Origin of the sequence: Streptomyces tibetensis (assembly GCF_007655005.1) — a bacterium.
GTDB classification, from domain to species: Bacteria; Actinomycetota; Actinomycetes; order Streptomycetales; family Streptomycetaceae; genus Streptomyces; species Streptomyces tibetensis.
In genome coordinates this window covers 1-189,082 of sequence record NZ_SZVW01000020.1, presented here as the reverse complement: position 1 = coordinate 189,082, position 189,082 = coordinate 1, and the positions used below count along the sequence as shown (strand labels likewise).

Sequence of the window (189,082 nt, the reverse complement as noted above, 5' to 3'; positions counted from 1 at the left end):
GATCTCGAACATCGCACCCCTTGAGCTGGGGTGTTGCGACGATCGCTAGAACTCAAGCGGTTGCGGACGGGGCCTCACACATCGGTCAGAACCTGGGCTGGGGAGACTGCGCCTGGACGAGTTCCTCCGCCTCCGCCTGCGTCTGCACGGACGGCGGGGAGCCGGCCAGCGGCTGGTTGGCGGTCTCGCGCATGCACAGCACGGCGATGACACCGATGACCGCGGCGCCCATGGCGTAGTACGCCGGCATCAGCGTCGAGTCGAAGGCGCTGATCAGAGCGGTGATCACCAGCGGCGTGGTACCGCCGAAGATCGAGGTGGCCAGGTTGTAGGCCACCGAGAGCGAGCCGTAGCGCACCTGCGTGGGGAAGATCGCCGGGAGCGCCGCCGACATGGTGCCGAGCATCGCCACCAGCGAGAGCCCCATCAGCAGCAGGCCCAGGGTGATGAGGACGACGCTGCCCTGCCGGATGAGCAGGAACGACGGCAGGGAGAGGAACAGGAAACCGAGCATCCCCGCCATCAGCAGCGGCTTGCGCCCGAAGCGGTCCGAGAGCCGCCCCACCTGGTTGATCACGCACATCTGCAGCACCATCACGACGAGCAGGATCAGCAACCCGTGGTTGGTCCCGTAGCCCAGTTCGTCGGACAGATAGGTCGGCATGTACGACAGCAGCATGTAGTCGGTGATGTTGTACGCCGCCACCAGCGCGAGACACAGCAGCAGCGGCCGCCAGTACCGGGTGAAGATCTTGCCGAGGTCGGCGGCCGCCGAGGTCTCCACGGCGTCGGCCGCCTCGCTCGCCTTGGCCTGGCCGCCCTCCAGCTTCTGGAAGGCGGGCGTCTCGTCCAGCTTGAGCCGCAGGTAGAGGCCGATGAGGCCGAGCGGGGCCGCGACGAGGAACGGCACGCGCCAGCCCCACGACAGCATCTGGTCGTCGCTGAGGAGCATCTGCAGGACGACGACGAGACCGGAGGCCCCGATATAGCCGGCGAGCGTGCCGAGCTCCAGGAAGCTGCCGAAGAAGCCGCGCCGCTTGTCGGGCGCGTACTCCGCGATGAACGTCGAGGCGCCGCCGTACTCCCCGCCAGTGGAGAAGCCCTGCACCAGCCGGAAGAAGATCAGCAGGGCCGGGGCCCACAGGCCGATCACCGCGTGCGAGGGGACCAGGCCGATCGCGAAGGTTCCCACCGCCATCATGATCATGGTGAGGGAGAGGATGCGCTTGCGCCCGACCTTGTCCCCGAGCGGGCCGAAGACCATGCCTCCGAGCGGACGCACCAGGAACGCCACCGCGAAGGTCGCGAAGGAGCCGAGCAGCTGGGCGGTGTCGTTGGTGGACGGGAAGAAGACCCGCCCGATGGTCGACGCCAGATAGCTGTAGATGCCGAAGTCGTACCACTCCATCGCGTTGCCGAGGGCGGCGGCCTTGGTGGCGCGCTTGACCGCCGCATCGTCGGTCACCGTGATGTCGCTGCGGCGCAGCTTCGGGTTGCGCCGCTTCTCGATCGCCCGGAACAGCACCCGGTGCCGTCTCACCGCCGCGGGATCCACCGACTCGTCGTTGTCGGTCTCCGCCATCACGTGGTTCCTTTCGCCGTTCGCATTCCCAAAGACCACGCCTGCACAGATCTCGCGCGCTCAAACAACCCCCTTCGCGCGGCGTCCGGTTGATCACGAAACGTGATGCGCGGGTGCTCAGGGCGGGAGGCGGGACGCCGCGCCGTCCGGGAGGATCTCCGGGACGGGTGTGTGTCCGTGCCCCGGCGGGGGAACTTGAGTCGCCGGGTGCGTTCCTGGTGAGAGGAGCCCAAGTGACGGCGTCAGCGGCGGGCGGCCACGACCAGGGTGCGCGGGAGGACGGGTACGAGCCCGACCCCAAACGGTGGCGGGCCCTGTGGGTCACCCTGGTGGCCGGCTTCATGAGCCTGCTGGACGTGTCGATCGTGGCCGTCGCCCTGCCCACGATCCAGCAGCAGCTGCACGCCTCCGCGGCCGAGGTCCAGTGGGTGGTGTCCGGCTACGCCCTCTCCTTCGGTCTCGCCCTCGTCACCGCGGGCCGCCTCGGCGACGCCCTGGACCGGCGCCGTATCTTCCTCATCGCCCTCAGCGGCTTCGTGCTGTTCAGCGCGGCCTGCGGAGCGGCCCCGAACATCACCCTGCTGGTGGTGGCCCGGCTCGCTCAGGGCCTGGCCGCCGGCTTCATGGCCCCGCAGAACTCCGCGCTCATCCAGCAGATGTTCCGGGGCGGCGAACGCGGCCGGGCCTTCGGCTTCTTCGGCGCCACCGTCGGCATCTCCTCCGCCGTCGGCCCCCTCACCGGCGGCCTGATCCTCGCCCTGGCCGAAGGCGCCCAGGGCTGGCGGTGGATCTTCTACGTCAACGTCCCCATCGGCATCCTCGCGATCCTCCTCGGCCGCCGCCTGCTGCCCCACACCCGGCGCTCCGGCAGGGACGTCGACCTGCCCGGTGTCCTGCTGCTGGGGCTCGGCGTCCTCGCGCTCATGTACCCGCTGGTCCAGGCGGAGAGCGGCGGCCTCGCCCGGCTGTGGTGGATGTTCCCCGCCGGTGCCGCGCTGCTCTTCGTCTTCACCCGCTGGCAGCGGCGCCTGCTGGACCGCGGTGCCCAGCCGCTGCTCGATCCGCGCCTGTTCACCACCGTGCGCGGCTACGCCGTCGGCGCCGGCGTCGGCACGCTCTACTTCATCGGCTTCAGCGGCGTCTGGCTGGTCTTCGCCCTCTTCTACCAGCACGGCCTGGGCTTCTCCCCGCTGGAGTCGGGCCTCGCCGTGACCCCCTTCGCCCTCGGCTCGGCCCTCGCGGCCGCGGTCTCCGGGCGGCTGGTGGACCGGCTCGGCCGACTGCTCACCGTGGGCGGAATCACGGGGGTGATCCTCGGGCTGGGCGGCACCGCGCTGCTGCTGCGCTTCGCGCCCCTCGACATCGCGCCCTGGATCGCCGCCCCGGTCCTGTTCCTCGGCGGCGTGGGCGGTGGGTGCGTGATCTCCCCCAACATCACCATGACGCTGCGGGACGTGCCCGTGCACATGGCGGGAGCGGCGGGCGGCGCCCTGCAGACGGGGCAGCGCCTCGGCGCCGCGGTGGGCACCGCCGCCCTGCCCGGTCTCTACTACCTGGTGCTCGGCAGCAGGAGCGACGACTACCGCGGTGCCCTCTACCTCGCGATGGGCGCCGGACTCGTCGGCATGGCCGCGTCCCTGGTCCTCGCGGCATACGACTGGCGGCGCGACCGGCGGACCCCGCAGCCGCACCGCCCGTGCCCGGACGACGTCACCCACAGTCCCGTGCACGCCCGGCAGACCTGAGCGGTCACGCGTTCACGAGGCCTGCGGCTCCTGCTGCCGCGGGGCGGGTGCGTCGTCGTCCAGCTCTCCGCGCAGCGCGCCGCGGGCGAAAGCCGTCATGGACGCAAGGATCAGCAGCGCGAGCGGCCCCCAGATCGCCGGAAGGGCCCAGAGCGGCCAGTCGTTGGCTGCCTGCGCCCAGAGCGTCAGGATGGCCGTCGCGCCCAGGCCGACACCGTGCCACCGCACCATCCTCGCCGCCGTCACACGACGCTCGTCGCCCCGCGCGAAGAGCGGCCACACCCCGCCGACCAGGGCCGCCAGGCCGAACGAGATACAGGCCAGCGCACCGCCCAGACGGTCCTCGGGCCATCCCACCGGCCCGTCGGACGTCTGCTGCCGACGCCCGTCGGCGTCCCGCACCTCGACGACCTGCCCGTGCCAGATCAGACCGACCACCTTCTCGCCGGGCGCCATCTCGGACATCACCGGCTCGGTGCGCAGGAACGTCACCTCCCACGGCTTGCCCGACGGCAGCACCAGCTCCGCCTCCGGGGACTCGCCCCGCTTCCCGCGGTTCATGGCGGCGCTCCGTACGGTGAACTCCTGCTCCCACACGCACCCCGACGCCTCGACGGGAACCGCGGCGCAGGCCGGCGCGCCGCGGTACTCCCGCTCCCGATCCAGCGCCCCGCCGATCTCGCGGGCCGACGCCACTCCGACGCCGAGCGTCACGACGGCGAGCAGTATCCACACCACGGACCGCATGACCCCGTCCCCCGACGACCCCACCGCGCCTCATCCCCCTCCGTGACATCCGGACCCCGGAGCATTGGAACACGCCTCAGGCGCCGGTGTGGACCCGCCGCCCTTCGACGAAGGTCTCCAGGACCCGGGTCGCGGCGATCTCCTCGGGCGGACCCGCGAACGGATCCCGGTCGAGGACGACCAGGTCGGCCGCCTTGCCGACGGTGATGCTGCCGGTGACGTCGTCGAGGTGGTTCACATGGGCACTGCCCGCCGTGTAGGCGGCGATCGCGGTGCCCAGGTCGAGGCGCTGCTCCGGGAAGAAGGCCGGGGTGTCCCCGGGCGCCTCGGGGGAGACCCGGTTGACGGCGACGTGGACGGCCTGGAGCGGGTCGGGGCTGCTGACGGGCCAGTCGCTGCCGGCCGCGATGGTCGCACCGGCACGCAGCAGGTCCCCGAAGGGGTACTGCCACGCGCCGCGTTCCGCCCCCAGGAAGGGCAGGGTCAGCTCGTCCATCTGCGGCTCGTGGGCGGCCCACAGCATCTGCAGGTTGGCGCTCGCGCCCAGCGCCCGGAAACGGGGCAGGTCGGCGGGGTGGACGACCTGGAGGTGCGCCAGGTGGTGCCGCGTATCGCGGTTGCCGTTGGCGGCCCGGGCGGCCTCCACGGCGTCCAGCGCCTCCCGCACCGCGCGGTCGCCGAGCGCGTGGAAGTGGACCTGAAAGCCGTGGGCGTCCAGTTCGGTGACGTACTTCCGCAGCTCACCCGGCTCGACGAAGCTGATACCGCTGTTGTCCGAGGCGCAGCCGCAGCCGGTCAGGTAGGGGGACAGCATGGCGGCGGTGTGGTTCTCGGCGATGCCGTCCTGCATGATCTTCACAGTGCCGGTCCGGAACCGGTCCCGGCTCAGCTCCTCCCGCCGGGCCACGAGCTCGCCGATCTGCTCGGCGCCCCGCTCGCGGTCCCACCACAGCGCGCCGACGACCCGCGCGGTGAGCAGACCCCGGTCGAGGGCCGTCAGGTAGGCCGGGGCCGGGTCCGTCAGGTTGGCGTACGTGCCGACGATGGCGTCCTGCCAGGCGGTGACGCCATGGGAGTGCAGCACGGCCTGGGCGCGCAGCAGACCGGCGAGCTGCTCCTCCGGCGTGGGGTCCGGCACCAGCCGGCCCACCAGGTGGACTGCGCCCTCCTGGAGCATCCCGGTGGGGTTGCCCGCGGCGTCGCGCTCGATCCGGCCGTCGGCGGGGTCGGGGGTCCGGGCGTCGATGCCCGCGCGCTCCAGGGCCCGGCTGTTGACCCAGGCGCCGTGGTGGTCGCGGTTGGGCAGGAAGACGGGCCGGTCCGGCACGATCGCGTCGAGGGCGGCGGCCGTGGGGGAGCCGCCGGGGAACGACTCCAGGGACCAGCCGCCCCCCGTGATCCATTCGACGCCCGGGTGCTCCCGCGCGTACGCCGCGATCCTGTGCAGGTACGCGTCCGCGTCGGTGGTGTCGCCGAGATGGCACAGGCCGAGTTCGAGGCCCGCGCCCATCGGGTGGACGTGGGCGTCCTGGAAGCCCGGCAGCAGCAGCTTCCCGGCGAGGTCGACGACCTCGGTGCGCGGCCCGATCAGCTCGCGCACCTCGTCGTGGCCGACGGCGACGATCCGCCCGCCGCGCACGGCCACCGAGGTGGCGCGGCTGCGGGCCGGGTCGACGGTGTGCACGGGGCCGCCGGTGAGGACGAGGTCGGCGGATCCCGGGGCAGGGGGGTGCGACATGGGGGTGAGCTCCATGGAGGTCAGACCGCCGTGCGGTCCATCGGCAGGGTGAGGGCTTCGGCGTCGGTGCCGCGCCCGGTGGTGAAGTAGGGCGAGCGCCGGACGTACTTGGCGACGGCGGCCATGCCGAGGCCGGCGAGCACGATCACGGCGGGCAGCGAGAACATGAACCACCCGTTGTCCGGGCTCAGTTCGAAGTGGTCGCTCATGATGAGGTACGAGTAGCCGAGGTAGGCGCCCAGGCCCAGCAGCACCAGCCCGGACACGGCGGGCACGCCGACGGCGAGCAGCGCCTCGCGCGCTCCCTCGTGCCGCGCGGAGCGAAAGCGCACGGCGCAGGCGAGCGCGGTGAGGCCGTAGTAGAGGGCCACGATCAGGCCGATCGCGTTGACGGCGGCCAGCAGCATGTCGCTCAGCTTGGGGATCGCGAAGGCGAGCACGGCGATCACCGCGGCGACGGACATCACGACGGCCGTCCCCGCGGCGGGCGTGCCCCAGCGCGGGTGGACCCGGGTCCACAGCGGGCCCATGGTGCGGTCGCGGCCCATGGCGAGCAGGCCGCGCGCGGTGGGGATCAGCGTGGCCTGCACGGAGGCGACGGCGGAGAACATCAGGGCGACCAGGGGCAGGGTCGCCCACGGCTCGGCGGCCAGCTTCTCCCCGAGGTAGGGCAGGGCCTGCGGGCCGTTGCGGACGAGTTCGGCCAGGCTCATCTCCCTCTGGAAGGCGACCGAGGCGAAGAGGAACAGGCCGAGCATCGCGAACAGGGCGATGAGCCCGCCCCGGGCCGAGTCGCCCGGGTCCTTGGTCTCCTCGTTGACGCTGAACGCCGCGTCCCAGCCCCAGAAGAAGAACACCGCCAGCACCATGCCCTGGGCGAAGTGGGGGCCGCTGGAGATCTCGAACGGGTTGAACCAGGACAGGGAGACGGCGTGGTCGCCGGTGACCAGGGCCCAGCCGCAGAAGCCGAGCAGCACGGCGTACTCGAACACCAGCAGGGCGAACTGGAACCGGGTCGCGCCACGGACTCCGGTGACGGCCAGGACGGTGAGGGCGAGGAGGATCACCAGCCCGACCGCCGTGCAGACGCCGGTGGACGTCGGGTCGAGGGCGATGCCGGCCAGGCTGCGCAGGCCGGCCTTGTCGGCGAAGGCCAGCACGACCGAGCCCATGATCGCGCTGGTGTAGGCGCAGAAGATGACCGAGCCGACCAGCGTGACCCAGCCGGTCAGGAAGCCCGGCCAGGGGCCGAGGGATCTGCCGACCCAGGTGTAGCCGTTGCCGCAGTTGGGTTCGGAGCGGTTGAGCCGGGCGTAGGCGAGGGCGATGCCCAGCACCGGCAGGAAGGCCAGCAGCAGGAGCGCGGGGGCCTGCAGGCCCACGATCGTGGCGATCGTGCCCATGCCGATGGCGATGCTGGTGGTGGCCGCGGTGCTGGACGCGGCGATGGCGACGCCGTCGACCACGCCGAGGGATCGGCGCAGCGGGGGGCGGGACGAGGGCGGTGCGGACGACATGAAGGGCTCCTCGGGGGACGGGGTGGGAAGAGCCGCGCGGGACTGTGATGGAACAGCCGGTGGCCATATTGGGTCAACCCTGTTGACGTAAGGCGACGAGGGCCGTTCACTGCGTTACGCGACAAGGCTCCGGTCGGTGAGAGGCCGCCGGCACGTGAGAAGACCTCGGTGCGCGAGGAGAGGAGTGCCGGTCATGACCACCCGTGTCCCGCAGGAACGCCGGCGTCGGAGACCGACCCGTTCGGGGGTCCTGCTGTCGGAGGACCTGATCGTGCAGACCGCGTTGCGGCTGATCGGCGAGCACGGACCCGAGGCGCTGAGCGTGCGCCGGCTCGGCGCGGCCCTGGGCTGCGACCCGACGGCGCTGTATCGCTACTTCCACGGCACCGACGACCTGGTGCTCGCCATCGCCGACCGGATCATCGGCGACGCCATGGCGGGCTTCGCCCCGGGAGACGACTGGGTGGCCTCGCTGCGCGATATGGCCCTCAGGGTCCGTGCCGGATACCTCGCGCATCCGCGCGCGGCCGCCATGGCGGCCCACCGCGTGACCCGGCGCCGGAACGAGATCCGTGCCGTCGAGACCGGGATCGGCCTGCTGCTCACCGCGGGCTTCCCGTCGGCCGACGCCGCACGGCTCTACCTGGCCTTCATCGACACCGTGCTGAGCCACGCCGCCGCGGAAGCGGCGTTCCAGGCCCTCCCTCCGCAGCAGCGCGAGGCCGACCGCCGGTCGTGGCGCGACGTCTACCAGGGCCTCGATCCGGCGACGTACCCCTCCCTGACCGCGGTGCGCCCGGAGCTGCCCGCCATGGCGGACAGCTCCTTCGAGCAGGCGGTGGACCTCCTGCTGGAGGCCCTGGCGGCCCGGGCGCGGGCCCTCGGACCGAAGTGAGCGAGCCCGCGCTACAGCGCCTCGGCCCGCCCGGCGGTGTCGTCGAGGAACCCGCCCGACTGGTGCTGCCACAGCTTGGCGTAGGCACCGTCGATCGCGAGCAACTCCTGGTGGGTGCCCTGCTCGACGATCCGGCCGCGGTCGAGGACGACGAGCTGGTCCATGCCGGCGACCGTGCTCAGCCGGTGCGCCACCACCAGAGCGGTCCGCCCGTCCATGAGCCGCCACAGCGCCTCCTGGACCAGCACTTCGCTCTCGGAGTCCAGGGCGCTGGTCGCCTCGTCGAGCAGCAGGATCGGCGCGTCCCGCAGGATCGCCCGCGCCAGGGCGACCCGCTGGCGCTGACCGCCGGACAGCTTGACGCCCCGCTCGCCCACCATGGTGTCGAAGCCGTCCGGCAACGCCTCGGCGAACTCCGTGACATGGGCCGCCTCGGCCGCCCGGAGGATCTCGGCGTCGGTGGCGTCCGGCCGGGCGAAGGCGATGTTGTCCCGCAGGCTGCGGTGGAACATCGCCGGGTCCTGCGGTACGTACGCGATCCGCCCGCGCAGGTCGGCCTGGCGCACTCGGCTGATGTCCTGGCCGCCGATCAAAATGCGGCCGGCGTCGATGTCGGTCATCCGCAGCAGCAGCCGGGTGAGTGAGGTCTTGCCGCCGCCGGACCGGCCCACGAGGCCGATCTTCGACCCGCTCGGCACGGCCAGGTCCAGCCCCTCGAACAACGGCCGGCCACCCCGGTGGGCGAAGGTCACCTTCTCGAAGCGGACGTCGGCGGCCCGGGACCGCAGCGGCTCCGGATCCGGAGGGTCGAGCACGGTCGGCGGCGTCAGCAGCAGCTCGGTGAACTGCGCGGCCTCCGTCATCGAACTCTCCAGACGGCGGTATATCTGGTTGAACTCGAACATGATCCGGGTCGCGTTGTTGTAGTAGGCGAAGGCGACCACGACCGCCTCCACCCCGTGCGCGCCGCCGCCCAGCGTCACCGCGAGGAGCAGGCCCATCGCACTGGTCAGGACGGACATCGGCGCGACGAGCGTGTCGATGCGCAGGTTGCCGTAGTCCCACGACCGCATGGTGAGCCGGCGTGACGTCGCGACCCGGGAGCGGTGTTCGGCGGCCTCGCGCTCCTCCGCGGCGAACGCCCGCACCGTGTCCATGTTCATCAGGCTGTCGGCCACATGGCCCGACACCCGGGCGATCGCCTCCTCACGCCGGTCGACGAGCGCCTGGCGCCGCCGGATGAGCGGCACGACCAGCACCGCGGTCAGCGCGATCATCACCAGGAGTCCGACGACGAGCAGCGGTTCGTAGCGCCACAGCACCACCGCCCCGAATGTCAGCGGCGCGAAGCTGCCCATGATCTGGAAGGTCAGCGTGTCGACGAACTGCTCGAAACGGGAGGCGAAGCTGAGGACCCGCTTGGTCAGCGAACCGGCGAAGTTGTCGTGGAAGAACGCGGCGTCCTTGGCGAAGAGTTCGTCCATGCCGACCACGTACAGATGCTCGATGCCCAGGGCGTCGAGACGGGTGAGGCAGTGCAGGGCGACGCGCCACAGTGCCTCCGCGACCAGCAGGACACCCGCGAAGGCCAGCACGTACGGCAGCGTCGAATCGGCCGTGACGTCCTTGTTCCCCGCGATGTCCGCGACGAGCTTGGCGACGATCAGCGGCGCGACGTAGTTGATTCCGATGTTGCCCAGCGCCGAGAGCAGCATCGCGGGTGCCGTCCACCGGCGCAGCCGGGACAACTCCCGTCCGTAGTAGCGAAGTGCGAGAAGCATCGAGCGCTTGCCCGGTAATACCCTGTGTGTTTCCGGCGTTTCCATCCCACCCCTGTGTCGTTCTGTGGCCGCCCGCCACGCCGCGCGTGCGGGCAGGGGCCATCGCCGCAACGGATGTGTGAGGTTTCGGGTCGAGTCCGGAAGTGTCCCGCGATGCCGGTCGCGGCGTCCAAGCGTTTTCCGGCCGGGCGGGGGTGAGCGGGGAGCGCCAGGAGGCGCGGCGGGCGGGTGCCCGTGCGCCGGGGCGAGGACGCAGCGCCCTCAGGGGTGGGGGCGGGCGACCGGAACGAGTCCCGGACCGCCGGGCTCCTGCGAAGCCGGTGCGGTCAGTCGGTGATCGCACCGAGGACGAGGGCCTGCAGCTGGGCGGCCGTGTGGTCCAGCGGTTGCGTACTGCGCTTGGCGCGGCACATGGCCACCGTTCCCTCGACCGCCGCGACGATCAGTGTCGCGAGTTGGGCCGCCTGCTCGGGCTCGACGCCGTGCTCGCGCAGCGACCCGGCCAGCAGGCCCTCCCACTCCTCGAAGACGCCGGCGGCCGCTGCCAGGGCGGTGGGCGTCTCGCCGGCCGGGGGCTCCTCGATCGAGACGGCGAGGACCGGGCAGCCCGCCCGGAAGTCGCTGTCCACCACGATCCCGCGCCACAGGTCGAGGAAGGCCCGCAGTCCGGCGACCGGCCCCGCCTCCAGCTCCCTGCGCAGGCTGCGGGCGGCCCAGGCCCCGGTGAAGCGCACCGCCTCGGTGGCCAGTTGCTGCTTGCCCTCCGGGAAGTAGTGGTACGTCGAGCCCAGCGGAGCCCGGGCGTGCTTGGCCGTCTCCCGGATGCTCGTCGCGTTCAGGCCGCGTCGGCTGATCATGTCGGCCGCACCGGCCACGATCCGCTCACGCGCCGTCGGACTCGGCTTGGTCACGTCCACGATCCCTTCCGCCCCGCTGGCCATAACAGTCGTCATAGTCTAGCGTGGCCGTGCTTTATAACGACTGTCATAAAGCCGCGTCGCCCGATGTTCGGCGCGGCCGAGGAGAGAGGTCCGCCATGCCGATGATCCGGCTCACCGCTCCCGCCGGTGCCCTGACCGAGGAGGGCCGCGGCAGCGTCCAGCGCGATCTCGCCGCGACGCTGCTGCGCTGGGAGGGCGCACCCGACACGGCGTTCTTCCGCGCCCAGGCGTGGAGCTATCTCGTCGAACTGCCCGAAGGCGCCCAGACGACCGCCGAGGACGACGCGCCCCGCTTCCTGGTGGAGGTCACCGTCCCCGAAGGCGCCCTGTCCGAGCGCCGCAAGGCGGGACTGGTCGAGGAGGCGACCCGGACCGTCCTGACCGCCGCCGGACTCACCCCGGACGACGCCCTGCGCGTGTGGGTCCTGGTGCACGAACAGCCCGACGGCACCTGGGGCGCCGGCGGATCCGTCATCCGCCACGCCGATCTGGTGGCCCTGGCGAAGGGGCGGCGGGCCGATGCGTGAACTGACCTACATCGCCAAGCGCACCGTCGAGTGGCGCGAGGTGCCCGACCCGAAGCTCCGGTCCGACGGCGAGGCGATCGTGGCCCCGGTCGCCGCCACCCCGTGTGACGTGGACTCCGCCATCCTGGCCGGTCATGGCTTCGTCGAGCCGCCCTTCGCCCTCGGTCACGAGTGCGTCGCCCGGGTCGTCGAGACCGGCGACGCCGTCACCGCCGTGGCCCCCGGCGACCTCGTCGTCGTCCCCTGGACCATCAACTGCGGCACCTGCGACCGCTGCCGGGCGGGACTCACCGCGCACTGCACCACGGGCCCGTACATGGCGATGTACGGCGCGCCGATCGGCGGCAACTGGGGCGGACTCTTCTCCGACCTGGTCCGCGTGCCCTACGCCGACGCCATGCTGGTGCCCCTGCCCACCGGCCTCGACCCGGTCGCCCTGGCCTCGGCCGGCGACAACTGGTCCCTGGCCTGGCGCCTGGTCGCCCCGCACCTGACCGCCCGCCCGGGGGCACGTGTCCTGGTCGTCGCCCGCGGCAGCATCGGCCTGTACGTCTGCGACATCGCCCGCGCGCTCGGCGCCGCCGAGGTGCTCTACGTCGACCCCGACCCCGAACACCGCGCCCTCGCCCGTGACTTCGGTGCCACCACCGCCGAGACCCTGGAACCCCTGCCGCAGAGCTACGACATCGCCGTCGAGGCGACCGGCCGCGTCGACCAGCTCGGCCTCGCCGTCAAGTGCCTGACGCCCGAGGGGATCTGCGAGAGCGCGGGCAACCACTTCCGCCCCGGCGAACTGCCCCTGCTCGACATGTACCTCACCGGAGTCACCCTGCGCGTCGCCCGCGACAACGTACGCGCCCACATCCCCGACGCCCTGGCGCTCGCCGCCTCCGGCGCCGTCTCACCCGGCAAGGTCGTCTCCCATGTCATCGACTGGGAGGACCTGCCGGCGGCGCTGCCGGAGAAGCACCTGAAACCGGTCTTCGTCCGGGCCGGGTCATGACGCGGCGCTGGAGTCCGGGCGCAGCGTGAAGACCTGGTCGAGGCCGACCAGGGTGAGGACGCGCAGCAGGTTCGCCGGTACGGCGGCCAGCGCCATGTCGGCGCCGGCGACCAGGGCGTGCTGGCGTGCGGCGAGCAGGGCGGTGATGCCCGAGGAGTCGCAGAACGCCAGGCCCGACAGGTCCAGGACCAGGCACTGCCCCGGTGACAGGGGCACCTGGTCGAGCCGGCTGCGCAGGACGGGGGCCCGGTCGAAGTCCAGGTCGCCGGCCACGTACAGAACGGGTCCCGTGGCGGTGTCGAGCTGTCTGACGGTGAGCGGGTTCATGAGGTGTGACTCGTTGCCGGGGACATGGGGGAAGGGGCGGCAGGAACGCCGAGGGCGAGGAGCGCGGTGTCGTCGTCGAGACCGTCGCCGAAACCCTCCAGCAGCCCGGTGAGGGCCGTGATCACCTCGCGGGGTGCGGCCGGAGCGTGCTCGGTGGCGAAGGCGTGCAGGGCGTCCTCGCCGTACAGCTCGTCGCGGCCGGAGCCGATGCGGGCCTCGGTGAGGCCGTCGGTGTACAGCACGAGCGTGTCACCGGGTGCCAGGACGGTCTCGGCCGTGCCGATCGGAGCGCCGGGGACGACGCCGATGAGCAGACCGCCCGGGGTGGGCAGGTACTCGGCTCGGCCGTCCGTCCGCAGGACGAGTGCCGGCGGGTGGCCACCGGAGGCCAGGCGCACCACGGTCCGCCCGTGTTCGCCTCCGGGTTCGACGATCCCGAAGATGCAGGTGCAGTACCGGGGGTTGCCGTCGCCGGTGTACCGCTCGTGCAGGACGGCGTTCAGGGTGCTCAGCGCCGAGGCCGGATCCGGGTCGTGGTGGGCCGCCGCGCGCAGGGTGTAGCGGGTCAGCGAGGTGAGGGACGCGGCCTCGGGGCCCTTGCCGCACACGTCGCCGAGGAAGAACGCCCACCGGTCACCGGCCACGGGGAACAGGTCGTAGAAGTCGCCGCCCAGCTGGTCCGGAGACGCCGTGTGGTAGTGGACGGCCGTCTCCAGGCCCGGTACGGCGGGCAGCGAGTCCGGCACCAGGGAGCGCTGCAGGACGGCGAGGGCGTCGGCCAGCCTGGCCCGGTCTGCCTCGGCCTGCCGCCGGGCCTCGTCGGCCTCGGCGCGGGCCCGCTCGGCCTCCTGCCTGCGGTGCAGGAGCTCCTTCTCGTAGGCGCGGCGGTCGGAGGCGTCGAAGACGGTGATGCGGATGAGCAACGGTTCGCCCTCGCTGCCGTGCTTGATCACGGCGGAGACCAGCACCGGCAGCGGGCCGCCGCTCCGGCGCCGCATGTCCAGGGCGATGCCGCGCAGCTCGCCCTGCATGCGCAGCAGCGGAGCGAAGTGCGTCTCGTGGTACAGCTTCCCGCCGATGGTGAGCAGGTCCGCGAAGCGCTTGCGGCCCGCCACGTCCTCACGGTGCAGGCCGAGCCAGTCCAGCAGGGTGTCGTTGATCTTGGCGATGGTGCCGTCCATCATCGTGGACAGGTAACCGCAGGGCGCGGACTCGTACAGGTCCTCCGGGCTGTCCTCCAGCAGCGCGGAGAAGGCCGCGTCCGTGGTGGCCTCGCCCCCCGCCCCGGCGGGCTCCGGTATGCCGCCCGTGCGGCACATCACTTCAGGGACTCCAGGAAGTCGAGGATCGCCCCGCTGGTGGCCTGCGGTGCGCTGAGCTGCGGGCAGTGCCCGGTGGCGTCGAGCGTGACCAGGCGGGAGGCGGGGATCGCCGCGTGCACGTAGGCGCCGACCTCCCGGGGTGCGATGGCGTCCTGATCGCACTCCAGCACGAGGGTCGGCACGGACACGCCCTTCAGGTCCTCGCGGCTGTCGGTGAGGAAGGTCGTACGCGCGAAGACCCGGGCGATGTCGGGGTCGGTGGCGCAGAAACTGTTCGTGAGTTCCTGGCCCAGCTCCGGCCGCTCCGGGTTGCCCATGATCACCGGGGCCATCGCGGACGACCAGCCCAGGTAGTTCGCCTCCAGGGAGGCGAGCAGCTCGTCGATGTCCTCCGTGCTGAAGCCGCCGCGGTAGCCCTCGTCGTCGATGTAGCAGGGCGAGGGGGTCACCATCACGAGCGCCCCGATCCGCTCCGGCGCGGCCTGCGCCGCCAGCACCCCGACCATGGCACTGACCGAGTGCCCCACGAACACCGCCCGGTCCAGGTCCAGCTCCTCGCAGACGTCGACGACGTCGGCGGCGTAACCCTGGAGCGAGGAGTACCGCTCCTCGCTCCACACTGCGAGGTCCGAGCCGCCGGACCCGACGTAGTCGAACAGCACCACTCGGTAGCGCTCGGCAAGCGCCGGTACCACCAGCCGCCACATGTTCTGGTCGCACCCGAACCCATGGGCCAGGAGCAGCACCGGCGCGCCGTCGGGGCCGATGACGTTGACGTTGTTCCTGCGGCGGATGTCCATGCGGCCATGCTCCCACCCGGGACGGAGTGGTTCGACGGGGGCCCTGTGAACAGCGGCTTCGCGACTGTGAAGTCAGCCCAGGTACAGCGGCACCCTGGAGGCCAGGTCACCGAGCTCGGCCTGCTCCGCCCCGGTCGGCGCACGCCGCCCGGTGCCGATCAGCAGCGCGTCCGCATCGGGGAGGGAGGACGGGAACGTGCCCCCCGCGATCCGCTCCAGCATCTCCCGGGACCGGAGGAGCCCCTCCGCGGGCGGCAGCTTCGCGCCCGGCAGGTGAGCGATCAGGTCGAGGTGGTGCAGCGTCCACTCCAGGACATAGGCGCAGAGGAAGTCGCCCGCGGTGAGGACCTCGTCCCGGGTGCCGACCCGGCCGGCCGGATCGGCGAGCAGGGCCGCACGCCCGGCGGCGGAGCCGACGTCGTCCAGATGGAACTTCAGAAGGCCCGGATCCTCGTACGCGGCGGCCAGCCGGACGGTCAGCGCGTCGAGCGGGTCGTCACCGGTCGGCGGAGTCTCCGAGACGTCCCAGTACGTCAGCTCGTCACGGGTCGGCTCCCGGTCGGAGGGGGTGGCCAGGGTGATCAGGACGTCCTGGGCGTCGACGATCAGATGACACACCAGGTCCCGCACCAGCCAGCCCGTACAGCCGGAGGGCCGACCGAAGTCCTCGTCGGAGAGATCGGCCACCGCCGCGCGCAGCGCCGCCCAGGTGCGGGAGAAGAGATCCACCCCGGCAACGTAGTGCCGTTGTGCGACGCCGGACAAGCGCGTTTCGGCCTGCGTCGCGCCACGGCCCGGGGGACCGCCGGCCCAGGCCGTGCTCACCGCCGCGTGACACTCACCCGCCGGACGCCCCCAGCCGCCCTCCCGCGAGCACGGCGAGCTCGTCCGGTGTACGCGGGCCCGGCTCCGTTTCCGTCAACAGCCCCTGGGACCGCAGCAGTTCCGTCACCGCGGCACCCCACGGCAGACGCAGCCCCGCCTCCCGGAGGAGATCCGTGCGGGCCAGTGCCGTGGCCGCGGGCCCGGTGCGGACACCGGACGGGGTGAGGAGCGCGGCGTCGTCGGCCCAGCGCAGGGCGAGATCGACGTCGTGGGTGGCCATCACCACCGTGGTGCCGGCGGCCCGGAGCCCGTCGAGCGTGGTGAGGAGCCGCTCCTGGCCGTCGGGGTCGAGCCCGGCCGTCGGCTCGTCCAGGACGAGGACACGCGGCCGCATGGCGACCGCGCCCGCGATGGCCGTGCGTTTGCGCTGTCCGTAGGAGAGCAGATGGGTCGGCCGGTCGGCCAGGGCCGTGATGTCCAGGGCCGCCAGGGCCTCCGCCACCCGCGCCCGTACCTGCGTGTCGTCCAGGCCGAGGTTCAGCGGACCGAAGGACACGTCCTGCTCGACGGACGCCGCGAACAACTGGTCGTCCGGGTCCTGCACCACCAGCTGCACGGTGGTCCGCAGCCGGGTCAGCCCCTTGCGGTCGTACGCCACCGGCCGCCCCTCGACCGTCAGCCGCCCCTCGTGCGGTTTCAGGCCTCCGCTGAGCAGTCGCATCAGCGTGGTCTTGCCGCTGCCGTTGCGGCCGAGCAGCGCCAGCGCGCGGCCCTCGCGGATCTCGAAGTCGAGCCCGCTGAGTACGGCCGGGCCGTCCTCGTAGGCGAAGGACGCGCCCCGCAGGGCGACGAGGGCTGCCTCGCTCATGTCAGCGGCCTTTCCAGTACGAGGGTGAGGACGGCCAGCGCCGCGAGCAGCGCGCAACTGGCCGCCGTGAAGCGGACGGACACCCGGGCCTCGGGAACCAGGACCCGCAGGGTGCCGTCGTAGCCACGCCCGGCGAGCCCCGCTTGGAGCCTCCCGGCCCGGTCGAAGGCCCGGACGAACGCGGTGGCGCCGAGCCCGGCCAGGGACCGCCACTCCGCGGCCCGGCCGGTGTGCCCGAGCCTGGCCGCCTGGGCCTCCCGGATGCACCGCATCGAGTCCAGCAGCAGGAAGCTCATCCGGTACGTCACGAGCGCGACGTCGACGACCGCCGCGGGGACCCCGGCCCGGACCAGCCGGGGCAGCAGGTCGGACATGGGCGTGGTGAAGGCGAACAGCAGCACCCCCAGGGAGGCCGCCGAGGTCCGCAGCAGCAACTCCCCGGCCCGTACCCGCCCGTCGGGGGCGAGAGAGACGAACCCTTCCGGCCCACCCACCTGGACGAGCAGCGTGAGCGCGCCGGTCACACAGAAGCCCAGCGGCACCCGGTAGGCCCGCCACAGCCGACGCCCGGGCACACCGGCCGGACCCAGCAGCACGACGAGGGCCGTCAGGAGGACCAGGGCCGCGCCCGGCCAGGGCGGCAGGGAGATCGCGAGCACGGTGAGACCGAGCCCGAGTACGGCCTTGTCCACGGGATGGCGGCGGCGCCAGCGACTGCTGTGCGCCGCCGCGTCGATCGGCAGCATCCGGGCTCAGTCCCGTTCCGCGGCGGACTTCCCGGCGGCGCCGGTGAGCGTGCTGTCGGCCGCCCGCTCCAGCGCCCGCTGCTCGCCCTGCCTGCGGCCCCGGCGCAGGCCGAAGTAGTAGGCGAGGACACCGGCGCCGAGGGCCGCCTGGAGGGCGAACAGGGCCGACTCGATCTCGCCGGACGGCGGCTCGTACAGCGGCGAGAACCACGGCTTGTAGTCCGGCTTCAGCTCGGTGATCGCCGTCTCGGCCTCGGCGTCGGAGCCCGTGAACGGCTCCTTCTTGTGGTCGCCGAGACCGAGCGCCAAGGGCAGCACGGCGAGCGCGGCCACGAGGAACAGCAGCACCAGATTGATCTTCGTGTTCTTCTTCATCGGGCCGCCACCTCGGTCTCGGTCCCGGTCCCGGTCCGCGCCTGCTTCCTGGCGACGAGCACGCCCAGCCGGGTCAGTTCGCCCTTGCTGGACTGCACCAGCAGCCGCATCACGAGCACGGTCAGCAGGCCCTCGCTCACCGCGAGCGGGATCTGAGTGACGGCGAAGATGGAACCGAACTTGCCGAGCGCCCCCAGGAATCCGCTGCCCGGGTCGGGGAACGCGAGCGCCAGCTGCACGCTGGTGACGCAGTAGGTGGACAGGTCGGCGACGAACGCGCCGAAGAACACCGCCACCATCAGCGGCGCGTTGGAGCGCCGCAGCAGCTTGTAGACGGCGTATCCGGCCCAGGGACCGACGATCGCCATGGAGAAGACGTTGGCGCCGAGCGTGGTCAGGCCGCCGTGCGCCAGCAGCAGCGCCTGGAACAGCAGGGTGATGGTGCCCAGCACCGCCATGATGGGCGGCCGGAACAGGATGGCTCCCAGGCCCGTGCCGGTGGGGTGCGAGCAACTGCCCGTGACGGACGGAAGCTTGAGGGCGGACAGGACGAACGTGAAGGCACCGGACGCCCCGAGGAGCAGGGTGCTCTCGGGGTGCTCGCGCACTTCACGGGTGAGCGACCGGACTCCGTGGACGACGAACGGCGCCGACGCGACGCCCCAGGCGACCGCGTGCGCCGGAGGAAGGAAACCCTCGGCAATGTGCATGGCTCAGCAGACCCTCTCCAGCACCTCGTGGATGGTTGACGCGCCTTGGCCGGTCTCCTGGCTGACGGGTACCACCGCCCGGACTCCGCCTTCCCGGGTCGCAAGGACCCAGTGGCTGCCCGTGAGGGCCGGAGCCGGACTTCCCGATTCACAGTGGCGAGGGCCGCACCGGCATCACACCGGATTTCCCGTTCACCAAGGCCTGGTGACCATAAGGCCGGGGTAAGGGCGATGACAAGCCACCCAAGGGGCGCGCGAGGGGGCGCCCGTTCGCACACCGGCGCATCCCCCGGCTGGTCCACGCGGTCCGCGCAGGGCCCCGCCGCACGAGGTACGGGCCTTGTCAGTCGTCGCCCCCGTCGTTCCCGCCGTCGTCGCTCTCCCCGTCCTCCCCTGCCTGGCGCGGCTTCTGCGGCTTCTGCGGCTTCGACTGCTCCGGGCCGCCGTCGACCGCTTCGCCCGTCGCAGTCGCGGGGCCCGGCGCGGACGCGGGAGGAGTCGGGGAAGGGGGCGGCGTGGACGGAGTGACATCGGCCACGGTGCCGGTGGCCGGCGTGTCGGCTGCCCCGGGGCCGGACGCCGGGTCGGCCTGCGGATCGGAGGAGTCGGACGTGGCGGACTCGGCGGACGGCGTGGCGGCGGGACTGCTCGCACTCGGGGACGCGTCGGGTTCCGTCCCCTCCGCGGTCGTGTCGGGCGAGAACCAGCGCATGCCGATGAGCAGCGCGGTGATGAACAGTGCCGCGGCGGCGGCCGTCGCGGCCAGCTTCGACCGGTTGCCGTGACCGCCGCGCCCGCGCGAGTGGCCCGAACGCCCCGACTGAGCCGCCCGGGCAGCGGTGCGGTGGCCCGTGGTGGCGGGCAGCGCGTACGTGGTCGGGCTGCCGGTCTCGGCGGTCGCGTACGGTCCCGGCCCGGCGGGCATCGCTCTGGACGCGGTGTTCGGCCGCAGCGGCGGTGAGGCCTGCGGCAGCGGCTCGGGCAGACCCCGCCAGGCGCCCCCGCCGAACCACTCGGCGGCCTGCTGGGCGGTGGGGCGGTCCTCGGGCTGCTTGGCGAGCAGACCGAGGAGGTAGTTCTCGAACGCCGGCGGAAGTCCGGCGACACCGAGCTCGCGTGGCGGCACCGGAGCGGAGTCGAGGTGCTGGTGGAGCAGGGCGACGGCGGTGTCGGCCTGGAACGGAGGGCGTCCGCTGAGGAGCTGGTAGAGCACGCAGCCCAGGGAGTACATGTCGGACGCGGGCCCCGCGGGCTTGCCCAGGGCCCGCTCGGGTGCGAGGTAGAGGCCGGTGCCGATGATCTGGCCGGTGGCGGTGAGCGCGGCGCCGGGGTCGTCGAGGAACCGCGCGATGCCGAAGTCGCCGATCTTCAGCGTGCCGCCCGCGTCCAGCAGCAGGTTGGCGGGCTTGACGTCCCGGTGCACGATGCCCTGCGCGTGCGCGGCGGCGAGCCCCGCGGACGCCTGCGCGGCGAGCACGGCCACCCGCTCGGCGGGCAGCGCGCCGGAGCCGGTCAGCACCCCGGCGAGACTGTCGCCCTCGACCAGCTCCATCACCAGGTACAGCCGGTTGTCGAACTCACCGAAGTCCAGCACACCGACCACGTTGGGGTGGTTGAGACGTCCGGCGGTCTGAGCCTCCAGACGGAACCGGGAGGCCGCCGTGGCGTCGGTGTCCTGGGGCAGCAGCAGCTTGAGGGCCACCGCTCTGGCGAGCGTCTCGTCGTACGCGCGCCAGACCTCTCCCATTCCACCGCGCCCGATCTCCACATCCAGCCGGTAGCGGCCCGCTAGCAGCACTCGTCCTCGTCTCACGCATAGGGGAAGGTCGTCGCCGCAGGCCGAACTCCCCGCTTGCGCACGGGGATTGATGGGGGACGCCGCAGCCGACCCAGGATACTGGCGCGGCACGGCCGCCGATCTCCGCGGCGGTGTCCTCGCAGGGCCCCGGCGCCGAAATCCCGGAGTGAACGAGTCGCCCGCCGGGGTGACACTCCCGGCGCCCGGTTGCCACAGGATGCCGGCAGGGCGTCAGACCACCGCGCCCGTCCCCTTCTCCCGGTGCGGCAACAGGGCCACCGCCAGGGCCGGTACGGCCGCCAGGACCAGCCACGGCACGGCGGCCGGCAGGCCCAGGCCGAGCAGGAAGCCGGTGGCCGCGCTGCCGGCCAGGACGATCAGACCCGAGACGGACGACAGCGCACCCATGTAGAGCCCGAGCCGGCCATCCTCGGCGAAGTCGGGCACCCAGGCACGGGCGGCGGGCACGACCAGCATCTGCCCCACGGTGAGCAAGATCACGAAGCCCGCGGCCGGGAGCAGCCCGGCCGTGCCCGTCCAGCCGGCGGGACGGGCCGCGGCCACCACCGCGAAACCGGACGCGATCAGCAGCAGCCCCGCGGTCATGGAGCGGCGCAGATCCAGCCGGTCGCCCGCCCAGCGGGTCACCGGCAACTGGGTGAACACCACCAGAACCGAGGACAGCGCGAAGAGCCAGGACAACGGCGCCTGGGAGCCCGCCGCGCGCTGCACCTCGTCCGGCAGGGCCAGATACAGCTGGTTGTAGGCGAGCAGATAGGTGCCGTACGCGCAGCACAGGGCGAGGAAGCGACGGTCGCGCAGCAGGGAGCGGACCCCGCCCCGCTCCCGGACGCGGACCCGGCCGGGGATGTGCTGCGGCATCAGCCACAGATGCCCGGCGAGGACGAGTACGAAGACTCCGGCACCGGCCAGACACGCGGTGCGGAAGTCGACGGCGAGCAGCAGCGCGCCGAGCAACGGCCCCACGAACGCCCCCGCCTGGCCCGCCACGCTGAACAGGGCGAGGACCCGGGTGCGCGGGCCGTGCCCGTCCTCCTCCCACACGACCGCCTGGCGGGCCACCTCGGACTCCACGGCGGGGGAGAAGAGCGCTGCGGCGAAACCGATCACCAGCACCGCACCGATCACGGCCCCGCTCGTCTCCGCGAAGCCGAGCCACGCGAACCCGGCGATCCGCAGCGTGCAGCCCGCCAGCACGACCGGCCGGACCCCGAACCGGTCGACGAGCCAGCCGCCGACCACGAACAGCCCTTGCTGGCTGAAGGTACGCAGCCCGAGCACGAACCCGACCAGCCACCCCGCCATGCCGATCGCGGTGCCGAGGTGCTCGGCGAGGAACGGCAGGACGGCGTAGAAGCCGATGTTGAAGGCGAGCTGGGTGAGGATCAGCAACCGCAGCAGCGGCGACAGTCGCCTGATCAGACGCCAGGTGCTGTCGCGGCCTTCGGCGCGGGTCGTACGGGCGGCCTTGCGGGTCGGCACCCTGGAAGCGGTGTTTGTCATCGTTCGTCTGTCTGTGAGGCGGACACGGGGGCAAGGAGGTCGTCGGGGCGCTCCGGGTGCCGTCGCGGGGGCGGCACGCCCTGATCCAGGGGCGGCACGGCCGGGCCCGCGGACCGTGTGCGCCGCCGGGGCAGCCGTACCCCGCCCGCGGCCGTCACCGCGAGTGCCCCGAGCAGGGCGAGCGCGGCGGCCGGGAAGAGGACGGCCCACGGGGCCCGTTCGGCGTAGGGCTGGTTCTCGGCGAGCAGCAGGCCCCATTCGGGGGAGGGCGGCTGGGCGCCCAGGCCGAGGAAGCCGAGCGCGGCGAGGCTCAGCGCGACACCCGGCAGCCGGAGCAGGGCGTGCCGGGCGACCGGGGGCACGACGGCGGGCAGCAGTTCGCGCCGGAGCAGGTACCAGCGGCCTGCGCCCAGCGCCCGGGTGGCGACCAGATGGGTCGTCGCACGCTCCTGCAGCAGCAGGGAGGAGGTGTGCGCGGCGAGTGGGGACCAGGCCACGACGGCCACGGCGAGCGCGGGCGTCCAGGGGCCGCTCCCGGCGATGCCGGTGACGAGCAGCCCGGCCAGTACGGGCGGTACGGCACTGAGCGTGTCGGCCAGCGGCCCGGAAAGCCTCGGCAGCAGACCCAGCAGCAGCCCGGCGACGAGGGCGGTGGCACTCACGGCGAGGGCGGTGCCGAGGGTGGTCACCGCCCCGTGGGAGATCCGGGCGAGGACGTCCCGGCCGAGCGCGTCCGTGCCGAAGGGGTGCTCCGCGGAGGGCGCTTGCAGGCGGGCGAGCGTGTCCAGGGCGAGCGGGTCGCGGGGGAGGCCTGCCCCGATCACGGCGGCCAGCAGTCCGCCGTGGAGCAGCGGGAGCGTCCGGGGTGCGGGGGGCCGGGGCCGGTGCAGGGACTGCAGGGCGCCGTCGCGCAGCGCCGGTCCGATCAGCAGCCGGGCGGCGATCCGGGCGAGGAGCCCCGCGGCCGCCGCGAGCAGGACGAGGGCCAGTGTGCCGGTCTGCAGGACGGGCAGGTCCTGGGCGAGTGCGGCGTGCAGGGTGAGCCGGCCGAGGCCCGGGATGTCGAAGATCTGCTCGACGGCGACCGATCCGCCGGTCAGCCCCACCACGAACAGCCCCAGGTTCGGCAGCAGTCCGGGCACGCAGCGGCGCACCGCCTGCCGGGCCAGCGACCTCGGCGGAAGACCGCGTGCCGCGGCCGCCATGGCCCAGGGTTCCGCGAACGCGCCGGGCAGCAGGTCGTCGAGCATCCGGCCCAGGACCGCTCCGGCGGGCAGTCCGAGGGCGAGCGAGGGCAGCACCATCCACTGCGGCCCGTACCAGCCCAGCGCGGGGAGCCAGCCCAGCTGCACGGCGATCACCGAGGCCAGCACCGAGGCGACGAGGAACTCGGGCAGCGAGGCCAGCACGGCGGTCGCCGTCCCGCCGGGACGACGCGCACCGAGGCGGCCTCGCGCGCCGAGCCGGAGCGTGGGGGCGCAGACGGCGGCGGTCGTGGCCGCGGCGACCACCAGGGCCCCGCACATCAGCAGCAGTGACACGCCGAGCGCCTGCACGGCACCCGGCAGCACCGGGGCGCCGGACACCCAGGACGAGCCCGCGTCTCCGTGCAGCAGGCCGCCCAGCCAGCGGCCGAGCAGGACCCATGGTCCGTCGTCCAGGCCGAGTTCGGCGCGGATCGCGCGCAGGGTCTCCGGTGTCGGATCGCGGTCCGCGGAGCGGGCCTTGAGGACGGTCAGCGCCGGGTCGGTGCGCGACAGCCACGGCAGCAGGCCGATCGCACCCACCAGGGCGGCCAGGAGCACGGCCCGCCACGCCAGCGTCGGGCCACCGCCCCGCGCGAGGACGCGCAGGGCGGTGAGCCCCCGGGTCGGGAGGGAGGTCTTGGTGTTCAGGGTCGTGTCCCCACGCCGACGAGCTCCCGCTCGTACGGGTCGAGTCGAGTGCCCTGCACGGACGCCCGGACCCCTGTGACGGCCTTCAGATGCACCAGCGGAATCACCGCGTCGGTACCCAGGATCGCGGCCTCCGCCTTCATGGCGGCGTCCTGCCGCTTCGCGGGATCGGCCTCGGCCCGGGCGGTCGCGACGAGCCGGTCGACGTCCCGGTCGCACAGGAACGCCAGGTTGTAGGAGCCGTCGCAGGTGAAGTCGCTGTCGAGCACGGTGACCGGGTCGCCGGTGTCCGTCATCATGTTGCGGGCGACGACGGCGGCGTCGAACTTCCCGGCCAGCAGGTCCCCTTCGAGGCGCGCGTACGTCCGCACCTCCAGCTTCACCTCGAACCCGGCCTTCTCCAGCTGCTGTTGCAGCACCTGCGCGGTCTCCGCCAGTTCGGGCCGGTCGTTGTAGCCGGCGATGGTGATGCTCTTGCCGTCGGGGTCGGTCGCCGCGGCCCGCCCGGAGGGCTGGACGCGCTTGCCGGCGGCCCAGGTCACGGCCGGGCCGTAGATGCCCTGCGCGGGTTCGGCCGACCCCTCGTAGACACCCTCGGCCACGGTCGCACCGTCGACCGCCGCACGGGCGGCGGCCCGCAGTCCGGGGTCCGTGAAGACGCCGGACCGGGTGTTGAGGTACAGGCTGGTGTCGCGGGCGGTGTTCGATTCGTGGACGGTGCCCTTGTCCAGGGAGGCGGCCTGGGCGACCGGGATCGCCTCGGCGATGTCGACGTCCCCGGTGCGCAGGGCGTTGGCGCGGGCCGTGCCGTCGGAGACGTACCTGACGTCGATGCCCGAGGCCTGGGCCCGGCCGCCCCAGTAGCCGTCGAAGCGGTCCAGTGCGGCCGACCGGTCACCGGTGACCTCGGTGAGCTCGAAGGGGCCGGTGGCGGTGCCGACCGCGTTCACCGTGCCCTTCTTCCCGTACGCCTTCGGGGAGAACACCGCGAGGCTGGGGTTGGTCAGCCGCAGCGGCAGCACCGGGTCGGCTCCGCCGGTGGAGACCCGCACCCGGTTCTCGCCGACGGCCTCGGCGGTCAGCTTCACGCCGGATATCGCGGCGGGCGCCGGCTTCGCCGCGGCGACGTGGGTGAGGGCGGAGGCGGCGGCCTCGGCGGTGACGTCCTCACCGTCCTGGAACGTCGCGTCCCGGAGGGTGAACAGCCAGCTCTCGCCGCCCTTCTCGCGGCTCCAGGACTCCGCGAGCGCGGGCACCGCCGTGCCGTTGGCGTCCAGGCGGGTCAGCCCCTCGGCGACACCCAGCCGGGACAGGTTGTAGGCGTCGTAACCGTACGGCGAGTAGTTCTGCGTCGGCGGGAAGGCCAGGGCCACGCGCAGCCGTCCGCCCTCCCCGGAGCCGGAGGAGTCCGAGGTCTCGGCGGAGCCGTCACCCAAGGAAGCGAAACAGCCGGAGAGCAGCGGCAGGAGGAGCAGACCGGCTGTGAGCCGGCGGCGGGGGATTCTCATAATGTATATGAATACCATTTTCGTTAAGCGAGCGGTATCTCGAAGTGCACGACGCCGCTGCCTCCGCCCGGCACCTCCTCGCGCTCGTCGCACAGCACCTTGCCTAGCGCCTTCCACAAACCCATCGCGCCGGGGGAGTGCGGATAGGTGTGCAGGTAGGCGGACCGGTAACCGCCGTCGGCCCGGGCGAACTCCAGCAGGCCGTCCACCAGTTGCCGGGCGAGCCCGCGCCGCCGGTGCTCGGGGCGCACGTACACCCGCCGGAGCTGTGCCGTCTCGCCCGAGGGGAACCGCTCGGCCAGCCAGCGAGGGTTCGGCGGGTGGGCCGGTCCGCGTGCGTCCAGTGCCGCCGTGGCCGCCACCGTCCCGTCGCGCTCGTCCACGGCGACCAGGAGGGTGTGCCGGGGTGGCGTGACGTAGAACGGCACCGGATCGATGATGTCGGCGTGCCAGCGCGGTACGTAGCCCGTGCCGAAGTCGCGGTACACGGCGTCGAGCATCACCGCCCGGGCTCCGTCGATGTCGGCCGTCGCGGCTTCCCTGATGCTGTACTTACGCATTTGCGCATCATATGCAAGAAGGTTTCGGCGGTGGCCGGGGGCCCACTGCCCGCTGCTGCCGCGGGGCGGTCGTCAAGGCGGTGGATACGGGTGTTCAGCAGTACGGGTGATCCGCGGCGTTCCCGGCGTGGTGGAGGGAAGGTCCGCGGTGACCGCTGCCCGCCCGGCAGCCCGTCCGCCACCGAAGGGTTCGCCCGTGTCCCTCGCCCCCTCCGAGCAGCCCTCCGGCACCGCGCCGCGCTCGCAGAGTCCGGTCGACATCCGGCCGTCCGCCACCGACGTCTCGGCCCTGCCTCCGTTGCGCCTGCACCACCCGGCACGGCTCACCCTGCGCCTGCGCTTCGAGCGTCCGGGGCGGCACCGGCCCGACTGCGACCGGCCCGAGGAGGGCACAGTGGCGGCCGAGCCGCCGCCCGGGCAGGAGTGCCTGATGAGTGTCGGCGGCGCCGTCCACCGGCTGGAGCAGATCCACTGGCACACCCCGTCCGAGCACACCGTGGGCGGGGTGGGCTTCCCCTTGGAGCAGCACCTGAAGTACGTACGGACGGCCGAGGGCGCGGCCGGGAAGGGCGCGAAGGAGTACGCGGTGCCTTCGTGCATCCCGGCGAGGCCGACGACTCCCTGGACCGGCTCCTGCACTCCGCCCGCCGCCGGGAGGACCCCTGGGACGTGCCCGGCGTGGAGCTCGACGCGCTGCTGCCGTCCTGCACCGAGTCCTATCGCTACCTGGGCTCCACCACCACCTGCCCCTACACCACCGGGGTGCGCTGGACGGTGCTGACCCATCCCGTGCAGGCCTCCGCCGCCGCGCTGGAGCACTACCCGAGCCTCTTTCCCGGGGGCAACGCCCGCGAGGTCCAGCCGCTCGGCGACCGGCGCATCGCCGGGGACCGGCACCGCTGGTGGTGACCTGCGGCGCCGGTCGTGAGGTGCGGCCCGGGTGATGATCTGCGGTGCGGGTTGTGAGCTGCGGTCCGGGTGGTGACCTGCGGTGCCGGTCGTGAGCTGCGGTCCGGGTGGTGATCTGCGGTGCGGGTGATCGGGGCATCGGCGGCGAGCGCCCGGCCCGCGGGGACCCGGGCCGGGCGCTCGCGTCCCGGGTCAGGCCTCGGACGGGGCGAGCACCACGAAGTCCGCGTTCGCCGGGTCGAGGCAGACGGCGAGCCGGCCGACGCCCTCCATGTCCGCCGGCCCCATCTGCACACTGCCGCCGTTCGCGGTGACCTGGGCGACCGCGGCGTCGCAGTCGTCGACGGCGAAGACCGGATGCCAGTACGGCCGCCCGCCCGTCAGCGCCAGGTCCTCCTTGCCGAGCTGCATGAGCCCGCCGTGCATCCGGTCCTCGGAGAGCCCCGAGGGGGTGATCAGCGTGTACGTGCCCCCGCCGCCCGGCAGCGGCATGTCACTGAACTGCCAGTCGAAGAGGGAGCCGTAGAACTCCCGCGCGGCCCCGGCGTCGGTCGTGTACAGCTCGGTCCACGACAGCGAGCCCGGCTGGTCCACCAGCTCCACGCCCTTGTTCGTGCCCGGCTCCCAGACGGCGAACTGGCCCCCGAGCGGGTCGCTGTACTGCGCCATCCGGCCCCAGTCGTCGAGGCCCATCGGCGCGACCCGTACGGTGCCGCCCGCCTGTTGCACGGCCTCCGTCGTGGCGTCCGCGTCGGAGACGCTGTAGTAGAGCATCCAGGCCGGGCGTGCGCCCTCCTCGGTGAGCTTGCCGAGCCCGCCGACGATCTTGCCGTCCTTCTTGAACATCCCGCCCTCGAAGTCCTCGCTCTCACCCATGGGCTCGTAGTCCCACCCGAGGACGGCGCCGTAGAAGCCGGCGGCGGCCCGGACGTCCGGAGCGCCCAGGTCGAGCCAGCAGGGGGAACCGGGGACGTACTCCGTTGTGATCATGGCGATGCTTCCCTTCCGCGGGTTCTGTGTGCCCAGCGTGACACCGGGGACCGGGCATCGCCCGTCGGCCGCTGTCCGTTCGGGGGACCCGGCGGACGCGGAGGGAGGCTCAGTGGACGGAGAGTCCGCCGTCGACGAACAGCGACTGCCCGGTGACGTAGGCGGACGCCGCGCTCGCCAGGAAGACCGCCGCGCCCGCGAAGTCCTCGGCGAGCCCGTTGCGCCCGATCATCGTGCGGGCGGCGAGGGCGGCCACCTTCTCCGGGTCCGACGACAGGCGCGCGTTCAGCGGTGTCATGACGAAGCCCGGCACGAGCAGATTGCAGGTGACCCCGCGCGGTGACCACGCCTCGGCCTGGGAACGCGCCAGCGCCTCCAGTCCGCCCTTGGAGGCGCCGTAGGCGCCGCTGTGGACGAACGCGCGGTGCGCCTGCTGCGAGCTGATGTGGATGATCCGCCCGTATCCGCGCTCCGCCATTTTGGGGCCGAAGCGCTGCCCCAGCAGGAACGGCGCCTCCAGGTTGACGGCCATCGTGGCGTCCCAGACGTCCTCGCCGAGTTCGTCCATCGGCGGACGCAGGTTGATTCCCGCGCTGTTGACGAGGATGTCGGGCTCCCCGAACACCTCGACCGCCCGCTCGGCGGCCGTCCGCACCCCCTCGCGGGTGCTCAGGTCCGCGCCGACCCACCCGACACGGCAGCCGAGAGCCGTCAACTCCTCGGCTGTCGCGGCCAGCCGGGCCTCGCCACGGGCCACGACCACCACGCTCGCCCCGGCGCGGGCGAGGGCGTCGGTGATGCCGCGGCCGATGCCGGAACTGCCGCCGGTGACGATCGCGACCCGGCCCTCCAGTGAGAACAGTTCGCAGAGGTAGGCGCGGGCCGAGCGGGACGACGCAGTCGCCTCGCTCGGCTCCGTGGGCGGGGTGGGGTGCGTCGTCATGACGACCACTCTAAGTCGATCATCCGACCACCCCGCGCGGGCGGTGCTCCACCGCCCGGTGGTACCCGCGCCACGAGCGGGTGCCGACCTCTCCCCAATATACCCCCCAGGGGTATATGATCCCGGCATGGACCACGCCACGCACGAACCTGAGAAGCAATCGCACGGGACCGCGTCCTGGGGGACCGCCGTGAAGGCGACGCTGCACTGTCTGACCGGGTGTGCCGTCGGCGAGATCCTCGGCATGGTGATCGGCACGGCGCTGGGGTGGGGCAACGCGCCCACCATGGTGGTGGCGATCGGGCTCGCGTTCCTGTTCGGTTACTCGTTCACCCTGTTCGCGGTCCTGCGGGCCGGCCTCAGCCTCAAGGCCGCGATCCGGGTCGCCCTCGCCGCGGACACGGTCTCCATCGCGGTCATGGAGCTCGTGGACAACGCGATCGTCGCGCTCACGCCGGGCGCGATGGACGCCCAGCTGTCGGAGGGCCTCTTCTGGGGCGCGCTCCTCGGCGGTTTCGCCGTCGCCTTCCTGATCACCACCCCGGTCAACCGGTGGATGATCGGCCGCGGCCGGGGCCACGCCGTGGTCCACGCCCACCACTGACGCGACGTCACCGCGGCTGTCCGCCGCGGGAACCGGCCGGAGCCGCAGGCCGTTGTCCGGGCATGAGGTACACCGTGTGGGCGGGGCAGCTGGTGCCCTTTCTGATCGTCGCGGGCGCTCTGGCGGTCGTCATGGGCCTCTTCGCCTGGCTTGCGTCCGTGATCCGGCGCCGGGGCCTCGCCGGCTCCGGGTTCCGCGCGGCCATGGCCTCGTACGAAGAGGCCTTCCGGGTGACGGCCCACGACGCCCACTACGAGATCCAGGCCCAGGCTCAGGCGCAAAGCCCCGCCGCGGCCCCCGGCGACCTCTGGCGTCCCGCCCGGGACACTGCGGGCGGTGCCGGGCGAGCGCGGCGCCCCGGCCGCCGGAGCGGGGTGCGCCGCCGTCTCGGAGCATGGAGGCGGAGGGCTGCTCGGGGGAGGTGACCGGCAGGTGCGCGGCCTGAAGCCGAGGGCGACGGGGGCGTGGACCGTGCCGGAGGTGAAGGCGAAGGTGAGGGCGAGGGCGCCTATGCCGATGGTGACGATGGTTCGCACGTGCGCGGCCTCGCGTCCGACTCCCGGGCGCGGCTGCCGTGCCGTGCGGCAAGCCCACCAAGCCCCTCGGCGACGGCTACTTCCAGGTCACCAAGGCCGGTCTGACCCGCGAGCTCGGTTACGTCGGCAGCTACGGCGAGGTCATCGACTGGCTGGTCATGATGTACGAGTCGGTCACGCGCGGGTACCAGGGCCAGAAGGGGCCCCCGAACTGCTCACGCACATGGTCCAGATGACCAAGGCGCGCGGCAGTTTCCGCGTCATCGACGTGGACGAGGACCACTGCCGGATCTGCCGCATCGAAACCGTCATCGGCTGGCGCAACGAGGTCTACCCGGGTGAGACCGCTTACGCCTCCCGCACCGCCTCGCCCCCGTCCCCGACGACGTCCCCGACCCCACGCTCGGCGTCCACTTCGACGGCGTGGAGACCATGCTGGTCGGCCGCGCACCCTTCTACCTGTGCGAGTACGGCGACTACCTCGTCGCCATGAACACCAGCACGGGCCGGACGTACACCCTGCCCGCCCGGCACGGCTTCGGGCCGGCCCGGGACCTCGCCACCGGCCGGAGGATCGGCAGGGGCAACGGCCGAAGCTGCGGCCGGGCACCACGCTCGTGCTGGACCGCGGCGCGTGACGGAAGGTACGCGCCAGGGACCGGTGGGGATCAGGCGAGGGTGACCTCCACGGGCAGCTTCTTGATGCCGTTGACGAAGTTGGAGCGCACCCGGGGGACGGCACCGGCCAGGCGGATGTCCGCCAGGCGCGGGATCAGTTCCTCGAACATGATGCGGATCTCGGTGCGGGCGAGGAGGTTGCCCAGGCACAGGTGGGGGCTGCCCTTGCCGAAGGTGACGTGGTCGTTGTCGCGGCGCGCGACGTCGAAGTCGTAGGGGTTGCCGAAGACCTCCTCGTCGCGGTTGCCGGAGGCGAACCACATCACCACCTTGTCGCCCTCCCTCACCCGCTTGCCGCCCAGCTCGACATCGCGTGTGGCGGTGCGGCGGAAGTGGTAGACGGGGGAGGCCCAGCGCAGGAACTCCTCGACCGCGACCGGGATCAGAGACGGGTCCTCCTGGAGGCGGGCCAGCTGCTCGGGGTGCTGGATGAGGGCCAGCATCGAGTGGGAGATGGTGTGCCGGGTCGTCTCGTTGCCGGCGACGACCAGCAACAGGAAGTAGTTGTCGAAGTCCTGCGGGGAGAGCGGGACGCCGTCGCGGGGCGTGGTGTTGACCAGGCGGGAGACCAGGTCGGTGCCGTCGCCGCCCCGGCGCTGCCGGGCCAGCTCGCGACCGTACTCGAAGACCTCCAGCGAGGCGGGGGAGCGGAAGGGCAGATCGCGGTAGCGCTCGCTCTCCTCGCTGTGCAGCAGGACGTCCGCGTAGTCGGGGTCGGTGTGGCCGATGATGCGGTTGCCCCAGTCGATGAGCTTCTGGTTGTCCTCCGGCGGCACGTTCAGCAGCCGGGCGAGCACATTGATGGGGAAGTCCGCCGAGACGTCCTCGACGGGCCGACCGGCATCCTGCGCGAGGCCGCCGGGCGGCTCGTCCAGGCCGAGCTCCCCGCGCCGACCCGGGCTCAGCGTCGCCGGGCCATCCAGGGCGTGATCCGCGAACTGCACTCCCGTGGCATCACCAGCTACACCGAGCCCGGCCTCGGCCCCGGCGGCGCGGACTCCCTCTTCGGCGGCCTGAGCACCGACAACTGGAACGCCTACGCCGACCTCGCCGCCGGCGGCGAACTCCAGGCCCGCGTCAGTGTCCTGCTCCTGCCCGCCCCCATGGGCGGCTCCGCCGAGGACGTCCGCCGGGGACTGGCCGAACTGCGCCGCCCCGAGTCGGCCGACCCCCGGCTGCTGCGCGCCATCGGCGTCAAGATCTTCGCCGACGGCGTCCCGCCCAACCGCACGGCGTGGATGAGCGAGCCGTACCCGGACGGCGGTCACGGCGTCCTGTGCGTGCACGGCGACACGCCCGCGCTCCAGGTGCACGAACTGCGCGAGATGATCAGGCTCGGCCACGAGGCCGGCTTCCAGCTCGGCGTACACGTCACCGGCGACCGGGCCATCGACCTCGTGGTGGACGCCTTCCTCGCCGCGAACACGGCCGCGCCCCGACCCGACGCCCGCCACTACGTCATCCACGGCGACTTCATCAGCCCGGGCAGCCTGGCCAAGCTCGCCGCGCACGGCTACGGCCTCAACATGAACCCCGCCATCAAGTGGACCATCTCCGACCTGATGGACGAGCTCGTCGGCCCGGAACGCTCCGCCTACCAGTGGCCGGTGCGCTCCGCGCTGGACGCCGGCGTACGGGTCTGTGCCGGCTCCGACGCCCCCATCACCGAGCCCGACTGGCGCCAGGGCGTGGCCGCGATGATGCTGCGCGAGTCCAAGGCCAGCGGCCGTACCAGCGGTCCCGAGCAGTGCGTCCCGCTCGCCGACGCCCTGCGCGCCTACACCTCCACCGCCGCCTGGCAGGATTTCGCGGACGACTGGAAGGGCACCCTCGAAGCGGGCCGGGCCGCCGACCTGTGCGTCCTGGACCGGCCGCTGCTAAACCTCGACCCGCACGAGATCACTCAGGCGCAGGTGGATTTCACGGTGTTCGACGGACAGGTGGTCTTCGAGCGGTGAGACCCGCTCACGTGTGGGCGGTGAGACCCGCTCGGGTGTGGGTGGTGAGACCGGTCAGGTTCGCGCGGTGAGACCGGTCAGGTTCGAGCGGGGAGATCCGCTCGGGCCGCCCGCACCGCCGGGCGCCGTGCCCCCCACCGCCGGGTGCGGTACCGGCCGGCCACCCGGCACACCGCGTAGATCGTGAACGAGATCGTCGTGACGTAGGGGCTGATGGGGATGCTGCTGCCCAGGGCGAGCAGGATGCCGCCCTCGATGGAGACCACGGCGAACACCACGCTCAGCGCGGGCAGCAGCACCGGCGACGCGGTGACACGGGCGGCCGCCGCGGCCGGGGTGACGACCAGGGACAGCACCAGCAGCGCGCCGACGATCTGCACCGACAGGGCGACCGCGAGCCCGAGCACCAGCATGAACGCGAACGACAGCGCACGCACCGGCACCCCGCGGGCCTCCGCCACGTCCGGATCCGTACTGGCGAAGGCCAGCGGACGCCACATGACCGCCAGGGCCACCAGCACCAGGACGGACGTGCCCAGCAGCCACGACATCTGCGGGGTGTCCACGGCGACGATCTGCCCGGTGAGCAGCCCGAACTTGTTGGCCGCCCGGCCCTTGTACAGGGCGAGGAAGAGCACGCCGAGCCCCAGGCCGAACGGCATGATGATGCCGATCACCGAGTTGCGGTCCCGGGCCCGGGACCCGAGGACGCCGATGGCGCCGGCGGCCAGGAGCGAACCGGCGATCGAGCCGACCACGATGTTCGCGTCCAGCAGGAGGGCCGCCGAAGCGCCCGCGAACGACAGCTCACTGATGCCGTGCACCGCGAACGGCAGGTCCCGCATCAGGACGAACACCCCCGCGAGCCCGCCCACCAGGCCCAGTGCCACGCCGGCGACGAGGGAGTTGCGGACCAGGGCGAGGAGTTCGCCGTAGTCGGTGAAGTCGAAGATCTGGTGCCAGATCCCGTCGGCGAGTGTCATGCGCGCACTCCGTCGCTCTCGTGGGCCTGCTCGGGGTGGTGCGGCGGGCCGGCCGTCTCGTCGGGAGCCCCCGCGACCACCACCCGGCCCCGGACGCGGAGCACGTCGACCTGCGTGCCGTAGAGGCGGGACAGCGACTCCGAGGTCAGCACCTCCTCCGGGGTCCCAGCCCGGTGGCCGCCGGGGGCCAGGTACAGGACGCGGTCGGCCATGCCCAGCACCGGGTTGATCTCGTGCGTCACGAACACCACCGCCGTGCCGTGGGAGCGGCGCCGGGCGTCGATCAGCTCGGTGACGGCCCGCTGGTGGTGCAGGTCGAGCGACAGCAGCGGCTCGTCGCACAGCAGGAGACGGGGGTCGGTCGCCAGGGCCTGCCCGATGCGCACGCGCTGCCGTTCGCCGCCGGAGAGCATCCCGAGCGGGACGTCGGCGTAGGCCGAGGCGCCGACCGACTCGAGGATCTCGTCAACCCTGCGGCGGATGCCGCCGGTGCGCAGCCGCGGCCCGAAGCGGTGGCCGTCGATGCCGAACCGGACGAGGTCCCGGGCGCGCAGCACCGCCTGGGCGGACAGCGCCGCCTGCTGCGGGACGTAGCCGATGTGCCGGGCGGCCTCGCGCGCCGGCCGGCCGAGGACGGTCAGCGTGCCGGCGGACAGCGGCTGACGGCCCAGCAGCGCCCGGACGAAGCTGGTCTTGCCCGCGCCGTTGGGCCCCAGTACGGCCAGGAACTCCCCGGGCCGCACGTCGAGATCGAGACCGCTCCACACCTCGCGGTCGCCGTAGGACAGGGCGGCCGCGCGCAGCGAGATGACCGGCGTGCTGTCCTGCCGGGGTATCGGGGTCACTTGGCCAGCGCGCTCGCGAGCGCGTCGAGGTTGGACGTCATCCAGCCGAGGTAGTCCTTGCCCTTGGGCAGGGTCTCGGTCACGGGCACGACGGGGATGCCGGCCGCCTTGGCCGCCGCCTCGGCCTTCTCGGTCTGGGGGCCGGAGGTCTGCTCGTTGTAGACGAGGGCCTTCACCTTCTTGGTGCTGAACAGCGCGAGGCTCTCCTGGAGAACGCGCGGGGAGACGTCGTCGCCCTCTTCGATCGCCTCGCTGAACTGCGCGGGCGTACGGTTCACCAGGCCGCTGGCCTCGGTCATGTACAGCGGCACCGGCTCGGTGATGGCGATGCCCGCACCGCCGTGCGCCTTCTTGATCCGCGCTTCCTGGGCCTGAAGCGGTGCGAGCTTCGCCTTGAAGGCGGCGGCGTTCTTCGTGAAGGCGGTGGCGCCGCTCGGGTCGGCCTTCGCGAGGGCGGCGGAGATCCGGTCGGCGACCTTGGCGACGGTGGGGAAGTCGTACCAGACGTGCTCGTTGAGTTCGCCACCCTTGGGTGCGGTCTTGCCGGACACCTCGACCGCGTTGATCACTTCGGCGGAGTCGTTGTGGCCGCCCTTGAGCATGTGGTCGACGAAGTCGTCGTAGCCGCCGCCGTTCTCGACGACGACCTTCGCCTTGGACAGGGCCAGCTGGTTCTGGGGGTCGGCCTCGTAGGAGTGCGGGTCCTGGTCGGGGTCGCTGATGACCGACGTGACGTCGACCCGGTCGCCGCCTATGCGTTGGGCTATGTCGCCCCAGACGTTCGTGGAGGCGACCACGACCACGCGGGCCGGTGTGCCCTTGGCGCCGGAGGAGTCCGACGAGCTGCCGCAGCCCGCGAGCAGGGCCAGTGACGCGCTGGTCAGCAGCGCGATGCGGCGGGACGTGGACAGGGGCATGGCTCCTCCAGGACGGGCGCGCACGAAGGTCGTCGACAGGAAGGTCGTCGACAGGCATCACGCTAGATGGGAATGAATGTCAGAAGCGTCTTGCGTCCGAAGTCATGTGAAAACCATTGCCAACTGTTGGCCTTCTCTGGACTGTCTATCCAAGCATTGGACTCCTGGTCTAAAGTGATGAGGGTGAGAGGGGGCGGGCATGGGCCATGACCTGAACGTCGAGCGGGACGCGATCCTCGCCGCGCTGAAGCCGGTCGTGCACGGGATCGCGGCGACCTTCGGGCCGGTCTGCGACGTCGTGCTGCACGACTACCGGCACCCGGAGCGATCGGTGGTCGCGGTGGCCGGAGCGGTGACCGGGCGTACGGTCGGGGGTGCGATGAGCGAGATCGGCATGCGTGTCCTCGCCGGCGGCGACGAGGTGTCCGACGAACTGAACGACGTCAGCCGCACCCGCAACGGCACGCCGGTGAAGTCCTCCACGATGGTCCTCCGGGACTCCACGGGAGCCGTGTTCGGCGCCCTCTGCATCAACGTGGACGTCGGCGCGGTCACCCAGGTCCACGACCTGCTCGGCGCGCTCGCCGGAGTCGGTGCCGCCGCTCCGGCGGAGCTCCCGACGACCACCTTCGGCAACGACATCGACTCCGTGGTCGACGCCCTCGTCGACGCCCACCGGTCCCGGCAGCGGGGCAGCTGGGCGGAGCTCGACCGCGCGGAGCGCGTGGAACTGTTCGGCGGCCTGGACAGCCGCGGGGTCTTCGCCGTGCGCGGCGCGGTCGAACAGGTCGCGGCCCGGCTCGGCATCTCCCGCGCCTCCGCCTACACCTACCTGTCCCGGGCCCGAGCCGCCCACGACACTTCCACCGGAGGATCCGCGTGACGACCACCACCTCACCGGTCACCCTCGACGACGTCCGGGACGCCGCCGCCCGGCTCAAGGGCGTCGCCCGCCGCACGCCCGTGCTGTGCTCCCGCACCCTGGACGCGCTCGCGGGAGCCGAGGTCTTCCTCAAGTGCGAGAACTTCCAGCGCGTGGGCGCCTTCAAGTTCCGCGGCGCCTACAACGCCGCCTCCCGCCTCAGCCCCGAGCAGCTGTCCCGGGGCGTGGGCGCCTTCAAGTTCCGCGGCGCCTACAACGCCGCCTCCCGCCTCAGCCCCGAGCAGCTGTCCCGGGGCATCGCCGCCTACTCCTCCGGCAACCACGCCCAGGCCGTCGCCCTGGCCGCCCGGGAGCTGGGCACCACGGCCGTCATCGTCATGCCGGAGGACGCCCCGCCCTCGAAGCGGGCCGCCACCGCCGGCTACGGCGCCGAGATCGTCACCTACGACCGCTACACCGCAGACCGCGTCGCAATCGCCGAGGCCCTCGCCGCCGACCGCGGCCTGGCCCTCATCCCGCCCTACGAGCATCCGCACGTCATGGCCGGGCAGGGCACGGCCGCCCTCGAACTGCTCGAAGAGGTGGGGGAGCTGGACGCGCTGCTCACGCCGGTCGGCGGCGGCGGGCTGATGGCCGGCAGTGCCACGGCGGCCAAGGGCCTGCACCCCGGCATCCGGACCGTCGGTGTGGAGCCGGAGGCCGGGGACGACACGAAGCGCTCGCTGGAAGCGGGGCGGCGCGTCAGCATCCCGGTCCCGCGCACCATCGCCGACGGCCAGGCCCTGCACACCCCGGGAGAGCTGACGTTCTCGGTCAACCGACGGCTCCTCGACGAGGTCGTCCTGGTCACCGACGACGAGATCCGGGACGCGATGCGGTTCGCCTTCGAGCGTCTGAAGATCGTCGTGGAGCCGAGCGGCGCCACCCCGCTGGCCGCGCTGCTCACCGGCCGGGTGGGTCGGCTTCCCCCGCGCGTCGGTGTCGTCGTCTCCGGCGGCAACGTCGACGCCGGACGCTTCGCCGAACTCTGCGGCGGCGCCACCCACTGAATGGCGCCGCCCGGAGGGCGGACGGACGATGGAAGCACACCCTCACCGAGGAGGAGCGTCATGCTTGAAGTGAAGACGCTCGACAAGCCGGACGAGCGGCGCGACTACCCCCGAGGCCACCTGGAAGCCGTCCACATGACAGGGCTGGACTTCGCCGTGGCCACCTTCGAGCCGGGCTGGCGCTGGTCCGAGTCCGTGGCCCCGATCGCCGGGACGGACAGCTGCCGGATCCACCACAACGGCTATGTCGTCTCGGGCCGTATGCACATCCGCATGGACGACGGCGCGGAGAGCGAAGTGGGACCGGGCGACGTGTTCGTCTGCGCGCCCGGCCACGACGCCTGGGTCGTCGGCGACGAGCAGTGCGTGGTGTACGACTTCGCGGGCAGCATGGCAAAGGAGTACGCAAAGAAGGACTAGTGCCGCGGCAGGCAACACTTGCCCGTAAAGGAACTGCGTCCGGTCACACCGGCAGCAGGCGGGCCACCAGTGCGCTCAACTGCCGGGCGTTGCGGCACTCGTGCATCTCGACCAGCTCGGCGTAGGCGGGCGCGACGGAGTCACCCGTGCCCCAGCGGGAGCGCTGCTCGGGGTTCAGCCAGTGGACGCGCCGGGCGCGCTCGGCGATCTGCCGCAGGGCGGGCAGATTCGGGTCGCTCCGGTTCGTGCGGGCGTCACCGAGGACGAACACGGTCGTGCGGGAACCGGCCGCGTCCGCGTACCGCTCGGCGAACTCGCCCAGCGCCATGCCGTAGTCGCTGCTTCCGTGATAGCCCGTGACGGCCGCCTCCGCCTGGATGCGGGTGCCCAGCCCTTCCGGATCGGCCCGCCCGTGCTCCAGCAGCCCGGTCACCTCGTCGATCCGGTTGACGAAGGCGAACACGCGCACCTTGCTGAACTGGTCGTGCAGCGCCTGCACCAGCAGCATCGTGAAATCGGAGAAGCCGGAGACCGACCCCGACACGTCGCACAGCAGCACCAGTTCGGGGCGGGCGGGACGCCGTGCGCGCAGCACCGGCTTCATCGGCACTCCGCCCGTCGACAGCGAACCGCGCAGGGTCCGCCGCAGATCGATCGTGCCCCGGGAGGCGCGACGGCGCCGGGCCGCCAGCCGGGTCGCGAGCTTGCGGGCCAGCGGCTGCACCGTCCTGCGCAGCTCGGCCAGCCGGTCCTGCCCGGCGAACAGGAAGTCCACCCGGTCCGCTGTCGGGGCCACCGCCCGCCGGGCGATCTCGTCCCGGCCGCGCCGCTCGGCGACCCGCCGCCGCGCCTCCGCGGCCACCAGGGCGCGGAAGGCGTCGATGCGCCGCCGGATCTCGTCCTCAAGCAGCCGGTCCGCGAACCCCTGCCTGTCGCCCTGCCCCCGGACGGTGTCACGCACCCTGGCCAGCAGGGTCTGCGGCCGCAGCCGTTCGAGGGCCTGGTACGACGACCAGCCGTCCGACTCCGGCGAGGAACCGTAGCCGCCGAAACCGTCGACCGCCTCGATCGCCAGCCGGCCCAGCAGCTCCCGGTCGTCGGCGGCCAGCGCAGCGGCCAGCCGGTCCCGCAGGTCCTCGCGCCCCGCCGCCCGGTGCTCGGGGCCACCGACTCCGCGCGGGAAGTACAGGTCGAAGACCGGGTCGAACACCTGCCGCTGCGCGGGCCCGTGCAGCAGCGTCGCCGCGAGTCCCTCGCGCAGCAGCTCCCGGTCCGCGAGCCCGAGTTCCCCGACCGCCCGTGCCGCGTCGACCGTCTCGCCGGTGCCGATCCGCACACCGTGCGCGCGCAACGCCCCGACCAGCGACGTCAGCCGCTCGGCGACGCCCGCCGGGGTGGTCACAGGGCGTCCAGGTCGAGCTTGGCGGACGCCTTGAGGACGTCGTCCTGATGCTTGAGGAGCACGCCGAGCGTGGCCTTCACGACCGTCTCGTCCAGCGACTCGGCGCCGAGCGCCAGCAGGGTGTGCGCCCAGTCGACGGTCTCGGCGACCGACGGCACCTTGCGCAGATCCATCGCCCGCAGCGCACCCACGACCCGGACGACCGATCGGGCCAGGGTCTCGTCGAGCCCCGGCACCTTCAGCCGGACGATCCGGCGCTCCAGCTCCTCGTCGGGGAAGCCGATGTGCAGGAAGAGGCAGCGGCGGCGCAGCGCCTCGGACAGCTCCCGGCTCGCGTTGGAGGTGAGCACGACGAAGGGGCGGCGCGTCGCGGTGATGGTGCCGAGCTCGGGGACGGTCACCTGGAAGTCGCTGAGCACCTCCAGCAGCAGGCCCTCCACCTCGACGTCGGCCTTGTCGGTCTCGTCGATCAGCAGCACCTTCGGCTCGTCGCCCCGGATCGCCGTCAGAAGGGGGCGGGTGAGGAGAAACTCCTCGCTGAAGATGTCCGTCCGGGCCTCGTCCCACGTCTCGTCGCGACCCGCGCTGATGCGCAGCAGCTGCTTGGCGTGGTTCCACTCGTACAGCGCCCGGGACTCGTCGACCCCCTCGTAGCACTGCAGGCGCACCAGCCGCGCTCCGGCCACCTCGGCGACGGCCTTGGCGAGCTCCGTCTTGCCCACGCCGGCCGGGCCCTCCACCAGGAGCGGCTTTCCGAGGCGGTCGGCGAGGAAGACGGTCGTGGCGACGGCGGGTGAGGCGAGGTAGCCGGTCTCGGCGAGGCGTGCGGAGACGTCGTCGACGGATGTGAACAACGGTGGCCTCCAGGACGGCGGCGTGGGACGGACGGCAGGCCACTATCTAAGCGCTTGTTCACCCACGCTGTCACGGGGGGAGTGGCTGCCGGGCTTCTTCCACACGTCGACTCGATCCTGCCCCGAGCCGAGACACGGGGGTCAGTCCTCGCCGACGAGGATCACCTCCAGCGTGCGCGGCCCGTGCACCCCCTCGACGCGGTCCAGCTCGATGTCACTGGTCGCCGACGGCCCGGAGATCCACGTCAACGGGCGTGCCGGATCGAGGCGTTCGAGCCCCTGCGGCACGGACGACACGACCTGGCCGGGCACCCGCACCACACAGATGTGGTGGTCCGGGACGAGGGTGATCCGGCGGCGGCCCTGGTCGGGCGAGCCGTCCAGCACGATGGTGCCGGTCTCCGCGATCGCGACCGCGCAGGCCGTCACCACACTGCTGACCCGGTCCAGTTCGTCCGGAGTGCTCTCGGCCCGGTCGGTCACCCGCGTCACCCCGGTCGCCGCCAGCCACTCCTCGTCCAGCCCGGGCGGCACCAGCACCGAAGCCGCCCCGCGCTCGTCCAGCAGCCCCGCGATCAGAACGGGCAGTCCGGCGGCGTCCGTGCGGTGCACGAGCGCCCGGTAGTCCGCCAGGTTCTCGGCGAGCAGCTCCACCGTCTCCGCGACGGTCCGCTGCCCGTGCTCGCGCAGGTAGTCCCTGACGATCGGCGTCTCGTCGGCCGGAGCCTTGGCCAGCGCGCGCCGCACCCGACCCAGGATCCGTTCCCTGCTGTTCACCTGTCCCCGTCCTTCCCACCACGAGTGCGCTGCCACCAGTCCCGGAACGGTTCGGCGGGCACCGGCGGCAGATCCCGGGTCCCGCTCCAGGCCCTGCCCGGGCCGGGCAGCGTCCGGGGATGGAAGCGACGGGTGCGGGAGGCGACGCGCTGGCCGGTACGCAGCGCCCCCGCGTGCGTGAACGCCCAGCGTGCCGCGCGCATCGCCGCCCGCTCGGCGGCATGTCCCTTCGCGGGCCGCAGCACCACCTTGTTGCCCTCCCGCGTGACCTCGCCGCCCTGTACCACCCGCTCCCGCAGGTGCACCAGCACCTCGGGGATGTCGATGGCGACCGGGCACACCTCGTAGCACGCACCGCACAGCGACGATGCGTACGGCAGCGAGGCGTCGATCTCGCTGCCCGTGCCCCGCAGCTGAGGGCTGAGGATCGCGCCGATCGGCCCCGGGTACACCGAGCCGTAGGCGTGGCCGCCCGCCCGCTCGTAGACGGGGCACACGTTGAGGCACGCCGAGCAGCGGATGCAGCGCAGCGCCTGCCGGCCGACCTCGTCGGCGAGGGTGTCGGTGCGGCCGTTGTCCAGCAGCACCAGATGGAAGGCGCCCGGCCCGTCCTGATCGGTCGTGCCGGTCCAGGTCGACGTGTACGGGTTCATGCGCTCCGCGGTCGAGGAGCGGGGGAGTGTCTGCAGGAAGACCTCCAGGTCCTGCCACGTCGGCACGATCTTCTCGATGCCGACGACCGAGATCAGCGTCTCGGGCAGGGTCAGGCACATCCGGCCGTTGCCCTCGGACTCCACGACCACCAGGGTGCCCGTCTCGGCGACCATGAAGTTGGCGCCGGAGATGCCGACCTTGGCCCGCAGGAACTTCTCCCGCAGGTGCAGACGGGCGGCCTCGGCGAGTTCGGCCGGCGAGTCGGTCAGGCCCTCGGGCGCGGGGCGGCCCCACTCGCTCATCTCACGGGCGAAGATGTCCCGGATCTCGCCGCGGTTGCGGTGGATGGCCGGGACCAGGATGTGCGAGGGCCGGTCCTTGCCCAACTGCACGATGAGCTCTGCCAGATCGGTCTCGTAGGCGTGGATGCCCTCGGCCTCCAGTGCCTCGTTGAGACCGATCTCCTGCGTGGCCATCGACTTGACCTTGACGACTTCCGTCTCGCCGGTCATCTTCACGAGTTGGGTGACGATCTCGTTGGCCTCGTCCGCGTCGGCGGCCCAGTGCACGACACCGCCCGCGGCCGTCACCGACTCCTCCAACCGCACGAGGTAGCGGTCGAGATGGCGCAGGGTGTGGTCCTTGATCCGCTTGCCCGCCTCGCGCAGCTCGGCCCAGTCGGAGACCTCCGTGACGGCTTTCGCCCGCTTGGCGCGGATGGTGTGTGTGGCGTGCCGCAGATTGCCGCGCAGGGTCGTGTTCCCCACGGCCTCCCGCGCGGCGTCCGCAAACGCCGGCATGCCGAGATACGTCCCGCTCATACGGCCGGTTCCTCCTCCGTGCTCGCCAGGATCTCCGCGATGTGCACCGGCCGTATGCCGGTCCGCAGCCGGGTCATCGTCCCGCCGATGTGCATCAGGCAGGAGTTGTCGGCCGCGCACAGCACCTCGGCGCCCGTCGACTCGGCGTTGCGCACCTTGTCGGCGCCCATCGCCGCCGAGACGTCGGGGTTCTTCAGGGCGAAGGTGCCGCCGAACCCGCAGCACTCGTCCGCGCCCGGCAGCTCGACGAGCTCGAGGCCCTTCACCGCCTGGAGCAGCCGCAGAGGCCGCTCACCGAGTCCGAGGCCGCGCAGCCCGTGACAGGTCGGGTGGTAGGTCACCTTGTGCGGGTAGTACGCCCCGACGTCCGTCACGCCCAGCACGTCGACCAGGAACTCCGTCAGCTCGTACGTCTTCGGCACGACCGGCGCCAGAGTGACCGCGAGAGTGTCCCCGCGCCCCTCCGCCCGGGCCCGTTCGCCCATCCGCGGATACAGCTCCCGCACCATCGCCCCGCACGACCCGGACGGTGTCACGATCGCGTCGTACTCGCCGAATACATCGGAGAAATGCCGGGCGAGCGGCTCGGCCTCACGGCGGTACCCGGTGTTGTAGTGAGCCTGCCCGCAGCAGGTCTGCGCCATCGGGAAGTCGACGTCGACACCAAGCCTGGTCAGCAGTTTCACCACGGCGCGCCCGGTGTCCGGATACAGTGTGTCGTTGACACAGGTCAGGAACAGGGCGACACGCATCGCGGCTCCTCGTGGTCGGTCATCGGATGAGTGCAGCCTAGTCCGGGCGCGGGGCCGACGGGAGACCCCATCACTGCGCGGCGAGCCGAGCCTGCGCGGCGCGCCACCGCTCGGTCCCACCGCGCGGCTCGTACCGGGTGAGTGGCTGCGTGTTCACCAGCAGCCGCCGCATCCCGGCCAGGTCGCCGACCAGCCCGTCCGCACGCGCCTGCACCAGGACGTTCCCCAGGGCCGCCGCCTCGGTGGGCCCGGCCACCACCGGCAGCCCGCACGCGTCGGCGGTCAGCTGGCACAGCAGGGCGTTGCGCGTACCGCCCCCCACCACATGTACGACGTCGACCGTGTGCCCGGCGAGCCGCTGGGCGTCCTGGACGGCCCTGCGGTGGGCGAGCGCGAGGGAGTCGAGGATGCAGCGCGTCACCTCGGCCGGCGACTCCGGCACCGGCTGCCCCGAGACGCGGCAGGCCTCGGCGATCCGTTCCGGCATCCGCCCGGGCGCGAGGAACGCCGCGTCGCCCGCGTCCACGACCGACCGCAGCGCCGGCACCTTGGACGCCTCCAGCAGCAGCGCGCCGAGATCCGGGTCGCCCCAGGCCCGTACGCACTCCTGGAGCAGCCACAGCCCCATGATGTTCCGCAGATAGCGCACGGTGCCGTCCAGCCCCAGCTCATTGGTGAAGTTGGCGGCCCGGCTCTCCTCGGTGAGCACCGGCGCGTCCAGCTCCAGACCGGCCAGCGACCAGGTGCCGGTGCAGATGTAGGCGAACCGCTCACCCGACGCGGGTACGGCGGCGACCGCCGACGCGGTGTCGTGCGACCCGACGGCCGTCACCGGCACGGGGCCGGTCAGCCCGGTCTCCTCCAGCACCTGTGGCCGCAGCACTCCCGCCGGATCACCGGGCTGCCGCAGCGGCGCGAACAGCCCGAGGTCGACACCGAGGCGCTCCGCGACGCCGTACGCCCAGTCACGGGTGCGCGGGTCGATCAGCTGGGTCGTGGAGGCGTTGGTGAGTTCCGTGCCCTGCTCGCCGGTCAGCCAGTACGTCAGCAGGTCCGGAATCAGCAGCAGCCGCCGGGCCTGGGCGAGCTGGGCCGTGGAGCGGGCGGCGACGAGCTGGTACAGGGTGTTGAAGGGCGCGTACTGCAACCCGGTCGCGGCGTACAGCTCCTCCGCGGGCACGGTCGCCCACACCTTCTCCGGGACGCCCTCCGTACGGCCGTCCCGGTAGTGCACGGGATTGCCGAGCAGCGCCCCGTCGGCGTCCAGCAGCCCGTAGTCCACGGCCCAGCTGTCGATCCCGACGGAATCGACCTGCCCGGCCGCCTTGAGTCCGTCCAGCACTCCGGCGTACAGCCCGAGCCCGTCCCAGCGCAGCCCCTCGGGCACGCGTACCGGCCGGTTCGGGAAGCGGTGGGCCTCGCTCAGCTCCAGCGAGTCGAGTCCGACACGGCCGGCCATGACGCGCCCGCTGGACGCGCCGAGGTCGACCGCGGCGTACGACTTCACGGCCGCGCTCATCGCAGGAAGGCGGCCGCGACGCCGGCGTCGACCGGGATGTGCAGACCGGTCGTGTGGGTGAGGTCCCCACCGGTCAGCGCGAAGACGGCGTTGGCCACGTGCTCGGGGAGCACCTCGCGCTTGAGGATGGTCCGCTGGGCGTAGAACTCGCCCAGCTTCTCCTCCTCCACCCCGTACACGGCGGCCCGCCGGGCGCCCCACCCGCCGGCGAAGATCCCCGAGCCACGCACCACGCCGTCCGGGTTGACGCCGTTGACGCGGATGCCGTGCTCGCCCAGCTCGGCCGCGAGCAGCCGCACCTGGTGGGCCTGGTCGGCCTTGGTGGCGGAGTAGGCGATGTTGTTGGGCCCGGCGAACACGGCGTTCTTCGAGGCGATGTAGACGATGTCGCCGCCCAGTTGCTGCGCGATCATCACCCGGGCCGCCTCCCGCGACACCAGGAATGAGCCGCGGGCCATGATGTCGTGCTGGAGGTCCCAGTCCTTGGCGGAGGTCTCCAGCAGCGGCTTGGAGATCGAGATGCCCGCGTTGTTGACGACGAGGTCGACGCCGCCGAAGGCCAGCACGGCCGCCCGGAACGCCTCGGCGATCTGCTCCTCGGAGGTGACGTCCACCGTCACGGCGACGGCCTTGTCGGCCCCGCCCAGTTCTTCGGCGACGGCGGCGGCGTTCTCGCCGTTCAGATCGGCCACGACGACACACGCGCCCTCGGCCACGAGCCGGTGCGCGATGGCCTTGCCGATCCCGCTCCCGGCACCCGTCACCAGCGCCACCCGGGTCGCCAGCGCCTTGGGCTTCGGCATGCGCTGGAGCTTGGCCTCCTCCAGCGCCCAGTACTCGATGCGGAACTTCTCGGACTCCTCGATCGGCGCGTAGACGGAGACGGCCTCGGCCCCGCGCATCACGTTGATGGCGTTGACGTAGAACTCGCCGGCGACCCGGGCGGTCTGCTTGTCCTTGCCGAACGAGAACATGCCCACCCCGGGTACGAGCACGATGGCCGGGTCGGCGCCGCGCATGGCGGGGGAGTCGGGCAGGGCGTGCCGCCGGTAGTAGGCGGCGTACTCCTCGCGGTACTCGGCGTGCAACTCCTTCAGCCGCGCGATCGCCTCCTCCAGCGGGGCGCTCGGCGGGATGTCCAGCACCAGCGGCCGGACCTTGGTGCGCAGGAAGTGGTCCGGGCAGGAGGTCCCGAGCGCGGCGAGCCGCGGGTGCTCGGCGCTCGCGAGGAAGTCGAGCACGACCTCGGAGTCGTCGAAGTGCCCGACCTGAGGCCGGTCCTGGGAGGCGACGGCCCGGATGTACGGGGCGAGCGCGGCGGCCCGCTCCCGCCGCTCCGCGGCACCCAGCGCGGCGTACCCCTCCATCACCGGCCCGAAGGGCTCGGGCTTCCCCCGCTCGGCGAGGAAGCGCTCGGCGGTCCGGATGATGTGCAGCGAGTTCCGCTCGCACTCCTCGGAGGTGTCGCCCCAGGCCGTGATCCCGTGCCCGCCGAGGACGCACCCGACGGCCTGCGGATTGGCCTCCTTCACGGCGGCGATGTCCAGCCCCAGCTGGAAACCTGGCCGTCGCCACGGCACCCACACCACGCTGTCACCGAAGCACTCGGCGGTCAGTTTCTCCCCGTCGGCGGCACAGGCGAGCGCGATTCCCGAGTCCGGGTGCAGATGATCGACGTGCGCGGCCTCGACCAGCCCGTGCATGGCGGTGTCGATGGACGGAGCGGCCCCGCCCTTGCCGTGCAGGCAGTAGTCGAAGGCGGCGACCATCTCGTCCTCGCGCTCGACGCCCGGGTACACGTCCACGAGCGCCCGCATCCGGTCGAGGCGCAGCACGGCGAGCCCGGCCTCGGTCAGCGTCCCGAGGTCACCGCCGGACCCCTTGACCCACATCAGCTCGACGTCCCCACCGGTGACGGGGTCGGTGTCGGTGCCCTTGGCGGAGGCATTGCCGCCGGCGTAGTTGGTGTTCCGGGGATCGCCGCCGAGTCGGTGCGACCGGGCGAGCAGAGCGGCGGCTTCGGGATGGGTGGCCATGACAGTTCCTTTTCAAAGAGAGTGGGTGATGTCCTCAGGGGCGCGGGGAACTGCGCGACCAGCCACATACGGCCCGCACCCCGCAGACAACAGATCTCGGCAGACGCTTACGCACCCCACCCCGCCTGCTGCCCACCGACCCGCTCAGCCACAATCCGCTCACCCCACCCGGACCGCCGATACGCGGCAAGCGGCTCGGGGTCCAGCCCCATCTCCTCCCGCACCTCCCGCAGCAACGGCCGCACATCCGTGTTGTACGCATCCATCACCACGGCATTGGCTTCCAGCACATCGCCGCCGCGCTGCGCCGCACTGAGCGCTTCCCCGTCGACCAGCAGCGCCTTCGCCGTCGCCTCCTGCACGTTCATCACCGACCGGATGATCGCCGGGATCTTCGCCTCGATGTTGTGGCACTGGTCGAGCATGAACGCGACCTCGGGCGAGAACCCACCGCCCCGCACGACCTCGTACATGATCCGGAACAGCTGGAACGGATCAGCGGCCCCGACCATCAGGTCGTCGTCCGCGTAGAAGCGCGAGTTGAAGTCGAACCCGCCGAGCTTCCCCTCCCGCAGCAGCGTCGCCACGATGAACTCGATGTTGGTCCCGGGCGCGTGATGCCCCGTGTCGACGACCACCTGTGCCTTGGGCCCGAGCTTGAGGCAGTGGGCGTAGGCGGTACCCCAGTCCGGCACGTCCGTCGTGTAGAACGCCGGCTCGAAGAACTTGTACTCCAGCAGCATCCGCTGCCCGTCCCCGAGCCGCTCGTAGACCTCGGCCAGCCCCTCGGCCAGCCGGTCCTGCCGTCCCCGGATGTCGTCCTGGCCGGGATAGTTCGTCCCGTCGGCGAACCACAGCTTCAGGTCCGTCGAGCCCGTCGCGTCCATGATGTCGACGCACTCCAGCAGATGATCGACGGCCTTCCGCCGCACGGAGGCCTCCGGATGGCAGATGCTCCCGAGCTTGTAGGCGTCGTCCTGGAACGTGTTGGAGTTGATCGCCCCGAGCTTCACGCCCCGCTGCTCGGCATGCTTCGCCAGCGCCGCGTAGTCGTCGACCTTGTCCCACGGAATGTGCAGGGCCACGGTCGGCGCGACCCCGGTGAACTCGTGCACCTTCGCCGCGTCGTCCAGCTTCTCGAACGGGGTGCGCGGCACGCCCTCCTGCGCGAAGACCTTGAACCGGGTGCCCGAGTTCCCGTACGCCCAGGACGGCGTCTCGACGGCCTGTGTCTTGAGAGCGGCCTTCGCCGCGGCGAGCTCGGTCACGTCAGGCTCCTGTGACATCGGGTCATGACGACCACTGAATGAAACGATTCAGGACGCGAAGCTATGGGCCCCCCGTAGGGGTGTCAACCCCTCCGGCCGAGGCGGTTTCCCGTGACCCATGCGTGACCTTCTGTCCTCGACCTGTCCTCGAAACTTTTTCGACCAGAACCCATTGACGTGACATGCGCGGCCCGCCTAACGTCCCGGCAACCCAGTTGAAACCTTTCACGACGCCGAGAGGGCCGACCCACCGGCGTCGTCGAGGAGCCCTCATGACCCACCCGTCCACCACGGGTCCGGCCCCGGTTCTCGCGCTGAGGGACGTCTCCAAGTCCTTCGGCGCGGTCCGTGCACTGCGGGACGTCTCCCTGGAACTGTTCCCGGGGGAGGTGCACGCACTCGCCGGTGAGAACGGTGCCGGCAAGTCCACGCTCATCAAGACGCTCGCCGGAGTGCACCGCCCGGACGCCGGCCAGGTGCTGCTCGACGGTGCGCCCGTCGCCTTCCACGGGCCCGGCGACGCCCGCGACGCCGGCATCGCCGTGATCTACCAGGAGCCCACGCTCTTTCCCGACCTGTCGATCGCCGAGAACATCTACATGGGCCGCCAGCCGCGCCGCGCCCTCGGCCGGATCGACCACAAGGCCACCCACAACGCGACCGCCGCCCTCATGAAGCGCCTCGGTGTCGAACTCGACCCCGACCGGCCCGCCCGCGGCCTGTCCATCGCCGACCAGCAGATCGTCGAGATAGCCAAGGCGCTCTCCTTCGACGCCCGCGTCCTGATCATGGACGAGCCGACCGCCGCCCTCACCGGCAGCGAGGTCGCCCGCCTCTTCGGCGTCGTCCGCACCCTGCGCGACCAGGGCGCCGCCGTGCTCTTCATCTCCCACCGCCTGGAAGAGATCTTCGAGATCTGCCGTCGGGTCACCACCCTGCGCGACGGCGCCTGGATCGCCAGCGAGCCCCTGGACGGCATGACCGAGGACGACCTCGTGCGCCGCATGGTCGGCCGTGACCTGGACGAGCTCTACCCCAAGCAGGACGTGACGCCGGGCGAGGTCGCCCTGAGCGTGCGCCGGCTGACCCGCGAGGGCGTCTTCACCGACGTCTCCTTCGAGGTCCGGCACGGCGAGATCGTCGGCCTCGCCGGACTCGTCGGCGCCGGGCGCACCGAGGTCGCCCGGGCCGTCTTCGGCATCGACCGCTGGGACGCCGGCGAGGTCTCCGTCCGGGGCAAGGCCCTCGTCAACGGCGCCCCGTCCACCGCGATGGCCGCCGGACTCGCCCTGGTTCCCGAGGACCGGCGCGCCCAGGGCCTGGTGATGGACATGTCCATCGAGCGGAACATCGGGCTGACGGGCCTGCGTACGACGGTGAAGGCCGGACTCATGGACCGCGGCGCCGAGCGCAGCCGCTCCCTCGACTGGGCCGTCAAGCTCCAGGTCAAGTACGCCCGGATCGCCGACACCGTCAACACGCTCTCCGGCGGCAACCAGCAGAAGGTCGTGCTCGCCAAATGGCTGGCCACCGGCCCCGAGGTGCTGATCGTCGACGAGCCGACCCGGGGCATCGACGTCGGCACCAAGGCCGAGGTGCACCGGCTGTTGTCGCAGCTGGCCGCCGACGGCGTGGCCGTCCTGATGATCTCCTCCGACCTGCCCGAGATCCTCGGCATGGCCGACCGGGTGCTGGTGATGCACGAGGGCCGCCTCACCGCCGAGATCCCACGCTCCGACGCCACCGAGGAAACCGTGATGGCCGCAGCCACCGGGAGGGCCGCCGCATGACGGTCGTGACCCCGCAAGAGGCCCCCGTGGCCGACGTGCCCAAGTCGAGCGGCACCCGGCTGGTCGACCGCGTCTTCAAGATGCGCGAACTCGCCATCCTGGTCGTCTTCCTGGTGATGATCGGCGTCACCCAGGCAGGCAACAGCCAGTTCCTGTCCGAGCAGGGCATCAAGGACCTGCTGCTGAACGCGACGATCCTGGTCCTGGTCGCCACCGGCCAGTCCCTGGTGGTCATCACCCGCAACGTCGACCTGTCCGTCGGATCGACGCTCGGCATCAGCGCGTTCGCCGCCGGAACGTATCTCCAGGGCGGCGGCGACTCCGTCGTGGCGATCGCGCTGGCGGTCCTGCTCGGCATCGGCTTCGGACTGCTCAACGGACTGCTCGTCAGCCTCGGCCAGGTGCCCGCGCTCGTCGTCACCCTCGGCACGCTCTACATCATCCGCGGCATCGACTCCATCTGGGTCGGCTCCCGCCAGATCACCGCGGCCGACCTGCCCGGCGGATTCGTCGACTTCGGCTCCGGCGGCATCTCGGCGGTCCCGTACCTGGCACTGATCGCGCTGGCGGTCCTCGTCGCCACCGCCTATTACCTCAAGCACTTCGCCAGCGGACGCGAGTTGTACGCGCTCGGCTCCAACCCCGAGGCGGCCCGCCTCGCCGGCATCCCCGTCCGCAAGCGGATCCTCGCCGCGTACACCTTCTGCGGCGCCCTCGCCGGACTCGCCGGCGCGATGTACCTCGCCCGCTTCGGCAACGTCGACTCCGGCACCGGAAACGGCTACGAACTGACCGTCGTCAGCGCGGTCGTGGTCGGCGGCGTCGTCTTCACCGGCGGCTCCGGCAGCGTCTACGGCGCGGCCCTCGGCGCGCTGCTGCTGACCTCCATCAACAGCGTGCTGCCCGCCCTCGGCGTCAGCTCCGTGTGGGTGCTCGCGATCAACGGCATCCTGCTCATCCTCGCGATCGCGGTCGACCGGATCGTCGCGCTGCGCGTGGCCTCCGCCCTGAAGAAGAGGAACGCCCGCCATGGCTGACATCTCCCTGAGCCGAGCGGCCGGCTGGTCCGGCCTGAAGAGGTGGGACTCCGCCGTCGGCGCACTCCTCGTCGTGGTCCTGCTGTTCTCCTTCGGGTTCGTCGACGGGTTCGGCAACGCGCTCAACCTGTCCTTCCTGATCGGCAACACCCTGCCCATCGCGCTGATCGCGCTGCCCATGACCCTGCTGGTGGTCTCCGGCGAGATCGACCTGTCGGTCGCGTCCACGGCCGGCCTGTCCGGTGCCGTGATGGGGGCGCTGTGGAACCAGGGCATGGCCATCGAGACGATCATCCCGATCTGCCTGCTGCTCGGTGTCGTGTGCGGGCTGGTCAACGGGCTGCTGGTGACCCGGCTGGGGCTCCCGTCCCTCGCCGTGACCATCGGCACCCTCGCCGCCTACCGGGGCATCGCACAGATCGTGCTCGGGTCCGACGCGGTGACCGACTTCCCCACGCAGTACCTGGACTTCGCGGCCGGGCGCATCGGCGACACCTTCATCCCCTACGCGTTCCTGCCGTTCCTCGTCCTGCTCGCCATCGCCGTGGTCGCGCTGCACGCCACGCCGTTCGGACGGTCGTTGTTCGCGATCGGAGCGAGCGAGGAGGCCGCCCGGTTCGCCGGGATCCGGGTCAAGCGGCAGAAGCTGATCCTGTTCACGCTGACCGGGTTGATGGCCTCGCTGACCGGGATCTTCTGGGCGCTGCACTACGCCAGCGCCCGCTACGACAACGCCACCGGCCTCGAACTGTCCGTCGTGGCCGCCGTGTTGCTCGGCGGCATCGACTTCGACGGCGGCAAGGGCACGTTGGGCGGTGCGATCGCGGGGGTGTTCCTGCTGGGGGCGTTGCAGAACGTGATGAGCCTCCAGGACGTTTCCGCGCAGTCGCAGATCGTCGTCACCGGCGTGTTGCTGGTGCTCTCCGTACTCGGGCCTCGGGTGGCTCGGCAGATCGCCGTTGTGCGTGCTCAATCTTCCGGCTGACCGGTGGTTTGTGGCTGGTCGCGCAGTTCCCCGCGCCCCTTTTCAGGGCGCTCCCCTCAACCTCGTTCAAAGGAAACCGACATGCGTAAGTCCACCGTCCGCCGCAGCTGCGCGGCCCTCGCCACCGCCACCTCTCTCGCCCTGGCCCTCACCGCCTGTGGCGGCGGCACCACCAAGAAGGACGTCGCGAACGAAGGCGGATCCGCCGCCACCGCCGGCAAGGCCGACCCGAACGCGGCCACCAAGAAGGGCCTCACCGTCGGGTTCCTGCCCAAGCAGGTCAACAACCCGTACTTCACCAGCGCCGACAAGGGCGGCGAGAAGGCGCTGAAGGAGCTGGGGTCCGGCTACAAGGAGGTCGGGCCGTCCAGCGCGACCGACACCGCCGGGCAGGTCTCCTACGTCAACACGCTCACCCAGCAGCAGGTCGACGCCATGGCCGTGTCCGCGCAGGACCCGGGCGCGCTGTGCACCGCGCTCAAGCAGGCCATGAAGAACGACATCAAGGTCGTCACCTACGACTCCGACACCACGGCCGACTGCCGCAACGCCTTCGTCTCCCAGGCCTCCGCCGAGGACCTCGGCCGCACCGAGGTGCAGCTGCTCGCCAAGCAGATCGGCTACAAGGGCGAGATCGCGATCATGTCCGCCGCGCAGACCGCGACGAACCAGAACACCTGGATCGACTTCATGAAGGACGAGCTGAAGAAGCCCGAGTACAAGAACATCAAGCTGGTCAAGACCGCGTACGGCAACGACGACGCCCAGCAGTCCTTCCAGCAGACCCAGGGCCTGCTCCAGGAGTACCCGAACCTGAAGGGGATCATCTCCCCGACCACCGTCGGCATCAAGGCCGCCGCCCAGTACCTGTCGGGCTCCAAGTACAAGGGCAAGGTCAAGCTGACCGGCCTCGGCACCCCGAACGACATGCGCAAGTACGTCAAGAACGGCACCGTCGAGGCGTTCGAGCTGTGGGACCCGGCGAAGCTCGGCGAACTGGCCGCCCGCACGGCTGTCGCCCTGTCCTCCGGGCAGATCACCGGCAAGGAGGGCGAGACCTTCAAGGCCGGCTCCATGGGCGAGTACACCATCGGCGAGGACGGCGTGATCAGCCTGGGCAAGCCCACCGTGTTCGACGCCAAGAACATCGACCAGTTCAACTTCTGATCCAGGAGATCTGTTGATGCAGCGCGTGTGCTTCCTGCTGAAGGTCCGGGCGGACCGTCTCGACGAGTACCGCGAACGGCACGCCGCGGTATGGCCCGAGATGCTCCAGGCGCTCTCGGAGACCGGCTGGCACAACTACTCGCTCTTCCTGCGCGAGGACGGACTGCTCGTCGGTTACCTGGAGACCGAGGACTTCGCCGCCGCCCAGGCCGGCATGGAAGCCACCGACGTCAACGCCCGCTGGCAGGCGGAGATGGCGCCGTTCTTCGAGTCGCTGGACGGCGCCCGGCCCGACGAGGCCATGAAACCGCTCACCGAAGTGTTCCACCTCGCATGACGATGGAGTCCACGAGATGCACAGACGTACGTTGCTGGCCGCCGCCCTCGCGGGAGCAGTGGTGACCCCCGCCCTCGCCTCCGGCACCGCGCGGGCCGCCGACCCCGGCCCCTCCGTCACCCGGACCGGCACCACCACACTCGACGGCCAGGCGATCTTCTTCGTGTCGTACGACGGTCTGGTCAACAACAACGCGTTCCAGAAGAACGGCCTGCTGACCTACAAGGGCTACCAGTACGCCGTCTGGTACACCGCCGACCGGGGCGCCGTCGTCGGCCGCCGCGTCCTCGGCGGGAGCACCTGGTCGACCGTGAAGGTCGGTCACACCCTCAAGGCCGACGACTCCCACAACGTCATCTCCATGGGCGTCTCCAAGGTCGACGGCCGGCTGCACCTCAACATGGACTCCCACAGCGACGGCTTCACCTACGTCAAGTCCGTCGCCGGGCTGATGGACAATCCCGCGGGGCTGAGCTGGACCGCCTCTCGCTTCGGGGCGCCGCAGTCCACTCTGGACGGACTGGCGCTGACCTCCCAGTTCACCTATCCGCAGTTCGTCTCCACGCCCGACGGCAAGCTACAGCTCAGCTACCGCGTCGCCGTCTCCGGCAACGGCCGCAACGCCCTCGCCGAGTACGACGGCACCAAGTGGACCAACCTGGGCGAGTGGTCCGCCTCGACGGGCACGTACACCAGCGAGCACGGCTCCTCGACGGCCCGCAACATGTACCTGCACGGCATCGACTACGACCGGGGCGGCCGGCTGCACTCCTTCTTCACCTGGCGCGAGCAGAACGGCGCCGTGATGTGCAACGGCGGCGGCATCACCAACCACGACACCGGCTACGTCTACTCCGACGACCGGGGCCGCACCTGGCGCAACAACGCCGGGAGCGTCGTGGGTGTGACGGGCGGCTCCGACAAGGTGTCCGTGACCGACGCCGGCCTGGTGATCGACCCGCTCAACCCGGACCACTCCCTGATGAACCAGGAGAGCCAGTTCACCGACTCCGCGGGCCGGCCGCACGCGATCATCTCCTACGTGCCGGGCCGCTTCGGCCAGTGCACCACGAACTACGTGGCGGACCGGACCGCCGACGGACGCGCCTTCCACGTCCGCAAGAACGCCTCCGGCACCTGGCAGAAGACCGAGATACCGGTCCCGCTGAACTCCAGCCAGCGCACCAAGCTGATCCTGGACAAGTACGACAACGCGTACGCGGTCTTCCCCTTCGGCCGGATCGCCGCGGCCTCCGCCGCCTCGGGGTACACCGACTGGAGGATCCTGTTCGACGGCAGCGGCCTCAACGCCTTCGGCGAGGTCGTCATCGACGAGACGCGGGTCGCACAGGACGGGGTGCTGTCGTTCATGTACCAGGAGAAGTCCAGCGGTACGACGCCCTCGGCGCTGCACGTGACGGACTTCCGCCTGCCCGCCTGACCGCATCCGGTTCCCGGGGCGGCGTGCCGGTAATGTGAGGCCGCCCCGGACGCCGCCCCCCGTCTCCCTCTGGAGGTCCCTGCCCGATGGCCCAGTCGGTGGGTATCAAGGACGTCGCCCGCGTCGCCGGAGTCTCCGTCGGCACGGTCTCGAACGTGATCAACCGCCCGGACACGGTCGCGACCGAGACCCGGGCCCGGGTGCTGTCCGCGATAGACCGGCTCGGGTACGTCCGCAGCGAGTCCGCGCGTCAGCTGCGCGCGGGCCGCAGCCGCATCATGGGGTTGCTCGTCCTCGACATGGGCAACCCCTTCTTCGTCGATGTCGCGCGCGGAGCCGAGCGCGCCGCCCGGCAGGCCGGACTCGGCGTCATGGTCTGCAACAGCGCCCAGAGCCCGGGCGAGGAGGCCGAGTACCTGTCGCTCTTCGCCGAGCAGCGGGTGCGCGGCGTGCTGCTCACGCCGGCCGACGCGACCGGCCGCAACATCGAGACGTTCCGCCGGCACGGCATCCCGTTCGTCCTGGTCGACCGGGTCGCCGAGGGCACCACCGAGTGCTCGGTCTCCGTCGACGACGTGGCGGGCGGCGCCCTGGCCGTACGCCACCTCGTCGACGCCGGGCACCGCTCGATCGCCTACGTCAGCGGCCCGCCCGGCCTGAACCAGGTCCGCGACCGCCGCACCGGCGCCCTGGAGGCGCTCGCCGAGGCCGGGCTCGGCCCCGACGCGCTGCGCGAGCTGCCGACCGAACGGCTCGACGTCGCCGCGGGACGGGACGCCGGGGCCCGGCTGCTCGGGCTCGCCGACCGGCCCACCGCCGTGTTCTGCGCCAACGACCTCCTCGCCCTCGGGGTCCTGCAGGCCATGTACGCGGCCGGAGTCGGCGTCCCCGACGACCTCGCCATCGTCGGCTACGACGACATCGAGTTCGCCGCCGCCGCGGCCGTCCCGCTCACCTCGGTGCGGCAGCCCGCCGTCACCATGGGCGCCATGGCCGCCGACCTGCTCCTGGAGGAGACGGAGGAGGAGGGCACGGCGCGCGCACACGAGCACCGCAGGGTCGTCCTCCAGCCCGAGCTGGTGGTCCGCCGCTCCAGCCTGTCCGCCCGCTGAGCCTGAACGGCCGTTCAGCAAGGTTTCATGATCGAAGGGCTCACCCGCGGACGATCGCTGTGATGAACTGGGACGCGGTCCGAAAATCCGTCCGTCCCGGGAGCCCTGTTGACCGTCAGCTACCGCCAGCCCGGAGTCGTCCTCACCGACCGCCGCTTCACCGTCCCCCTCGACCACGGCCGCCCCGAGGGCGAGACGATCGAGCTGTACGCGCGCGAGGTCGTGGCGGCTGACAAGGCGTCCCAGGACCTGCCGTGGCTGCTCTACCTCCAGGGCGGACCCGGCTTCGGCGCGGACCGCTCCGTCGGACGGCCGGGCTGGCTCGGCAGGGCCCTGAAGGAGTACCGCGTCCTGCTCCTCGACCAGCGCGGCACCGGCCACAGCACCCCCGCGAACCGTCAGACCCTCCCGTTGCGCGGCGGCCCGGCCGAGCAGGCCGACTACCTCACGCACTTCCGCGCCGACTCGATCGTCCGCGACTGCGAGGCCGTCCGCGCGCAACTCACCGGCGGCAAGCCCTGGACCGTCCTCGGCCAGAGCTTCGGCGGCTTCTGCGCGACCACCTACCTGTCCCTCGCCCCCGAGGGCCTGGCCACCGCCGTGATCACCGGCGGCCTGCCCTCCCTGGACGCCCACGCCGACGACGTCTACCGGGCCGCGTTCCCGCGCATCGAGCGCAAGGTCACCGCCCACTACGCCCGCTACCCCGAGGACGCCGAGCGCGCCCGCCGCATCGCCGAGCACCTGCTCCACCACGACGTGGTCCTGCCGAACGGCTATCGACTCACCGTCGAGGCCTTCCAGTCCCTCGGCATCGCCCTCGGCACCGGCGACGGCACCCACCGCCTGCACTACCTCCTGGAGAACGCCTTCGTCCGCACCCCGCAGGGCTCTACGCTCTCGGACGCCTTCCAGGAGCAGGTGCAGGCCATGCTCTCGTTCGCCCGTCACCCGCTGTACGCCCTGGTCCACGAGTCGATCTACGGCCAGGACGCCCGGCCCACGGCCTGGTCGGCCGAGCGGGTCCGCGCCGAGTTCCCGCAGTTCGACGCCGCCAAGGCCCTCGCCGGTGACGAGCCTCTGCTGTTCACCGGAGAATCGATTCACCCCTGGATGTTCGACTGCGACCCGGCCCTGCGCCCGCTGCGCGAGACCGCCGAACTGCTCGCCGCCCGCACCGACTGGACGCCCCTGTACGACCCGGCCCGCCTCGCCGCCAACACGGTGCCGGTGGTGGCGGCCGTCTACCACGACGACATGTACGTCGACACGGCCCACTCCCTGCGCACCGCCCGTACGATCCGGGGCCTGCGCACCTGGATCACGGACGAGTTCGAGCACGACGGCATCCGCACCGGCGGCCCCCGCGTACTCGACCGGCTGCTGGCGCTCGTGCGGGGCGAGGCGTGATGCCGTGCCGTACACCCGGTGATGTCGGCGGCGCGGACTAGTCTGCGGACATGACGACCACTCAACTGCAGCCCATGCCCGACGACTGGCGGCGTGCCCTCGCGGTCGTGGCGCACCCGGACGACCTCGAGTACGGCTGCTCGGCGGCGATCGCGGCCTGGACCGACGAAGGCCGAGAGGTCTCCTACGTCCTCGCGACCCGGGGCGAGGCCGGCATCGACACGCTGGAGCCCGAGCGGTGCGGGCCGCTGCGCGAGCGGGAGCAGCGGGCGAGCGCGGCGGTCGTCGGCGTGTCGGAGGTGGAGTTCCTCGACCACAAGGACGGTGTCATCGAGTACGGCACCGCCCTGCGCCGCGACATCGCCGCCGCCATCCGCCGCCACAAGCCCGAGCTGGTCCTCACGCTCAACCACCGCGACACCTGGGGCGGCGTGGCCTGGAACACCCCGGACCACGTGGCCGTCGGCCGGGCCACGCTCGACGCGGCCGGCGACGCCGGCAACCGGTGGATCTTCCCCGAGCTCGTCGAGCAGGGCCTCGACCCCTGGGACGGCGTGCGCTGGGTCGCGGTCGCGGGTTCCAGCACGCCCACGCACGCGGTCGACGCGACAGCCGGGATGGAACGGGCCGTGCGCTCCCTGCTGGAACACCGCACCTACATCGAGGTGTTGACCAGCGAGGACCCGGAGACGTACGTGCGCGGCTTCCTGACGCAGCACGCCGAGAGGACGGGGGAGCGGTTCGGGGGCCGCCCCGCGGTGGCGTTCGAACTGTTCAGCAGATGATCAGCGGTTGATCGACAGACGGGGGAGACCATGACAGGCGACGAGGAACTGGCGCACCGGTTCGAGGAACACCGCGGACACCTCAAGGCGGTGGCCTACCGCATGCTCGGATCGCTCTCCGAGGCGGAGGACGCCGTCCAGGACGCATGGCTGAAGCTCAGCCGCACCGACACGGGCGACATCCAGAACCTAGGCGGCTGGCTGACCACGGTGACCGGCCGGGTCTGCCTGGACATGCTGCGCTCGCGCACCGCCCGCCGCGAGGAGCCGATGGGCGACACCCAGGACACCGTGGGGGCCTTCGTCCCGGACCCGGTGCTCCGGCCCCTGTCGCACATCGACCCGGCCGAGGAGGTGCTCCAGGCCGACTCCGTGGGCCTGGCCCTGCTCGTCGTGCTGGAGAACCTGACGCCCGACGAGCGGCTCACGTTCGTACTGCACGACATGTTCGCCGTGCCGTTCGACGACATCGCGCCCATCGTGGAACGCAACCCGGCCGCGACCCGGCAGCTCGCGAGCCGCGCCCGGCGCCGGGTGCGCGGTGCCACCCCGTCGGCCGAGCCGGACCTCGGCCGGCAGAAGCAGGTGCTCGACGCCTTCCTGGCCGCCTCGCGCGCCGGGGACTTCGAGGCACTGGTGGCCGTGCTGCACCCGGATGTGCTGCTGCGGGCCGACTCGGGCGCGCTCGTGCGGGGCGCGGCCGCCTCCAAGGTGGTCCAGGGCGCGAAGGCGGTGGCCGAGCAGGCACTCATGTTCGCCCCGTTCACGCAGGCCGCGGAGCTGGTCCTGGTCAACGGCTCGGTCGGAATGGTCAACGCGCACGAAGGCCGCGTCCAGTCGGTCATGGGCGTCACGATCGTCGACGGCCGCATCACGGACATGTACATCCTGGCCGACCCCGAGCGGCTGGAGCGTCTGGAGGTGCCCGGGCCGGCGGTGTGACCGGAAGGCGCCCGTCAGTTGTCGTTTCGTATGCTGAACGGCATGCGAGAACACCAGGCCGAGCAGGCGGAACTGCGCGGCGACTGCGAGCGGTGCTTCGGGCTGTGCTGCGTCGCCCTGCCCTTCGCCGCCTCGGCCGACTTCGCGGTCGACAAGGCCGCCGGCACGCCCTGCCGCAACCTCCGGGAGGATCACCGCTGCGGTATCCACGCCAGGCTCCGGCAGAAGGGATTCACCGGCTGCACGGTCTACGACTGCTTCGGCGCCGGGCAGCAGGTCTCGCAGATCACCTTCGGCGGACAGGACTGGCGGACCGGTCCGCCGGAGCGGGCCCGCCACATGTTCGACGTGTTCCCGGTGGTCCGGCAGCTGCACGAGCTGCTGTGGTACCTGACCGAGGCGCTCACCCTGCCCGCGGCCCGTCCCGTCCACGCCGAACTGCGCGAGGCCCTGGGGAAGACCGAGGAACTGACCGGCGGGACCCCCGAGGAGCTCGTCGCGCTGGATGTGGCGGCACACCGCCAGGAGGTCAACGTCCTGCTGCTGAGGACGAGCGAGCTGGCCAGGGCCGGCTTCAAGGGCCGCAAGAAGGACCGCCGGGGCGCGGACCTCATGGGCGCCCGTCTCAAGGGCGCCGACCTGCGCGGTGCCTGCCTCCGCGGCGCCTACCTCATCGCCGCCGACCTCACCGGAGCGGACCTGCGGGGGGCTGACCTGATCGGTACCGACCTGCGCGACGCGGACCTCACCGACGCCGATCTGACCGGGGCGTTCTTCCTCACCCAGCCACAGCTGAACGCGGCCCGGGGAAGCGCCGGGACCCGGCTGCCCGGGTCAGTCACCCGCCCCGGGCACTGGACAGCGCAGGTCTGAGGCCGGCTCCCGCACCGCCGGGCGGCGCTCCGGGCGCAGCCGCAGGCCCTCCGGCATCAGCGTCAGCCGTTCCGTCACGCGCAGCCGGTAGGCGGGGTCGGCCCGCAGGTCGTAGCGCCGCAGCAGCAGCCCGAGCACCAGCGTGGCCTCGTGCAGCGCGAACTGCCGCCCGATGCACGCCCGCGCCCCTGTCCCGAACGGCTTGAAGGTGTGCGGGGGCCGGGACCGTACGGCGCGGGCGTCGAAGCGGTCCGGGTCGAAACGCTCGGCGTCCGCGCCCCACACCTCGGGGTCCCGGTGCAGCATCGGCGTCAGCACCAGCGCCCAGGCGCCGCGCCGCATGGGATGCTCCCCGGCCAGCACCGTGTCCTCACGGGCCTCCCGGGAGAACGCGGGCGCGGTGGGCCACAGCCGCAGCGACTCGTCCAGCACCCGGCGGACGTAGCGCAGCCGGGCCACCTGCTCGTAGGCGGGTTCCGCCGTGTCCCCCCACACCCGGTCCACCTCGGCGCGGGCCCGGGCGGCGATCTCGGGGTGGCGGGCGAGGTAGTGCAGGGCGAAGGAGAGTGCGCCGGAGGTCGTCTCGTGGCCGGCGACGAGGAACGTAATGACCTGGCGGCGGACGTTCTGCGGCGCCAGCCGTTCCCCGGTGTCGGGATGGGCCGTCTCCAGCATCCGGTCGAGCAGATCGCCGTCACCGCCGCCGGTGGCGCGCCGGGCCCGGACCAGTTCGTCGACCGTGTGGTTGAGGTGGGCGATGTCGGCCGCGTTGCGGCGGCTCGCGCTGCGCAGCAGCAGGGGCGCCAGCGGGAAGGGCACGGTGTTCAGCCGCTGGGCGTAGGTCAGCGTGCCCACCATCGCGGTCACGAAGGGATGCGGCCGGGAGCGTTCGAACGAACCGAAGTCGTGTCCGAAACCGGTGCGCGCGATCGTCTCCAGCGTCAGCTTGGTCATGTCGCCGGGCACGTCCACCACCCGGCCCGCCGCGGCCGCCCGGTCCCAGTGCTCCGTCAGCCGCTGCGCGACCGACAGCATCATCGGGTGGTAGCCGGCCATGGCGTCGCGGCTGAACCCCGGCGCGAGCACATCGTGGGCCAGCTGCCAGTTCGGCTCGTGGTTGTACGCCGTGAACAGGCCGTCCCCGGCGACCGGCCGCAGGTTGGCCACGCCGAGCCCCACGTGCTTGGCGAAGCGGGACTCGTCCGCGAGGTCGGCCGCGTGCCGGGCACCCCACACGAACACGAACTCCTTGCCGAAGGCCTTCCGCCGGAACACCGGACCCAGTTCGCGGGCGTAGCGCAGCGAGTCCTGCAGGGGAGTGCGCCGGTTCACCCCCACCACGTCACCGAGCAGCGGGACCCGGCGCGGCGGATGCGGAATGCGGTCCAGCTCCGGCCAGCCCAGCTCGGCACTCCGGAAACCCTTGGGCTCCCCGGTCCGTGTCGGCGCCTCCGTCATGACGCGATCTCCCTTGATCCGACGGCGGGTTCGCAGGTGTTGTACGTGAGTTCAATAGCGCGGTTCAGTGTGGTCCCGTTGTTGAACCGGCGTCAAGTAAAGTGCGGGCATGGCTGCGAACCAGGGCGGGCGCACGCGCCGCCGGCTCAGTACCGGGGAGCGCCGGGAGCAGCTCCTGTCGGTCGGTGCGCGGCTGTTCTCGGAGAGCCCCTACGACGAGGTGTGGATCGAGCAGGTCGCCGAGATCGCCGGGGTGTCGCGCGGGCTGCTGTACCACTACTTCCCGACCAAGCGGGACTTCTTCGCAGCCGTCGTCGAGCGCGAGAGCGAGCGCATGCTCCGCATGACGGCAGCGGTGCCCGGCGTCCCGGTCCGCGAGCAACTCGGGGCAGGTCTGGAGACGTTCCTGGAGTACGTCCAGGCGCACGCGCACGGCTATCGCGCCTTCCACCGCGCCGACGCGGCCGGGGACCAGGCGGTGCGGCGTGTCTATCAGCGGGCCCTGGCCGCGCAGGAGCGGCAGATCCTCGCCGCGCTCGCCGCGGATCCCGAGTTCGGCCCCGCCGTCGAGGGGCGGCCGGAGGTCCGGCTGGCCGTGCGCGGCTGGCTGGCGTTCACTACGGCCGTCTGCCTGGAGTGGCTGCGCGGCACGGAGCTGGGTCGCGAGCAGGTGCGCGAGCTGTGCGCACGCGCCCTGCTGGGCGTTCTCACGCCCTGAAAAGTCTCGCGAAGGTCGAGTGACGTGGTTGGCGCGCACCCAGATCTTCGATAAGTTAGGTGAGGCTTACCTAAGGAGGTCTGGGATGGCTGACGACAGCCACAGCTGGACGGCGTCTCCCGCCGCGGCGGAGCGGGCGCGCTCGGTGCTCGCCGCCGCGTGGTCCTGCTCCGTGACCGCGCAGGGCACACGGGAGGAACTGGTCGGCGCGCACAGCGTGGACGAGGACGGCAGGGTGCTCGTGGACGTGCCCGAGGACAGCGCCCTGCTCGCGGCCGCGATCTGCGCACCCCGCGGCGAGCCGTCCGCGATGCTGGAGTTCGCCGATGTCGCGCCCGTCCCGGTCCGCAACCGGATCCGCGCCCGGCTGTGGCTCGCGGGCTGGTTCGCCGTCGAGGGGGAGAGGCTCGCCTTCACGCCCACCCGTGTCGTGCTGCGGCAGGCGTCCGCCTCCGTGGCCGTCGACCTCGCCGATTTCGCCGCCGCCGTGCCCGACCCGCTCACCACGGCCGAGGCCCGGCTGCTGACCCACCTCGCCGACTGCCACGCCGACGCCGTCGAACGCCTCACGCGGCTCGTCGACTCCGACAGCCTGCACGGCGCGGTGCGCGTCCAGCCGCTCGCCGTCGACCGCCACGGACTGACACTGCGCATCGAACGGGCCCGCGCCCACGGCGACGTACGCCTCGCCTTCCACGCGCCCGCCGACGACGTCGCGCAGCTCACCGAGCGCATGCACGTCCTGCTGGGCCGGGCCACCTCCGCGTCGTGCCCGCGGTCCCTACAGCGGCAGCGCACAGACGGCGACGGGTGAGGGGAACGGCCCGCCCGCGCGCCGCAGTGCGCCGTCGCCCTCGTCCACGTGGAAGACGGTGACGGTGGAGGACTTCTGGTTCGCGGCGAACAGCAGCGTGCCCTCCGGGGAGAACGCGATCTGCCGGGGGAAGTCGCCGCCCACCGGCACCGTGTCGAGCAGCCTGAGCCGGGCGCCGTCCGCCTCTACGGCGTAGCGCGTGAGGCTGTTGTGGCCCCGGTTGGCGAGATAGGCGAACCGGCCGTCGGCGCTCACCAGGATCTGCGCCGGGTAGTTCGTGCCCGACCCCGTGCCCGTGGACTGCGGCTCGCCGACGGTCAACCGGCCGGAGGCCTTGTCGTAGGAGCAGACCGCCACCGTGTTGTCGACCTCGTTGGCGAGGTAGGCGTACCGGCCGCCCGGGTGGAACGTGAGATGGCGCGGTCCGGCGCCCGGCCGGGTGTGCGCCTGCGCGACCTCGGCGAGCGTGCCCGCCTTCTCGTCCAGCCGGTACGTGTAGACGGTGTCCGTCCCCAGGTCGACGGCGAGCACGTGGCCCCCGTCCGGGCTCGTGACGACTTGGTGGGCGTGCGGCCCCTCCTGGCCCGGGCCGGGCGGGGGAGTGGAATGCCGGACCAGGGCGGTGCGTTCACCGAGGGCGCCCGAGGTGTCGATGGGATGCACGGCGACGCTGCCCGTGCCGTAGTTCGCGCTGAGCAGCCAGCGCCCGCCCGGATGCACCGACAGATGGCAGGGGGCGGCCCCGCCGGTACTGCGGCTGCCCAGCACCTTCCGGTCGGACAGCCGGACGGCGGTCACGGCCCCGTCCGCACGCTCGTCCACCGCGTACAGCGTGCCGCGGTCCGGGTGGACCGCGAGGTACGACGGGTCGCCGACGCCGCCGATCGTGCCGACGCCGGTGATCTCACCCGTCGCCGCGTCGTAGGTCGCCAGGCCGATGCCCTTGCCGCCGCCCTCGACGGAGGTGTAGGTGCCGAGGTGGAGCGGCCGGGGCCCGGAGGGGCGCCGGGCCTCGCGCGACGGGCTCGTACCCACCTCGGGCGTTGCGGCCGGGGCCGACGGGGGCGCGGGCGCCTTGTCGCAGGACGGCAGCGCCGCCGCGGCGGCCCCGCCCGTCACCGCGCCGACGAACCGGCGCCTGCTCCAGCCACCACTTCCCATGTCGCCCCTCAGGTCGTCACTCGTCCCCGTCGTGACTGCCACCTTGGCGTTTGCCTGCCCTCGGGTGCAACAAACGGCAGCGGTGTTGCGCACGGCGCAACGCCCCGAGAGGAGGAGGCGGCCGACGCGCCCCGCCCGATCGCCAGCCCTGTCCGCGAGGCTCCTGGCCGACCACCGGCCCCCTCCGTGACGCTCCCGGCCGACCGCCAGCCCTGTCCGCGAGGCTCCTGGCCGACCACCGGCCCCCTCCGTGACGCTCCCGGCCGACCACCAGCCCTCCCCTTGACGCGCTGCCACCAGTTTCTCGCCCACGATGCCTCCGGCCGACTACCAGTCCCCGTCCGCGACCGGTCGGCCCGGGGCGTCCTTCAGCTGCTGCGTCTGCCCCGGCGTGGGCGGCTGCCAGGGCGCGTGGTCGTCGCCGAGCCAGTCGCCGACCGGCTTGACGGACTGGAGCGTGTCCGTGGGGGCGAGGTCCACCGCGTCCTGGTCGAAATAGTCGAACCAGGGCAGGCCGGCCCGGGTGTAGGCGGCCCGGTCCACCGGCGACGGCGGTGCGGCCTCGCCGGTGATGCGGCGCCACTCCGGTGGCGTCGCCAGGTGCACGAACACCCGCCCGGCGGGCTTCTCCGACCAGTCCGAGAGCGGCCGGTCGTCCTGGTAGACCTCCTGCCGCATGGAGCCGCCGACACCCAGACCCATGGCGGCGGCCGCCCGCGGCGGGCTCGCCGGAGCGCCCGCAGCGGCGGGCGCCGGGGCCGATCCGGGGGCGGACGGGGCAGGGGCCGCCCCGGGCGCCGGCGCCGCCATGGGCATCGCGGGCCTGCCCGCCTACCCCAGCCGCGAGGCCGCGCTCGCCGCCCGCCAGGGCAATCGCACCACCGTCTGAACACCGTCGCTTGCAGGAGTGGCAGCTGCGGGCTTGCCTGGCACAGCCAGCTCGGGTGCTGTCCTCATGGTGCAGAGTCCCGCCCAGGCGGCGGCGGGAGAGTCCCGGCCGGATCGGAGTTCGGCCGGGATCTTCCGACTCGCGGGCCGATGGGTGGTTGGGAGCTGCCTCATGGCCGGTGACGTGACCGGGGCCTGCCTGCGCTGCGATTTTGCTATGGGGCGGCGCACACCTTCGGCATCGCGATCTCGCGGATGGTTTCAGGATCGTTGGGTGGCCTCAGCGTTTGCGTGCTGATGACTTGGGTTCCGGTGTCGCGGGCGGCCCCGGCCAGTTCCGTTCAGCAGAACCGAGGCGCACTGGGCGGGATGCGCGGAGTGTGACATCGGTAGCAACGGGTGTCGATGTGGGCGTGAGCACGGTGTACCGATACATCACGGGAGCCGTCGGACTGCTCGCGGCGCGAGCGCTACCTGGCCGCGGAGGCGAGGCTCGAATCGGCGGTGACCTGTACACGGCGGCGCGCACCACCTTCGGCACCCGACTGATCGTCGGGGACGTGCGCGGTAAGGGGCTCACCGCGGTCAGTGACGCCGCACTGCTGCTCGGGGCGTTCCGCGTCACAGCTCACCGCCAGGCGAGCCTGGGGGCCCACCTCGACCGAAGCGTGTGCTGAGACGTGATGGAGGCGGGGGAGACAGGCGACTACGGAGAAACGTTCATCCTCCGCCACCGTCCTGGATGTCGGCTCGCGGGCTTCGGCCAGGGCGATCAGTGCCTGGAAGGTGGCGGCGCCGGAGCGGATATGCGCGAGTTCCGCCGGCGTGAGGTCGTTGATCAAACGCTTGGCGGCGCAGACTCCCTTGGGCGGGAAGCCGGCGATGCGCTTGGCCAGGCGTTCGACGAAGCCGTCCGGTTCGTCCGAATGCTCACCGGCATTGGTCCACGTGCATGATGGGCTCAGAGCTGGTCTGCTGAACGCAGGGGTGTCCATACACGCCTACCACGGAGAGATCCAGATGAGTGCCCATCGAGTGGCGCAGGCCGCTGCGGCCGGTGGCCCCTTGGAGATCGTCGAGCGTGAGGTCCCGCAGCCCGGCCCCGGACACGTGAGGATCGCTGTCGAGGCGTGCGGTATCTGCCACAGCGACGCTGCATTCGTGAACGCCCTCCTGCCTGGCGTCCGGTTCCCCCTGGTCCCCGGGCACGAGATCGCCGGGCGTATCGAAGAGGTCGGCGAGGGAACATACAGCGGCTGGCGGGTGGGCGACCGTGTGGCCGTGGGCTGGTTCGGCGGCAGCTGCTGGCACTGCCCACCGTGCAGACAGGGCGACTTTATTGTGTGCGAGAACCTGAAGGTACCCGGATGGGCATACGACGGGGGGTTCGCCGACACGGTGATCGCACCGGCCGACGCCCTCGCACGGATCCCCGACGCCCTGGCGGCGACCGACGCGGCGCCCCTGGCCTGTGCGGGTGTGACCATGTACAACGGACTGCGCCGTAGCTCCGCACGGCCTGGCGATCTGGTCGCCGTACTCGGCATCGGCGGCCTTGGCCACCTGGGAACGAAATATGCGGCCGCAATGGGGTTCGAGACCGTCGCCATCGCCCGCGGGCCGGACAAGGCCGACTTTGCCAAGCAGCTCGGCGCCCACCATTACGTCGACAGCACGGCGGACACCACGGTCGCGGACGCGCTGCAGTCCCTCGGTGGCGCCAGAGTAGTTCTAGCCACTGCAGCCAACTCCTTGGCTATCACGGCGACTATGGAAGGGCTCCGCCCCCGCGGCGAGCTTGTGGTCATCGGCGCCGACGCCGAGCCGCTAGGAATCAGCCCGAACCAGCTCATACTGAGCGGCAAAGTCCTCCGCGGCCACCCGTCCGGCACCGCCCAGGACGTGCAGGACACCATGGTGTTCAGCGCCCTGCACGGGATCCGCCCGATGATCGAGACCGTGTCGCTGGACCAAGCAGATGAGGCGTACAAGAAAATGCTGTCCGGCGCCGCCCGCTTCCGGATGGTGCTCACCACCGGCTGAAGCCGCGGCGATTCGGACCCCCATGCGCCCGATGGAGCGCTCCCAAGCCAAGCGCGCCGGTTCCCGCACCGTCGAGATCGACTCCTCCCACAGTGTGATGATTGCCCACCCAGATGCTGTCACCGACGTCATTTGAGACGCCGCCCGAGGCCATTCCCTCACGCCCGCCCTCGCCGAAACGGCACTCAGCTCTCTAGGCGTCGTCGGCGCCGCCGCGGCTGACGGACTACTCCTCGCAGGAGCCGGGATCGTCGCGGTCAGCCGTAAACGAGCGGCCGGTACACGGTGATTGACTGAGTCCACCTGTTGGTCGGTGGCCCGCTGGACCGATCCGGGCGGGAGACGACGGCACCCGCCCGCCCTCGTCGGCGTACCGCCAGCTGCTGTGCAAACGGAGCCCTCCGCTGCTCTTTCGCCCGGACGACTCTTGTGCCCGGCCTTCCACGTGCGCGGTGCAGTGATCGTGGGATGGCGCCAGGAGACGGAGCCTGAGTCAGGGCCAGGGCCTCATGTCATGGGGTGCGCAAGGGTTCTTCCACGTCGGGCCCCTCCCAGAATTCGGGGCCGAGAGTGTCTTTCAGCAGGGCGTACATACTCTTACGGAACTGGGCGGTCACAAGCCACGGCCGGGTGAAGATTCGGATCCCTCCGACCTCGCCCGCATTGTTGAGCGTGAAGATCTCTACCAGTTGCTGAACGTGACCGCCGTCCACGTATTCGTCGATCACCACCGCGAATCCCGTCTGGCCCGCAATGTCGAGAACGGCACGTACCTTGAGGTCGCTGAAACTTTGCGCCGCCGCTTTGAGGATGGGCCCGACGACAGCTTTCCCTGTCGGCTCTTCGCGCAGGATCGGGGAGTACAGGGTAACGTCCTGCGCCAGCGGCGGGACGGCTGGATGGTCTACCCAAACCGGTGTCGGCCCTTCCGGGGCATACGGTCCAGATCCCAGGCTCGGGTCTGCGAGAGCGGGGTCCATCTTCGCGATCACTTCGCGGAGAACGGCCATGAACGGCCACGGCCGGCCGTAGACGTCGATCGTGTCAATCAGGCCCGCAGTGTCGCGCCGGACCAGCGCGACGATCTCTGTCTCTCGTCCGCCGGGGCTCGCGCTGTAGACGACCCCCTCCACATCATCTCCCCTGAGCCGGACAGTAGCTTCGGGCGCGCCGAGCGCCTGCTGGTACGTCCCGAGAGCTGCCGAAGCAGCGTCACGACCGGCGATGCGGGGCGCAGCCAGTGGAGTCGCGACAGAGACGTCTTCGGCTAGCGCGGTGGGGGCCTGTCCCGAAAGTGTGGCGTTCAACTGATCCGACATCACACGCCCTCCTCGTAGTCACGATCAAGGCGAGCCTGGGCTTCGGGGAACACTCGGGCGCGAGGTCGTGCGGGCGCGCTCGGCGCCGGCGCCCTAAGGCCACCAAGTACCTTCTGACATGCCGCGGCTGTACCCGAGCGGTGTCACGGATGGGCGCGCCGCAGGTAGGTTCGTCGCTGCCTTTCCAGCATGCGCCTGGAGCATGGCGCGGCGCATGCTGAAGGACATGGCCGCTCCTTTGCCTGGAACCCAGAGGCCTGGAGGCTCGGGTGATTCGCAGCCGCCACGGATGCTGCGACCTGTTCAGCTGGCGCACTGGCGGCAGGCTGCATACGGTTTTCAAGAGCGCCAAGCCTGATCGAGGAAAGCCCTGCAAGAGCGTCCCTTCTGCTCTCCGCTCGGGGAAGTCCAGGCCCGCCACAGCACCCCTAACCCGACCCGCGGGCAGCCCGGTATCGGCAACTACGCCCCGCCGGTCTCGCACTTCAGCCGCCGGTCCAGCGCCCACAAGGCGCTGGCTTCACGGTGCCAGGGGGTACATCCGTCCCTGCTGCCATAGCCCGCCTGGTTCGGATGCTGCTTCCGGCACTTTGCCAGCCGTTTCGAAGACGTCTGGCGCCCGTCGCGCGAGTTGCGAGTCCTTGTATAAAGCGCGCAGCCTGCTGGGCTAGATACGTTTCGTCAACGTTGATACTCCGCTACAGCTTTGCCGAGGTCGCGTTCGACCTCCCCCTCGCGCTGGAGACCTCGGTGAGCCAGGTGGTCCAGGCGCTCGCGGGTTTCGGCCAGGGTGATCAGTGCCTGGAAGGTGACGGCGTCGGAGCGGATATGCGCGGGCTCCGCCAGCGTGAGGTCGTTGATCAAGCGCTTGGCGGCCTGGACTCCCTTGGGCGGGAAGCCGGCGATGCGCTTGGCCAGGCGTTCGACGAAGCCGTCCAGTTCGGCGTCGGGCAGGGCACGGTTGATCCAGCCGTAGCGTTCGGCGAGGGCGGCGGGGAAATCGTCTGCTCCGGTGACGGCTTCGATGGCGCGAGTGCGGCCGAGTCGCCGGGTCAGGTGCTGGATGCCCCCCGCGCCGGGCAGGGCGCCAGTTCCGCACTCGAACTGGCCGAAGACCGCGTTCTCACGCGATGCGAAGGTCATGTCGCAGGCCAGCGCGAGTTCGTTGCCGCCGCCGCGGGCACGGCCGCGCACCTTGGCGATGGTGATTACAGGAACGCGCGACAGCCTGTGCAAGAACATGCCGAGTGAGGCGTCACCGGGTCCGCCGGCCTTGGCCGCCTCCGCGGTGTACTGCGGGACCGCGGTGAGATCCACGTGCGCTGAGAAGTAGTCCGGTGAGGCGCTGTCGATGATGACGACGCGCACGTCGCCGGGATCGTCGTCCAGCGTGTCGACGAGTGAGACCAGGTCACGGACCAGATCGACACCGAGGAGGTTGAGTGGGCCGGCGTCGAGGGTGGCGGACAGAACGCCGTCTTCGAGTCGAGTCCGGATCGAGGAATAGGCGAAGGCCATGATGGCTCCGTTGAGTGAGGGCTGCAGAAAGCTGCGGGGCACCACAGAACCTCTTGGAACAGTTCCAGGGCGGCGTGGGACGCCGACTTGAACAGCCTGTAGTACGGTCCGCGTGTCTGCCCGCCGGTTTGCGGGACCCGATTCGAGCGCGTGGCAACTGCCGTATGTCGAGGGGCAACGAGCTGGAAGGTTGGGTGTTCGGATGGTCACCATGGTGGTCCGTTTTGTGGCCCCCCGGACACGCGGTTATAGTCGGCCGCCCACTGGACCCAGGGTGTCGATGTCCGAAGAGTTTCCGCACCTGACCGCCGCTCCTTCAGGACTGCCGCTGGCCGGTGAATCCCCGTGCACGGGGCCGGCGTGCCTCGCCGGGCGCAACGACGCGGTCGTGCCCACGGAGTACGCGGAGTATCTGTACATGCGCCTGCCCAACAGCAAGCTGGACATCATCGACGCCGGCCACTTCACCTGGGAGGCTGACACGCTGACACCCACGCTGACTTCACCACGCGCTGGTGGAAGGCCAACTGACCCGGGCCCGGCCGACCGCGGTACGCAGGACCAAAGGCCCGCACTGGCTGTTGAACGCTCGATGTGCTTGCACTCGCTCGACAGGTTGCAGCGTGTGCAGTGAGACCTGGTAATCGCAGGCGGCCGACGCAGCTTGCTGTTCGACGGCTACGGTGTGCGGACTCTCGGGCGGCTCGGGGGCGATCACGGTGCCTCACCGGGTGTTGCGGAAGGCCGCGCGGTCATACGGTGCAGCCCTTTGCGGTCGTAGTAGAGGGTCATGGCGAACCCGAACAGCAGGGCGAGGGCAACGCCGATGGCGATCATGGACCAGCCGCGGGTCAGGCCGGCGTCGGCTCGGGCGTCAAAGTAGAGGATGGATCGCACGCCGTCACTCAGTTGCCGCATCGGTTCGAACAGTGCCAGGAAGCGGTAGAAGCCCGGAACGGCTTGAAGGGGAATCGTGGCGCCCGAGGACGGCAGGGCCAGGGCGATGAACACGAACATGGACACCACCTGGCCGATCCCACCGAAGGCCGCGTTGATGGCCTGCACTCCCAGGCCCACGGCCAGGCTCGCGCAGTAGGAGAAGATCCACAGCAGTGGCAGGTGTGATGCGTCCATGCCCAGAATGGTGATCGCAGCAATCATCAGCAGGCTGGTGGTCAGCACAGTGATTGCCGCGGTCATGAGCATCTTCAGAAGCAGCGTCTGTGTGCGACTGATCGGCACGGTTGGCCGCCGGGTGTGCCAGGGGCCGATTTCGTTGTCGGTGTAGCCCAGGCCCGCGTCGACCCCGCTGTTGATGATGTTTCCGCCCACGAACCCGGTGAGAACCAAGAGCAGGGTGAAGTAGAAGGCAGTCAGGCCGAGACCGCTCTGCCTGCCGATGGGGTGGCCGACCCGAGTGGTGACACCGATCGGGTCGCCGAGGAGCGCAAGAGTCGTGGCGTCGGCGCCCTGGCTGGAAGCCTGGGTCGTCAGCTGTCGGCCGATCGTCAGGGATACCTGGTAAGCCGCACGCTGGGTGAGACGACCGGCCAGGGATGAGCCGAGGCTGCCCAGCCCGGGGTTGGTCAGGATCGTGAGAGCGGGCCGTGTCGAGGCGTGGGGGGTCGTCAGCGCCGCCACCGAGGTGGTGAAGTCGGCTGGGATGACCAGGGCGCCGTAGACCTTGCCCGACGCCAACTGGTCCTGCATCTGCGCCTGGCTGAGGCGTCTCCACTGCACGCTGCCCGCTGGGGTCGATGCGACGACTGACCGGCTGACCTGCGCGCCCAAGGTCTGTTGCTGCCCGGGCTGCGGCGGGCCCTGGTCCGTGTCGACCAGGGCGACCGGCAATCGGCGCAGGTTCCCGTTGGGGTTGAGGATGCCGCCCATGTAGAGCAGCGTCAGAAGCAGCGCCACCAGCGCGCACAGGACGGTCGGCACCAGCCACAACCGTCCATGACGTGCCACGGCAAAGGCGCGCGGCAGCGCTTGCCGCTGCCCGGAACCCGCCGAGGTCATGGAACTCCAATGGGACACGGCCCTGCACTGTCGGGATTCGCCTGAGGGGTCGGCTGTTCGCAGGAGCCACACACCTGTGCATCAGCTGCCCGCACCCTTGAAAGTAGGCGAGTGCCGCGGACGGACCCCGATGGGAAGATAACCTTCTGTCGATAGAGCGTCACTCAACGACACGGCCCGCGGGGTCGGAGCCGGTGCGAGCGCGGTTGACGGCAGTCACGAATGAACGTGCACGTCGCCCCGCATGCACTCAGGAGAGGTGCTCTGCGGGGTCACAGGGATTCTTGGCAAGGAGAGAGCCCGAGGAAGCCAGTTCCGGTTCTCGCACCCGGCGTCATCCCGGACACGGACGAAGGTCGGCAGCTTGTGCTTCCCGTTGTGCGGCAGGCGTTGCGCTGCCGTGAGGTCTGCCACAGGAGCGATCAGTACCGCCCCGGCAGGTTCCTGGTCGCTTGCGCTCGCGGACGTTGACCGGACGCCGGATACTCGATGCGGGCCGCACGCCTCCGCATCGCGGCCCGGTCTCGGAAGGGCGTCATCCTTTCGGCCCTGACGATTTGGAGATTGCGTCATGCGCTCCCGAAGGAACCCGCTGACTCCACTCGCGGCGGTGACGGCCGGCCTGCTGGCCGGGGCGGTGGGAACGGTGTGTCTGGATGCCGTCCATTACCTCAAGTACCGTCGCGCAGGCGGAACGGGCAGCCCGCTCGCCTGGGAATTCGCGCCGGTCGAAGGCTGGGAGCAGGCTCCCGATCCGGGGCAGGTGGCGAAGCGGGTCATCGAGGGTTTTACCCAGCGTCGGCTTCCTGACGGTGCCGCCTGGCTCACGAGCACCATCGCTCACTGGGCCTACGGCTCAGCGGCGGGCGCCGCTTACGGCATCGTGGTCGGATCACTACCCAGGCCCTCCCCTGTCTACGGCGTGCCATTGGGTGCCGTGGTGTTCGCCGGCGACTACGTCACCTTGCCGATCGCAGGGCTCTACAAGCCGATCTGGCAGTACGACGCAAAGGTCCTGGCTTGGGATTTCGGCGCACACGCCGCCTACGGCACCGGCGCCGCAATCACCTTCTGGCTGCTCACCCGACTCGGCACCGGCGCCGCCAGAGACAGGCCGTAAGTCGCCGGCCGGCCACGGGCATGCCCACCACGGGCCTCTGCTGATGTGCTTACGGGTTCGCTTCGGTCCGCTGCCCGAGCATCAACGGCCCACGATCACGTCTGATGGCCGCGGAGGCCCCTGGAGGCGTTGGAAAAGCCGGACGGCCGAGCTCTGGCACAAATCGCCGCCTGGGCTATCGCAGCCGCTGTCCCTCTCCGAAGCCGACCCCGGAGTGTTCCTTGCCGCAGCCGACCGGGCACCCGGCGTCGCCCGTGTCCGGCGGTGCGAGTCCCGTCGCGGCATCGTGTGCGAATCCAGGAGGTTCCAGTCATGGACATGAAACTTGAAGTCGTGGTGGTGCCGGTGTCCGACGTCGACCAGGCCAAGAGTTTCTACACGCGATTGGGCTGGAGGCTGGACGCGGACATCGCCCCGGACGAGAACTTCCGGGTAGTGCAGGTGACGCCGCCGGGCTCACCGACATCGGTCATCTTCGGCACCTCGGTCACGTCTCAGACGCCGGGCTCGGCTCAGGGCTTGCAGCTGATCGTGGACGACATCGACGCTGCACACGATGAGCTGAATCGGCTCGGCGCCGAGCCGAGCGCGGTGTTCCACGACGCAAGCGGCGTCTTCCACCACGCCGGGACGGAGACCCGGGTGCCAGGGCCGGATCCACAGCGCACGAGCTACAGCTCGTTCCTGTCCTTCAGCGACCCGGACGGCAACGGATGGCTGATGCAGGAGGTCACCACTCGGCTCCCCGGCCGCCTCGACCCCGCGAACACGATGTTCGCCTCGGCCGAGGACCTGGCGAGCGCGCTGCGCCGTGCCGCGGCCGCGCACGGGGAGCACGAGACACGCATCGGCGCTGAGGACAAGAACTGGCCGGACTGGTACGCCCAGTACATGGTGCGTGAGCATGCAGGGACCGAACTGCCGTCGTGACCGCATCGCCCTGCAGGAGACCAGGGCGTCGGGCGCCGTGATCGGTTCGGGACTGACGTGCGTCGGGACCTGATCGGCAGTGGCGTGAGAGCCCGAGAAGTGGTCGCCGACGACAAGCTGATCTCCAAGCTGCGGCTCGATCCTTCGCGCCAGCTCATCGGCGCCCAGTGCTCCGGCGCGCTGGTGCTCGCCCGCCTGGGGCTGCTGGATGGCATGCCGGCTTGCACGGAGCCTGAAGCGAGTCGCCGCTGCGGTCGGCGAGGGATCCGCAGCAGTGCGGCTCGTCTTCGATCGACGCACAGTCGCCGGGGACGAGGTCGTGTGACGCCCGGCGTGCGACTGGCTCGTTGGCCGTCCAGGACGATGCCGACTCCCACGGTCCCGACCGGGCTCCGCGGTTAGTCACGGTCATCAGGCCGCCTGCGGCAATGCCTACCTTCCTCACTTCGCGAGACCCACTCCGGTCCCGGACACGATCACACAGGTGCGGGTCAGGAACCTGCTGGTGCACACTGCTGGGCAGAGGTGCATTCTGGAAGTTGGCCATTCCGGTCATTGCAGACCGGCGGCGGTGAAGCGAGCCGGACACGCGAGAGACGAACGCCGAAGGCGCCGGCAGGCAATGATCATCTCGAACCAGGGAGCACGTCATGCCATCCCTACACTTCCACGTGAACTCCTCGATGAGCCCGGACGAGGTGATGGGCGTGCTGACGAACTTCAGCCCCTCCCGTGTCGAGGAGTGGTCGTCCATCGATGCCGAGCACTTCCAAGTTCACGAGCGGGGTGATACCTGGGCGGAGGTGACCGAGGGGAACGACAAGTCGTGGGAGCGTGCACGCTACGAATGGGACCCCTCGACGAACAAGGTGACCGTCACCACGCGTGACTCGGTGCCCTTCGGCCCTGGGGGCTGGCAGTTCCAGATGACCCCCACGGACAATGGCACCCGCGTCGACGTCAGACTCGAACGGCACCCCACCTCGTTCAAGTCAAAGATGATGTCCCCGATCATTCCCTTCGCCGGGCCGGTGTTCCGTAAGTCCTTCAGGGAACCCCTGCACACCACGTAGCCGCGCCGCTCATGCACAAGACTGCGCCAGCGCCACGCGGCGCAGGTGCCGCATCCGAAGGCGGGCGGGTAACAGCCAAGCGGTGCTTGCCTACCGAACCCCAACCGCACGACCGGACGGCCGTCTTCGTCGGGTCGTGCGGAGCCGGGCCCAGCCGGGACCGCGTTCAGGTGGAGTGGTGTCGTCCGGGGTGCTTTCAGCCGGTTCCGAGTCCGGCGCGAAGGAAGGCGGTGGCTTGGTCGATGGCCGCTCGCGTGGCTCGGGTCTCACTGAGCGCGTTGAGCAGCATGAAGTCGTGGATGGTGCCGTCGTAGCGCACGGTTGTCACGGGGACGCCCGCTGAGCGGAGCTTGGTGGCGTATGCCTCCCCCTCGTCGCGCAGCACATCGGCCTCGTCGACGCACAGGTAGGCGGGTGGCAGCCCGGTGAGCTGCTCGGCGCTGGCCTGATTCGGCGATGCCGTGATCTCGGCGCGCTGTGCCGGGTCGGTGGTGTAGGCGTCCCAGAACCACTCCATCGCCTTGCGGGTGAGGTAGTAGTCGGTGGCGAACTGCTCGTACGACGCGGTGTCCATCGCCGCGTCGGTGACCGGGTAGTACATGGACTCCTGCAGGAAGGTGACGTCGCCGCGTTCCTTGGCCATCAGCGCCAGCGCGGCCGCCATGTTGCCGCCCACCGATTCGCCGGCCACCGCCATGCGGCTGGCGTCCAGGCCCCTGGATGCCCCGTATCGGGTGATCCACTGGGCGGTGGCGTAGCCCTGCTCGATCGCGGTCGGGTAGCGGGCTTCCGGCGAGTTCGGGTACTCGACGAAGGCGAGCGCCGCGCGGGCACCGACGGCGAGTTCGCGTACGAGGCGGTCGTGGGTTTCGGCGTTTCCGAGGATCCAGCCTCCACCGTGCATGTAGACGATGACCGGCAGCACGCCGGTAGTACCCTGCGGCTTGATGATGCGGACCCGGACGTCCCCGACCTGGCTGGGAACCGTGATCCACTCTTCGTCGACCGGGAGCTTGTTGACCGGGGCGGACTGCGCGTCTGCGAGGACCTTCCGGGCATCGGCCGGCGCCATCTCGTACAGGAACGGCGGTTGGGAGAATCCGTCGGCAACATCCTTTGCCGCAGACTCAAGGACGACAGCACTGGCAGCAGACATGACAGCACTCCTCACGCAAAGGCTCAGACATGGACTTCGCCAAGAGCGCGCGGCGCCGACCTGTCACGCACTGGATCTTCCCGATAATCAGTCGATCGCGGCCTGGTGGCTGCCCGCCGTGACGGCACGTCTCCACGCTCGTGACGCTATCCATTCAACACCCGCCACCAGGGTGGCTCCAGCTCGGGGCGATCGCCAGCTGCAGCCCCGCGTCTCCATGACCCCGGGGTCCTTGCCGAGTGGCACCCGACAAGCCGTACTGATCAGTGGTGGCGTTGGCGCGCCGGGTAGTTGATCCTGTCCGCCCGGGACTGCGGGAAGAGCCCCCGGCCGTCTGGCCGGGGGCCCTCTCGAGGCCTGTGGATGGACGTTGGAGACCACCAGGCGGTAGCTCCAGTGGCTGGTGTCGCCGCGGCAAGTGGGTATCAGACTGCCAGGCGGCGGATCGCGACTACGGCTGCGTCGTCGTCGAGGTGTCCGTGGACGTGGGACAGCAGGTCGCCCTGGAGATGGCGCAGCAGTTCGTCGGGGTCGTCCTTGGTCCACGCGGGCGCCCGTTTGGTGAAGGGGTAGAAGAGTCCGTCGGCGTTGCGGGCTTCGATGACGCCGTCGGTGTAGAGGAGCAGCAAGTCGCCGACCTCGAAGGCGAACGTCTGGACCTCGTAGGCGGTGACGCCGAACGGTCCGCCGAACCCGATCGGGAGGTGGCTTGCCTCGGGCATGAGCGGGGTGAGGTGATCGTCCCGCAGGAGGAGCGCGGGTGGGTGGCCGCAGCTGATGAGGTGGGCGACCGGATCGTGGTCGGGGATGTCGAGCAGAATGGCGGTGGCGAAGTCCTCGGTGGTGTCCTGCTCTGTCGGTGATCGCCACTGGCTGGTGTCCCAGCGGAACGCGGCGTCCAGGTGGACGGCGAGGCGGGGCAGCGTGGCCTGCCGGTGAGCGGCTGCGCGGAAGGCGCCGAGGAGCAGGGCGGAGTTGTTGATTGCGCCCAGGCCGTTGCCGCGTACGTCGCCGATGAGGAGCCGGGTGCTGTGGTGGGCGGTCCGTGCGGCCGCGTACAGGTCTCCGCCCAGGTCGGCCTCTTCCACGGCGGGGAGATACAGGCCGGCGATCCGCAGCGGGCCGGCGCGTGCGGGCAGGGGCTGCAGCAGGACACTCTGCGCTGCCTCGGCCACCGACCGTACCCGGTGCAGCTGCTGCTCACGCCGGTCGCGCACCACGCAGACGGTGACACAGACGACGGAGACGACGACCAGGGCAATGATCTGGGCCTGGATGTTGGCGGTGGGCAGCACCCCTCTGAGCACGCCGATCAGCACCTGGCCCGCGACTGCGAGAACTCCCATCAGCGCCGTCACACCGGCGCCGGCGAACGCCACGGTGATCGCGGGTGCCGCCACCAGCAGCGGACCGAGGTGGATGTGCGGCGGAGCCAGCACATCCACCACACAGACCGTGACGATCAGCCCCAACGGGATCACGACCAGCGCGGGAGCGTGCCCCGGCCGCCAGGGGCGCCGGAAGTCCAGCCATGGTCGAAAGGCCATGCCCCAAGCCTTCCACCTACCTCCGCGTAGAAGGATGCGCGCCGCTCCGGGAGCCGCGGTTGTGCGAGACGGAAGCTGTGCATCAAACGCCCGGGACAAGCAGGTCCCGGCAGCGATCTCGGCTGGTCACGACGCCAGAAGGCGCTTGCGCTGCCCGCAGGACTCGACCCGCCCGGCCGTCTGAACGCCCGTCACGGGCCCGACGGCGCAGCGGGCAGCTCCTCTCCCGGGGCGCAGCAGGGCGTCAGGGCGCGGCACAGCCCCTTTTCCGGGTGGGCGGGCCGGGCACGATGCCGGTCGCTGCCGGCGCCCGGGTCTCGGTGGCCGGGGCGCGCCTTACGCGCCAGGTGGTGCGGGTCGCGACGGCGGTTACACCGGCTACCTCACCAACGGGAGCATCCAGGACCTCCCGGCCAGGGCCTGCGGCAAGGGTTGCCTGCCCACTTCGTGCGGTGCGTCCGCGGGCTATTTGTCGCGCTCTGCGACGAAGATGTAGAACGGGTGGCCCTCGGGCTCCCGGTAGACGCGGAAGCGTTCGTCGTCATCGGGATCCGGCCGGCTGCCGCCGAGGGTGAGGACGCGCTCGTGCTGGTTGTGCAGTACCTCCAGTGAGGCGACGCTCAGGTCGAGGTGCATCTGCTGGGGTACCGGGCCGTCGGGCCAGTCCGGTTCGCGCCGGCGCTCCACCTGCTGGAAGGCGAGCTGCGGTGCGCCGTCGGGGGTGCGCAGTACGAGCCAGTTCCTGCCGTGCTCGTCTGGCTGACCGGCCGGGGGCGGCTCGTCCTCCTCCGCGTAGTCGAGTCCCAGCAGGGACCGGTAGAACTCGGCGAGTTTGCGGGCGTCGGTGCTGTCGAGCACGGTCTGCACCAGCTGGATGCGGCGTGTGTCGTCGGTCATGGACTTCAAGTGCACGGCACGGCACCGCCCGAATGATCTGCTCGCCTGTCCGGTGCAGTCATCCAGGCATTCGCGTTGGCAGCTTCTCGTACCCGGTGGGCGTCTGCCCGCCACAGCTCGCCACCCGCACTGGAGCGGGCCGTCACCCGAAAGTGAGTAACAGCAGGCTGGTTGCGGAGTTTTCGGGGTTCTGGCATGGAGAGCCCGTCTGAGAATCAGGGCGGCGGCCCCGGGTGGCTGCGCGCTCCCGCTTTGAGGGGTGAAGCCGGCGGTGTGGGGTACGCCGTTTGCCCGGGGGATGTCATGAGGCCGGTCATGCCTGTGGGTCCCGGGTGTTCCCGGGACCCACAGGCAGGTTGCTGTGTGGTGTGTTACCAGCGGTACCAGCGGCCCTTGCGTCCGCCTGTGTCCGCGCTGCGCAGTACAAAGCCCAGCAGCCAGACGACCAGCACGATGACGGCGATCCACCACAGTGCCTTCAGCGCGAATCCCGCACCGAAGAGGATCAGGGCCAGAAGCAGGACGAGAAGCAGGGGAACCATAGTTATCAACCTCCGCCGCTCCTTGTGCCCGGCGATTCGAAGAACACACGGCCGATCTGCCTGGTTTCTTCACGCTTCTTGCGGGAACTGGGCTCAGTTTCGTCACCGGCGTTCACCTCGCGGTGGGGCGCCGCCCGGCGTGTTCATCGCCGACACCCCCAGCCACGCCGTCACCTTCCTCGATCAGGCCACGCCGACCGGCACGTGCTCGCGAGTGCTCAATGCGAGGGGCGTGACCCAGTTGGTGGTCGGCGAGGTGGTTGCCGACGCCCGCAAGTGCGCTCCCGGCCAGGGCCGTGGCGTCGGTGAGGCAGCCGGGGCCCTTGCCCACCTGGACGGCCGAGGTGGGTGGGCAGAAACGTCAGCAGGTGTGCGGCGCATGACCGTTCCGGTCCCAGGTGGCTGGCCGTGGGGCTCGCGCGTTGCCGAAGGGCTCGCCCCGCGCCTGGTGGGCTTGCCGGGTGCTGCATGCCGCGCGACCCACGGCCCGGGGGATCCGTTGCCGCTGGCCCGAGACCGCGCACACCTTGCCGACACCGACCTGCAGCGCGGCCGGCTCCGAGGTGCCCGCGAAGCTCAGCCACATCGCCTCGCGCAGATACACCGGCAGCATCACACCGCCGCGTGCCCGCCACTCCTCGGGGACCCTGTCCGCGTAATCCGCGATGCGCCGCACCGGGAACTCGCCGAGGCCCGGCGGCAGCGGATGCGTACCCGTCTCCGGCAGGCGCAGGGCGCGGATGAACCGCACGGCGACCCCGCCCGGCAGCCGCAGTGTGTTCCCGTCGATCCGCACGGTCGTGTCGGCCATGGCCCGCTCCTCGCCTCCGGTGCCGGCCCCCTGCCGGCGTTCCCCTCAGCGAGAACGCCCATCGAACCCCGCGCGGTTCCGCCACATCTGCTCCGTGACGCCCAGCCGCTCCCGCAGCCGCGTCAGACGGGGCATCCGGGCCCGCTGCTCGCGCGACACGCGGTCCAGTTCCTCGAACAGGCGGCGGGTGCGGTGCTCGGTGTCGAGCTCGTCGAGGATGCGGTTGACCTCCGTCAGGACCGCTCCCGGAAGCTGCCAGTGCCCCGGGGCGCGCTCGGCCTCCTCGCGCAGCAGCAGGGCCAGCTTGTCGCGGGTGCCCGCGGCGGTGCGCAGCTCCGTGGCGAGCCGTTCCTCCGCCGACTCGGCGCTCGCGCTCAGGTGCGTGGTGACCAGCACCGCGAAGCTCACCACGGCGTCGGCGATCTCGGACAGCAGCTGCGCCAGGGCGGCGCCCGTCTCCGACTCGAACAGCGGCTCGGGCTCGCGCTCCTTGGCGAGGTCGGTGAGGGAGCGGGCCAGCACCCGCAGGACGACCGTGCAGATCTCCAGTGTGTCCAGGCCGGTGCGCATCACGACCCGGTGCAGCACGCTGTCCTGCACGCGCGGGTTGAGCCGGAGACTGTCCTCGGCCTGCCTCAGCGCCGCGTCCACCTCGACGATGTCGTGGTCCAGGCGGCGCGCCTCGTGCAGCTGCCGCTCCGCGCGGTCCACGGGTGTGCCGCCCGCGGCCTCCTCGCCCATCCGCAGCATCAGCTGCCGCAGCCGGCGCGCCAGACCGTCGATCGACTCGCCCGCCTCCTCCACCCACACCGGCGGAGACAGCAGCAGATTGCAGGCGAGCCCGACGGACGCGCCGATCAGCGTCTCCACCACCCGGGCCCAGGCGTAGTCCCCGACGCTGGTCACGCCGAGGACGAGCATCGCGCTGATCGCGACCTCCGGTACGTACTCCTCCACCCGGACCAGCCGCCCCACCACCAGTGAGGCCAGCAGGAGCATGGCCAGGCTCCACCAGGTCAGGCCCACCAGCAGGCTGAACGCGATGGCGACGAGCACGCCCGTCACCACGGCGTTCACCCGCCGGAAGCCGTTGGTGATCGTGGCGTACAGCGTCACCTGGACGACCAGCAGTGCCGTCAGGGGAGCGGTGAGAGGGGCCGGCTCGGGGCTCAGCCGCAGCGCGATGACGTACGCGATCGTCGCCGCCGTCGCGGACCGCAGCGTCTGGACGACCACCGGATCACGACGCTTCCTCAGGATCCGCTCGGCGTGCGCCGTCCACTCACGTACCTCTCGCATCCTCGGGCTGTTCCCCTTCCCCGGCGCATCGAACGCATCCGTCGAACACATCCATGAAGGACGCTCATGAAGGACGTTAATGCCGGGGCAAACCGCTGGCGACCAGAGGTTCAGGCGTACACCTTGTCGAGGAAGGCGGCCAGCCGGCCATTGGTCCGGGCGATCTGCTCCTCCAGGGTGAGGCTCTCCTCGAACCGGGACCCCGCCTCCGGCGCCTTCTTTCCGCGCACGTACAGGGAGCAGGCGAGGTCGGTGCACATGTACGCGCCGACGGAGTTGCCCTCGCGCCCGGCCGGGCCTGCCTTGCGCGCGGTCATCAGCGAGACCCCGCCCCGCGGGTGCGTGGTCAGGCACAGCGAACACATGCTGCGGTGCAGGAACCCGCGCTGCGCTGCCTGGAACCGCATCGAAAGCCCCACGAGCCGCCCGTCCCGCTCGGCCACCAGATAGCTCCGGTCCGGCGCCCCCGGGTCCCGCCACCCGAGGAAGTCGAGATCGTCCCAGGGCCGCCCGTCGAGGTCCCTGGGCACGGCGAGCCGCTTGGCCTCGCCCTTCGAGCAGTTGACGAAGGAGGCGCGGATGTCCTGCTCGGTGAGTGGCTGCATGGGAGCTCCTGGGAGTTGTCTTCGCAAACCTAGGGGCCCTAGGTTTTGGGGCGAGGTAAGACTAGACAGTCGCGACGCGAGGGGCGACCGGATTTCCGTCAGGCCTCGGCGACCGGGACCTCCGGCGGCCACACCCCGGGGGTCAGCACCCCCAGCGCATAGGCCCGTGCCACCAGTTCCGTGCGGTTGGACGCTCCCCAGCGGGACGACAGGCGGCGCAGGTGGTAGGTCACGCCGTCGGTGCTGAGGCCGGTCTCCCGGGATGCCCGGGCCGTGGTGGCGCCGGCGGCCAGGAGGGCAAGGATGCGGGCCTCCGTCGGGGTGACCCGGGCCTGTTCCGCGGGGGCGGCGGGGGAGGGGGCGCGTTCGGGGTCCACCCGGAGCATCACCAGCAGGGCCGGGGTGTCCTCCGCCGTGTCGCTGACCGGATCCGCCGTCAGTTCGCCGGTGCGCTCCGCGCCGCCCGGGGCACGCCAGCGCACCGACACCTGGTAGCGCGAGCGGTGCCGCAGGCGCAGGGCCTCGGCGATGCGCTCCACCTGCGTCGCCTCCCGTGGGCTGAACAGGTCCAGCACGTCGCGTCCGCGCAGCTGCCCCGGTGTCCTGCCGCACTCCGCCGCCATCGCCGGATTGGCCAGCAGCACCGCCCCGTACACGTCACACACCGCGACCGGCACCGCGACCCGGTCGAACAGCAGCAGCGCGCGGTTGCGCCACGTCACGGCCTCGTGCCGGGCCACGTCCACACACGTCTCCTGCCACGCCGGGCCGCTCCCGCGCAAGAGCGGCGCATCTGCTCGCACTACAAAATCATGTAGGGCCCAGGTGCCGGTTCCCGGGCCCGGTGGATCACGCTGGATCGCAGTACTTCCTTACCGCGAAAGGCAGTTGCCGCGTCATGCCCCCCACCGGACAGACTCCCCTGACCGCCGACGACCTCCCCGGCGTCCCCGTCGCCGACATCTCCGCCACCGGACCCGGCGGTGCGCCCATCCAGCAGGTCATGGACCTGATGCGCGAGCACGGGCCCGTGCTCGTGCGGCGGCTGTACGGGCGGGACACCCTGTTCGTGAGCGACCTGGACCTCGTGGCCGAACTCGCCGACGAGCAGCGGTTCGCCAAGCACATCGGGCCCGGCCTGGGCAACGTCCGCGAGTTCGCCGCCGACGGCCTGTTCACCGCGTACAACGACGAGCCCAACTGGGCCAAGGCGCACGACATCCTCATGCCCGCCTTCGCGCTCGGCTCGATGCGCACCTACCACCCCGTGATGCTGGAGGTGGCCCGCCGGCTCATCGCGTCCTGGGACCGCGACGCCCGCGCCGGGCAGCCGGTGAACGTGCCCGACGACATGACCCGCATGACGCTCGACACCATCGGACTCGCCGGCTTCGGCTACGACTTCGGTTCCTTCGAACGGGCCGAGCCGCACCCCTTCGTCCAGTCGATGGTCCGCTGCCTGGAGTGGAGCATGACGCGCCTGGCACGCGTCCCCGGCCAGGACTACGCGGAGCAGGACGCGGCCTTCCGGGAGGACTCCGCCTACCTCGCCCGGGTCGTCGACGAGGTCATCGCCGCGCGCACCGGCACCGACCAGAGCGACTCCGACGACCTCCTCGGCCTGATGCTCACCGCCCGGCACCCGGCCGACGGCACCACGCTCGACACCGCCAACATCCGCAACCAGGTCATCACGTTCCTGATCGCCGGCCACGAGACCACCTCCGGCGCGATGTCCTTCGCGCTGTACTACCTGGCCAAGCACCCCGCGGCACTCCAGCTGGTGCAGCGCGAGGTCGACGCGCTGTGGGGCGACCGGGCCGACGTCGAGCCGACGTTCGACGAGGTCGGCCGGCTGACCTACACCCGCCAGGTCCTCAACGAGGCGCTCCGGCTGTGGCCCACCGCCGCCGTGTTCTCCCGGGAGGCCCGCGAGGACACCCTGCTCGGCGGCCGCATCCCGCTGCGTGCCGGGCAGGGCGTCCTGGTCCTCGCGCCGATGCTGCACCGGCAGCCCGTGTGGGGCGACAACCCCGAGCTGTTCGACCCCTCCCGCTTCACGGCCGAGGCGGAGGCCGACCGGCCGGTGCACGCCTTCAAGCCGTTCGGCACCGGCGAGCGCGCCTGCATCGGGCGGCAGTTCGCGCTGCACGAGGCGACCATGCTGCTGGCCATGCTCGTCCACCGCTACCGGCTGAGCGACCACGCCGACTACCGGCTCGACGTCAAGGAGACCCTCACCCTCAAGCCCGAGGGCTTCACCCTCGCCCTGACGCCACGCACCCGCGCCGACCGCGTCCACAGCCCGCTGCCCGGAGCCGCCCCGGCCCGGGACACCGCCTCGGCCGAGCCGCGGGACCTGCCCGCCCGCGTCCGCCCCGGCACCGCCGCCCTCTTCCTGCACGGCAGCAACTACGGCACCTGCCGTGACTTCGCGGCCCAGCTCGCTGACGAGGCCGCCGCCATCGGCTGCGAGACCGAGGTGGCGCCCCTGGACGCCTACGCGGGAGGCCTGCCCGCCGACCGGCCCGTCGTCATCACCGCCGCCTCCTACAACGGCCGCCCCACCGACGACGCCACCGCCTTCGCCGCCCGGCTGGAGGAGACCCGCGACCTGTCGGGCGTGACCTACGCCGTCCTCGGCGTCGGCGACCGCAACTGGGCCGCCACCTACCAGCACGTCCCCACCCGCATCGACGAGCGGCTCGCCGAGTCCGGCGCCGCCCGGCTGGTGGAGCGCGCCGCCGCCGACGCCTCCGGCGACCTCACCGGCACCGTCCGCGCCTTCACCGCGTCCCTGCGCACGGCCCTGCTGGAGCGCTACGGCGACCCGGACGCCACGACCCCGGACCCCGAGCCCCGCAGCGCCTACGAGGTCCGCACCCTGACCGGCGGACCCCTGGACGCCCTCGCCGAACGGCACGGCCTCGTCCCCATGCGCGTCACCGAGGCGCGCGACCTCACCGCCCCCGGCTACGCCCGGCGCAAGCGGTTCCTCCGCGTCGCCCTGCCGGACGGCGTCACCTACCGCACGGCCGACCACCTGACCGTGCTGCCCGCCAACGCCCCCGGCCTCGTCACCCGCGCCGCCGCCGCGCTCGGCGCCGACCTCGACACCGTCCTGGACATCCACGCCACCCGCCCGCGCCGCGACGGCATCGCCGTGGACCGCCCCGTGACGGTACGGCAGCTCCTCACCCACCACGTGGAGCTGCAGGAGCGCCCGAGCGCCGGGCAGCTGGCCGCGCTCGCCGCCGCCAACCCGTGCCCGCCGGAGCGCATGGCCCTGGCGGCCCTCACCGACGACCCCCGCACCCTCGTGGAGATCCTGGAGGACCACCCGGCCCTGCGCGGCGCCCTGGACTGGCCGCAGCTCCTCGACCTCCTCACCCCGCTGCGCCCGCGCCACTACTCCATCTCGTCCTCGCCGGCCGTCGAGGCCGGCCACGTGGACCTGATGGTCTCGCTGCTGGAGGCGCCCGCCCGCTCCGGCAAGGGCGTCTACCGGGGTACCGGCTCCGGCCACCTCGCCACGGTCGAACCCGGCGACACGGTGTACGCCCGTGTGCAGCCCTGCCGGGAGGCCTTCCGGATCGACGTCACCGGCGACTCGGCACCGATCGTCATGGTCGCGGCGGGCACCGGCCTTGCCCCGTTCCGCGGCACCATCGCCGACCGTACGGCCGCCCTCACGACCGGCACCGAACTCGCCCCGGCCCTCTGCTACTTCGGCTGCGACGCCCCCGACGCGGACTACCTGCACGCCGAGGAACTGCACGCCGCCGAGACCGCCGGCGCCGTCTTGCTGCGCCCCGCCTTCAGCGAGAAGCCCGAGGGCGAGGTGCGGTTCGTGCAGCACCGGATCGCCGCCGAGGCCGAGGAGGTCTGGGGCCTGCTGGACTCCGGAGCGCGGGTGTACGTCTGCGGTGACGGTTCCCGGATGGCGCCCGGAGTACGGGAAGCGTTCCGTACCCTGTTCCGCAAGCACACGCCGGGCGCCGACGAGACGGCCGCCGAGCAGTGGCTCGACGGACTGATCGCGGACGGGCGTTACGTCGAGGACGTGTACGCGGCCGGCTGACCGATGCGGCAGGGGAGGGGTGGGGACACGGTGGTGGACTCCTGGGAACGGGCCCGGCACATCCTGGAGGCGGCGGGCCTGGACCCGGGCCGCCTCGCCCACCTCACCCCGCTGACCGGCGGCACCTACAACACCGTCGAGGAACTCCGCCTCACCGACGGCAGCCGCTACGTGCTGAAGATCCCGCCCGCCCCGGCCGTCCCCGGCCTGCGGCACGAGAAGCGGCTGCTCGTCTCCGAGGCCGAGTTCTACCGCTCGGCCGCCCGCGTCGAGGTCCCCGCGCCGCGGACGGTGTCGGCGGGTGACGACTTCCTGCTCATGACGGCCCTGCCCGGCGACCCGTGGGACGGCACGCTCACCGACCCGGAACGGACCGCCCTGCGCACGGAACTCGGCCGCCAGGTGGCCCGTCTGCACGGTGTGACCGGCCCCGGTCACGGCTATCCCTCCGGCGCTCTCGGCCCGCTCGCCCCCGACTGGCGGACGGCGTTCACGGCGATGTTCGACGCCGTCCTCGACGACGCCCGGCGCTACGGGGCCCGGCTGCCCCTCCCCGCCGACGCCGTGGCCCGTACCGCCGCGTCCGCGTACGGCGCCCTCGACGAGGTGACCCAGCCCTGCCTCGTCCACTTCGACCTGTGGCGGGGCAACATCCTCGTCGACCGCGTGGACGGCCGGGCCCGCATCGGCGGCCTCATCGACGGGGAGCGCATGTTCTGGGGCGACCCCCTGGCCGACTTCGTCTCCCTGGCGCTGCTCGGGGACATCAGGAAGGACGAGGACTTCCTGGCCGGCTACCGGGAGGCCGGCGGCCGGGCCCGCTTCGACACCCCGGCCCGCCTGCGCCTGGCCCTGTACCGGGCGTACCTGTACCTGATCATGCTGACCGAGACGGTTCCCCGCGAAACCGGCGAGGAGGGGCAGCGCTGGGTGCAGGAGACGGTCGCCCCCGAACTCGTCGCGGCCCTGGCCGAGATCGAGGAAGCCTCCTGAGCCCGCCGACCGGCCACCGGTTGGCTCTAACCGGACTCGCCACCGGTTGGCTCTAACCGAACTCGCCCGCGCCGAGCACCCGCTGTCGCCGCAGCGCTACGAGGTCGAGGTCATCGTCGGCCACATCCGTCACGGCATCGCCGAGGTGCTGCGCACCGCCGGCCTCGCGCCCGAGCGGCTCCTCGGCGTCCCCGGCATCGTCGAGCGTACCGCGGACCACGGCGCACTCGTGCACGGGCAGACCATCGGCTGGGACGCCGTCCCGCTGGAAGCCCTGCTCCGCGCCGGGTTCCCCGCTGCCGGACACCGTCCCGTACTTCATCGACCACGGGGCCAAGACGCTGGGCCGGGCCGAGATGTGGTTCGGCGCCGGACGCGGCGCCCGCAACGCCGTCGTGGTGCTGTTCGCCTCCGGCGCCGGCGCGAGCCTCGTCACCCCCGACGTGGAGCAGGGCCGCGCGGTCGAGGGGGGCACCTGACCGTACGCGTGCGGGGCCGCCGCTGCCGCTGCGGAGCGCTCGGCTGCCTGGAGGCGTATCCGCTCCCCGCCTGGCGCACGGCACTTCAGGAGCGGACCCCGCGGTGAGGTTTCGCCGATCACCGCGGAGGTACTCGCCTGGCGCCCGGACCACAGAAGGGAGCACGCCGTGACCGACCACTGCCTCGAAGGACCCGGCGAGAACGGTGAGCCCATCCCGCGGGACATGCCGGACCAGCAGGCCGACGACGGTGAGGACCCGTGGGAGGTCGCCCCGCGCTTCACGGGCACCGGCGAGGGCGAAAATGCCGAGCGCCGCAGCGACGACGAGACCGACGAGCCCACCGGCGACGTCCCCGACACGGACGAAGCGGGGACGGGCCGGCAGGGAGCACCGCACTCGGGAACGGTTCACCCCGAGCATCCGGTGCCGGACGAGCCCTCCGCCTGAGGAGGGCATCCCAGCGAGGGCCGCAGCCGGCTGTGGGGGTCGGCTGCGGCCCTCGCGCATGTCCGGGGCGGCTTGCCCGGTCGTGCGGGGGCGTTCCGTCTGCCCGGGGCGGGCCGCACGGCGGTGCACAGCTCGTCGGGATCAGCCCACCTTGCGTCCCCGCAGCGGTTCCGTCGGCGCCCCCGCCCCCTGCTGGAGGCCCAGCAGGAACTCCTCCAGCACCTCGGGAGCCGTGTGCTCCGGCCGCCAGCCGAGTTCCGCATGCGCCCGCGTGCAGTCCATGAGCGGCAGCCGCAGCACCGCGTCGAACAGGTGCGGAGAGGCGGGCAGCAGATGCAGACCCCAGGCGGCGGCGATCGCCGACCGCGCCACGCCGCGCGGCAGCCGCACCGGACGCGCGTCGAACATCTCGCCCAGCAGCCGCGCGTCCACGGGCGGGTCGGCCGCCAGGTTGAAGGCGCCCCGGACGTCGGAGAGCAGCGCCAGCCGGTACGCGTTCGCCGCGTCGTCCGTGTGCAGCGCCTGCATCCGCAGCCCCGGGACGTCCGGCAGGAACGGCAGCAGCTCCGGGCGGACCGGCGGGCCGGGCAGGAACCGGCCGCCGAAGATGCGGCGCTGCTCGCTCGCGGACTCCCGCTGGAAGAGGAAGGCGGGCCGCATCCGCACCACCCGCGTCCCGGGACGGTCCCGCTCGAAGGTGTCCAGCGCACGTTCCAGGTAGGCCTTCTCCCGGCAGTACGCGGCGTCCGGCCAGCCGTGCGTCGGCCAGGACTCGTCCACCGTCTCGTCCTTGGGGCCGGGCGAGTAGGCACCCACCGACGAGGCGTGCACGAGAACCGGGACGCCCGCCTCGGCCACCGCCTCGAAGACCCGCATGCTGCCGAGCACGTTCGTGCGCCAGGTCGTCGCCGGGTCGTGCGTCGGCTGGAACGCCCAGGCCAGATGGACCACCGCGTCGGCGTCCGAGAACCGCTCCACCAGGTCGGGCCGCTCGGAGGCCAGATCGACGGCGGCCCAGTCCGTCTTCGGCGGCGACCAGTCGGGGATCCGGCGGGCCAGACCCAGCACCGAGGCGACCTCCGGATCCTCCGACAGCAGGCGCACCACGCTCGTGCCGACGTTGCCGGTGGCACCCGTGACGACGACCCTCATACCCGTTCCGCTGCTCACGTCGTGCTCCTCCCGGCCGCCCGGTTCCATGAGAGGTGACCGAGTACCCGGGTCGCGGGAAATGCATGTGGGCAGAGGAAAGCCCCGGCCGGACGGGGGAATCACGGCCGGGGCGGCTCAGGTGCGGATCCTGTCCGGACCCGCATCCAGTTCAACGGGCAACCAATGCGGGGTGTTCCGCCGGCGCTCCCCGCCCGGTGAGGTGTGTCACTGTTCCTCGTCGTGTCACTGTTCCTCGTCGCCCGGGACGGTCTCGGCCCAGAGGTTCTCCGCCTGGAGCAGCAGCGTGCCCAGGACGGCGGCGTGGGCGGCCCCCTCCCCGGCATGCCGGCGCAGTCCGTCCTGCAACTCCTCGTGCAGCTCCTGCATGGCCTTCTCGGTCTCCTCGCCCGGCCGGGCGGTCACGCTGCCGTCGAGCAGACTGTCGGCCTCCGCGCACAGGGCGTCCCCGATCAGCTCCAGCAGGCGGGCGTACGAGCGCAGGGCCGGGCCCTCGGGCGGGGCGGGAGTGCGCTTGTCGTCCACGGACACCGCGAGCGCCCGGGTCAGCGTGGCGACGTGCCCGGTGACCCTGCTGAGCCGCTCGTCCTCCTCCACCGCCGGCAGGACACCCTCGTGCGGCACCCGATGCATCGCGCGCAGCGGGGCGTAGGTCAGACGCAGGCTCTCCTGGCTCCACCGGCGCGCCGAGCGCAGCGCCTTCAGGCGGTGGTCCAAGCGGTTCGAGGCAGTGACCCAGCCGGCGGCGGTCTGCGCGTCCCACTCGCCCTCCCGCAGATCCCCGGCGACGGTGTGCAGCACCTCTCCCGCCTCCCGGGCGAGCCCCGCCAGGTTCGTCCGTACGTCCCGCAGGTGGATCGGCGGCAGGACGAACGCGTTGACGGCGACGCCGATGACGGCGCCGATCGCCGCCTGCTCCACCCGGTGCCCGACGGCGGACAGACTCACCATGCCCGAGGAGATGGTGAACAGGGCCGTGGTCGCCGCGTAGATGCCCTGGTCGCCGAAGCGGGGCCAGTTCGCGAGCAGCATGAGCACGGGCACGGACAGGGCGATCGCGCCGGTCGTGTCGTCGGTGATCGCCTGCGCCGCCGAGGCCACCAGCGTGCCGACGCAGATGGCCCCGAACTGCCGCGCCCCCTGCACCAGGGAGCTGAAGACCGTGGCCTGCACCAGCACCAGCGCCACCCAGGGCGCCATCAGCGCCAGCGGGTCGCCCATCCAGACGCCACCCACCAGCCAGGCGAGCACGGCCGCCCCGGCCGCCTTCAGCGACTGGACGACCAGATCCCGCTCCCGTCCGGGCCCACGCCAGGCCGCCCGCATCGCCTCCCGGGCCGACCGCGCATCCCGCCGCACGGCATCCACCGGACGCACGCTCCGCGTCTTCTGCTGCAGATTCTCGAGCCGCCCCTGAGCCGTGGGTGCTCCCTGGGGCCGCGCGTTCGAGGCCGCCCCCGTATCTTCGTTCATGCCCCTCCGCCCACGGAAGGCTCCCGCCCTCCGCCGTACCGCACTGGTCACACGCGTCATGCGCTGTGGGTATCCGCCTGACCGGCGGTTTCACATTCCTTCATGCCAGCGGGCTGTCCCCGAGGGCGGACAGCAGGTGCGCGGGGTCGGCGTAGACCGCGTCAGCGCCGGACTCCGCCAGGTCGGCGCGCGGGATGCCGCCGCACAGGACGCCCACACAGCGCACTCCGGCCCTGCTGCCCGCCCGCATGTCCCACACGGTGTCGCCGACGAACACCGCACGCTCCGCCGGCACCTCGGCCAGTTCCAGGGCGTGCTCGACCGGCTCGGGGGAGGGTTTGCCCTCGTCGACGTCGTCGGCACTGGCCGTGGCCTCGATGGCCTCGTCCGCGTCGATCGCCCGGCGCAACGCGCCCAGCTCCGCGCCGCCCGCCGAGGTGGCCAGCACCACCGTCCAGCCGTCCCGGTGCAGTCGCCGCAGCAGCGCTCCGGCCTCCGGCAGCGCGGGCAGCCGGTCGAAGTACTGCCCGTACAGCGCCTTGTGCCCGGCGCTGATGTCGGCGTCCTGGTCGGTGTCCCGGTCGTCGCCCAGCAGATGGGCGACCAGGTCGGTCGACGGCAGGCCCACGGCCCGGTGGATGGCGTGCATCGGCACGTGGTGGCCCGCCTGCCGGAACGCCTCCCACCAGGTCACGACATGCAGATGGTTGGTGTCGACCAGCGTGCCGTCGACGTCGAACACGGCCGCCCGTCCCGCGCTTTTCATAGGTGCAGTCCCTTTCTCTCCGGCCGCGCGGGTACCACGTCAGCCGCTCTCCACGCCCGACGGCACCCGACGCTCGCGGGTCCAGGCCAGCAGTTCGTCGAGGGACCACGTGGTCACCACCCGCTCGGGCGGCACCCCGCACTCCTCCGCCCGTGCGCACCCGTTGATCTGCCAGTCCAGCTGCCCCGGCGCGTGCGCGTCGGTGTCGACGGAGAACAGCACCCCGGCGTCCACGGCACGGCGCAGCAGCCGCCGCGGCGGGTCCAGCCGCTCCGGCCTGCTGTTGATCTCCAGGGCCGTGCCCGTCTCCGCGAGAGCGGCGAACACCTCGTCCGCGTCGAACTCCGACTCCGGCCGGCCCCGCCCGGTCACCAGCCGCCCCGTGCAGTGCCCGAGCACGTCCGAGTGCGGATCGCGTACGGCGGCCACCATCCGCCGGGTCATCGACCGGGCGTCCATGCGTAGCTTGGAGTGCACCGACACCACCACCACGTCGAGCCGGTCCAGCAGCTCCGGCTCCTGGTCGAGCGCGCCGTCCTCGAGGATGTCGCACTCGATGCCGGTCAGCAGCCGGAACGGTGCCCAGCTCTCGTTCAGCTCCGCCACCACGTCCAGCTGTTCCCGCAGCCGCTCGGGCGACAGCCCGCGGGCCACCGTCAGCCGCGGCGAGTGATCGGTCAGCGCCGCCCACTCGTGGCCCAGCTCCGCGGCGGCCCGGCCCATCTCCTCGATCGGGCTGCCGCCGTCCGACCAGTCGGAGTGCAGATGGCAGTCCCCGCGCAGCAGCGCCCGCAGTTGCTCCCCGCCCCGCACGGCGGGCTGTTCCTCCGCCTCGCGTTCCAGCTTGTCCAGATAACCGGGGACCTCGCCGGCCAGCGCCTCCCGCACCACCTGGGCGGTCTTCGGGCCGACGCCCTTGAGTTTCTCCAGCGAACCGTCCGCCGCCCGTCGGCGCATCTCGTCGCCGCCCAGGTCCTTCAGTACGCGGGCCGCCGTGCGGAAGGCGCGCACGCGGTAGGTCGGTGCCAGGGACCGCTCCAGCAGAAAGGCGATCCGGTCCAGCGCCTCGACGGGATCCATCGCCACCTCCACCTCAAGGGTTGCCCAGCGCCCGGCGGGCCGCACGACGGGGGACCGACCGGGCAGACCGGCCGACCCGCGGGCCGCACGAACGGGCGGCCGGTTTGCCCGGTGTGCCCCCGGGTACTGCGATGCCTCGCCCCCACCTCTCGACGAGGAGACCTGCCATGTCCGGCCCTACCGCGCCCACCAGCAAAGTCGCCGTGATCACCGGCGCCGACTCCGGCATCGGCCGCGCCACCGCGGTCCACCTGGCGCAGGCGGGCATGGACGTCGGCATCACTTACCACACCGACCGCAAGGGGGCGCAGGAGACGGCCGACGAGGTGCGTGCGCACGGACAGCGGGCCGAGGTCGCCCGGATGGACCTCACCCGGCTGCCCGACGCCGCCGACACCGTCGACGAGCTGTGCGAGCGGCTGGGCCGCATCGACGTGCTGGTCAACAACGCCGGCACCGGCACCATGACGCCCTTCCTCGACCTGGAGCTGCAGGACGTGCGCGAGGTCCTCGACGTGGATCTCGTGGGGCCCTTCCTGTGCGGGCAGAAGGCGGCCCGGCACATGATCGGGCACGGCGAGGGCGGCCGGATCATCAACGTCACGTCCGTCCACGAGCACCAGCCTCGGGTGGGCGCCGCCCCCTATTGCGCGGCCAAGGGCGGTCTCGGGCTGCTCACCCAGGTCATGGCACTCGAACTGGCCGAGCACCGCATCACCGTCAACGCCGTGGCGCCGGGCGAGATCTCCACGCCCATGACCGGGCAGGAGGACACCGACCCGCACACCGAGAGCCGCCCGGGCATCCCGCTCGGCCGGCCCGGAGACGCGCGGGAGGTCGCCGCGGTCATCGCCTTCCTCGCCGGCCCGGACGCCTCGTACGTCACCGGCGCGTCCTGGAGCGTCGACGGCGGCATGCTGCGGATGGGCCCGCAGGCCGGGTCCCACCTGCCCGGCCACGACTGGCGCCGCCCCTGAGCGGCCGGGCGGCCCGGCGGGCGCCCTGGACCCGCGCCGGCGCCGGTTGCGTTCTAGGCTCGATGCATGACCGAAAGCGCGAGCCCGTACATATCGCACCCGCGGATCCTGGTGCTCGGGGTACAGCCGGGCACACCGCCGTTCCGGATCGTGCAGATCGACGGACAGGTGGTCGGGGAGGCCCGGGCCGTCACCGACGTACTGGCGGCCGCGGCCGCGTTCGGCATTCCCGTGCACGACATGGACGATCCGGACGTGGTCCGCTGGGTGGGCGGAGACAAGTTCACCTGGACCGTGCATTAGTGCCGCACGCGGCGTGCGCTGCTAGACCTTGCCCGCCGACGGCTTCCGCTCCGCCCGGGCCGGGCGGGGCCTGCGTGCGTGGACGGCCCTGCTGAGGCGGCGCCCCAGCAGCAGGTAACCGATGAGCGCGCCCGTGGTGTTGAGGATGACGTCGTCGATGTCGAAGGCGCGGCCGGTGACGAGGGCCCCTTGGGCGAACTCCACCAGGAGCATCACGATCGCGGTCAGGAGCAGCACCCGCAGGATGCCGCGGGTGCGGGGGGCGACCACGGGCACCAGGACACCGAAGGGGATACCGAGCAGGATGTTGCCGCCGATCTGCTTGTACGCGTCTCGCAGTTCGGGCTGGTCGAGATAGGCCTTCAGGGAGCTGCCCGGTTGCAGATTGCTGTGGGTCAGCGCCTCCGAGGCCGGCGAGGGCTGCAGGGTCAGCCGGGCCAGCACCACGGCGAAGGCGACCATGAACATGAACGCGCACAGCATCGCCAGCAGCCGGACGGGCCACGGGAGCGGGCGTCGCTCGCTCCCGGGCCCGGTGGTCCGGGGACGTGAGGCAGCACTGGCCATGGAGGGTCCTCCACTCTTCAATTTCCCTGCGTGACAGGGCGGTTACCCCCGGGCGCGCCGACGATGCCGTGGGGGGTGGTTCCGGGCCACGGTCCCGGGCGGTGTCGCCCGGGACCGTTCCCACCCTCGGTTGCCCCGCGTTCCGCCCGGGCACTCCTCTGTGTCGTGGCTCCCGATGAGCACGACGCCGCCGGGCGCACCGGCCCTGTCGCGGCCTCGGAAGCCGGTCAGCTCCCGTACGAGACGCGCACCTCCTTGAAGCCCAGGGAGCGCAGCAGGCCCTCGAGCATGCCGGTGGTGTTCGACTCGGCGCGCGCGGTCAGCTCGCTCTCCTTCGCCGCGTCGCCGATGTGCCGCACCGCGAGCTTCTGCACGGCCTGCTCTCCGTTGGGGTTGTCCGAGAACAGGTCGCCGAGGCGGTCGAAGAGACCGCGTTGCTTGGAGACCGCGTAGGAGCGGTCGGGGTCGAGGGCGGGCTTGCCCAGTTGGGCGTGGGGCAGCCGGAGCGTGGCGGACGTGCGGTCGCCGTTGACCCGCACGTCGTTCTCGCCGACCTTGCCCAGGTCGACGTAGGCGTCGACGGTGCCCGCTCCGACGTACAGGGTGCGGGTGCCGCGGATCGCGTCGGGCAGGAGCTTGGCGTCCTTCTCCAGGTCCACGACGACCTGGAAGTTGCCGGAGGCGGCGTCGTAGCGGCTGATGTCCTGGATGGACTTCAGCAGCGCGGGGCCGGACCGGTCCTGGGTCTCGGTGCCGAACAGGTCCTTCAGGCCCGGGATCACGCTCAGCCGGAGCCCGGCGAAGAACACGATGAGCAGCACCACGAGCGCGGTCACCACCTTCGCCCAGCCGGGCATGCGCCCGGGGAGGCGCTTGACGGGAGTCGTCATGCGACGGCCCTCCTTCCTACTGACCGGATGCCCGCCACACCCCCTGCCAGACCGCCGAGTTCAGGATGGAAGGACCCCGGCGGAAGCATGCGGGGCGCATACCCGTCACGGGCGGGACGTCGCCTCCGGCTGCTCCAGCGCCGCGTCCAGCGTCGGCTGCGGAGGCAGGAGCCGGGACAGGCCGGTGATCCGCAGGACACGCAGCGTCAGCGGGTGCGCGCAGACGAGGAGCACCTGGCCTCGCCGCTCGAGGACCCGGCTGCGGGCGCGGTACAGCAGCCGCAGTCCGGAACAGTCGAAGAAGTCGGTCCCGCTGAGGTCGATGACGACCCGGGCGGCCGGGCGGTCGGTCTCCCGGTCCAGGTGTGGTGCGATCTCCGAGGCCGCGGCGAGATCGATCTCGCCGCGGAACTCCAGCACCGTGTGTCCCCGTTCGTGGCGCACGCGCAGATGCCGGGTGAGCGGTGCAGGTTCCTGCCGCACGACGAGATCGCCTCCAGCCTGCTCCGTGCATGGGGAGGGGCTACGGCCTCAACACCGGTCCCCGCCCTGCAAGTTACCCTCCAACGAGTGAATTTGAGCATGTTCGATTGACATATGTCTTTGAATTCCCGCCGAGTTGGCCGAGGTTCGCGCCGGGGCGTGCGCGGGCGTGGTTCCGGGGTGCGCGTGGGTGTGGTCTTGGGGCGTGCGCGGGGGTGGTTCCAGCGCGCGTCCTGAAGCCCCGACGGGCTACGACAGGGCGTGCCAGGCCTGGGTGAGTGCCTGGCGGAACTGCTCGGTCTGACGCGCGGTGAGGTCGCGGACCATCCGCTCCTCCAGTTCGCGGACCGGCCCGGAGTGCCGGGCGAGCAGCTCGCGGCCGGAGTCGGTGAGCAGGATCAGCAGCTCCCGGCGATTGCGCGGGTTGCGCTCCCGGCGCACCAGCGCGCGGCCTTCGAGGGAGCGGACCAGGTCCGCGATGGACTGGGCGGTGACGAAGGAGTCGCGCGCCAGCTGGGCCGCGGACAGCCCGTCGTGCCGCTCCAGCACGGTCAGCGCCGTGTACTGGAGGGCGGTGATCCCGGAGGGTCTGACCAGCTCGTCCAGATGGGAGCGGACGACGAGCTCCACCTGCTTGACCATGTAGAGCAGGGAGGGGGGCGCCTTGGTCACCTGTGCGTCCAGCATGGAGGCAGGCTAGAGCATTGACAGGATTCCTGTCTCTCCTGAAACTGCACACAGACAGGAATCCTGTTTGTTGAAACTTTGGGAAACGTGGCGACGATGCTGAGGAGTGGCGATGACCACCTTCGAGAGCACACCCGGGCAACTGTTCATCGGGGGCCGATGGCGCGAGGCCGCCGACGGGGCGCGCACCGAGGTGATCGACCCGTCCCGGGGCACGGTCGTCACCACCGTCGCCGAGGCGGGCCCCGCCGACGTCGACGCGGCCGTCCGTGCCGCCCGTGAGGCCTTCGACGACGGCGCCTGGTCCGGTCTGAGCGGGCGTGAGCGCGGCCGGGTGCTGCAGCGCGTCGCCCAGCTGATCCGGGAGAACGCCGACGAGCTCGCCGCGCTGGAGAGCCTGGACGTCGGCAAGCCGATCACGCTGTGCGGCGCGGTCGACGTCACCAACGCCGCCAACGACTACGAGTACTACGCCCACCTCGCCCAGAGCCAGGACGGCGCCCTGCGCGACCTCCCCATGAACGCCCTCGCCTACACCAGGCGCGAGCCCCTCGGCGTGGTCGCCGCGATCACCCCGTTCAACTTCCCCCTGATCCTGAACGGTTCGAAGCTCGCCCCGGCGCTGGCCGCCGGCAACACCGTCGTCCACAAGCCTGCCGACGAGACTCCGCTCAGCGCCCTGTACATGGCCCGGCTGCTCCAGGAGGCGGGTGTCCCCGACGGCGTGGTCAACGTCGTGACCGGCAGCGGCCCGGTGGCGGGCGAGGCGCTGCTGCGGCACCGCGCTGTCGACAAGGTCGCCTTCACCGGCTCGACCGCCATCGGCCGCCACGTGGCGAGCGTAGCGGGGGAGGCGCTCAAACCCGTCACCATGGAACTCGGTGGCAACGCCGCCCACATCGTCTTCGAGGACGCCGACCTGGAGAAGGCGGTCGGCGCCGTCATCAAGGGCTTCGTCTTCAACACAGGCCAGTTCTGCATGGGCGGCCCGCGCCTGCTGGTGGCCCGCTCGGTGTATCCGACGCTGCTCGGCATCCTCGCCGAGGCCGTGCCCGGTGTACCGGTCGGTGACCCCCGCGACCCGGACACGGTCGTCGGCCCGATGGCGGCCGAGAAACACCTGAGGAAGGTCGAGGAGTATGTCGCCCTGGCCCGCAAGGAGGGCGCCCGCGTCGTCTGCGGCGGCGAGCGGCTCGACCTCGACGGCGGCTATTACTACCGGCCCACCGTCATCGCCGACCTGGCGAACGACTCCCGCGTGATCCAGGAGGAGATCTTCGGCCCGGTCCTCACCGTGCAGCCCTTCGACGACGAGGACGAGGCCGTCGCCCTCGCCAACTCCACGCCCTACGGCCTGGCCTCGGGTGTCCAGACCAGCAACCTCGCCCGCGCGCACCGGGTCGCCGGCCGGCTCCAGGCCGGCATCGTCTGGGTCAACGACTGGGCGATGCTCGACCCCGCGGTGCCCTTCGGCGGGGTGAAGGACTCCGGCTACGGCCGCGAGTACGGGCCCGAGGCCCTCGCCGGCTACACCCAGGTCAAGTCCGTCGTCGTCTCGCTCGACTGAGCGACCGTCAAGGAGTCATCGCGATGCCCATCACCACCCGAGCCGCGGTCGTCGAGTCCGGCGGCGCCCCCTTCACCCTCTCCGACGTCGTCCTCGACGCCCCCGGCCCGCACGAGGCGCTGGTCCGCATGGTCGCCACCGGCCTGTGCCACACCGACCTCGGGGTGGCGAGCGGCGGACTGCCGTTCCCGCTGCCCGGGGTCCTGGGCCACGAGGGCGCGGGCGTCGTCGAGGCCGTCGGCCCCGCCGTCACCGGCATCGCGCCGGGCGACCACGTCCTGCTCTCCTTCACCTCCTGCGGCGACTGCCGCAACTGCCGCGGCGGGCACCCGGCGTACTGCGCGACCTGGCTGCCGCTGAACCTGATCGGCGGCAGTCGGGCCGACGGCACCAGCACCATCAGTCGGGGCGGCGAGGCGCTGGGCGGCCACTTCTTCGGCCAGTCGTCCTTCGCGGAGCTGGCGCTGGCCGACGAGCGCAGCCTGGTCAAGGTCGACCCGGACGTGCCGCTGGAGTCGATCGCCCCGCTGGGCTGCGGCGTACAGACCGGTGTCGGGGCCGTGTGGAACGTCCTGAAGCCGGAGACCGGCGGCACGGTCGTCGTCCTGGGCGCCGGAGCGGTCGGCCTGTCGGCCGTGATGGCGGCGGCGCTCACCCCGGCCACCAGGATCGTCGCCGTCGACCGGGTCGCCGAACGCCTGGCCCTGGCCAGGGAGCTGGGCGCCACCCACACCGTCGACGCCGGCGGAACGGACCTCGCCCCGGCCCTCGCCGAGATCACCGCGGGCCAGGGCGCGGACGGCATCGTGGAGACCACCGGCAACGTGGCAGTCCTGCGCCAGGGCGTCGACGCGCTCGCCGCGCGCGGCACCCTGGTCGTGGTCGGCGCCCCGCCCTTCGGCACCGAGGTCGCCCTGGACGTCAACGGCCTCCTCGGCGGCAAGCACGTCGTCGGCCTCACCCTCGGCGACAGCGAGACGCAGACCATGATCCCGGCCCTGGTCGCGCTGGTGAAGGACGGACGGCTCCCGCTGCACCGCCTGATCGGCACCTACCCCTTCGACGACATCGACCGGGCGGTCCAGGACATGAGGTCCGGCAAGACGATCAAGCCGGTCCTGACGTTCTGAGACCGCCCGCGCGCCACCGGCTCAGTCGTTCAGCAGGACCAGCTTCCCCGTCGTACGGCCGGTGTCGCCGAGGGCGTGTGCCTCGGCGGCCTCGGCCAGCGGGAAGGTCCCGGCGATCGTGGCGCGCAGCTTCCCCGCCTCCACGAGCTCCGCGACCGCCTCCATGCCGCCGCGGTCGGCGTCCACCAGCATCCGCAGCGCCCGCACACCGAGCCGCTCGGCCTCCTCGTAGAGCTCGTCCGAGCCGCCCGGGAGGATCGAGACCAGGACACCGCCGGGGCGCAGCACGCGCAGCGAGCGCAGGGCGTTGTCGCCGCCGATCGTGTCCAGGACGACGTCGGCGTCCTTCACGGCCTCGGTGAAGTCCGTCTCCCGGTAGTCGATCGCCTCGTCGACGCCGATGCCGCGCAGGAACTCGTGCTTGCCCGCGCTCGCCGTGCCGATCACATAGGCGCCGCGCGCCTTCGCGATCTGCACCGCCACGTGCCCGACCCCGCCGGCCGCGGCGTGGATCAGCACCCGCTGCCCGGGACGGATGTCCGCGTGCTCGGTCAGTGCCTGCCAGGCGGTGAGCGAGACCAGCGGGAGCGCGCCCGCCTGGGTGTGGTCGACGCCGGCCGGCTTGCGGGCGAGGGCGCGGACCGGGGCGATGACGTACTCGGCGTGCGAACCGTGCCCGTACGGATACGGCAGCATGCCGAAGACCTCGTCACCGGGCGCGAAGGCCACGACGCCGATGCCGACCGCCTCCACCACCCCGGAGACGTCCCAGCCGAGGACGAAGGGCGGTTCGCCCAGGAATCCACCGGTGGCGCGGTGCTTCCAGTCGGTCGGGTTGACCCCGGCGGCCCGCACCCGGACCAGTACCTCGTTGGGCTTCGGTTCCGGGCGCTCGATCTCCACTTCCTTCAGGACCTCGGGGCCGCCGAGGGCGTCCTGGCTGATGGCTCGCATCGTGTTCTGTGTGCTCATGGTCCACCAGCGTGCCGGTCGGCGGACCCCGCGCCAATGGCAAGATTGCCAACATTCGATACGATCGTGCCATGCGACGTGAACGAGTGGTGGTCCTGGCCCTGGACGGGGTGTACCCCTTCGAGCTGGGCATCCCCAGCCGGATCCTCGGCGCGGCCGACGGCCGGTACGAGGTCCTCACCTGTTCCGTCGGCGGCCGTCCGGTACGCACCAACGCGGACTTCGGCGTCACCGTCGAGCACGGCCCCGAGGCCCTGGCCACGGCGGACACGGTCGTGATCGCGCCCGTCGCCCCCGACCATCTGGCCGACGAGGTGTCCGGGGACGTCCTGGCCGCGCTCGCGCTCATCCGCCCCGGCACCCGCATCGTCTCCATCTGCACCGGCGCCTTCGTCCTGGCCGCCGCCGGTCTCCTCGACGGACACCGGGCGACCACCCACTGGCAGGTAGCCGACCGGTTCCGCCGCATGTTCCCGCGCGTCGACCTCGACCCGGACGTGCTGTTCGTCGACGACCACCCGTTCCTGACCTCCGCCGGGGCCGCCTCCGGCGTGGACATCTGCCTGCACCTCGTCCGCAAGGACCACGGCAGCCGGCTGGCCAACAGCGTCGCCCGCCGCTGTGTCGTCCCGCCCTTCCGGGACGGCGGCCAGGCCCAGTACATCGAGCAGCCCGTCCCCGAGCAGGGCGCCGCGAGCACCGCGGCCACCCGTGCCTGGGCTCTGGAGCGCCTCGACGAACCGCTCACCCTGGCCGATCTGTCCGGCCACGCGCGGATGAGCCAGCGCACCTTCGCCCGCCGCTTCCAGGACGAGGTGGGCCTCAGTCCGGGCCGCTGGCTGATCCAGCAGCGCGTGGTCCGGGCCCGGCATCTGCTGGAGTCCAGCGACCTGACAGTGGATCAGATCGCCGGCCGGGTCGGCTTCGCGACCGGCGCGTCTTTGCGCCAGCACCTGAACGCGGCGATCGGGGTCTCCCCGCAGGCCTACCGCCGCACGTTCCAGACCGCCCGCTGATCAGCGACGGCAGCCGCGCGACGTGGTGGGCAGTCGACGTGTGGCCCGACAAGCGCCCAATTCCGGCGGCTGCAAAGCCATTTGTCGACCTGTTGCCTTCTGTCGGAGCGTGACGGAACCCTCACGTCCGCCCGGGGGACGAGATTGATCCTTTCGGGTCCAAACCCGATAAGGTTCCGATCGGCGCTGCGAGTTGACGCGATCGCGTCCAGTCGACCCGCGGTGCGTACTCATGAGTGCGGTCCACACACCCCCCTGTTCGTTCGTGTTGCTTCGAAGGATGCAGATGGAACTCGCCACTCCGCCACCGGCGGCGCGGGCCCCTGTCGCCTGGTACAGCTGGTGGTTGATGCCGCTGGGCCTGGGAGGCGGGACCGTTGCCGCCACGTTCATGAGCTCGGAGCGAATAACCACGGCCGTCGCCGGAATCGCGGCGACGGCGGCCGGTGCCGTGTGCGTACGGCTGCTGCTGCGCACCCGGGCACAACTGCACCGGGCGGAAGGCTCCTTCCGCGCCACGCAGGCCGAGCACAACATGCAGTGGCAGCAGCACGTGGCGGGCCTGGAACGCAAGTTCTCCGCCGATCGCGCCGGCCTGGAATCCCAGCTCAACGAGCAGAACGCGGCCTACGAGCGGCGCCTGGCCGACCAGAGCGCCACCTACGAGTCGCAGCTGGCCGACCAGAGGGCCACGTACGAGTCGCAGCTCGCCGACAGGTCCAGGGCCTATGAGGAACGGCTGACCGAGCAGGCCACCTCCTACGAGGCCCAGCTCGCCGACCAGGCCGAGGTCTGGCAGGAGCAGCTCTCCCACCAGCTCGCCGCGGTCGCCCGGCTCGCCGACGAGCAGCTGCCCGACGCGATGACCAAACTGCGCGCCGGCGACGCCATCGACGACCTGCTGCCCACCGTCAACCAGTGCGCCAAGGTCAGTTCGGAACTCCAGGCCGAGCTGCGCAAACTGCTGCGCACCTCTTTGATCGGCCTGGAAGCGGAGTTCGACCGGTCCACCTCCGCCGAGCAGGCCGTGATCAGCATCGGCAACCGCATCCACGTCCTGACCAGCAAGCTCCGCGGCCGGCTGCACGAGATGCAGGGCGAGCACGGCCGGTTGCCGGCCGTCGCCCGGGGCCTGATGGAACTCGACCAGGAACTCGGCCCCGCCGACTCGCTCGCCGCCAGCATCGGCGTGCTCGGCGGCTCGGACCGGCCCGGCCGGCAGTGGCAGGAGCCGCAGCGGCTGCTGAGCGTGGTGCGCGGCGGCATCGGCCGGATCAAGGACTTCCACCGGATCCAGGTGCGCCACCTGCCCGAACTGGGCGTCGACGGCGGCCTCGTCGACCACCTCACGCTGATCCTGGCCCACCTGCTGGACAACGCGGCCCGCTACTCGCCGCCCACCGAGCCGGTGCTCATCTCCGGCAAGGAGGTGCCCAACGGCGTCGGCATCGAGATCCAGGACTCCGGCAAGGGCCTGAGCGAGGAGAAGAAGCGCGAGGCCGAGCACGCCCTCGCGGGCACCGCGCCCGGCGCCGGCCTCGGCGGTATCACCGAGGACGCCAACATCGGCCTGCGCGTCGTCGGCGCACTCGCCCGCCGCTACGGCATCCGCGTCACCTTCGCGGATTCCCCGTGGCTCGGCACCTCGGTGGTGGTCGTCGTGCCGCACAAGTACTTCAGCCCGCTGCCCACGGCCGCACCCGCCCCGGAGGCACGCACCGCCGCGGCCGCACCGGCCCGCGAGACGGCCACCGCGCCCGAACCACGGGCCGCCGAGGCCGCCACCGGGCAGACCACGCCCGGCGGCCTGCCCCGCCGCCGCAGCAAGCGCAACGAGACGGAGGCGCCCAGAGCGGCAGAGCGAAGCGACCGGGTCACCGTCGCGGCCGTTCCGCCGGACGCGTCCTTCTCGGGACTCGCCGCCTTCGCCACCGCCGGACGCGAGGCGGCGGAGGCCTCCGAGCCGGCCGACGACCGCGACACCCTCGCCGGCCGCGAGTACACCGAGCACCGCACCGAAGAGAGCGACCACTCCTCATGACGCAACAAGGAACAGACGTGAGCTGGGCGCTCCGCGATCTCGTCGAGAGCATCCAGGAGATCCGTTTCGCCCTCGTGGCCTCCAGCGACGGCAAGGCCATCACCTCCTACGGCGCCGAAGACCCCGACGACGTCGACCGCTTCGCCGCCGTGGTGGCCGGCCTGCAGGCGCTGGCCCAGCCGGTGGCCGAGCAGTTCCCCAAGTACGCCGGGCAGTTGCGCCTGGCGATGATCGAGGTGGACGGCGGGCACCTCTTCGTCGTGCGCGCCGGTGTGGAGACGTACCTCGGTGTCCTCGCCAGGGAAGGCCTGGACCAGGGCCTGCTCGGGCACCAGATGAGGGACCTGGCCCGCAGGATGGGTGAGCTCCTCGGCACCACTCCGCGCCTGGAGGAGCACTCTGGATGAGTGCTCCCCGCAGACCGTCGGACCCGTCCGGTCTCGAGCGCTACTACGTCCTCACCGGAGGGCGCAGCGGACCGGGCGGTTCGGCGTCGAGCCTCGACGTGGCGACCCTGGTCGTCGCCCGCGCCGCCCCGTTACCGGGCATGCAGCACGAGCACGAGGAGATCCTCCGCCGCTGCCGCGACCCGCTGTCGGTCGCCGAACTCGGCGCTCACCTCGGGCTCCCCTTCAACATTCTCGCGGTGCTGCTGTCGGACCTGCTGGACGCAGGTCGCGTCGAAGCCCGTAACCCCATCCCGGCACACGAAGCCGGCCGCGGGCCCGACCTTGCGCTCCTTGAGGAGGTACTCAGTGGACTTGAAAGGCTTTGACCAACCCGGTGGCTCGGCCGGGGACACCCGCTCGGTGAAGGTGATGATCGCCGGCGGGTTCGGCACCGGGAAGACCACCATGGTCCGGTCGGTCAGCGACATCAAGCCGCTCACCACCGAGGAGACCCTCACCCAGGCCAGTGTCGACGTCGACCATCTCATCGGCGTCGCCGACAAGACGCAGACCACCGTCAGCCTGGACTTCGGCAAGATCGGCATCAACGAGAGTCTGGTGCTGTACCTGTTCGGCACGCCCGGACAGGAACGGTTCTGGTTCCTGTGGAACGGCCTGTTCAAGGGTGCGCTCGGGGCGATCGTCCTGGTGGACACGCGCCGGCTGGAGTCCAGTTTCCGGGCGATCGAGGAGATGGAGCGGCAGGAAGTCCCCTTCGTCGTCGCGCTGAACGTCTTCCCCGACTCCCGGAACTACCCGGTCGAGGAGATCCGGGACGCCCTGGACATCCCCGAGCACACCCCGGTCGTGGCCTTCGACGCCCGCGACCGCGCCTCCAGCCGGGACGTCCTCGTCGCACTGATCCACCATCTGAAGGAACGCTCGGCCGTGGCCCTGGAGCCCCGATGAACGACTCGACCGAATCCAGCCTCCAGGCCGTCCGCGGCTGCCCCGTCGCCCATCACGGAGCGGACCTGACCCGGCTGTACGGCCCGGACGCCGCGACCGACCCGGAGGGCATCTACGAGCGGCTGCGCAAGGAGCACGGCTCGGTCGCGCCGGTCCTGCTCGAGGGCGACGTGCCCGCCTGGCTGGTCCTCGGCTACCGCGACAACCGGCGGGTGCTCGACAACCCGCGCCAGTTCAGCCGGGACGCGCGGATCTGGCGGGACTGGGCCGACGGGCGTGTGGAGGAGACCTCGCCGCTGATTCCGATGCTCGGCTGGCGCCCGGACTGCGTCTCCCAGGACGGCGAACCGCACCGCAGGCTGCGGGCGGCCGTCACCGACGGGCTCCAGGCGGCCGCGAGCCGCGGCATCCGGCGTCACGCGACCCGCCTCGCGAACAAGCTGATCGACGCGTTCGCGGACACCGGACGCGCCGACCTCGTGTCGGACTACTCCGAGTACCTGCCGATGCTCGTGCTCTCCCGCATCCTCGGGCTCGCAGAGGCGGAGGGGCGGAACCTGGTCGAGTCCTGTGCCCAGGTCCTCAAGGGCGGTGAGGACGCCCTCGCGCACAACGACCGCATCATGGTGATCCTCGGCGAACTGGCCGAGCGCAAACGGGCCGAGCCCGGTGGCGACTTCACCACCGCCCTGCTGGGACACGCGGCCGGTCTCGACGAGGACGAGGTGGTCAGCCATCTGCGTCTGGTGCTGATCGCCGCGCACACCACGACCAGCAACCTGCTGGCCCGGGTCCTGGAGATGATCCTCACCGACACCGCCCGGCTCTCCGGACTGATCAGCGGCCAGCTGAACGTCTCCGCCGTGGTGGAGGAGGTCATGTGGAACAGCCCGCCGCTGGCCGTACTGCCGGGCCGGTTCGCCGCCGGCGACCTGGAACTCGGCGGCCATCAGATCCAGGAGGGCGACCTGCTGGTGCTGGGTCTGGCCGCGGGCAACGCCGACCCCGACGTCCGGCCGGACACCGGGGTGTCGGTCCAGGGCAACCAGGCCCACCTGGCATTCAGTTCGGGCCCGCACGAATGCCCCGGGCAGGGCATCGGGCAGTCCATCATCGAGATCGCCGTCGACGTCCTGCTGCACCGCCTGCCGGGCCTGACCCTGGCCGTGCCGGCGGAGGAGCTCACCTCGACCGCCTCCACGTGGGAGTCCCGGCTGGACAGCCTGCCGGTCGAGTTCGCCGTATAGCGCCGCCGTGCGATGCCCGGCCGGACGTTCGGCCGGGCACCGCCGTGTCACACGGTCAGCAGGTCGTCCACCGAGCCGCGTCCGGCCTGTTCGGCCGTGGCCACCGCGCCTCCCTTCGCCGCCGCGTAACGGCCGGTGACCAGCGCCCACTCGTAGTTGCCGTTGATCCAGTGCTGAATGGCCTCCACTCCCCTCCGCACCCGGTCGCGCTCCGATTCGTCGAGCCGCAGCTCGTCGCACATGTGCGGGACGCGCTCCTGGAGTTCGAGGTACTCGTCGAGGCAGCCGATCGTCATCCGGTACGCCTCGTCGGTGGCCTCCTGCCACGAGCAGCCCCGCTCCCGGCGCAGCACGGCGATGAGGTTGTGACCGTCGCCGCGGCGCTTCTCCCGCTCGAAGGAGTGGATGTCGTTCATGAAGCCGATGGTGTCCGCGGCCAGATCACGCATCCGCTCCATCACCGGATGCGCCATCGCCTGGGCCGGCACCTCGAAGCCGCGGCTGCGCTCACCCGCGTCGATGCTGTGGTGGATGCCGACCGTACGGCGCCGGAAGGCCGTGTACTCGTCGAGCGTGAGCGTCCCCTCCAGCCCCCGGGCGGCCAGGTCGACCTCCTCGCAGTGGGCGACGAGGAACCGTCCCCAGGAGGCGGCGAAGCGGGTCTGCCATGTCAAGGACATGCCATAAGAGAGGTGGTTCCACACCTCGGCCCAGGCAACGGATATCGGACAGACCACCCGGGGCGGGCTGCCGGCCGGACGCAGGGGAGTGACGATCAGTTCCCGGGCGACCTCCGCTATGCGGTCGGCCCGGTCGGGCCTGCTGGCGTCGAACTGGTCGTCGAAGAGGAAGGCCAGGGAGAACCAGTTCATCAGGACGACCATGTCGTCCGCCGACGCGTGCGGATAGGTGCGGGCGGCGGCCAGGGGCAGGTCCCAGGACTTGTACTCCTCGAAGCCTTCCCGGCTGCGGACCAGGCGCATGTCCCACACCCAGCGCAGATGTCGCGCCCGGGCGAACTCCAGATGCTCACTGACGGGGGTGTCGAAGGGCAGGTCGAATCGGACGTCCTGAGGCATGTGCTTCCTTCCGGGAGACGGACCGCAGAGCCCCCCGCCCCTGCGAGCGGACGGTTTCGTGACCGGCCGCACACTCGAACTCGGCTTCGCAGTCCGAACCTTGAACCGAGAAGCGCTACGAGGCTGCCCAAGGCCTGAACAAGCCATTCCGTGACACCACCGTGATCTCGGTTACGGCGGGAAGCATGTGAGCTGCGTACACTCCCTCCTCCCTCATCAGGCCCCGACTTGTCCGCCGTGCCTCCGGCGTCTCGGCACGCCACACTGGTCCGAGTCCGTCCGACGACTCATCAGGAGGCGCACCGCGATGACGTCCGCACCCGTACGCAGCGCTGAGCAGCGCAAGAAGGACACCCTGCACCGGCTTGACCACGACGTGGACGCCTGGGTCGCCACGGCCGACTGCGCGTCCGGCACGCCGTACCTCGTCCCGCTGTCCTTCCTCTGGAACGGCTCGTACCTGCTGTTCGCCATGGCCCGCGTCGAGCCCCACCGGACGGAACCTGGCCGCGTCCGGCCAGGCCCGGGTGGGCATCGGGCCGACCCGGGACGTCGTCATGGTCGAGGGAGCCGTCGAGACGGTCCAGCCCGGCGAGCTGACCGAGCAGGACGCCGAACTCTTCGCCGCCAAGACCGGGTTCGACCCCCGCCGGCTCGCCACGCCCTACCTCTACTTCCGCGTCGTGCCGCGGCGGGTGCAGGCCTGGCGGGAGGCCGACGAACTCGACGGCCGCGAACTCATGCGCGACGGAAGGTGGTTGAAGACCGACTGAATCGGCTGGACCGGGATATCCGCACAGGAGAGGGCCGTGGGGCACGACCGCCCCGCGGCCGCGATCCTGCGGAGGAGACATGGCACTGGTGAAAGCGGGGGTCCTCGTGCTCGACTGCGCCGAGCCCGAGAAGCTCGCCGTGTTCTACAAGGAACTGCTGGAGGGGGAGGAGTCGGACGCCACCGCCAACCGGGTGGAGATCAAGAGCGCCGACGGCTTCCGGATCGCCCTGCGCCGGGACGTCAACGCGACCCCGCCCAGTTGGCCGCGTCCCGAGAACTCCCTCCAGGCCCATCTGGAGTTCGTGGTGGACGACCTCGACGCGGTGGAACGCCGCGTCATCAGCCTCGGCGGCCGGCCCCTGGAGGCCAAGGAGCCCTCGGGCCCTCTGGAGGAACGCGGCTACGCCGACCCGGCAGGCCACTCCTTCACCCTGCGCCGCACCGCGCCGACGGCACCCAAGCAGGGCTGAGACGCGAGGACGACGCACAGCGCGGTCAGGGCGAGGCCCGGGCCGGTGACACTGCCCGGGCCGAGGGAGCCCGGCACGGCCCCGGCAGCCGCGCTGCCCGCCCAGGACAGGTGCATGCAGGCCGGCCCGGCCCGGCAGCCGCCCGGCCTCGCCTCGCCCGGCCGGGCAGTCGCCCGGTAGCCGCCGCCCGGCTCCGCCCGGCCCCGCCCCGGCAGCCGCCGGGCGGGGCCGGGTTGCCGTGTCAGTCCCGGCCGCCCTTCTCGCCGACCGGCCAGGTGCCGGTCGAGCGCTCGATGGCCTTGGCGCCCGCGCGGTCCACGGCACTGCGTACCACCGCGAAGATCGCGCCCTGGATCGCGGCGGCCAGCAGGACCTCGCCCCAGCCGCGGTCCTTGTCCAGCGCGTCCGGCGCGTCCTCCTCGTGCCGGATCGCCATCCACGTCTTGCGGAAGGCGAGTCCGGCCAGCCAGCCGCCCGACCAGCCGAGCACGAACCCGACCGGCTGGTACGCGAGGGACATCTTCTTCTTCTTTGCCACGGGAACTCCTTGGTAGTTGAGGGGGGGAAGGTGGTCAGGGGGTGTGCGCCGCCGGGATCCGCTCCTCGGCGCGGACCGGCCCGGGCGGTGTGCCGTCACCGAACGGCCGGCCGCCCAGCTCCTCGCGGTGGTGCGGGGACAGCCAGCCGGACAGGTCCGGGCCGAGCGGCACGATGCGGGTCGGATTGATGCCCGTGTGTACCTGGTAGTAGTGGCGCTTGATGTGGTCGAAGTCGACGGTGTCGCCAAAGCCGGGCGTCTGGTACAGGTCGCGGACGTACCCCCACAGGACCTGGTTCTCCGTCAGCTTCCAGCGGTTGCACTTGAAGTGGCCGTGGTACACCGCGTCGAAGCGGACCAGCGTGGTGAACAGCCGGATGTCCGCCTCGGTGATCGTGTCGCCGACGAGGTACCGCTGCCGCTCCAGCCGCCCCGCGAGCAGCTCCAGCCGCCGGAACACCCCGGCGCAGGCGGCCTCGTACTCCTCCTGCCCGGTGGCGAACCCCGCCCGGTAGACGCCGTTGTTGACGTCCTCGTAGACGTCCGCCTTCACCTCGTCGATCTCGTCGCGCAGCTTGTCCGGGTACAGATCGGGCGCGCCGTCGCGGTGCAGGGCCGTCCACTCGGTCGCGAGGTCGAGGGTGAGCTGCTGGTAGTCGTTGGTCACCAGCTGCCCACTGGGCACGTCCACGATCGCCGGCACGCTGACACCGCCCGGGTAGTCGCTCTCCCGGCGGTCGTAGGCCTCGCTGAGGTAGCGGATGCCCAGAACCGGGTCGCGGCCGTCCTCGTCGAGCGTGAAGCGCCAACTGCGGTCGTCCTGGATCGGGTCGGCCACGGCCAGGGACAGAGCGTCCTCCAGGCCGAGCAGCCGCCGGGAGACCAGGGACCGGCTGGCCCAGGGGCAGGCACGGCTGACGACCAGACGGTAGCGCCCGGCCTCCACCGGCCAGCCGTCCCGGCCGTCCGCGGTGATCCGGTCCGCGAAGTGTGCCTTGGACCGTTTGAACGCCCTCCTTCCGTAGCCGGTGTTGCCGTCGTCGCCGTCGTCGCGGCTCATGGGGGTGACCTCCTTGCCGTACGGGGACCCTGGTGAACGCGTTCCCCGTTTTCCGTGGACGGCACGGTGTGAGTACCCCCGACCGGGGCAATCGGCGTGGGTGACTGATGAAGGAAGTGATCACAGGACACGCGTCACGGTGCTGGTGGCGCTCGCGGCCAATCTGGTGATCGCCGTGGCCAAGGCCATCGGCGGCCTGGCGGCGGGGTCACCGGCCCTGCTGTCCGAAGCGGCCCACTCGGTGGCCGACAGCCTGAACGAGGTGTTCCTGCTCGCGGCCCTGCGCCGCAGCCGCCGCCCCGCCGACCGGCGTCATCCCTTCGGGTACGGCAAGGAGCGGTTCTTCTGGTCGCTCCTCGCGGCCGTCGGGATCTTCGTCATGGGCGGCTGTTTCTCGTTCTTCCAGGGCTTCGAGGCCCTGACGACCGAGACGGAGGAGAAGCTCAGCGGCTATGTGGCCGGTCTGATCGTGCTCGGAATCGCCCTCCTCGCGGAGGGCGGCTCGCTGCTGCGGGCCCTCTATCAGGTGCGACAACAGGGCGGCGCGGGTGCCGGGCTGCGCGATCCGGCTCTGCGGACGGTCGTGGCCGAGGACGGCACCGCCGTGCTCGGCGTCACCCTGGCCATGGTGGGCATGGCGCTGCACATGGTCACCGGACAGGCGGTGTGGGAGGGGTCGGCCTCGATCGCGATCGGTGCGCTGCTGGTCTACGTGGCCTTCCGGCTGGGCCGCGACGCCCGCGACCAGCTGATCGGCGAGGCGGCCGACCCCGAGTCCAGCGGGCGGATCCGCGCGCTGCTGCGGGCACAGCCGGAGATCGACAGTGTGGAGGCGCTGTTCACGATGAAGACCGGACTCGACACGGCTCTGGTGGCCGCTCGCGTCGACCTCGTGCCCGGCATGGACAGCGAGCGCGTCGAGGAGGTCGCCGTGCGCATCAAGCGATCCATCGCCTCCACGGTGCCCGAGGCCGACCAGATCTTTCTCGACGTGACCGACCGTCCCGCCCGCGAGGCAGCGGAAAGCCCCGCCGCGACGGGGGAGCGCGGCGGGGCCTGAACCTCGCGTGCCCCACCGCGGCCGGTTCACACACCCGGGGCGAAAGATTTTTCCGCCGGCTGCCCGCACGGTCCGCCCGCAGAGCTTCGACTGTCCACACGTCCGCCGGCTGAAGGCACGGTCCGCCGGCTGCCCGCACAGGGCAGCCGGCCCGCTGTCAGCCGCCCTCGGTCGGCTCCAGGACGAAGACCGGGATCTCGCGGTCCGTCTTCTTCTGGTAGTCGGCGTACGCCGGGTACGCCGCGACGGCCCGCTCCCACCAGGCCGCCTTCTCCTCGCCGGTGACCTCACGGGCGGTCATGTCCTGCTTCACCGGCCCGTCCTGGAGCTCCACGTGCGGGTGGGCCAGGATGTTGAAGTACCAGACGGGGTGCTTGGGCGACCCGCCGAGGGAGGCCACCGCGGCGTAGCGCCCCTCGTGTTCCACGCGCATCACCGGTGTCTTGCGCAGTTTCCCGCTCCTGGCACCCCGTGAGGTCAAGACGACGACCGGCATCTTCGAGCCCTGAAGCGTCGTCCCCTCCGTACCGCCGGAGCTCTCGTACAGCTCCACCTGCTTGCGCACCCACTGCGTCGGGCTGGGTTCGTACTCGCCTTCGAGAGGCATGGCATCCGTCCCATCGTCGCGTCCGAGGCTCATCGCCACCTGCCATCAACACCCGTGCCCCGGGGAATCATCCGCACCCACGGGATCCGGCAGGATCCGGCCCTCAACCCGGCGCGAGCGCCATCCGTACGGCCAGCGCCGTCATCACCCCGCTCGCCACCCACGCCGTCGCCAGCCGCCCCCGGCGGCCGGTCAGCGCCCGGCCCAGCAGTGCCCCGCTCCCGGCGAGCAGCACCTGCCAGCTCGCGGAGGCGGCGAAGGCGGCCACGACGAACACGCCCTGCTCCACGGGGCCGGCCGGTCCCGTGGCCCGGGAACCGAGCACCAGGGCGGCGAAGTAGACGACGGTGGTGGGGTTCAGCAGGGTGATGCCCAGCAGGCCCAGATAGGCCCGGGCGGGGCTCGGGGGAGCGGGGGCCGACCGGGTGGCGAGACGGTGGCCGCGGTACTCGCGCACCGCGGTCACCGCGCCCCGTGCCGCCAGCGCGAGCAGCACCAGCACGCAGACCCACCGCAGAGGGCCGAGCACGGGCCGCAGCGCGGAGGCCAGGGCCGTACCCCCGAGGGTGGCCGCGAGGGCGTAGAGCCCGTCGGCGGTGGCGACGCCCAGCGCGGCGCAGACGCCCGTGCGCAAGGTGGTGCGTGCGGTGAGGGAGACGAGGTAGGTCCCTACGGCGCCCACCGGTACGGCGATGCCGTACCCGGCGAGCAGCCCCGCGACCAGCGCGGCCGTCATGACCGGGGCGGCGTCGGTCCTCCGCGGCGGCCGGGCTGCTGCTGTCGGCGCGCGGCGGAGGCGACGGCGGACAGCGGCAGCAGAACGGTGAATGCAGGCATGGCCGGATCCTGCGGTCTGCCCCGCCGTGCCGACAACCGGTTTTCGCGTCGGCGCCCCCGCGCCCGGGCCCCGGCGCGGGCGCCGACCCCGCACGGACAGGCCTCCCGCCCCTGTCGTTCGAACGGGAGGACGGCATTCCCCGGCCATGTTGCCGACGTCGGCGATCTGGCCGAACTTCACGTCGCACGGTTAGATGCCTCGGGCATCTAATGAAGATCGGCACGACGCACTACTCGTCTGCGAGGTCTTCATGACGGACACGACCGCACCCGTCGCCTTCCCCCAGAGCCGGACCTGCCCCTACCACCCGCCCGCCGCCTACGACGCACTGCGCACCGAACGCCCCCTGACCCGGATCACCCTCTTCGACGGCCGCGAGGCCTGGCTCGTCAGCGGGCACGCCACCGCCCGCGCCCTGCTGGCCGACCCGCGTCTGTCGTCCAACCGCGACCGCCCCGGCTTCCCCGCCCCCACCAAGCGCTTCGCCGGGATCCGCAACCGCAGAACGGCCCTGCTGGGCGTCGACGACCCCGAGCACCGCGCCCAGCGGCGGATGGTCGTCGGGGACTTCACCCTCAAGCGGGCCGTCGAACTCCGGCCACGCATCCAGCAGATCGTGGACGAACGGCTCGACGCGATGATCGCCCAGGGGCCGCCCGCGGACCTGGTGAGCGCCTTCGCGCTGCCCGTGCCGTCCATGGTGATCTGCGCCCTGCTCGGCGTCCCCTACACCGACCACGACTTCTTCGAGACCCAGTCGCGACGGCTGCTGCGCGGCCCGGAGACCGCCGACGTACTCGACGCCCGCGACCGGCTGGAGACCTACTTCGGCGAACTGATCGACCGCAAGCAGCGGGACCCCGGCACCGGCCTGCTGGACGACCTGGTCCACCGGCAGCTGCGCGAGGGCGACCTCGACCGCGAGGGTCTGATCGCCATGGCCCTCATCCTGCTGGTCGCGGGCCACGAGACGACCGCCAACATGATCTCGCTCGGCACCTTCACCCTGCTCCAGCACCCCGAGCGGCTCGCCGAGCTGCGCGCGGACCCGCGGCTGCTGCCGGCCGCGGTCGAGGAGCTGATGCGGATGCTGTCCATCGCGGACGGCATGCTGCGCCTGGCCGTCGAGGACATCGAGGTGGCGGGGACGACCATCCGCGAGGGCGAGGGCGTGGTCTTCGCGACCTCCGTCATCAACCGCGACGAGACCGTCTACCCCGAGCCGGACACACTGGACTGGAGCCGCCCTGCCCGTCACCATGTCGCGTTCGGCTTCGGCATCCACCAGTGCCTCGGCCAGAACCTCGCCCGCGCCGAGCTGGAGATCGCCCTGCACAGCCTCTTCGACCGGCTGCCCGGCCTGCGCCTGGCCGCCCCGGCCGAGGAGATCCCCTTCAAGCCGGGCGACACCATCCAGGGGATGCTGGAACTCCCCGTGACCTGGTAAGGGCACGCGCACATGCACATCGACATCGACAAGGACGTCTGCATCGGCGCGGGCCAGTGCGCCCTGACCGCCCCGGACGTGTTCACCCAGGACGACGACGGCTACAGCACGGTGCTGCCCGGCGGCGAGGACAGTGGCAGCCCGCTGCTGCGGGAGGCAGCCCGCGCCTGCCCGGTCGGCGCCATCACCGTGTCCGAGACCGTGAGCTGATCCCGGATCTCACCCGGCGTCCAGGAGCCGCCGGGCCGCCTCGCGCGCCCCGGCCGCGGGCTCGGCGCTCCTGGTGACGCCCGCCGTGACCATGGCATCCTCGGCCGGCAGGAACAACCGCACCGGGGAGAACGGTCGTTCTCCCCCGCTGACAGGGAGGATCCATGACCGACCGCCCGCCGCTGCCGCCCTTCACGCGCGAGACCGCCGCACAGAAGGTCCAGGCCGCCGAGGACGCCTGGAACACCCGCGACCCGCACAAGGTCTCCCTCGCCTACTCGCCGGACTCCGTCTGGCGCAACCGCGACACCTTCGTCACCGGCCGCGCCGAGATCGCCGCGTTCCTCACCCGCAAGTGGGAGCGCGAGCAGGAATACGCACTGCGCAAGGACCTGTGGGCCTTCGACGGCAACCGCATCGCCGTCCGCTTCCAGTACGAGTGCCGGGACGCGGACGGGCAGTGGTGGCGCTCCTACGGCAACGAGCTGTGGGAGTTCGACGAGCACGGCCTGATGACCCGGCGTGAGGCGAGCATCAACGACGTGCCGATCGAGGAGAACGAGCGCCGCTTCTTCGGCCCCCGGCCGGAGTCCGAGCGCGAAGACACCTTCCCCGTCCGGTGAGCCCGGGGGAGTCGCTGGGCCGTGTCCGCAAAGTCCCGCCTGCCCCGCGACGCCTGGCACGCTCCCCCCGAGCTCTTCGAGCAGGGGGCACCCCCACTCGCCGCACCGGACGAAGCCCCAAGTACGTCCAGTACGAGGGACTCCGCCCGGCACGCCGAGAGCACGCACCAGACGCCGCGGGGCCCGCCCTCCAGGGCGAACGACGGGACTTTGCGGACACGACCTAGGATTTCCGGGATGACCGAACAGGCCACCCGCAAGCCCTTCCTCTACGTCGTCGTCTGCGCCGCCGGCATCGCCGCGGACGTCGGCGAACTGATCACCGCCGCGCAGGAACGGGACTGGGAGGTGGGCGTCATCGCGACGCCCGTCGCCATGAACGGCTTCTTCGACACCGCCGCCGTCGAGGCCCGAACGGGCCGCCGCATACGCTCCGCCTGGCGCACGCCCGGCGAGCCGCGCCCGTTCCCGGCGCCCGATGCCGTGGTGGTCGCCCCCGCCACCTTCAACACCGTCAACAAGTGGGCGGCAGGCATCGCCGACACCCTCGCTCTGGGCACCCTGTGCGAGGCCGCGGGGCTCGGGGTGCCGATCGCGGTCCTGCCGTGCGTGGCGGACGCCCTGGCCTCCCACCCCGCCTACCGGGACAGCCACGAACGGCTGCGGGGGATGGGCGTGCGGTTCGCAGAGCCCTACGCGGGAGAGCCGGGGGAGGACGGCGGGCGGCCGGAGTTCGGGTGGAAGCGAGCCCTGGACCTGGTCGAACGCCGCTGACGAATCGGCCCGGGCCACACGCGGACGGTCCGTCAGGCGGCCCGCCCGGCCTCGTCTTCGAGCGCACACGAAGACGTACGCTCCCCGTGGAACCTTCCCGACGGCAGGAGCAACAACGATGCAGTACGTGAAGCTCGGTTCGACGGGCCTGGACGTCTCACGGATCTGTCTGGGGTGCATGACCTACGGGCTGCCCGACCGCGGCACTCACGAGTGGACCCTCGACGAGGAGGCCTCGCGCCCGCTGATCCGCCAGGCCGTCGAGGCGGGCATCAACTTCTTCGACACGGCCAACGTCTACTCCGACGGCACCAGCGAGGAGATCGTCGGCCGGGCCCTGCGCGACTTCGCCCGCCGCGACGAGATCGTCCTCGCGACGAAGGTGCACGGCCGGATGCGGCCCGGACCGAACGGCAGCGGACTGTCCCGCAAGGCGATCATGACCGAGCTCGACCAGAGCCTCACCCGCCTCGGCACCGACTACGTCGACCTCTACCAGATCCACCGGTTCGACCCGCACACCCCGATCGAGGAGACGATGGAGGCCCTCCACGACGTCGTCAAGGCGGGCAAAGTCCGTTACATCGGAGCCAGTTCGATGTACGCCTGGCAGTTCTCCAAGGCCCAGTACACCGCCCGTCTGAACGGCTGGACGCCCTTCGTCTCCATGCAGAACCACTACAACCTGATCTACCGCGAGGAGGAGCGCGAGATGCTCCCCCTGTGCGCGGACCAGGGCGTGGGCGTCCTGCCCTGGAGCCCGCTCGCCCGCGGCCGTCTCACCCGGGACTGGGACACCACGACCGAGCGCAGCGCCACCGACGCCTTCGGCGACAGCCTGTACCAGGAGGGCGACCGCACCATCGTCGAGGCGGTCACCCGCATCGCCGGGGAGCGGGGCGTCCCCCGCGCGCAGGTCGCCCTCGCCTGGCTGCTCCACCAGCCCACGGTGACCGCCCCGATCGTCGGCGCCTCCAAGCCCGGGCACCTGGAGGACGCGGTGGCCGCGGTGGAGATCCGGCTGAGCGACAAGGAGCTGGAGGAACTCCAGAGCCCGTACGGTCCCCATCCCATCGCCGGGCACTGAACGCGACGGCCCGAAGGTCAGTGGGGCCCCTGCGATGCGAACTCCGTTCCGCAGGGGCCCGCCCCCTCGCTCTCCGCCAGCTCGACCCTGGCCCCGCTCATCGTCAGCGTCCGGTAGAACCGCCCGATCCGCTCCGTCGACCGGCCCACGTAGTGCCCGATGAACGACCGCCGGAACCGCTCGGCCGCCCGGTTCGGCTGCGATCCGTGCACCAGGCTCCCGTTGAAGAACAGGACGTCGCCCGGCGCCATGTCCACCGGCACCGGCGCCAGCCCCGCCGGCGGGGGAACGTACTCCCGGGCGAAGGACACGTCCGCGTCGGCCTGCTCCGGGCAGAACAGGTCCATGCGGTGCGTGCCCGGCACGACCTCCAGCCCGCCGTTCTCCCGGTCGATCACGTCGCAGGCCACCCAGGCCGCCACACACGTGCCCGGCTCCACCTTGAGGTAGAAGTTGTCCTGGTGCAGCGCCTGCCCCCGGGCCCCCGGCGGCTTGAAGTAGAACATGCTCTGCGCGGCCAGCACCTCCTCACCGAGCAGCGCCTCCAGAACCGTCCGCAGCCGGGCGTCGAGCAGGACCTCACGCCCGAGGTCGTTGATCTCGTGCGGGTGCATCACCCGGGGCCACACGTGCAGGGGATCCGCATCCGGCCCGTCCACCGCGCGCGGCTCGAAGTGCCCGGGCACCGGACCGGCCGCCCGCAGTGCCGCGAACGCCCCGCACAGCCGGTCGATCTCGTCGGCCCCGAAGAGCCCCCGCACCACCGTGAAGCCGTGCTCCTCGAACCCCTCCCGGTACCGCCGGAGCCCTTCGCGGTCCACGATGGAGGCGCCGACGGCGCCGTTGCCCGTGACTGTCATGTACGTACTCCTCGGTCGGGTGTCCTCGGTCGCAAACGCTAGGCCGCGAGGCCATCGAGGAGGATGCCCGTGCATGCTGAGGGATTGCCTGGGAGTGCTGCGGAGGGCAGCACCGGGAATGCCGGGGAGCCCGGGAACGCCGAGGACACCGAGAAGACCGGGAACGCCGAGGGCACCGGGGAGCCCGGGAACGCCGAGGGCACCGGCGAGCCCGGGAACGCCGAGGGCACCGCATACGCAGGGAACGCCGGGGATCCCGCACCGCCGCCCGGGCTGGTCGTGCTGGGCCACTTCGACCAGACGCCCGGGTACGGCGTCAACCGCCCGCAGGGATCCGCGAGCTGGCTCTTCACCTGGACCACCGCAGGCCGGGGCCGACTGTGGCAGGGCGGTGCGCACACCTCGGCCGGCGCGGGCGCACTGGTCGTGCTCGCCCCGGGCGTCCCGCACGGCTACGGCGTCGAGCCCGGCGCCCGGCACTGGCGGTTCTGGTGGGCGCACTGCCAGGCCCGCCCGTCCTGGGCCGCGTGGCTGCGGCCGCACGCCGCCGGTCACGGGATGTACGTGGTCACCTCCGCTCCGGCCGGGGTGCACGGCCGCGTCGAGGCGGCGTTCCGGCGGATGCACGCCGACGCCCGCTGGACCGGCACCGAAGCACCGCCCGAGGGGTCGCCCCCGGACGGGCAGGTCGCCGTGGCCCACGGCAGCGCTGCCCGCGAACTGGCCCTGTGCGCACTGGAGGAGATCGTCCTCCTCACCACCGCCGCCGCCCGGCCGACGGCTCCCCGGCCCGGCCTCGACGCACGGATCCGTCGCGCACAACAGCTGATCGACGCCGACCCGGGCGCCCCGCACACCGTCCACTCTCTCGCGGAGGGCGTCGCACTGTCGCCGTCCCGCTTCGCCCACCTGTTCAGCAGCCAGCTCGGCCGCTCGCCCATGCGGGCCCTGCGCGAGGCACGGCTGCGCCATGCCGCCCGGCTGCTGGAGAGCACCGACCTGCCCGTGGAACGCGTCGCCGCTGCCTCGGGTTTCGTCAGCCCGTTCCACTTCAACCGCGCCTTTCGCGAGCGCTACGGGGCGCCACCCGGGGCGTACCGCACGACGCACGGCGATGCGACCGGCTGAGCACCGCTATTGGTTTCGCCGCAGACCCCGAAAGGCCGGTGCACAAACGCCGCCGACCGTGTGAGCTGCTGCTCAGGGGGTGACTCAATGGTTTCCGGGTGACCGGCGGGGCGGGTAAATGTCAGTCGTAAAGAAAGGGACAGACGGCACGGAAATGCCTTTCGCGCCACTGGCTGACTTCTTGTCAAAAGGCGCTGCCGGGCCGCGCAATGCGCGAAACCGCAAGATCTCTTGTTCCCTTCCCCTGACCTGTGCAAAGGTGTGTCATGTCGGCGTGCCCCCACACGCCTTTCTTTCGTATGCGCGAGGCCGCCGGCCGGCATACCCCTTGGTACGGACTTTATTCCGCATGTCCTTGAGAGGAATGCAGCCGTGAAAGACGCAGGCCCGTCGAATTCCCCGGCCTCGGCCCGCGGGTTCGGCGCGACGGACGAGCAACTGAGCGCGGAGCTCAGGAAGTGGACCGGGGCGACGCCCGCACTCCACCCCGTCGGCGAACTGCTGGACCGGCACTGGGAGGCGGCCTTCGCCTACGCCCGGCTGTGCACCGACGGTCCGCGCTCCGCGGGCATGCTCACCACCGCGGCGTTCACCCGGCTCTTCGGCGAGACCCTCCGGCAGAACGGCCCGACCTCCGCGTGGCGGTCCCATCTGCTCGTCACCGTGCGGCGTATCGCGGCCGAGTGGGCGGGCGACCACCGGTGCGACATGCTCCACCCGGAGCTGCTGGCCGGCACCGGCGAGGGGGAGCGGCTCGCCTCCCGTCTGCTGCCGTCGCGGCACCGGCGCCTGCTGTCCGGGGCCTTCCAGCGGCTGCCCCAGTCCGCCCGCTGCCTGCTGTGGCACGTCGAGGTCGAGACCGAACCGCTCGCGTCCCCGGCCGCGTTGCTCGGTCTGGACGAGGAGGGCGCGCGCGTCGAACTGGACCGGGCCCGGGACCGGCTGCGCGAGGAGTGCCTCCAGCTCCACCGTGAACTGGCCCCCGACGAGGAGTGCCGGCGCTATCTGCGCCTGCTCGACGTGACGTACCGGCGTGGGGGCCTCGACATCGACCCCGATCTACGCGCGCATATCGAGGGCTGCGGGCACTGCAGCGTCGCCGCGGACCAGCTCGACCAGTTCAACCACGGCCTCGGCGTCGCCCTGTCGGAAGGGGTGCTGGGCTGGGGCGGGCGGGGGTATGCGGAGAGCCGGATCAGCGAGGCGGGGGACCACGCAGGGGGTGGGCGTGCCGTGGAGCGCGAGCGGCACGGGGGAGTGGCCGGTGCGGCCGCCGCCGGGGCCCCGGCAGCCGCGGCGCGCGAGCTGTTCCCGGATCCGGTGGCCCTGGCGCGGGAGGTCTTCCCGGAGCCGGCCGGTATGGCGTACGAGATCATTCCGGACCCGGCCCGTGCGGTACGTGAGGCTTTCCCGGGGCCGACCGGTGAGGCGAGCGAGGTCTTTCCGGGGCGGATGGGCGAGGCGCGTGAGGGCGTTCCGGGGCCGACGGGTGAGGCACGCGAGGGCTTCCCGGCCCCGCCGCGTGCGCCGCGCGAGGTGTCTCCGGGTCCGGCCCGTGCGGCGCGCAGGGGCTTGACGAAACCGGCCCGTGCGGTGCGCAAGGGCTTGACGGATTCCGCCCGTGCGGCCCGCGAGGGCCTTGCGGATCCGACCGGTGCGGTGCGAGTGGGCTTTTCCGGCCCGGCCGGCACTGCGGGTGAGGAGTTCCCTGCCCCACCGCATGCAGCGCGTGACGCTTTTCCCGGGCCGGCCGGCGAGGGGCGTGAGGTCTTCCCGGACCCGGTCGCCCTCACCGGCGCGGTCGGGGAGTCGTTCACCGAGCCGGGCGGCCCGGCGGCCGTACCGCCGCCCGTTCCCAGGGCCGAGAGCGGTGACCCGGCCGCGGACGCGGCACGGGCTCCGGCCGACGCGGGCCGCTCCCTGCCGGTGGAGACCGTGATCCCGGCCCCCCGACCCGAAGGCTCGCGCACCGCCGCCCGGAGGTCGGCCAGATCCGCCCACAAGGCGGCCCGCCGTGTCGCCAGGCGGCGCCATCTCACCGCGGGCATCCTGACCGTCGGCGGCCTCGTCGTCCTGCCCCTGGTCCTGTGGTCCACCGGCGACTCCGGCGACAGCGCCCCGGCCGGCGCGGACCGGCCCGCCGGGGAGGCACCCGAGGCGAACGCCGGCGACGGGAGCACCGACCCGTCCCGGACCGGCGCGGGCGACGCACGGCAGGGCGCCCTGCGCGGCCGGCTGCACAACGTGGCCTCGGACCTGTGCGTCGGCATCGACGGCACGAAGGCCGTCGAGGGCGGCGAGGCCGAGCTGACGACCTGCTCCGCGGACGCCGCCCAGCAGTGGACGTACGAGACCGACGGACTGCTGCGCAACGGCGCCGCGCCGGACCTGTGCCTGGACTCGCAGCTCGGCTACTCGGTGCGGCTGGCCCCCTGCGCGGGTGCCTCCCGGCCGGACCCGAAGAGCATCCGCTACGACTTCACCCTGCAGGGCGCCCTCGTGCCCCGCTGGGACCAGGACCTCGCCCTGGCCCCCGCCGCGACCGACGGCTCGGGAGCCCTGGTCCTCAAGGCCCGGACGGACGACGAGGTCCAGCGCTGGGTGATCGACACCGCCAAGGCCGACCTCCAGATGCAGGCCGTCACCTGGAACGCCACCGTTCCGGCAGTCCGCTCGGCACCCGCACCGGCCCCGTCTCCCGCACCGCCGAAGACGCCCGCGCCCACCCCGACCCCCTCCCCGGCCTCCTCGGCCCCGGAGCCTACGCCGAGCAGCCCGGCCGCCACCGACTCGTCCTGCCACCGCTACGGCTACTACTGCGACTCCGACGGCCGGTACGGCAACCCCGGCTACGGCTACCCCGGATACGGGTACGGCCACGGCGGCTACGGCTACGGCTACGGCTACGACGGAGACGGCCGACGCTGACTGGGCGTGGGCTCAGACGCCGACGACGGTCAGCGACAGCCACAGGGCGGCCACGGCCGACACCAGCGCCGCCGGTACGGCGAGCAGCCCGAGCCGTGTGAACTCGCCGAGCCCGACCCGGTGCCCGTCCTGCTGGACGATCCGCCGCCACAGCAGGGTCGCCAGCGATCCGGCGTAGGTCAGGTTGGGGCCGATGTTCACACCGAGCAGGACCGCCAGCACGGCACCGGGACCGGACCCGGCGGTCAGGGGCAGCAGCACCAGCACCGCGGGCAGGTTGTTGATCAGGTTCGCCAGGACGGCGGCCAGAGCGGCCACGCCCAGCAGTGTCAGCAGCCCCGTGCCGTCGGGCAAGACACTCCGCAGCGCGTCGGCCAGCCCGTGGTCGACGACCGCACGCACGACGACGCCGAGCGCGAGCACGAACGCCAGGAACGCCGGGGCCGCCGATCGCACCACCGTGAGCGGCGTGGCCCGGCGCCGCACCAGCGCCCGCCCGGCCAGCACCAGAGCGCCGGCCGTCGCGGCCCAGGCCGGGGCGATCCCCACGGCGGAGGCGACGACGAACCCGGCGAGCGTGCAGCCGACGGTGACGAGGGCGAACAGCGGGAGCGGTTCGGGACGTGGGGCGGGGTCGGGGGAGGGCACGGGCGCCGCGAGTTCGTCGTCGAAGAAGCGGCGGAACACCAGGTACTCGGCGGCGATGGCGACGAGCCAGGGCAGCGCCATCAAGGCCGCGAAGCGGGTGAAGCTCAGCCCGCTCGCGGTGAAGGCCAGCAGGTTGGTGAGGTTGGAGACCGGCAGCAGCAGCGAGGCGGTGTTCGACAGATGGGCGCACGCGTACAGGTGCGGCCGTGCCTGCACGCCCATGCGGGTGGCGGTGGCGAGCACCACCGGAGTCAGCAGGACGACCGTGGCGTCCAGACTGAGTACGGCCGTGATGACGGACGCGAGCGCGAAGACCGCGGTCAGCAGCCGTGTGGGACGCCCCGCCGCCCAGCGGGCCATCCACGCCCCGCAGGCGGTGAAGAGCCCTTCGACGTCACAGAAGTGGGCGAGCACCAGCACGGCGGCAAGGAAGCCGACCACGGGCCCGAGCCGCTGGATCTCCTCCCAGGCGTGCTCCGGCGAGATCACCCCGAGGGCGATGGCGAGCCCGGCGGCGGGCACGGCCAGCACGGCCTCGGGCAGGCCCTTCGGGCGGGCGACGGCCCAGACGAGCACGGCGGCCAGCAGTGTCACGGACAGGACTTCGGCGAGCGGGGCGTTCAGGGCGGGGTCCTCCGGAGCGTGATCTGGGCGTGCCCGCCCATGAAACCAGGCGCTGGTAAGAGAACCTTCGCGAGCCCCGTCCCGGGCAGGGCCCGCTGTGGTCATGGGCGCTGTCAGGGGGCACCGGCCGACGCGGGCCGCCCGCCTGCCGGCGCGGATCGCGCGCCCACATCCGGCCGTCGAGCAGACCGGCTCTGCCGGGTCGTCCGTGGGTTCGGGAGCGTGCGCTTCGTCCTCGACCGTCGAGCAGGTCAGGATCTGCCGGGATCGTCCGTGGGCTCGGGAACGTGTGCTCAGAGCTCTTCGCCGAGCAGGGCCAGCTCCGCCCAGATCGTCTTGCCCTCGCCGGTGTGCCTGCTGCCCCACCGCTGGGTGAGCTGGGCGACCAGGAGCAGACCGCGGCCGCCCTCGTCCCAGGTCTTCGCCCGGCGCAGGTGCGGTGCCGTGTGGTTGGTGTCGGACACCTCGCAGATCAGCGTGGCCGCGTCATGGATCAGCCGGAGCCGTATGGGCGGCGCGCCGTAACGGATGGCGTTGGTGACCAGCTCGCTGACCACCAGCTCCGCGGTGAACGTGGCTTCGAGCAGCCCCCAGCGTTCCAGCTGGTCGACGACCTGCTTGCGGATGGGGGCCACCAGTGCCGGGTCGGCGGGGATGTCCCAGGTGGCGACCTGGGCGGACGGCAGGCCGCGGGTGCGGGCCAGCAGCAGGGCCACGTCGTCGCTGGAGCCGCCCGGCGGGAGGAGGGTGTTCAGCACGCGGTCGCAGGTCTCGTCCAGGGAGGCGGAGGAAGCCGACAGGGCCTCGCGGAGCATCCGGCCGCTCGTGTCGACGTCCCGCTCGCGGCTCACGAGCAGCCCGTCCGTGTGGAAGGCCAGGACGCTGCCCTCGCGCAGCTCCACCTCGGCGGCCTCGAACGGCAGCCCCCCGACGCCCAGCGGTGGCCCCGAGGGCAGATCGAGCTGGTGCGCCGGGCCGCCCGGCGGCACCAGCAGGGGCAGAGGATGCCCGGCCCGGGCCAGGGTGCAGCGCCGTGACACGGGGTCGTACACCGCGTACAGGCACGTCGCGCCCACCTCTCCGGTGTCGTCGTCCCCGCCGGACTCCTCCGACAACCGGACGACGAGGTCGTCGAGGTGCGTGAGCAGCTCGTCGGGCGCCAGGTCGATGTCGGCGAGCGTACGGACGGCGGTGCGCAGCCGGCCCATGGTGGCCGACGCCTGGATGCCGTGGCCGACGACGTCTCCCACGATCATGGCGACCCGCATCCCCGAGAGCGGGATCACGTCGAACCAGTCGCCGCCCACGCCGGAGCGGGTGGCCGGCAGGTAGCGGGAGGCGGCTTCCACCGCCGCCGTGTGCGGCAAGGTGCGGGGCAGCAGGCTGCGCTGGAGCGTGAGGGTCGTCTCGCGCTCACGGGAGTAGCGGCGCGCGTTGTCGATGCAGACGGCGGCCCGGGCCGTGACCTCCTCGGCCAGCAGCACGTCATCGGGGGTGAACGCCTCGGGGCGCCGGAAACGGGTGAAGACCGCCACGCCGAGGGTCGTGCCACGGGCCTGGAGCGGGACGGACATCGTGGAGTGGATGCCGTACTCCTGGATCCGCTGGAAACGCGCCGGGTCCCATGCCAGCCACCGCTCGAGGTCGCCCGACGCGCCCGAGGCCACGACCGTGTGCCCCGCGACCAGGGAGGCGGCCTGCGGGGAGTTCTCCGGGTAGACGTCCACCTGTCCCGGCTCGGCGACGGCCTCCGGGCTGCCCTTGTTGACCGACTGGTGGGCGGTCCGGCGCAGGCTCAGCGGCGGGATCGGTGGCCCGGCGGGCTCACCGGCGAGCTCCCGCGGGTCGAGCAGGTCGACGCTGACGAAGTCGGCGAGCGCCGGCACGCACACGTCCGCCAGCTCCTGGGCCGTACGGGTGACGTCGAGGGTGGTGCCGATGCGCACGCTCGCCTCGTTGACCAGCTGCAGCCGTTCCCGCGAGCGGTACTGGTCGGAGAAGTCGTGGGCCGTCACGCACACGCCCCGCACCTGGCCGGTGCCGTCGGTGAGCGGTGCCATCCTGGCCAGCCAGGCGTGTGCCGCCCGGCTCTCGCCGGTCGCCTTCATGTACGTCTGCATGTCCTGCCGTCGGCCCGTGCGCAGCACCCGGCGCAGATTCTCCTCGAGCTCGGCGTTGGGTGGCCGACTGCCGATGTCGGTGGGCTTCAGGCCCAGCATCCGGCCGGCGGGCAGGGCCAGGAGGTCCGCCATCGCCTCGTTGACGCCGCGCAGCCGCAGCCGCCCGTCGAAGATCATCGTGGCGCAGGGCGACTGCGTCAGGGCCATGCGCACCAGCGGGTCGTCCGGAAGCCCCAGGTCGGCGGCCTCCGGCGGGGACACCGCCAGCCAATCGGTCGCCTCGGCCCCGTCGGGCGGTCTGCGGTGGGCGAGCACCCACAGGGACACCGGGTGGCCGTCGCGATGACGCAGGGTGAGTGTGCCGCTCCAGCGGGAGTCGTCCGGCACGGACGGCCGGTCCGCGCCGTCGGCCAGCAGTGCGGCGGCCGGGCGGCCCACGACCTCGGCGGCCGTGTGCCCCAGCAGACGGCGGGCGCCCTCGCTCCACTCGGTGAGCGTGCCGTCGACGGCGATGACGGCGCGGGCTGCCACGCCATCGTCGAACCCCTCGTCCGGACTCATCGTCGCGACTCCATACGGACACTCACAGTGAACAGGGAAGTCAGTTGAGTTCCAGCGTAGTCCGTAGGCGCCCGGCGTGGACCGGTAACCCCCGCGCCGCCTTCCCGGCAGGGGGCGAGGCACAGATCCGGCCGAAGTGATCGCCGAGGCAGAAGGGTCCCGCCGCCCCCTTGACGGCCGGGCATGACGCCTCGACAGAATCTGTTTGTTCGCGATCAGTTGTGAGTACTTCTGGGCCCTTGTGAGGGAGAGTTCCATGTCGGTCACGCGCAGATCGGTCCTGCTCGCCACCGCGGCCACGCCCGCGGCCGGAGCGTTGCTCGGTGCCCCGGAAGCGTGGGCCGCCGGGGAGGGGCGCGGCGCGCCCGGCCGCCGGACCGTCGCGCTGCGCGACGGCTGGCGCTTCGCGCTGGTGAACCCGGGCGGCATCACCGACCCGACCGGCGCCTACGCCGACGCCCACCGTCCCGGCTACGACGACTCCGGATGGCGCGAGACCGCCGTCCCGCACGACTGGAGCATCGAGCAGACCCCCACCACCGAGCACGGCACCACCAGCGGCACCGGCTTCCTGCCCGGGGGCCTCGGCTGGTACCGCCTGGCCTTCACCCTGCCGCCCACCCTCGCCGGCAAGCGCGTCTCGGTGGAGTTCGACGGCGTCTACATGGACTCCACCGTCTACTGCAACGGTACGGAGGCCGGCCGCCACCCCTACGGCTACACCGGCTTCGCCCTCGACCTCACCGACCTGGTGCACACCGACGGCACCACCGAGAACGTGATCGCCGTCGAGGTCCGCAACCGGCTCCCCAGCAGCCGCTGGTACTCGGGCAGCGGCATCTACCGCGAGGCCCGCCTGGTGATCACCGAGCCGGTGCACGTGGCCCGCTGGGGCACCCGCGTCACCACACCGCAGATCTCCGCCGAGCGTGCCGTCGTACGGGTGGCCACCTCCGTCGTCAACGCCTTTGGCGAGGGCACGGACGTCGAGGTGGTCTCCCGGATCGTCGACCGCAAGGGACGGACGGTCGCCCGTACCTCCACCACCGCGGCCGTCACCGGCGAGCACACCGAGAACCACGAACTGACGGTGAGTAGACCGGAGTTGTGGGACTTCGCCACACCCCACCGCTACACCCTGCACACCGAACTGCGCGTCGACGGCCGAACCACCGACACCTACCGCACGGTCTTCGGCTTCCGCACCTTCCGCTTCGACCCGGACGAGGGCTTCTCCCTCAACGGCACCCACCACAAGATCAAGGGCGTCGACCTCCACCACGACCTGGGCGCACTCGGCGCCGCCGTGAGCATCGACGCCGTCCGGCGGCAGCTGGAGATCATGCGCTCCATGGGCGTCAACGCCCTGCGCACCTCGCACAACCCGCCCGCGCCCGAGGTGATCCAGGTCTGCGAGGAGCTCGGCGTCGTCATGCTGGTGGAGGCGTTCGACTGCTGGCGCACCGGCAAGAACCGGTACGACTACGGCCGCTTCTTCGACGAGTGGTGCGAGAAGGACGCCACCGAGATGGTGCTGGCGGCCCGCAACTCGCCCGCCGTGCTGAGCTGGTCCATCGGCAACGAGGTCCCCGACTCCACCTCCACCGCCGGCCTCGCCATGGCCGACCGGATCATCGGCGCGATCAGGGCCGCCGACGACACCCGCCCGCTGGTCATCGGCTCCGACAAGTACCGCCGCCTGCCCGCCAAGGGCTCCGCGGCCGACCTGATGCTGGCCAAGCTGGACGGCCTCGGCCTCAACTACAACACCGCCAAGTCGGTGGACCAGCTGCACGCGGCCTACCCGCACCTGTTCCTCTTCGAGTCGGAGTCCTCCTCGGAGACCTCCACCCGCGGCGCCTACCAGGAGCCCGAGCACCTCAACACCGGCGAGAACCACACCCCGGGCAGACGCGCGACCTCCTCCTACGACAACAACCTCGCCTCCTGGACCATGAGCGGCGAGTACGGCCACAAGAAGGACCGGGACCGCAAGTGGTTCGCCGGGCAGTTCCTCTGGTCCGGCATCGACTACATCGGCGAACCCACGCCCTACGACGTCTTCCCCGTCAAGGCGTCCTTCTTCGGGGCGGTCGACACGGCGGGCTTCCCGAAGGACATGTACCACCTGTTCCGCAGCCAGTGGACCAGCGAGCCGATGGTCCACCTGCTGCCGACGACCTGGAACCACGCCAAGGGCGACACGGTCGAGGTCTGGGCGTACGCGAACGTCGGCACCGTCGAGCTGTACCTCAACGGCAGGTCCCTCGGCGTACGGCGGTTCGACACCAAGAAGACCGTCGACGGCCGCCCGTACCTGGAGACGACCGAGGCGACCGGTGACGACAAGACCTTCACCGACGGCCCCCACCCCGGCAGCTACACCAGCCCCAACGGCAGCGCGGGCAAACTCCACCTGACCTGGCGGGTCCCCTTCGAACCGGGCGAGCTGAAGGCCGTCGCACGGCGGGGCGGCAAGGTGGTCGCCACCGACGTGCTGCGCACCGCGGGAGCCCCGCACGCGATACGCCTCACCGCGGACCGCGAGGCCGTCGCCGCGGACGGCCGCTCCCTGGTCTTCGTGACCGCCGAGGTCGTCGACCGGCACGGGGTGGTGGTGCCCGACGCGGAGCACCTGCTGTCCTTCACGGTGACAGGAGGTTCCCTCGCCGGACTCGACAACGGCAGACAGGAGAGCGCCGAGCGCTACCAGGCGAGTACCCGGACCGCTTTCCACGGCAAGGCCCTCGCCATCGTCCGATCCGGTACGAAGGCCGGCGCGGTGAAGGTGACCGCTCGCGCCGGGGGGCTGCGCGCGGGCACGGCGACCGTGCGGGCCACCCGGGCCGCGGACCGGGCCGAGACCGCGCCGCCGGCCTTCGAGCCCGAGCACCCGGCCCCCGTCGGCCGCCCGTACGCGGACGCCGGCTACTCCGGCCGCCCGGACACCCTCCCCGCCGCCATGCTCGACGGCGACCCGGCCACCGGCTGGTCCAACGGCTTCTTCAAGGAGGCCACGGCCCTGCTGCCGGCTTTCGACGGTGCGCGGGCTAAGGACTGGGTCTCGGTCGACCACGGGCGCACCCGCGGCTACGACCGGGTGGACGTCTCCTTCACCGTGGACGCCGCGCACAGTCTGCCCGCGGCGATCGAGGTGGCGGTGTGGGACGGCCGCGCGTGGCAGGCGGCGCGGGACACCGAGATCCGCTGGGCGGCCGCCTCCGACACTCCCACCGTGATCACGTTCAAGGCTCTCCGCGGCTCCCGGATCCGGCTGACCCTGACGAGCCGCCACCCCGGCGAGCCCCGCGGGGCGATCCGCATCAGCCGGCTGGACGCCCCGGCCGCCTGAGCCCCGGGCGTCACGGTCCGGACGGCGGCGAACAGCCAGTCCTGTCCGGACCGTTGACGGGGCGTCACATCTGCCACAACCATGTCCTGCGTCCGCATCTGGGAGCGCTCCCACATCGAGCGCCACCCGCACCTCCCGGAGGAGCCCAGACGTGAAACGACGCAGAACCGCCCTGTTGTCCCTGACGGCCCTGCTGGCCACCGCGCTCACCGCGCTGCCGTCGGCGCCCGCCGGGGCCGACGAGGTCGAGCAGGTCAGGAACGGCACCTTCGACACCGACACCGCACCCTGGTGGACGACCGGCAACGTCACCGCGGGCGTCTTCGACGGCCGGCTCTGTGCCGACGTCCCCGGCGGCACCACCAACCGCTGGGACGCAGCCGTCGGGCAGAACGACATCACCCTCGTGAAGGGGGAGTCGTACCGCTTCTCCTTCAGCGCGACCGGGACGCCCGCCGGGCACGTGGTGCGGGCGATCGTGGGCCTGTCGGTGTCGCCGTACGACACCTACCACGAGGTGTCGCCGCAGCTCAGCGTCTCCGGCGACACCTACTCCTACACCTTCACCTCGCCCGTCGACACCGCGCAGGGCCAGGTCGGCTTCCAGCTCGGCGGCAGCGCGGATCCCTGGCGCTTCTGCATGGACGACGTGTCGCTGCTCGGCGGGGTGGCGCCGGATCCGTACGAGCCCGACACCGGTCCCCGGGTCCGCGTCAACCAGGTCGGCTACCTGCCGGCCGGGCCCAAGAACGCCACGCTGGTCACCGACGCCACGGCGAAGCTGCCCTGGCAGCTCAGGAACGCCGGCGGAAAGGTGGTCGCCCGGGGCACGACCCTGCCGCGCGGCGTCGACGCCTCCTCCGGGCAGAACGTCCACTCGATCGACTTCGGCGCCTACCGCACCAAGGGCTCGGGCCTCACGCTCGTGGCCGACGGTGAGACCAGCCGCCCCTTCGACATCGACGCGAGCGCCTACGAGCGGCTCCGCCTCGACTCGGCGAAGTACTACTACACCCAGCGCAGCGGCATCGCGATACGCGACGACCTGCGGCCCGGCTACGGCCGCCCGGCCGGACACGTGGGTGTGGCCCCCAACAAGGGCGACACCGCCGTGCCCTGTCAGCCCGGCGTGTGCGACTACACCCTCGACGTCAGCGGCGGCTGGTACGACGCAGGCGACCACGGCAAGTACGTCGTCAACGGCGGCATCTCCACCTGGGAACTGCTCAGCACCTACGAACGCGCCCGCACCGCCCGCACCGGACAGGCGGACAAGCTCGGGGACGGCACGCTCGCCATCCCGGAGAGCGGCAACAAGGTGCCCGACATCCTCGACGAGGCCCGCTGGGAGCTGGAGTTCCTGCTGAAGATGCAGGTGCCCGACGGCAAGCCGCTGGCCGGCATGGCGCACCACAAGATGCACGACGAGCAGTGGACCGGCCTGCCGCTGATGCCGGGCGACGACCCGCAGAAGCGTGAACTGCACCCGCCGTCCACCGCCGCCACCCTCAACCTGGCCGCCACGGCCGCGCAGGCCGCCCGTCTCTACCGGCCCTACGACAGGACGTTCGCCGGCAAGGCCCTGGCCGCCGCCCGCAAGGCCTGGTCGGCGGCGCTCGCCCACCCCGACCGCCTCGCCTCGGAGAGCGACGGCATCGGCGGCGGCGCCTACCCCGACAGCGACGTCACCGACGACTTCTACTGGGCGGCGGCCGAGCTGTACCTGTCCACCGGGGAGAAGCGGTACGAGGAGTACGTCCTGAAGTCCCCGGTCCACACGGCCGACCTCTTCAAGCCCCTCGGCTTCGACTGGGCCCGCACCGGCGCGGCGGGGCGGCTCGACCTGGCGACCGTGCCGAACAGGCTGCCCGGCCGGGACGCGGTGCGCCGGTCCGTCGTCAAGGGCGCCGACCGCTACCTGGCCACCCTCAGGGCGCATCCCTACGGTATGCCGTACGCGCCCGACGGCCACACCTACGACTGGGGCTCCAGCCACCAGGTCCTCAACAACGCCGTCGTCCTCGCCACCGCGTACGACATCACCGGCGCCTCGAAGTACCGTGACGGCGCGCTGCAGAGCATGGACTACATCCTGGGCCGCAACGCACTGAACATCTCCTACGTCACCGGCTACGGCGAGGTCAGCGCGCACAACCAGCACAGCCGCTGGTACGCCCACCAGCTGGACCCCGCTCAGCCCAACCCGCCGAAGGGCACCCTCGCGGGCGGGCCGAACTCGAGCATCCAGGACCCCTACGCACAGAGCAAACTCCAGGGCTGCGTCGGCCAGTTCTGCTACATCGACGACATCCAGTCCTGGTCGACCAACGAGCACACGATCAACTGGAACGCCGCCCTGACCCGCATGGCCTCCTTCGTGGCGGACCAGGCATAGGAATCAGGCGCAGGGGCCGGGCGCAGGGTCCGGGCAGTGGTGCCGCGTGCCGGGGGAGTCCGCCGGGAGGACGCCTCCGGCACGCGCGCGTAGCCTGGTGTCATGCCAGCGGTGCGGGTCGACGGCATCGAGGTCGTGTACGACCGGGTGGGCCAGGGCCCGCCCCTCGTGCTCGCGCACGGCGCCACCACGGACGCCAGGCTGTTCCGCCCCCAGGCCGAGGACCTGGCCGACGAGTTCACCGTCGTCGCCTGGGACGAGCCGGGCGCAGGCCGCTCCTCGGACGTCCCGCCCGGCTTCACGCTGGCGGACTACGCCCGCTGCCTGGCGGCCGTCATCGAGGACGTGGACCTCGGCCCCGCCCACGTCCTGGGCGCCTCCTGGGGCGGGACCGTCGTGCTGGAGCTCTACCGGCACCACGCCGAACTCGTCCGGACGCTGCTTCTCGTCGACACCTACGCGGGCTGGAAGGGCTCGCTGCCGGCGGCGGAGGTGCGGTCCCGGGCCGAGGGGGCGGAGCGGATGCTCGCGGTCCCGGCCGAGACGTTCGCACCGACCATGCCGGGTCTGTTCGCCGGGCAGCCACCCGCCGAAGCCGTGCGCCTGCTGTCAGTGATGTCGGCCGACACCCGGCCCCAGAGCATGCGGACCGAGCTCACCGTCATGGTCGAGGCCGACCAGCGGGACCTGCTGCCGAAGATCGCGGTACCGACGCTCCTGCTGTGGGGCGAGCTCGATACCCGCTCACCCGTGGAGCCCGTGGCCCACCAGTTCCTCGAAGCGATCCCGCGGGCCACGCTGGTCGTGCTCCCGGGCATCGGGCACCTCAGCAACATCGAGGCGCCGGAGCCGTTCAACCGGACCGTCCGGGAGTTCTGCCGCGCCCACTCCTGACCGGCCGCGCGGTCCCGGCGGCCGGGCCCGCGCGGCGGGTGCGGCCGACGCCTGCGGGGCCCGGCCGACGCGGGCGGCACCCGGATCCCTCTGCTCGGCGCGTCACTCGGCCGCCCTCGGCAGATGGGCGAGCTTGTCGGGGTTGGCCACGACGTAGATGCCGCGCACCCGGTCGCCCTGCGGGGTGAGGTCCAGGACCAGGACGGCGAACGGCGCATCACCGTCGAACAGCACCGCCGCGTCGTCGCCGTTGACGCGCCGGTAGCGCCAGACCGGGTGGTCCGGGCCGCCCCGCCCGGCGGTGAGCAGCCGGGCCACCTTGTCCCGGCCGTGCACCGGGCGCAGACCGGCCCGCCGGCGCCGGCCGCCCGCGTCGGTCCACGCCGTGACGTCCGGCGCCAGCACCTCCATCAGCTCGGCGATGTCCCCGCCGAGCGCCGCCCGCACGAACCGCTCGGTCGCCTCCCGCCGCACGCGCGGATGCGCCTCGTACCGCGGCCGTCGCGCGTGCACGTGCTCCCGGGCCCGGTGCGCCAACTGGCGTACGGCGGCGGGGGAGCGGTCGATGACCTCCGCGATCTCGGCGTGCGGGTAGCCGAACACCTCGCCCAGCACGAACACGGCCCGCTCCAGCGGTGTCAGCGACTCCAGGACCACCAGCATCGCCAGCGACACCGACTCGGAACGCAGGGCCGGGGTCTCGGCGGTCTCGGTGTCCTCCGGGGCGACCAGTGGCTCGGGGAGCCACGGACCGACGTACGTCTCCTGCCGGCGGTTGATCACGGCACGGCGGCGCAGCGCGTGGTTGACGGCCACCCGGACGAGGTAGGCGCGGGGGTTGTCGACGCCGGCCAGGGGGGCGCCCCCGCCGCGGGCCGTCCAGGACAGCCATGTCTCCTGCAGGACGTCCTCGGTGTCCGCGACACTGCCGAGGATGTTGTACACGACGCCGAACAGCAGCTCGCGGTGGTCGACGAACACCCGGGTCGCCGCGTCGAGCGGGGCGTCGGTGCCGGGTACGGAGCTCTGGGTCATGCGTGGGCCTCCCGTGGACGTGCTCACCACTGCGAGCCGGACAGGGCCCCGGAATGTGACATCCGAGGGCCCGTTGTGACCCACATCTCAGGCCGTCCCCCTCCCCGGTACCTTCCGGAAGCCATGCTGACCTGGGGGTATTTACGAGTCAGTACCCGAGCGGTACCGTGATGACATGCCAGCTCTCAACGTGGAGTTCAGCGACCGCGAACTTGAGGACCTCAGGCAGATCGCCAAGGAGCGCGGTACGTCCATGAAGGCGCTCGTGCGGGAAGCGGCCGCGGCCGACATAGCCCGTCACCGGGCCCTGCAGGAGGGCGCGGAGGCCTTCCGCCGGTTCTTCGCCACCCACGCCGACGAGTTCGCCGCCGCGTTCCCCGACGACGAACCGCCCGCCAAGGGCGAAGGGCGGGCCGCCTGACCCATGGCGCCCGTGATTCATATCGATGTGCCCTGGCTGCTCCAGCGCCATGAAGAGGTGCTGCCGGACCAGCCCACCGTCAACGACTTCTCCGCACTGGTCGCCGCGGTCGCCCGGCACCGCGTCGACCCGCCGCGCCTCGGAGTGAACTCCGACCCGGCCTGGCGGGCCGCCGCGCTGCTGCACACCATCACCGTGCTCCGGCCGCTGCCCTCGGCCAACGCCCGCTTCGCCTGCGCGACCGCCGTGGCGTACATGTTCGTCAGCGGCGTCGGCATCGACCCGCCCTACGGCGCCCTCGTCGACCTGGCGCGCGACCTGCTGTCCGGCACCACCGACGTCTACGGCGCGGCGGACCGGCTGCGCTCCTGGCAGATCTGAGGAAGCGGACCCGATGCCCGATTCACACAGGCCGCAGGGAAATGTCGAAAACGGGTGCGAAGTGCGCACATTCGTTCCCCGTTTCTGACTTTCTGTCAATGGTGGGGATGTTGTCCGGGCGCCTTGTTGGCCGTGTGGGGGTTGTGCAAGAGTGAAACACGCGTGCGGGGGGAATGGCCGGGTGTCGCACGTGATATGTGGACCGCGTCCGATTCGCCAACGGTGAATTCTCACCTCCCGCGCTGCGCCAAAAGAGGTACGCACCAACCGGGCCTCCTTTTTCGGCGACAGAGCTTCTGTGTGTCACATGCGTGGGAAGGAACCATCTCAGTGCCCACCCCCCACCCCCCTCGTCCTCCGTATCCCCCGCCCGGCGGGGATGCGGGGGAATCCGATGAGTCACTCGCCGCACCTCTGAGAGGCAGTCCGGAGGGCCAGGTCGCCGCCCATTCCGTCGCGCTGCTGATGGCGCGGCACTACCAGCCGGTGCACGACTACGCGGTCATCTGTCTCGCCTCGTCGGCGCAGGTCGCCGCGATGGTGACCGGGACCGCCTTCCACCGGACCCTCAACCGCCTCGCTTTCGGCGAGTCCGCCGTCGCGCTGCGCCCGGCCCTGCTGGTGACCGTGCGCGACACCATCCGCGAGTGGTCCGCCGACGATCGAATATCGGCCGTTCTGCCCGCCTTGCAGAAACCGGCCGGAGGGCGCGGGCTGCGCGCGGCGACGTCCATGACGCCCGAAAATCGAACCCTCGCGGAGCGGGCATTCCAGGCACTTCCCGCGGACTCGCGCTGTTTGCTCTGGCACGTCGAGGTGGAGGCAGATCCTTTAAGCGTCCCGGCCGGACTGCTCGGCCTGGACACCGACATCGCGTCGGCGGCCCTCGAACAGGCGCGGGAAACATTTCGTCTAGGTTGTGTACAAGCCCATCGCGAACTCGCACCGACCCATGATTGCCGGTTCTACAACCGTCTCCTGGACTTCCCGATACGCCGGGGCGGCGCCCTGCTGCCCGACGTCCAGCAGCATCTGGACGAGTGCCGCTACTGCCGGAACGCCGCGGAACAACTGAGCCATTTCGAAGGCCCGCTGGGTCCGTTGATCGCCGAGGCGGTGCTCGGCTGGGGCGCGCGCCGCTACCTCGACTCCCGCCCCGGACGCGCCTCGCACGGCACGCGCGGTGCCCGCGCGAACCGACGCGGCGGCGGACGCCGGGGTGGCGGGCGGCACGGGCTGCTGTCCCGGCTCCCCGTGCCCGCCCGAGGGCTTCCGCAGGCGCTGCGCTCCTCGCGGGCACTGCTCTCGGGCATCGGCGCGGTCTCGGCCGGGGTGCTGGCGACGGTGCTCATCATCAGCGCGTCGTCCTACGACGGCGGGGAGGCCGACCCGGCCGGCTCCGACAGCGCCGCCGGCGGCAAGGGCTCCGCGTCGGTGACGCCACCCGGCGCCGCCGGGCTTCCCGCGTCCCAGGGCGTGACGCGGTTGCGCAACGTCGGTGCCGATCTGTGCCTCGACATCCGCGACCTGCCGAAGGAGGGTTCGGGCACGAAACTGGCGGAGTGCTCGACGGTGTGGACCCAGCAGTGGACGTACGAGGACGACGGGTTGCTGCGCAGCGTCGCCGACCCCGGGCTGTGCCTGGACTCCCACAAGGACGCCGGTGTCGTCGTCCTCGGCACCTGCGCCGACGAGGATGCCGCGCGGGGCGAGGACGTGCGCTACGACCTCACCGTGCAGGGGGAGTTGCTGCCCCGCTGGGACGAGCAGCTGGCCCTCGCCCCGGCCGACGACGACCCGGACGCCGACATCGTCGTCAAGGTCCGCGACCGCTCCTCCGACGCCCAGCGATGGCAGGCCGAGCCCCTGCCGACGACCTCCGGTTCCCTGTCGATCGAGGAGCAGGACGACCCGGCGGCCCACCAGGTAGGGCTGACCGACGGCCGGACCGCGTGACGAAGGGCCCCGGGGCCCGAGCGGGGCTGCGCGGCGAACGCGACGCGCAGCCCACTGCTCACACCGGATCCTCGACGAGGTCGGCCGGGCCGATGGTGCCCGGCGTCGCATGCCCCGACAGGGCGAGCGTCAGGTCGAGTTCGGCGAGCAGGCAACGGATGACGTGCTCGACGCCCAACCGGCCGTCGAGGCCGAGACCGTAGACGTACGGGCGGCCGACGAGGACCGCGCGGGCGCCGAGGGCGAGCGCCTTGAAGATGTCGTCGCCGGTGCGGACGCCGCTGTCGAAGAGGACGGTGAGCCGGTCGCCCACCGCCTGCGCCACACGGGGGAGCGCGTCGGCCGCCGCGACAGCGCCGGCCACCTGACGGCCGCCGTGGTTGGAGACGACCACACCGTCCATGCCGGCGTCCGCGGCCAGGCGCGCGTCGTCCGGGTGCAGGACGCCCTTGAGGACGATCGGGCCGTCCCAGTTCTCCCGCAGGAACGCCAGGTCCGGCCAGCTCTTGGCCGGGTCGGAGAACATTCCCAGGAAGTGCATCACGGCCGCGTTCGGATCCTCGTGCACCGGCTTGGCAAGGCCCGCCCGGAACGCCGGGTCCGAGAAGTAGTTGGCGGTGCCCACGCCGTGCAGGAACGGCAGATAGGCCTGGTCGAGATCGCGCGGCCGCCACGACAGCAACGGCGTGTCCAGCGTGACGACCAGCGCGGTGAACCCGGCCGCCCTCGCCCGGTCCAGGAAGCTGCGGGCCACCTCCGGGTCCTTCGGCCAGTACAGCTGGAACCAGCGCTCGCCGTCGCCCATCGCCTCGGCGACCTGCTCCATGGGCGTGCTGGACGCGGACGACAGGATGTACGGCACGCCCTGCGCGGCGGCGGCCCGGGCCGCGGCGGACTCGGCGTCCGGGTGCATGATCGACAGCACGCCGACCGGGGCCAGCGCGAGCGGGGCCGGGAGGGCACGGCCCAGTACCTCGACCGACAGGTCCCGCTCGTGCACGTCCCGGAGCATGCGCGGCACGATCCGGCGGCGCTCCAGGGCCGCCCGGTTGGCGCGGGACGTGCTGCCGTTGCCCGCGCTGCCCGCCACGTAACCGACCGGGCCGGGCCCGAGCCGCTGCTCGGTGAGCTCCTCCAGCCGGGTCAGATCGGTGGGCAGCCGCGGTACGGCGCCCGTCATCCCGTTCAGATAGATCTCGTACTGGAAGTCCGCCCAGTGCTTGCCCACCGTACGCCCCGCCTCTCGTCGTCTCCTCGTCGAGACCGTGCCGTACGGGCGACGATACCGAGCGGTATGCGCACCGGAGGATCAGGGTCGGGCCACCGCCGCGTGCAGTACGCGGGCCAGCGCGCGCGGCTGCGAGAACATCGGCCAGTGCCCGGTGTCCAGCGTCACCAGCTCCCAGCTGTCGCTCTTCAAAAGCGCGGCCACGGCCGGCATCGGCTCGTCCCCGTCGAGGAGGCACTTCACATACGTGGCCGGGAGCGCGTCGAGCGGGCGGTCGAGGACGGCCGGTTCGGTGAGCGTGATGCCCGGGTGCGGGGTCGCTCCCACGATCCGGGCGATCTGCTCGTCCGTCAGCCCCTGCCCCGCGTACTCCTCGGGACCCAGCGGCGGCCAGTACCCGCCCTGTGCGTCGATCGTCCGCCGTACGTGTTCGCTGGCCCAGCCCGACAGGAACGACTCCCCGTGCACCGGCACGTTCGCGTCGACGAACACCACGCGGCGCAGCCGGTCGCCGATCCGTTCGGCGGCCTGCCCGACCGGAACGCCCGCGTAGCTGTGTCCGACCAGGACGACGTCCCGCAGACCGAGCCGCTCCACCTCCTCGACGATGTCCCGGACGTGCGTCTGCTGCCCGGCCGGCTGTGTGTCCCGTCTGTCGGCGAGGCCCGACAGCGTCAGCGCATGGACGTCATGCCCGGCGCCGCGAAGCTCCGCGGCCACCTCGTCCCATGCCCACGCCCCGAGCCATGCCCCTGCCACCAGTACGAAGTCGGTCATGCCGGCAACGTAGCCGAGGGGTCTGACAACGGCTCACTCCTCTTCGTCCGCGCGCGGTGCGGGATCCGGCTCGGTGTCCGGACCCTGGGCCCGGACGCGCTGCACGTGTTCGAGTGATTCGCGCAACTCGGCGAGCCAGTCGTCCGTATGGCGCTGCACCAGGCGCACGCACCAGGCCAGCGCTTCGCTGCGGCTGCGGGCGACGCCGCCGGCGATCAAGGTGTCGAGTACCTGGCGTTCAGGCTGGCGCAGCCGCGTCATGACCGGCGCGGCCACGTGTGTGTACAGCGTCCGCCGTCCGCCGCACTCCACACCCCAGGACACCTTGCGGCCGAACCGGTGCTCGGCCTCCCGGGCCACGGCCATCCGGTCCTCGCGGGTGCGCTCCCGGAACTCCTGCGCCCGGCTCTCCAGGGCCGCGTCCCGTTCGGTGGCCGGGGCGTCCTCGGCCAGCCGCGGTGCGGGGATGCGGCCGATGACGGTGATCTCCTCGCGGTCGACCGTGATCTCGGTCAGCTCCTCGAAGAGGTCATCGGGCAGGCGGCCGGCGAACCAGCCGCGGAGCTTCTCTCTCTGCTCGTTCGTAATCATGTAATGACGATTACTCGGCCGGTTCATGAACACAAGGGGTCACGAAGCAGTCGGCCCAGAGCGGAATCGGAATGTTTCAGGCCTATTAACGAACACGCGGAAATCGGCCATCTGGCCGCTTCGTACCCCCGAAAACCGCGCGGTTACGGGCTTCGCCGGCATGGATTCCGTAACTTCGCGCCACTGATTCAATACGCAAGGTTACTGAAACCCGTGGGGTCGATGTGTGTTTCCGCTGCGGACTCGGCAGACTCGCGCTCGCCGCTCCGGGCACCGACCGAGCACGGGACGGCACACCCTGTAATCGATGCGGAAGGAAGCACACAATGCGGACCACCGCGCGCTGGGCCATGACCATCGGCATGACGGCCACCGCCGTCTGCGGACCCCTCTCCGGGGCCGCGCTCGCCACTCCGGGTCAGGCCCCCACCGCGCTCTACGCCCCGTCGGCCCTCGTCCTCACGGTGGGCCACGGTGAGAGCGCGATCGCAGCGACTCCGGAACGCGCGGTCACCCTGACCTGTGCCCCGAAGGCCGCCGGCACGCACCCGGCAGCCGGGGCGGCGTGCGCGGAACTGCGCGGCGTGGGCGGCGACTTCGACGCCCTGACCGCGAGGGACGGCGTGATGTGCACCAGGCAGTACGACCCCGTCGTCATCACCGTCGACGGCGTCTGGCAGGGCAAGCGCGTCTCCTACGAGCGCACCTTCTCCAACGACTGCATGAAGAACGCCTACGGGACGGGCGTCTTCTCCTTCTGAGAGGGATGAACCCACAGACCGGGATCGCGCTGAAACCGTGAAGCGCAGCGGGCCGTGGCTGGGGAGCCGGGCCGTTGTCACGAGGAGTCGCGATCTCGCGCAAGGGGGCCGGCGGGCAGTGTGGGGCTGCCCGCCGGCCCCCGACTTTTCTTGCGTCCGGGGCCTTATGCCCGGTCGCGGTGGCTCGTGTCGCACCACGGGTAGCGGCGGCTGCGGCGGCACGTGCACAGGGCCACGCGGAAGCGGTCGGAGGAGACGACGGAGCCGTCCTCCAGCTCCACCTCGACCGGGCCCTCCATCAGCAGGGGGCCCTTGCGCTGGACGGTGACGCGGCGCGGCTCGGTGGGCCGGTCAGACGGGGAGTTCGGCACGGACGACCACCAGCTCTTCCTTGTCATCGGCGGCGGGCAGCAGCCCCCGCTCCCGCAGCCAGCGCTCCCGGCCGCGCAACACGGGCCCGAGCGCGATCCGGTGCCGACGGGTCACCGCGGCCTTCAGGCCGGCCGTGCGCAACTGCCCGACGGTCAGGTCCGGGCCGCTGAGCGCCGACTGCACGAGCAGCAGCACCCCGCCCGGCCGCAGCAGGCCGGGCGCCTCCCGGCAGATACGGTCGACGACCAGGCGCCCGTCGGCGCCCGCGTCCCAGGCCCGGGCCGCGCCTCGCGGCGGTCGGTGATGGCCGTCCGGCGCCGGCACGTACGGCGGGTTGGCCAGGATCAGGTCGAACGTCTGTCCATGCACGGGCTCGAAGAGGTTCCCGTGCCGGATACGGACCGGAAGCCCCGCGAACCGGGCGTTCAGGCGCGCGGCCCACACGGCGCTCCAGGACACGTCCACGGCGGTCACACGGTTGCCCCGGCGCGCGGCCTCCAAGGCCAGGGCACCGCTGCCGGTGCCCACGTCGAGGACTTCCGCGCCCGGTGGCAGCGGCTCGTCGGACAGGGCACCGGCCAGCAGCTCGGTGTCCTCCTGCGGGGCGTACACGCCCGGGGGTACCAGTGCAATCACGGACGCCGAGTACCCCGGTCATCCGGAGATATGGGCTGCTTCCTGGGCAAGCGGCGCATGCAGTGACGAACGGGAAGCACGCCAGTCGGTGAGCAACCGGGCGCCGAAGCGTTCCTCGACGAACTCGGTGGCGTCGATGCCGAAGGCGATGTCCGGGGCGAGATACGGCTCGCTTTCCAGCAGCCCGCCGATGACGTCGTGGCGCACCACCTGCTCGTGGACCGCGTCGGCCTCGACGTGCTCGTCGTAGAAGTGCTCGGCGGCGGGCCCCGCGCCGGTGCGGCGCATCGCCTCGGCGAGCCGCCGCGACCCCGGTGACGAGGTGATCTCGACCGTCGCGAAATGACCGACCAGCGCGCCCCTGAGAGCCCGGTGCAGCCCGAAGAGGGACATCATGTTCACGGTGACCAGGGCCTCGGCGGACGCCGCGTCGAGATAGCGGCCGTACGCGGTGTCCAGGCCCAGGTCCGCCATCAGGTCGGCGAACAGGCGGGCGTGGACACGCTCCGCGCGGCCGCCGCCCCACTCGTCGAACTCCACCGCCGCCATCGCCGCCTTCGCCCGGCCCGACAGCCGCGGCAGGACCCAGGCGTGCGGGTCCGCCTCTTTGAGGTGGTACAGGGAGCGCTGGGCCGCGTACTCGCGCACCTGCCACAGCTCACCCTCGTCACGCAGGAAGTGGCTGACGCCGGTGCCCTCGACGGGCTCGACCAGCAGTCCGGCCAGTGCCTCGTCCACGCTGTCGTGGACGTGTGCGTCGGTGCGCAGCGCGGACAGGAAGCGGTGCTCCATGGCCGCGCGCACGCGCAGCAGGTCCGGGTCCCACTCGCGCTCCGGGGAAACGTCCGCGAAGCCGCGGTAGTGCAGCTCGTAGCACAGGTACAGGGCGAGCTGGAGGTCGTCGCCGTACACCTCGGCGCGGGCGATCTCCTCGAGGCTGGGCAGGCGGCCCGCGCCCCGCAGATACGCGTCGACACCGCTGCTCAGCGGTCCGCGCGGGGTGGGCAGTCGTGGTCCTTCGTGCTCCATGCGCGCCGGGTACCCACCCGGCGACCGGGGTCACCCCGCCCACGGGGAGCGATCAACTAGATCACGGACGGCCCGGGGCGACCGGGCGGGCCGTGACGGCGAATCTGCTCGGTGGGCGCGAGTCACGGCGGTGCGGGCCCTGGCGGGTGCGGGTGCGGGTGCGGGCGCTGGCGCTGGTGGCGCGGTGCGGGCTCTGGCGGGGTGCGGGCGCCGGGGGCGCGGGCTCTGGCAGGACGGGCCTGGCGGTGCGGGCTCTGGCAGGACGGGCCTGGCGGCGCGGGCTCTGGCAGGGCGGGCCTGGCGGTGCGGGGTCTGGCAGGGCGGGCCTGGCGGTGCGGGCGCTCGGGCCGCTGCCCCCGGTGGCCCGAGCCCGCCCGGTTCCTCTCAGTCCCCCTCGGACTCCTCCTGCGCACGCGTGTTGGGGGTGATGGCCTCCCCGGCCTCGCCCCGGTGGCGGCGCTCCTCCGCGGAGTCCCGGGTACGGTTCTCGGCGTCCTCGACCTCGCGCAGCACCTCTTCGAGTGCCGTCCCGGCCGGCTTGCCGTGCTGGTCCTCGGCGTGGTCGTGGTCCTTGTGCTGGGACACGGATGTCTCCTTTCCCTGTGCGGTTCGTCCGCTCACGGCGGGGGTGTTCAGCTTCCGGCGCGGGCGATGCGCAGCGGCACCGGATCGGCGGGGGCGGCCTCCTCGCTGCGCTGGGCGACCCCCGCCCACCAGGAGGGGCCGTCCTCGATGTGGCGCAGCAGTACGCCTTCGCGGATCGCCCAGGGGCAGACCGTGACGGCCTTGATGCCGGTGAGCTTCAGTGCGGTGTGCCCGACCACCGCTCCCGCCAGGCTCTGGGCGGCGCGGGGTGCGGAGATGCCGGGCAGGTGCGCGCGTTCGGCTGCGGGCAGGGCGGCCAGCTGCGTGATCGCCGTCCGCAGGTCGGAGCGGTGCATCTGCCGGTCCACGAACGGACCGTGGCGCCCGGGCGCCGCGCCGCACAGCCGCCCCAGTTGCTGGAATGTGCGGGAGGTGGCGACCGCGGTGCGCGGGCCCTCCCAGCGGATCCGCGCCGCGACGTCCCGCAACTGGTGGCGGACCTTGCGGCGCAGCGCCCGCACCCGCTCCGGCGACGGCGGGTCCTCGTCCTCGAAGAACTCGTGCGTCAACCGCCGCGCCCCCAGCGGCAACGACGCCACGAAGTCCGGCAACCGGCCGCGTCCGAAGGCGACTTCGAGCGTGCCGCCGCCGATGTCGAGCAGCGCGAGCGGCCCCGACCGCCAGCCCATCCAGCGCCGGGCCCCGAGAAACGTCAGTTCGGCCTCGACCTCGCCCGGCAGGGTGCACAGGTCGACGCCCGTACGGGCGCGGACGGTGTGCAGCACCTCGCGCCGGTTCGGCGCGTTGCGCACCACGGCGGTCGCGAAGGCAGGCGGGCTCGACGCACCCCACCGGGCGGCCGTCCTGTCGGCCTCGGCCACCGCGTCGACGAGTTGCGCCACGGCCTGCTCCGGGATGGGTCCCCCCGGTGTGACCTGCTCGGACAGCCTGAGTCGCCATTTGGCGGTGTGCACGGGCAGCGGCACCCCGTCCGCCGCGTCCGCGACCACAAGTCTGACCGTGTTCGATCCCACGTCCACCACGCTGATTCGCATGGCCGGTGGGTACCCATTTCCGGGCCCGCCCAACAGGTCACGAGCGGCGGACCGGCGAGGACGCGCCACCGGCGGCGGAGGAGAAGGGCCAGAGGAGGAGGCCGGAGGGGGAGAGCCGAAGGGGAGGGCCGAAGGGGACGGGCCGAAGGGGACGGGCAAAGGGAAAGGGACCGCCGTGCCCCTGCGCACGACGGTCCCCAGCCACTGTCGGTCGGTCACATGTGCACGACCGGCGCCGCCTCCGCGTCCTGCTGCGGCACCCCGCGCCGGTGCAGGACGAGGGTGATCAGCGCACCCGCGGCGAAGAACCCGGCCGACCACCAGAAGGCGGTGGTGTAGCTCTCGATCGTGGCCTGTGCCTGCACGAGCTTGCTGCTCGGGTCCTTGCCGGCCAGGTAGTCGGTCGCCGCGCTCGCGGCGAGGGTGTTCAGCAGCGCCGTGCCGACCGAACCACCCACCTGCTGCATGGCGTTGACGGTGGCGGAGGCCACGCCGGCGTCCTCGGCCGCGACGCCGCCCGTGGCCAGCTGCATCGACGACGGCATCACCAGACCGAGGCCCACGCCGATCACGACGAGCTGCGGCAGCACCGCGCTCGCGTAGGAGGAGCCGACGCCGATGCCGGTCAGCCAGGCCATGCCGGCGGTGGCGACGGCGAAGCCCAGCGGGACGACGGTCTTCGGGCCGAGGCGCGGCAAGAGCACGGTGGTGCCCAGCTGGGCCATCACCATCAGCGCGCCGACCATCGGCAGGAACGCCACACCGGTCTTCGTGGGGCTGAAGCCCAGATGGAGCTGGAGGTAGTAGGTGAGGAAGAGGAACACCCCGAACATGCCCGCGCCACTGATCAGCACGGCCAGGAAGGACGCCCCGCGGTTGCGGTCGAGCAGGATGCGCAGGGGCAGCAGCGGGTGGGCGGCGCGGGTCTGCCACCAGGCGAAGGCGGCCAGCAGCACGGCGCCGGCGATCAGGAAGCCCCAGGTGAGCGGCGAACCCCAGTCGTGCGTCTCCGCGTTGGAGAAGCCGTAGACGACGGAGAACAGGCCGCCGGCGACCAGGATCGTGCCCGGCACGTCCAGCTTGGCGGTCGTGGCGTCGCGGCGGTTGCCGAGCAGGAGCCAGCCGCCCACGAAGGCGGCCACGGCGATGACGACGTTGACGTACAGCGTCCAACGCCAGTCGAGGGCGTCGGTCAGGATGCCGCCGAGGAGCAGGCCGACCGCACCGCCGGCACCGGCGATGGCGCCGTAGACGCTGAAGGCCCTGGCGCGTTCGCGCGCGTCGGTGAACGTGGTGTTCAGCAGCGACAGGGCGGCCGGTGCCAGCAGCGCGCCGAAGACGCCCTGGAGGGCGCGGGCGACGACCAGCATCTCGAAGCCGTTCGCGGCACCGCCGAGCGCCGAGGCTGCGGCGAAGCCGACGATGCCGACGAGGAAGGCCGGCTTGCGGCCGAACAGGTCGGCTATCCGGCCGCCGAGCAGCAGCAGGGAGGCGAACGCCAGCGCGTACGCCGTGACGATCCACTGCCGGTTGCCGTCGGAGAAGTGCAGGTCGGCCTGGGCCGAGGGCAGGGCGATGTTCACGATGGTGGCGTCCAGCACCACCATCAACTGGGCGAGGGCCACGACCGCGAGGATCCACCACCGCTTCGGCGAGGCCGCATCGGGCGTCGTCCGGGCGGTGGCGCGCTCGGTCGCGCTGTCGGTGAGGGATGTCTGTGGCATGGGAGCACCCGTTTCCAGGGACGGCGTACGAGGAAGGCAATGAGTATGTAAACGAAACGGTTTCGTACACATGGAGGCTAGACCAGTCCGAGCGAAACGGCAACGTTTCGCTTGCGCTTCCTCTGCGCTTCCTCTGCGCTTCCTCTGCGCTTCCTCTGCGCTTCCTCCCCGCGGTCATATTCCTTGACGCGTATATAACGCTGGAGGCATATTGGAGGCATGCCCGACGCCGCCCTCTGGACCGCGCTCGCCGACCCCCATCGGCGGGCCATCGTCGCCCTGCTCCTGGAGCGGCCCCGGTCCGTCGGTGAGATCGTCGAGGCGTGCGGACTGAGCCAGCCGAGCACCTCCAAGCACCTGAAGGTCCTGCGCGAGGCGGGTCTGGTCCGGGTTCGGCAGGACGCCCAGCGCCGCGTCTACGCCCTCGACCCCGGCCCGATCGCCGCCCTGGACGCCTGGCTCGCCCCGTACCGCGCGCTCTGGAACAAGAGCCTGGACGCGCTGGGCCGCCGCCTCGACGAGACGCCGGACACTCCCGAACCGCCCGCAGCGAAGGACTGATCACCGTGACCACGGACCTCACCGGCACCTATGTGACCCTGGACGACGGCCGCCCCGCCGTCCGTTTCAGCCGCGTCTACGACCATCCCGTCGACCGTGTCTGGCAGTTCGTGACCGACCCGGACGAGCTGGAGCGCTGGTTCCCCTCCCGCGCCGAGATCGAGCTGCGCCCCGGCGGCACGGTCAGGTTCAGCGGAGACCCGCACATGGGGGACTCCACCGGCCGGGTCCTCGCCGTCGCCCCGCCCCGGCACCTGTCGTTCGACTGGGGCGGCGACGAAGTCCACTTCGACCTGGAGGAGATCGACGGCCGGCGCACCCGCTTCACCCTGACCAACATCCTCGCCGCCGAGGACACCGCCGCCCGCAACGGCGCCGGCTGGGAGCTGTGCCTGACCATGCTGGACGCCCGGGCGCGCGGCGAGCGCACCGCCGGTCCGCACGCCGGGCCCGACGCACCCTGGAAGGACCTCTACGCCGCCTATGTCGCGGCCGGCCTGCCCTCCGGCGCGCCCGTGCCCGGACAGGACTGACGGCTCACGCCATCTGCCGCCGCACCAGCTCGTGCAGCCGCCCGTTCGTGTCGGCGAGGAGCTGGGCGGGCGGGCCCTGCTGGATGACCTTGCCGTCCTCCATCACCACGACCCGGTCGGCGTCCATCACGGTCGACAGCCGGTGCGCGATGACGACCCGGGTCGCGTTGAGGGCCTTGGTGCTCTCGATGACCGTGCGCTGCGTCTCGTTGTCGAGCGCGCTGGTCGCCTCGTCGAAGAAGAGGATGCGCGGCCGGCGGATCAGCGCCTGGGCGATCATCAGCCGCTGGCGCTGGCCGCCGGAGACGGCTCCGCTGCCCGCGACGATGGTGTGCAGCCCCATCGGCATCCGCTTGATGTCCTCGGCGAGCCCCGCCATCTCCGCCGCCGCCATCGCCTCCTCGGGCGTGTACGGCTCGGTGCCACAGATGACGTCCAGGATCGATCCGCTGAACGGCTGCGCGTGCTGGAGCACCACACCGCACTGCCGGCGCACCGCCGACTGGTCCAGGGCCGCCAGGTCCTGCCCGTCGTACAGCACACTGCCCGACACGGGCCGGTCGAAGCCGATCAGCAGTCGCAGCAGCGTCGACTTCCCGCAGCCGCTCGGGCCGACGACCGCGACGAACTCGCCCGGCCGCGCCTCGAACGACACGTCGTCCAGGACCAGGGGACCGTCGTCCGCGTAACGGAAGGACACCCGCCGCGCCTCGATCGCCCCGGTCAGCGGACCCGGCCGGGTGCTCGCCGTGCGCACCTCGGGCGTCGCGTCCAGCACCGGCTTGATCTCCTCGAACAGCGGCAGCGCGGCCACCGCCGAGACGAACGAGCCCGTCAGCTGGGTGACGGAGGTGAGCACCATCGTCACCGAGGTGTTGAACGTGAGGAACGCCGCCGCCGACATCGAGCCCCGGGCCGGACCGGCCAGCAGCATGAACATCAGCAGGGTGCACAGCGGCAGATACACCGCGCCCAGCACCGTGGTGAGGTTCTTGATACGCCCGACCTTCTGCTGGAGCTCACGGCTGCGCGCGAACTCCGACGCCCACGCGGCGTACGCGTAGTTCTCGGCGGCGGCCACCCGCAGCTTCGGCAGACCCCGCAGCGTCTGGAACGCCTGGTTGTTCAGTTTGTTGGCGAGCACCACGAGACGCCGCTGCCAGCGCACCTGCCACAGTCCGAGCGCCAGGAACACGGACGCGATGACGACGAGCATGCCGATCGCGGCCATCGCCATCGGCACGCTGAACCAGAACAGCAGCGCCAGGTTCATCGCGCCGACCGTCACCGACTGGGCGACCGTCGGCCCGACTCCCGCCAGCAGCCTGCGGATCGAGCTGATGCCCATGGCCGCGCTGGCCAGCTCGCCGGTGGAGCGCTCGGTGAAGAACTTCGTCGGCAGTCTCAGCAGCCGGTCCCACACCGCCGGCTGGAGCGTGGCCTCGATCCGGCCCTCGATCCGCAGGATGGTCAGGTTCTGCAGCAGCATGAAGGCCGCGGCCACCACACTGCTCAGCATCACCGCGAGACACACCTGCACGATCAGGCCCGTCTGCGCCTTCGGCACGAACTCGCCCAGCACCTTGCCGGTCGCCACCGGCACCAGCGCGCCGATCGCCACCGTGACCAGACCGCTGAGCAACAGGCCCGTCAGATCGCCGCGCATGCCCTGCATACAGAACCGCAGCAGGCCCAGGGGAGTGAGCCCCCGCTCCGGCAGCGGACGGTAGAACATCACCGCGCGCGGCTCGAACTCGTCGGCGTTGGCCTTCTCGATCGGCGTCTCGCGCCCGGTCGACGGATGCACCGCGACATAGCCGCCGCGCCGCCACAGCAACGCCACCGGCGCGCCCGACAGGGCCCGCAGGCCGACCAGCGGCCCCACGTTGTCCCGCCACCAGCGGCCGTCGAGCCGTACCGCCCGGGTGCGCACCCGCGAGGCCAGGGCGACCTGCTCGACCGGGTCGAGGCGGTCGCCGCCGGTGCCCTTCTGAGTGGGTTCGGTGATCCGGATCCCGGCGGCCTGCCCGACCAGCTTGCACGCCGCGTACGTGGCGTCGGCGTCGGCCGAGGTGGTCCGCTTGCCCGACCGCTTGCCGATGGAGGCGAGCAGCGTCTGGTCCGCCCGGGCGCGCACCGCCTCACCGGCCTTGATGCCCTCGGCCGTGCGCGTCTCGTGGGTCTGCTCCAGCTGCTCGATCCAGCGGTCCAGCGTGGTCAGCAGCCGGTACTGCTGGTCGACCATGGACTGCCACAGCGCGGGGTCCATCAGCAGGTCGGCCGCGGCCTCCGCGCCGTACAGCGAGCCGTACTGCACGCTTCCCGGCGGCACCTGCATCCAGAACACGTCGTCGTCGGTGGGCGCGGCGGCCCGCTCGGTGGCCATCGGCGCCTGGAAGAGGATCGACAGGCTGCGCCCGACGCCGAGGGCGAGCGCGTACTCCAGCGGACTCGTCGTCGGCGGCACGTACTGCGGGTTGCCGTACTCGTCGTACGACCAGGTCGCCGTGTTGGCGGGCTGGTACAGCTCGCGCAGGCCGATGCGGTGCACCACGCAGTCCCGCAGCGGCCGGGCCACCAGGGTGTGCTGCGGGCCCGGGACCGGTCCGAGCACCAGCGAGCCCGCCTCCAGCCGGCCCAGATGGTGCCAGTGGCCCTGCTGCCCGGCGTCGACCGCGAACAGGTCCACGGCGCCGGACGCGACCAGCCACAGCACCTGCGGGCCTTCGAGGTCGAGCCGGTTGAACCCGGCGCAGTCGATGCGCGAGCCCATCTGCCCGAAGGCGCCCAGCACCAGGTCGCCGTCGTGTCCTTCGTGAACGGCCGTCATCTCACCGCTCCCTGACCAGTGCCGCGTACGCGCCGCCGCGGGCCACCAGGTCCTCGTGCCGTCCCCGCTCCACGACCGTGCCGTGCTGCAGGACGACGATCTCGTCGCTGTCGCGCACGGTGCTCAGCCGGTGCGCGATCACCACGCAGGCGCAGCCGCGCCGGCGCAGGTTGTCCATCACGATCTGCTCGGTCTCCGCGTCCAGCGCACTCGTCACCTCGTCGAGCACCAGGATGCTCGGCCGGCGCACCAGCGCCCGCGCGATCTCCAGGCGCTGGCGCTGCCCGCCGGAGAAGTTGCGGCCGTCCTGCTCCACCTTGCTGTGGATGCCGCCCGGGCGGCGTGTGATCACCTCGTACAGGGCGGCGTCGCGCAGCGCGTCCTCCACCGCGTCGTCGGGGATCGAGGGGTCCCACAGCGCCACGTTGTCGCGGACCGTGCCCTCGAAGAGGAACACGTCCTGGTCGACGAAGGAGACCGAGGCGGCCAGCGCCCCGCGCGGGATGTCCTCGATGCGCTGCCCGTCGATACGGATCACGCCCTCCCACGGCGCGTACAGGCCGGAGATCATCCGGGACACCGTGGACTTGCCGCTGCCCGAGCCGCCCACCAATGCCACCTGCTGACCGGGGCCGACGGTCAGGTCGAAGCCGGTGAGCAGGGGCTTGTCGAGGGGGCTGTAGCCGAACGTGATGTTCTCCAGCTCGACATGACCTTGCAGTCGGCGCGTGGACTCACCTCCGCCGGGGCGGCCGTACAGCGGGTCGGCCTGGAAGTTCTCCACGTCCTTCAGCCGGGCCACGTCCGCCGCGAAGTCCTGGATGCGGCCCGCGACGCCGTTCAGCCGGGTCAGCGGGGCGGTGAAGCGGGTGACCAGGGCCTGGAAGGCGACCAGCAGACCGACCGAGATGTGCCCCTCGACCGCCCGCATGCCGCCGATCCACAGGATCAGCGCGCTGTTGAGGGTGGCGAGCGTCGGCGCGACCACGCCCAGCCAGGCACTGGGCACGCCGAGCCGCTGCTGCTCCTCCAGGGTGGTGGCGTGCTGCCCGGCCCACTTGCGGAAGTAGCCGTCCTCGCCGCCGGTCGCCTTCATCGTCTCGATGAGCTGGAGGCCCGTGTACGCGGTGTTGGTGAGGCGTGCCGTGTCCGCGCGCAGTTTCGCGGTGCGGGTCGCCCGCAACCGGATGACGACCCGCATCGCCACGACGTTCAGCAGGGCCACGCCGATGCCGACGAACGTCAGCTGCGGGTCGTAGGTGTACAGCAGCACCGCGTACAGGACGACCACGACCGCGTCCACGCCCGCCGCGGCGAGGTCGCGGGACAGGGTCTCCGACACCGCGTCGTTGGACTGCAGGCGCTGCACCAGGTCGGCCGGGCTGCGCTGGGAGAAGAACGTCACCGGCAGCCGCAGCAGGTGCCGCAGGAAGCGGGCGCTGGACAGGGTCGAGGAGATGATGCGGCCGCGCAGCAGGTTGGCCTGCTGCAGCCAGGTCAGCACGACGGTGAGCAGCACGCACGCCGCCATCGACGTGAACAGCACGCCCAGCAGCGAGGTCTGGTTGCCGATCAGGAACTCGTCGATGTAGGTGCGGCTCAGCGCGGGCACCGCGGCGCCGACCGCCACCAGCAGCAGACTCGACAGGACGGCGGCGGGCATCGTGCCCGCCGTGCCGCGCAGCCGGGCGGGCATCGCGCCCAGGACGCCGGGCTTGCGGCCGCCCCGAGCGAAGTCCTCGCCGGGTTCCATCACCAGGACGACACCGGTGAAGCTGCCGTCGAAGTCCTCCATGGGGACGAACCGGCGGCCCTTGCCGGGGTCGTTGATGTAGACACCGCGGCGGCCGAAACGCCGGCCCATGCCGTCGTAGACGACGTAGTGGTTGAACTCCCAGAACAGGATGGCCGGCGACTTCACCTCGGCGAGGGCGGCCAGGTCCATCTGCATGCCCTTGGCCGTCAGGCCGTAGGAGCGGGCCGCCTTCAGGAGGTTGCTGGCGCGCGAGCCGTCGCGGGAGACGCCGCAGGCGATGCGCAGTTCCTCCAGCGGGACGTGCTTGCCGTAGTGGCCGAGCACCATCGCCAGCGAGGCGGCGCCGCACTCGACGGCTTCCATCTGGAGCACGGTGGGGGTGCGGACGGTCTTCGCCCGGGCCTTGGGCACCTTGCGCTTGGGCGGGGCGGCGCGGCGCCTGCTCCTCGGTTCCTGTGCGGTCGCGCTCATGGCAGCAGCCAGTCGACGGGGCGCTGGTCGGCCAGCCGGATCGAACCGGAGGCCAGCGTCATGGACGTCAGTTTGTAGGGGGGCCCGTCCGCCGACGACCACCGGTAACCGCTCTTCGTGGCGGAGGACTTGTCCAGCCGCACCGTCACGGCCACCGGCCTGCCCTTCTTGGTGAACTGCTCGCCCAACTGGCTGTCCCCGAGGAACGCGGCGATCGTCTGCGGGGACTGGGCCGAGCGGTCGACCGACTTCACATGGCCCCGCAAGACGCCGTACTCCTGCGTCGGCACCGACTGCACGGTCAGGTCGACGGCCGCGTCGTCGGGGATCGAGGCGGCGTTCTCCGCCGGGACGTACACGGTGGCGTAGAGCGGGTCGCCGGTGTGGGCGACCTTCTCGACGGCGGCGACGTTCGCGCCGGTCTGGATGATCTGCCCGACGGTCGCGGCCAGCGCCGAGACCCGGCCCGCGGCGAGCGTACGGACGACCGCTTCGCCCTTGGCGGTACGGACCTTGAGCATGGGGGAGCCCGCGGGAACCTGCTCGCCCTGCTTGGCGAGCACCGCGGTGACCTGGCCCGCGACGGGGCTCTGCAGGAGGTAACTGCCCTGCCCGTGCGTGATGATGGCGGGCGCGCTGACCGTGGAGGTCACCGAGCCGGTCACGGCCCACACCGAGGCGGCCGCCATGGCGACGACCGTCACCGAGAGCACGAGCCAGCCCTGCGGGCGGGTGAAACGCACCGGGAGGTCGAGTTCTTCCGGTGACTGGAGCTTGGCGAGGGCCTGTTGGCGGAACTGCAAGGAACTTCCCTCACCCGTGGAAGAGGTGGTAACGGAACCCGAAGAACCCGGAACCGCCGGCTGCGGTTCCGGGAATCAACGGCACAAGGGCTCGATCAGAGGCCGGAGACCAGGCCGGTGACCGGGGCCGTGTTCAGGCCGGTGACGCCCTCGACGGTGCCGACGGCGGTGTCGACCAGGCCGGAGACCGGGGCAATGCCGTCGACGGTGTCGGTGACGGTGTTCACGGCGTTCACGGACAGGCCGCCGGAGATGGCGTCGAGCTGGGCGTCAGCGATCTCGACGGTCTCAACCTGGGGGGTGGAGTTCATGGTGGAACTTCCCTTCATATGGGTATCTCACAAGGGGGGAGCGGCCCCCTCTGGGGACAGATGACGGCCGCGACCGCGAGCGCCGGACATTCGTTTCCGAGTGCCCTGAGCGGCCCCCGCGGTGCGATGGATCAAAGCACGCCGCTGCTCCGCGCTTCCAATCAACCTCGCCTCTCACCAGGCAACTTGCGCCCCGGCGGCACCGATCCGTGGAGGTCTGCGCACCGCTTGGGGGCGAGTTCTTCACATGCGGCACCGCATCGGCGCATCCCAGCCCTTGAGTCGCCGGGCGGCGAATCCGGCACTCCCGCCCCAAAGGCGTGACCGACGCGGCCGGGCTGTGGATAACCCTCCTTTCGGTGACCGGGTTGAGCAGTCGATGTGCAGATTCGCTGAAGCCGGGGTTTGACTCCGTGATTGCGACAGATCGTTTCCGGCCGGATACGGAGCGTTTCGTTCCGTCATCCCGAGGTGGCGCTCGATCCTGAAAGGCCGTCATCCGGCCATGGCTCGCCGTCGGCCCGCCCGGCCCGCCCTGCTGGACCGGCCCACGTGAACAGGGCGGTCGCTGGGTGAGCGGTCGCCCTGCGCGCGGCGGGAGTTGGCTGATTCCGCGATGCGAAGGGATCACTTGCAATCGGAATTGAACGCCCCGTGCGGCACGTGCGTACCAACAGCCATCCAGGCGCCCCCCAGAAGCTGCCGGACGGCGGCACCTACTCCGTTCCCCAGGAGGAGAGAAGTTTGAGTCACAAGCGAATTCCGAAGCGCAAGGCCGCGATAGCGGCAGGCGGTGTGGTGGCGCTCGGCGCGGCCGCGATCCTGCTCCCCAACGCCAACGCCTCGCAGGACGGTTCGTCCGGCGACGCGGCTGCCGCGCCGAAGACCCTGAAGGCGGGCGACGCCTCGGATCTCGCCTCGCACCTCTCCGGGCTCCTCGGTGAGGCGTTCGGCGGCTCCTACTACGACGGCGACAGCAAGCAGCTCGTCGTCAACGTCGTACCGGGCGACAACAACAACGTGATCGTGCGGGCGAAGGCGGCCGGCGCGAAGGTCCGCGAGGTCGACAACAGCTGGTCGGAGCTCCAGGACGGCGCGTCGACGCTGAAGTCCGAGGCGACCATCGCGGGCACCTCGTGGTCGATCGACCCGCGCACCAACAAGCTCCTGGTGACCGCCGACAGCACCGTGACCGGTGCCAAGTGGGACAGACTGGAGAGCACCGTGCAGGAGCTCGGCTCCGGCATGGCCACGCTCAAGAAGTCCTCCGGCACCTTCAAGCCGTTCGTCTCCGGAGGCGACGCCATCTTCGCGGGCGGCTCGCGCTGCTCCCTCGGCTTCAACGTCACCGCCGGCGACGGCTCCCCGGCCTTCCTGACGGCCGGTCACTGCACCCTCGGCGGCAACGAGTGGTCCGACACCCAGGGCGGCCAGCCGATCGCCACGGTCGACCAGTCGACCTTCCCCGGCAACGGCGACTTCGCACTCGTGAAGTACGACGACCCGGCGACCGAGGCGCCCAGTGAGGTCAACACCGGCGACCAGACCGTCCCGATCACCGAGGCCGCGGAAGCCACCGTCGGGCAGCAGGTCTTCCGGATGGGCAGCACCACCGGGCTCAACGACGGCCAGGTCCTCGGCCTCGACGCCACGGTGAACTACCCCGAAGGCACCGTGACGGGCCTCATCCAGACCGACGTCTGCGCCGAGCCCGGCGACAGCGGCGGCTCGCTGTTCACCCAGGACGGTCTCGCCATCGGCCTGACCTCCGGCGGCAGCGGTGACTGCACGGCCGGCGGCGAGACGTTCTTCCAGCCGGTGACCACCGCCCTGGAGGCGGTCGGCGCGACCCTCGGCGCGGGCGGTGCCGCGGGCGGCGGCGCCGGTGCCGGTGACGAGGCCGGCGCGGGTGCGGGCGAGGAAGCCGGTGCGGGCCAGGAGGCCGGTGCGGGCGACGAAGCGGGCGCCGGTGAAGAGGCCGGTGCCGGTGAGGAAGCCGGTGCGGGTGCCGGTGCCGGCGAAGAGGCCGGTGCCGGTGCCGGTGAGCAGGCCGGAGGCGACGATGCGGGCGCCGGAGCCGGTCAGGACGCGGGCGCCGGTCAGGACGCGGGTCAGGGCGTCGAGGACAACTCCGGTCTGACCGAGTCCCGCTGACCCTCGCAGAGCCGTCGGCAGCCGGTCCGACGCAGCCGGCCCGGTTCCGCCCCCTTCCTGGCGGAACCGGACCGGCTCCCCTGCGTTCCGGGCCGGTTGCCCATGCCCACCGGCCCTACCCGAGGGCCCTGATCAGCAATAGGGCGATGTCATCGAGCCGTTCCTCCCCGTCCACGCGAGGCCGCTCATGATGGATGAGGCTGTCGGCCAGTTCGTCCAGCGGCTGGTCCCCGGCGTCGGCCAGACGCCGGCCCAGATCCGCGAGGGCCTCCTCGAAGTCCGTACCGGGGGACTCCACCAGCCCGTCGGTGTAGAGGACGAGCAGCGAACCGGGGGGCAGGGCGACCTCCGTCGTCGGGTACACCGCCGAGGCGTCGATGCCCAGCAGCGGGCCGCCCGCCAGATCCAGGACCCGCACCCGTCCGTCCGGCCGTCTCAGCAGCGGCGGGGGGTGCCCCGCCCGGGACATCACGGCTCGCCCGTGCTCCGGGTCGAGCCGCAGGTACAGGCAGCTGGCGAACAGGTCGGACCCGAGGTCGAGCAGCAGCCGGTTGGTGCTGCGCATGACCTCCTCGGGCGCCTGCCCCACGGTCGTGTAGGCCCGCACCGCGGTGCGGACCTGCCCCATCAGCCCGGCCGCCGTCACGTTGTGGCCCTGCACGTCCCCGATCACCGCCGCGGCACGCCCCTGGGTGCCCACCAGGTCGTAGAAGTCGCCGCCGATGTCCATGCCCTGAGTGGCCGGCACATAGCGGCCGACCGCCTCGATGCCGGGCAGCGACGGCAGGGAGTGCGGCAGCAGCGCCTCCTGCAGACCGTGCGCGAGACGGTGCTTGGCGTCGTAGAGCAGCGCCCGCTCCAGGGCCTGGGCGATCAGTCCGGCCATGCTCGTCATCACCGCCCGCTCCTCCGTCGGGAAGGGGTGCGGCTCGGCGTAGGAGAGCACACACGTCCCCACCGGGCGGCCCTGGGCGATCAGCGGCAGGAAGGCCCAGGCCGCGAACCCGTCAGGGGTCGCGAGCCGCGCCGGGTACAGGCGCTCCAGCTGCTCCTGCGACTCGAAGAACGCGGGCACCCCCGTCCGCAGCACCTGGGTGCCCGGTGTCGGCTCGGTCAGGGGCATCCCGTCGAACCGCTCCACCACGTGCGGGTCCCGGTACCCGCGGTGCCCGAGCACCCGCAGCCGCTTGGCCCGCGAGCCCAGCACGACCAGGGCCTGGCTGCCCACCGCGGGTGCGATCTCGTCCGCGACCAGCTGTACCACGTCCTGCACGCCCACCGCCTCGGTGAGCGCGCCGGCCAGGTCCAGCACCTGCGAGATGGTGACCAGCCGGGACGGCGCCCCGTCGGGCGGCGGTGCGGTCCGGTTCATCCGGGACATGGCCCTGGACCTGGTGATGCGGACGCTCAATCCCGTCGTGCTCGGGTACAGCCGGAACGACAGCCACTCACCGGGCGGGCGCAGCGCCACGAACGAGGTGACGTGCTGGCTGAGCAGCGCCGCCCGGTAGCGGTCCTCGTAGACCGGGTCGTTGAGCCAGGGCACCGATGCCCACAGCTGAGTGCCGAGCAGTCGGCTGACCGGGACGTTCAGCAGCTCGGCCGCCGCCGCGTTCACGAAGCCGACCCGTCCGTGCAGGTCCAGCGAGACCAGCCCGTAGGGCAGCCGGCTCACCATCCGGGCCGCCTCGACCGTGCCGAGCGTGCCGGCCATGCCGCCCACCAGGGGCGAGGCGAGCAGGTCGGTCTCGGGGTGCGGCGCAATGCTGTGCTCGGCGGCCCGCTCCAGCCGGACCGCCAGCCGGCCGCAGGCCGCGGTCAGATGATCACGCTCGTGGTCGGACATCTCCGCCGCATGCGCGCCCGGCCACGTCACGAAGACCGCGCCGTAGACGGTCGACTCGGTGGCGACCGGCACCGCGGCCAGGGCGAACGGGTAGGGCAGCACCACGGCGATCCGCGGATAGAGGCGCGCCATCTGCTCCTCGTCGCCGACCCACACCAGCCGCCGCTCGCGCGCCGCGTCGGCGACCGGGATCGGCGCGCTCAGGCCCACCCGCTCCCAGGGCGCCGCGAACGCCCTGGGCAGTCCGGCCATCACCGCCATCTCCAGCACGGGCTGATCGGGCGCCATCAGGTAGACGGCGCCGGAGTGGGCGTGCACCTCGTCCATCATCGAGGCGAGCGCCAGCGAGAGCAGGGGACGGCCGACCGGCGTCCTGGCGGCTGCCGGCGCCTGCGTGGACGACTGCCCGTCGGACACGCCGACCACCTCCTCGCACGGCCGCGCGACCGGGTTCAGGAACAAATCTCCCCCCTGGCGGCCCGTCGCGCACGACGAGCGGTTCCCGAACGGCGTCGGTTACCGTCGGTCACACGGGCGCCGGCCCCACAGGGGGCACTCCTGTACCCCGAGCGGCCCGACCCATGCCTTCGTAGTGGAAGCGTGGGCGGGCGTACGGGCGCCGGGCGTGCGCCCCCGCGCCTCCTGATGGCTGGTTTCTCGTGTCCACGCAGGGTCACCGTCGCGAACAATGGGGCACGCGCTCAACACGACGAGGGGGCGTACGGCGAGCGGAGGGGGTGGCAGTGATCCGGGTGCTTCTGGTCCACGACGAGTGTCTGGTGCGGTCGGTGCTGGCGGAGTGGCTGCGGCAGGAGTCCGACCTGGCGGTGCACGACACGTCGTGGCGCGGTGCGCCGGGCATGGTGCGGTCGGTCCGGCCGGACGTGTGCGCGGCGGACCTGGAGTGCGCGGACTCCTACGGCATCCCCCCGCTGGGCGAACTGTCCCGGCCGGGGCCGGACCGCGTGCGCCCCCGATTACTGGTGCTCGCCACGGCGAACCGGCCGGGCCTGCTGAAGCGGGCGGCCGAGGCGGGGGCGCTCGGGTACGTCGACAAGGAGGGATCCCCGCAGAATCTGCTGCGCGGGATCCGTCGTGTTGCCGAGGGGGAACGTTTCGTCAACGACTCGCTGGGCTTCGGGTTCCTCAAGGCGGCCGAGATGCCGCTGACCCGCAGAGAGCTGAGCGTGCTGACCCTCGCCGCCGAGGGAGCCTCCATAGCGGAGATAGCCGGGAGCCTGCACCTGTCCCACGGGACGGTGCGCAACTACATGGCCGCCATCACCCGCAAGACCGGGGCCCGCAACCGCATCGACGCCATACGCATCTCGCAGGGCCAGGGCTGGCTCTGACCCCTACCGGGCCAGCGCGGGGGACCAGCTCCCGACGAGGTCCCGGTACAGCGCGCAGGACCGCAGCAGCTCCTCATGACCGCCGTACGCCGTGCTCCGGCCGTCCATCACCAGGACCCGGCCGGCGCGCCGGGCCGAGCTGATGCGGTGGGCCACCACCACCAGGGTCCCGCCCGGCCGCGCGGCGAACGCCCGCTCCGCGCGTTCCTCCGTCTCCGGGTCCAGATGGCAGGTCGCCTCGTCCAGCAGGGCGAGCGGGGCGTACGACAGATAGGCCCGGGTCAGCGCGACCAGTTGCCGTTCGCCGGCCGACAGGGCCGGGGGCTCGACCCGGGCGTCGAGCCCCCCGAGCCGGTCGGCCAGCGGGGCGAGGCCCACCGCCTCGGCCGCGGCCAGCAGCTCCTCCTCGGGCACCGGGTCCGGACGCAGGTAGGCGAGGTTCTCGGCCAGGGTGCCGCCGAAGACGTACGCCTCCTGCGGGATGAGCACCCGCGCGGCGGCCGCCGCGGGGCCGGGCACCGGGTGTCCGCCGACCCGGACGGTGCCGCGCGAGGGCGTGAGCAGTCCTGCCACGAGCGCGGTGAGCGTGGACTTGCCGGTGCCGCTGGGACCGACGACGGCCAGGTGCGCTCCGGGCGGCAGGACGAGGTCGAGGTCGTGGACGACGGGCGCACTGGCGGGGCCGTAGGCGAAGGTGACGGATGTGAGGGAGACGGCCGGGGGCGGCTTGGCAGCGGTGTGGCTCCGGGAGAGGCTGGGGGCCGGCGCACCGCGGCCGTCGTTCGCGGTGTGGTCGGCCGCGGCGGGCCCGCCGGCCCGCTGGGGCCTGTCGGCCGTGGCGGTGCTTGTGGGGTGAGGGCTCGTGGCCGGGGGAGGCGGTGTGGCGGTGTCGTCGGCGGTGTCCGGCCTGGCCAGTCTGCGCAGTACCACCGTCAGGCGGGAGCCGCTCGTGCCCAGGCCGTGGATCAGGTTGCGCAGGGCCGGGAGCAGGGACTGGGTGACGTAGGCGAGGGCACCCACCAGGGCGCCCGTGGTGACGCCGTGGGACAGAAGCCAGGGCGCGGCGGCGAGCAGCAGCACGATCGGCAGCTGCCCGCCGATCGTCAGGGACGCCACCCGCAGCACTCCCCAGTGGGCGAGCGCGCGCGCCGCCCGCAGTTCCGCCTCGACGCGTTCCCCGGTACCGGCGGCGATCTGCGCCTCCGCGCCGGTCGCCGTGATGTCGCGCAGGCCGGGGCAGACGGTGCCGAGATCACCGGCGAGCGCCTCGTCGGCGACGAGGAACGTCTCCTGCCGCCGGGCGAGGGGCCGCAGCGTCGTGGCGAACAGTGCCATGCCGACGGCCAGGGGCGGTCCCACGACCAGCAGAAGCGGCGGGGCCAGCGCGAACAGGCCCGCCAGGGCACCGACGGAGGTGAACACGAAGGAGCGGGAGACCATGACCAGTCCGGCGAAGGTGTCCCGGGCGATCTCCACCTGCTGGGTGAGTCCGGACAGCGAACCCGCGTCACCGCTGCGCACCCCTCGTGAGACCACCCGTTCCACGAGCCGGTCCCGGAGCGGTTCGACCAGGTCGGCGACGGCGGCGTAGACCCGGGCGGTGCCGTACGCGCCGAGCAGGACCCCCAGGCCGGTCACGGCCAGCCAGACCAGTCCGACGTCCGCCCGGCCGTGCAGGAACCCCTCGTCCAGGGCCCGGGCGGGGCCGTACCCGATGAGGAAGGTCTGCCCGGTCTCCAGCACGGACCAGACGGCGAGCCGCAGCAGGACCCGCCGGCGGGCCAGCAGGAAGCGCAGGCCCCGGGCGGGGAGGCCGGTGGAGGACGTCATGAGCACACCCCGTCCCTGTCAGCCGCGCCTGTACGCGTCTGGCCGCTCATGCCGTCGCGTCCTTGTCCTTGCTCGTTGCGCCCCTGTCAGCCGCGCTTGTACGCGTCTGGCCGCTCATGCCGTTGCGTCCTTGTCCTTGCTCGTTCCGCCCCTGTCAGCCGCGCCTGTACGCGTCTGGCCGTTCACGCCGTTACGTCCTTCTCCCTGCTCGTCCCCGCTCCGGGGGCCCGGGACCGGCTGTGAAGCGCCCTGCCGGGCAGGGGAGGCGGCGGGGCCCGCCGCGTCCGCGAACACCGCCCGGTACTCCGGCAGCCGCCACAACTCCTCGTGCCGCCCCACCGCCCGCACCCGCCCGTCGTCCAGCCACGCCACGGCATCGGCACACGCGGCCGTCGCGCCGCGGTGGGCGACCAGGAGCCGGGTGCTGCCCGGGCCGTCACCGAAGAGGGCGTCGGTGATGTGGCGTTCCGTCACCGTGTCGAGGCTGGAGAGGGCGTCGTCGAGGATCAGCAGGCGCCCCCCGTGTGCGAACGCCCGGGCGAGGCCCAGCCGTTGGGACTCGCCGCCGGAGCGGGGTGCGTCGGCGACGGCCGTGCCGTATCCGTCGGGGAGGCGGCGCACGAAGTCGTCGGCGAGGGCCGTGCGGGCCGCCTCACGGATCCGGCCGGGGGAGGAGGACGGCAGGCCGAGGCCGATCGCCTGCCCGACCGTGCCGCCGAGGAGGGCGGGGCGGGCGAAGGCGTAGCCGACGGCGCCGCGCAGGTCGTCGTGCGGCAGCTCGCGCAGCGGCACACCGTCGAGGAGCACCTCGCCGTCGTCCGGGTCGGCCAGCCGTCCGGCGAGCGCGGCCAGCAGCGACTTGCCGGAGCCGGACCGGCCGACCACCGCCAATGTGGTGCCGCCCGGCACGTCGAGGTTTACCCCGTCGAGCACGGTGCGTCCGCCGCGCCGGGCCGTCACCCCGCGCAGCTCCAGCCGCCCGGGGCCGTCGGGCAGCCGGCGGGCGCCGTACACGGTGGCGGGCTCGGTCTCGACCTCGCCGAGGCGCCGGGCCGCTGCCCGGGCCCGGGCCAGGCCCGCGAGCTGCCCGACCAGCACCCCGACGCCGGTCGCTAGCACCGCGTACCGGGAGGCCGCGAGCACCTCGCCCACCGAGAGCCGGTCCCGGCTGAGCAGCACCCCGGCCACGGCGACGACCGCGAGCTGCAGCAGCGGCGCCACGGCGACCGCCCGGGCCGCGGCCCGGCCCTGCACCCGCCACATGCGGTGCCCGGCCCGGGACAGATCGGGCAGCGGCCGCAGCACACGGGCCGTCTCCCGGCGCTCCGTGCCGGCCGCCCGGACGGTGCGGACCCCTTCGACGGCCTCGGCCAGCGCGGCCGCGATCCGGCCCTGGGCCTGCTGATAGCGCGACGCGGTCTCGGAGGTGTCCCGCGAGACCGCGCGCAGGAGAAGGGCCAGGACGGGGGCTCCGGCGAGGAAGACGGCCGCGAGCCACCAGTCGATCAGCGCCAGCGCTACCACCCCGCCGACGGGACCGGCGAGCGCGGCCGGCAGCGCCGCGCGGGCCCCCGGGGTGGTGCCCGCCTCGGCGGCGTTGCCGACCAGGCGGGCGACGAGGTCACCCGAGCCGAAGCGGTCCGCGGCGCGCGGCCCGACGCCCAGGACGTGCCCGGTCAGCCGGCGGCGCAGCCATGCGGTGGTCCGGGCGTCGACGGTGCCGGTGAGGACGGTCTGGGCCGCGTCGAGCAGACCGAGCAGCAGGACGAGGCCGGCGCAGCCGAGCACCCAGCGGGTCGCCGGGGCGTGCGCCAGGAGAAGATCGAGGGCCCGGCCGAGCACGACCGGAAGCAGCAGTCCGCCGCCCGTCGCGGCGATGCTCACCAGACACAGCGCCACACAGCGGGACCCGCTGTACCCGGTGGCCGTGCGCAGCAGCGTGCGCGCGTGTCCGGCCGCCGGGTCGTCGTCGCCGCGCGGGGTCATACGGGCCTTTCCTGGAACGGGAAGGACCCCGGGCGGCCCCTCCCCGAAGGGAGAGAGCCGCCCGGAGCGAGCAGACCGTAGATCAGAGACAGAGCAGAACGCTCGCGGCGCTGATGCAGGAGAGCAGGCTCACCGTGCTGTTGCCGCCGCCGGTGGTGCGCTCTTCGGTCTCGATGGTCTGCAGGTCGAGAAGTGCCATGGTGTGTCCTTCCATTTGGGTGTCCGTCCGTGGTCATCCGTGGGGACGGGGTGGTGTCACGACTCCGCGGGATCGCGGAACCGCGTCATTGGGGCCGCCTGCCAGGCGGCGGGAGGAACGGCAGGTGGGCATCGGTCGCCGGGTCGAGGGCCGCGCCGAGCGCCAGCAGGCACCCTGCCGTTCCGGTGGCGAGGTCCATGGAGAGCCGCATCATCTGGTGGCCGGGGAAGGCCAGTTGGCCCTGGTAGGCCATCGCGAACCAGCCGAGCCCGGCGATCTGCGCGGCCAGCCGGTCCTCGGTCGCGCCCGGCGTGGTCGTGCGGCTGAGGTGCAGAACCATTCCGGCGCGGCCCTGGAACAGCCCGGGCTGCGCGTAGAAGCGGGAGGTGGCCGCGGTGAGCACACCGGCACGCGCTGTCTCGAACTCCCCGGCGAGGCCGGGGGAGTGGGACACCAGGTCGTCGAGGACCATGCCGAGGCCCGCGCTGCCGTCGCCGAGGTAGGGCAGGGTCCGCCAGCCCTCGTCGACCTCCAGCGACCCGTTCTCGCGGGTCACGCAGGACGCCAGGTCCCGGCGCAGGGCCACGGCCGCCGCCTCCAGCCAGGCCTCCTCGCCGGTCCACTCGTACTGCCGCAGCATGAGCAGGGCGGCACCGCTCGCGCCGCGCAGCAGTCCGGCGCGCGGTCGGGAGGTGGCCGGGACCGGCTCGGTGAGGCGCTGGACGAGGATCCGCGCGGCCTCGTGGGCCCGCTCGCCCAGCTCCGCCTCGCCGGTCGTACGGGCCAGCTGCCCGAGGACGAGGCCCAGCCCGGCCAGCCCGCCGTGCAGGTCGGAGGAGAGGTTCTGCCACCGTTCGGCGAGGATGCCCTCGACCAGGTCCAGCGCCCGCTGCCGGTGCCCGAGCCGGTCGAGGACCAGGGCGACGCCCGCGAGACCGTCGTACAGGCCGAGCGGGGTACCGACCGGGGCCGGTGCCGTGCGGTCCAGCAGCCAGCGCTCGCCCTCCTCGTACCGCTCGGCGCCGGCCGCGTCCAGCGCGAACAGCACCCCCGCGGCGCCGTGCGCGAGACCGAGCCCGCCGCCGTCGGAGAACTGGGCGACGTCACCGGGGAAGAGCCGGTCGTCGCGCTCCGGGGTGGCCGAGGCGAGGATGGCCTTGACCATCGAGTCGCGGCTGTACGGCCAGTCGCCCGGATCCACCGGCGCGGAGGGAGCGGCCACCGTACGGCCGGACACCTCTCGCGTGATCTCGGCGACCGCCTGGTCGAGGAACTCCCGCGGCACGTCCGGGAACTGCTGCGAGATCACTTCGGCCAGATGCGCCGCCTTGCCGCGATCGACCACGAACAACGTGGTCACCGGCAGGAACAGGGCCAGCCGCAGACAGGCCAGCGCATAGCGGTCGATGTCGGCGCCCCGGCGGTCCGGCGGCGCGAAGAACCCGGGGTGGGCGACGACCTGACGGCCGTTCTCCTCGGCCGGGGCCGCGGCCTCGAAGTCGAGGAGGAACACCGTCTCCTCGTCCGGGGCGACCATGATGTTGAAGACGTGCAGGTCGTTGAAGACGATGCCCCGGGAGTGCACCGCCGCCACGGCCTCCTCCACCCTGCGGTGGATGCGCAGCGCCCAGGCCGTGTAGGAGGCGACGTCCTCCGCGTCGGGGTCCTGCGTGAGCAGGGGATGCCGCTCGGCGAAGAAGGAGTTGAGCGGGCGCCCTTCGAGGAAGTCCATCACCAGGAAGCGGTGGCCGCCGAGCTCGAACCAGTCCCGTACCTCCGGGACCACACCCGTGCCCGCTACCTGCTCCAGCGCCCGCTTCTCCCGCTCCAGCCGGGCGATCGCGTCGGCGCCGTCCGAGGCGAGCCCCGCGTGCGGCCGGCCCTCCTTCAGGACGACCTTGTGCCCGTCACGGGTGTCGGTGCCGGCGTACACCCCGCCGCCGTTGGAGAAGTGCAGCGCCTTCTCGATGCGGTACGGCAGCTCGCCCGTCGTCGTGTTGTTCCGCGCGTCGAGATGCGGCTGGAGGAACGCCGGCAGCGTCACCCACTCGGGCACCTGGAAGGACGGCGACCGCCGGTCCGGCACCAGCCGTCCCTCGCCGTCGCGCACCGCCGGCACCAGCGAGCCCCGCTCGTCCACGACGAACGCACGGGCGAAGGCGCCGTAGCGCACGTACAGCGGCCCCTCGCCCCAGCGCAGATCGGTGAGGATGTACGGCCCCTCGAACCCCTCCAGCAGGGCTCCCAGCTCGCGCAGCACCTGATGCAGCTGCTCCTCGTCGGCCGGATAGACGGTGACGAACTTGCCGCTGCCGTCGCGCGGCGCGTACTTGGTGTTGCGCAGGTGGAGCAGGTGCGGTCCCGGCACGAACTTGAAGGGGACGCGCCGCTCGACGCAGTAGTCCCACACGATCCGGGCGATCTCCTCGGCGTTCGCCCGGGTCGCCGAGGCGTGGATCTTCCACCCCTGGGCCGGGCCCTGCAGCGGTTCGCCGTCCGGGCCGAGCGGCGTCATCGTCTGCCAGTCGCCGATCCGGGCCGACTCCCAGCCCTTGGGCAGCGGCCGGCGGGCCGTCTCGTAGAGGTGGGCGGCCGTCCCTTGCGCGCCCCGCGCCAGCCGGTCCGGCGTCTCGTAGAAATGCCGGTCGGCCAGCGCGTACACCTCGTACCGCTTGTCCATGCGTCCCCCTCCTGACGAGCACCGAGCTTTCCAGCCACCCGCCGGGCACGCACAGTCACGCCTGTCACGAGAACACCGTGCGGAACGCATGCGTTAAGACATGTTCGGTTTCATTCGAGCGACCGTGTCGGCGCCGGGCCACGGAACGCCCACAGGGGCTGCGCAGGTGTCTCATTAGCGCTGTAATGGCCAACGTGGTCAGTCAGGGCGCACAGGAGCGCGGAACGCGGACACTGCGTGCCGAAGGTGCCCTCAAGGCGATCGCGATCGATCAGACGTCACCCGAGCGGCTGCGCCGCGTCCTCGAACAGGCCCTCGTCTTCGCCGGTGCGGCGCTCGCCGCCGTCTACGCGCCCAGCGAGGACGGCGAGCTGCTGTGCCTGATGGAGTCGGCCGGAGTCCCGAGGAGCCTGTACGGACTGCGCGACAACTACCCGCGCGCCGGGCGGTCCCCCGTCGCCGAGGCCCTGCGCCGCGGGCGGCCGGTGTCACTGGGCCCGGCGGAACTCGCCGAGCACGCCCACGCGCGGCGCGTGCCCTCCCGGGACTTCTTCCTGACGACCCTTCCCGTACAGGGTGACGGCGGCTGCCTGCTGGCCGTGAGCGAACGCCCCGAGGGCTTCGCCGCCGACGACCTCGAATGCCTTGAGCTCATCTCCGACGCGGTCGCCTTCACCGCCCCGGCCGCACCCGCGGAAGCCGGCGAGCTGCCACCGAGCGCTTTCACGCTCGCCATGGACACCGGCCGCGTCCGGGTCGGCGACGACCTGCTGGACCTGTTCGGCCTGGACCCGGTGGAGTTCGACGGCCGGGTCGAGACACTGCTCGGCCTCACCGTCCCCGAGGACCTGCCGTCGCTGATGTCCGTGGTGGAGGCCGACCACATGTCCATCGGCGACCGTGAGCTGGAGTTCCGGGTACTCCAGCCCGCCGGGCCGCCGAAGTGGCTCCGGTTGCGCGGGCGCCTGCTGCCCGGCGGCGAGGGTCGCCCGGCACGGCTCGTGGGCACGGTCGTCGACGTCTCCACGCTGCGCTCCGACGTCACCGACGTGGCCCGGGTCCAGCGCCTGGCCGCCGCGCTGGCCACCGCCGTCACCGTCCGCGACGTGGGCAAGGCCGTGGTCGCCGCGCTGCGCAGGCCGCTGCGGGCCGACCGGATCGCCCTCGCCGAGCTGGAGAGCGAGCGTCTCGTCGTCACCGTCCTCGACCCGCCCGAACCCGAGGCCTGGCCCGAGCTGTGGCGGTCGGAGTGGCGCACCGAGTGGCCCGACGCGCCCGTGCGCGCGATGCCCACCCTCGCCGCGGCACTGCGCGAGGGCCGGGCCCGCATCTGGCCCGCCGGCAGCCCCCTGGAACGCGCCCTGGCCGAGGTGGGCCCCGGCGGCCTCGCCGTCCTGCCGCTGCCCGCCGGGAACCGCATGGCCGGCGCCTGCCTGATCGGCTGGGACAGCCCGCACGACTTCGGCACCGACGAACGCGCCCTGCTCACCGCCTGCGCCGGCCTCGCCGGACAGGCCCTGGTCCGGGCCCGGGCCTTCGACGCCGAGCACGAACTCGTCGGCATGCTCCAGCGCCAGCTGCTGCCGCGCAGCCTGCCCCGGCTGCCCGGCGCGGTGGCCGTCGCCCGCTACCTGCCCAGCACGGCCGGGCTCGAACTCGGCGGCGACTGGTACGACGTCATCCCACTGCCCGACCACCACGTCGCCCTCGTCATCGGCGACGTCCAGGGCCACAGCGCGGGCGCCGCCACCCTCATGGGCCAGATGCGCACGGCCCTGCGCGCCTACGCCGTCGAGGGGCACCCACCGGACGTGGTGGTCGCGCACGCCAACCGGCTGCTGACGGACATGGAGAGCGACCTCTTCGCCACCTGCTGCTACGTCGACGTGGACCTGGAGGAGGGCGCCGCCTGGTGTGTGCGGGCCGGGCATCTGCCGCCGGTGCTCCGCTACCCCGACGGCCGGACCGAGATCGCGGAGGCCGAGGGCGGCCCGCCTCTCGGGGTGGTCACCCGGGCCGACTTCCCCATGAGCCCGCTGCGGCTCCCGCCCGGCACCGTGATCGCCCTGGCCACGGACGGGCTCGTGGAGACGCCCGACTCCGACATCGACGAGGGCATGGACCACCTCGCCGAGCGGCTGGCGGAGGCCGCCCCCGCCGACCTGGGGCTGGTCGCCGACGCCCTCCTGGGCGACGCCCCGCGCAGCGACGACGTCGCCCTGCTCCTGTTGCGCTACGACGGCATGGACCTGCGCCCGCTGCGGGAGAGCTGGACGGTCTGGCGGGTGCCGCAGGCCGTCGGGCACGCCCGCCGCTTCGCCCGGCGCACCCTGCGCTCCTGGGGCGTCACCGACCAGTACGACGCAGCCCTCCTCGTCGTCTCCGAACTCGTCACCAACGCCCTGGTGCACACCGACGGCAAGGTCCGCATGGACCTCACTCTCGTCAACGACCGGCTGCGCATCGCCATCGCCGACGCCTCCCCCCGCTCACCGGTCAGACCGACCAGCATCGGCTGGGAGGCCACCGGCGGCCGGGGCATCCTCCTCGTCGAGGCCCTCGCCGCGACCTGGGGCACCCTGCCGGTCAGCGGCGGGAAACAGGTGTGGGCGGAACTGGTGCTGGGGCGCTGAGCACCTCCGGCCCGGGCGGGCGCGACCGCTCAGCCCAGCCGCTTCAGCAGTTCCTGCGCCAGCGGGGCCGACGACGCGGGGTTCTGGCCCGTGACCAGATTGCGGTCGGTGACCACGTGCGGGGCCCACGGCTCCCCGGCCCGCACGGTCACCCCGGCGTCGGTGAGACGGTCCTGGAGCAGCCAGGCGGCACGGTCGGCGAGGCCGCCCTGGACCTCCTCGGCGTTGGTGAACGCCGCGACCTCGTAGCCGGCGAAGACATTGCGGCCGTCGGCCCCGACAGCGGCCAGCAGCGCGGCGGGCCCGTGGCAGACGACGCCGAGCGGCCTGCCCGACTCCAGGGCCCGGGCGAGCAGCCGGCCGGAGTCGGCGTTCACGGCCAAGTCCTCCATCGGGCCGTGGCCACCGGGGTAGAAGACGGCCGCGTAGTCCTCCAGCCGGACGTCCTCGAGCCGCACGGGACGCCGCAGCTCGGTGAAGGACTCCAGTGCCTTCGCGATCCGGTCGGCGTTCTCCTGCCCCCCGTTCACCTCGGGAGCCAGGGACGCCCGGTCGACGGGGGGCTCGACACCGCCGGGCGTGGCCACGACGACCTCGTGACCGGCGGCCCGGAACGCCTCGTACGGGGCGACGGCCTCCTCGGCCCAGAAGCCGGTGGGGTGGCCGGTGCCGTCGGCCAGGGTCCAGGTGTCTGCGCCGGTGACGACGAAGAGGATCTTCGACATGGTGTGCATCTCCAAGAGACGGGCCGCGGTCGAACGGTGCGGCGATGACTCGGACGATGACGACCGTAAGCGCCCGGACCGCAGGTTTTCCAATGCCCCGGCCGTCTACCCGTCCGGCTCCTTCACGGCCGCCGCGCACTTGCTGGGCCTGTCCCAGCCGAGCGTCACCACGCAGATCCGCTCGCTGGAGCGGCAGACCCGAACTGCGCGCCGGTCGCCACGACCTGGTGACCGCCACCACCCGGCCCCGCGGCCGCACCCTGTCCGCGGTGCCGCTGACGGACGAGGAGTTCGTCCTGGTCACTGGCGGTACGTCTTCGGCCGCCGCCCGAACTGCCGCCTCGACGCCCCCGAGGACGCGCCGATCAACACCGGCTGCCTGGTCCAGCGGCCGGGCACCTCGGACAACCCGCACGTCCCCTCGTCCGCGACCGGCTGCTGGAGGCCGGCCGCACCTGGTGATGCCGCGGGACGACCGGGTACCCGGCGTGGCGCAGGACGGAGAGACCGCCGCGAGCCGAAGGAAAGAAGAGGTAAAGACACATCATGGCTCAGCATGTCCGCGACATCATGACCGGCGACCCGGTCACCGTCGAGCCGCAGACCTCCGTCGCCGAGGTGGCTCGCATCATGCGCGACGAGGACCTCGGGGCCGTCCTGGTGACGGACGGCGACCACCTCCGAGGCCTGGTCACCGACCGTGACCTCGTGGTGCGGTCGGTCAGCAAGGGCGGCGACCCGGAGCGGATCAGCGTGGCTGGCGCGTGCAGCGACGAGCTGGTCACCGTCAGTCCCGACGAGGACCTGGCCCAGGCGGTGGAGCTGATGCGCGAGCACTCCGTGCGCCGCATCCCGGTCGTCGACCACGGGCACCCCGTGGGCATCGTCTCCCTGGGAGACATGGCCATGGAGCGCGACCCCGAGTCGGCGCTCGGCGACATCAGCGCCGCGCGCCCCAATGCCTGACAGGGCAACCCGTCCAACGGTCCCGCACCCCTCCGGGGGCGCGGGACCGTTGCATGCGCCCGAACGCCGTGTGGGGGAGAGGGGGCTTCGACGCGGCCGTGCGGGTGTTCCGCGCCGGGTTTGTTCGGTTTTTCGCCGGGCACTCGAACAGCAGCGGACCCAGAAGGAAGATGATGAGTCGTGGAGTCCATGGACACCAGTGAGAAGCCCGTCGTCCGTCAGTACGAGACCGGCTGGTCGAAGGCACGCCGTCTGCGCGGCAAGGCCGCGCTGCGAACCTGCCTCCCCGCCGTGGGAGACCGGGGAACCCCCGGCACGATGCGCTCCGGGCAGGAGTGGAACATCGTCCGGGGTGAGGACTGATCCCCCCTGACGCCCCTCCGCAGCACGGTGCGGTGAGGATCCGAGTAACTCCGCGCATCGGCAACCAAAAGAAGTGATGTTCACATCCGCCGGTTCACGACTAAGGTGAACCGAATGAAGGCTCTCGTGCTGTCCGGCGGCGCAGGAACAAGACTGAGGCCGATCACGCACACGTCGGCCAAGCAACTCGTCCCCGTGGCCAACAAGGCCGTGCTGTTCTACGGGTTGGAGTCGATCGCCGAGGCCGGCATCACCGAAGTGGGCATGATCGTCGGGGAGACGGCCGCGGAGATCGAGGAGGCGGTCGGGGACGGGTCGAAGTTCGGCCTCGACGTCACCTACATCCCCCAGGAGCGGCCCCTCGGGCTGGCCCACGCGGTACTGATCGCCCGGGACTACCTCGGTGACGACGACTTCGTGATGTACCTCGGCGACAACTTCATCGTCGGCGGCATCACCGGCCTCGTCGAGGAGTTCCGCGGCAACCGGCCCGACGCCCAGATCCTGCTCACCCGCGTCGCCGACCCGCGCGCCTTCGGAGTCGCCGAACTCGACCCGTCCGGCCAGGTGATCGGCCTGGAGGAGAAGCCCGACCAGCCCAAGAGCGATCTCGCGCTGGTCGGCGTCTACATGTTCACGCCCCTCATCCACGAGGCGGTCCGCGCCATCGAACCCTCCTGGCGCGGCGAACTGGAGATCACCCACGCCATCCAGCACCTGATCGACTCCCGCGCCGACGTGCGCTCCACGGTCATCAAGGGCTACTGGAAGGACACCGGCAACGTCGGCGACATGCTCGAGGTGAACCGCACGGTCCTCGAAGCCATGGAGCGCCGCATCGACGGCGACGTCGACGACGCCTCGGAGACCATCGGGCGCGTCGTCCTGGAGGAGGGCGCGCGGATCGTGGGCTCCCGCGTCGTCGGACCGGTCGTCATCGGCTCGGGCACCGTCGTCAGCAACTCCTACATCGGTCCCTTCACCTCCGTCGCCGAGAACTGCCGGATCACCGACAGCGAGCTGGAGTTCTCGATCGTGCTGCGGGACTCCTCGATCCAGGGCGTCGGCCGGATCGAGTCCTCGCTGATCGGCCGGCACGTCGAGGTGACCCCCGCCCCCAGCGTCCCCAGCGCCCACCGCCTCGTCCTCGGAGACCACAGCAAGGTGCAGATCACTTCATGAATCTCCTCGTCACCGGCGCCGCCGGGTTCATCGGCTCCCGTTACGTCCGCGCCCTGCTCGCCTCGGACGCGCCCGACGCCCCACGCATCACCGTGCTGGACAAGCTCACCTACGCCGGCACCCTCGACAACCTCGAACTGACCCACCCGCGGCTGGAGTTCGTGCAGGGCGACATCTGCGACGCCGAACTAGTCGACAGGCTGATGGCCGGTGCGGACCAGGTCGTGCACTTCGCCGCCGAGTCCCATGTGGACCGCTCCATCAGCGGCGCCGCCGACTTCGTCCGCACCAACGTCCTCGGCACCCAGACCCTGCTGGACGCCGCCCTGCGCCACCACGTGGGCCCCTTCGTGCACGTCTCCACCGACGAGGTCTACGGCTCCATCGAGTCCGGCTCCTGGCCGGAGGACCACCCGCTCCAGCCGAACTCCCCGTACTCGGCCTCCAAGGCCTCCTCCGACCTGCTCGCGCTCGCCTACCACCGCACCCACGGCCTGGACGTGCGCGTCACGCGCTGCTCCAACAACTACGGCCCGCACCAGTTCCCCGAGAAGGTCATCCCGCTGTTCGTCACCAACCTCCTCGACGGCCACACGGTGCCGCTGTACGGCGAGGGCCGCAACGTCCGCGACTGGCTGCACGTGGACGACCACTGCCAGGGCGTAGACCTCGCCCGCACGAAGGGCCGTCCCGGCGAGGTCTACAACATCGGCGGCGGCACCGAACTCACCAACAAGGAGCTCACCGGCCTCCTCCTGGACGCCTGCGGAGCGGACTGGGACCGGGTGGAGTACGTCGAGGACCGCAAGGGCCACGACCTGCGCTACTCCGTCGACTGCTCCAAGGCCCGCGACGAGCTCGGCTACCGCCCCCGCCACGACTTCACCACCGGCCTCGCCGAGACCGTCGCCTGGTACCGCGACAACCGCGCCTGGTGGGAGCCCCTGAAGCAGCGCGTCGCCCAGGAGCGGGCATGAGGTGGCTGATCACCGGTGCGGGCGGGATGCTCGGCCGTGACGTCGTCGAGGAACTGACGAGCCGCGGCGAGAGCGTCGTCGGCCTCGACCGCGCCGCCCTGGACATCACGGACCCCGCGGCCGTCGACGCCGCCGTACGGCGGCACCGGCCCGACCTCGTCGTGAACTGCGCCGCCTACACGGCCGTCGACGACGCCGAGACCGACGAGGCCCGCGCCCTGGAGATCAACGGCGAGGGCCCGCGCCTGCTGGCCCGCTCCTGCGCCGCGCACGGCGCCCGCCTGATCCACGTCTCCACGGACTACGTCTTCTCCGGCGAGGCCCGCACCACCCCCTACCCGGAGGATCACCCGACCGGCCCGCGCACCGCCTACGGCCGCACCAAGCTGGCCGGGGAGCAGGCCGTCCTGGAGGAACTCCCCGGGGCGAGCGCGATCGTGCGCACGGCGTGGCTGTACGGCGTCCACGGCGCCAACTTCGTCCGGACCATGATCGGACTGGAGGCCCGCCGGGACACCCTCGACGTCGTCGACGACCAGCGCGGGCAGCCCACCTGGAGCGCGGACGTCGCCGGGCGGGTCGCCGACCTCGGCCCCCGGCTCGGCCCTGACGCGCACGGGATCTTCCACGCGACCAGCACCGGCGAGGCCACCTGGTTCGACCTCGCACGGGAGGTGTTCTCCCTCATCGGCGCCGACCCGCAACGGGTGCGCCCCACCAGCAGCGCGGCCTTCCCCCGGCCGGCGCCCCGCCCGGCGTACAGCGCCCTCGCGCACCGGCGGTGGCAGGAGATCGGCCTGCCGCCGCCCCGCGACTGGCGCTCCGCCCTGCACGAAGCACTGCCCCGCATCCGCAAGGAAGGTCTTCCTCGTGAAACGCCATGAGTTCCTCCGGGAACTGCACAAGGTCAGCGCCAATCGCAACTACCTGGAGATCGGCGTCAACGACGGGCGCAGCCTGACGCTGTCCCGCGTCCCCAGCATCGCGATCGACCCCGCCTTCAAGGTGGTCTCGGAGCTGCGGTGCGACGTCCACCTGGTGAAGGCCACCAGCGACGACTTCTTCGCGCGAGAGAATCCGCTCCAGCACCTCAAGGGCGGCCGTCACCCGCTGCGCAACCTGCGCCGCGGCCGCAGCCCGATCGGCTACTGGCGCCGCACGACGCTGGACCTGTCGTTCATCGACGGCATGCACCTGTTCGAGTTCGCGCTGCGCGACTTCATGAACGTCGAGAAGTACTCGGACTGGGGCAGCGTGATCGTCCTCGACGACATGCTGCCGCGCAGCGTGGACGAGGCGGCCCGGGACCGGCACACCAACGCCTGGACCGGCGACGTCTTCAAGATCACCGAGGTTCTGGCGCGTTACCGCCCCGACCTGGTCACCGTGCAGGTGGACACCGCGCCCACCGGCCAGCTCGTTGTCTTCGGCGCCGACCCGAACAACCGGGTCCTGCACGACAAGTACGACGAGATCATGGCCGAGTACAAGATCCCCGACCCGCAGAAGGTCCCCGAGGCGATCCTGGAACGGGCCGGCGCGGTCCGCCCCGAGACCCTCCTGGGAGCGGGCTTCTGGCGGCCCCTCACCCAGGCCCGCAACCGCGGCCTGCCCCGCTCCGTCGGCTGGGAGCCCCTGCGCAAGGCCCTGCAGCAGGTCGGCGTCAGCCACTGAAACGACGGCGCCGGCCACCGCCGGGGCGGCCGGCGCCGACGTCCTTCCCGGGTTCCACGGAGCGCAGGCCCGGACGCCGCTCGCGTCCGGGCCTGCGGTGTGTCCCGGGTTGGGCCGAGGGCTACGTCCCCTGCCCGCCCCGCAGTTCCTCGTAGTACGCCCGGCAGGCCTCGTACGAAGGCAGGAGCCCCTGGCGTTCCGCCTCGGCCAGGGTGGGGGCCTGCTCGTCCTTGGGGGAGAGGAGCGGGGTGATGCCCTCGGGCCACTCGATGCCCAGGGCCGGGTCCAGGGGGTGGATGCCGTGTTCGCGGCCCGGGGCGTAGCCCTCGGAGCACAGGTAGACCACCGTCGCGTCGTCCGTGAGGGCCATGAAGGCGTGGCCGAGGCCCTCCGAGAGGAACACCGCGTGGCGCGTGTCGTCGTCGAGCCGTGCGGCCTCCCACGCGCCGTAGGTGGGGGAGCCGACGCGGATGTCGATCACCACGTCCAGGACGGCCCCGCGGACGCACGTGACGTACTTGGCCTGGCCGGGCGGCACGTCGGCGAAGTGCACACCCCGCAGCACGCCCCGCCGCGAGACCGAGCAGTTCGCCTGGGCCACGGACAGGTCGTACCCCGTCGCCTCGCGGAACTCCGCACGGCGGTACCACTCGTGGAAGCTGCCCCGGTCGTCCGGGAAGACCTTGGGTTCCAGGACCCAGGCGCCCTCTATCCCCAGGGGTCGCATGCCGTCACCGTCCTTGGGTCCTGATACGGGAATTCACCTTCCGGCGTGCGGCGCCGAGCACGCGTCGCGCGCGCCGGGCCAGCCGCAGCGCGACACCGGGCCCCGGCGCCGGCGTCACCAGCACGCTCCCGCCCCCGGCCCGCAGCGCGAACGGCAGGCCGGCGAAGCGAGCCCCCTCGGCGTCCGGGTTCAGGCACACGGCGACCCGCCAGACGTCGCCCGAGAGGTCCTCGGTGGGCAGGTCCGCCGCCAGCACCGAGCCCGGCCGGTCCGCGTCGGGGGAGAGGGTGCCGGACGTCTCCAGGATCCGGCTGGAGGAGACGAACCTCAGCCGGACCTCCCTGTCGTCCGTGACGTACACCGGGAGCACGACACGGAACCGCCTGTCGGAGACGGTGACGTCCCCCAGCTGCACACGGCCCAGGCCGAGCCGCTTGCCGCGCGCGCCGAGCTCCAGGGAGAGGTTGCCGTGCGGATCGGTCCAGTACGGCAGCACCGGGAGGTCGCCGACGATTCCCGCCTGGGGCGTGGGCCGGTCCTCGCGCGGCGCCGGGCCCAGCCGGCACTCCTTGGTCCAGCCACCCGACTTCACCCGGACGAGCGCGTCCCAGACGCCCTCGCGGGGCAGATCGGCCGGGTCGACCGTGGCGGTCGCCCGCAGCACCAGCCGGACCTCCTCGCCGTCCCCGGCCGGCACCGTCTCGCGCGTGAACTCCACCGGCTGGAAGTACTGCGCGGCGCTGGAGCGCTCCCGCAGCAGCAGATCGGCCGTGGCCTGCCCGAACCTCGCGGCGGTCTCCGAGGCCACCCACCGCACCGCCTCGGTGACGTCCTTCGGCGCGTCGGTCAGCGGCGCGGCCTCGGCACCGGCGGGGAACAGCATCGGCTCGCCGCCGGACAGGTACTCGGCCGTGAAGCCGATACGGAGCGACCCGTCGCGCCACTCGATGTCCCCGGGGGCCGCCGCGGGGGCGACACCCGCCTCCCACTCCGCGAAGGCCACCACGTCGTCGTAGCGGTCGGCCGCCGTCAGCGCGGCGATGACCTGCTGCGTCGGCTGCAGTCCGGCCGCGACACCCGGCCCGAAGCGCTCGACCACGACCTCGTGGATCTCCCCGAACAGCTCCCTGCGGTAGTCGTCCGGCAGGTTCAGCAGGCGCCGGGACCGCAGCCGTTCCACCATCTCCACGCGCAGCCAGCGCCGGAACAGCCGGTCGCGCACCGGACCGGGCTCCGTGTACTGCTCGACGACGTCGAGGGCCTCGCGCAGGTTCTTGAAGTAGCCGACGGGGTCGAAGCGTTCGAAGCCGGCGTTGGAGCCGTCGTCCCGGCGGATGTGGTAGTAGCACACGTAGTCGCTGAGCACCGAGACGTTCTCCGCGCGCAGATACGCCTCGGCGACGAAGACGTGGTCCTCCAGGCGCCTTCGGCCCTCGGGAAAGCGCAGGCCGATGCGGTCCAGGAAGGCCCGGCGGACCATCTTGTGGGGGGTGAGGCTGTCGATGAGCGGGGCGTTCGCGACGGTGGCACGCGGGTGGTTGCGGCGGAACAGCTCCACCGGCACCGCGCGGTTCCTGCCGGCCATCTTGCCCACGACGACGTCGGCGCCGTTGGCCACGCCGTAGTCGTACATCCGCTCCAGGGCCTCGTCGCCGAGGTAGTCGTCGTTGTCGACGAACATCACGAACTCGCCCCGGGAGGCCTCGATGCCGACGTTGCGGGGCTTGCCCGACCAGCCGGAGTTCTCCTGGTGGACGACCTTCATCCGGGGGTCCTCGGCCGCGAGCGCGTCGAGCCGGGCCGGGGTCTCGTCGGTCGAGCCGTCGTCGACGAAGATCACCTCGAACTCGTCGGGAGGCAGTGACTGCCGCTGCAGCGAGGAGATGCAGTCCTCGATGTAGATCCCCGGGTTGTACACGGGGACGATGACGCTGACCTTGACCGGCATCGGGTTTCCGGGCCCCTTCGGGTCGCTTGCCGTAGACGTCCTGTTGCACTGCTTGTTGCCCGATGCTAACCCGCTCGGCGAGGTCGTCTCACGTTTCGAGACCTCGCCGTGATCATCACCGCCCACAGGGCAACTGAGCTGCGGCGTCTGTCTGTTCGCGGTCAAAAGCGCTCGTCAGTCGGAGACATCCACACCGTAGCCCCGGGCAAGAGCGACCAGTCCTCGGTCGTACCCCTGGCCCACCGCACGCAGTCGCCACAGCGGCCCGCGGCGGTAGAGCTCGGCGAGCAGCATGGTGCGCTCGGTGGTCGCGGCGTCCAGAGTGGCCTGGACCAGGGGCGCGGCGCTGGTGCCCGGTCCGGAGCTGATGTGGATCGCGCCGATGTCGCCGAAAGTGGGCGAGCCGTCGATGGCGGCGGCGACCACGACCTTGCGCGCCGAGGGCGGCAGTGCGGCGAGATCGACGCCGATGGTCTGCTCCGTCGGCCCGTCGCTGTGCAGCCGCACCGTCCCTCCCGGATTCTCGGGCGCGCCGTAGAAGACGAAGTCCTCGTCGAAACAGACCTGTTCCTCCTCGTCGACGACGAAGGCGACCACGTCGATCTCGCACGACGTCTGCTGCGCCCAGGCGGCTGTGACGGTCCAGGGGACCGCGGCGGCGGATCCGCTCGGCTGCGGCAGGTCGATGACACCGCCGCGCGGGAGGACGCGCGGTGCCGCCGGCCCGCCGCCCTGCCCAGGGAGCGGGGTGGTGACCGGGGCGTCGAGCCATGCGGCGTCGTGTGTGGGGAAGGCGAGTGCGGTGATCCGCTTCATCCGGCGGTCCCGTTCGCCGCCCTCCAGGAGCACGACGTCGGTGACGCTGGAGGAGAGGTTGATCGCCGCTGCCCCGCCGAGCTCGACGATCCGGCCGCGGGCCGCGACGGCATCGGGGTGCGTGCCACCGAGCACCAGGACGCGTCGCCCGGAGAGGGGGCGGTCCTGGGTGGCAGGGTGGGCCGGATGAGGTGGCGTGGACGGTGCCGAGGGCGCTGGTCCGGGGAGGGTGACGGCCGTGGCCGTGGGCTCCTGGACCGGCTGGGGGGTGCGTGCCGTGCCGGGAGGCGTCGCGGGCGAGGGGATCGCGGCTTCCGCGGATCGCGTCAGCTCGTGCGGTGTACCCGGCCGTACGTCCCCCAGCAGCCGTACGAACGTGGCCTCGTCGAGCACCGGCACGCCCTCGGCCAGCGCGCGACGCGCCTTGCCGGAGCCGGACGAGGCGTCGTTGGTGACCAGTGCGCTGGTGTGCCGGCTGACGGACGCCATGACGTTCAGCCCGGCCTCGACGGCCTGCCGTTCCAGCTCCACGCGGGGCGTCAGCGTCTCACCGGTGATCGCGACCTTCATGCCCTGCGCCAGTGGCCCGTCCGGCTCCGGCCGCCCCGGATTGCGGTAGGCGCACGGCGTCTTGGGCGTCCGGGGAGCGAACCGGGGGTCCTGGCGGGGCGGGCAGGACACGAACGGCAGCGGCAGCTCGAGGCGCGCCGCCTCTCGCAGTGAGGCGCGCAGCACCCCCGCCAGCACCCGGGTGTCGTCGAGTGCGTCGTGTGCCCTGATCTGGGGGACGCCGTAGTGGGCGGCGAGCGTGCCCAGCCTGAGGTCCTCGGTCGGCGGATCGACCCGTCGGTTCAGTGCGAGGGTGCACAGGCGACGGGCCACGGGCAGCGCGGTGCCGGCGCGGGCGAACTCGTGGGCGAGGAAGTCGTAGTCGAACTGGGCGTTGTGCGCGACGAGCACCCGGTCCCGCAGCATCGCGGCGATCCGCGGGGCGACCTGGCCGAAGCCCGGTGCGCCGCGCAGCCTCTCGGCCGTGAGCCCGTGGACGTGCACCGGCCCGGGATCGCAGCCGGGGTCGAGGAGCGTCGAGAACTCGTCCGTCTGCTCACCGTCCGGCCCCAGCACCACCACGGCCAGGGACAGGACCCGGTCGCGGCGAGCGACCAGCCCGGACGTCTCCACGTCGACCACCGCCCAGTCGTGGGCGTAGTCGCGCAGGCCGGACGCGTCGAAGGCAGGGGAGAGGAGAGACATGAAGGAAGGATGGAGGGATCTTCACCGACCCTTCAACCCGAATGTCGATTCATCCGTATAAGTACATATTGAACGGCACCCTCTAGGGTGATGATGTGCGACTGCTACTGATGTCCGACACTCACCTGCCCAAGCGGGCCAGGGAACTGCCCGCCCCCCTGCTCGCCGAACTCCCGCACGCCGATGTCGTGTTCCACGCCGGGGACTGGGTCGACACCGGCACCCTCGATCTGCTGGAGGCGCGCTGCCGCAGGCTCGTCGGGGTGTACGGCAACAACGACGGGCCGGAACTGCGCGCCCGGCTGCCCGAGGTGGCGTACGCGGAGCTGGGCGGGGTGCGGTTCGGCGTGATTCACGAGACGGGCGCCAAGCAGGGCCGGGAGCAGCGGTGTGCCGCCCGCTTCCCCGGTCTGGACGTGCTGGTCTTCGGCCACAGTCACATCCCCTGGGACACCACGGCCCCCAACGGCCTGCGCCTGCTGAACCCGGGCTCCCCGACGGACCGCCGCCGTCAGCCCCACTGCACCTACATGACGGCCGCCGTCGCCGACGGGCAGCTCACGGACGTGGAACTGCACCGGCTGCCGCCCCGCGCACCGCACTGAACCGCCCCACCGGGCCCGTGGCATGATCGCCGCATGGGTCACGACGAGGGGTACCTCCTGGACAACCGGCAGGCCGAGGCCGGCACGCGCTTCGACGCGCTGGCGGCACTCTTCGACGCCTCGACGTTCCGGCACTTCGAGACGGCCGGGATCGCCGAAGGCTGGCGGTGCTGGGAGGTCGGGGCCGGCGGACCGAGCGTCGCTGCGTGGCTGCGCGAGCGCGTCGGGCCCTTTGGGCGTGTGCTCGCCACCGACATCGACGTGTCCTGGACCGGGACGGACGCCACCGCGGGGGTCGAGGTACTCCGGCACGACGTCGGCCGCGACGCCCCTCCGCAGGGCCCCTTCGACCTGGTGCACGCCCGTCTCGTCCTGGTCCACGTCACCGAGCGCGACGCCGCGCTGCGCTCCATGGCGCAGGCCCTGCGGCCCGGGGGAGTGCTGCTGGTCGAGGACGCCGACCCCGCGCTGCAGCCGCTGATCTGCCCCGACGAGCACGGCCCCGAGCAGCAGCGGGCCAACCGTCTGCGCACCGGCTTCCGGGAACTGCTGCGGCAACGCGGTGCCGACCTCTCCTACGGGCGCAGACTGCCCCGGCTGCTGCGCGAGGCGGGTCTCGTGGACGTCGAGGCCGACGCCTACTTCCCGATCACCTCGCCCGCCTGCGACGTCCTGGAGGCGGCCACAGTCCGGCAGGTACGGGACCGGCTCGTCGCCGCGGGTCTCGCCACGGACGAGGAGATCGACGGGCATCTCGCCGCCGTGGAGGCGGGACGCCTGGACCTGGCCACCTCGCCGATGATCTCGGCGTGGGGCCGCAGGCCGGCAGACGACGGGCCCTAGGGTCGAGCCCCCTCCGGGAAGCCGGTGCTGTCGAAACCGGGCTCCAGTTCAACACCGGTGGCATTCAGGAAGAAGGCCACCATCTGGTACTGCCCCACCAGCATGACGATCTCGATCAGTTCGGCGTCACCGAAGTGCCCGGCCAGACCCTCCCAGGTCGCATCGGACATCGTGGCATCGCCGTGCAGCTCGTCCGCCGCGCGGATCAGGTGCCGCTGGAGGTCCGCCCAGCCGGGCGCCTGAGGCCCTGCGCCGATGCGGTCGATCTCCGCCTCCGTGACGCCCGCGGCCCTGGCCAGGGGGAGGTGCCGCCCCCACTCGTACCGCGCGCCGGTGTTCCATGCCGTGCGCAGGATCAGTAACTCGCGCACTTCCCCCGGCAGTCGGCCCGCGCCGAGCAACTGCCCACCGAACGGCAGGAACTGCTCGTAGAGATCGGGATGACGCACGAGCGTGGTGAAGATGTTCGGGATCCCGCCCCCGGGGTCGTGGGGAGCGGCGGCCAGCAGTTCCCGGGTCCGCGGGTCCCACCGTTCTTCGGGGAGCGGCTTGAGCCGCGGACGGGTCGGTCGGGCGGCTTCGTGGCGCTGTGACATGGCTGCCTCCAGTCTCGGAGGGACTCACCCTAGGAGACTGGAGGCAGGCCTGGCAGCGGAGAGCCGTGAGCAGTCAGCCCGTCGGGTCGAGCACGATCTTGCGCACGCCGTCGGAGCGGCCTGCGAACAGTTCGTACGCCGTCGGCCCTTCGGAGAGGGCGAAGCGGTGCGAGACCACGACCTCGGGCTTGATCCGTCCGGCACGGGTGAGGGCGATCAGGGCAGGGAGTTCGTAGTGCACCGAGCACAGCCCGATGGCGAACTCCAGTTCCTTGACCTGCGCCAGGTACATGTGGAACGGGAACGCCTTGTTCTGGCTGACCCCGATCACACTGACCCGGCCCGCCTGCCGGACGGCCTTGACGGCGAGTTGGATGGTGGCGTCGGAGCCAACGGCCTCCACCACGGCGTCCGGACCGCGTCCGGCGGTCATGTCCCGGATGGCCGACCGCACGTCGTCGCCCTCGACCGGCTCGACGCCCAGGCCCGCGGCGAAGGCGCGGCGCTCGGCGACCAGGTCCACACCCAGCACCCGGGCCGCGCCCATCGCGAAGGCGGACTGGGCGGCCATGAGGCCGACCGGGCCGAGACCGATGACCAGGACGGTCTCACCGGGCTGGATGCGGGCGCGACGGCAGCCGTACCAGGCGGTGGGCGCGTTGTCCGTGAGGACGACGGCCGCCTCGTCGGAGATGTCCTCCGACAGGCGCACCAGATTGACGTCGGCACAGGGCACGGCCAGGGCCTCGGCCTGGCTGCCGGGGAGCTTCGGACCGACCCCGTAGCAGAGCTCCGTGCTCGACGTGGCGCGTTCGCAGCGGGCGGTGAACCCGGCCGCGCACTGCCCGCAGCGAGCACAGCCGACGGAGGCGGGCACCAGAACCCGGTCCCCGGGCTTGAAGCGGGTGACCTGGCTGCCGGTGTCGACGACCACGCCGACGCACTCGTGTCCCGGCGTGTAGCCCAGTTCGGGGCTGAACCCGTTGCCGCCGTAGATGTGCAGGTCGCTGCCGCAGATGCCGGCCGCGGTCACGCGCACCACCGCGTCGGCGGGGCTGGTGACGGCCGGGTCGGGGACGTCCCCGAACCGGATGTCGTGACGGCCGTGATAGGTCAGTGCCTTCACCGGATCTCTCCCTCCCCTCGGCCCGGTCAGTCCGCGATCTTCAGCACCAGCTTGCCGCGGTTGTCACCACGGAACAGGCGCATCAGGGTCTCGGGGAACGCAGCGACCGAGCCGGACACCACGTCCTCCAGGGACTTCAGCCGGCCCTCCGCCCGCCAAGCGGCCATCTGCGCGATGCCCTCCGCGTACCGATCGGCGTAGTCGAACACCACGATGCCCGTCATGGACGCCCGGTTCACCAGCAGCGACAGGTAGTTGGCCGGGCCTTGCGGCTTGGTGCTGTTGTACTGGGAGATCGCGCCGCAGACCACGACGCGGGCGCCGCGCGCCAGTCGCAGCAGCACGGCGTCCAGAACGTCGCCGCCGACGTTGTCGAAGTACACGTCGACGCCGTCGGGGGCGTGCTCGCGCAGGGCCTTGCGGACGTCCTCGCTCTGGTAGTCGATCGCGGCGTCGAATCCGAACTCGTCCACCACCATCCGGCACTTGGCCTCGCCACCGGCGATGCCGATGACCCGGCATCCGAGGATCTTGGCGATCTGCCCGACGACGCTGCCGACGGCCCCGGCCGCTCCGGAGACCACGACGGTCTGCCCCGGCTCGGGACGCCCGACCTCGATCAGGCCGAAGTAGGCCGTCAGGCCCGACATGCCGAGCGTGCCGAGATAGGTCGGCAGGGGAGCTGCCGCGGGGTCGACCTTGGTCACGCCGCGTCCGTCCGACACGCAGTACTCCTGCACGCCGAACGTGCCCGACACATGGTCACCGACCGCGAACCCGGGGTGCCGGGAGGCGACCACCCTCCCCACCGCACCGGCGCGCATCACCTCGCCGATCTCCACCGGGCGGATGTAGGACCTGCCCGCGTCCATCCAGCCGCGCATCGCCGGGTCGATCGACAGACAGAGCACCTGTACCAGGAACTCCCCGTCGCCCGGCTGTCCCGCGGGCTCCTCGACATGCTCCCAGTCGGTGGGACGCGGCTCTCCCACGGGACGTGCGGCCAGGCGTATCTGGCGGTTGATCGTACTCATCTGCGGCGACTCTCCTCCGGCTGCATACCGTCCAGTCGGTACGGCCGTGAGCGTACGGGGGCCCGCCGTCCGGGGCAAGAGCCGGTCCGCTACGACTTACGGCTCATGCGGCCGGCCGAGCCCGGGGCGGCGAGCTATTCCTGCCCCGGCACCGCCATCTCCCCGAGGAGCGACCAGTCGTCCTGCGGGACGTTGGCGTTCACGATCCGAGGCGTCTCGGCCAGATGCGGAGGCAGCGTCTGCTGCGCGGCCTTGAAGTGCGCGGACTGTACGTGCGCGGCTCCGGCCTCGTCGTCGCGGAAGGCCTCGACCAGGACGTACTCCGACGGCTCGTCCACGCTGCGCGACCAGTCGAACCACAGACAGCCGGGCTCGGCGCGCGTCGCCCGGGTGAAATCGGCGGCGATCTCGGGCCACCGGTCGGCGTGCTCGGGGCGGACGCGGAACTTGGCGGTGATGAAGATCATGGGGTTCCCTTCGGTGCAGTGCTGAAGTGCGAGCGCGATCGCGTCCGCAGGTGGGCGTTGGCGACTCGATCGTACGAACCCGACTCGATGGCGACGTGACGGAAGGCCGCGCCGGTGATCAGGAGGACCGGTGCGGATGTACCGCCCCCTCCGTCGCGGTGAGCGGCGCTCCGGTGCCGCCCCAGCGCAGCGCCACGATCTCGGCGGCGACGGACACCGCCACCTCCTCGGGTGTACGGGCCCCCAGGTCGAGGCCGACCGGTGAGCGCAGCCGGGACAGCTCGCGCTTGGTGAGTCCGGCCTCGGCCAGCCGTGCGGCCCGGTCGGCGTGGGTGCGGCGGCTGCCCATCGCGCCGATGTAGGCGGCCGGGCGGCGCAGGGCCTCCGTCAGCAGCGGCACGTCGAACTTCGGGTCGTGCGTGAGAACGCAGATCACCGTGCGCTCGTCCGTGACGGCCTCGCGCAGGTAGCGGTGCGGCCACTGCGCGACCACCTCGACGCCCTCGGGAAAGCGCCGGGGCGTGGCGAAGACGGGGCGGGCGTCGCAGACGGTGACCCGGTAGCCGAGGAAGCCGCCGATGCGGGCCACGGCCGCGGCGTAGTCGATCGCGCCGAAGACCAGCATCCGCGGCGGCGGCGCGAAGGACTGCAGGAACACGCTGACGGCGTCCTCGCGGCGCTGCCCCTCGGGCCCGTAGTGCCGCATGCCGGTCGCGCCGAGGGCGAGTTCGCCGCGGGCGTCGGCGGTCACGGCCACGTCCAGGCCGCTCGTGCCGAGGGTGCCGAGAGTCCGGTCCGGCCACACGGCCAGGGCGGCCCCGCGCGGCGCCGGTCCGTCGGCCACGGTCGCCACGGTGACCGGCTCGCCCGCCGCGACCGAGTCCGCGACCGCGCCCAAGCCGGGATCGCGCTCGGGCGTGACGGCGCGCACCAGCAGCGTGATCTCGCCGCCGCAGGTCAGGCCGACCGCGAAGGCGTCCTCGTCGCTGTAGCCGAAGGTCTCCAGCCGGGCCTCGCCGCCCGCGGCCACGGCCTGTGCCAGCTCGAACACCGCGCCCTCGACACAGCCCCCGGACACGCTGCCCACGACCTCCTCGTCCGGGCCCACCGCCATCGCCGCGCCCGGGTCGCGCGGCGCGCTGCGGCTGACCTCGACGACCGTCGCGAGGCCGAACGGGACCCCGGCCGCGTACCAGCGGCCGAGCACCGGGAGAACGTCACGCACGAGCCACTCCTCTCCGTCGGGCGCTCGCCGGGTACCCCGGCGGCGGGTAATTCCGTTGTGGCCCCCCGCGCCGGTCTGCTGCACTGCTCAGGACAGCGACGTCGACGAGTCCCGAGGAGTTCCGAATGCGCACTGCGTGCCTGTCCCCCCAGCCAGGAACGGACCTCTCTGCGAAGGACACGACGCTTCGTGCACATGCTCAACCTTGGAATTCTCGCCCATGTCGACGCCGGTAAGACCAGCCTGACCGAGCGGCTGCTCCATTCGGCCGGGGTGATCGACGAGATCGGCCGCGTCGACGACGGGAACACCCGCACCGACACCCTCGCCCTGGAACGGCAGCGCGGCATCACCATCAAGTCCGCCGTCGTCTCGTTCCCTCTCGACGGCGTGACCGTCAACCTCATCGACACCCCCGGTCACCCGGACTTCATCGCCGAGGTGGAGCGCGTCCTCGGCGTGCTGGACGGCGTCGTCCTCGTGATCTCCGCCGTGGAGGGTGTACAGGCACAGACGCGGGTGCTGATGCGGACGCTCCAGCGGCTGCGCATCCCGACGCTGCTCTTCGTCAACAAGATCGACCGGAGCGGGGCGCGCCACGAGGCGGTGCTGCGGGAGATCTCGGCGCGGCTGACGCCCGCGATCGTGCCGATGGGGACCGCCACCGGCCTCGGCACCCGCGCGGCCCGCTTCACCCCCGGCCCCGCGCCCGCCGCCGCCGCCCTGGACGTCCTGGCCGGGCACGACGACGCCCTGCTGGCCGCGTACGTCGAGAACACCGTCACCGACGAGCTGCTGCACGGCTCCCTCGTCGCTCGGACCCGTGAGGCGCTCGTCCACCCGGTCTACTTCGGCTCCGCCGCCACGGGCGCGGGTGTGGAGGCGCTGCTGTCCGGCATCGAAACCCTGCTGCCGGTGGCCGACGGGGACGCGGACGGGCCGGTCTCCGCCACCGTCTTCAAGGTCGACCGGGGCCCGGCGGGGGAGAAGGTCGCCTACGCCCGGATGTTCTCCGGGACCTTGCGCACCCGCGACCGGGTCCCCTTCGGAACGGACGGCGCCGAAGGCCGGATCACCGGCATCAGCGTCTTCGGCCACGGCACGGACATCCGCGAGGACTCCGTCGCCGCCGGCCGGATCGCCCGCCTCACCGGGCTCGGCGACATCCGGATCGGCGACGCGATCGGCGAACCCCACAAGGCGTACGAGCACTTCTTCGCCCCGCCGACCCTGGAGACGGTCGTCGTCCCCGGCCCGGGCGTGAACCGGGGAGCGCTGCACCTCGCGCTCACCCAACTCGCCGAGCAGGACCCGCTGATCGGACTGCGCCGCGACGAACTCCGCCAGGAGACCTCCGTCTCCCTGTACGGCGAGGTGCAGAAGGAGGTCATCCAGGCCACCCTCGCCGGGGAGTACGGCCTCGACGTCACCTTCCGCGAGACCACCCCGCTGTGCGTGGAACGGCCGCGCGGTGCGGGGCAGGCCGTGGAGTTCAACAAGAAGGACCCCAATCCGTTCCTCGCGACGGTCGGTCTGCGCGTCGAGCCCGCACCGGTCGGCTCGGGTGTCGGCTTCCGGCTCGAGGTGGAGCTCGGGTCGATGCCGTACGCCTTCTTCAAGGCCGTCGAGGACACCGTCCGCGAGACCCTGGAGCAGGGCCTGTACGGCTGGCGGGTCACCGACTGCGTGGTCACCATGACGCACAGCGGCTACTCGCCCCGCCAGAGCCATGCCCACCAGGGCTTCGACAAGAGCATGTCCAGCACGGGCGCCGACTTCCGCGGCGTGACCCCGCTGGTGCTTGTCGAGGCGCTGCGGCGTGCCGGGACACGGGTCCACGAGCCGATGCACCGCTTCCGCATCGAGGCGCCCGCCGACACCCTCGGTGCCCTGCTGCCGGTCCTCGCCCAGCTCGCGGCCGTGCCCGAGGCGACGCGGAACCGGGACGCCCTCTGCGTCCTCGAAGGCACCGTGCCGGCCGCCCGGGTGCACGCCCTCGGACAGCGGCTGCCCGGGCTCACCCGGGGCGAGGGCGAGCTGGAGAGCTCGTTCTCCCACTACGCGCCGGTCGTGCACGGCACGATTCCGGAGCGCCCGCGCACCGACCACAACCCGCTGAACAGGAAGGAGTACTTGTTGAACGTGACACGGAGAGTGGGTGGTTGACGTGTGAGGGTTGTTCGAGAGGGAACTTACTCCGGAGTCAGGGGTGTTGACGGTGTCCTGATATCGCCGGACTGTAGTGGACATGCCGACTATCCGAGCGCGTCTGCTGGTCGTCCTGGCTGTCCTCTTCGGCTCCGTCTCGGTGGCGGGCGTACCGCCGGCCACCGCCGCGCCCCCGCCCGGTTCCCTCTGGTTCGACGATCCCACCGTCACCGTGCAGGGCGGCCGCTTCACCGACGCCCACGGCCGCGAGATCGTGCTGCGCGGCTACAACGTCTCCGGCGGGACCAAGCTCGCGGAGAACAAGGGCCTGCCCTTCGCCTCGGTCGCCGACGCCCGCAGGTCGGCGACCGCGCTGCGCGCCCTCGGCGGCGGCAACACCGTCCGCTTCCTGCTGTCCTGGGCCTACGCCGAACCCGAGCGCGGCCAGGTGGACACCGCCTATCTGGCCGCCGCCACCGACCAGATGAAGGCCTTCCTCGACGCAGGCATCCGGGTCTACCCCGACTTCCACCAGGACCTCTACTCCCGGCACCTCTTCGACACCGACAGCTGGTACACCGGCGACGGCGCCCCCAAGTGGGCCGTGGACGCCGGGAACTACCCGGACGAGTCCTGCGGGATCTGCCTCTTCTGGGGGCAGAACATCACCCAGAACGAGGCCGTGAAGCGTGCCTCGTACGACTTCTGGCACAACGCGCACGGCGTGCAGGACGCCTTCCTCGCCACCGCCGAGAAGACCATGCGGTACGTGCAACAGCACCTGAGCACCGACCAGTTCAAGGGCGTCGCCGGCTTCGACCCCTACAACGAACCGCACGCGGGCGTCCACGACTCCGGGCAGACCAGCCGCACCTGGGAGAAGGACGTGCTCTGGCCCTTCTACGAGAAGTTCCGGGCCCGCATGGACACGGCCGGATGGCGCGACAAGCCCGCGTTCGTCGAGCCGAACCTCTTCTGGAACGCCAACCTCGACTTCCAGAAGCAGGAGGGCGGCCTGCTGGACGCCGGCGCTCTCGGACCGCGCTACGTCTTCAACACGCACTTCTACGACCAGAAGGCCATCTCCGGCGTCTTCATGTGGGGTAAGGCGGCCGACGGCCAGTACACGGGTGACTTCCGCACCGTCCGCGACCGGGCCGCCGCCGCGCGGACGGCCGCCGTGGTCAGCGAGTTCGGACACCCGCTCGCGGGCAACGTCTCCGACAAGGCACCGACCGTCCTCAAAGCGATGTACCAGGCCCTCGACTCCCGCCTCAAAGGCGCCGACTGGTGGTCCGACCCGGCGGCCTCGGGGCCCGTGCTCTCCGGCTCCCAGTGGCAGTGGGACATCTACAACGGCCGCCACCGCGAGCAGATGAACGGCAACCCCGACAAGGTGCTCACGGCCGGCGACGCCTGGAACGACGAGGACCTGTCCGCCGTACGCCTGGACGACACGGGCAAGCCCGTGCTGCGCCAGGACGCCCGGCTCCTGGACCGTCTCTACCCGAGCGCCACGGCGGGTGAGACCGTCGGCTTCACCTACGAGGACCGCTCCCGGGACGGCTCGACGACCCTGACCTGGAACCCGGTGCCCGCCTCCCTGCCGAACGTGCAGCGGCTGGTGGGGTCCGGGCAGTACGGGCTGTTGCTGTGGCGCTCCAACGGCGGCCCGGCGCCCACCGAGATGCATCTGCCGGCGAGCTTCCCGACCGCGTCCACCACGGTCGTCTCCGACCTGGGCACGGTCCACGCCCCGCCGGCCTACACCTCGACGACCCCGGTCGGCGTGGCGCAGGAGCCCGGCGGCACGGAAAGCCGCCGCCTGCTGCTCACCGCGCCGGACTCGGGCGTCCTGCACTACGCGCTGGTGACCAACGGGGCGACGGCTCCCTCGGCGGATCTGCTCGCCGCGGCCCGCTCCGAACTGGCGGCGTGGGCGGCGAAGGAGGTCGACTGAAGAAAGAGGTCGACCCAAGGAGGTCACCTGGCGGACGGGCTCGTCCAGTCGGCCGCCACATGCCCGAGCCGGACGCGCTGCGGGTGGTCACCGACCGGCACGGACACGACCTTCTTCCCGGTGGCGAAGTCGATGGCCGTGACCTGGTCGGTGCCGCTCTCGGAGACCACGCAGGACTTGCCGTCACCGCTGACCGTGGCCCAGTAGGGCTTGGAGGCGGTGACGAGCGGGCCCTCCTGGAGGGTGGCGCGGTCGACGACCGTGGCGTAGTCGTCCATCGTGCCCGCGACGCACAGCTTGCGACCGTCCGGGCTCATCGAGATGCCGTGGTGGCGCGAGTCGTTGACGAAGGTGGTGCGGTCGTCGCTGGTCGCCGGGTTCTTCGGCAGCGTCTTGGTGCGGGTGATCTTCTCGGTGGCGATGTCGTACTCGAAGAAGCCGTTGAAGAAGGAGACCTGGAAGTACAGCTTCGACTCGTCCGGCGAGAAGACGGCCGGGCGCACCGCGTCGGAGTAGTCCTTGAGCCCGAGCGCGTCCAGCTGCGGACGCATGTCGATGACCTTGACCTGCTGGTACGTCGTGGCGTCGACGACCGTGATGCGCCGGTCGCCCTTCGTCCAGTCCAGCCATGGGGCATCGGTCTGCGTGTTCACGTCGCCGATCGCCATGTTGTAGATGTACTTGCCGTCCTGCGTGAAGATGTTCTCGTGCGGCTTGTCGCCGGTGCCGAACTTGCCCAGCTCCTTGCCGGAGACGATGTCCAGCACGTGCACGGTGTTGGCGGTCGACGCCGACACCGCCACACGCCCCCCGTCGGGGGAGACCGCCATGTGGTCGGAGCGGTAACCGGACACCGGGAAGCGCCAGTTGAGCTTCCCGGAGGCGAGGTCGATCGACACGACGTCGGCGAAGCTCGGCCGGGAGACGACCACCGACGTCCCGTCCGGTGTGGAGTACATGTCGTCGACGAACTGGTCGTGGCCCTCGCCGACGCTGTTGCGGATCGCCATGAAGTAGATCCACTTGATCGGGTCGGCGTTGATCGCCGCCATCCGCTCGTCCTTGTCGGGGATGACGTTGATGCGGCCGATCTTCCCGAAGTCACCGGAGGACCGGATGACATCGGCGGTGCCGTCCCAGTTGTTGCCCACGAACAGCACCTCGCGCAGCGCGGCGGAGGAGCCCGGAGCGGCCGCGGTGGCGGCGGTCGCGGGAGCGGTGACGGTCAGGGCCAGGGCTGCGGCTACGGAGCACAGGTGCCGGCGTCGGAAGACGGGCATGACGGCTCCCCTCTCTGCTGTGGGGTCGCTGCTGGGGGCGAGCGTTGTGAGTGGGACATGCCAAAGCGGGGTGCGTGTGGAAACTGAACACACGTGCTTTCAGAGTCAACTTACTGCAAAGTAAGGAAGGGGTGGCCTTCTCCACAAGACCGCGTGCACGACAAAATCAGTGTTCGAACGACGAAGGGAGAGCCGGTGCCGGGCAGACTCAGAGCGCCGACCGGCCGCTACGGTGGCAAGACAGCCGAGGAGCGGCAGGCCGAGCGCCGCCGTCGGTTCCTCGACGCCGCGCTCCAGCTGTTCGGCGACACCCCAGGCTTCCGCTCCACCACGGTCGCGGCCCTCAGCGAGACGGCCGGACTGTCCACCCGGCAGTTCTACGAGGAGTTCCGCACCCTCGAGGACGTGCTCGCCGCACTGCACCTCCAGGTCAACGGCTGGGCCGAGGCCGCGGTGCTGGAGGCGGCCGCTGGCGCGGCGGACCTGCCGCTCGTGGAGCGCGCCACGGCCATCTTCCGCGCCTACGCCGCGAACGTCACCGCCGATCCGCGCCGGATCCGCATCACCTTCGTAGAGATCATCGGCGTCAGTGCGCACCTGGAGGAGCAGCGGCTCGCCCGCCGGGCCGGCTGGGTGGACCTCATCTGTGCCGAGGCCGACGCGGCCGCCGCACGGGGAGAGGCCGCACCCCGCGACTATCGCCTCCCCGCGACGGCCTTCATCGGCAGCGTCAACGGCCTGCTGCACGACTGGAGCGCCGGCTGGGTCGACGCCACGCTCGACGAGGTCGTCGACGAACTGGTCCGCCAGCTGCTGGGGATCCTGCGGCCGCAGGGATGGAAGCCGCAGGCGTGACGGCGGGTGCCGGGGGCGGCGAGCACGTGACCTGCACCCGCGCTCCCCGGGAGGCTCGCCTCAGGAAGGGCCGACGCCGTGGGGGCACGGACCGGTCGGCTGCCGCCCGAGTGGTGGGCCACCACCCGGGCCGGTCCTGACCCCTTAGACCGACGCCAGCACCACGAGATCCACCGCGACCAGCAGCGCGACTCCCAGCAGCACTCCGGCCAGCAGCCGCGCCCGGAGCCCGCGGTACACCGCCTCGTACTCGCCCCGCAGTTCCTCCCCGCGCCGGGCCGTGCGCTGCCACGAGGCCCGGGAGAGGGCAAGATGCTCCGCCGCGAACCGCCTCGCCACCTCCGCCCGTTCCGGCTCCGGGAGCCGGTCGAGCCCGGCGGCGAAGCGGGCCGCGGCGGTACGGGCCTCCTCGCGGGCTGCGGCGGCCAGGAGATGGCCCTCGACCTCGTTGTGGAACGCCCGCAGGTCCACGGGGAGCCCTTCCATGGCGGTCATCGGTGCGTCAGCTCCCGCTCGGCCGCCGCGACGGCGTGGTGGTGCAGGTCGAACGCCGGGGACTCGCTGCGGATCTTCGGCATGGTGATGAAGTTGTGCCGCGGCGGCGGGCAGGAGGTCGCCCATTCCAGGGAGCGGCCGTAGCCCCACGGGTCGTCGACGCCGACCGGCTTGCCGTACTTG

General features: G+C 72.0%; 166 protein-coding genes, 9 pseudogenes and 1 riboswitch. Of the genes and pseudogenes, 80 read left to right on the top strand and 95 right to left on the bottom strand.

The annotated features are described in order from the left end of the window. Nucleotides 1–85: 85 nt before the first annotated feature. A complete protein-coding gene (gene proP, locus FDO69_RS31180) occupies nt 86–1,582 on the bottom strand; it encodes a glycine betaine/L-proline transporter ProP (RefSeq protein ID WP_104784627.1) in 1,497 nt (498 codons plus the stop codon). A gap of 233 nt (nt 1,583–1,815) precedes the next feature. Here proP and FDO69_RS31175 point away from each other — a divergent pair, with 233 nt between their 5' ends. Beyond that, complete coding sequence (locus tag FDO69_RS31175) at nt 1,816–3,327, top strand: MFS transporter (RefSeq protein WP_104784624.1); 1,512 nt, start codon at nt 1,816–1,818, stop codon at nt 3,325–3,327. A 12-nt stretch (nt 3,328–3,339) separates the two neighbouring features. Here the strand turns inward: FDO69_RS31175 and FDO69_RS31170 are convergent, their stop codons facing one another. The 3 genes from FDO69_RS31170 to FDO69_RS31160 all read right to left on the bottom strand — a co-directional run bounded on the left by FDO69_RS31170 (nt 3,340) and on the right by FDO69_RS31160 (nt 7,329). Further along, on the bottom strand, nt 3,340–4,074 hold the full coding sequence (locus FDO69_RS31170; RefSeq protein WP_234388187.1) for a hypothetical protein: 735 nt from the start codon (nt 4,072–4,074) through the stop codon (nt 3,340–3,342). A 76-nt stretch (nt 4,075–4,150) separates the two neighbouring features. Beyond that, a complete protein-coding gene (locus FDO69_RS31165; RefSeq protein ID WP_234388186.1) occupies nt 4,151–5,812 on the bottom strand; it encodes an amidohydrolase in 1,662 nt (553 codons plus the stop codon). Nucleotides 5,813–5,832: 20 nt separating this feature from the next. Further along, on the bottom strand, nt 5,833–7,329 hold the full coding sequence (locus FDO69_RS31160) for an APC family permease (protein WP_104784618.1): 1,497 nt from the start codon (nt 7,327–7,329) through the stop codon (nt 5,833–5,835). A gap of 193 nt (nt 7,330–7,522) precedes the next feature. Here FDO69_RS31160 and FDO69_RS31155 point away from each other — a divergent pair, with 193 nt between their 5' ends. Continuing rightward, complete coding sequence (locus FDO69_RS31155; RefSeq protein WP_104784615.1) at nt 7,523–8,224, top strand: TetR/AcrR family transcriptional regulator; 702 nt, start codon at nt 7,523–7,525, stop codon at nt 8,222–8,224. 11 nt (nt 8,225–8,235) lie between these two features. Here the strand turns inward: FDO69_RS31155 and FDO69_RS31150 are convergent, their stop codons facing one another. Both FDO69_RS31150 and FDO69_RS31145 read right to left on the bottom strand, forming a co-directional pair. Beyond that, complete coding sequence (locus FDO69_RS31150; RefSeq protein WP_170320966.1) at nt 8,236–10,005, bottom strand: ABC transporter ATP-binding protein; 1,770 nt, start codon at nt 10,003–10,005, stop codon at nt 8,236–8,238. A gap of 326 nt (nt 10,006–10,331) precedes the next feature. Then, nucleotides 10,332–10,916, bottom strand: a complete 585-nt coding sequence (locus FDO69_RS31145; RefSeq protein WP_420878557.1) for a TetR/AcrR family transcriptional regulator — start codon at nt 10,914–10,916, stop codon at nt 10,332–10,334. Between the two features lie 125 nt (nt 10,917–11,041). Here FDO69_RS31145 and FDO69_RS31140 point away from each other — a divergent pair, with 125 nt between their 5' ends. Both FDO69_RS31140 and FDO69_RS31135 read left to right on the top strand, forming a co-directional pair. Then, nucleotides 11,042–11,473, top strand: coding sequence for a tautomerase family protein (locus tag FDO69_RS31140; protein ID WP_104784606.1), 432 nt, complete (start codon nt 11,042–11,044; stop codon nt 11,471–11,473). Beyond that, nucleotides 11,466–12,476, top strand: a complete 1,011-nt coding sequence (locus FDO69_RS31135; RefSeq protein WP_104784603.1) for a zinc-dependent alcohol dehydrogenase — start codon at nt 11,466–11,468, stop codon at nt 12,474–12,476. The genes FDO69_RS31140 and FDO69_RS31135 overlap by 8 nt, the downstream gene beginning before the upstream one ends. Here FDO69_RS31135 and FDO69_RS31130 read toward each other — a convergent pair. The 13 genes from FDO69_RS31130 to FDO69_RS31070 all read right to left on the bottom strand — a co-directional run bounded on the left by FDO69_RS31130 (nt 12,471) and on the right by FDO69_RS31070 (nt 25,734). Next, the gene (locus FDO69_RS31130) at nt 12,471–12,803 is read right to left on the bottom strand and encodes an STAS domain-containing protein (protein ID WP_104784600.1); all 333 of its coding nucleotides are present in this window, start codon (nt 12,801–12,803) and stop codon (nt 12,471–12,473) included. The two genes, FDO69_RS31135 and FDO69_RS31130, sit on opposite strands and share 6 nt — an antisense overlap. Next, the gene (locus FDO69_RS31125) at nt 12,800–14,122 is read right to left on the bottom strand and encodes a PP2C family protein-serine/threonine phosphatase (protein WP_104784597.1); all 1,323 of its coding nucleotides are present in this window, start codon (nt 14,120–14,122) and stop codon (nt 12,800–12,802) included. Before FDO69_RS31125 ends, FDO69_RS31130 begins: the two co-directional genes overlap by 4 nt. Further along, a complete protein-coding gene (locus tag FDO69_RS31120) occupies nt 14,122–14,925 on the bottom strand; it encodes an alpha/beta fold hydrolase (protein ID WP_104784594.1) in 804 nt (267 codons plus the stop codon). Before FDO69_RS31120 ends, FDO69_RS31125 begins: the two co-directional genes overlap by 1 nt. 72 nt (nt 14,926–14,997) lie before the next feature. After that, entirely contained in the window at nt 14,998–15,654 is a 657-nt protein-coding gene (locus FDO69_RS31115) for a maleylpyruvate isomerase N-terminal domain-containing protein (RefSeq protein WP_104784663.1), read from the bottom strand. 109 nt (nt 15,655–15,763) lie between these two features. After that, nucleotides 15,764–16,618 (bottom strand): energy-coupling factor ABC transporter ATP-binding protein, encoded by an 855-nt coding sequence (locus FDO69_RS31110; protein WP_104784591.1) that lies wholly within the window; start codon nt 16,616–16,618, stop codon nt 15,764–15,766. Further along, entirely contained in the window at nt 16,615–17,364 is a 750-nt protein-coding gene (gene cbiQ, locus FDO69_RS31105) for a cobalt ECF transporter T component CbiQ (protein WP_104784588.1), read from the bottom strand. Before cbiQ ends, FDO69_RS31110 begins: the two co-directional genes overlap by 4 nt. Before the next feature lie 6 nt (nt 17,365–17,370). Beyond that, entirely contained in the window at nt 17,371–17,739 is a 369-nt protein-coding gene (locus tag FDO69_RS31100; protein WP_104784586.1) for an energy-coupling factor ABC transporter substrate-binding protein, read from the bottom strand. Beyond that, on the bottom strand, nt 17,736–18,449 hold the full coding sequence (locus tag FDO69_RS31095; RefSeq protein WP_104784583.1) for an energy-coupling factor ABC transporter permease: 714 nt from the start codon (nt 18,447–18,449) through the stop codon (nt 17,736–17,738). The genes FDO69_RS31100 and FDO69_RS31095 overlap by 4 nt, the downstream gene beginning before the upstream one ends. Nucleotides 18,450–18,479: 30 nt before the next feature. Then, a riboswitch (cobalamin riboswitch) is annotated at nt 18,480–18,664 on the bottom strand. 128 nt (nt 18,665–18,792) lie between these two features. After that, nucleotides 18,793–20,262 carry a serine/threonine-protein kinase gene (locus tag FDO69_RS31090; RefSeq protein ID WP_478131933.1) on the bottom strand — a complete coding sequence of 490 codons (1,470 nt, stop codon included), beginning with the start codon at nt 20,260–20,262 and terminating at the stop codon, nt 18,793–18,795. Nucleotides 20,263–20,478: 216 nt separating this feature from the next. Further along, complete coding sequence (locus FDO69_RS31085) at nt 20,479–21,771, bottom strand: MDR family MFS transporter (protein ID WP_104784577.1); 1,293 nt, start codon at nt 21,769–21,771, stop codon at nt 20,479–20,481. After that, nucleotides 21,768–23,576 (bottom strand): ABC transporter permease subunit, encoded by a 1,809-nt coding sequence (locus tag FDO69_RS31080; RefSeq protein WP_167526712.1) that lies wholly within the window; start codon nt 23,574–23,576, stop codon nt 21,768–21,770. Before FDO69_RS31080 ends, FDO69_RS31085 begins: the two co-directional genes overlap by 4 nt. A gap of 86 nt (nt 23,577–23,662) precedes the next feature. Then, entirely contained in the window at nt 23,663–25,174 is a 1,512-nt protein-coding gene (locus tag FDO69_RS31075) for an ABC transporter substrate-binding protein (RefSeq protein ID WP_104784574.1), read from the bottom strand. Nucleotides 25,175–25,197: 23 nt separating this feature from the next. Further along, nucleotides 25,198–25,734: a GNAT family N-acetyltransferase gene (locus FDO69_RS31070; protein ID WP_104784571.1), complete on the bottom strand. Its 537-nt coding sequence runs from the start codon at nt 25,732–25,734 to the stop codon at nt 25,198–25,200. A 594-nt stretch (nt 25,735–26,328) separates the two neighbouring features. On the opposite strand from FDO69_RS31070, the gene FDO69_RS42775 reads away from it, so the two are divergent. Further along, on the top strand, nt 26,329–26,643 hold the full coding sequence (locus FDO69_RS42775; RefSeq protein WP_159030666.1) for a carbonic anhydrase family protein: 315 nt from the start codon (nt 26,329–26,331) through the stop codon (nt 26,641–26,643). A gap of 192 nt (nt 26,644–26,835) precedes the next feature. Here FDO69_RS42775 and FDO69_RS31060 read toward each other — a convergent pair whose 3' ends face one another. Next, nucleotides 26,836–27,633: a VOC family protein gene (locus FDO69_RS31060; protein WP_104784565.1), complete on the bottom strand. Its 798-nt coding sequence runs from the start codon at nt 27,631–27,633 to the stop codon at nt 26,836–26,838. Nucleotides 27,634–27,742: 109 nt separating this feature from the next. Further along, the gene (locus FDO69_RS31055) at nt 27,743–28,576 is read right to left on the bottom strand and encodes an SDR family NAD(P)-dependent oxidoreductase (RefSeq protein ID WP_104784562.1); all 834 of its coding nucleotides are present in this window, start codon (nt 28,574–28,576) and stop codon (nt 27,743–27,745) included. 127 nt (nt 28,577–28,703) lie between these two features. Here FDO69_RS31055 and FDO69_RS31050 point away from each other — a divergent pair, with 127 nt between their 5' ends. The 3 genes from FDO69_RS31050 (at nt 28,704) to FDO69_RS42385 (ending at nt 29,952) form a co-directional block, all read left to right on the top strand. Continuing rightward, nucleotides 28,704–29,180: a DUF4396 domain-containing protein gene (locus FDO69_RS31050; protein ID WP_167526711.1), complete on the top strand. Its 477-nt coding sequence runs from the start codon at nt 28,704–28,706 to the stop codon at nt 29,178–29,180. A 62-nt stretch (nt 29,181–29,242) separates the two neighbouring features. Further along, nucleotides 29,243–29,605 carry a hypothetical protein gene (locus FDO69_RS31045; RefSeq protein ID WP_104784556.1) on the top strand — a complete coding sequence of 121 codons (363 nt, stop codon included), beginning with the start codon at nt 29,243–29,245 and terminating at the stop codon, nt 29,603–29,605. Nucleotides 29,606–29,754: 149 nt separating this feature from the next. Next, entirely contained in the window at nt 29,755–29,952 is a 198-nt protein-coding gene (locus tag FDO69_RS42385; protein ID WP_234388185.1) for a hypothetical protein, read from the top strand. 432 nt (nt 29,953–30,384) lie between these two features. On the opposite strand, the pseudogene FDO69_RS31035 reads toward FDO69_RS42385, so the two are convergent. Then, nucleotides 30,385–31,224, bottom strand: a pseudogene (locus tag FDO69_RS31035) (cytochrome P450); the annotation flags it as partial. Between FDO69_RS31035 and FDO69_RS31030 the strand changes: the two are divergent. Next, nucleotides 31,114–32,352: an amidohydrolase gene (locus FDO69_RS31030; protein ID WP_420878556.1), complete on the top strand. Its 1,239-nt coding sequence runs from the start codon at nt 31,114–31,116 to the stop codon at nt 32,350–32,352. The pseudogene FDO69_RS31035 and the gene FDO69_RS31030 sit on opposite strands and share 111 nt — an antisense overlap. A 77-nt stretch (nt 32,353–32,429) precedes the next feature. On the opposite strand, the gene FDO69_RS31025 is transcribed toward FDO69_RS31030, so the two are convergent. From FDO69_RS31025 to FDO69_RS31015, 3 genes are read right to left on the bottom strand one after another with little or no spacing between them, the layout of a single operon-like run. Continuing rightward, the gene (locus FDO69_RS31025; protein WP_104784553.1) at nt 32,430–33,335 is read right to left on the bottom strand and encodes a metal ABC transporter permease; all 906 of its coding nucleotides are present in this window, start codon (nt 33,333–33,335) and stop codon (nt 32,430–32,432) included. Continuing rightward, complete coding sequence (locus FDO69_RS31020; protein ID WP_104784550.1) at nt 33,332–34,180, bottom strand: metal ABC transporter ATP-binding protein; 849 nt, start codon at nt 34,178–34,180, stop codon at nt 33,332–33,334. Before FDO69_RS31020 ends, FDO69_RS31025 begins: the two co-directional genes overlap by 4 nt. After that, the gene (locus FDO69_RS31015; protein ID WP_104784547.1) at nt 34,177–35,097 is read right to left on the bottom strand and encodes a metal ABC transporter solute-binding protein, Zn/Mn family; all 921 of its coding nucleotides are present in this window, start codon (nt 35,095–35,097) and stop codon (nt 34,177–34,179) included. Before FDO69_RS31015 ends, FDO69_RS31020 begins: the two co-directional genes overlap by 4 nt. 199 nt (nt 35,098–35,296) lie before the next feature. Here FDO69_RS31015 and FDO69_RS31010 point away from each other — a divergent pair, with 199 nt between their 5' ends. From FDO69_RS31010 to FDO69_RS31000, 3 genes are read left to right on the top strand one after another with little or no spacing between them, the layout of a single operon-like run. Then, nucleotides 35,297–35,980, top strand: coding sequence for a helix-turn-helix transcriptional regulator (locus FDO69_RS31010; RefSeq protein WP_104784539.1), 684 nt, complete (start codon nt 35,297–35,299; stop codon nt 35,978–35,980). After that, nucleotides 35,977–37,029 (top strand): pyridoxal-phosphate dependent enzyme, encoded by a 1,053-nt coding sequence (locus FDO69_RS31005; RefSeq protein WP_138430226.1) that lies wholly within the window; start codon nt 35,977–35,979, stop codon nt 37,027–37,029. The genes FDO69_RS31010 and FDO69_RS31005 overlap by 4 nt, the downstream gene beginning before the upstream one ends. A gap of 60 nt (nt 37,030–37,089) precedes the next feature. Further along, on the top strand, nt 37,090–37,449 hold the full coding sequence (locus FDO69_RS31000; protein WP_053673613.1) for a cupin domain-containing protein: 360 nt from the start codon (nt 37,090–37,092) through the stop codon (nt 37,447–37,449). A gap of 43 nt (nt 37,450–37,492) precedes the next feature. On the opposite strand, the gene FDO69_RS30995 is transcribed toward FDO69_RS31000, so the two are convergent. The 8 genes from FDO69_RS30995 to rhaI all read right to left on the bottom strand — a co-directional run bounded on the left by FDO69_RS30995 (nt 37,493) and on the right by rhaI (nt 47,532). Then, nucleotides 37,493–38,851, bottom strand: a complete 1,359-nt coding sequence (locus FDO69_RS30995) for a vWA domain-containing protein (RefSeq protein WP_104784536.1) — start codon at nt 38,849–38,851, stop codon at nt 37,493–37,495. Beyond that, complete coding sequence (locus FDO69_RS30990; protein WP_104784533.1) at nt 38,848–39,705, bottom strand: AAA family ATPase; 858 nt, start codon at nt 39,703–39,705, stop codon at nt 38,848–38,850. The genes FDO69_RS30995 and FDO69_RS30990 overlap by 4 nt, the downstream gene beginning before the upstream one ends. Nucleotides 39,706–39,846: 141 nt before the next feature. After that, the gene (locus tag FDO69_RS30985) at nt 39,847–40,482 is read right to left on the bottom strand and encodes a LutC/YkgG family protein (protein ID WP_104784530.1); all 636 of its coding nucleotides are present in this window, start codon (nt 40,480–40,482) and stop codon (nt 39,847–39,849) included. Beyond that, nucleotides 40,479–41,957: a LutB/LldF family L-lactate oxidation iron-sulfur protein gene (locus tag FDO69_RS30980; protein WP_104784527.1), complete on the bottom strand. Its 1,479-nt coding sequence runs from the start codon at nt 41,955–41,957 to the stop codon at nt 40,479–40,481. The genes FDO69_RS30985 and FDO69_RS30980 overlap by 4 nt, the downstream gene beginning before the upstream one ends. Next, complete coding sequence (locus FDO69_RS30975; RefSeq protein WP_104784524.1) at nt 41,954–42,709, bottom strand: (Fe-S)-binding protein; 756 nt, start codon at nt 42,707–42,709, stop codon at nt 41,954–41,956. Before FDO69_RS30975 ends, FDO69_RS30980 begins: the two co-directional genes overlap by 4 nt. A 70-nt stretch (nt 42,710–42,779) precedes the next feature. Then, nucleotides 42,780–44,228 carry a rhamnulokinase gene (locus FDO69_RS30970; RefSeq protein ID WP_104784521.1) on the bottom strand — a complete coding sequence of 483 codons (1,449 nt, stop codon included), beginning with the start codon at nt 44,226–44,228 and terminating at the stop codon, nt 42,780–42,782. Then, nucleotides 44,225–46,264: a bifunctional aldolase/short-chain dehydrogenase gene (locus tag FDO69_RS30965; RefSeq protein WP_104784519.1), complete on the bottom strand. Its 2,040-nt coding sequence runs from the start codon at nt 46,262–46,264 to the stop codon at nt 44,225–44,227. Before FDO69_RS30965 ends, FDO69_RS30970 begins: the two co-directional genes overlap by 4 nt. A gap of 107 nt (nt 46,265–46,371) precedes the next feature. Further along, complete coding sequence (gene rhaI, locus FDO69_RS30960; RefSeq protein ID WP_104784516.1) at nt 46,372–47,532, bottom strand: L-rhamnose isomerase; 1,161 nt, start codon at nt 47,530–47,532, stop codon at nt 46,372–46,374. 272 nt (nt 47,533–47,804) lie between these two features. Here rhaI and FDO69_RS30955 point away from each other — a divergent pair, with 272 nt between their 5' ends. The 11 genes from FDO69_RS30955 to FDO69_RS30905 all read left to right on the top strand — a co-directional run bounded on the left by FDO69_RS30955 (nt 47,805) and on the right by FDO69_RS30905 (nt 59,411). After that, nucleotides 47,805–49,322, top strand: coding sequence for a sugar ABC transporter ATP-binding protein (locus FDO69_RS30955; protein ID WP_104784514.1), 1,518 nt, complete (start codon nt 47,805–47,807; stop codon nt 49,320–49,322). Then, entirely contained in the window at nt 49,319–50,359 is a 1,041-nt protein-coding gene (locus FDO69_RS30950; protein WP_104784511.1) for an ABC transporter permease, read from the top strand. The genes FDO69_RS30955 and FDO69_RS30950 overlap by 4 nt, the downstream gene beginning before the upstream one ends. Further along, a complete protein-coding gene (locus FDO69_RS30945) occupies nt 50,352–51,344 on the top strand; it encodes an ABC transporter permease (protein WP_104784508.1) in 993 nt (330 codons plus the stop codon). Before FDO69_RS30950 ends, FDO69_RS30945 begins: the two co-directional genes overlap by 8 nt. 81 nt (nt 51,345–51,425) lie before the next feature. Next, complete coding sequence (rhaS, locus tag FDO69_RS30940; RefSeq protein ID WP_104784506.1) at nt 51,426–52,511, top strand: rhamnose ABC transporter substrate-binding protein; 1,086 nt, start codon at nt 51,426–51,428, stop codon at nt 52,509–52,511. Between the two features lie 16 nt (nt 52,512–52,527). Then, nucleotides 52,528–52,848 (top strand): L-rhamnose mutarotase, encoded by a 321-nt coding sequence (locus FDO69_RS30935; RefSeq protein ID WP_104784503.1) that lies wholly within the window; start codon nt 52,528–52,530, stop codon nt 52,846–52,848. 16 nt (nt 52,849–52,864) lie between these two features. Beyond that, on the top strand, nt 52,865–54,289 hold the full coding sequence (locus FDO69_RS30930) for a BNR repeat-containing protein (RefSeq protein WP_104784501.1): 1,425 nt from the start codon (nt 52,865–52,867) through the stop codon (nt 54,287–54,289). Between the two features lie 86 nt (nt 54,290–54,375). Next, complete coding sequence (locus tag FDO69_RS30925; RefSeq protein WP_104784498.1) at nt 54,376–55,401, top strand: LacI family DNA-binding transcriptional regulator; 1,026 nt, start codon at nt 54,376–54,378, stop codon at nt 55,399–55,401. A gap of 108 nt (nt 55,402–55,509) precedes the next feature. Then, complete coding sequence (locus tag FDO69_RS30920) at nt 55,510–56,811, top strand: alpha/beta fold hydrolase (protein ID WP_104784495.1); 1,302 nt, start codon at nt 55,510–55,512, stop codon at nt 56,809–56,811. Nucleotides 56,812–56,861: 50 nt separating this feature from the next. After that, nucleotides 56,862–57,596 carry a PIG-L deacetylase family protein gene (locus tag FDO69_RS30915; RefSeq protein WP_104784492.1) on the top strand — a complete coding sequence of 245 codons (735 nt, stop codon included), beginning with the start codon at nt 56,862–56,864 and terminating at the stop codon, nt 57,594–57,596. 30 nt (nt 57,597–57,626) lie between these two features. Further along, nucleotides 57,627–58,538 (top strand): RNA polymerase sigma factor SigJ, encoded by a 912-nt coding sequence (gene sigJ, locus FDO69_RS30910; protein ID WP_104784489.1) that lies wholly within the window; start codon nt 57,627–57,629, stop codon nt 58,536–58,538. 30 nt (nt 58,539–58,568) lie between these two features. Beyond that, entirely contained in the window at nt 58,569–59,411 is an 843-nt protein-coding gene (locus FDO69_RS30905; protein ID WP_170320967.1) for a pentapeptide repeat-containing protein, read from the top strand. Here the strand turns inward: FDO69_RS30905 and FDO69_RS30900 are convergent. Then, nucleotides 59,373–60,869, bottom strand: a complete 1,497-nt coding sequence (locus FDO69_RS30900; RefSeq protein ID WP_104784487.1) for a cytochrome P450 — start codon at nt 60,867–60,869, stop codon at nt 59,373–59,375. The genes FDO69_RS30905 and FDO69_RS30900 overlap by 39 nt on opposite strands. Nucleotides 60,870–60,978: 109 nt before the next feature. Between FDO69_RS30900 and FDO69_RS30895 the strand changes: the two genes are divergently transcribed. Further along, entirely contained in the window at nt 60,979–61,587 is a 609-nt protein-coding gene (locus tag FDO69_RS30895; protein ID WP_104784484.1) for a TetR/AcrR family transcriptional regulator, read from the top strand. Between the two features lie 85 nt (nt 61,588–61,672). Beyond that, nucleotides 61,673–62,401 carry a DUF2470 domain-containing protein gene (locus FDO69_RS30890; RefSeq protein WP_104784482.1) on the top strand — a complete coding sequence of 243 codons (729 nt, stop codon included), beginning with the start codon at nt 61,673–61,675 and terminating at the stop codon, nt 62,399–62,401. On the opposite strand, the gene FDO69_RS30885 is transcribed toward FDO69_RS30890, so the two are convergent. Further along, nucleotides 62,369–63,562, bottom strand: coding sequence for a lactonase family protein (locus FDO69_RS30885; protein ID WP_104784479.1), 1,194 nt, complete (start codon nt 63,560–63,562; stop codon nt 62,369–62,371). The genes FDO69_RS30890 and FDO69_RS30885 overlap by 33 nt on opposite strands. 327 nt (nt 63,563–63,889) lie before the next feature. Further along, nucleotides 63,890–64,390 (bottom strand): annotated as a pseudogene (locus FDO69_RS30880) (hypothetical protein); the annotation flags it as partial. A 488-nt stretch (nt 64,391–64,878) separates the two neighbouring features. Here FDO69_RS30880 and FDO69_RS30870 point away from each other — a divergent pair. Both FDO69_RS30870 and FDO69_RS30865 read left to right on the top strand, forming a co-directional pair. Next, nucleotides 64,879–65,121: pseudogene (locus FDO69_RS30870) on the top strand (serine/threonine-protein phosphatase); the annotation flags it as partial. Between the two features lie 349 nt (nt 65,122–65,470). Continuing rightward, nucleotides 65,471–66,493: an alcohol dehydrogenase gene (locus tag FDO69_RS30865; protein WP_104784654.1), complete on the top strand. Its 1,023-nt coding sequence runs from the start codon at nt 65,471–65,473 to the stop codon at nt 66,491–66,493. A 512-nt stretch (nt 66,494–67,005) separates the two neighbouring features. Here FDO69_RS30865 and FDO69_RS30860 read toward each other — a convergent pair. Together FDO69_RS30860 and FDO69_RS30855 are read right to left on the bottom strand one after the other, a co-directional pair. After that, nucleotides 67,006–67,812 (bottom strand): hypothetical protein, encoded by an 807-nt coding sequence (locus FDO69_RS30860; RefSeq protein WP_138430224.1) that lies wholly within the window; start codon nt 67,810–67,812, stop codon nt 67,006–67,008. Between the two features lie 681 nt (nt 67,813–68,493). After that, nucleotides 68,494–69,375 carry an enoyl-CoA hydratase/isomerase family protein gene (locus FDO69_RS30855; RefSeq protein ID WP_159030665.1) on the bottom strand — a complete coding sequence of 294 codons (882 nt, stop codon included), beginning with the start codon at nt 69,373–69,375 and terminating at the stop codon, nt 68,494–68,496. A gap of 235 nt (nt 69,376–69,610) precedes the next feature. Between FDO69_RS30855 and FDO69_RS30850 the strand changes: the two genes are divergently transcribed. Next, nucleotides 69,611–69,964: a hypothetical protein gene (locus tag FDO69_RS30850; protein WP_138430221.1), complete on the top strand. Its 354-nt coding sequence runs from the start codon at nt 69,611–69,613 to the stop codon at nt 69,962–69,964. 80 nt (nt 69,965–70,044) lie between these two features. Here the strand turns inward: FDO69_RS30850 and FDO69_RS30845 are convergent, their stop codons facing one another. Beyond that, nucleotides 70,045–71,349 carry a YhgE/Pip domain-containing protein gene (locus tag FDO69_RS30845; RefSeq protein ID WP_199838341.1) on the bottom strand — a complete coding sequence of 435 codons (1,305 nt, stop codon included), beginning with the start codon at nt 71,347–71,349 and terminating at the stop codon, nt 70,045–70,047. A 610-nt stretch (nt 71,350–71,959) separates the two neighbouring features. Here FDO69_RS30845 and FDO69_RS30840 point away from each other — a divergent pair. From FDO69_RS30840 to FDO69_RS30825, 4 genes and pseudogenes are all read left to right on the top strand, one after another. Continuing rightward, on the top strand, nt 71,960–72,469 hold the full coding sequence (locus FDO69_RS30840) for a hypothetical protein (protein ID WP_104784462.1): 510 nt from the start codon (nt 71,960–71,962) through the stop codon (nt 72,467–72,469). 312 nt (nt 72,470–72,781) lie between these two features. Continuing rightward, entirely contained in the window at nt 72,782–73,399 is a 618-nt protein-coding gene (locus FDO69_RS30835; RefSeq protein ID WP_104784459.1) for a VOC family protein, read from the top strand. 69 nt (nt 73,400–73,468) lie between these two features. Next, nucleotides 73,469–73,630 (top strand): annotated as a pseudogene (locus FDO69_RS42380) (AraC family transcriptional regulator); the annotation flags it as partial. A gap of 419 nt (nt 73,631–74,049) precedes the next feature. Beyond that, on the top strand, nt 74,050–74,472 hold the full coding sequence (locus tag FDO69_RS30825; RefSeq protein ID WP_104784457.1) for an SRPBCC family protein: 423 nt from the start codon (nt 74,050–74,052) through the stop codon (nt 74,470–74,472). A 196-nt stretch (nt 74,473–74,668) separates the two neighbouring features. On the opposite strand, the gene FDO69_RS30820 is transcribed toward FDO69_RS30825, so the two are convergent. From FDO69_RS30820 to FDO69_RS30785, 8 genes and pseudogenes are all read right to left on the bottom strand, one after another. After that, nucleotides 74,669–75,628, bottom strand: coding sequence for an alpha/beta hydrolase (locus tag FDO69_RS30820; protein WP_104784455.1), 960 nt, complete (start codon nt 75,626–75,628; stop codon nt 74,669–74,671). A gap of 425 nt (nt 75,629–76,053) precedes the next feature. Beyond that, the gene (locus FDO69_RS30815) at nt 76,054–77,175 is read right to left on the bottom strand and encodes a PP2C family protein-serine/threonine phosphatase (RefSeq protein WP_104784452.1); all 1,122 of its coding nucleotides are present in this window, start codon (nt 77,173–77,175) and stop codon (nt 76,054–76,056) included. Nucleotides 77,176–77,640: 465 nt separating this feature from the next. Continuing rightward, entirely contained in the window at nt 77,641–78,072 is a 432-nt protein-coding gene (locus FDO69_RS30810) for a VOC family protein (RefSeq protein ID WP_104784449.1), read from the bottom strand. 371 nt (nt 78,073–78,443) lie between these two features. After that, nucleotides 78,444–78,614, bottom strand: coding sequence for a hypothetical protein (locus FDO69_RS30805; protein WP_031106884.1), 171 nt, complete (start codon nt 78,612–78,614; stop codon nt 78,444–78,446). 505 nt (nt 78,615–79,119) lie between these two features. Then, nucleotides 79,120–79,425, bottom strand: a pseudogene (locus tag FDO69_RS30800) (hypothetical protein); the annotation flags it as partial. 45 nt (nt 79,426–79,470) lie between these two features. Continuing rightward, complete coding sequence (locus FDO69_RS30795) at nt 79,471–80,724, bottom strand: FUSC family protein (RefSeq protein WP_104784446.1); 1,254 nt, start codon at nt 80,722–80,724, stop codon at nt 79,471–79,473. 110 nt (nt 80,725–80,834) lie between these two features. Further along, a complete protein-coding gene (locus FDO69_RS30790; protein WP_104784443.1) occupies nt 80,835–81,329 on the bottom strand; it encodes an FBP domain-containing protein in 495 nt (164 codons plus the stop codon). Nucleotides 81,330–81,427: 98 nt separating this feature from the next. Beyond that, nucleotides 81,428–82,075, bottom strand: a complete 648-nt coding sequence (locus tag FDO69_RS30785; RefSeq protein ID WP_104784440.1) for a PAS domain S-box protein — start codon at nt 82,073–82,075, stop codon at nt 81,428–81,430. Nucleotides 82,076–82,227: 152 nt separating this feature from the next. Between FDO69_RS30785 and FDO69_RS30780 the strand changes: the two genes are divergently transcribed. The 4 genes and pseudogenes from FDO69_RS30780 to FDO69_RS30765 all read left to right on the top strand — a co-directional run bounded on the left by FDO69_RS30780 (nt 82,228) and on the right by FDO69_RS30765 (nt 87,332). Beyond that, nucleotides 82,228–85,410 carry a cytochrome P450 gene (locus tag FDO69_RS30780; RefSeq protein ID WP_104784437.1) on the top strand — a complete coding sequence of 1,061 codons (3,183 nt, stop codon included), beginning with the start codon at nt 82,228–82,230 and terminating at the stop codon, nt 85,408–85,410. A gap of 30 nt (nt 85,411–85,440) precedes the next feature. Beyond that, nucleotides 85,441–86,403, top strand: coding sequence for a phosphotransferase family protein (locus tag FDO69_RS30775; protein WP_167526710.1), 963 nt, complete (start codon nt 85,441–85,443; stop codon nt 86,401–86,403). A gap of 19 nt (nt 86,404–86,422) precedes the next feature. After that, nucleotides 86,423–86,959 (top strand): annotated as a pseudogene (locus tag FDO69_RS30770) (ROK family protein); the annotation flags it as partial. Between the two features lie 91 nt (nt 86,960–87,050). Next, nucleotides 87,051–87,332: a hypothetical protein gene (locus FDO69_RS30765; protein ID WP_104784432.1), complete on the top strand. Its 282-nt coding sequence runs from the start codon at nt 87,051–87,053 to the stop codon at nt 87,330–87,332. 141 nt (nt 87,333–87,473) lie between these two features. Here FDO69_RS30765 and FDO69_RS30760 read toward each other — a convergent pair whose 3' ends face one another. The 4 genes from FDO69_RS30760 to FDO69_RS30745 all read right to left on the bottom strand — a co-directional run bounded on the left by FDO69_RS30760 (nt 87,474) and on the right by FDO69_RS30745 (nt 91,821). Next, nucleotides 87,474–88,502 (bottom strand): SDR family oxidoreductase, encoded by a 1,029-nt coding sequence (locus FDO69_RS30760; RefSeq protein ID WP_104784651.1) that lies wholly within the window; start codon nt 88,500–88,502, stop codon nt 87,474–87,476. Nucleotides 88,503–88,727: 225 nt separating this feature from the next. Then, nucleotides 88,728–89,828 carry an FUSC family protein gene (locus tag FDO69_RS30755; protein WP_104784429.1) on the bottom strand — a complete coding sequence of 367 codons (1,101 nt, stop codon included), beginning with the start codon at nt 89,826–89,828 and terminating at the stop codon, nt 88,728–88,730. A 247-nt stretch (nt 89,829–90,075) separates the two neighbouring features. After that, the gene (locus FDO69_RS30750; protein ID WP_104784426.1) at nt 90,076–90,741 is read right to left on the bottom strand and encodes an HAD family hydrolase; all 666 of its coding nucleotides are present in this window, start codon (nt 90,739–90,741) and stop codon (nt 90,076–90,078) included. Between the two features lie 39 nt (nt 90,742–90,780). Beyond that, complete coding sequence (locus FDO69_RS30745; protein WP_104784423.1) at nt 90,781–91,821, bottom strand: PHP domain-containing protein; 1,041 nt, start codon at nt 91,819–91,821, stop codon at nt 90,781–90,783. Between the two features lie 167 nt (nt 91,822–91,988). Here FDO69_RS30745 and FDO69_RS30740 point away from each other — a divergent pair, with 167 nt between their 5' ends. Both FDO69_RS30740 and FDO69_RS30735 read left to right on the top strand, forming a co-directional pair. Then, nucleotides 91,989–92,798: an SDR family oxidoreductase gene (locus FDO69_RS30740; RefSeq protein WP_104784421.1), complete on the top strand. Its 810-nt coding sequence runs from the start codon at nt 91,989–91,991 to the stop codon at nt 92,796–92,798. Between the two features lie 66 nt (nt 92,799–92,864). Beyond that, complete coding sequence (locus tag FDO69_RS30735) at nt 92,865–93,101, top strand: hypothetical protein (protein WP_104784418.1); 237 nt, start codon at nt 92,865–92,867, stop codon at nt 93,099–93,101. A gap of 21 nt (nt 93,102–93,122) precedes the next feature. Here FDO69_RS30735 and FDO69_RS30730 read toward each other — a convergent pair whose 3' ends face one another. The 4 genes from FDO69_RS30730 to FDO69_RS30715 all read right to left on the bottom strand — a co-directional run bounded on the left by FDO69_RS30730 (nt 93,123) and on the right by FDO69_RS30715 (nt 95,728). Next, nucleotides 93,123–93,668 carry a VanZ family protein gene (locus tag FDO69_RS30730; RefSeq protein ID WP_104784415.1) on the bottom strand — a complete coding sequence of 182 codons (546 nt, stop codon included), beginning with the start codon at nt 93,666–93,668 and terminating at the stop codon, nt 93,123–93,125. A gap of 227 nt (nt 93,669–93,895) precedes the next feature. Next, entirely contained in the window at nt 93,896–94,558 is a 663-nt protein-coding gene (locus FDO69_RS30725; protein ID WP_104784412.1) for a DUF4230 domain-containing protein, read from the bottom strand. Between the two features lie 105 nt (nt 94,559–94,663). After that, nucleotides 94,664–95,041 carry an anti-sigma factor antagonist gene (locus FDO69_RS30720; RefSeq protein WP_104784409.1) on the bottom strand — a complete coding sequence of 126 codons (378 nt, stop codon included), beginning with the start codon at nt 95,039–95,041 and terminating at the stop codon, nt 94,664–94,666. Nucleotides 95,042–95,290: 249 nt separating this feature from the next. Then, on the bottom strand, nt 95,291–95,728 hold the full coding sequence (locus FDO69_RS30715; RefSeq protein ID WP_104784406.1) for a MarR family winged helix-turn-helix transcriptional regulator: 438 nt from the start codon (nt 95,726–95,728) through the stop codon (nt 95,291–95,293). Between the two features lie 112 nt (nt 95,729–95,840). On the opposite strand from FDO69_RS30715, the gene FDO69_RS30710 reads away from it, so the two are divergent. Beyond that, a complete protein-coding gene (locus tag FDO69_RS30710; protein WP_104784404.1) occupies nt 95,841–97,295 on the top strand; it encodes an aldehyde dehydrogenase family protein in 1,455 nt (484 codons plus the stop codon). Nucleotides 97,296–97,318: 23 nt separating this feature from the next. Further along, entirely contained in the window at nt 97,319–98,425 is a 1,107-nt protein-coding gene (locus FDO69_RS30705; RefSeq protein ID WP_104784401.1) for an NAD(P)-dependent alcohol dehydrogenase, read from the top strand. 21 nt (nt 98,426–98,446) lie between these two features. On the opposite strand, the gene FDO69_RS30700 is transcribed toward FDO69_RS30705, so the two are convergent. Beyond that, nucleotides 98,447–99,397 carry an NADP-dependent oxidoreductase gene (locus FDO69_RS30700; protein WP_104784398.1) on the bottom strand — a complete coding sequence of 317 codons (951 nt, stop codon included), beginning with the start codon at nt 99,395–99,397 and terminating at the stop codon, nt 98,447–98,449. Nucleotides 99,398–99,468: 71 nt separating this feature from the next. Between FDO69_RS30700 and FDO69_RS30695 the strand changes: the two genes are divergently transcribed. The 6 genes from FDO69_RS30695 (at nt 99,469) to FDO69_RS30670 (ending at nt 105,059) form a co-directional block, all read left to right on the top strand. Then, nucleotides 99,469–100,413, top strand: coding sequence for a GlxA family transcriptional regulator (locus FDO69_RS30695; protein WP_104784396.1), 945 nt, complete (start codon nt 99,469–99,471; stop codon nt 100,411–100,413). Nucleotides 100,414–100,699: 286 nt separating this feature from the next. Further along, the gene (locus FDO69_RS30690; RefSeq protein WP_104784393.1) at nt 100,700–102,454 is read left to right on the top strand and encodes an ATP-binding protein; all 1,755 of its coding nucleotides are present in this window, start codon (nt 100,700–100,702) and stop codon (nt 102,452–102,454) included. Next, entirely contained in the window at nt 102,451–102,861 is a 411-nt protein-coding gene (locus FDO69_RS30685; protein WP_003994857.1) for a roadblock/LC7 domain-containing protein, read from the top strand. Before FDO69_RS30690 ends, FDO69_RS30685 begins: the two co-directional genes overlap by 4 nt. After that, nucleotides 102,858–103,229 carry a DUF742 domain-containing protein gene (locus FDO69_RS30680; protein ID WP_104784390.1) on the top strand — a complete coding sequence of 124 codons (372 nt, stop codon included), beginning with the start codon at nt 102,858–102,860 and terminating at the stop codon, nt 103,227–103,229. The genes FDO69_RS30685 and FDO69_RS30680 overlap by 4 nt, the downstream gene beginning before the upstream one ends. Further along, the gene (locus tag FDO69_RS30675) at nt 103,210–103,812 is read left to right on the top strand and encodes a GTP-binding protein (protein WP_104784387.1); all 603 of its coding nucleotides are present in this window, start codon (nt 103,210–103,212) and stop codon (nt 103,810–103,812) included. The genes FDO69_RS30680 and FDO69_RS30675 overlap by 20 nt, the downstream gene beginning before the upstream one ends. Continuing rightward, the gene (locus FDO69_RS30670; protein ID WP_104784384.1) at nt 103,809–105,059 is read left to right on the top strand and encodes a cytochrome P450; all 1,251 of its coding nucleotides are present in this window, start codon (nt 103,809–103,811) and stop codon (nt 105,057–105,059) included. Before FDO69_RS30675 ends, FDO69_RS30670 begins: the two co-directional genes overlap by 4 nt. Nucleotides 105,060–105,106: 47 nt before the next feature. Here FDO69_RS30670 and FDO69_RS30665 read toward each other — a convergent pair whose 3' ends face one another. Continuing rightward, the gene (locus FDO69_RS30665) at nt 105,107–106,138 is read right to left on the bottom strand and encodes a 7-epi-alpha-eudesmol synthase (RefSeq protein WP_104784381.1); all 1,032 of its coding nucleotides are present in this window, start codon (nt 106,136–106,138) and stop codon (nt 105,107–105,109) included. A 307-nt stretch (nt 106,139–106,445) separates the two neighbouring features. Here FDO69_RS30665 and FDO69_RS30660 point away from each other — a divergent pair. Beyond that, nucleotides 106,446–106,911: pseudogene (locus FDO69_RS30660) on the top strand (pyridoxamine 5'-phosphate oxidase family protein). Between the two features lie 79 nt (nt 106,912–106,990). Further along, nucleotides 106,991–107,383, top strand: a complete 393-nt coding sequence (locus FDO69_RS30655; RefSeq protein ID WP_030845174.1) for a VOC family protein — start codon at nt 106,991–106,993, stop codon at nt 107,381–107,383. A 241-nt stretch (nt 107,384–107,624) separates the two neighbouring features. Here the strand turns inward: FDO69_RS30655 and FDO69_RS30650 are convergent, their stop codons facing one another. Together FDO69_RS30650 and FDO69_RS30645 are read right to left on the bottom strand one after the other, a co-directional pair. Next, complete coding sequence (locus tag FDO69_RS30650; RefSeq protein ID WP_102908626.1) at nt 107,625–107,921, bottom strand: DUF4235 domain-containing protein; 297 nt, start codon at nt 107,919–107,921, stop codon at nt 107,625–107,627. A 34-nt stretch (nt 107,922–107,955) separates the two neighbouring features. Continuing rightward, entirely contained in the window at nt 107,956–108,981 is a 1,026-nt protein-coding gene (locus FDO69_RS30645) for a glutathione S-transferase family protein (protein WP_104784378.1), read from the bottom strand. Between the two features lie 139 nt (nt 108,982–109,120). On the opposite strand from FDO69_RS30645, the gene FDO69_RS30640 reads away from it, so the two are divergent. Continuing rightward, nucleotides 109,121–110,041, top strand: a complete 921-nt coding sequence (locus FDO69_RS30640) for a cation diffusion facilitator family transporter (protein WP_104784375.1) — start codon at nt 109,121–109,123, stop codon at nt 110,039–110,041. 157 nt (nt 110,042–110,198) lie between these two features. Here FDO69_RS30640 and FDO69_RS30635 read toward each other — a convergent pair whose 3' ends face one another. Together FDO69_RS30635 and FDO69_RS30630 are read right to left on the bottom strand one after the other, a co-directional pair. Continuing rightward, complete coding sequence (locus FDO69_RS30635) at nt 110,199–110,648, bottom strand: nitroreductase family deazaflavin-dependent oxidoreductase (RefSeq protein WP_104784373.1); 450 nt, start codon at nt 110,646–110,648, stop codon at nt 110,199–110,201. A gap of 103 nt (nt 110,649–110,751) precedes the next feature. Continuing rightward, nucleotides 110,752–111,384: a LysE family transporter gene (locus FDO69_RS30630; protein ID WP_104784370.1), complete on the bottom strand. Its 633-nt coding sequence runs from the start codon at nt 111,382–111,384 to the stop codon at nt 110,752–110,754. Between the two features lie 352 nt (nt 111,385–111,736). Here FDO69_RS30630 and FDO69_RS30625 point away from each other — a divergent pair, with 352 nt between their 5' ends. The 5 genes from FDO69_RS30625 (at nt 111,737) to FDO69_RS30595 (ending at nt 115,627) form a co-directional block, all read left to right on the top strand. Next, on the top strand, nt 111,737–112,933 hold the full coding sequence (locus FDO69_RS30625; protein WP_104784367.1) for a cytochrome P450: 1,197 nt from the start codon (nt 111,737–111,739) through the stop codon (nt 112,931–112,933). A gap of 12 nt (nt 112,934–112,945) precedes the next feature. Continuing rightward, nucleotides 112,946–113,143, top strand: coding sequence for a ferredoxin (locus FDO69_RS30620; RefSeq protein ID WP_104784365.1), 198 nt, complete (start codon nt 112,946–112,948; stop codon nt 113,141–113,143). A 164-nt stretch (nt 113,144–113,307) separates the two neighbouring features. After that, nucleotides 113,308–113,766 carry a nuclear transport factor 2 family protein gene (locus tag FDO69_RS30610; protein WP_104784362.1) on the top strand — a complete coding sequence of 153 codons (459 nt, stop codon included), beginning with the start codon at nt 113,308–113,310 and terminating at the stop codon, nt 113,764–113,766. 237 nt (nt 113,767–114,003) lie between these two features. Beyond that, entirely contained in the window at nt 114,004–114,540 is a 537-nt protein-coding gene (locus FDO69_RS30600; RefSeq protein WP_104784356.1) for a flavoprotein, read from the top strand. Between the two features lie 118 nt (nt 114,541–114,658). Further along, nucleotides 114,659–115,627, top strand: a complete 969-nt coding sequence (locus FDO69_RS30595) for an aldo/keto reductase (protein WP_104784353.1) — start codon at nt 114,659–114,661, stop codon at nt 115,625–115,627. Nucleotides 115,628–115,644: 17 nt separating this feature from the next. On the opposite strand, the gene FDO69_RS30590 is transcribed toward FDO69_RS30595, so the two are convergent. Then, the gene (locus tag FDO69_RS30590; RefSeq protein ID WP_104784350.1) at nt 115,645–116,487 is read right to left on the bottom strand and encodes a phytanoyl-CoA dioxygenase family protein; all 843 of its coding nucleotides are present in this window, start codon (nt 116,485–116,487) and stop codon (nt 115,645–115,647) included. 273 nt (nt 116,488–116,760) lie between these two features. Between FDO69_RS30590 and FDO69_RS30585 the strand changes: the two genes are divergently transcribed. Beyond that, nucleotides 116,761–117,615: a helix-turn-helix domain-containing protein gene (locus tag FDO69_RS30585; protein ID WP_104784648.1), complete on the top strand. Its 855-nt coding sequence runs from the start codon at nt 116,761–116,763 to the stop codon at nt 117,613–117,615. Nucleotides 117,616–117,987: 372 nt separating this feature from the next. Continuing rightward, the gene (locus FDO69_RS43135) at nt 117,988–120,543 is read left to right on the top strand and encodes an RICIN domain-containing protein (protein WP_234388182.1); all 2,556 of its coding nucleotides are present in this window, start codon (nt 117,988–117,990) and stop codon (nt 120,541–120,543) included. Between the two features lie 12 nt (nt 120,544–120,555). On the opposite strand, the gene FDO69_RS30575 is transcribed toward FDO69_RS43135, so the two are convergent. Further along, on the bottom strand, nt 120,556–121,815 hold the full coding sequence (locus FDO69_RS30575) for an SLC13 family permease (protein ID WP_104784645.1): 1,260 nt from the start codon (nt 121,813–121,815) through the stop codon (nt 120,556–120,558). A 293-nt stretch (nt 121,816–122,108) separates the two neighbouring features. Next, on the bottom strand, nt 122,109–124,496 hold the full coding sequence (locus FDO69_RS30570) for a SpoIIE family protein phosphatase (RefSeq protein WP_104784347.1): 2,388 nt from the start codon (nt 124,494–124,496) through the stop codon (nt 122,109–122,111). Between the two features lie 256 nt (nt 124,497–124,752). On the opposite strand from FDO69_RS30570, the gene FDO69_RS30565 reads away from it, so the two are divergent. From FDO69_RS30565 to FDO69_RS30555, 3 genes are all read left to right on the top strand, one after another. Next, nucleotides 124,753–127,848 (top strand): glycoside hydrolase family 2 TIM barrel-domain containing protein, encoded by a 3,096-nt coding sequence (locus FDO69_RS30565; protein WP_104784344.1) that lies wholly within the window; start codon nt 124,753–124,755, stop codon nt 127,846–127,848. Nucleotides 127,849–127,999: 151 nt separating this feature from the next. After that, a complete protein-coding gene (locus FDO69_RS30560) occupies nt 128,000–130,243 on the top strand; it encodes a glycoside hydrolase family 9 protein (RefSeq protein WP_104784341.1) in 2,244 nt (747 codons plus the stop codon). Nucleotides 130,244–130,345: 102 nt separating this feature from the next. Further along, nucleotides 130,346–131,137, top strand: a complete 792-nt coding sequence (locus FDO69_RS30555) for an alpha/beta fold hydrolase (protein WP_104784338.1) — start codon at nt 130,346–130,348, stop codon at nt 131,135–131,137. A gap of 102 nt (nt 131,138–131,239) precedes the next feature. Here the strand turns inward: FDO69_RS30555 and FDO69_RS30550 are convergent, their stop codons facing one another. Further along, nucleotides 131,240–132,172 carry a sigma-70 family RNA polymerase sigma factor gene (locus FDO69_RS30550; protein ID WP_104784335.1) on the bottom strand — a complete coding sequence of 311 codons (933 nt, stop codon included), beginning with the start codon at nt 132,170–132,172 and terminating at the stop codon, nt 131,240–131,242. A 175-nt stretch (nt 132,173–132,347) separates the two neighbouring features. Between FDO69_RS30550 and FDO69_RS30545 the strand changes: the two genes are divergently transcribed. The 3 genes from FDO69_RS30545 (at nt 132,348) to FDO69_RS30535 (ending at nt 134,930) form a co-directional block, all read left to right on the top strand. Further along, nucleotides 132,348–132,593 (top strand): hypothetical protein, encoded by a 246-nt coding sequence (locus tag FDO69_RS30545; RefSeq protein ID WP_030845137.1) that lies wholly within the window; start codon nt 132,348–132,350, stop codon nt 132,591–132,593. 3 nt (nt 132,594–132,596) lie between these two features. After that, nucleotides 132,597–132,974, top strand: coding sequence for a hypothetical protein (locus tag FDO69_RS30540; RefSeq protein ID WP_031110699.1), 378 nt, complete (start codon nt 132,597–132,599; stop codon nt 132,972–132,974). A gap of 330 nt (nt 132,975–133,304) precedes the next feature. Then, complete coding sequence (locus tag FDO69_RS30535) at nt 133,305–134,930, top strand: RICIN domain-containing protein (RefSeq protein WP_104784332.1); 1,626 nt, start codon at nt 133,305–133,307, stop codon at nt 134,928–134,930. Between the two features lie 58 nt (nt 134,931–134,988). Here the strand turns inward: FDO69_RS30535 and FDO69_RS30530 are convergent, their stop codons facing one another. From FDO69_RS30530 to FDO69_RS30520, 3 genes are all read right to left on the bottom strand, one after another. After that, entirely contained in the window at nt 134,989–136,158 is a 1,170-nt protein-coding gene (locus FDO69_RS30530) for a lactate 2-monooxygenase (protein WP_104784330.1), read from the bottom strand. Nucleotides 136,159–136,239: 81 nt separating this feature from the next. Further along, the gene (locus FDO69_RS30525; protein WP_104784327.1) at nt 136,240–136,935 is read right to left on the bottom strand and encodes an alpha/beta fold hydrolase; all 696 of its coding nucleotides are present in this window, start codon (nt 136,933–136,935) and stop codon (nt 136,240–136,242) included. A gap of 33 nt (nt 136,936–136,968) precedes the next feature. Continuing rightward, entirely contained in the window at nt 136,969–137,526 is a 558-nt protein-coding gene (locus tag FDO69_RS30520) for a hypothetical protein (RefSeq protein ID WP_104784324.1), read from the bottom strand. A gap of 326 nt (nt 137,527–137,852) precedes the next feature. On the opposite strand from FDO69_RS30520, the gene FDO69_RS30515 reads away from it, so the two are divergent. Further along, nucleotides 137,853–138,287, top strand: a complete 435-nt coding sequence (locus tag FDO69_RS30515) for a protease inhibitor (RefSeq protein ID WP_104784321.1) — start codon at nt 137,853–137,855, stop codon at nt 138,285–138,287. A 164-nt stretch (nt 138,288–138,451) separates the two neighbouring features. Here FDO69_RS30515 and FDO69_RS30510 read toward each other — a convergent pair whose 3' ends face one another. From FDO69_RS30510 to FDO69_RS30485, 6 genes are all read right to left on the bottom strand, one after another. Further along, entirely contained in the window at nt 138,452–138,658 is a 207-nt protein-coding gene (locus tag FDO69_RS30510; RefSeq protein WP_104784318.1) for a CDGSH iron-sulfur domain-containing protein, read from the bottom strand. Next, nucleotides 138,639–139,295: a HemK2/MTQ2 family protein methyltransferase gene (locus tag FDO69_RS30505; protein WP_104784315.1), complete on the bottom strand. Its 657-nt coding sequence runs from the start codon at nt 139,293–139,295 to the stop codon at nt 138,639–138,641. Before FDO69_RS30505 ends, FDO69_RS30510 begins: the two co-directional genes overlap by 20 nt. An 18-nt stretch (nt 139,296–139,313) precedes the next feature. Then, entirely contained in the window at nt 139,314–140,324 is a 1,011-nt protein-coding gene (locus FDO69_RS30500; RefSeq protein WP_104784312.1) for an iron-containing redox enzyme family protein, read from the bottom strand. Nucleotides 140,325–140,708: 384 nt separating this feature from the next. After that, nucleotides 140,709–140,909: a hypothetical protein gene (locus tag FDO69_RS30495; protein WP_104784309.1), complete on the bottom strand. Its 201-nt coding sequence runs from the start codon at nt 140,907–140,909 to the stop codon at nt 140,709–140,711. Between the two features lie 47 nt (nt 140,910–140,956). Next, a complete protein-coding gene (locus FDO69_RS30490; RefSeq protein WP_104784306.1) occupies nt 140,957–141,964 on the bottom strand; it encodes a Ppx/GppA family phosphatase in 1,008 nt (335 codons plus the stop codon). 215 nt (nt 141,965–142,179) lie between these two features. Then, the gene (locus FDO69_RS30485) at nt 142,180–143,688 is read right to left on the bottom strand and encodes an MFS transporter (RefSeq protein ID WP_104784303.1); all 1,509 of its coding nucleotides are present in this window, start codon (nt 143,686–143,688) and stop codon (nt 142,180–142,182) included. Between the two features lie 219 nt (nt 143,689–143,907). Here FDO69_RS30485 and FDO69_RS30480 point away from each other — a divergent pair, with 219 nt between their 5' ends. Continuing rightward, nucleotides 143,908–144,249 (top strand): ArsR/SmtB family transcription factor, encoded by a 342-nt coding sequence (locus FDO69_RS30480; protein ID WP_104784301.1) that lies wholly within the window; start codon nt 143,908–143,910, stop codon nt 144,247–144,249. A gap of 5 nt (nt 144,250–144,254) precedes the next feature. After that, complete coding sequence (locus tag FDO69_RS30475) at nt 144,255–144,782, top strand: SRPBCC family protein (RefSeq protein WP_104784298.1); 528 nt, start codon at nt 144,255–144,257, stop codon at nt 144,780–144,782. Between the two features lie 4 nt (nt 144,783–144,786). On the opposite strand, the gene FDO69_RS30470 is transcribed toward FDO69_RS30475, so the two are convergent. The 4 genes from FDO69_RS30470 to FDO69_RS30455 all read right to left on the bottom strand — a co-directional run bounded on the left by FDO69_RS30470 (nt 144,787) and on the right by FDO69_RS30455 (nt 150,953). Next, a complete protein-coding gene (locus FDO69_RS30470; protein ID WP_104784295.1) occupies nt 144,787–147,612 on the bottom strand; it encodes an NHLP bacteriocin export ABC transporter permease/ATPase subunit in 2,826 nt (941 codons plus the stop codon). Nucleotide 147,613: 1 nt separating this feature from the next. After that, complete coding sequence (locus FDO69_RS30465; protein ID WP_104784292.1) at nt 147,614–149,839, bottom strand: NHLP family bacteriocin export ABC transporter peptidase/permease/ATPase subunit; 2,226 nt, start codon at nt 149,837–149,839, stop codon at nt 147,614–147,616. After that, nucleotides 149,836–150,642 (bottom strand): biotin/lipoyl-containing protein, encoded by an 807-nt coding sequence (locus tag FDO69_RS30460; RefSeq protein WP_104784290.1) that lies wholly within the window; start codon nt 150,640–150,642, stop codon nt 149,836–149,838. Before FDO69_RS30460 ends, FDO69_RS30465 begins: the two co-directional genes overlap by 4 nt. Nucleotides 150,643–150,737: 95 nt before the next feature. Then, nucleotides 150,738–150,953 (bottom strand): hypothetical protein, encoded by a 216-nt coding sequence (locus FDO69_RS30455; RefSeq protein WP_003994898.1) that lies wholly within the window; start codon nt 150,951–150,953, stop codon nt 150,738–150,740. A gap of 744 nt (nt 150,954–151,697) precedes the next feature. Between FDO69_RS30455 and FDO69_RS30450 the strand changes: the two genes are divergently transcribed. Further along, nucleotides 151,698–153,107: a S1 family peptidase gene (locus FDO69_RS30450; RefSeq protein ID WP_104784642.1), complete on the top strand. Its 1,410-nt coding sequence runs from the start codon at nt 151,698–151,700 to the stop codon at nt 153,105–153,107. Between the two features lie 115 nt (nt 153,108–153,222). Here FDO69_RS30450 and FDO69_RS30445 read toward each other — a convergent pair whose 3' ends face one another. Continuing rightward, nucleotides 153,223–155,379 carry a SpoIIE family protein phosphatase gene (locus FDO69_RS30445; protein WP_104784639.1) on the bottom strand — a complete coding sequence of 719 codons (2,157 nt, stop codon included), beginning with the start codon at nt 155,377–155,379 and terminating at the stop codon, nt 153,223–153,225. Between the two features lie 317 nt (nt 155,380–155,696). Here FDO69_RS30445 and FDO69_RS30440 point away from each other — a divergent pair, with 317 nt between their 5' ends. Beyond that, nucleotides 155,697–156,305, top strand: a complete 609-nt coding sequence (locus FDO69_RS30440; RefSeq protein ID WP_104784287.1) for a response regulator transcription factor — start codon at nt 155,697–155,699, stop codon at nt 156,303–156,305. A gap of 3 nt (nt 156,306–156,308) precedes the next feature. Here FDO69_RS30440 and FDO69_RS30435 read toward each other — a convergent pair whose 3' ends face one another. The 4 genes from FDO69_RS30435 to lanKC form a co-directional block, all read right to left on the bottom strand. Next, on the bottom strand, nt 156,309–158,135 hold the full coding sequence (locus FDO69_RS30435; protein WP_104784636.1) for an ATP-binding cassette domain-containing protein: 1,827 nt from the start codon (nt 158,133–158,135) through the stop codon (nt 156,309–156,311). Between the two features lie 114 nt (nt 158,136–158,249). Further along, nucleotides 158,250–160,121 (bottom strand): ABC transporter ATP-binding protein, encoded by a 1,872-nt coding sequence (locus FDO69_RS30430; RefSeq protein WP_234388181.1) that lies wholly within the window; start codon nt 160,119–160,121, stop codon nt 158,250–158,252. A gap of 82 nt (nt 160,122–160,203) precedes the next feature. Beyond that, nucleotides 160,204–160,320 carry a SapB/AmfS family lanthipeptide gene (locus tag FDO69_RS30425; RefSeq protein WP_104784284.1) on the bottom strand — a complete coding sequence of 39 codons (117 nt, stop codon included), beginning with the start codon at nt 160,318–160,320 and terminating at the stop codon, nt 160,204–160,206. 85 nt (nt 160,321–160,405) lie between these two features. Beyond that, nucleotides 160,406–163,000 carry a class III lanthionine synthetase LanKC gene (gene lanKC, locus FDO69_RS30420; RefSeq protein WP_104784281.1) on the bottom strand — a complete coding sequence of 865 codons (2,595 nt, stop codon included), beginning with the start codon at nt 162,998–163,000 and terminating at the stop codon, nt 160,406–160,408. Nucleotides 163,001–163,185: 185 nt separating this feature from the next. Between lanKC and FDO69_RS30415 the strand changes: the two genes are divergently transcribed. After that, nucleotides 163,186–165,633, top strand: coding sequence for a SpoIIE family protein phosphatase (locus FDO69_RS30415; protein WP_104784278.1), 2,448 nt, complete (start codon nt 163,186–163,188; stop codon nt 165,631–165,633). 29 nt (nt 165,634–165,662) lie between these two features. Here FDO69_RS30415 and FDO69_RS30410 read toward each other — a convergent pair whose 3' ends face one another. Continuing rightward, on the bottom strand, nt 165,663–166,358 hold the full coding sequence (locus FDO69_RS30410; RefSeq protein WP_104784275.1) for a type 1 glutamine amidotransferase domain-containing protein: 696 nt from the start codon (nt 166,356–166,358) through the stop codon (nt 165,663–165,665). Between FDO69_RS30410 and FDO69_RS30405 the strand changes: the two are divergent. The 7 genes and pseudogenes from FDO69_RS30405 (at nt 166,357) to FDO69_RS30375 (ending at nt 171,520) form a co-directional block, all read left to right on the top strand. Then, nucleotides 166,357–166,820 (top strand): annotated as a pseudogene (locus FDO69_RS30405) (helix-turn-helix domain-containing protein). The gene FDO69_RS30410 and the pseudogene FDO69_RS30405 overlap by 2 nt on opposite strands. 84 nt (nt 166,821–166,904) lie before the next feature. Then, nucleotides 166,905–167,324, top strand: coding sequence for a CBS domain-containing protein (locus FDO69_RS30400; protein WP_104784273.1), 420 nt, complete (start codon nt 166,905–166,907; stop codon nt 167,322–167,324). 180 nt (nt 167,325–167,504) lie between these two features. Then, complete coding sequence (locus FDO69_RS30395; RefSeq protein WP_104784270.1) at nt 167,505–167,687, top strand: hypothetical protein; 183 nt, start codon at nt 167,505–167,507, stop codon at nt 167,685–167,687. 114 nt (nt 167,688–167,801) lie between these two features. Beyond that, nucleotides 167,802–168,869: a glucose-1-phosphate thymidylyltransferase gene (locus FDO69_RS30390; RefSeq protein WP_104784268.1), complete on the top strand. Its 1,068-nt coding sequence runs from the start codon at nt 167,802–167,804 to the stop codon at nt 168,867–168,869. Beyond that, complete coding sequence (gene rfbB / locus FDO69_RS30385) at nt 168,866–169,846, top strand: dTDP-glucose 4,6-dehydratase (RefSeq protein ID WP_104784265.1); 981 nt, start codon at nt 168,866–168,868, stop codon at nt 169,844–169,846. The genes FDO69_RS30390 and rfbB overlap by 4 nt, the downstream gene beginning before the upstream one ends. Further along, entirely contained in the window at nt 169,843–170,730 is an 888-nt protein-coding gene (gene rfbD, locus FDO69_RS30380; RefSeq protein WP_104784263.1) for a dTDP-4-dehydrorhamnose reductase, read from the top strand. Before rfbB ends, rfbD begins: the two co-directional genes overlap by 4 nt. Then, nucleotides 170,717–171,520, top strand: a complete 804-nt coding sequence (locus tag FDO69_RS30375; RefSeq protein ID WP_104784260.1) for a class I SAM-dependent methyltransferase — start codon at nt 170,717–170,719, stop codon at nt 171,518–171,520. The genes rfbD and FDO69_RS30375 overlap by 14 nt, the downstream gene beginning before the upstream one ends. Before the next feature lie 121 nt (nt 171,521–171,641). On the opposite strand, the gene rfbC is transcribed toward FDO69_RS30375, so the two are convergent. The 3 genes from rfbC to FDO69_RS30360 all read right to left on the bottom strand — a co-directional run bounded on the left by rfbC (nt 171,642) and on the right by FDO69_RS30360 (nt 176,265). Further along, complete coding sequence (gene rfbC / locus FDO69_RS30370; RefSeq protein ID WP_104784257.1) at nt 171,642–172,247, bottom strand: dTDP-4-dehydrorhamnose 3,5-epimerase; 606 nt, start codon at nt 172,245–172,247, stop codon at nt 171,642–171,644. 4 nt (nt 172,248–172,251) lie between these two features. Beyond that, nucleotides 172,252–174,195 carry a glycosyltransferase family 2 protein gene (locus FDO69_RS30365; RefSeq protein ID WP_104784254.1) on the bottom strand — a complete coding sequence of 648 codons (1,944 nt, stop codon included), beginning with the start codon at nt 174,193–174,195 and terminating at the stop codon, nt 172,252–172,254. 174 nt (nt 174,196–174,369) lie between these two features. Continuing rightward, complete coding sequence (locus tag FDO69_RS30360) at nt 174,370–176,265, bottom strand: TerD family protein (RefSeq protein WP_104784251.1); 1,896 nt, start codon at nt 176,263–176,265, stop codon at nt 174,370–174,372. A 95-nt stretch (nt 176,266–176,360) separates the two neighbouring features. On the opposite strand from FDO69_RS30360, the gene FDO69_RS30355 reads away from it, so the two are divergent. After that, the gene (locus FDO69_RS30355) at nt 176,361–176,870 is read left to right on the top strand and encodes a metallophosphoesterase family protein (RefSeq protein ID WP_104784248.1); all 510 of its coding nucleotides are present in this window, start codon (nt 176,361–176,363) and stop codon (nt 176,868–176,870) included. Between the two features lie 33 nt (nt 176,871–176,903). Then, nucleotides 176,904–177,713, top strand: a complete 810-nt coding sequence (locus FDO69_RS30350; protein WP_104784245.1) for a class I SAM-dependent methyltransferase — start codon at nt 176,904–176,906, stop codon at nt 177,711–177,713. Here FDO69_RS30350 and FDO69_RS30345 read toward each other — a convergent pair. The 5 genes from FDO69_RS30345 to FDO69_RS30325 all read right to left on the bottom strand — a co-directional run bounded on the left by FDO69_RS30345 (nt 177,710) and on the right by FDO69_RS30325 (nt 182,161). Continuing rightward, nucleotides 177,710–178,309, bottom strand: a complete 600-nt coding sequence (locus FDO69_RS30345) for a carboxymuconolactone decarboxylase family protein (protein WP_104784242.1) — start codon at nt 178,307–178,309, stop codon at nt 177,710–177,712. The two genes, FDO69_RS30350 and FDO69_RS30345, sit on opposite strands and share 4 nt — an antisense overlap. A 73-nt stretch (nt 178,310–178,382) precedes the next feature. Beyond that, on the bottom strand, nt 178,383–179,435 hold the full coding sequence (locus FDO69_RS30340; RefSeq protein WP_104784240.1) for an alcohol dehydrogenase catalytic domain-containing protein: 1,053 nt from the start codon (nt 179,433–179,435) through the stop codon (nt 178,383–178,385). A gap of 26 nt (nt 179,436–179,461) precedes the next feature. Then, the gene (locus tag FDO69_RS30335) at nt 179,462–180,469 is read right to left on the bottom strand and encodes an NADP-dependent oxidoreductase (protein ID WP_170320965.1); all 1,008 of its coding nucleotides are present in this window, start codon (nt 180,467–180,469) and stop codon (nt 179,462–179,464) included. Nucleotides 180,470–180,603: 134 nt separating this feature from the next. After that, nucleotides 180,604–180,936: a putative quinol monooxygenase gene (locus tag FDO69_RS30330; protein WP_097222480.1), complete on the bottom strand. Its 333-nt coding sequence runs from the start codon at nt 180,934–180,936 to the stop codon at nt 180,604–180,606. Between the two features lie 118 nt (nt 180,937–181,054). Then, nucleotides 181,055–182,161 carry an XdhC family protein gene (locus FDO69_RS30325; RefSeq protein ID WP_104784237.1) on the bottom strand — a complete coding sequence of 369 codons (1,107 nt, stop codon included), beginning with the start codon at nt 182,159–182,161 and terminating at the stop codon, nt 181,055–181,057. 189 nt (nt 182,162–182,350) lie between these two features. Here FDO69_RS30325 and FDO69_RS30320 point away from each other — a divergent pair, with 189 nt between their 5' ends. Both FDO69_RS30320 and FDO69_RS30315 read left to right on the top strand, forming a co-directional pair. Continuing rightward, the gene (locus tag FDO69_RS30320) at nt 182,351–184,327 is read left to right on the top strand and encodes an elongation factor G (protein WP_104784234.1); all 1,977 of its coding nucleotides are present in this window, start codon (nt 182,351–182,353) and stop codon (nt 184,325–184,327) included. A gap of 82 nt (nt 184,328–184,409) precedes the next feature. Further along, complete coding sequence (locus tag FDO69_RS30315) at nt 184,410–186,269, top strand: cellulase family glycosylhydrolase (protein WP_104784630.1); 1,860 nt, start codon at nt 184,410–184,412, stop codon at nt 186,267–186,269. Nucleotides 186,270–186,292: 23 nt separating this feature from the next. Here FDO69_RS30315 and FDO69_RS30310 read toward each other — a convergent pair whose 3' ends face one another. After that, a complete protein-coding gene (locus tag FDO69_RS30310; RefSeq protein WP_104784231.1) occupies nt 186,293–187,549 on the bottom strand; it encodes a YncE family protein in 1,257 nt (418 codons plus the stop codon). A gap of 195 nt (nt 187,550–187,744) precedes the next feature. Between FDO69_RS30310 and FDO69_RS30305 the strand changes: the two genes are divergently transcribed. Further along, nucleotides 187,745–188,404 (top strand): TetR/AcrR family transcriptional regulator, encoded by a 660-nt coding sequence (locus tag FDO69_RS30305; protein WP_104784229.1) that lies wholly within the window; start codon nt 187,745–187,747, stop codon nt 188,402–188,404. A gap of 144 nt (nt 188,405–188,548) precedes the next feature. Here the strand turns inward: FDO69_RS30305 and FDO69_RS30300 are convergent, their stop codons facing one another. Next, on the bottom strand, nt 188,549–188,899 hold the full coding sequence (locus tag FDO69_RS30300) for a hypothetical protein (RefSeq protein ID WP_104784226.1): 351 nt from the start codon (nt 188,897–188,899) through the stop codon (nt 188,549–188,551). Next, nucleotides 188,896–189,082 (bottom strand): annotated as a pseudogene (locus FDO69_RS30295) (aa3-type cytochrome oxidase subunit I); the annotation flags it as partial. The gene FDO69_RS30300 and the pseudogene FDO69_RS30295, both read right to left, overlap by 4 nt.

Coding starts and splice junctions, on each gene's coding strand:
- FDO69_RS31050 (WP_167526711.1), top strand. CDS start 28,704: ATGGACCACGCCACGCACGAACCTGAGAAGCAATCGCACGGGACCGCG.
- FDO69_RS30350 (WP_104784245.1), top strand. CDS start 176,904: ATGGGTCACGACGAGGGGTACCTCCTGGACAACCGGCAGGCCGAGGCC.
- FDO69_RS31000 (WP_053673613.1), top strand. CDS start 37,090: ATGCTTGAAGTGAAGACGCTCGACAAGCCGGACGAGCGGCGCGACTAC.
- FDO69_RS30635 (WP_104784373.1), bottom strand. CDS start 110,648: ATGCCTCTCGAAGGCGAGTACGAACCCAGCCCGACGCAGTGGGTGCGC.
- FDO69_RS30590 (WP_104784350.1), bottom strand. CDS start 116,487: ATGACAGTCACGGGCAACGGCGCCGTCGGCGCCTCCATCGTGGACCGC.
- lanKC (WP_104784281.1), bottom strand. CDS start 163,000: ATGGACAAGCGGTACGAGGTGTACGCGCTGGCCGACCGGCATTTCTAC.
- FDO69_RS30665 (WP_104784381.1), bottom strand. CDS start 106,138: ATGCCTCAGGACGTCCGATTCGACCTGCCCTTCGACACCCCCGTCAGT.
- FDO69_RS31085 (WP_104784577.1), bottom strand. CDS start 21,771: ATGACAAACACCGCTTCCAGGGTGCCGACCCGCAAGGCCGCCCGTACG.
- FDO69_RS31060 (WP_104784565.1), bottom strand. CDS start 27,633: ATGATCACAACGGAGTACGTCCCCGGTTCCCCCTGCTGGCTCGACCTG.
- FDO69_RS31140 (WP_104784606.1), top strand. CDS start 11,042: ATGCCGATGATCCGGCTCACCGCTCCCGCCGGTGCCCTGACCGAGGAG.
- FDO69_RS30685 (WP_003994857.1), top strand. CDS start 102,451: ATGACGCAACAAGGAACAGACGTGAGCTGGGCGCTCCGCGATCTCGTC.
- FDO69_RS30820 (WP_104784455.1), bottom strand. CDS start 75,628: ATGTCTGCTGCCAGTGCTGTCGTCCTTGAGTCTGCGGCAAAGGATGTT.
- FDO69_RS30955 (WP_104784514.1), top strand. CDS start 47,805: ATGACCCACCCGTCCACCACGGGTCCGGCCCCGGTTCTCGCGCTGAGG.
- FDO69_RS30525 (WP_104784327.1), bottom strand. CDS start 136,935: ATGACCGACTTCGTACTGGTGGCAGGGGCATGGCTCGGGGCGTGGGCA.
- FDO69_RS30865 (WP_104784654.1), top strand. CDS start 65,471: ATGAGTGCCCATCGAGTGGCGCAGGCCGCTGCGGCCGGTGGCCCCTTG.
- FDO69_RS30705 (WP_104784401.1), top strand. CDS start 97,319: ATGCCCATCACCACCCGAGCCGCGGTCGTCGAGTCCGGCGGCGCCCCC.
- FDO69_RS30435 (WP_104784636.1), bottom strand. CDS start 158,135: ATGACGTCCTCCACCGGCCTCCCCGCCCGGGGCCTGCGCTTCCTGCTG.
- FDO69_RS30925 (WP_104784498.1), top strand. CDS start 54,376: ATGGCCCAGTCGGTGGGTATCAAGGACGTCGCCCGCGTCGCCGGAGTC.
- FDO69_RS30965 (WP_104784519.1), bottom strand. CDS start 46,264: ATGGCCACCCATCCCGAAGCCGCCGCTCTGCTCGCCCGGTCGCACCGA.
- FDO69_RS30850 (WP_138430221.1), top strand. CDS start 69,611: ATGTCCGAAGAGTTTCCGCACCTGACCGCCGCTCCTTCAGGACTGCCG.
- FDO69_RS30480 (WP_104784301.1), top strand. CDS start 143,908: ATGCCCGACGCCGCCCTCTGGACCGCGCTCGCCGACCCCCATCGGCGG.
- FDO69_RS30655 (WP_030845174.1), top strand. CDS start 106,991: ATGGCACTGGTGAAAGCGGGGGTCCTCGTGCTCGACTGCGCCGAGCCC.
- FDO69_RS30860 (WP_138430224.1), bottom strand. CDS start 67,812: ATGTCGGATCAGTTGAACGCCACACTTTCGGGACAGGCCCCCACCGCG.
- FDO69_RS30470 (WP_104784295.1), bottom strand. CDS start 147,612: ATGACGGCCGTTCACGAAGGACACGACGGCGACCTGGTGCTGGGCGCC.
- FDO69_RS30335 (WP_170320965.1), bottom strand. CDS start 180,469: ATGAGTACGATCAACCGCCAGATACGCCTGGCCGCACGTCCCGTGGGA.
- FDO69_RS31160 (WP_104784618.1), bottom strand. CDS start 7,329: ATGTCGTCCGCACCGCCCTCGTCCCGCCCCCCGCTGCGCCGATCCCTC.
- FDO69_RS30950 (WP_104784511.1), top strand. CDS start 49,319: ATGACGGTCGTGACCCCGCAAGAGGCCCCCGTGGCCGACGTGCCCAAG.
- FDO69_RS30600 (WP_104784356.1), top strand. CDS start 114,004: ATGACCGAACAGGCCACCCGCAAGCCCTTCCTCTACGTCGTCGTCTGC.
- FDO69_RS30520 (WP_104784324.1), bottom strand. CDS start 137,526: ATGATTACGAACGAGCAGAGAGAGAAGCTCCGCGGCTGGTTCGCCGGC.
- FDO69_RS30410 (WP_104784275.1), bottom strand. CDS start 166,358: ATGTCGAAGATCCTCTTCGTCGTCACCGGCGCAGACACCTGGACCCTG.
- FDO69_RS30310 (WP_104784231.1), bottom strand. CDS start 187,549: ATGCCCGTCTTCCGACGCCGGCACCTGTGCTCCGTAGCCGCAGCCCTG.
- FDO69_RS31100 (WP_104784586.1), bottom strand. CDS start 17,739: ATGAAGAAGAACACGAAGATCAATCTGGTGCTGCTGTTCCTCGTGGCC.
- FDO69_RS30885 (WP_104784479.1), bottom strand. CDS start 63,562: ATGGGAAGTGGTGGCTGGAGCAGGCGCCGGTTCGTCGGCGCGGTGACG.
- FDO69_RS30900 (WP_104784487.1), bottom strand. CDS start 60,869: ATGACGGAGGCGCCGACACGGACCGGGGAGCCCAAGGGTTTCCGGAGT.
- FDO69_RS30415 (WP_104784278.1), top strand. CDS start 163,186: ATGGCCAACGTGGTCAGTCAGGGCGCACAGGAGCGCGGAACGCGGACA.
- FDO69_RS30730 (WP_104784415.1), bottom strand. CDS start 93,668: ATGGCCAGTGCTGCCTCACGTCCCCGGACCACCGGGCCCGGGAGCGAG.
- FDO69_RS30330 (WP_097222480.1), bottom strand. CDS start 180,936: ATGATCTTCATCACCGCCAAGTTCCGCGTCCGCCCCGAGCACGCCGAC.
- FDO69_RS31095 (WP_104784583.1), bottom strand. CDS start 18,449: ATGCACATTGCCGAGGGTTTCCTTCCTCCGGCGCACGCGGTCGCCTGG.
- FDO69_RS31165 (WP_234388186.1), bottom strand. CDS start 5,812: ATGTCGCACCCCCCTGCCCCGGGATCCGCCGACCTCGTCCTCACCGGC.
- FDO69_RS30845 (WP_199838341.1), bottom strand. CDS start 71,349: ATGACCTCGGCGGGTTCCGGGCAGCGGCAAGCGCTGCCGCGCGCCTTT.
- FDO69_RS31015 (WP_104784547.1), bottom strand. CDS start 35,097: ATGCCCCTGTCCACGTCCCGCCGCATCGCGCTGCTGACCAGCGCGTCA.
- FDO69_RS30700 (WP_104784398.1), bottom strand. CDS start 99,397: ATGAGCACACAGAACACGATGCGAGCCATCAGCCAGGACGCCCTCGGC.
- FDO69_RS31010 (WP_104784539.1), top strand. CDS start 35,297: ATGGGCCATGACCTGAACGTCGAGCGGGACGCGATCCTCGCCGCGCTG.
- FDO69_RS30975 (WP_104784524.1), bottom strand. CDS start 42,709: ATGCGTGTCGCCCTGTTCCTGACCTGTGTCAACGACACACTGTATCCG.
- FDO69_RS30735 (WP_104784418.1), top strand. CDS start 92,865: ATGACCGAAAGCGCGAGCCCGTACATATCGCACCCGCGGATCCTGGTG.
- FDO69_RS31055 (WP_104784562.1), bottom strand. CDS start 28,576: ATGACGACGCACCCCACCCCGCCCACGGAGCCGAGCGAGGCGACTGCG.
- FDO69_RS30670 (WP_104784384.1), top strand. CDS start 103,809: ATGAACGACTCGACCGAATCCAGCCTCCAGGCCGTCCGCGGCTGCCCC.
- FDO69_RS30690 (WP_104784393.1), top strand. CDS start 100,700: ATGGAACTCGCCACTCCGCCACCGGCGGCGCGGGCCCCTGTCGCCTGG.
- FDO69_RS31120 (WP_104784594.1), bottom strand. CDS start 14,925: ATGGACATCCGCCGCAGGAACAACGTCAACGTCATCGGCCCCGACGGC.
- FDO69_RS30630 (WP_104784370.1), bottom strand. CDS start 111,384: ATGACGGCCGCGCTGGTCGCGGGGCTGCTCGCCGGGTACGGCATCGCC.
- FDO69_RS30315 (WP_104784630.1), top strand. CDS start 184,410: ATGCCGACTATCCGAGCGCGTCTGCTGGTCGTCCTGGCTGTCCTCTTC.
- FDO69_RS31155 (WP_104784615.1), top strand. CDS start 7,523: ATGACCACCCGTGTCCCGCAGGAACGCCGGCGTCGGAGACCGACCCGT.
- proP (WP_104784627.1), bottom strand. CDS start 1,582: ATGGCGGAGACCGACAACGACGAGTCGGTGGATCCCGCGGCGGTGAGA.
- FDO69_RS30610 (WP_104784362.1), top strand. CDS start 113,308: ATGACCGACCGCCCGCCGCTGCCGCCCTTCACGCGCGAGACCGCCGCA.
- FDO69_RS30915 (WP_104784492.1), top strand. CDS start 56,862: ATGACGACCACTCAACTGCAGCCCATGCCCGACGACTGGCGGCGTGCC.
- FDO69_RS30710 (WP_104784404.1), top strand. CDS start 95,841: ATGACCACCTTCGAGAGCACACCCGGGCAACTGTTCATCGGGGGCCGA.
- FDO69_RS30390 (WP_104784268.1), top strand. CDS start 167,802: ATGAAGGCTCTCGTGCTGTCCGGCGGCGCAGGAACAAGACTGAGGCCG.
- FDO69_RS30545 (WP_030845137.1), top strand. CDS start 132,348: ATGCCAGCTCTCAACGTGGAGTTCAGCGACCGCGAACTTGAGGACCTC.
- FDO69_RS30540 (WP_031110699.1), top strand. CDS start 132,597: ATGGCGCCCGTGATTCATATCGATGTGCCCTGGCTGCTCCAGCGCCAT.
- FDO69_RS30695 (WP_104784396.1), top strand. CDS start 99,469: ATGCGACGTGAACGAGTGGTGGTCCTGGCCCTGGACGGGGTGTACCCC.
- FDO69_RS30945 (WP_104784508.1), top strand. CDS start 50,352: ATGGCTGACATCTCCCTGAGCCGAGCGGCCGGCTGGTCCGGCCTGAAG.
- FDO69_RS30825 (WP_104784457.1), top strand. CDS start 74,050: ATGCCATCCCTACACTTCCACGTGAACTCCTCGATGAGCCCGGACGAG.
- FDO69_RS31135 (WP_104784603.1), top strand. CDS start 11,466: ATGCGTGAACTGACCTACATCGCCAAGCGCACCGTCGAGTGGCGCGAG.
- FDO69_RS30745 (WP_104784423.1), bottom strand. CDS start 91,821: ATGGATCCCGTCGAGGCGCTGGACCGGATCGCCTTTCTGCTGGAGCGG.
- FDO69_RS30515 (WP_104784321.1), top strand. CDS start 137,853: ATGCGGACCACCGCGCGCTGGGCCATGACCATCGGCATGACGGCCACC.
- FDO69_RS30725 (WP_104784412.1), bottom strand. CDS start 94,558: ATGACGACTCCCGTCAAGCGCCTCCCCGGGCGCATGCCCGGCTGGGCG.
- FDO69_RS30345 (WP_104784242.1), bottom strand. CDS start 178,309: ATGTCACAGCGCCACGAAGCCGCCCGACCGACCCGTCCGCGGCTCAAG.
- FDO69_RS30795 (WP_104784446.1), bottom strand. CDS start 80,724: ATGCGAGAGGTACGTGAGTGGACGGCGCACGCCGAGCGGATCCTGAGG.
- FDO69_RS30425 (WP_104784284.1), bottom strand. CDS start 160,320: ATGGCACTTCTCGACCTGCAGACCATCGAGACCGAAGAGCGCACCACC.
- FDO69_RS30970 (WP_104784521.1), bottom strand. CDS start 44,228: ATGAGCGCGGCCGTGAAGTCGTACGCCGCGGTCGACCTCGGCGCGTCC.
- FDO69_RS30565 (WP_104784344.1), top strand. CDS start 124,753: ATGTCGGTCACGCGCAGATCGGTCCTGCTCGCCACCGCGGCCACGCCC.
- FDO69_RS30490 (WP_104784306.1), bottom strand. CDS start 141,964: ATGCGAATCAGCGTGGTGGACGTGGGATCGAACACGGTCAGACTTGTG.
- FDO69_RS30595 (WP_104784353.1), top strand. CDS start 114,659: ATGCAGTACGTGAAGCTCGGTTCGACGGGCCTGGACGTCTCACGGATC.
- FDO69_RS30780 (WP_104784437.1), top strand. CDS start 82,228: ATGCCCCCCACCGGACAGACTCCCCTGACCGCCGACGACCTCCCCGGC.
- FDO69_RS31045 (WP_104784556.1), top strand. CDS start 29,243: ATGAGGTACACCGTGTGGGCGGGGCAGCTGGTGCCCTTTCTGATCGTC.
- FDO69_RS30485 (WP_104784303.1), bottom strand. CDS start 143,688: ATGCCACAGACATCCCTCACCGACAGCGCGACCGAGCGCGCCACCGCC.
- rfbC (WP_104784257.1), bottom strand. CDS start 172,247: ATGCGACCCCTGGGGATAGAGGGCGCCTGGGTCCTGGAACCCAAGGTC.
- FDO69_RS30430 (WP_234388181.1), bottom strand. CDS start 160,121: ATGACCCCGCGCGGCGACGACGACCCGGCGGCCGGACACGCGCGCACG.
- FDO69_RS30680 (WP_104784390.1), top strand. CDS start 102,858: ATGAGTGCTCCCCGCAGACCGTCGGACCCGTCCGGTCTCGAGCGCTAC.
- FDO69_RS30555 (WP_104784338.1), top strand. CDS start 130,346: ATGCCAGCGGTGCGGGTCGACGGCATCGAGGTCGTGTACGACCGGGTG.
- FDO69_RS30755 (WP_104784429.1), bottom strand. CDS start 89,828: ATGCGGGCGGCCTGGCGTGGGCCCGGACGGGAGCGGGATCTGGTCGTC.
- rfbD (WP_104784263.1), top strand. CDS start 169,843: ATGAGGTGGCTGATCACCGGTGCGGGCGGGATGCTCGGCCGTGACGTC.
- FDO69_RS30620 (WP_104784365.1), top strand. CDS start 112,946: ATGCACATCGACATCGACAAGGACGTCTGCATCGGCGCGGGCCAGTGC.
- FDO69_RS30300 (WP_104784226.1), bottom strand. CDS start 188,899: ATGACCGCCATGGAAGGGCTCCCCGTGGACCTGCGGGCGTTCCACAAC.
- FDO69_RS30625 (WP_104784367.1), top strand. CDS start 111,737: ATGACGGACACGACCGCACCCGTCGCCTTCCCCCAGAGCCGGACCTGC.
- FDO69_RS31070 (WP_104784571.1), bottom strand. CDS start 25,734: ATGCGTAAGTACAGCATCAGGGAAGCCGCGACGGCCGACATCGACGGA.
- FDO69_RS31170 (WP_234388187.1), bottom strand. CDS start 4,074: ATGCGGTCCGTGGTGTGGATACTGCTCGCCGTCGTGACGCTCGGCGTC.
- FDO69_RS30740 (WP_104784421.1), top strand. CDS start 91,989: ATGTCCGGCCCTACCGCGCCCACCAGCAAAGTCGCCGTGATCACCGGC.
- FDO69_RS30790 (WP_104784443.1), bottom strand. CDS start 81,329: ATGCAGCCACTCACCGAGCAGGACATCCGCGCCTCCTTCGTCAACTGC.
- FDO69_RS30805 (WP_031106884.1), bottom strand. CDS start 78,614: ATGGTTCCCCTGCTTCTCGTCCTGCTTCTGGCCCTGATCCTCTTCGGT.
- FDO69_RS30890 (WP_104784482.1), top strand. CDS start 61,673: ATGGCTGACGACAGCCACAGCTGGACGGCGTCTCCCGCCGCGGCGGAG.
- FDO69_RS30810 (WP_104784449.1), bottom strand. CDS start 78,072: ATGACCGACGACACACGCCGCATCCAGCTGGTGCAGACCGTGCTCGAC.
- FDO69_RS30715 (WP_104784406.1), bottom strand. CDS start 95,728: ATGCTGGACGCACAGGTGACCAAGGCGCCCCCCTCCCTGCTCTACATG.
- FDO69_RS30455 (WP_003994898.1), bottom strand. CDS start 150,953: ATGAACTCCACCCCCCAGGTTGAGACCGTCGAGATCGCTGACGCCCAG.
- rfbB (WP_104784265.1), top strand. CDS start 168,866: ATGAATCTCCTCGTCACCGGCGCCGCCGGGTTCATCGGCTCCCGTTAC.
- FDO69_RS30835 (WP_104784459.1), top strand. CDS start 72,782: ATGGACATGAAACTTGAAGTCGTGGTGGTGCCGGTGTCCGACGTCGAC.
- FDO69_RS30815 (WP_104784452.1), bottom strand. CDS start 77,175: ATGGCCTTTCGACCATGGCTGGACTTCCGGCGCCCCTGGCGGCCGGGG.
- FDO69_RS30570 (WP_104784347.1), bottom strand. CDS start 124,496: ATGAGTCCGGACGAGGGGTTCGACGATGGCGTGGCAGCCCGCGCCGTC.
- FDO69_RS30400 (WP_104784273.1), top strand. CDS start 166,905: ATGGCTCAGCATGTCCGCGACATCATGACCGGCGACCCGGTCACCGTC.
- sigJ (WP_104784489.1), top strand. CDS start 57,627: ATGACAGGCGACGAGGAACTGGCGCACCGGTTCGAGGAACACCGCGGA.
- FDO69_RS31125 (WP_104784597.1), bottom strand. CDS start 14,122: ATGTGCCGCACGGGCGGCATACCGGAGCCCGCCGGGGCGGGGGGCGAG.
- FDO69_RS31130 (WP_104784600.1), bottom strand. CDS start 12,803: ATGAACCCGCTCACCGTCAGACAGCTCGACACCGCCACGGGACCCGTT.
- FDO69_RS30465 (WP_104784292.1), bottom strand. CDS start 149,839: ATGAGCGCGACCGCACAGGAACCGAGGAGCAGGCGCCGCGCCGCCCCG.
- FDO69_RS30895 (WP_104784484.1), top strand. CDS start 60,979: ATGGCTGCGAACCAGGGCGGGCGCACGCGCCGCCGGCTCAGTACCGGG.
- FDO69_RS31110 (WP_104784591.1), bottom strand. CDS start 16,618: ATGAGCGAGGCAGCCCTCGTCGCCCTGCGGGGCGCGTCCTTCGCCTAC.
- FDO69_RS30930 (WP_104784501.1), top strand. CDS start 52,865: ATGCACAGACGTACGTTGCTGGCCGCCGCCCTCGCGGGAGCAGTGGTG.
- FDO69_RS30935 (WP_104784503.1), top strand. CDS start 52,528: ATGCAGCGCGTGTGCTTCCTGCTGAAGGTCCGGGCGGACCGTCTCGAC.
- FDO69_RS30905 (WP_170320967.1), top strand. CDS start 58,569: ATGCTGAACGGCATGCGAGAACACCAGGCCGAGCAGGCGGAACTGCGC.
- rhaS (WP_104784506.1), top strand. CDS start 51,426: ATGCGTAAGTCCACCGTCCGCCGCAGCTGCGCGGCCCTCGCCACCGCC.
- FDO69_RS30980 (WP_104784527.1), bottom strand. CDS start 41,957: ATGAGCGGGACGTATCTCGGCATGCCGGCGTTTGCGGACGCCGCGCGG.
- FDO69_RS30360 (WP_104784251.1), bottom strand. CDS start 176,265: ATGTCTCTCCTCTCCCCTGCCTTCGACGCGTCCGGCCTGCGCGACTAC.
- FDO69_RS30645 (WP_104784378.1), bottom strand. CDS start 108,981: ATGAGCCGCGACGACGGCGACGACGGCAACACCGGCTACGGAAGGAGG.
- cbiQ (WP_104784588.1), bottom strand. CDS start 17,364: ATGCTGCCGATCGACGCGGCGGCGCACAGCAGTCGCTGGCGCCGCCGC.
- FDO69_RS31150 (WP_170320966.1), bottom strand. CDS start 10,005: ATGCTTCTCGCACTTCGCTACTACGGACGGGAGTTGTCCCGGCTGCGC.
- FDO69_RS30365 (WP_104784254.1), bottom strand. CDS start 174,195: ATGCCGGTCAAGGTCAGCGTCATCGTCCCCGTGTACAACCCGGGGATC.
- FDO69_RS31075 (WP_104784574.1), bottom strand. CDS start 25,174: ATGAGAATCCCCCGCCGCCGGCTCACAGCCGGTCTGCTCCTCCTGCCG.
- FDO69_RS30550 (WP_104784335.1), bottom strand. CDS start 132,172: ATGACCCAGAGCTCCGTACCCGGCACCGACGCCCCGCTCGACGCGGCG.
- FDO69_RS31025 (WP_104784553.1), bottom strand. CDS start 33,335: ATGACACTCGCCGACGGGATCTGGCACCAGATCTTCGACTTCACCGAC.
- FDO69_RS30500 (WP_104784312.1), bottom strand. CDS start 140,324: ATGGAGCACGAAGGACCACGACTGCCCACCCCGCGCGGACCGCTGAGC.
- FDO69_RS30750 (WP_104784426.1), bottom strand. CDS start 90,741: ATGAAAAGCGCGGGACGGGCGGCCGTGTTCGACGTCGACGGCACGCTG.